The 225029-nt window shown below is 69.4% G+C and carries 222 protein-coding genes, 5 tRNA genes, 1 other RNA gene and 1 pseudogene (1 of these 229 only partly in view); 124 read left to right on the forward strand and 105 right to left on the reverse strand.

Annotated features, from left to right (window positions below; translation table 11 throughout):
- Window positions 1-15: 15 nt before the first annotated feature.
- Entirely contained in the window at window positions 16-654 is a 639-nt protein-coding gene (locus LXM64_RS06480; protein ID WP_137417399.1) for an O-methyltransferase, read from the reverse strand.
- A 71-nt stretch (window positions 655-725) separates the two neighbouring features.
- On the opposite strand from LXM64_RS06480, the gene LXM64_RS06485 reads away from it, so the two are divergent.
- Window positions 726-1106 carry a Sec-independent protein translocase TatB gene (locus tag LXM64_RS06485; protein ID WP_137417398.1) on the forward strand — a complete coding sequence of 127 codons (381 nt, stop codon included), beginning with the start codon at window positions 726-728 and terminating at the stop codon, window positions 1104-1106.
- Window positions 1107-1118: 12 nt separating this feature from the next.
- Here LXM64_RS06485 and LXM64_RS06490 read toward each other — a convergent pair whose 3' ends face one another.
- The 3 genes from LXM64_RS06490 to LXM64_RS06500 are packed head-to-tail and all read right to left on the reverse strand — an operon-like array spanning window position 1119 to window position 4109.
- Window positions 1119-2270 (reverse strand): Mrp/NBP35 family ATP-binding protein, encoded by a 1152-nt coding sequence (locus LXM64_RS06490; protein ID WP_234075114.1) that lies wholly within the window; start codon window positions 2268-2270, stop codon window positions 1119-1121.
- Window positions 2260-2859: a DUF1003 domain-containing protein gene (locus LXM64_RS06495; RefSeq protein WP_137419144.1), complete on the reverse strand. Its 600-nt coding sequence runs from the start codon at window positions 2857-2859 to the stop codon at window positions 2260-2262. The genes LXM64_RS06490 and LXM64_RS06495 overlap by 11 nt, the downstream gene beginning before the upstream one ends.
- Window positions 2859-4109, reverse strand: coding sequence for a magnesium transporter MgtE N-terminal domain-containing protein (locus LXM64_RS06500; RefSeq protein ID WP_137417397.1), 1251 nt, complete (start codon window positions 4107-4109; stop codon window positions 2859-2861). Before LXM64_RS06500 ends, LXM64_RS06495 begins: the two co-directional genes overlap by 1 nt.
- A gap of 70 nt (window positions 4110-4179) precedes the next feature.
- On the opposite strand from LXM64_RS06500, the gene LXM64_RS06505 reads away from it, so the two are divergent.
- On the forward strand, window positions 4180-4806 hold the full coding sequence (locus LXM64_RS06505; RefSeq protein ID WP_234075115.1) for a general stress protein: 627 nt from the start codon (window positions 4180-4182) through the stop codon (window positions 4804-4806).
- Between the two features lie 30 nt (window positions 4807-4836).
- On the opposite strand, the gene LXM64_RS06510 is transcribed toward LXM64_RS06505, so the two are convergent.
- Window positions 4837-6246: an aminopeptidase P family protein gene (locus LXM64_RS06510; RefSeq protein ID WP_234075116.1), complete on the reverse strand. Its 1410-nt coding sequence runs from the start codon at window positions 6244-6246 to the stop codon at window positions 4837-4839.
- 33 nt (window positions 6247-6279) lie between these two features.
- Window positions 6280-7290, reverse strand: coding sequence for an endonuclease/exonuclease/phosphatase family protein (locus tag LXM64_RS06515; RefSeq protein ID WP_234075117.1), 1011 nt, complete (start codon window positions 7288-7290; stop codon window positions 6280-6282).
- Window positions 7291-7368: 78 nt separating this feature from the next.
- Here LXM64_RS06515 and LXM64_RS06520 point away from each other — a divergent pair, with 78 nt between their 5' ends.
- A complete protein-coding gene (locus tag LXM64_RS06520; protein ID WP_234075118.1) occupies window positions 7369-8238 on the forward strand; it encodes a PHP domain-containing protein in 870 nt (289 codons plus the stop codon).
- A gap of 24 nt (window positions 8239-8262) precedes the next feature.
- Here LXM64_RS06520 and LXM64_RS06525 read toward each other — a convergent pair whose 3' ends face one another.
- A complete protein-coding gene (locus LXM64_RS06525; RefSeq protein ID WP_234075119.1) occupies window positions 8263-9711 on the reverse strand; it encodes a DEAD/DEAH box helicase in 1449 nt (482 codons plus the stop codon).
- 175 nt (window positions 9712-9886) lie between these two features.
- On the opposite strand from LXM64_RS06525, the gene LXM64_RS06530 reads away from it, so the two are divergent.
- Window positions 9887-10603 carry a ferritin-like fold-containing protein gene (locus tag LXM64_RS06530; protein WP_137417391.1) on the forward strand — a complete coding sequence of 239 codons (717 nt, stop codon included), beginning with the start codon at window positions 9887-9889 and terminating at the stop codon, window positions 10601-10603.
- A gap of 18 nt (window positions 10604-10621) precedes the next feature.
- Here the strand turns inward: LXM64_RS06530 and LXM64_RS06535 are convergent, their stop codons facing one another.
- From LXM64_RS06535 to LXM64_RS06545, 3 genes are read right to left on the reverse strand one after another with little or no spacing between them, the layout of a single operon-like run.
- Window positions 10622-11032, reverse strand: a complete 411-nt coding sequence (locus tag LXM64_RS06535; protein ID WP_234075120.1) for a RidA family protein — start codon at window positions 11030-11032, stop codon at window positions 10622-10624.
- Between the two features lie 4 nt (window positions 11033-11036).
- Window positions 11037-11327 (reverse strand): hypothetical protein, encoded by a 291-nt coding sequence (locus LXM64_RS06540; protein ID WP_234075121.1) that lies wholly within the window; start codon window positions 11325-11327, stop codon window positions 11037-11039.
- 3 nt (window positions 11328-11330) lie between these two features.
- Window positions 11331-11555 carry a DUF3107 domain-containing protein gene (locus tag LXM64_RS06545; RefSeq protein ID WP_234075122.1) on the reverse strand — a complete coding sequence of 75 codons (225 nt, stop codon included), beginning with the start codon at window positions 11553-11555 and terminating at the stop codon, window positions 11331-11333.
- Between the two features lie 149 nt (window positions 11556-11704).
- Between LXM64_RS06545 and LXM64_RS06550 the strand changes: the two genes are divergently transcribed.
- Together LXM64_RS06550 and LXM64_RS06555 are read left to right on the forward strand one after the other, a co-directional pair.
- Window positions 11705-14836, forward strand: coding sequence for an ATP-dependent helicase (locus tag LXM64_RS06550; protein WP_234075123.1), 3132 nt, complete (start codon window positions 11705-11707; stop codon window positions 14834-14836).
- Window positions 14833-18099, forward strand: coding sequence for an ATP-dependent DNA helicase (locus LXM64_RS06555; protein WP_234075124.1), 3267 nt, complete (start codon window positions 14833-14835; stop codon window positions 18097-18099). The genes LXM64_RS06550 and LXM64_RS06555 overlap by 4 nt, the downstream gene beginning before the upstream one ends.
- Window positions 18100-18117: 18 nt before the next feature.
- Here the strand turns inward: LXM64_RS06555 and LXM64_RS06560 are convergent, their stop codons facing one another.
- On the reverse strand, window positions 18118-19368 hold the full coding sequence (locus tag LXM64_RS06560; RefSeq protein WP_234075125.1) for a phosphotransferase: 1251 nt from the start codon (window positions 19366-19368) through the stop codon (window positions 18118-18120).
- 63 nt (window positions 19369-19431) lie between these two features.
- Here LXM64_RS06560 and nudC point away from each other — a divergent pair, with 63 nt between their 5' ends.
- Window positions 19432-20322: an NAD(+) diphosphatase gene (nudC, locus tag LXM64_RS06565; RefSeq protein WP_234075126.1), complete on the forward strand. Its 891-nt coding sequence runs from the start codon at window positions 19432-19434 to the stop codon at window positions 20320-20322.
- Window positions 20319-22079: an ATP-dependent helicase gene (locus tag LXM64_RS06570; RefSeq protein ID WP_234075127.1), complete on the forward strand. Its 1761-nt coding sequence runs from the start codon at window positions 20319-20321 to the stop codon at window positions 22077-22079. The genes nudC and LXM64_RS06570 overlap by 4 nt, the downstream gene beginning before the upstream one ends.
- A 720-nt stretch (window positions 22080-22799) precedes the next feature.
- Here the strand turns inward: LXM64_RS06570 and LXM64_RS06575 are convergent.
- Window positions 22800-24155: a zinc-dependent metalloprotease gene (locus tag LXM64_RS06575; RefSeq protein ID WP_234075128.1), complete on the reverse strand. Its 1356-nt coding sequence runs from the start codon at window positions 24153-24155 to the stop codon at window positions 22800-22802.
- A 123-nt stretch (window positions 24156-24278) separates the two neighbouring features.
- On the opposite strand from LXM64_RS06575, the gene LXM64_RS06580 reads away from it, so the two are divergent.
- Entirely contained in the window at window positions 24279-25400 is a 1122-nt protein-coding gene (locus LXM64_RS06580) for a PDZ domain-containing protein (protein WP_419144857.1), read from the forward strand.
- A gap of 63 nt (window positions 25401-25463) precedes the next feature.
- Window positions 25464-28364: a UPF0182 family protein gene (locus LXM64_RS06585; RefSeq protein WP_234075130.1), complete on the forward strand. Its 2901-nt coding sequence runs from the start codon at window positions 25464-25466 to the stop codon at window positions 28362-28364.
- Between the two features lie 193 nt (window positions 28365-28557).
- On the opposite strand, the gene LXM64_RS06590 is transcribed toward LXM64_RS06585, so the two are convergent.
- Genes LXM64_RS06590 through idi form a run of 7 tightly spaced genes read right to left on the reverse strand, consistent with a single transcriptional unit; the run spans window position 28558 to window position 34095 of the window.
- A complete protein-coding gene (locus tag LXM64_RS06590) occupies window positions 28558-29442 on the reverse strand; it encodes a prenyltransferase (protein ID WP_234075131.1) in 885 nt (294 codons plus the stop codon).
- A complete protein-coding gene (locus LXM64_RS06595) occupies window positions 29439-29744 on the reverse strand; it encodes a lycopene cyclase domain-containing protein (RefSeq protein ID WP_137417378.1) in 306 nt (101 codons plus the stop codon). Before LXM64_RS06595 ends, LXM64_RS06590 begins: the two co-directional genes overlap by 4 nt.
- Window positions 29741-30067, reverse strand: a complete 327-nt coding sequence (locus tag LXM64_RS06600; protein ID WP_234075132.1) for a lycopene cyclase domain-containing protein — start codon at window positions 30065-30067, stop codon at window positions 29741-29743. Before LXM64_RS06600 ends, LXM64_RS06595 begins: the two co-directional genes overlap by 4 nt.
- Window positions 30067-31620 carry a phytoene desaturase family protein gene (crtI, locus tag LXM64_RS06605; RefSeq protein WP_234075133.1) on the reverse strand — a complete coding sequence of 518 codons (1554 nt, stop codon included), beginning with the start codon at window positions 31618-31620 and terminating at the stop codon, window positions 30067-30069. Before crtI ends, LXM64_RS06600 begins: the two co-directional genes overlap by 1 nt.
- A complete protein-coding gene (locus LXM64_RS06610; RefSeq protein WP_234075134.1) occupies window positions 31617-32489 on the reverse strand; it encodes a phytoene/squalene synthase family protein in 873 nt (290 codons plus the stop codon). Before LXM64_RS06610 ends, crtI begins: the two co-directional genes overlap by 4 nt.
- A complete protein-coding gene (locus tag LXM64_RS06615) occupies window positions 32486-33544 on the reverse strand; it encodes a polyprenyl synthetase family protein (RefSeq protein WP_137417374.1) in 1059 nt (352 codons plus the stop codon). Before LXM64_RS06615 ends, LXM64_RS06610 begins: the two co-directional genes overlap by 4 nt.
- The gene (gene idi / locus LXM64_RS06620) at window positions 33541-34095 is read right to left on the reverse strand and encodes an isopentenyl-diphosphate Delta-isomerase (protein WP_234075135.1); all 555 of its coding nucleotides are present in this window, start codon (window positions 34093-34095) and stop codon (window positions 33541-33543) included. Before idi ends, LXM64_RS06615 begins: the two co-directional genes overlap by 4 nt.
- Window positions 34096-34166: 71 nt before the next feature.
- On the opposite strand from idi, the gene LXM64_RS06625 reads away from it, so the two are divergent.
- Window positions 34167-34649, forward strand: coding sequence for a MarR family winged helix-turn-helix transcriptional regulator (locus LXM64_RS06625; protein ID WP_234075136.1), 483 nt, complete (start codon window positions 34167-34169; stop codon window positions 34647-34649).
- Between the two features lie 79 nt (window positions 34650-34728).
- Here LXM64_RS06625 and LXM64_RS06630 read toward each other — a convergent pair.
- Window positions 34729-34802, reverse strand: a tRNA-Met gene (locus tag LXM64_RS06630).
- 86 nt (window positions 34803-34888) lie between these two features.
- Here LXM64_RS06630 and LXM64_RS06635 point away from each other — a divergent pair.
- Window positions 34889-35692, forward strand: coding sequence for a carbon-nitrogen hydrolase family protein (locus tag LXM64_RS06635; RefSeq protein ID WP_234075137.1), 804 nt, complete (start codon window positions 34889-34891; stop codon window positions 35690-35692).
- A 1-nt stretch (window position 35693) separates the two neighbouring features.
- Here the strand turns inward: LXM64_RS06635 and LXM64_RS06640 are convergent, their stop codons facing one another.
- Complete coding sequence (locus LXM64_RS06640; RefSeq protein ID WP_234075138.1) at window positions 35694-36893, reverse strand: pyridoxal phosphate-dependent aminotransferase; 1200 nt, start codon at window positions 36891-36893, stop codon at window positions 35694-35696.
- A gap of 98 nt (window positions 36894-36991) precedes the next feature.
- Here LXM64_RS06640 and LXM64_RS06645 point away from each other — a divergent pair, with 98 nt between their 5' ends.
- The 3 genes from LXM64_RS06645 to LXM64_RS06655 are packed head-to-tail and all read left to right on the forward strand — an operon-like array spanning window position 36992 to window position 41243.
- Complete coding sequence (locus LXM64_RS06645) at window positions 36992-38491, forward strand: S1C family serine protease (RefSeq protein ID WP_234075139.1); 1500 nt, start codon at window positions 36992-36994, stop codon at window positions 38489-38491.
- 50 nt (window positions 38492-38541) lie between these two features.
- Window positions 38542-39798, forward strand: a complete 1257-nt coding sequence (locus LXM64_RS06650; protein ID WP_234075140.1) for a CDP-glycerol glycerophosphotransferase family protein — start codon at window positions 38542-38544, stop codon at window positions 39796-39798.
- On the forward strand, window positions 39795-41243 hold the full coding sequence (locus LXM64_RS06655; RefSeq protein ID WP_234075141.1) for a CDP-glycerol glycerophosphotransferase family protein: 1449 nt from the start codon (window positions 39795-39797) through the stop codon (window positions 41241-41243). The genes LXM64_RS06650 and LXM64_RS06655 overlap by 4 nt, the downstream gene beginning before the upstream one ends.
- A 1-nt stretch (window position 41244) precedes the next feature.
- Here LXM64_RS06655 and LXM64_RS06660 read toward each other — a convergent pair whose 3' ends face one another.
- Window positions 41245-42339 (reverse strand): glycosyltransferase family 2 protein, encoded by a 1095-nt coding sequence (locus tag LXM64_RS06660; RefSeq protein ID WP_234075142.1) that lies wholly within the window; start codon window positions 42337-42339, stop codon window positions 41245-41247.
- A gap of 40 nt (window positions 42340-42379) precedes the next feature.
- Here LXM64_RS06660 and LXM64_RS06665 point away from each other — a divergent pair, with 40 nt between their 5' ends.
- Window positions 42380-43663 (forward strand): CDP-glycerol glycerophosphotransferase family protein, encoded by a 1284-nt coding sequence (locus LXM64_RS06665; RefSeq protein ID WP_234075143.1) that lies wholly within the window; start codon window positions 42380-42382, stop codon window positions 43661-43663.
- A gap of 14 nt (window positions 43664-43677) precedes the next feature.
- Here LXM64_RS06665 and LXM64_RS06670 read toward each other — a convergent pair whose 3' ends face one another.
- The 3 genes from LXM64_RS06670 to LXM64_RS06680 are packed head-to-tail and all read right to left on the reverse strand — an operon-like array spanning window position 43678 to window position 46111.
- Complete coding sequence (locus tag LXM64_RS06670; protein WP_234075144.1) at window positions 43678-44631, reverse strand: hypothetical protein; 954 nt, start codon at window positions 44629-44631, stop codon at window positions 43678-43680.
- Between the two features lie 47 nt (window positions 44632-44678).
- Window positions 44679-45371: an NTP transferase domain-containing protein gene (locus tag LXM64_RS06675; RefSeq protein WP_234075145.1), complete on the reverse strand. Its 693-nt coding sequence runs from the start codon at window positions 45369-45371 to the stop codon at window positions 44679-44681.
- A 38-nt stretch (window positions 45372-45409) separates the two neighbouring features.
- Window positions 45410-46111 carry a hypothetical protein gene (locus LXM64_RS06680; protein ID WP_234075146.1) on the reverse strand — a complete coding sequence of 234 codons (702 nt, stop codon included), beginning with the start codon at window positions 46109-46111 and terminating at the stop codon, window positions 45410-45412.
- Between LXM64_RS06680 and LXM64_RS06685 the strand changes: the two genes are divergently transcribed.
- From LXM64_RS06685 to LXM64_RS06695, 3 genes are read left to right on the forward strand one after another with little or no spacing between them, the layout of a single operon-like run.
- Window positions 46071-47297 (forward strand): ABC transporter ATP-binding protein, encoded by a 1227-nt coding sequence (locus LXM64_RS06685; RefSeq protein WP_234075147.1) that lies wholly within the window; start codon window positions 46071-46073, stop codon window positions 47295-47297. The genes LXM64_RS06680 and LXM64_RS06685 overlap by 41 nt on opposite strands.
- Window positions 47273-48844, forward strand: a complete 1572-nt coding sequence (locus LXM64_RS06690) for a hypothetical protein (protein ID WP_234075148.1) — start codon at window positions 47273-47275, stop codon at window positions 48842-48844. The genes LXM64_RS06685 and LXM64_RS06690 overlap by 25 nt, the downstream gene beginning before the upstream one ends.
- 40 nt (window positions 48845-48884) lie before the next feature.
- Complete coding sequence (locus LXM64_RS06695; protein ID WP_137417359.1) at window positions 48885-49151, forward strand: DUF3039 domain-containing protein; 267 nt, start codon at window positions 48885-48887, stop codon at window positions 49149-49151.
- 10 nt (window positions 49152-49161) lie between these two features.
- Here the strand turns inward: LXM64_RS06695 and LXM64_RS06700 are convergent, their stop codons facing one another.
- Window positions 49162-50466, reverse strand: coding sequence for a nicotinate phosphoribosyltransferase (locus LXM64_RS06700; RefSeq protein ID WP_234075149.1), 1305 nt, complete (start codon window positions 50464-50466; stop codon window positions 49162-49164).
- Window positions 50467-50507: 41 nt separating this feature from the next.
- Here LXM64_RS06700 and murI point away from each other — a divergent pair, with 41 nt between their 5' ends.
- From murI to LXM64_RS06720, 4 genes are all read left to right on the forward strand, one after another.
- A complete protein-coding gene (murI, locus tag LXM64_RS06705) occupies window positions 50508-51338 on the forward strand; it encodes a glutamate racemase (protein ID WP_234075418.1) in 831 nt (276 codons plus the stop codon).
- A 44-nt stretch (window positions 51339-51382) separates the two neighbouring features.
- The gene (gene rph / locus LXM64_RS06710; protein WP_234075150.1) at window positions 51383-52129 is read left to right on the forward strand and encodes a ribonuclease PH; all 747 of its coding nucleotides are present in this window, start codon (window positions 51383-51385) and stop codon (window positions 52127-52129) included.
- Window positions 52126-52722, forward strand: coding sequence for an RdgB/HAM1 family non-canonical purine NTP pyrophosphatase (rdgB, locus tag LXM64_RS06715; RefSeq protein WP_234075151.1), 597 nt, complete (start codon window positions 52126-52128; stop codon window positions 52720-52722). The genes rph and rdgB overlap by 4 nt, the downstream gene beginning before the upstream one ends.
- A 79-nt stretch (window positions 52723-52801) precedes the next feature.
- Window positions 52802-53716 carry a cation diffusion facilitator family transporter gene (locus tag LXM64_RS06720; RefSeq protein WP_234075152.1) on the forward strand — a complete coding sequence of 305 codons (915 nt, stop codon included), beginning with the start codon at window positions 52802-52804 and terminating at the stop codon, window positions 53714-53716.
- Here the strand turns inward: LXM64_RS06720 and LXM64_RS06725 are convergent, their stop codons facing one another.
- Entirely contained in the window at window positions 53717-56095 is a 2379-nt protein-coding gene (locus tag LXM64_RS06725; protein ID WP_234075153.1) for an ATP-dependent DNA ligase, read from the reverse strand. It lies immediately after the preceding gene.
- A 115-nt stretch (window positions 56096-56210) separates the two neighbouring features.
- On the opposite strand from LXM64_RS06725, the gene LXM64_RS06730 reads away from it, so the two are divergent.
- The gene (locus LXM64_RS06730; RefSeq protein WP_234075154.1) at window positions 56211-57071 is read left to right on the forward strand and encodes a Ku protein; all 861 of its coding nucleotides are present in this window, start codon (window positions 56211-56213) and stop codon (window positions 57069-57071) included.
- A gap of 15 nt (window positions 57072-57086) precedes the next feature.
- Here the strand turns inward: LXM64_RS06730 and LXM64_RS06735 are convergent, their stop codons facing one another.
- The 3 genes from LXM64_RS06735 to LXM64_RS06745 form a co-directional block, all read right to left on the reverse strand.
- Complete coding sequence (locus LXM64_RS06735; protein WP_234075155.1) at window positions 57087-57779, reverse strand: DedA family protein; 693 nt, start codon at window positions 57777-57779, stop codon at window positions 57087-57089.
- Between the two features lie 59 nt (window positions 57780-57838).
- Window positions 57839-57920 (reverse strand) — tRNA-Leu (locus LXM64_RS06740).
- A 75-nt stretch (window positions 57921-57995) separates the two neighbouring features.
- Window positions 57996-58718: an alpha/beta hydrolase gene (locus LXM64_RS06745; protein ID WP_137417351.1), complete on the reverse strand. Its 723-nt coding sequence runs from the start codon at window positions 58716-58718 to the stop codon at window positions 57996-57998.
- A 233-nt stretch (window positions 58719-58951) separates the two neighbouring features.
- Here LXM64_RS06745 and LXM64_RS06750 point away from each other — a divergent pair, with 233 nt between their 5' ends.
- The 7 genes from LXM64_RS06750 (at window position 58952) to LXM64_RS06780 (ending at window position 68495) form a co-directional block, all read left to right on the forward strand.
- Window positions 58952-63292: a family 43 glycosylhydrolase gene (locus tag LXM64_RS06750; RefSeq protein ID WP_234075156.1), complete on the forward strand. Its 4341-nt coding sequence runs from the start codon at window positions 58952-58954 to the stop codon at window positions 63290-63292.
- 149 nt (window positions 63293-63441) lie between these two features.
- Window positions 63442-64605, forward strand: coding sequence for a CpaF family protein (locus tag LXM64_RS06755; RefSeq protein ID WP_234075157.1), 1164 nt, complete (start codon window positions 63442-63444; stop codon window positions 64603-64605).
- On the forward strand, window positions 64602-65462 hold the full coding sequence (locus LXM64_RS06760) for a type II secretion system F family protein (RefSeq protein ID WP_234075158.1): 861 nt from the start codon (window positions 64602-64604) through the stop codon (window positions 65460-65462). The genes LXM64_RS06755 and LXM64_RS06760 overlap by 4 nt, the downstream gene beginning before the upstream one ends.
- Window positions 65459-66307, forward strand: a complete 849-nt coding sequence (locus LXM64_RS06765) for a type II secretion system F family protein (RefSeq protein WP_234075159.1) — start codon at window positions 65459-65461, stop codon at window positions 66305-66307. Before LXM64_RS06760 ends, LXM64_RS06765 begins: the two co-directional genes overlap by 4 nt.
- Before the next feature lie 86 nt (window positions 66308-66393).
- Window positions 66394-67266 (forward strand): hypothetical protein, encoded by an 873-nt coding sequence (locus LXM64_RS06770; protein WP_234075160.1) that lies wholly within the window; start codon window positions 66394-66396, stop codon window positions 67264-67266.
- Window positions 67267-67428: 162 nt separating this feature from the next.
- Window positions 67429-68013, forward strand: a complete 585-nt coding sequence (locus LXM64_RS06775) for an NYN domain-containing protein (protein WP_234075161.1) — start codon at window positions 67429-67431, stop codon at window positions 68011-68013.
- A gap of 152 nt (window positions 68014-68165) precedes the next feature.
- Window positions 68166-68495 (forward strand): hypothetical protein, encoded by a 330-nt coding sequence (locus LXM64_RS06780; RefSeq protein ID WP_234075162.1) that lies wholly within the window; start codon window positions 68166-68168, stop codon window positions 68493-68495.
- A gap of 194 nt (window positions 68496-68689) precedes the next feature.
- Here the strand turns inward: LXM64_RS06780 and LXM64_RS06785 are convergent, their stop codons facing one another.
- Window positions 68690-68899, reverse strand: a complete 210-nt coding sequence (locus LXM64_RS06785; protein WP_234075163.1) for a hypothetical protein — start codon at window positions 68897-68899, stop codon at window positions 68690-68692.
- A gap of 94 nt (window positions 68900-68993) precedes the next feature.
- Here LXM64_RS06785 and LXM64_RS06790 point away from each other — a divergent pair, with 94 nt between their 5' ends.
- Entirely contained in the window at window positions 68994-69749 is a 756-nt protein-coding gene (locus LXM64_RS06790) for an SHOCT domain-containing protein (protein WP_234075164.1), read from the forward strand.
- Window positions 69750-69771: 22 nt separating this feature from the next.
- Here the strand turns inward: LXM64_RS06790 and LXM64_RS06795 are convergent, their stop codons facing one another.
- The 3 genes from LXM64_RS06795 to LXM64_RS06805 all read right to left on the reverse strand — a co-directional run bounded on the left by LXM64_RS06795 (window position 69772) and on the right by LXM64_RS06805 (window position 72072).
- Window positions 69772-70098, reverse strand: coding sequence for a hypothetical protein (locus LXM64_RS06795; protein WP_234075165.1), 327 nt, complete (start codon window positions 70096-70098; stop codon window positions 69772-69774).
- 24 nt (window positions 70099-70122) lie between these two features.
- The gene (locus tag LXM64_RS06800) at window positions 70123-70737 is read right to left on the reverse strand and encodes a hypothetical protein (protein ID WP_234075166.1); all 615 of its coding nucleotides are present in this window, start codon (window positions 70735-70737) and stop codon (window positions 70123-70125) included.
- A 495-nt stretch (window positions 70738-71232) separates the two neighbouring features.
- Window positions 71233-72072 (reverse strand): hypothetical protein, encoded by an 840-nt coding sequence (locus LXM64_RS06805; RefSeq protein WP_234075167.1) that lies wholly within the window; start codon window positions 72070-72072, stop codon window positions 71233-71235.
- A gap of 152 nt (window positions 72073-72224) precedes the next feature.
- Between LXM64_RS06805 and LXM64_RS06810 the strand changes: the two genes are divergently transcribed.
- On the forward strand, window positions 72225-72401 hold the full coding sequence (locus LXM64_RS06810; RefSeq protein ID WP_234075168.1) for a hypothetical protein: 177 nt from the start codon (window positions 72225-72227) through the stop codon (window positions 72399-72401).
- Between the two features lie 92 nt (window positions 72402-72493).
- Here the strand turns inward: LXM64_RS06810 and LXM64_RS06815 are convergent, their stop codons facing one another.
- The 8 genes from LXM64_RS06815 to LXM64_RS06850 all read right to left on the reverse strand — a co-directional run bounded on the left by LXM64_RS06815 (window position 72494) and on the right by LXM64_RS06850 (window position 77505).
- The gene (locus LXM64_RS06815; RefSeq protein WP_234075169.1) at window positions 72494-72688 is read right to left on the reverse strand and encodes a hypothetical protein; all 195 of its coding nucleotides are present in this window, start codon (window positions 72686-72688) and stop codon (window positions 72494-72496) included.
- A complete protein-coding gene (locus LXM64_RS06820; RefSeq protein ID WP_234075170.1) occupies window positions 72688-73536 on the reverse strand; it encodes a helix-turn-helix domain-containing protein in 849 nt (282 codons plus the stop codon). The genes LXM64_RS06815 and LXM64_RS06820 overlap by 1 nt, the downstream gene beginning before the upstream one ends.
- A 456-nt stretch (window positions 73537-73992) precedes the next feature.
- Window positions 73993-74442 (reverse strand): hypothetical protein, encoded by a 450-nt coding sequence (locus LXM64_RS06825; protein WP_234075171.1) that lies wholly within the window; start codon window positions 74440-74442, stop codon window positions 73993-73995.
- 70 nt (window positions 74443-74512) lie between these two features.
- Window positions 74513-75013 carry a hypothetical protein gene (locus tag LXM64_RS06830; protein ID WP_234075172.1) on the reverse strand — a complete coding sequence of 167 codons (501 nt, stop codon included), beginning with the start codon at window positions 75011-75013 and terminating at the stop codon, window positions 74513-74515.
- On the reverse strand, window positions 75013-75354 hold the full coding sequence (locus LXM64_RS06835) for a hypothetical protein (protein WP_234075173.1): 342 nt from the start codon (window positions 75352-75354) through the stop codon (window positions 75013-75015). The genes LXM64_RS06830 and LXM64_RS06835 overlap by 1 nt, the downstream gene beginning before the upstream one ends.
- Window positions 75355-75687 carry a hypothetical protein gene (locus tag LXM64_RS06840; protein ID WP_234075174.1) on the reverse strand — a complete coding sequence of 111 codons (333 nt, stop codon included), beginning with the start codon at window positions 75685-75687 and terminating at the stop codon, window positions 75355-75357. It lies immediately after the preceding gene.
- Window positions 75687-76022 carry a hypothetical protein gene (locus LXM64_RS06845; RefSeq protein ID WP_234075175.1) on the reverse strand — a complete coding sequence of 112 codons (336 nt, stop codon included), beginning with the start codon at window positions 76020-76022 and terminating at the stop codon, window positions 75687-75689. The genes LXM64_RS06840 and LXM64_RS06845 overlap by 1 nt, the downstream gene beginning before the upstream one ends.
- Before the next feature lie 85 nt (window positions 76023-76107).
- Window positions 76108-77505, reverse strand: coding sequence for a recombinase family protein (locus tag LXM64_RS06850; protein WP_234075176.1), 1398 nt, complete (start codon window positions 77503-77505; stop codon window positions 76108-76110).
- Between the two features lie 150 nt (window positions 77506-77655).
- On the opposite strand from LXM64_RS06850, the gene LXM64_RS06855 reads away from it, so the two are divergent.
- From LXM64_RS06855 to LXM64_RS06870, 4 genes are read left to right on the forward strand one after another with little or no spacing between them, the layout of a single operon-like run.
- Window positions 77656-77850: a hypothetical protein gene (locus tag LXM64_RS06855; protein ID WP_137417346.1), complete on the forward strand. Its 195-nt coding sequence runs from the start codon at window positions 77656-77658 to the stop codon at window positions 77848-77850.
- Window positions 77851-77853: 3 nt separating this feature from the next.
- Entirely contained in the window at window positions 77854-78249 is a 396-nt protein-coding gene (locus tag LXM64_RS06860) for a TadE family protein (protein WP_234075177.1), read from the forward strand.
- A 4-nt stretch (window positions 78250-78253) separates the two neighbouring features.
- Complete coding sequence (locus LXM64_RS06865; protein WP_326490545.1) at window positions 78254-78700, forward strand: TadE family protein; 447 nt, start codon at window positions 78254-78256, stop codon at window positions 78698-78700.
- The gene (locus LXM64_RS06870; RefSeq protein WP_234075179.1) at window positions 78697-79110 is read left to right on the forward strand and encodes a pilus assembly protein TadG-related protein; all 414 of its coding nucleotides are present in this window, start codon (window positions 78697-78699) and stop codon (window positions 79108-79110) included. Before LXM64_RS06865 ends, LXM64_RS06870 begins: the two co-directional genes overlap by 4 nt.
- Before the next feature lie 19 nt (window positions 79111-79129).
- Here LXM64_RS06870 and LXM64_RS06875 read toward each other — a convergent pair whose 3' ends face one another.
- Window positions 79130-79522, reverse strand: coding sequence for a hypothetical protein (locus LXM64_RS06875; protein ID WP_234075180.1), 393 nt, complete (start codon window positions 79520-79522; stop codon window positions 79130-79132).
- 69 nt (window positions 79523-79591) lie between these two features.
- The gene (locus LXM64_RS06880; RefSeq protein WP_234075181.1) at window positions 79592-80113 is read right to left on the reverse strand and encodes a cupin domain-containing protein; all 522 of its coding nucleotides are present in this window, start codon (window positions 80111-80113) and stop codon (window positions 79592-79594) included.
- A 107-nt stretch (window positions 80114-80220) separates the two neighbouring features.
- Here LXM64_RS06880 and LXM64_RS06885 point away from each other — a divergent pair, with 107 nt between their 5' ends.
- On the forward strand, window positions 80221-80733 hold the full coding sequence (locus LXM64_RS06885) for a DUF2690 domain-containing protein (protein WP_234075182.1): 513 nt from the start codon (window positions 80221-80223) through the stop codon (window positions 80731-80733).
- A 79-nt stretch (window positions 80734-80812) separates the two neighbouring features.
- On the opposite strand, the gene LXM64_RS06890 is transcribed toward LXM64_RS06885, so the two are convergent.
- On the reverse strand, window positions 80813-81130 hold the full coding sequence (locus tag LXM64_RS06890; RefSeq protein ID WP_234075183.1) for an SdpI family protein: 318 nt from the start codon (window positions 81128-81130) through the stop codon (window positions 80813-80815).
- 39 nt (window positions 81131-81169) lie between these two features.
- Between LXM64_RS06890 and LXM64_RS06895 the strand changes: the two genes are divergently transcribed.
- Both LXM64_RS06895 and LXM64_RS06900 read left to right on the forward strand, forming a co-directional pair.
- Window positions 81170-81517: a GntR family transcriptional regulator gene (locus LXM64_RS06895; RefSeq protein ID WP_234075184.1), complete on the forward strand. Its 348-nt coding sequence runs from the start codon at window positions 81170-81172 to the stop codon at window positions 81515-81517.
- Window positions 81514-82479 carry a hypothetical protein gene (locus LXM64_RS06900; protein ID WP_234075185.1) on the forward strand — a complete coding sequence of 322 codons (966 nt, stop codon included), beginning with the start codon at window positions 81514-81516 and terminating at the stop codon, window positions 82477-82479. Before LXM64_RS06895 ends, LXM64_RS06900 begins: the two co-directional genes overlap by 4 nt.
- Before the next feature lie 6 nt (window positions 82480-82485).
- Here LXM64_RS06900 and LXM64_RS06905 read toward each other — a convergent pair whose 3' ends face one another.
- From LXM64_RS06905 to LXM64_RS06945, 9 genes are all read right to left on the reverse strand, one after another.
- Window positions 82486-83880, reverse strand: a complete 1395-nt coding sequence (locus tag LXM64_RS06905) for an MFS transporter (RefSeq protein WP_234075186.1) — start codon at window positions 83878-83880, stop codon at window positions 82486-82488.
- Complete coding sequence (locus LXM64_RS06910) at window positions 83877-85211, reverse strand: NtaA/DmoA family FMN-dependent monooxygenase (RefSeq protein ID WP_234075187.1); 1335 nt, start codon at window positions 85209-85211, stop codon at window positions 83877-83879. Before LXM64_RS06910 ends, LXM64_RS06905 begins: the two co-directional genes overlap by 4 nt.
- Window positions 85208-85876 (reverse strand): cysteine hydrolase family protein, encoded by a 669-nt coding sequence (locus tag LXM64_RS06915; RefSeq protein WP_234075188.1) that lies wholly within the window; start codon window positions 85874-85876, stop codon window positions 85208-85210. The genes LXM64_RS06910 and LXM64_RS06915 overlap by 4 nt, the downstream gene beginning before the upstream one ends.
- Entirely contained in the window at window positions 85873-86940 is a 1068-nt protein-coding gene (locus LXM64_RS06920) for an LLM class flavin-dependent oxidoreductase (protein ID WP_234075189.1), read from the reverse strand. Before LXM64_RS06920 ends, LXM64_RS06915 begins: the two co-directional genes overlap by 4 nt.
- Before the next feature lie 29 nt (window positions 86941-86969).
- Complete coding sequence (locus tag LXM64_RS06925; protein ID WP_234075190.1) at window positions 86970-88058, reverse strand: ABC transporter substrate-binding protein; 1089 nt, start codon at window positions 88056-88058, stop codon at window positions 86970-86972.
- Window positions 88059-88180: 122 nt separating this feature from the next.
- Complete coding sequence (locus LXM64_RS06930) at window positions 88181-89044, reverse strand: ABC transporter permease (protein ID WP_234075191.1); 864 nt, start codon at window positions 89042-89044, stop codon at window positions 88181-88183.
- A gap of 9 nt (window positions 89045-89053) precedes the next feature.
- Window positions 89054-89884 (reverse strand): ABC transporter ATP-binding protein, encoded by an 831-nt coding sequence (locus tag LXM64_RS06935; protein ID WP_234075192.1) that lies wholly within the window; start codon window positions 89882-89884, stop codon window positions 89054-89056.
- Window positions 89881-90369 (reverse strand): flavin reductase family protein, encoded by a 489-nt coding sequence (locus tag LXM64_RS06940; protein WP_234075193.1) that lies wholly within the window; start codon window positions 90367-90369, stop codon window positions 89881-89883. Before LXM64_RS06940 ends, LXM64_RS06935 begins: the two co-directional genes overlap by 4 nt.
- Window positions 90370-90532: 163 nt before the next feature.
- The gene (locus LXM64_RS06945; RefSeq protein WP_234075194.1) at window positions 90533-90973 is read right to left on the reverse strand and encodes a hypothetical protein; all 441 of its coding nucleotides are present in this window, start codon (window positions 90971-90973) and stop codon (window positions 90533-90535) included.
- A gap of 98 nt (window positions 90974-91071) precedes the next feature.
- Here LXM64_RS06945 and LXM64_RS06950 point away from each other — a divergent pair, with 98 nt between their 5' ends.
- Both LXM64_RS06950 and LXM64_RS06955 read left to right on the forward strand, forming a co-directional pair.
- Complete coding sequence (locus LXM64_RS06950; RefSeq protein ID WP_234075195.1) at window positions 91072-92289, forward strand: MFS transporter; 1218 nt, start codon at window positions 91072-91074, stop codon at window positions 92287-92289.
- Between the two features lie 6 nt (window positions 92290-92295).
- The gene (locus LXM64_RS06955) at window positions 92296-93039 is read left to right on the forward strand and encodes a MerR family transcriptional regulator (RefSeq protein WP_234075196.1); all 744 of its coding nucleotides are present in this window, start codon (window positions 92296-92298) and stop codon (window positions 93037-93039) included.
- A gap of 51 nt (window positions 93040-93090) precedes the next feature.
- On the opposite strand, the gene LXM64_RS06960 is transcribed toward LXM64_RS06955, so the two are convergent.
- A complete protein-coding gene (locus LXM64_RS06960) occupies window positions 93091-94674 on the reverse strand; it encodes an NAD(P)/FAD-dependent oxidoreductase (protein ID WP_234075197.1) in 1584 nt (527 codons plus the stop codon).
- Window positions 94675-94702: 28 nt separating this feature from the next.
- Here LXM64_RS06960 and LXM64_RS06965 point away from each other — a divergent pair, with 28 nt between their 5' ends.
- Window positions 94703-95293, forward strand: coding sequence for a helix-turn-helix domain-containing protein (locus LXM64_RS06965; protein ID WP_234075198.1), 591 nt, complete (start codon window positions 94703-94705; stop codon window positions 95291-95293).
- Window positions 95294-95306: 13 nt separating this feature from the next.
- On the opposite strand, the gene LXM64_RS06970 is transcribed toward LXM64_RS06965, so the two are convergent.
- From LXM64_RS06970 to LXM64_RS06980, 3 genes are all read right to left on the reverse strand, one after another.
- Window positions 95307-96131, reverse strand: coding sequence for a formate/nitrite transporter family protein (locus tag LXM64_RS06970; protein WP_234075199.1), 825 nt, complete (start codon window positions 96129-96131; stop codon window positions 95307-95309).
- Window positions 96132-96230: 99 nt separating this feature from the next.
- Window positions 96231-97472: an FAD-binding protein gene (locus LXM64_RS06975; RefSeq protein WP_234075200.1), complete on the reverse strand. Its 1242-nt coding sequence runs from the start codon at window positions 97470-97472 to the stop codon at window positions 96231-96233.
- Complete coding sequence (locus tag LXM64_RS06980; protein ID WP_234075201.1) at window positions 97472-98743, reverse strand: MFS transporter; 1272 nt, start codon at window positions 98741-98743, stop codon at window positions 97472-97474. The genes LXM64_RS06975 and LXM64_RS06980 overlap by 1 nt, the downstream gene beginning before the upstream one ends.
- A 20-nt stretch (window positions 98744-98763) precedes the next feature.
- Between LXM64_RS06980 and prfB the strand changes: the two genes are divergently transcribed.
- The 5 genes from prfB to LXM64_RS07005 all read left to right on the forward strand — a co-directional run bounded on the left by prfB (window position 98764) and on the right by LXM64_RS07005 (window position 104459).
- Window positions 98764-99873, forward strand: a complete 1110-nt coding sequence (prfB, locus tag LXM64_RS06985; RefSeq protein WP_234075202.1) for a peptide chain release factor 2 — start codon at window positions 98764-98766, stop codon at window positions 99871-99873.
- A 60-nt stretch (window positions 99874-99933) separates the two neighbouring features.
- Window positions 99934-100953 carry a cell division ATP-binding protein FtsE gene (gene ftsE / locus LXM64_RS06990; protein ID WP_234075203.1) on the forward strand — a complete coding sequence of 340 codons (1020 nt, stop codon included), beginning with the start codon at window positions 99934-99936 and terminating at the stop codon, window positions 100951-100953.
- Window positions 100950-101864, forward strand: coding sequence for a permease-like cell division protein FtsX (ftsX, locus tag LXM64_RS06995; protein WP_137417320.1), 915 nt, complete (start codon window positions 100950-100952; stop codon window positions 101862-101864). Before ftsE ends, ftsX begins: the two co-directional genes overlap by 4 nt.
- 69 nt (window positions 101865-101933) lie before the next feature.
- Window positions 101934-102410 carry an SsrA-binding protein SmpB gene (smpB, locus tag LXM64_RS07000; RefSeq protein WP_137417319.1) on the forward strand — a complete coding sequence of 159 codons (477 nt, stop codon included), beginning with the start codon at window positions 101934-101936 and terminating at the stop codon, window positions 102408-102410.
- 105 nt (window positions 102411-102515) lie between these two features.
- Window positions 102516-104459 (forward strand): sensor histidine kinase, encoded by a 1944-nt coding sequence (locus LXM64_RS07005; RefSeq protein ID WP_234075204.1) that lies wholly within the window; start codon window positions 102516-102518, stop codon window positions 104457-104459.
- On the opposite strand, the gene LXM64_RS07010 is transcribed toward LXM64_RS07005, so the two are convergent.
- Both LXM64_RS07010 and LXM64_RS07015 read right to left on the reverse strand, forming a co-directional pair.
- Window positions 104446-105093 (reverse strand): SIMPL domain-containing protein, encoded by a 648-nt coding sequence (locus LXM64_RS07010; RefSeq protein ID WP_234075205.1) that lies wholly within the window; start codon window positions 105091-105093, stop codon window positions 104446-104448. The two genes, LXM64_RS07005 and LXM64_RS07010, sit on opposite strands and share 14 nt — an antisense overlap.
- Window positions 105094-105113: 20 nt before the next feature.
- Window positions 105114-105929 (reverse strand): siderophore-interacting protein, encoded by an 816-nt coding sequence (locus LXM64_RS07015; protein WP_234075206.1) that lies wholly within the window; start codon window positions 105927-105929, stop codon window positions 105114-105116.
- Window positions 105930-106077: 148 nt separating this feature from the next.
- Here LXM64_RS07015 and ssrA point away from each other — a divergent pair.
- The 3 genes from ssrA to LXM64_RS07030 all read left to right on the forward strand — a co-directional run bounded on the left by ssrA (window position 106078) and on the right by LXM64_RS07030 (window position 108105).
- Window positions 106078-106447: a transfer-messenger RNA gene (gene ssrA, locus LXM64_RS07020) on the forward strand.
- Between the two features lie 286 nt (window positions 106448-106733).
- Window positions 106734-107000 carry a hypothetical protein gene (locus tag LXM64_RS07025; RefSeq protein WP_234075207.1) on the forward strand — a complete coding sequence of 89 codons (267 nt, stop codon included), beginning with the start codon at window positions 106734-106736 and terminating at the stop codon, window positions 106998-107000.
- A gap of 142 nt (window positions 107001-107142) precedes the next feature.
- On the forward strand, window positions 107143-108105 hold the full coding sequence (locus LXM64_RS07030; RefSeq protein WP_234075208.1) for an LLM class flavin-dependent oxidoreductase: 963 nt from the start codon (window positions 107143-107145) through the stop codon (window positions 108103-108105).
- Between the two features lie 27 nt (window positions 108106-108132).
- Here LXM64_RS07030 and LXM64_RS07035 read toward each other — a convergent pair whose 3' ends face one another.
- Window positions 108133-109242 (reverse strand): fatty acid desaturase family protein, encoded by a 1110-nt coding sequence (locus LXM64_RS07035; protein ID WP_234075419.1) that lies wholly within the window; start codon window positions 109240-109242, stop codon window positions 108133-108135.
- 207 nt (window positions 109243-109449) lie between these two features.
- On the reverse strand, window positions 109450-109809 hold the full coding sequence (locus LXM64_RS07040; protein WP_234075209.1) for a hypothetical protein: 360 nt from the start codon (window positions 109807-109809) through the stop codon (window positions 109450-109452).
- 72 nt (window positions 109810-109881) lie between these two features.
- On the opposite strand from LXM64_RS07040, the gene LXM64_RS07045 reads away from it, so the two are divergent.
- Together LXM64_RS07045 and LXM64_RS07050 are read left to right on the forward strand one after the other, a co-directional pair.
- A complete protein-coding gene (locus LXM64_RS07045; protein ID WP_137417306.1) occupies window positions 109882-110085 on the forward strand; it encodes a cold-shock protein in 204 nt (67 codons plus the stop codon).
- Window positions 110086-110230: 145 nt separating this feature from the next.
- Entirely contained in the window at window positions 110231-110575 is a 345-nt protein-coding gene (locus LXM64_RS07050) for a hypothetical protein (RefSeq protein WP_234075210.1), read from the forward strand.
- Between the two features lies 1 nt (window position 110576).
- Here LXM64_RS07050 and LXM64_RS07055 read toward each other — a convergent pair whose 3' ends face one another.
- On the reverse strand, window positions 110577-111020 hold the full coding sequence (locus LXM64_RS07055; protein WP_234075211.1) for a MarR family winged helix-turn-helix transcriptional regulator: 444 nt from the start codon (window positions 111018-111020) through the stop codon (window positions 110577-110579).
- A 205-nt stretch (window positions 111021-111225) separates the two neighbouring features.
- Between LXM64_RS07055 and LXM64_RS07060 the strand changes: the two genes are divergently transcribed.
- The 5 genes from LXM64_RS07060 to LXM64_RS07080 all read left to right on the forward strand — a co-directional run bounded on the left by LXM64_RS07060 (window position 111226) and on the right by LXM64_RS07080 (window position 113606).
- Window positions 111226-111393: a hypothetical protein gene (locus LXM64_RS07060; RefSeq protein ID WP_234075212.1), complete on the forward strand. Its 168-nt coding sequence runs from the start codon at window positions 111226-111228 to the stop codon at window positions 111391-111393.
- Window positions 111394-111419: 26 nt separating this feature from the next.
- Window positions 111420-111770 carry a hypothetical protein gene (locus LXM64_RS07065; RefSeq protein WP_234075213.1) on the forward strand — a complete coding sequence of 117 codons (351 nt, stop codon included), beginning with the start codon at window positions 111420-111422 and terminating at the stop codon, window positions 111768-111770.
- 183 nt (window positions 111771-111953) lie between these two features.
- Window positions 111954-112835 (forward strand): SDR family oxidoreductase, encoded by an 882-nt coding sequence (locus LXM64_RS07070; protein WP_234075214.1) that lies wholly within the window; start codon window positions 111954-111956, stop codon window positions 112833-112835.
- A 142-nt stretch (window positions 112836-112977) separates the two neighbouring features.
- Window positions 112978-113286, forward strand: a complete 309-nt coding sequence (locus LXM64_RS07075; protein ID WP_234075215.1) for an ATP-dependent DNA ligase — start codon at window positions 112978-112980, stop codon at window positions 113284-113286.
- Window positions 113287-113345: 59 nt separating this feature from the next.
- On the forward strand, window positions 113346-113606 hold the full coding sequence (locus LXM64_RS07080) for a hypothetical protein (RefSeq protein ID WP_234075216.1): 261 nt from the start codon (window positions 113346-113348) through the stop codon (window positions 113604-113606).
- Here LXM64_RS07080 and LXM64_RS07085 read toward each other — a convergent pair.
- From LXM64_RS07085 to LXM64_RS07100, 4 genes are all read right to left on the reverse strand, one after another.
- Window positions 113597-114484, reverse strand: coding sequence for a serine hydrolase (locus LXM64_RS07085; protein ID WP_234075217.1), 888 nt, complete (start codon window positions 114482-114484; stop codon window positions 113597-113599). The two genes, LXM64_RS07080 and LXM64_RS07085, sit on opposite strands and share 10 nt — an antisense overlap.
- Window positions 114485-114508: 24 nt before the next feature.
- Window positions 114509-114955 (reverse strand): Cpe/LpqF family protein, encoded by a 447-nt coding sequence (locus LXM64_RS07090; RefSeq protein WP_234075218.1) that lies wholly within the window; start codon window positions 114953-114955, stop codon window positions 114509-114511.
- Window positions 114956-115044: 89 nt separating this feature from the next.
- A complete protein-coding gene (locus LXM64_RS07095) occupies window positions 115045-115614 on the reverse strand; it encodes a hypothetical protein (protein WP_234075219.1) in 570 nt (189 codons plus the stop codon).
- Window positions 115611-116444, reverse strand: coding sequence for an inositol monophosphatase family protein (locus tag LXM64_RS07100; RefSeq protein ID WP_234075220.1), 834 nt, complete (start codon window positions 116442-116444; stop codon window positions 115611-115613). Before LXM64_RS07100 ends, LXM64_RS07095 begins: the two co-directional genes overlap by 4 nt.
- A 103-nt stretch (window positions 116445-116547) precedes the next feature.
- Here LXM64_RS07100 and LXM64_RS07105 point away from each other — a divergent pair.
- Window positions 116548-116620 (forward strand) — tRNA-Lys (locus LXM64_RS07105).
- Between the two features lie 114 nt (window positions 116621-116734).
- Here the strand turns inward: LXM64_RS07105 and LXM64_RS07110 are convergent.
- Window positions 116735-117502, reverse strand: a complete 768-nt coding sequence (locus tag LXM64_RS07110) for an excalibur calcium-binding domain-containing protein (RefSeq protein ID WP_234075221.1) — start codon at window positions 117500-117502, stop codon at window positions 116735-116737.
- Between the two features lie 501 nt (window positions 117503-118003).
- Between LXM64_RS07110 and LXM64_RS07115 the strand changes: the two are divergent.
- A pseudogene (locus tag LXM64_RS07115) lies at window positions 118004-120670 on the forward strand (tetratricopeptide repeat protein).
- A 15-nt stretch (window positions 120671-120685) separates the two neighbouring features.
- Here the strand turns inward: LXM64_RS07115 and LXM64_RS07120 are convergent.
- Window positions 120686-121240 carry a TetR/AcrR family transcriptional regulator gene (locus LXM64_RS07120; protein WP_234075223.1) on the reverse strand — a complete coding sequence of 185 codons (555 nt, stop codon included), beginning with the start codon at window positions 121238-121240 and terminating at the stop codon, window positions 120686-120688.
- A 146-nt stretch (window positions 121241-121386) separates the two neighbouring features.
- Between LXM64_RS07120 and LXM64_RS07125 the strand changes: the two genes are divergently transcribed.
- Entirely contained in the window at window positions 121387-123834 is a 2448-nt protein-coding gene (locus tag LXM64_RS07125; RefSeq protein ID WP_234075224.1) for an MMPL family transporter, read from the forward strand.
- 67 nt (window positions 123835-123901) lie between these two features.
- Here the strand turns inward: LXM64_RS07125 and LXM64_RS07130 are convergent, their stop codons facing one another.
- Window positions 123902-125125 (reverse strand): MFS transporter, encoded by a 1224-nt coding sequence (locus tag LXM64_RS07130; RefSeq protein WP_234075225.1) that lies wholly within the window; start codon window positions 125123-125125, stop codon window positions 123902-123904.
- Window positions 125122-125556 (reverse strand): MarR family winged helix-turn-helix transcriptional regulator, encoded by a 435-nt coding sequence (locus LXM64_RS07135; protein WP_234075226.1) that lies wholly within the window; start codon window positions 125554-125556, stop codon window positions 125122-125124. Before LXM64_RS07135 ends, LXM64_RS07130 begins: the two co-directional genes overlap by 4 nt.
- 83 nt (window positions 125557-125639) lie before the next feature.
- On the opposite strand from LXM64_RS07135, the gene LXM64_RS07140 reads away from it, so the two are divergent.
- Window positions 125640-126824 (forward strand): acetyl-CoA C-acyltransferase, encoded by a 1185-nt coding sequence (locus LXM64_RS07140; protein ID WP_234075227.1) that lies wholly within the window; start codon window positions 125640-125642, stop codon window positions 126822-126824.
- Window positions 126825-126844: 20 nt separating this feature from the next.
- Here LXM64_RS07140 and LXM64_RS07145 read toward each other — a convergent pair whose 3' ends face one another.
- On the reverse strand, window positions 126845-127102 hold the full coding sequence (locus tag LXM64_RS07145; RefSeq protein WP_137417275.1) for a hypothetical protein: 258 nt from the start codon (window positions 127100-127102) through the stop codon (window positions 126845-126847).
- A 114-nt stretch (window positions 127103-127216) separates the two neighbouring features.
- Here LXM64_RS07145 and LXM64_RS07150 point away from each other — a divergent pair, with 114 nt between their 5' ends.
- The 10 genes from LXM64_RS07150 to serA all read left to right on the forward strand — a co-directional run bounded on the left by LXM64_RS07150 (window position 127217) and on the right by serA (window position 140155).
- Window positions 127217-128623: an alpha,alpha-trehalose-phosphate synthase (UDP-forming) gene (locus LXM64_RS07150; RefSeq protein WP_234075228.1), complete on the forward strand. Its 1407-nt coding sequence runs from the start codon at window positions 127217-127219 to the stop codon at window positions 128621-128623.
- Entirely contained in the window at window positions 128620-129384 is a 765-nt protein-coding gene (gene otsB / locus LXM64_RS07155) for a trehalose-phosphatase (protein ID WP_234075229.1), read from the forward strand. Before LXM64_RS07150 ends, otsB begins: the two co-directional genes overlap by 4 nt.
- Window positions 129385-129430: 46 nt before the next feature.
- The gene (ilvD, locus tag LXM64_RS07160; protein ID WP_234075230.1) at window positions 129431-131137 is read left to right on the forward strand and encodes a dihydroxy-acid dehydratase; all 1707 of its coding nucleotides are present in this window, start codon (window positions 129431-129433) and stop codon (window positions 131135-131137) included.
- A gap of 43 nt (window positions 131138-131180) precedes the next feature.
- Window positions 131181-132983: an acetolactate synthase large subunit gene (locus tag LXM64_RS07165; RefSeq protein ID WP_234075231.1), complete on the forward strand. Its 1803-nt coding sequence runs from the start codon at window positions 131181-131183 to the stop codon at window positions 132981-132983.
- A gap of 1 nt (window position 132984) precedes the next feature.
- On the forward strand, window positions 132985-133494 hold the full coding sequence (ilvN, locus tag LXM64_RS07170) for an acetolactate synthase small subunit (protein ID WP_137417266.1): 510 nt from the start codon (window positions 132985-132987) through the stop codon (window positions 133492-133494).
- An 88-nt stretch (window positions 133495-133582) separates the two neighbouring features.
- Window positions 133583-134608, forward strand: coding sequence for a ketol-acid reductoisomerase (gene ilvC, locus LXM64_RS07175; protein WP_234075232.1), 1026 nt, complete (start codon window positions 133583-133585; stop codon window positions 134606-134608).
- Between the two features lie 191 nt (window positions 134609-134799).
- A complete protein-coding gene (adhE, locus tag LXM64_RS07180; protein ID WP_234075233.1) occupies window positions 134800-137490 on the forward strand; it encodes a bifunctional acetaldehyde-CoA/alcohol dehydrogenase in 2691 nt (896 codons plus the stop codon).
- A 77-nt stretch (window positions 137491-137567) separates the two neighbouring features.
- Window positions 137568-138053 carry a DNA polymerase III subunit gamma/tau gene (locus LXM64_RS07185; protein WP_234075234.1) on the forward strand — a complete coding sequence of 162 codons (486 nt, stop codon included), beginning with the start codon at window positions 137568-137570 and terminating at the stop codon, window positions 138051-138053.
- A complete protein-coding gene (locus LXM64_RS07190; RefSeq protein ID WP_234075235.1) occupies window positions 138050-138394 on the forward strand; it encodes a bacitracin resistance protein in 345 nt (114 codons plus the stop codon). The genes LXM64_RS07185 and LXM64_RS07190 overlap by 4 nt, the downstream gene beginning before the upstream one ends.
- Before the next feature lie 156 nt (window positions 138395-138550).
- Entirely contained in the window at window positions 138551-140155 is a 1605-nt protein-coding gene (gene serA / locus LXM64_RS07195; RefSeq protein WP_234075236.1) for a phosphoglycerate dehydrogenase, read from the forward strand.
- 138 nt (window positions 140156-140293) lie between these two features.
- Here the strand turns inward: serA and LXM64_RS07200 are convergent, their stop codons facing one another.
- The gene (locus tag LXM64_RS07200) at window positions 140294-140839 is read right to left on the reverse strand and encodes a TetR/AcrR family transcriptional regulator (protein WP_234075237.1); all 546 of its coding nucleotides are present in this window, start codon (window positions 140837-140839) and stop codon (window positions 140294-140296) included.
- 68 nt (window positions 140840-140907) lie between these two features.
- Here LXM64_RS07200 and LXM64_RS07205 point away from each other — a divergent pair, with 68 nt between their 5' ends.
- The 5 genes from LXM64_RS07205 (at window position 140908) to LXM64_RS07225 (ending at window position 146747) form a co-directional block, all read left to right on the forward strand.
- The gene (locus LXM64_RS07205) at window positions 140908-142455 is read left to right on the forward strand and encodes an MFS transporter (RefSeq protein WP_234075238.1); all 1548 of its coding nucleotides are present in this window, start codon (window positions 140908-140910) and stop codon (window positions 142453-142455) included.
- Between the two features lie 29 nt (window positions 142456-142484).
- Entirely contained in the window at window positions 142485-143537 is a 1053-nt protein-coding gene (locus tag LXM64_RS07210) for a 3-isopropylmalate dehydrogenase (RefSeq protein WP_234075239.1), read from the forward strand.
- Window positions 143538-143598: 61 nt separating this feature from the next.
- Window positions 143599-144705: a branched-chain amino acid aminotransferase gene (locus tag LXM64_RS07215; protein ID WP_234075240.1), complete on the forward strand. Its 1107-nt coding sequence runs from the start codon at window positions 143599-143601 to the stop codon at window positions 144703-144705.
- Between the two features lie 34 nt (window positions 144706-144739).
- Window positions 144740-145507, forward strand: a complete 768-nt coding sequence (locus LXM64_RS07220) for a fumarylacetoacetate hydrolase family protein (protein WP_234075241.1) — start codon at window positions 144740-144742, stop codon at window positions 145505-145507.
- On the forward strand, window positions 145500-146747 hold the full coding sequence (locus tag LXM64_RS07225; RefSeq protein WP_234075242.1) for an MFS transporter: 1248 nt from the start codon (window positions 145500-145502) through the stop codon (window positions 146745-146747). Before LXM64_RS07220 ends, LXM64_RS07225 begins: the two co-directional genes overlap by 8 nt.
- Here LXM64_RS07225 and LXM64_RS07230 read toward each other — a convergent pair.
- Window positions 146744-147796: an aminotransferase class V-fold PLP-dependent enzyme gene (locus LXM64_RS07230; protein WP_234075243.1), complete on the reverse strand. Its 1053-nt coding sequence runs from the start codon at window positions 147794-147796 to the stop codon at window positions 146744-146746. The genes LXM64_RS07225 and LXM64_RS07230 overlap by 4 nt on opposite strands.
- Before the next feature lie 83 nt (window positions 147797-147879).
- Here LXM64_RS07230 and LXM64_RS07235 point away from each other — a divergent pair, with 83 nt between their 5' ends.
- Window positions 147880-148845, forward strand: a complete 966-nt coding sequence (locus LXM64_RS07235) for a LysR family transcriptional regulator (protein WP_234075244.1) — start codon at window positions 147880-147882, stop codon at window positions 148843-148845.
- Between the two features lie 11 nt (window positions 148846-148856).
- A complete protein-coding gene (gene gltX, locus LXM64_RS07240) occupies window positions 148857-150371 on the forward strand; it encodes a glutamate--tRNA ligase (RefSeq protein ID WP_234075245.1) in 1515 nt (504 codons plus the stop codon).
- Window positions 150372-151621: 1250 nt separating this feature from the next.
- Here gltX and LXM64_RS16150 read toward each other — a convergent pair.
- A complete protein-coding gene (locus LXM64_RS16150) occupies window positions 151622-152287 on the reverse strand; it encodes an ArnT family glycosyltransferase (protein ID WP_234075246.1) in 666 nt (221 codons plus the stop codon).
- Window positions 152288-152420: 133 nt separating this feature from the next.
- On the opposite strand from LXM64_RS16150, the gene LXM64_RS07250 reads away from it, so the two are divergent.
- Both LXM64_RS07250 and LXM64_RS07255 read left to right on the forward strand, forming a co-directional pair.
- Window positions 152421-152492 (forward strand) — tRNA-Gln (locus tag LXM64_RS07250).
- A gap of 157 nt (window positions 152493-152649) precedes the next feature.
- Window positions 152650-153333, forward strand: coding sequence for a FadR/GntR family transcriptional regulator (locus LXM64_RS07255; protein WP_234075247.1), 684 nt, complete (start codon window positions 152650-152652; stop codon window positions 153331-153333).
- On the opposite strand, the gene LXM64_RS07260 is transcribed toward LXM64_RS07255, so the two are convergent.
- Entirely contained in the window at window positions 153299-154696 is a 1398-nt protein-coding gene (locus LXM64_RS07260) for an aspartate ammonia-lyase (RefSeq protein ID WP_234075248.1), read from the reverse strand. The genes LXM64_RS07255 and LXM64_RS07260 overlap by 35 nt on opposite strands.
- 179 nt (window positions 154697-154875) lie before the next feature.
- Here LXM64_RS07260 and LXM64_RS07265 point away from each other — a divergent pair, with 179 nt between their 5' ends.
- Entirely contained in the window at window positions 154876-156378 is a 1503-nt protein-coding gene (locus LXM64_RS07265; RefSeq protein ID WP_234075249.1) for an amino acid permease, read from the forward strand.
- Window positions 156375-157337 carry an asparaginase domain-containing protein gene (locus tag LXM64_RS07270; RefSeq protein ID WP_234075250.1) on the forward strand — a complete coding sequence of 321 codons (963 nt, stop codon included), beginning with the start codon at window positions 156375-156377 and terminating at the stop codon, window positions 157335-157337. The genes LXM64_RS07265 and LXM64_RS07270 overlap by 4 nt, the downstream gene beginning before the upstream one ends.
- Here the strand turns inward: LXM64_RS07270 and LXM64_RS07275 are convergent.
- Window positions 157301-157846 carry an AAA family ATPase gene (locus LXM64_RS07275; RefSeq protein ID WP_234075251.1) on the reverse strand — a complete coding sequence of 182 codons (546 nt, stop codon included), beginning with the start codon at window positions 157844-157846 and terminating at the stop codon, window positions 157301-157303. The two genes, LXM64_RS07270 and LXM64_RS07275, sit on opposite strands and share 37 nt — an antisense overlap.
- A gap of 94 nt (window positions 157847-157940) precedes the next feature.
- On the opposite strand from LXM64_RS07275, the gene LXM64_RS07280 reads away from it, so the two are divergent.
- The 3 genes from LXM64_RS07280 to LXM64_RS07290 all read left to right on the forward strand — a co-directional run bounded on the left by LXM64_RS07280 (window position 157941) and on the right by LXM64_RS07290 (window position 160532).
- A complete protein-coding gene (locus LXM64_RS07280; RefSeq protein ID WP_234075252.1) occupies window positions 157941-158726 on the forward strand; it encodes an SseB family protein in 786 nt (261 codons plus the stop codon).
- 49 nt (window positions 158727-158775) lie between these two features.
- Window positions 158776-158997, forward strand: coding sequence for a hypothetical protein (locus LXM64_RS07285; RefSeq protein WP_234075253.1), 222 nt, complete (start codon window positions 158776-158778; stop codon window positions 158995-158997).
- A gap of 62 nt (window positions 158998-159059) precedes the next feature.
- Window positions 159060-160532 (forward strand): glycoside hydrolase family 28 protein, encoded by a 1473-nt coding sequence (locus LXM64_RS07290; protein WP_234075254.1) that lies wholly within the window; start codon window positions 159060-159062, stop codon window positions 160530-160532.
- A 62-nt stretch (window positions 160533-160594) separates the two neighbouring features.
- Here LXM64_RS07290 and LXM64_RS07295 read toward each other — a convergent pair whose 3' ends face one another.
- From LXM64_RS07295 to LXM64_RS07320, 6 genes are all read right to left on the reverse strand, one after another.
- Window positions 160595-162145: a carbohydrate-binding domain-containing protein gene (locus LXM64_RS07295; protein ID WP_234075255.1), complete on the reverse strand. Its 1551-nt coding sequence runs from the start codon at window positions 162143-162145 to the stop codon at window positions 160595-160597.
- A complete protein-coding gene (locus LXM64_RS07300; protein WP_234075256.1) occupies window positions 162130-162972 on the reverse strand; it encodes a polyphosphate polymerase domain-containing protein in 843 nt (280 codons plus the stop codon). The genes LXM64_RS07295 and LXM64_RS07300 overlap by 16 nt, the downstream gene beginning before the upstream one ends.
- Window positions 162969-163610 carry a DUF4956 domain-containing protein gene (locus LXM64_RS07305; protein ID WP_234075257.1) on the reverse strand — a complete coding sequence of 214 codons (642 nt, stop codon included), beginning with the start codon at window positions 163608-163610 and terminating at the stop codon, window positions 162969-162971. Before LXM64_RS07305 ends, LXM64_RS07300 begins: the two co-directional genes overlap by 4 nt.
- Window positions 163607-164761, reverse strand: a complete 1155-nt coding sequence (locus LXM64_RS07310) for a bifunctional glycosyltransferase family 2/GtrA family protein (RefSeq protein WP_234075258.1) — start codon at window positions 164759-164761, stop codon at window positions 163607-163609. Before LXM64_RS07310 ends, LXM64_RS07305 begins: the two co-directional genes overlap by 4 nt.
- A gap of 3 nt (window positions 164762-164764) precedes the next feature.
- On the reverse strand, window positions 164765-165724 hold the full coding sequence (locus LXM64_RS07315; protein ID WP_234075420.1) for a phosphodiester glycosidase family protein: 960 nt from the start codon (window positions 165722-165724) through the stop codon (window positions 164765-164767).
- 173 nt (window positions 165725-165897) lie between these two features.
- Window positions 165898-167397 (reverse strand): amino acid permease, encoded by a 1500-nt coding sequence (locus tag LXM64_RS07320; RefSeq protein WP_234075421.1) that lies wholly within the window; start codon window positions 167395-167397, stop codon window positions 165898-165900.
- Window positions 167398-167617: 220 nt separating this feature from the next.
- Between LXM64_RS07320 and LXM64_RS07325 the strand changes: the two genes are divergently transcribed.
- The 3 genes from LXM64_RS07325 to LXM64_RS07335 all read left to right on the forward strand — a co-directional run bounded on the left by LXM64_RS07325 (window position 167618) and on the right by LXM64_RS07335 (window position 171716).
- On the forward strand, window positions 167618-167845 hold the full coding sequence (locus tag LXM64_RS07325; RefSeq protein ID WP_234075259.1) for a hypothetical protein: 228 nt from the start codon (window positions 167618-167620) through the stop codon (window positions 167843-167845).
- A gap of 182 nt (window positions 167846-168027) precedes the next feature.
- Window positions 168028-168681: a formylglycine-generating enzyme family protein gene (locus tag LXM64_RS07330; protein WP_234075260.1), complete on the forward strand. Its 654-nt coding sequence runs from the start codon at window positions 168028-168030 to the stop codon at window positions 168679-168681.
- A 32-nt stretch (window positions 168682-168713) separates the two neighbouring features.
- Window positions 168714-171716, forward strand: a complete 3003-nt coding sequence (locus LXM64_RS07335) for a DUF2207 domain-containing protein (protein ID WP_234075261.1) — start codon at window positions 168714-168716, stop codon at window positions 171714-171716.
- A gap of 10 nt (window positions 171717-171726) precedes the next feature.
- On the opposite strand, the gene LXM64_RS07340 is transcribed toward LXM64_RS07335, so the two are convergent.
- Window positions 171727-173739, reverse strand: a complete 2013-nt coding sequence (locus LXM64_RS07340) for a DUF262 domain-containing protein (protein WP_234075262.1) — start codon at window positions 173737-173739, stop codon at window positions 171727-171729.
- Between the two features lie 162 nt (window positions 173740-173901).
- On the opposite strand from LXM64_RS07340, the gene LXM64_RS07345 reads away from it, so the two are divergent.
- The 6 genes from LXM64_RS07345 to LXM64_RS07370 all read left to right on the forward strand — a co-directional run bounded on the left by LXM64_RS07345 (window position 173902) and on the right by LXM64_RS07370 (window position 179438).
- On the forward strand, window positions 173902-174675 hold the full coding sequence (locus tag LXM64_RS07345) for a hypothetical protein (protein ID WP_137417202.1): 774 nt from the start codon (window positions 173902-173904) through the stop codon (window positions 174673-174675).
- 132 nt (window positions 174676-174807) lie between these two features.
- Entirely contained in the window at window positions 174808-175239 is a 432-nt protein-coding gene (locus LXM64_RS07350; RefSeq protein WP_234075263.1) for a hypothetical protein, read from the forward strand.
- An 84-nt stretch (window positions 175240-175323) separates the two neighbouring features.
- Window positions 175324-176109 carry a DeoR/GlpR family DNA-binding transcription regulator gene (locus LXM64_RS07355; protein WP_234075264.1) on the forward strand — a complete coding sequence of 262 codons (786 nt, stop codon included), beginning with the start codon at window positions 175324-175326 and terminating at the stop codon, window positions 176107-176109.
- Window positions 176106-177050: a 1-phosphofructokinase gene (gene pfkB / locus LXM64_RS07360; RefSeq protein ID WP_234075265.1), complete on the forward strand. Its 945-nt coding sequence runs from the start codon at window positions 176106-176108 to the stop codon at window positions 177048-177050. The genes LXM64_RS07355 and pfkB overlap by 4 nt, the downstream gene beginning before the upstream one ends.
- A gap of 24 nt (window positions 177051-177074) precedes the next feature.
- Window positions 177075-179135 (forward strand): PTS fructose transporter subunit IIABC, encoded by a 2061-nt coding sequence (locus LXM64_RS07365; protein ID WP_234075266.1) that lies wholly within the window; start codon window positions 177075-177077, stop codon window positions 179133-179135.
- A 33-nt stretch (window positions 179136-179168) separates the two neighbouring features.
- Complete coding sequence (locus LXM64_RS07370) at window positions 179169-179438, forward strand: HPr family phosphocarrier protein (RefSeq protein WP_234075267.1); 270 nt, start codon at window positions 179169-179171, stop codon at window positions 179436-179438.
- Window positions 179439-179507: 69 nt separating this feature from the next.
- Here the strand turns inward: LXM64_RS07370 and LXM64_RS07375 are convergent, their stop codons facing one another.
- Entirely contained in the window at window positions 179508-180146 is a 639-nt protein-coding gene (locus tag LXM64_RS07375; RefSeq protein ID WP_234075268.1) for an MBL fold metallo-hydrolase, read from the reverse strand.
- A gap of 109 nt (window positions 180147-180255) precedes the next feature.
- Here LXM64_RS07375 and LXM64_RS07380 point away from each other — a divergent pair.
- Together LXM64_RS07380 and LXM64_RS07385 are read left to right on the forward strand one after the other, a co-directional pair.
- Window positions 180256-180331: transfer RNA gene (locus LXM64_RS07380), tRNA-Glu, on the forward strand.
- 173 nt (window positions 180332-180504) lie between these two features.
- Window positions 180505-180978 carry a CinA family protein gene (locus LXM64_RS07385; RefSeq protein ID WP_234075269.1) on the forward strand — a complete coding sequence of 158 codons (474 nt, stop codon included), beginning with the start codon at window positions 180505-180507 and terminating at the stop codon, window positions 180976-180978.
- A 4-nt stretch (window positions 180979-180982) separates the two neighbouring features.
- On the opposite strand, the gene LXM64_RS07390 is transcribed toward LXM64_RS07385, so the two are convergent.
- The 7 genes from LXM64_RS07390 to LXM64_RS07420 form a co-directional block, all read right to left on the reverse strand.
- The gene (locus LXM64_RS07390) at window positions 180983-181519 is read right to left on the reverse strand and encodes a hypothetical protein (RefSeq protein WP_234075270.1); all 537 of its coding nucleotides are present in this window, start codon (window positions 181517-181519) and stop codon (window positions 180983-180985) included.
- Window positions 181516-181923, reverse strand: coding sequence for a DUF4383 domain-containing protein (locus LXM64_RS07395; RefSeq protein WP_137417187.1), 408 nt, complete (start codon window positions 181921-181923; stop codon window positions 181516-181518). Before LXM64_RS07395 ends, LXM64_RS07390 begins: the two co-directional genes overlap by 4 nt.
- Before the next feature lie 148 nt (window positions 181924-182071).
- Entirely contained in the window at window positions 182072-182599 is a 528-nt protein-coding gene (locus LXM64_RS07400; protein WP_234075271.1) for a hypothetical protein, read from the reverse strand.
- Window positions 182600-182687: 88 nt separating this feature from the next.
- Complete coding sequence (locus LXM64_RS07405; RefSeq protein ID WP_234075272.1) at window positions 182688-183437, reverse strand: anti-sigma factor; 750 nt, start codon at window positions 183435-183437, stop codon at window positions 182688-182690.
- Entirely contained in the window at window positions 183437-184036 is a 600-nt protein-coding gene (gene sigK, locus LXM64_RS07410; RefSeq protein WP_234075273.1) for an ECF RNA polymerase sigma factor SigK, read from the reverse strand. Before sigK ends, LXM64_RS07405 begins: the two co-directional genes overlap by 1 nt.
- A gap of 64 nt (window positions 184037-184100) precedes the next feature.
- On the reverse strand, window positions 184101-185192 hold the full coding sequence (locus LXM64_RS07415) for a DUF4349 domain-containing protein (protein WP_234075274.1): 1092 nt from the start codon (window positions 185190-185192) through the stop codon (window positions 184101-184103).
- On the reverse strand, window positions 185189-185737 hold the full coding sequence (locus LXM64_RS07420; RefSeq protein WP_234075275.1) for an RNA polymerase sigma factor: 549 nt from the start codon (window positions 185735-185737) through the stop codon (window positions 185189-185191). The genes LXM64_RS07415 and LXM64_RS07420 overlap by 4 nt, the downstream gene beginning before the upstream one ends.
- A gap of 121 nt (window positions 185738-185858) precedes the next feature.
- On the opposite strand from LXM64_RS07420, the gene LXM64_RS07425 reads away from it, so the two are divergent.
- Window positions 185859-186857, forward strand: coding sequence for a TerC/Alx family metal homeostasis membrane protein (locus tag LXM64_RS07425; RefSeq protein WP_234075276.1), 999 nt, complete (start codon window positions 185859-185861; stop codon window positions 186855-186857).
- Window positions 186858-186866: 9 nt separating this feature from the next.
- Here the strand turns inward: LXM64_RS07425 and LXM64_RS07430 are convergent, their stop codons facing one another.
- Window positions 186867-188183 (reverse strand): LLM class flavin-dependent oxidoreductase, encoded by a 1317-nt coding sequence (locus tag LXM64_RS07430; RefSeq protein WP_234075277.1) that lies wholly within the window; start codon window positions 188181-188183, stop codon window positions 186867-186869.
- Window positions 188180-189499 (reverse strand): O-acetylhomoserine aminocarboxypropyltransferase/cysteine synthase family protein, encoded by a 1320-nt coding sequence (locus LXM64_RS07435; RefSeq protein ID WP_234075278.1) that lies wholly within the window; start codon window positions 189497-189499, stop codon window positions 188180-188182. The genes LXM64_RS07430 and LXM64_RS07435 overlap by 4 nt, the downstream gene beginning before the upstream one ends.
- Window positions 189500-189745: 246 nt before the next feature.
- Between LXM64_RS07435 and leuC the strand changes: the two genes are divergently transcribed.
- The 6 genes from leuC to LXM64_RS07465 are packed head-to-tail and all read left to right on the forward strand — an operon-like array spanning window position 189746 to window position 196081.
- On the forward strand, window positions 189746-191215 hold the full coding sequence (gene leuC / locus LXM64_RS07440) for a 3-isopropylmalate dehydratase large subunit (RefSeq protein ID WP_234075279.1): 1470 nt from the start codon (window positions 189746-189748) through the stop codon (window positions 191213-191215).
- Between the two features lies 1 nt (window position 191216).
- Complete coding sequence (gene leuD / locus LXM64_RS07445) at window positions 191217-191822, forward strand: 3-isopropylmalate dehydratase small subunit (RefSeq protein ID WP_234075280.1); 606 nt, start codon at window positions 191217-191219, stop codon at window positions 191820-191822.
- Window positions 191823-191832: 10 nt separating this feature from the next.
- The gene (gene murA, locus LXM64_RS07450; protein WP_234075281.1) at window positions 191833-193197 is read left to right on the forward strand and encodes a UDP-N-acetylglucosamine 1-carboxyvinyltransferase; all 1365 of its coding nucleotides are present in this window, start codon (window positions 191833-191835) and stop codon (window positions 193195-193197) included.
- On the forward strand, window positions 193197-193967 hold the full coding sequence (locus tag LXM64_RS07455) for a lysophospholipid acyltransferase family protein (RefSeq protein ID WP_234075282.1): 771 nt from the start codon (window positions 193197-193199) through the stop codon (window positions 193965-193967). The genes murA and LXM64_RS07455 overlap by 1 nt, the downstream gene beginning before the upstream one ends.
- A gap of 31 nt (window positions 193968-193998) precedes the next feature.
- Window positions 193999-195090, forward strand: coding sequence for an NAD(P)H-dependent glycerol-3-phosphate dehydrogenase (locus LXM64_RS07460; RefSeq protein ID WP_419144865.1), 1092 nt, complete (start codon window positions 193999-194001; stop codon window positions 195088-195090).
- Window positions 194996-196081, forward strand: coding sequence for a D-alanine--D-alanine ligase family protein (locus LXM64_RS07465; protein WP_234075284.1), 1086 nt, complete (start codon window positions 194996-194998; stop codon window positions 196079-196081). The genes LXM64_RS07460 and LXM64_RS07465 overlap by 95 nt, the downstream gene beginning before the upstream one ends.
- A 3-nt stretch (window positions 196082-196084) precedes the next feature.
- On the opposite strand, the gene LXM64_RS07470 is transcribed toward LXM64_RS07465, so the two are convergent.
- On the reverse strand, window positions 196085-196552 hold the full coding sequence (locus tag LXM64_RS07470; RefSeq protein ID WP_234075285.1) for a DUF3515 family protein: 468 nt from the start codon (window positions 196550-196552) through the stop codon (window positions 196085-196087).
- A 69-nt stretch (window positions 196553-196621) separates the two neighbouring features.
- Between LXM64_RS07470 and thiL the strand changes: the two genes are divergently transcribed.
- On the forward strand, window positions 196622-197608 hold the full coding sequence (gene thiL / locus LXM64_RS07475) for a thiamine-phosphate kinase (RefSeq protein WP_234075286.1): 987 nt from the start codon (window positions 196622-196624) through the stop codon (window positions 197606-197608).
- Here the strand turns inward: thiL and rsmD are convergent.
- Complete coding sequence (rsmD, locus tag LXM64_RS07480; RefSeq protein ID WP_234075287.1) at window positions 197578-198153, reverse strand: 16S rRNA (guanine(966)-N(2))-methyltransferase RsmD; 576 nt, start codon at window positions 198151-198153, stop codon at window positions 197578-197580. The genes thiL and rsmD overlap by 31 nt on opposite strands.
- 50 nt (window positions 198154-198203) lie before the next feature.
- Between rsmD and LXM64_RS07485 the strand changes: the two genes are divergently transcribed.
- From LXM64_RS07485 to mutM, 6 genes are all read left to right on the forward strand, one after another.
- Window positions 198204-200381, forward strand: coding sequence for an ATP-dependent DNA helicase RecG (locus LXM64_RS07485; RefSeq protein ID WP_234075288.1), 2178 nt, complete (start codon window positions 198204-198206; stop codon window positions 200379-200381).
- 53 nt (window positions 200382-200434) lie between these two features.
- Window positions 200435-200935, forward strand: a complete 501-nt coding sequence (gene coaD, locus LXM64_RS07490; protein ID WP_137417165.1) for a pantetheine-phosphate adenylyltransferase — start codon at window positions 200435-200437, stop codon at window positions 200933-200935.
- 104 nt (window positions 200936-201039) lie between these two features.
- Complete coding sequence (locus tag LXM64_RS07495; protein WP_234075422.1) at window positions 201040-201537, forward strand: YceD family protein; 498 nt, start codon at window positions 201040-201042, stop codon at window positions 201535-201537.
- A gap of 12 nt (window positions 201538-201549) precedes the next feature.
- The gene (gene rpmF, locus LXM64_RS07500) at window positions 201550-201759 is read left to right on the forward strand and encodes a 50S ribosomal protein L32 (RefSeq protein ID WP_013586329.1); all 210 of its coding nucleotides are present in this window, start codon (window positions 201550-201552) and stop codon (window positions 201757-201759) included.
- Between the two features lie 10 nt (window positions 201760-201769).
- Window positions 201770-202462 carry a ribonuclease III gene (gene rnc / locus LXM64_RS07505; protein ID WP_234075289.1) on the forward strand — a complete coding sequence of 231 codons (693 nt, stop codon included), beginning with the start codon at window positions 201770-201772 and terminating at the stop codon, window positions 202460-202462.
- 1 nt (window position 202463) lies between these two features.
- Window positions 202464-203360: a bifunctional DNA-formamidopyrimidine glycosylase/DNA-(apurinic or apyrimidinic site) lyase gene (mutM, locus tag LXM64_RS07510; RefSeq protein ID WP_234075290.1), complete on the forward strand. Its 897-nt coding sequence runs from the start codon at window positions 202464-202466 to the stop codon at window positions 203358-203360.
- A 114-nt stretch (window positions 203361-203474) separates the two neighbouring features.
- Here the strand turns inward: mutM and LXM64_RS07515 are convergent, their stop codons facing one another.
- Together LXM64_RS07515 and LXM64_RS07520 are read right to left on the reverse strand one after the other, a co-directional pair.
- Window positions 203475-204554 (reverse strand): GNAT family N-acetyltransferase, encoded by a 1080-nt coding sequence (locus tag LXM64_RS07515; RefSeq protein ID WP_234075291.1) that lies wholly within the window; start codon window positions 204552-204554, stop codon window positions 203475-203477.
- 29 nt (window positions 204555-204583) lie between these two features.
- Window positions 204584-204832 carry a hypothetical protein gene (locus tag LXM64_RS07520; protein WP_234075292.1) on the reverse strand — a complete coding sequence of 83 codons (249 nt, stop codon included), beginning with the start codon at window positions 204830-204832 and terminating at the stop codon, window positions 204584-204586.
- A gap of 443 nt (window positions 204833-205275) precedes the next feature.
- Between LXM64_RS07520 and smc the strand changes: the two genes are divergently transcribed.
- From smc to LXM64_RS07535, 3 genes are read left to right on the forward strand one after another with little or no spacing between them, the layout of a single operon-like run.
- The gene (gene smc / locus LXM64_RS07525) at window positions 205276-208788 is read left to right on the forward strand and encodes a chromosome segregation protein SMC (RefSeq protein ID WP_234075293.1); all 3513 of its coding nucleotides are present in this window, start codon (window positions 205276-205278) and stop codon (window positions 208786-208788) included.
- A gap of 23 nt (window positions 208789-208811) precedes the next feature.
- On the forward strand, window positions 208812-209684 hold the full coding sequence (ftsY, locus tag LXM64_RS07530) for a signal recognition particle-docking protein FtsY (protein ID WP_234075294.1): 873 nt from the start codon (window positions 208812-208814) through the stop codon (window positions 209682-209684).
- 49 nt (window positions 209685-209733) lie between these two features.
- A complete protein-coding gene (locus tag LXM64_RS07535) occupies window positions 209734-210234 on the forward strand; it encodes a DUF2004 domain-containing protein (RefSeq protein WP_234075295.1) in 501 nt (166 codons plus the stop codon).
- Window positions 210235-210236: 2 nt separating this feature from the next.
- Here the strand turns inward: LXM64_RS07535 and LXM64_RS07540 are convergent, their stop codons facing one another.
- Genes LXM64_RS07540 through LXM64_RS07555 form a run of 4 tightly spaced genes read right to left on the reverse strand, consistent with a single transcriptional unit; the run spans window position 210237 to window position 215212 of the window.
- Window positions 210237-211733 (reverse strand): ATP-binding cassette domain-containing protein, encoded by a 1497-nt coding sequence (locus tag LXM64_RS07540; protein WP_234075296.1) that lies wholly within the window; start codon window positions 211731-211733, stop codon window positions 210237-210239.
- Complete coding sequence (locus LXM64_RS07545) at window positions 211730-212581, reverse strand: ABC transporter permease (protein ID WP_234075297.1); 852 nt, start codon at window positions 212579-212581, stop codon at window positions 211730-211732. Before LXM64_RS07545 ends, LXM64_RS07540 begins: the two co-directional genes overlap by 4 nt.
- Window positions 212578-213564 (reverse strand): ABC transporter permease, encoded by a 987-nt coding sequence (locus LXM64_RS07550; RefSeq protein WP_234075298.1) that lies wholly within the window; start codon window positions 213562-213564, stop codon window positions 212578-212580. The genes LXM64_RS07545 and LXM64_RS07550 overlap by 4 nt, the downstream gene beginning before the upstream one ends.
- A gap of 7 nt (window positions 213565-213571) precedes the next feature.
- Window positions 213572-215212 carry an ABC transporter substrate-binding protein gene (locus LXM64_RS07555; RefSeq protein WP_234075299.1) on the reverse strand — a complete coding sequence of 547 codons (1641 nt, stop codon included), beginning with the start codon at window positions 215210-215212 and terminating at the stop codon, window positions 213572-213574.
- Window positions 215213-215350: 138 nt separating this feature from the next.
- Between LXM64_RS07555 and LXM64_RS07560 the strand changes: the two genes are divergently transcribed.
- Both LXM64_RS07560 and ffh read left to right on the forward strand, forming a co-directional pair.
- On the forward strand, window positions 215351-215944 hold the full coding sequence (locus LXM64_RS07560) for a TetR/AcrR family transcriptional regulator (RefSeq protein WP_234075300.1): 594 nt from the start codon (window positions 215351-215353) through the stop codon (window positions 215942-215944).
- Between the two features lie 12 nt (window positions 215945-215956).
- Window positions 215957-217498: a signal recognition particle protein gene (gene ffh, locus LXM64_RS07565; RefSeq protein ID WP_234075301.1), complete on the forward strand. Its 1542-nt coding sequence runs from the start codon at window positions 215957-215959 to the stop codon at window positions 217496-217498.
- Between the two features lie 7 nt (window positions 217499-217505).
- Here the strand turns inward: ffh and LXM64_RS07570 are convergent, their stop codons facing one another.
- Together LXM64_RS07570 and LXM64_RS07575 are read right to left on the reverse strand one after the other, a co-directional pair.
- Window positions 217506-218237 carry an SGNH/GDSL hydrolase family protein gene (locus LXM64_RS07570; RefSeq protein ID WP_234075302.1) on the reverse strand — a complete coding sequence of 244 codons (732 nt, stop codon included), beginning with the start codon at window positions 218235-218237 and terminating at the stop codon, window positions 217506-217508.
- Between the two features lie 41 nt (window positions 218238-218278).
- Window positions 218279-219439, reverse strand: coding sequence for a glutamate--cysteine ligase (locus LXM64_RS07575; RefSeq protein WP_234075303.1), 1161 nt, complete (start codon window positions 219437-219439; stop codon window positions 218279-218281).
- A gap of 181 nt (window positions 219440-219620) precedes the next feature.
- Between LXM64_RS07575 and rpsP the strand changes: the two genes are divergently transcribed.
- Genes rpsP through trmD form a run of 4 tightly spaced genes read left to right on the forward strand, consistent with a single transcriptional unit; the run spans window position 219621 to window position 221599 of the window.
- Window positions 219621-220043, forward strand: a complete 423-nt coding sequence (gene rpsP, locus LXM64_RS07580; RefSeq protein ID WP_234075304.1) for a 30S ribosomal protein S16 — start codon at window positions 219621-219623, stop codon at window positions 220041-220043.
- Window positions 220044-220048: 5 nt separating this feature from the next.
- On the forward strand, window positions 220049-220279 hold the full coding sequence (locus LXM64_RS07585; RefSeq protein WP_137417151.1) for an RNA-binding protein: 231 nt from the start codon (window positions 220049-220051) through the stop codon (window positions 220277-220279).
- Window positions 220279-220908 carry a ribosome maturation factor RimM gene (gene rimM / locus LXM64_RS07590; RefSeq protein ID WP_137417150.1) on the forward strand — a complete coding sequence of 210 codons (630 nt, stop codon included), beginning with the start codon at window positions 220279-220281 and terminating at the stop codon, window positions 220906-220908. Before LXM64_RS07585 ends, rimM begins: the two co-directional genes overlap by 1 nt.
- Before the next feature lies 1 nt (window position 220909).
- Window positions 220910-221599 carry a tRNA (guanosine(37)-N1)-methyltransferase TrmD gene (gene trmD / locus LXM64_RS07595; RefSeq protein WP_234075305.1) on the forward strand — a complete coding sequence of 230 codons (690 nt, stop codon included), beginning with the start codon at window positions 220910-220912 and terminating at the stop codon, window positions 221597-221599.
- 7 nt (window positions 221600-221606) lie between these two features.
- Here trmD and map read toward each other — a convergent pair whose 3' ends face one another.
- Window positions 221607-222389, reverse strand: coding sequence for a type I methionyl aminopeptidase (gene map / locus LXM64_RS07600; RefSeq protein ID WP_137417148.1), 783 nt, complete (start codon window positions 222387-222389; stop codon window positions 221607-221609).
- Window positions 222390-222530: 141 nt separating this feature from the next.
- On the opposite strand from map, the gene LXM64_RS07605 reads away from it, so the two are divergent.
- From LXM64_RS07605 to LXM64_RS07620, 4 genes are all read left to right on the forward strand, one after another.
- Entirely contained in the window at window positions 222531-223028 is a 498-nt protein-coding gene (locus LXM64_RS07605) for an MFS transporter permease (RefSeq protein WP_234075306.1), read from the forward strand.
- Window positions 223029-223192: 164 nt separating this feature from the next.
- Window positions 223193-223540 (forward strand): 50S ribosomal protein L19, encoded by a 348-nt coding sequence (gene rplS, locus LXM64_RS07610; protein WP_137417146.1) that lies wholly within the window; start codon window positions 223193-223195, stop codon window positions 223538-223540.
- A 118-nt stretch (window positions 223541-223658) separates the two neighbouring features.
- Window positions 223659-224417 carry a signal peptidase I gene (lepB, locus tag LXM64_RS07615; protein ID WP_137417145.1) on the forward strand — a complete coding sequence of 253 codons (759 nt, stop codon included), beginning with the start codon at window positions 223659-223661 and terminating at the stop codon, window positions 224415-224417.
- Window positions 224414-225029, forward strand: partial view of a ribonuclease HII gene (locus tag LXM64_RS07620; RefSeq protein WP_234075307.1) — the 5' portion only. The gene runs 44 nt beyond the window's last position; only the first 616 of its 660 coding nucleotides appear in the window; it begins with the start codon at window positions 224414-224416; its stop codon lies beyond the right edge, outside the window. Before lepB ends, LXM64_RS07620 begins: the two co-directional genes overlap by 4 nt.

Raw genomic sequence — 225029 nt, forward strand, 5'->3', positions numbered from 1 at the left:
GGCCGCAGTGGCGTATCAGTGGTTCTCGTCGATCGTCGTGAGCTGGAGGAGACCCTCGCCGACGATCGACAACGCGCCGATGACCGCGGGGGAGGACTGCGTCTCCTGGATGAGCGACCGGTAGGCGGTCGTCACGGGATCGCGACGCACCGGGTCGGCGACGGCGCCGCCGGCGAGGATGCGGGGCACGAGCACGAGCCCGCCCGGACGCACGAGACGCAGGCCGTGCTCCACGTATTCGATCACGCCGTCCGCATCCGCGTCGACGAGCACGATGTCGTAAGAGGCTTCGTTCATACGCGGCAGGACGTCGGAGGCGCGGCCGGTGATGAATCGGGCGCGAGCCGGCGCGATACGCGCGTCCGAGAACGCTCGACGGGCGGCCTGCAGGTGCTCGGGCTCCTTGTCGATGGTCGTGAGGATGGCCCGCGGTGCCCCGTGCATGAGCCACAGCCCTGACACACCCGCACCCGTGCCGATCTCGACGATGTTGAGGGCGCGTGAGACCTGGGCGAGCAGTGCGAGCTGCGCACCGATCGGGGGGCTCACCGGATCCGCACCCAGTTCGAGGGCGTGCGTGCGTGCGCGGGCGATCGCGTCGGGTTCGACGGTCGCCTCGCGAGCGAAGCGGTCGCTCGCGTCGTGTCCGGCCATGGTGTTCCTCCTCGGCAAGCCTACGGGCGCCGGTGGGCGGCGGCGGTCAGGCGCGGCGGTAATCTGAAGGCATGGTGTTCGGGCTCACGATCGAGAAGCTGCTGGTGATCGCCGTGATCGCCGCCTTCCTCATCGGACCCGAACGTCTGCCCCGCTACGCGGAGGCCCTCGCGCGGTTCACGAACCGCTCCCGCGAGTTCCTGCGCGGTGCGCGTAGTCGCGTGAAGGACGAGATGGGTCCCGAGTTCGACGAGGTGGACTGGCGCAAGCTCGACCCGCGTCAGTACGACCCGCGACGCATCATCCGCGAGGCGCTGCTCGACGATCCGCCCACGGCGACCGTGCGTGCGGCCGGCGCCGCGGCGGCCATGACCGTGTCGACGACCCGCGCGGCGGAGAGCTTCGATCTGGAGTCGGGGGAGCGGCCCCCGTTCGACGACGAGGCGACCTGACGCTTCCCGCGCTCAGCGCGGCGTCACGGGCAGCGGTCTACCGGAGAGCGATCGTCCCGATCGGAGTATGCGGGCGGCGATCTGCTGGATCGCGAGCGAAGCCGCATCCTCCGGGGCGCTTCGCACGACCGGCTCGCCGGTATCCCCGCCGTGGCGCAACGCCGGGCTCAGCGGCACGCGGGCGATGACCTCGACCGTCTCGGCATCGGTGCTGAGCTCCTGTGCGATGTGATCACCGCCGCCGGAGCCGAACAGATCGAACGTCGTGCCGTCGGGCAGCGTCATCGCGGTCATGTTCTCGACGACTCCCAGGACGCTCTGACCCGTCTGCCTCGCCACCAGCGCGCTGCGCGCCGCCACGTCGGAGGCCGCCGCCTGCGGCGTCGTGACGACGAGGACGTCTGCGTGCGGCAGCAGCTGTCCTATCGAGATGGCGATGTCGCCCGTGCCGGGCGGCATGTCGATGAGCAGAACGTCCAGGTCGCCGAAGTACACCTCGGTGAGGAACTGCTGGATCGTGCGGTGAAGCATGGGACCGCGCCACGCGACGGCGCTGCGGGCGGCGCCTTCGGGCAGGAACATCCCTATCGAGACGACCTTCACGTCGAAGGCGACCGGCGGGACGATGAGGTCGTCGATCCGGGTCGGTCGCACACTCGCGCCGTCGGCGTCGACGAGTCCGAGCAGGGCCGGGATCGAGAACCCGTGCACGTCGGCATCCACGATGCCCACCCGTCGCCCGCGTGCCGCCAGCGCGACGGCGAGGTTGGCGGTGATCGTCGACTTGCCGACGCCGCCCTTGCCGCTCGTGACCGCGACCACCCGCGTCAGAGACTCGGCTGTGAAGGGATTGCCTCGTTGGCGACCGCCGCGCAGGCGCGTCGTGAGCGCCTCCCGCTCCTCGGGGCTCATGACACCCAGGGCGACCTCGACCGGCGCGTCTCCGACGACGCGCGCGGCGGCTGCGCGCACGTCGCGTTCGATGCGATCGGACGCGGGACAGCCGACGATCGTGAGCGCCACCGCGACGCGCACACCGCCGTCGGCGGCATCCGTCACCTCGCGGAGCATGTCGAGGTCGGCGAGGCTGCGTCTCAGTTCGGGATCGGTGACGGCGCCGACCGCTTCCCGCACCCGGGCGACGCGGTCGGTCTCAGAGTTCACGGGCTTCGCGCTCCGCCTTCTCGCGGCGTTCGGCCCGACGGCGCTTCTCCTCGCGCTCGGCCCGCACCTGCTCCGGCTCCTCGCCGGCGCCGTGTGCCTGCAGATCCTCCAGAAGCGCCCGCAGTTCGTCGCGCAACACCTCACGCGTGACCGACTCGCTCGAGACGTCCGTCAGCGCCATCCGCAGCGCGACGATCTCGCGAGCGAGGTACTCGGTGTCGGCGAGGTTGCGCTCCGCGCGCTGACGGTCCTGCTCGATCTGCACCCGGTCGCGGTCGTCCTGCCGGTTCTGTGCGAGCAGGATCAGTGGGGCCGCATAGGACGCCTGCAGCGACAGCACGAGCGTCAGCGCCGTGAATCCGTTGTCCGACGAGTCGAAACGCAGCTCCGGCGGCAGGATCGTGTTCCAGGCGAGCCAGGCGGCACAGAACGCACTCAGGCCCACCAGGAACCACGGCGTCCCCATGCCGCGGGCGATGACCTCGGTGAAGCGGCCGAAGCGATCACGAGAGGGCTGCGGTGAGCGCGACAGCATGCCGCCCCGGCCGCGAGGTGCGTCCAGCGCCCCTTTGCGAGGGGACCGAGCCATCATTGCGGCCGTCCTTCCGAGTCTCCCGTGCGCCAGTCCTCCGGAAGCAGGTAGTCGAGCACGTCGTCGACGCTCACGGCGCCGACGAGACGTTGAGCGGAGTCGACGACCGGTACCGAGACGAGGTTGTACGTCGCCAGCAGACGGGCGACGACGGCGGCGGAGGCGGTGGCGGGCACGGGCTCGAGCGAATCGTCGAGCAGCGCGCCGAGGCGCTCATGCGGGGGATAGCGCAGCATCCGCTGGAAGTGCACCGTGCCGAGCAGCCGACCCGTCGGGGTCTCGTAGGGGGGCAGCGTCACGAAGACGGCGGCGGCGAGGGCCGGGTGGGTCTCGTGGCGGCGGATGAGCGCGAGCGCCTCGGCGATCGTGTTGTCGGCCGACAGCACGATCGGCTCGGGTGTCATCAGTCCACCCGCGGTGTCGGGCCCGTACTGCAGGAGGGCGCGCACGTCCTCCGCCTCATCGGGCTCCATGAGCTCGAGCAGCTCCTCGCGCTGCTCGGCCGGCAGCTGAGCGAGCACGTCGGCGGCGTCGTCGGGTTCCATCGCATCGAGGATGTCGGCGGCGCGCTCGTCGCCCAGGGCCTCGAGGATGTGCACCTGCTCCTCTTCCGGCATCTCTTCCAGAGCGTCGGCGAGACGGTCGTCGGGAAGCTCCTCCGCGACCTCGAGGAGACGGTCCTCGGGAAGATCCAGCAGGGTGTTGGCCAGGTCGGCGGCCTTGAGCTCTGCGTAACTGGCGACCAACCGCTCGGCGGACTGCGCTTCGCCGCGCGTCTGACCGTCGTTGACGTCGTGCCACGAGGCGAAGGTCGTGGCACCCTTCGCGAAGGGCGACGGGCTCGTCTTGGGCTTGCGAAGGAAGAGCTGCGACACGTCCCATTCGCCGAGGCGGTTGCGCTCGATCGCGACGTCCTCGATGACGGCCTGGCCGGAGCCGTCGCGCAGCGACACCTTGCGACCCACGAGCTCCGCCAGAACCCGCACCTCGCCGCCGCGCTGCTGGAAACGGCGCACGTTGATGAGACCCGTCGTGATCACCTGGCCGGTGTCGATCGAGGTGACGCGCCCGATCGAGACGAACACATGGCGCCTGCCGGGGATCTCGATGACCAGTCCGATGACGCGGGGAGCATCGTCGGGGCGGTAGATCACGACGACGTCGCGCACGCGTCCGAGGCGGTCGCCGGCGGGATCGAAGACCGCGCATCCGGCCAGACGCGCGACGAAAACCCGCTGTGTGCTCACTCGACCAGCCTAGCCCCGGCCTCGACGAGCGAGCCGGGAGCGTTGCGGCACGGCGTGGGAAGATGGGGCGATGAGCAACCAGGGTGCACCGTTCTCGCAAGGCTCCGCCGAGACGGGCGAGACCGTCGCCTCGTTCACGCAGTACGAGGGGGCGCAGAAGGCCGTGTCCGCTCTCATCGCGGCCGAGGTGCCGGCCAAGGAGATCGCGATCGTGGGCGCGGGCCTGCGCTCCATCGAGCGCATCACCGGCCGACTGGGCTACGCGACCGCCGCCAGGTCGGGCGCGATCAACGGCCTCATGCTGGGTGTGCTCTTCTCGTTCATCTTCGTGCTCGGCTCGCCCGCCGCTCCGATCCAGGCTTTCCTCGGCGTGCTGCTGGTCGGCATCGCGCTCGGGATGCTGCTGAACATCCTGATGTTCTCGATCGTGCGCCGCCGACGCGATTACGCCTCCGTCATGCAGGTCGTCGCGGACCACTACGAGGTCAAGGTCGCGCCGGCCAGCGTGCACAAGGCTCGTGCCGCGCTCGGCACCGCCCCGACCGCGGCGCGGCCGGCTGCGGCGCCGCAGCGACTCGACACCCCGCCTCGCTACGGCGAGCGGATCACGCCGGGCGCGCAGCCGCCGCAGGCCGCTCCGGCGGAGCGGCCCGCGCCGGCAGAGCCGCAGCCGGGGCAGGACGAGGATCGCGCCTGAGCGCGACGCATCCGGCCCCGCCCGCGTCCCTCAGCTCGACAGGCGCGCGATCCACGCCTCGATCTCGTCCGCGGTGCGGGGGATGCCCGCGGACAGGTTGACGGGGCCCTCGGCCGTCATGAGGATGTCGTCCTCGATGCGCACGCCGATGCCGCGCAGCTCCTCGGGGACGGTGAGATCGTCGGCCTGGAAGTACAGGCCCGGCTCGATCGTGAACACCATTCCGGGAGCCAGTTCTCCCTCGTAGTACATGTCACGGCGCGCCTGCGCGCAGTCGTGCACGTCGAGGCCGAGGTGGTGGCTCGTGCCGTGCACCATGTATCGCCGGTGCTGCCCGCCCCGATCGGCGTCCAGCGCCTCCTGCGCCGTGACCGGGATGAGGCCCCATTCTGCGACGCGGGCGGCGATGACCGACATGGCCGCCTCGTGGATCTCACGGAACTTCACGCCGGGACGAGCAGCGGCGAAGGCGACGTCGGCCGCCTCGCGCACCGTTTCGTACACACGGCGCTGGACCTCGGTGAAGCGCCCGTTGACCGGCAGCGTGCGGGTGATGTCGGCGGTGTAGAGGCTGTCCACCTCGACACCGGCGTCGATCAGGATGAGATCTCCCGGGAGGACGCGGCCGTCGTTGCGGGTCCAGTGCAGGTAGCACGCGTGGGCGCCGGACGCCGCGATCGTGTCGTAGCCCTCCCCGTTGCCGTCGCTGCGAGCCCGCTGGTGGAAGACACCCTCCACGACGCGCTCGCCGCGAGGATGCGTGACGATGCGGGGGAGCTCTCGCACGATGTCGTCGAAGCCGGCACCGGTGACGTCCACCGCCAGCTGCAACTGGGCGATCTCGTGCTCGTCCTTGATGAGGCGCAGCTCCGACACGATGCGGCTGAGCTCGGCGTCCTCGTCCACCACGCGGTCCGCGTCGCTCGCGGCGAACGCGTCGAGATGAGCCGTCGCGATGGCGAGATCCGCCGCGACCTGCGCCAGCGAGGGGCGCGGCCCGATCCAGAACTCGCCGACATTCGCATCGGCGTAGAACTCGCTCGTGGTGCGGTCGGCGCGCTCGCGGAAGTAGAGCATGACGTCGTGGCCGTCGTCGCCGCGGGGTTCGAAGACGAGCACGGAGCCCGGCTCGCTGTCCGCGCCCCATCCGGTCAGATGGGCGAAGGCGGAGTGCGCACGGAACGGGTAGTCGGTGTCGTTGCTGCGCTGCTTCAGCTCGCCGGCGGGGACCACGAGGCGCGAGCCCGGGAACAGCGCGGACAGGGCGACGCGGCGTGCGGCGGCGTAAGCCGCTTCGATGCGCGGCGGAGCGATCGTCTCCGCCCGCTCCGCCCATCCGGTCGAGATCGTCGACAGGAATCCCTGAGGGAAGGGCTGCTTGCGGTTCGAGACGACCGGCTCTTCAGTGGTCGCGGGTGAGGTGTCCGTGGATTCCGACATGGCTCCAGTCTCCCACCCTCCTCGGCGGCTCGCTCAGCCGGTGCGCTCGTACTGCACGACGAGCGGCCGATGGTCGCTGCCCGCGTCATCCATCCCGCTCAGCACGACAGAGCCGGTGGGGGTCCACTGCGGCGTGGCGAGCACGTGGTCGATCGGAGCGCCCGCCAGGGCGGGGAGATCGGTCGGCCAGGTGCCGACCGAGCCGTTGCCCGTCTGCGACGCCGCATCCCGGCAGGCGCCGAGTGTTCCGCCATCGGTCCCGAGGCCGGCCATGTGATCGAGGGTGGCGTTGAAATCGCCCGCCATGATGACGTCCCCGCCCGCACACTGGTCGGCGAGCCACTGCAGATCGTGGCGCCACTGCTCCATCTGGTCCTCGCGGGGCGCGACCGCGTGGGCGGCGACGACCGTGGGGCCGTCGCCGTCGGTCGGCATCGCGACGGCGCTGGGCACCGTGCTGGTGCCCTCCTGCGAGGAGGCGATGACCGAGTAGGTGCCGAGCGACGGGCTGATGAGCAGCGTCGTCGAATCCGCCGCCCACCCGTCGGTGCCGTACTCGGTGTGGTGCGCCCACATGGGACTGCCGAGATCCCGCATCGCGACCGCGACCTCGGCGCCGGTCTCGATCGTGGTCTCGGGAAGGCTGACGATGTCAGCGCCCATGGCGATGGCGGTCTGCGCGATCGTCTGTGGCGAGGTGGCATCGCCGGCGGTGTTCCAGGTCATGACCCGGATGCTGTTCTCGGTCTTCGCGGGCAGCGCCGTGGTGCCCGTGCCGCGCGAGACGATGATCGTCGCGTTGGCTCCGACGGCGAGGATCGCGACGAGAGCGATCGGCAGTGCGACGCGGCGCACCGGGCGTGCGACCGACAGCAGCAGCGCGACGACGGCGAGAGCGGCGAACGCCAGCGCGACGAGCGAGCGGAACGATACGATCTGGGTCAGCGGGAAGGTCCGCGAGAGGCGGAAGAACTCCGGCCAGGTGAGCACGGCGGCCGCGATCGCGCAGAGCAGGCTCAGCAGGATTCCCAGCAGACGTGACACCCTCCGAGCCTAGGCAGCCGACCTGAGCGTCGGCCGCACGCAGCAGGGCGCCCTCCGGGTGCGCGGTACGCTCGGGGGATGAGTGCTGACGGCCGCGTATCGACGCCCGCCGACCTCCATCTGCACTCCACCCGCTCGGACGGCACGGAGTCCCCCGCCGAGGTCATGCGACAGGCGCGTGCGGCGGGACTGGCCACGGTGTCGCTCACCGACCACGACACGACCGCGGGCTGGGACGAGGCGGCCGAAGAAGCCGTGCGCCTGGGCATGACGTTCCTGCCGGGGATGGAGATGAGTGCGCGTCAGGGCTGGCGCAGCGTCCACGTCCTCGCCTACCTGTTCGACCCCACGGACACGGACCTGACCGCCGAGCTCGCCCGCATCCGGGACGACCGCGTCGGCCGCGCGGAGCGCATCGTCGCCAGCCTCGCGCGCGACTACGACCTCACCTGGGCGGACGTGCTCGCCCAGACCGGTGCCGACGCGACGGTGGGGCGCCCGCATATTGCGGATGCCCTCGTCGCGCGTGGCATCGTCGCCGACCGCAGTGCCGCGTTCGACGGCGTGCTCCACCCACGCGAGGGCTACTACGAACCGCACTACGCGCCCGATCCGCTCACCGCCGTCGATCTCGTGGTCGCCGCGGGCGGCGTGCCGATCATCGCCCACCCGACGCCTCATGGTCGCGACCGGATGCTTCCGATGCCGGTCATCGACGAGCTCATCGCCCACGGACTGGGCGGCTTCGAGATCGAGCACCGCGAGAACACGGCGGACGGCAAGGCCGTCCTGCGCCGGGTCGCGGCGGAGAACGGCCTCATCGTCACGGGTTCGAGCGACTATCACGGCGCGGGCAAGCCGAATCGGCCGGGCGAGAACACCACGTCGGCCGAGATGCTCGCCCGCATCATCGCGCGCGCAAGCGGCAGCGCGCCGATCCACCCCTGAGGGGGACCGGCGCGCCGCGCGGTCTCAGGCCGAGGGGGTCGATGCGTCGGGGCGAGGACCGCGCCGACGCCGGCGACGTCGTGCCGCGGGCTTTCCGTCGTGGTGCTCGGCGCCGCCGCCGTCGTGCGTGCCTCCGCCATCCGTGCGCGGTGCCTCGGATCCGGATGCGGCGGGCGCGGCGGCCGCGTCCGAACTCGCTCCCGTGCGACGGCGGCGGCGCTTGCGCGGCGCACCGTCTGCGGCGGGCGCGTCACCGGATACGGTCGTGACGGTGGCCGTGGCGGGGGCCTTGCGCAGGCGCCCCTTGGTGCCCTCGGGGATGTCGAGGTCCGCGAACAGGTGCGGGCTCGACGAGTAGGTCTCGACGGGCTCGGGCTGTCCGAACTCGAGTGCACGGTTGATGAGGGCCCACTTGTGCAGGTCCTCCCAGTCGACGAAGGTCACCGCGATGCCGGTGCGGCCCGCGCGGCCGGTGCGGCCGGCGCGGTGCAGGTACGTCTTCTCGTCGTCCGGGATCGTGTGGTTGATCACGTGGGTCACGTCGTCGACGTCGATGCCGCGCGCGGCGACATCCGTCGCGATGAGGACGTCCTTCTTGCCGGCCTTGAAGGCGGCCATGGACCGCTCGCGCGACTCCTGGCTCATGTCGCCGTGGACAGCGCCGGCGTTGAAGCCGCGGTCGTTGAGCTCGTCGACCAGTCGCTGCGCCGCGCGCTTCGTGCGTGTGAACACGACGGTCTTGCCGCGACCCTCCGCCTGCAGGATGCGGGCGATGATCTCGTCCTTGTCCAGGCTGTGGGCGCGGTAGACCAGGTGACGGATGTTCGCCTGCGTCAGACCCTCATCGGGATCGTTGGCCCGGATGTGGATGGGGTTGGACATGAAGCGTCGCGCGAGTGCGACGATCGGTCCCGGCATGGTGGCCGAGAACAACTGCGTGTGCCGCACCGCGGGCACCTTCGAGAAGATCTTGTCGATGTCGGGCAGGAAGCCGAGATCGAGCATCTTGTCGGCCTCGTCCAACACGACCTCGGTCGCGTGGGAGAGATCGAGCAGGCGCTGGTTCGCGAGGTCGATGAGTCGGCCCGGCGTGCCGACGACGATCTGCGCGCCGGCCTTCAGCTGGTCGATCTGACCTTCGTAGGCTTTGCCGCCGTAGATGGCGACGACACTGGTGCTGCGGCCCGAGGTCAGCAGATCCATGTCTTCGTAGACCTGCACCGCGAGTTCGCGGGTGGGGACGACGATGAGAGCCTTCACGCCGGGCTCCGGCGAGGCGCCGAGGCGCTGCACGACGGGGATGCCGAAGCCGAAGGTCTTGCCGGTACCGGTCTTGGCCTGGCCGATGATGTCCTGCCCGGGCAGGGAGAGCGGAATGGTCTGCTCCTGGATGGGGAACGCGTCGGCGATGCCGCGAGCGGCGAGAACGTCGACGATGTCCTGGTCGACGCCGAGCTCGGCGAAGGTCGTCACAATATGCACCTGTCTGGTTGTGGGCGCGGGGAGCGCCGCCGGATGTCCGCGCCCTTGTCAGCCCCAGGCGCGCAGGTCCCGATCCGATGCCGGGACCCCACCAGGATACCGGAGCACGCCCTCGCCTCCGCCGGGCGCTCCGGCGCGCGGGCGAGGAACCTTCTAGGCTGGTCGTGTGTGGGATTGGTTCCGACGTCGTCCGAGGCCTGCGGGTCGCACGCTGCGCCTGCGCTCGCGGGGGGAGTACGACGGCATCACCCGTGTCGACTTCGCCGAGCTCGCACCCGACATCGACACCTTCCTCGGACAGGCCGCTTACCTGCAGCTCGGCTTCTTCGAGACGCTCACCGAGCTCATCGCGCTGACACCCGAGCTCGCCCGCAAAGAGGCGATCTCGCGCGCAGCGGGCGCCGCACTGCGGAAGCACGAGGAGCTCGTCGCCGTCATCCGGGATCGCGATGAAGACCCGACAGCGCTCATGCTGCCCTTCCGTGAGCCGCTCGACGCGTTCCGTGCCGAGGTGCACGGCGTGCGGTGGCCGGAGACGATGCTCTCGGTGCATCTGACGGCGGGCATGCTCGACGACTTCTACCTCGCCCTCTCTGCAAGTTACGGCGAGACGGGGCTGCGGGTCGCCCGCGCGCTGGAGGCGGACGATGCCCGCAGCGCGCTCGTCGACATCCTGCTCGACACCCTCGGCGAGAGCGAGGAGTGGCCGTCGCTGCTCGCGCTGTGGGGACGCCGGCTCGTGGGCGACACGCTGCTGATCGCGCGCGCGGCACTGAAGGGCACCGAGAACCCGACGGCGATGCAGGAGACGGTCGAGCCGGTGTTCACCGAGCTCATGGCGGCGCACGCGCGCCGGATGGAGTCGCTCGGCCTGTCGTCCTGAGGGGCGACGCGGCCGGTCTCAGTCCGCGACGGCGGCGATCGCCTCGATCTCGACGAGCTGGTCGTCGTAGCCGAGAACCGTCACGCCCATCAGGGTGCTGGGCGCATCGTGATCCCCGAACGCGTCCCGGACGACCTCCCACGCCGCGACGAGGTCGCTCTGGCGTGCGGAAGCGACCAGCACCCGGGTGCTGACGACGTCGCGCAGTGCGGCGCCGGCTGCCGCGAGGGCCGCGGTGAGCGTCTCGACGCATCGAGACGCCTGCCCGGCGTAATCGCCGATCGCGACGGTGGAACCGTCGTCGGCGAGCGGGCATGCTCCCGCCAGGAAGATGAAGCGGGTGCCGGCGGGAGCGGTGGCCGCGTAGGCGTACTCGGCCACGTCGCTCAGCTGCTCCGCGCGGATCAAACGGACGGCGGAAGCGCCCATCGGTTCAGCCGATGTGCAGGCGCTGGCGCTCTCGCGCGTCGTGCGCCGAACGGGTGCGGTCCATGACCACGAGAAGGGGGACGACGACGACCGGTGCGGCCACGAGCGCCGCCAGCCACAGCCACGGCTCGGCCGTGGTCGAGCCGGCCCACGTCAGCGCGAGCCACGCGGCGCCGCTGACGAAGGCGCCGACCATCGGAGCGAGCGCGACGCCGCGCAGCTCACGACCGCGGAGGGCGAAATGCGCTGCGGTACCCACGGCGGCGCCGTAGATCAGCGCGAGCAGGATCTCCATCGCTCAGGCGACGAAGCCGACCCGACGGGCCTCTTCGGTGCCGAGCTCGACGTAGGCCAGGCTCGCGGCGGGGACGATGTACGAGTTGCCCTTGGTGTCGGTGAACGACACGAACGGAGCGCCCGAGCCGAGCGCGTCGGCGAGCGACTTCTTCACGTCGTCGGCGGCCTGGTCGGTCTCGAAGTTGAGCTCGCGGCCGGTGTTCGCGATGCCGATGCGGATCTCCACGGATGTCGCCTCTCTCGTCTGTCTTGGGGGACGTTCCGACTCTACGGCACCGCAGAATGCCGACGCCCGGCGCGGCAGCCGGCGGTGCACGCTGTGGGCGAACGCGTCGCTTCGGGCTCGTGTCGCCGGGGCGCGTTACCGTTTTGCCGATGGCTCTTCTCTCCGCTTCCGCGAGCGCCGCGGCCGACGCCGAGCCGGTGTTCGAGGCGCCCGATTGGGATGCCTCGCAGCGGGCGGTGCTGGACGCGGAGCCGGACCGGTCGCTCGTGGTCGTCGGGGCACCGGGATCAGGAAAGACCACGCTGCTGATCGCGCGTGTGGCGCAGCTCACGGCCCGAGGGCTCGACCCCGACGAGGTGTTGGTGCTCACCTCGACGCGCCAGAGCGCCACCGCACTGCGCGACCGCCTCTCGCTGGCGATGACGGGTGCCCGCTCGGGTGCGCCCGCCCGATCGGTCGCCTCTCTCGCGTTCGAGATCGTGCGCGCGCACGAGGTACGCCGCGACCGCCCGGCGCCGCGTCTTCTCACGGGAGCGGACGACGACCAGATCGTGCACGATCTGCTGCGCGGCGATGACCTCGACGAACAAGACGGGGCCGCATCCCGCTGGCCGGACGGTTTCGGCGCCGCGGTGCGCTCGTCGCGCGCCTTCCGCAGCGAGTTGCGGGCGTTCCTCGCCGAATGCACGACGTGGGGCATCGAACCGCCGGAGCTCGCCGCGCTGGCCGCATCCGAAGGCGTGCCGGTCTGGGAGGCGCTCAGTTCGTTCCTCGTCGAGTACGACGATGCCCGCGGCCATCTGCGCTCCTCGCACCGTGATGCGGCGGGACTCGTCGCCGAGGCCGTGTCGCTGCTCGGCCGGCTCGAGGCGACGGACCCGGCGCTTGCCGTGGTGCGGCGCCTGCGCGCCGTCCTGGTCGACGACGCGCAGGAACTCACCCCGGGTGCCGTCGCGCTGCTGGAGGCGCTGCACGCGCGAGGGATCGCGGTCACCGCCTTCGGCGATCCCGACATCGGTTCCGGCGCCTTCCGGGGCGCGCGTCCCGAGCACTTCGCGCGTCTGGCCGCATCCCTCGGACGCACCGCGGTCCTCGAGCGAACCCACCGCGGCACCGCTCTGCAGACGGATGCCGTGCGGCGGGTCACGAGCAGGATCGGCGCCGCGGGGGTCGTCGCCCACCGGCGGGCGGCGCAGGGGGCACCAGACGATGAGAGCCTCCGGGTGTATCTCGCGCGCTCCGCACCCGAGGAGCACGACCTCATCGCTCGTGTGCTGCGGGAAAGGCATCTGCGCGACGGGGTGGCGTGGGCCGACTGCGCCGTGATCGCCCACGACTCGCGGCAGGTCGCCGCGCTCGAGGCAGAGCTCGGCGCGCGGGAGGTGCCTGCCCGAGCGCCTGGTCTCGTCGAGCCGTTGGGGACGCGGGGGAGCGTCAGGCGTCTGCTCACGGTCGTCCGCGCGGCGGCCGAGGAGATCGATCCGGCCGAGACGCTCCTGTCCGCGGGATTCGACCCCGTCGACCTCCGCAGACTCCGAGCGGCGCTGCGTCGGGCCGAGGTGCTCGTGGCGGGCACGAGGTCCGCCGCTCACCTGCTCGCAGAGGCGTTGCGGGAGCCCGCGCGGCTGGAGGCGCTCGGCACACGGGAGGGATCGCGTGCCGCGACGATCGCCGTGACACTCGCGCAGCTGCGGGACGGCCTCGGGCGCGGCGCCACCGCGCACGAGCTGCTGTGGACCGCGTGGTCGCGCAGCGGACTGGAAGCCGCGTGGTCGACGCTCGCCCGCGGATCGGGTCCGCTCGCCGAGCAGGCCGACCGCGACCTGGATGCGGTCGTGGCGCTCTTCCAAGCCGCCAAACGCTTCGGCGAGCGTGCCGAGGAGGGCGGTCCCCGTGACCCGATGGTGTTCGTGCGGGGTGTCCTCGACAGCGACGTGGCCGAAGACCTCTTCGCTCCTCCGAGTCGCAGGGAGCGGGTGCAGGTGCTCACCCCCGCGGCGGCGCTGGGTGCCGAGTTCGACACGGTCGTGATCGCCGGCATGCAGGAGGGCGTCTGGCCCAACACGCGTCTGCGCGGCACCCTGCTGCAGGCATGGCGGCTCGCGGAGGCGCGCATCGGCGCGGACGCGCCGAGCACCCGTGATCGGCGCCGAGAGGTGCTGCACGACGAGTTGCGTCTGTTCGCCCGGGCGCTGTCTCGCGCGCGCAGCCGTGTGGTGGTGACCGCGGTCTCGGACGACGCATCCGTGCCGAGCCCGCTCCTGGAACTGCTGCCCGACGCCCAGCCGGCGCCCACCCGGCATCCGCTCTCGCTCCGAGGGCTCGTGGCAGCCCACCGGCGGACCCTGACCACGACGACCGCGCCCGCGGCCCGCTCGCACGCGGCCGGGCAGCTCGTTCATCTGGCCGATGCGCGTGTCGCCGGCGCCGCCCCCGCGCAGTGGTACGGCATGGCTCCCACCACGTCCCACGGGCCGCTGCACGACGCCGTCGAGACATCCGTGCGACTCTCGCCCTCCCGACTGGAAGCGCTGGAGACCTGTCAGCTGGACTGGGTCATCGCGGACCTCGGCGGTGCGCGCACCGAGACGACGGCCGGTCTCGGGACGCTCCTGCACCACGCGATGGAGACCGCAGGACCGGACGAGGACTCTCTCTGGCGAGCGGTCGAAGAGCGCTGGGACGAGCTGGAGTTCGATGCTCCGTGGCGCGAGCGCGTCGAGCGAGACCGCGCGCGCGACCTGGTCCGGCGGCTCTCGGCCTACCTCCGGGACTTCGAGGCGCGCGGCGGGAGACTGCTGGGAGCCGAGTCGAGGTTCGAGGTGTCGCTGCCGCATCCGGCGGGTGACGAGGCGCAGCCCATGGTGCTGTCGGGAACCATCGACCGCGTCGAGCTGCTGCCCGACGGGCGCGTGGAGATCGTCGATCTCAAGACCGGGCGATCCGTGGCGAGCACGGACGCGAAGGTGGCCGAGAATGCGCAGCTGGCGGCCTACCAGGTCGCGGTGGATGCGGGCATGGTGCCCGACGCGCAGGGGCGTGACAGTGCGGGAGCGAAGCTGCTGGTTCTGCAGCCCACGTCGTCCCGTGCGATCTTCGCGACGCCCACGCAGCCTCCCCTCGACGATGCGGCGCGTGCCGCCTTCCTCGGCCGACTGAACGCGGCGGCGACCGTGATGGGTGCGCGCTCCTTCGAGGCGCACTATGAGACGCACTGCCGCGACGACTTCTCGCACGGCGTGTGCCGCATCCACACGGTCGCACCGGTGAGTGCTCCGTGACCGGGCTGATCAGCGCGGCGGCGATCGCCGCCGCGCTCGGGCAGTTCCCGCCCACGGCCGAGCAGTCGGCGGTGATCGAGTCCGATCTCGAACCGGCGCTCGTGGTCGCGGGAGCCGGCAGCGGCAAGACCGAGACGATGGCCGGCCGCGTCGTGTGGCTCGTGGCGAACGGTCTCGTCCGCCGCGACCAGATCCTGGGGCTCACTTTCACCCGCAAAGCGGCGGGAGAGCTCGCTGAGCGCATCCAGCGTCGCCTGGCGCGTCTCGCGGAGTTCGAGCGGCGCGGACTTCTCGGCAGCCTCGAGGATCTCCACCGTCGCGGCGAGTTGGCGGGTTTCGGTGAGATCGAGCGTTCGGGCGGATCCGACGACGATCGACGCAGGCTTCTGGATCGTCTCGCCGAGGAGCGCGTCGTCGACGCGGTGCCCGCCGACGACGCAGACGATCTGCTCGACCGGCCGACGGTCTCGACGTACAACAGCTTCGCCGACGGCATCGTCCGCGAACACGCGGCCCGCATCGGGCGCGACGCGGAAGCCGTCGTGCTGTCCGAGTCCGCCGCCTGGCTGCTGATGCGCCGCACGGTGCTCGCCTCGGACGACCCGGAGCTCGAGGCGACGGAGGAGTCGCTGCGGACCCTCGTCGATCGTGCGCTGCGCATCGCGCGCGACGCCGTCGACAACCTCGTCGATCTCGACGACCTCGAGCGATTCCCCGAGACGTTCGCGCGCGTCGTCGACGTCCCGTCGGAGAACGCGCGCACCACGGTCTACAAGGACGTGCTGGACGACGTCGCCGCGGTCGGCAAGCTCTCGCTCTACGCACGCCTCGCCCGTGAGTACGACCAGAACAAGCGCCGGACCGGGGTGATCGACTTCGCGGATCAGGTGGCCGGGGCCTACGAGATCGTGCGAGGCGATCCGCGACTGGTCGAAGAGCTGCGCGACCAGTACCGCGTGGTGCTGTTGGACGAGTATCAGGACACCTCGGTGGTGCAGAGTCTGCTGCTCTCGACCCTGTTCGCGGATTCTGCGGTGATGGCGGTCGGAGACCCTCACCAGGCGATCTACGGATGGCGTGGTGCGAGCGCCGGCAACCTGGCGGGTTTCGCCGCGGCATTCTCGGCCCGCGACACGTGCGCTCGATTCGACCTGCTCACGAGCTGGCGAAACGCTCCGGCAGTGCTCCGCGCGGCCACCGCCGTGCTGGCGCCGCTCGCCGAACGCAGCGCCGTCGCGGTGGGCACCCTGCGCGCGAGACCCGGCGCCGACGACGGGCGGGTCGAGATCGTGACGGAGCCCGACCTCGAGAGCGAGGCGGATGCGGTCGCGCGCTGGTTCGCCGAGGTCATCCGCGCGCGCGGTGCCGAGGGGCGCTCGACGACGGGCGCCGTGCTCTTCCGTGCCAAGAAGCACATGCCGCGATTCGCCGAGGCGCTGGCACGTCACGGCATCCCGCATCGCGTTCTCGGCCTCGGCGGACTGCTGAGCACGCCCGAGATCGTCGACATCGTCAGCGCCCTGCGCGTCGTCAGCGATCCTACGCAGGGCTCCGCCCTCATTCGTCTGCTGAGCGGTCCGCGATGGGCGATCGGGCTGGCGGATCTGGCCGCGCTGAACGATCTCGCCCAGCGCCAGGTGCGTGCGCAGGCCGGCGGCGAGAGCGAGCCGGACCTACTGGCGCGGCTGCGTCAGAGCGCGCGCAGCGAGACCGGGTCGCTCATCGACGCCCTCGATCTGTTCGCGAGGCTCCGCCCAGACCACGCCTGGTTCCAGACGTTCACCCCTGCCGCGCGGGATCGACTACGGGAGGCGGCGGCGGTATTCGCCGGGCTCCGGCAGGTGGCAGCGACCCTGCCCCTGACGGAGCTTGTGCGGGCGATCGAGGTGGAGCTGCGGCTGGACATCGAACTCGCCGCCAACGAGAGCCGCGGGCCGGCGCGCACGGCTGCCGCCCAGGTGCGGGCGTTCGTCGACGAGGTCAACGCATTCCTCGCCGCCGACGAACACGGCTCTCTGACGAGCCTGCTGGCCTGGCTCGAGCACGCTGAGCGCAGCGACGACCTGGCGCCGAGGACCGATCCACCGGAGTCGGACGTGGTGCAGCTGCTGACCATCCACGGCTCGAAGGGGCTGGAGTGGGATGCGGTCGCCGTCGTCCGGCTCGTCGAGGGCGAGCTGCCGTCCACGCCGAAGGAGACGCGGGGCTGGCTCGGCGCGGGGGTCCTGCCCTACGTCTTCCGGGGGGACTCCGCGTGGCTGCCGCGGTATCCGTGGCAGGGTGCCGAGAGTCAGCAGCAGTTGCGTGATCGCCGCACGGCGTTCGTCGACGCCCACCGGGACCGCGCACTCGAAGAGGATCGGCGTCTCGCGTACGTGGCCGTCACGCGTGCCCGCGACCACCTGCTGCTGAGCGGATCGCCCTGGGCGGGAACGACGAAGCCACGGGAGCTGAGCCGGTTCACGATCGAGATCGCGCAGGCGCTCGAGCAGCACGATCCCCGCATCGATCCGGGAGAGAACCCGCTGGCGGATGCGGCTCGCACGCTGCACTGGCCGCTCGACGCCCTGGGGTCGCGCAGGTCGCGGGTCACCGATGCCGCCGCCGCGGTGGAGGCCGCGCGCGTGGATCCGGGTGATGCGGACGACGAGCTCGCCCTGCTGCTCGCCGAGCGCACCGAACGTCTGCGGCCGGCCCGGTCCGGCGCCCCGGTGCGCATCCCGGCATCCGCGTACAAGGACTTCGTCACCGATTACGACGCCGCCGTCGCGGCGCTCGAGCGCCCCATGCCGGAGCGGCCCTATCGACAGACCTCGCTCGGCACGCGGTTCCACGCGTGGGTGGAGCGTCGTTCCGGGGTGAGTGCCTCCGTCTCGCTCGACGACCCGCTGTGGTCGGCCGAGGTCGAGCAGAGCGGCGACGACGCGGACTTCGAGCGTCTCGTCGAGATCTTCGAGGCGAGCGAATGGGCGATGCTGCAGCCGATCGAGGTCGAGACGGAGATCGACTTCCGCTACATCGGCATCGACGACCGGCCCCATGTCGTGGTGTGCAAGCTGGACGCCGTCTACCGCAGGGGCGATCGCATCGAGATCGTCGACTGGAAGACCGGTCGTGCTCCGCGCTCGGAGTCCGAGCGCCGGGAGCGTCTCGTACAGCTCGAGCTGTACCGCCAGGCCTATCACGCCAGGCACGGCGTGCCGGTCGAGCAGATCGACGTCGCGCTCTACTACGTCGCCGACGACCTGGTCATCCGCGACTGAGCCGGCGTCCCGGCCTGCTCAGCCCTCGGTCCAGCGGCGCAACGCCTCCCGGGACGCCCGCGCGGTCTCTTCGCGGCTCTCCTCGTCGTCGTCCGCGGTGTCGGCCGTGTCCTCGTGCGCCGGCTGCGGTCTGGCCGTCCACTCGGACAGGTCCACCGGAAGCGTCGGCATGCCCTCCGCGGAGGCCGGGCTCGAGCGATCCTCCTCCTCGGCGAGGTACGCGCCCAACTCGACCGGGTCATAGGCGTCGGTCTGCATCGAGGTCTGTCCGCCGGCGGGCTCGGTCTCCGGCAACCGGCCGAGAAGCGCGATGGCATCGTCGACATCGGCGGAACCGGTCCGGATGAGTTCGGTGCCCGCCGTCGCGTCGGCGAGCGATGTCAGCAGCTTCGTGGCGTCCTCGACGACGAACTCGTCGCCCTGGTCGACGCCGTGCACCAGCCACTTCGCGAACTCGAGCTCGGCGAACAACCGCGCCCGTGTCTTCAGAGCGGGGTCCGGCGAACGATGCGAGGCCGCTGCGTACCCCTCGTGGACGCCCTCGACCGATTCCGGCGCGGATCCCAGCCACCTCAGATCCACGGCGGGATCCCCGATGGACAGGCCCTGCCAGTCCAGAAGGGCGACGACCTCGGGTGTGCCGTCGACGTCGTCGAAGACGAAGGAAGACACGTCGAGCCCGTCCAGCACGACCGTGGGCTCGTAGCGCCACGCGGCATCGTCGTCCAGGAGGCTCAGCCAGCGCTCGCGGAGCTCGGGTACGAGGCGACTCGTGTCGTCCGCACGCTCGACGAGACGCCGTGCGTCGGCGCGCACCTGCTGCGCGGAGCGCACCGGGTAGCCCTCGGCGCGGATCACCGTGATCGGGAGATCGTGCACGGCCGCGATCGCTCGGCCGACGAGTCCGGTGAACCCCGGCCCCGGCGGCAGGTCGGCGGCGTCGACGCGGTAGCCGGCCAGGTAGTCCGTGACGATGACCTGGTCCGGTCCCATCGAGGTCTCGCCGAGCACCGTGGGCGCCTGGAACGGAAGCAGACTGCGCACCCCGGCGCTCAGCGACGACAGGACGCGGGCATCGGCGCGGGCCGTTCGCCCCGCTTCGTCGTCGCCCGCCACGCGCACCACGACGCGCCGGCCGTCGGCGAGATCCACCAGCGCCGCGGCGGTGCCCGCCTCGTCCGTGCTGCCCAGTCGACCCGCGCTCACGACGACGGCCTCCGGGAGAGCCGCCGTCACCGACGCGGCTAGAGTGAGAGGTGAGCGTGGCATGCACTCAGGGTAGGCGTCCACCCCCGGCCCGAGCCGGTCGCCACGCCCGTCGAGGAGGTATCGGTGAGCGTTTCCGACACCGGTGCACAGGCCCTGTTCCCGCTCCGGCGCGCCGCGGACGAGCGGCAGGATCCGGAGCTGGTCGACAGACTGCGTGCCGACCCGACGACCTTCGCCGTGGCCGTGGCGGGCGACCTCGTGTCGATCTCCGGCAGCGCCGAGCACCCTCGTCTGCGCCTGGTCCCGGCGGCCGGCGTCACCGCATCCGAGTGGGCCTTCCTCGGGCGCACCGTCGACGGACGCGGCGTTGTCGCGGCGGTGACCGAGACCGTGGCCGAGCCGTTCGCCCGATTGCGGGAGATCGGCGGCCTGCTCCCGGAAGTGGAATCGGATGCGGCGACGACCGCCGTCGCACTGGGCAGCTGGCTGCGCGAGCAGGGGTACTGCCCGTTCTGCGGTACACGCACCGATCTGCGGCAGGCGGGCTGGGCCCGACACTGCCCGCACTGCGGGCGAGAGCACTTCCCGCGTACGGACCCCGCGATCATCGTGGCGGTGCACGACGCCGACGACCCGGATCGGTTGCTTCTGGGCAGCAACGCCGCCTGGCCTGCGGGAAGGTACTCCTGCTTCGCCGGCTTCGCCGAAGCGGGCGAGTCGCTGGAGGACGCGGTGGCCCGCGAGGTCGCGGAGGAGGCCGGGGTGGAGCTCGTCGGGGTGCGGTATCGCGGATCCCAGGCCTGGCCTTATCCGCGGTCGTTGATGCTCGGCTTCCACGCCGCGGCGCGAGTCGCCGCCGCGGCGCGCCCCGACGGCGACGAGATCGTCGAGGTGCGCTGGTTCACGCGCGAGGAGATCGGCGCGGCGCTCGAGGGCAGGGGAGAGGTCGTGCTGCCCGGCTCCGCATCCATCTCCTGGCGGCTGATCCGCGACTGGTACGAGGAGCGCGCATGAGCGTCGACATCCTGGCCGGTCTCGACGAGCAGCAGCACGCCGCGGTGATGGCGGTGCGGGGCCCGGTGCGGGTGCTGGCCGGAGCGGGCACGGGCAAGACCCGCGTCATCACGCGGCGCATCGCCTACGGCGTCGACAGTGGAACGTACTCACCGGGCCGGGTGATGGCTCTGACCTTCACGGCGAAGGCGGCGGGCGAGATGCGAGGGCGCCTGCGCGCGCTCGGGATCGTGGGCGTCGCCGCGCGCACCTTCCACGCCGCCGCCCTCTCCCAGCTGAACTACTTCTGGCCGCAGGTGGCGGGCACGCCTGCCCCGCGCATCATCGACAACAAGGTGCGCCTGCTGGCGCAGGCGGCGGAGCAGCAGCGCCTGCACCTCGACACCGCGACTCTGCGCGATGTCGCCGCCCACATCGAGCAGCGGAAGGTCGCCATGCGCCGGATCGACGAGATCGGCAGCACGCGCCCCGTCACGATCGGCACGCTCGACACCGGGCAGATCCGCGATCTGCACGCCGCCTACGAGAAGCTGAAGGACGAGCGTCACCAGCTCGACTTCGAGGACGTGCTGCTCGCCTGCGCGGGCATGATCGAAGCCGAGCCGCGCGTCGCCCAGTCGGTGCGTGAGCAGTACCGCCACTTCACGGTGGACGAGTTCCAGGACGTGTCGCCGCTGCAGAACCGACTCCTCGAGCTGTGGCTCGGCGAGCGACGCGACCTGTGCGTCGTGGGCGATGCGAGCCAGACCATCTACTCCTTCGCCGGTGCCCGCGCCGACTACCTCCTGGACTTCCCCCGGCACCACCCCGACGCGCGCAGCTTCACCCTCGAGCACAACTACCGCAGCGACCAGCCCGTGCTTCGGGTGGCCAACGCACTCATGCGCGGCCGTCCCGGCGCGCTGCAGCTGGTCACCGACCGCGGCGCAGATTCTCCCGTGCCCACGGTGACCCGTTTCGACGACGACGCCCACGAGGCTGCGGGTGTGGCCGCCCGCATCCGCGCGCAGCTCGACGACGGCGTGGATCCGCGGGAGATCGCCGTCCTGTACCGGGCGCATGCGCAGTCGGCGGAGCTCGTGACGGCACTCGCGGATGCGGGCGTTCCCACCAGCGTCATGGGCGGCAAGCGCTTCTTCGACCTGCCGGAGGTGCGCCAGGCGGTCATGGCGCTGCGCGCCGCCACGGTGGCCCCGATGCAGGGAGGATTCCGCGACACGGTTCGCGACGTGCTCCGCGGATGCGGCTACACGGACGAGCCGCCGGCCGTCGGCGGGGCTCTGCGCGACGCGTGGGAAGCGCGCGCCGCGCTGCTGGCACTCGCCGAAGAGCAGCCCGAGGACACAACGCTGCGCGCGTTCACGGACGACCTGATGGCCAGGGCGAGAGACCAGCACGAGCCCTCGCTGGCGACGGTGACGCTCGCGACGCTGCACGCGGCGAAGGGGCTCGAGTGGGACCACGTGCACCTGGTGGGGCTCTCGGAGGGACTGCTGCCGATCTCCTACGCGCAGGGATTCGAGCAGATCGACGAGGAGCGGCGGCTGGCGTACGTCGGTATCACGCGGGCCGCGCGTACGCTGTCGCTGTCGTGGGCATCGCAGTCGGCGCGGCAGTCACGGCAGCCGTCTCGCTTTCTGCAAGAGATCGGCACGCGCACGCTGGATGAACGACCGGCCAGACCGACCTCCGGTGGGGCGAGGAAGCAGCGAACGTCATCCGGCGTCGGGCGGCCGACGCCGGGAGCTGACCGGTGAGCAGACGCGCGGCGTAGGCGACGGCCTCCCCGACGAGCGCCGCCGCCACGGGCGGCGCGGGCTGGGACATGAGCTGCGCCGCGATGCCCGGCCACGCGGCATCCTCGTCGCGACGATGCGCGGCATCGCATGCGAGGCAGGGTCCGTCGCCGGGGGTGACGAGCGGCCCCACGTGCACCTGATCGCCCGCGAGGGTGATCGGCAGATGCGGCCGCTCGTCCCGGAGATGTCCGCGGTAGCGTCCCGGGTCGGCGACGAACGACTCCAGCATGACCACGGTGCAGCGCTCGTCGGGATCGGTGACGAGCTCCACCGAGGTGTCGAGCAGTCGGATCACCGCGACGGCGACGGCTCCGTCGATGGCGTCGGAGACCTCGAAGCCCACGCGGGCGCGGGGGGAGTCCGAGCACAGGACCGGCGCGAGCTGCTCCAGCATCTCTGCGACGGCCGCTCGGTCGGCCCCCAGCGAGCCGGCGAGGGTCATCGCGTCGTTGGCGCTGACACCTGCGCGAAGCGCATGCACGAGCCACTCGTGCCACGGCTCCGCCCCGGCGATCACGACGCGCGCTTCGTCTCCGAACTGCAGCGTGCGCTCGTCGCGCCAGACCGGCGGATAGGCGGGATCGAGTCGGAGCATGTCCCGATTCTGTTCCCGCCGGCGCCGGGTCCGCCGTTGTCCACATCGCCGGACCCGCGCGGGAGCCGGCTGGGGAGGAGAGATCAGACGGGGCGGGGACCCTCCGGCCCCTCACCGCCCTCCTCTTCGGCGAGCAACTGTTCGAGCGCCTCGTCCATCGCATCCCGCTCCGGAGCCTCGCCCCGCGCGCGTGCGGAGAGGCGCTCGATCAGCGCGGTCGGGTCGTCGATGTCGGTCGCGCCCGGAAGCAGGTCCGGATAATCCCAGAGGGCGTCGCGTCCGGCGACGCCGACGGCGTCGGTGACCTGTCGCCACATCGCCGCGGCCTCCCGCATCCGTCGGGGGCGCAGCTCGAGGCCGACGAGCGAGCCCAGCGCCTTCTCCGCGGGACCGCCGACGGCGCGCCGGCGGCGGACGACCTCCGCGATGCGGTCGGCGCTCGGCAACCGATGGGTGGCGTCGGCCGTCACGATGTCGACCCAGCCTTCGATGAGCGCGAGGAGTGTCTCCAGACGGGTGAGGGCGAGATCCTGCTGCTCGGTGCGCTCGGGAAGCAGGGCGCCGCTCTCGAGTGCCTGACGCAGCTCCTCGGGCTGGCTGGGATCGAACCGCTCCGCGAGCTCTTCGAGCCGACTCGTGTCGACGTGGATGCCGCGGGCGAACTCGGTCACCTGGGCGATCACGTCCAGACGAAGCCAGCGGGCATGGCGGAAGAGGCGTGCGTGGGCGAGCTCCCGCGTCGCCACGTACAGCGCGAGCTGGTCCTCGGGGATCTCCAGACCCTGGCCGAAATCGGCGAAGTTCTGCGGCAGGATCGCCGCGGCGCCGGCGGGCATGACGGGAAGCCCCACGTCGCCGCCGCTGACGACCTCCATGGACAATCGCCCGACGACCTGGCCCAGCTGCGTCGCGAACAGCGAGCCGCCGATCGAGCGCATCATGCGTCCCGCGCCCTGGAGCATGGCCTGCATCTCCTCGGGGGCCTGCTCGGCCAGCGTCGCCGTGAGGGCGTCGGCGATGCTCGTGGCGACGGGCTCTGCGAGCTCGCGCCAGACCGGCATCGTCGCCTCCACCCAGGCGCCGCGGGTGAGAGCGCGCGGCGCCTCGGCGAGCTCGGAGATGGTGGTGGCCTCACCCAGCCACAGGGTGGCGAGAGAGAACGCCTGGTCCAGGTCGCTCCGGGATCCTGCGGCCACGCCGAGGTCGCTCTGGTTCGCGATGTGCAGAGCCTGACGTTCGGCCGCATCCCACGCGATCGAGCCGTCCGAGCTCGTGAACGCGCGCTGCATCTGGCCCATCATCTGCTGCATCATCGCGGGGTCGATGCCCATCTGCTGGAGCTGTCGCAGCTGCTCCGGGTCGAGACCGTCGGCTCCGAACAGCTGGCGCAGCAGCTCCTGGAACTGGTCTTCGGGGCTCCGGTCGTCCTCGTCTGCCACGTCAGGCGCCTTTCAGCCGGGGGATAACGTCCCGTTCTACGCTAGTCGCAGGGATACATCGCACAGCCGGGCGAGCACGACTTCGCCGTACGCCGGCCGCGAACGGCCGACGAAAGAGGCACAGTGACATTGTTCGAGACCCCGGGCTCTCTTGCGCCCGAGCCGGCGCGTCGACCCATGCCGCGGTCAGTGGTGGTCGGCATCTGGGCGTTGGTCGTCGCCCTGCTGGCGCTGCTGGCGATGTCCTTCCTGCCGAGCCCCTACGTGATCGAGCGCCCCGGGCCCGTCTACAACACGCTCGGCGAGGTCACCGACGCCGATGGCAAGGACGTGCCGTTGATCGCCATCGACGGCGCCGAGACCTACCCGACGGGCGGATCGCTGGACCTGCTGACCGTGCAGGTCATCGGCTCTCCCGAACAGCGGCTGTCCTGGCTGGATGCGGCCGTCGCCTGGTTCGACCCCACCAAGGCCGTCGTCCCGATGGAGCAGATCTTCCCGACCGGACAGACGAGCGAGCAGCGGTCGGAGCAGAACACCGCGATGATGGTGGACTCGCAGGCGGATGCCACCGCCGCCGCGCTCACGCATCTCGGCTACGACGTGAACCCGCAGCTGCAGGTCACCGCGGTCGCCGACGGATCGCCCGCGAGCGGCCAGCTGCAGGCTGGCGACCGCATCCTCCAGGCGAACGGCACGGCCGTCACGACCGCCGAGGGTCTGCGCCGCATCATCAACGACGGTGCGGGGGCCCCCATCCAGATCCTCATCGACCGCGGCGGCGCTCAGCAGAGCGTCACCGTCACACCGCAGGAGGGGACGGGCGACGCCGCCGGCGTGTGGCAGATCGGCATCACCCTCACGGTCTCCTACACGTTCCCCTTCGACGTCCAGGTGCAGCTCAACAACGTCGGCGGGCCGTCGGCGGGCATGATGTTCGCGCTCGGAATGATCGATCAGCTCACCCCGGGCGAGCTCAACGGAGGCGCGCAGGTCGCCGGCACCGGCACCATCAGCGCGGACGGCGAGGTGGGACCCATCGGCGGCATCCGCCAGAAGCTCTGGGGCGCGCACGACGCGGGCGCCCAGTACTTCCTGGCACCCGAAAGCAACTGCGACGAGGTCGTCGGCCATGTTCCCGACGGTCTCCGCGTCTTCTCGGTGTCGACTCTCGACGACGCCGTCGACGTGCTGGATGCGATCTCCTCCGACGCCGAGCTGGACGCGCTTCCCACCTGCAGCTGACCGATCGCCGTGCATAGCGGGCTCACGGCGACCGCCCGGGTGCGCCCCTCGTAGGATGAAGGGGTGACTTCGACCGCAGCGCCGACGCCCGTCCCTGTCAACAGATCCCGGCGGGTGATCGCGATCTCGCTTGCCGTCATCGCGGCGCTCGCGGTGGGGTTCTTCCTCTTCGCGAGCCTCTACGCCGACTGGCTCTGGTACGACCAGCTCGGCTACTCGACGGTTCTGACCACGCAGTGGCTCTGGCGCGCCGCGATGTTCGTGGTGGGCTTCCTCGGGATGGCCATCCCGATCTGGATCGCGATCCAGCTCGCCTACCGGCTGCGTCCCGTCTACGTGCGCCTGAGCTCCCAGCTCGACCGCTACCAGGAGGTCGTCGAGCCGCTGCGGCGTCTCGCGATGTGGGGAATCCCGGTCTTCTTCGGCTTCTTCGCAGGATTCGCGACCTCGGCGCAGTGGGAGACCGCGGCGCTGTGGCTCGGTGGGGTGCACACCGACACCGCCGACCCGCAGTTCGGCATGGACACCGGCTTCTACCTCTTCGCGCTGCCGTTCTACCAGGGTGCGGTCGGTTTCGCCTCCGCCGTCGTGCTGGTGGCACTTCTGGTCACTGCGCTCGTGTCCTACCTCTACGGTTCGGTGCGCATCGGCCAGCGCGAGCTTCGCATCTCCAAGCCCGCCCGCATCCAGCTCGCCATCATCGCGGGTCTCTACCTGCTGCTGCAGGGTGTGAGCCTGTTCCTCGACCGCTTCGGCACCTTGACGCAGGCGGGCGACCGGATCACGGGTGCGAGCTACACGACGGTCAACGCGACAATCCCCGGCCTCACGATCCTCTCGATCGTCGCCGCCTTCGTCGCCGTTCTCTTCTTCGTCACGGCCATCATCGGACGTTGGCGCTATCCGCTGATCGCGACAGCGCTGCTGGTGGTCACCTCGCTCGTCGTGGGGGTCGCGTACCCGTGGATCCTCAACACGGTCCAGGTGCGGCCCAACCAGCGCACGCTCGAGATGCCGTACTTCGAGCGGAACCTCGACGCGACCAAGACGGCGTTCAACATCGAGGGTCTCGACACGACGTCGTACGACGCGAAGACCGACGCCGAGCCCGGTCAGCTGCGCTCCGACGCCGAGACGACCGCATCCATCCGCATCATGGACCCGGCGATCATCCAGCCGACCGTGCGCCAGCTGCAGCAGTACCGTCCGTACTACCGCTTCGAGGATCCGCTGGACGTGGACCGCTACAAGATCGACGGTCAGACGCAGGACACCGTCGTCTCGGTCCGTGAGGTGAACACGGCGGGTCTCGGCGACGCCGGGTCCTGGCAGAACTCCACCCTCGTCTACACGCACGGTTACGGCCTCGTGGTCGCCAAGGGCAACGAGCGCACGACCGACGGCGACCCCGTCTTCATCGAGGGCAGCATCCCCGCATCCGGGTTCCTGACCGACGAGAAGTACGAGCCGCGGATCTACTTCGGCGAGAACTCTCCGGCGTACTCCATCGTGGGCGCGCCCGAGGGCACGACCCCGATCGAACTGGACTACCCGTCGGCGAGCGACGGCGGCAACGACACCCGCACGACCTTCGACGGCGACGGCGGCCCGTCCATCGGCAACATGTTCAACCGCCTGATCTACGCACTGAAGTTCCAGTCGGAGCAGATCGTCTTCTCCGACTCGATCAACGAGAAGTCGCAGATCCTGTACGACCGAGACCCCGCTGTGCGCGTGCAGAAGGCGGCGCCGTACCTCACGCTCGACTCCGACCCGTACCCGAGCGTCGTGGACGGCCGCGTGGTGTGGATCGTCGACGGATACACGACGAGCGACCAGTACCCGTACTCCACGGCGACGAGCATGTCGCAGGCGATCGAGGATGCGAACAACCCGACTCCGCGCGTCGCGCTCGACAACGTCAACTACATCCGCAACTCGGTGAAGGCGACCGTCGACGCCTACGACGGCAAGGTCACCCTCTACGCCTGGGACGACACCGATCCGCTGCTGCAGGCGTGGCAGAACGTCTTCCCGACGACGATCAAGCCGGTCTCGGACATGTCCGCCGACCTCATGAGTCACGTGCGTTACCCGACGGACCTGTTCAAGGTTCAGCGCGCCATGCTCGGCGAGTACCACGTCGACACGGCCCAGTCGCTCTACGAGCGTGACAACGCCTGGTCCACGCCGGCCGACCCGCAGAACCCCGACGTCAACCAGCCGCCGTACTACCTGAGCATGAAGATGCCGGGTCAGGACGAGCCGAGCTACTCGATGTTCACGAGCTTCATCCCGCAGTCGACGGGCACGGAGTCGCGCAACGTCCTGATGGGCTACCTCTCGGTGGACTCGGACGCCGGCAGCCAGGCGGGCGTGAAGAGCCCCGACTACGGCAAGCTGAGGCTCTTGGAGATCACGGCCGGCGCCACCATCCCCGGCCCCGGCCAGGTGCAGAACACCTTCAACTCGGATCCCGGGATCTCCGCGCAGATCAACATCCTGAAGCAGGGCCAGTCGAACGTCATCAACGGCAACCTGCTGACCCTGCCCGTCGGCGGCGGACTGCTGTACGTGCAGCCGGTGTTCGTGCAGGCCTCCAGCGGTACACAGCTGCCGCAGCTGCAGAAGGTGCTGGTCGCCTTCGGTACCGAGGTCGCGTTCGAGGACACCCTGAACGAGGCGCTCAACGCGCTGTTCGGCGGCGACTCCGGCGCCAACGCGGGCGACCAGGACGTCGCGCCCGATCCGGGGACGACGCCCTCGCCCGAGCAGACCGGTGGCACGGACGGCACGTCCACGGGGAACACCGGAAGCCCGGACTACCAGGCCGCGCTGCAGGATGCCCGACAGGCGCTGCTCGACCGCGATGCCGCTCTCAAGGCCGGCGACTGGACCAAGTACGGCGAGGCGGACAGTCGGCTGACCGCCGCAGTCGACAAGCTGATCCAGCTCGGCGGCTGACCCGCATCCGCTCGACCTCGCGCCGGTCCCGCCTTCCGCGGGGCCGGCGCGCTCGTCTTCCCCACCCGCGAGACTGCATGTCTGCGACGAGATCACGGTGTTTACCCGTGATCTCGTGCGGGAGATGCAGTCTCGCGGGTTTGATGAGGGGAGCCCGCGGGCGTGAGATCCGGCGAAGGGATGCGGGCCCGCGTCAGGCGGTGAGGAGGGCGTACCAGATCAGCAGCAGGGTCGTGCCGAAGCCGCCCAGTTGGTTGAGCCACAGGAACCGCCCCCACCCGACCGTGGCGCGCTCGCACGTCTCATCGGTGATCGAGCGGTAGGGCCACAGGGCGAGCAGGTACGGGATGACGAGCAGGCCGCCGAGCGGTCCCGGCCACGCCGACGCGAGCATCACGAGGCCTGCCGCGAGATAGCACCCGAGCGCGAACCACACGGTCCACCGCGCGCCGCGCACGGTTGCGATCGAGGCGATGCCGGCCTCGCGGTCAGCGGTGACGTCCTGCACGGCACCGAACGCGTGGGAGGCGACGCCCCACAGCGCGAAGGCGACGAGGACGGCGATGAGCCCCGGAGTGAAGGTCGCGCCCGAGAGCACGAGCCCGTACACCGCGGGTGAGAAGAAGTGGATGCTGCTCGTCAGCGAATCGGCGAACGGCACCTCTTTGAGACGGAGCGGCGGCGCCGAGTAGAACACCACGAAGAACAGGCTGACGGCGAGCACGACCCAGGATGCGGGCGAGCCGACGGCGACGAGGTAGACCACGAACGGCAGGCACGACAGCGCTGCCGCCCACAGCGTGATCCGGTGCATCCGGCGATCGAGGACAGCCCCGTGCGCGCCGCCCTTGCGTGGATTGCGCAGGTCCGACTCGTAGTCGAAGACGTCGTTCACGCCGTACATCGCGAGGTTGTACGGGACGAGGAAGAACAGCGTGCCGAGGATGAGCGTCAGATCCACCGTGCGCGTGGTCATCACCACGGCCGCCGCGAACGGGAACGCCGTGTTGATCCAGCTCACGGGGCGCGACGAGACGAACAGCGTACGAAGTACGCCGGCGGGGCGGAGGTCTGTCATTCGGTCTTCCGAGTCGGGAGCAGCGAGAGCACGGCGGGAACGCCGAACGCTGCGCACAGCGGGTAGGAGAAGTCCTCGATCGGGGCGAGTCCGATCCGGATGCCGCTGAGATGCTCGGCGGGATAGGTGAACAGATCGAGGGCGATCATCACGTTATCGAAGACCGCCGTCAGTGCGAACAGCGCGATGGCGGCGACGACGCTGGCCCGCATCCTTCGCCCGAAGCCGGGCCGGCGTGCACTGATCGCGGTCACGACCGCGGTCACCAGGACGAAGGGCAGCACGATCAGCGCGTAGGTCATGCCGCGTCCCGCCGGCGCTTGGTGACCCGCAGGGACGCGGCGTGCACGACGAGCGCGAGATAGCACAGGAACGCGAGGAACACCGGCTCCTCGACCGGGAGGTGAGGCGCGAGATCGATGCCGACGAGCAGAGGACTGCCGCCTTTGACGAAGACGCCGGTGACGATGCCGACCGCGTCCCAGAGCAGGAAGAAGGCCGTACCGATGCCGACGGCCGCCGCGGTGCGTCCCGGACGCGCCCAGAGCGCCAGCCGGAACCGCGCGTCGAGGGCACCCACCCCGGCGATGCTGATGAGCAGCGCCAGCAGGTAGAGACCGGGCATCACACCGCCTCGGCCGCCGGCTCGGGGAGCGGGCCCGCGGAGCGATCGCCGCGCAGTCGCTTCACGACGAGTTCGGCCGAGATCAGACACATCGGAAGGCCGATGCCCGGCAGCACGGAGGCGCCGGCGTAATACAGTCCGTCCACCTTCGCCGAGGCGTTGCGGGGGCGGAACAACGCGCTCTGCATGAGCGGATGCGCGAGGCCGAGGGCGTTGCCCCGCCAGGCGTGCAGGTCGGTCTCGAAGTCGCCGGGGGCGATCGTACGGCGCACGACGATGCGCTCACGCAGGTCGGGCACGCCGCACCAGGCGGCGATCTGGTCGATGGCCGCATCCGCCGCGCGCTCGATCACGACGTCACCGGCCCCGTCGACACCGCCGTGGCCGAGGCCGGGGTCGGCCGGGATCGGTACCAGGACGAAGAGGTTCTCGTGGCCCTCCGGCGCGACGGAGGGGTCGGTGGCGCTGGGACGGCAGACGTAGAGAGACGCCGGGTCAGGGATGCGGGTCGCGTCGCCGAAGATGGCGGCGAAGTTCGTGCGCCAGTCCTCGGTGAACAGGAGCGTGTGGTGGGTGAGCTCGGGAAGCTCGCCCTTCACGCCGAGGAGCACGAGCAGCGCGCCGTAGCTGGGCGTCTTCGACGTCCACCACGACTCCGGGTAGGTGCGATAGCGCTCCGGGACGAGGCGGGTCTCGGTGTGATGCAGATCGGCGCTGGAGACCACGACGTCGGCGTCGAAGCGGCGGCCGTCGGCCGTCACGACGCCGCGAGCGACGCCGTCGGCGACGAGGATCCGATCGACACCGGCACCGGTCTCGATCACGACACCGCGTTCGGTGGCGAGGCGCGCGATGGCGTCGATCAGCGCGGTGAAGCCGCCCTGCGGGTAGCGCACCCGATCGTCGAGATCCAGGTGGCTCATGAGGTGGTACAGGCTCGGCAGCTGATAGGGAGAGCCGCCCAGGAAGACGCCGGCGTAGCCCAGGATCTGGCGGAGTCGGGTGTCGGTGAAGCGTTTGTCGATCCGGGACTGCAGCGGTTGCGTGAGCAGTCGCGTCAGGTGACCGAGCCGGCGCAGGATCGCGGGGTCGGTCAGGTTTCCGAGGGACTCGTACGTGTCGTAGAGGAAACGGTCGACCGCGAGGTCGTACGCCTCGCCGGCCGAGTCCAGGTAGGCATCCAGACGCGCACCGGCTCCCGGTTCGATCGACTCGAACAGCGCGGTCGCCTCCTCGCGACCCGACACGACGTCGACAGGCGTCTCGTCCAGGTGCGATTCGGCGTAGACGCGATAGGCGGGGACGAGATCGACGAGATCGAGCTGCTCCGCGGTCGTCGTGCCGAGCAGGCGGAAGAAGTGGTCGAACACCTCCGGCATGAGGTACCAGCTGGGGCCGGTGTCGAAGCGGAAGCCGTCGCGCTCCCACGAGCCCGCCCGGCCGCCCACCTCGTCGCGCCCCTCCAGCAGGGTGACGTCGTGCCCGTCGGTCGCGAGCAGCGCGGCCGTGGCGAGCCCTGCGATGCCGCCTCCGATGACGACGGTACGACTCATGAGCGTTCCTTCAGGGGTGCGGCGCCGAGCCAGGCGCGGGCGGCGAGAACGGCCTTCTGCGATGTGGGTACGCGCACACGGCCCTCCGCGCTCGCCCCGCGCAGGCGCGCGGAGAGTGCGGCGAAGAGGTCGTGGGCGGCGGTGACGGCCCTGCGGCAGTCCGGGGGCAGGAGGGGGATGGTGGCGGCTGCTGTGGCGAGGTCCGCGTCGATCCGGTCGAGTACGTCGTCCCGCGTGCGCTCGACGCCGTCGACGGCGAGGTAGTCACGTCCCAAGGCGCCCGCGTCGTGCTCCAGGTCGCGAAGGAAGTTGACGTCCTGGAAGGCGCGTCCGAGAGCGCGCGCCCCGGCGACGAGGTCGGCCGGGGGAGAGGAGGGGGAACGGCGCCCCGCGTTCTCGAAGACGGCGAGACACATGAGCCCCACCACCTCAGCCGATCCGTAGACGTAGCTGTCGTGCGAGACGTCGTCGTGCTCGCGCACACCCAGGTCCGTGCGCATCGATGCGAAGAACGGGGCCGTCAGGTCTTCGCCGATCCCGCACTCGCGGGCGGTCAGGGCGAACGCGTGAACGACGAGGTTCGCGCTGAAGCCGCGCTCGACGGCGGCGCGGGTCTCCGTCTCGAAGGCGTCGAGGACCTCTTCCTGCTGATCGCGGTCCAGGCCGGCCTCTCCGGCCGGCCCGTCCACGATCTCGTCCGCGACACGAACGAGTGCGTAGACGTTGCGGATATGGGGACGGGTGCGCGGACTGAGCAGACCCGTCGCGAGGGCGAACGAGGTGGAGTAGGCGCGGATGACGGATGCGGCGGCGGCCACCGCCGTCCGGTCGTAGAGGGAGAGTCCGCTCGGCTGGTCTCGCGTGCTCACGGCATCCTCTCCGCGATGCGGGTCGCGAGCTCGTCGACGAGCCCGAGAGCCGCCGGCGACAGTGTCGCGGCGTCGGCTCGAGCGGAACGGAGCGTCTCGTCGATGAGGACCGCGAGGCGCTCGCGGGCGCCGGTGGCATCCAACGCGCGCTGTGCGGCGAGCACGGCCACCGGACCCGTGTGCGCGACCGCGAGAGCCTCCGCGACCGCGTCGCGGCCCGCTCCCTGCTGCGCCAGGACGACGAGGGGAGTGCGCTTGGCCTCACGGAGGTCGCTGCCCACATCGCGACCGGCTTGGTCGGCTGTGCCGAAGGCGCCGATCAGATCGTCGACGAGCTGAAAGGCCAGTCCCAGAGCGCCGCCGGCCCGGCGGAGCGCCTCGAGCTCGGGTTCGCTCGCGCCGGCGAGCAGCGCGCCCGCACGCAGCGGCGCGTCGAAGGAGTAGACGGCGGTCTTGTCGTGTGCCGTGGTGAGTACGGCGGCCGCCTCCGCCGCGTGCAGTCCGAGCGCGTTCTCGACGTCGGCGAGCTCGCCGGCGGCGGAGACCGACACGGCGTCGTCGAAGAGTTCCACGAGCGCCGTCCGCGTCGCCGCCGGGACGTCGATGAGCGCGAGGATGCGGGTGGCTTCGTACAGCAGCAGGTCGCCGCCGAGGATCGCCGCCGCGTCGCCGAGATCGTCGGCGCCCGCGGCGGACGCGCCGGCGGCGGTGGCGCGCGTGCGGAACTCGCCCGAGATGTTCAGGACGCCGCGACGCTGGACGTCATGGTCGATCACGTCGTCGTGCACGACGAAGGCCGCGTGCAGCAGCTCGAAGGCCGCAGCGACCTCGTAGACGGCAGGCAGCGCCTCGTCCGCGCCGTCGAACGCGAGGTATGCGCCCACGACGTTCGCCGGTCGGAAGCGCTTGCCGCCGGTTGCCGCGCGCGTGACCGCGGCGGTGAGCGCGGCGTACGCCTCTGCTCCGTCGGTCGCGCGGCGACGGATGCGGGCGAGAGCCGCATCGACGGCCGCGTCGATCCCGGCGCGGTTGTCCGCGCTCAACCAGGAGATCATCGGGCCCCTGCCTGTATCCGCCGCTGGGTGACGAACAGATCGAGTTGACGGGCCTGCAGCACGAGCCAAGGACTGAAGGCCCACTCGGCGGCATCCAGAGCCGTCACGAGGTCGGCCGGGTGCACCCACTGCGTCTCGAGTACCTCGAGGGGGTTGGGTCGCGGCAGGTTCTCGGCGCGTGCGATGTAGACCGGGCAGATCTCGTTTTCGACGATCCCGCTCGCGTCGGTGGCGCGGTATCGGAAGAGGGGAAGGGCGAGTTCGATGTCCGTCAGGCGCAGTCCGAGCTCGGAGTCGGCGTGTCGCTTGACGGCGTTCAGGAGAGGCTCGGCCGGTCGAGGATGTCCGCAGAACGAGTTGGTCCACACCCCGGGCCAGGTGCGCTTGTGCAGGGCTCGACGGGTGACGAGGACGCGGCCTTCGTCATCCAGAACGTGACAGGAGAAGGCGAGATGCAGCGCGGTGTCTGTACCGTGGACACTGCTCTTGGGCGCAGTCCCGATCTGATTGCCTTCGTCATCCACAAGAATGACCTGTTCGATCTCGTCCATGCGCCCTTCCATTTTGCTAGTTTTGCTAGCGAGTTCGATCGAGCATACAGACGGCCTGAGGGGGTGTCCACATGGCGAGTCCCGCTGACTCAGACGATACGTCGCGTGATAAGGATCGCGCAGTATGGCGCGTCCTGTCGGCCGTGCGCGCCTTCAGCGACGCCATGGACCGCATGTACAGCGGCATGAAGGGCGACATGGACATGAACGCCACCGACCTCGCCGCCCTGCGCATGCTCATCATCCGCGAGCAGCGGGGACAGGACGTCAGCCCGCACGACATCGCACGGCACCTGCGGATCTCCACCGCCTCGACGACGAAGCTGGTGGACCGTCTCGCCGATTCGGGCCATGTCGTGCGCAAGCCGCATCCCGTCGATCGTCGGGCGAGGCTCATCTCGTTGACCGACAAGTCGCGCACCGACTTCACGCACCACTTCCGCGACAGCATCGACGCGATGCGGGATGTCGCGTTCGACTATTCGCCGACGGAGCTGGCGGTGATCGCCGACTTCCTCGAACGGATGTCGGTCGGCATCGACCCCGACGCCTGAGGGGAACAGAAGCCGGTTTGACCGGGGCTTTCCGAGTAAAGCAGAAGGCCCGGATCCGAGGATCCGGGCCTTCTTTTTGTTGCGGGGACAGGATTTGAACCTGCGACCTCTGGGTTATGAGCCCAGCGAGCTACCGAACTGCTCCACCCCGCGGCACAAGAGATAACACTAGCACGCGTTCGGGCAGTGCGCGAATCGAGGCGGTTGCCGAGGTCTCTCCGGGCCGGGAGGATGGGGGAGTGCCCGCCGTCCTCTCCCTCGCCGTCGCGCAATTCGCGCCGATCGCCGACCGCTCCGCCAACCTGGATCGGATCCGTCTCCTCGCCGCGCAGGCCGCTTCTCGCGGAGCCCGCGTGCTGGTGCTTCCGGAGTACAGCAGCTTCTTCGTCGACCCGTTCGACGCGTCGCTGCGCCAGAACGCAGAGCCCGGGCCCGACGGGCCGTTCGTACGGGGCCTGCGCGAGATCGCTGCGCGGGAAGACCTCACCCTCGTGGCGGGTCTGGTCGAGGCGGCGGATGCGGACCGCGTCCACAACACCGTCGTCGCGGTCGACGCCTCGGGCGTCGTCGCCGGCTACCGCAAGCAGCACCTCTACGACGCCTTCGGGCAGCAGGAATCGGACTGGGTCGCTCCCGGAGAGCTCGATGAGCCGCAGACCTTCACCGTCGACGGCGTCGTCTTCGGCATCATGACCTGTTACGACCTGCGCTTCCCCGAGGCCGCGCGCCGCATCGTGGACGCCGGCGCGCACGTCATCCTCGTACCGGCGGAATGGGTGCGCGGCCCCCTGAAGGAGCAACAGTGGCAGACCCTGCTGGCGGCGCGGGCGATTGAGAGCACGGCGTTCGTCGCGGCGGCGGACCACCCCGCACCCATCGGCGTCGGCCATTCCGTCATCCTCGACCCGCAGGGCGTCGTGCTCGCCGGGCTCGCCGCAGGGGAGGGACTCGCGGTCGCCCCCATCGATCTGGACGAGCTGGCCCGCATCCGCGTCGTCAATCCGGCGTTGCAGCTGCGTCGCTACCGCGTGGTCCCTCGCTGAGTCAGGCCAGAGCCGCCAGGCGGTGCATGGCCTCCGCGATGACCTCCGGGCGCTTGCAGGCCGCGAAGCGGACGAGGCTGGCGTAGTCGCGCCGCCGCTCCCGCGCGGCGAACGCCGTCAGCGGGATCGCGACCACCCCGGCCGCCTCCGGGAGGCGGCGGCAGAACTCGTGGGCGTCGCTCACGCCGAGCGGCGCTGCATCCGCCACCGTGAAATAGGACCCCCCGGCGCGGAACGGGGCGAACCCGGCCGCGCTGAGCCCGTCGCGCAGTGTGTCGCGCTTGCGCTGCAGCGCCGCACCGACGCCTGCGAAGAAGGCGTCGTCCAGGCGCAGCCCCGCGGCGACAGCCGGCTGGAACGGCGCACCGTTGACGTACGTGAGGAATTGCTTGACCGTGAGCACGGCGTCGATGAGGGATGCGGGCCCCGTCGCCCATCCGATCTTCCAGCCCGTCACAGAGAACGTCTTGCCCGCGGACGAGATCGAGATCGTGCGTTCGGCGGCGCCCGGCAGCGTCGCGATCGGCACGTGGCGGCGGCCATCGAAGACCAGATGCTCGTACACCTCGTCGGTCACGATGATCGCATCGTGGCGATGTGCGAGCCGCACGATCTCGGCACGCACATCGTCGGCGAACACGACACCCGTGGGATTGTGGGGATCGTTGAGCAGGATGACGCGGGTGCGGTCCGTCACAGCGGCGGCGAGCCGATCGAGGTCGGGCTGGAAGTCCGGCCACCGCAGGGGCACGGTCACGAGTGCGGCGCCGGCCAGCGCCACATCCGCGGCGTACGCGTCGTAATGGGGCTCGAAGACGACGACCTCGTCACCGGGGCCCACGAGCGCGAGGAGCGTGGCCGCGAGCGCCTCCGTCGCCCCCGCGGTGACGAGGACCTCGCGATCGGGATCGACCCGCAGCCCGTAGAACCGCGCCTGGTGCTCGGCGATCGCGCGGCGAAGGTCTGCCGTACCGCGACCGGGCGAGTACTGGTTGACGCCCGTTGCGATCGCCTCACGGGCGATGTCGAGCAGTTCGGCGGGGCCATCCTCATCGGGGAAGCCCTGGCCCAGGTTTATGGCGCCCGTCTCGGCCGCCAGTGCGCTCATCTCTGCGAAGATCGTAGGGGCGGGGGTGCCGTCCTCGGCGAGGAGTCCGGCGCCCGCGGCCACCCGCTGCCAGGGCGCGTTCTGGTTTCGCATTCAGCACACGTTAGTCCCATAGGGCTGTCCCACGACTGGCATAGGAAAAGCACAGAGATGGCGGTCACAGTGAAGATCGCCTGTCAGAAGGAGCAACCATGAGTGACAACCAGGGCTCCCGCCCCGAATCCGAAGACTCTGTGTCCGAATCCGTCGCGCCCGCCGCATCGCCGCAGCCGGCCCCCGCGTCCGACGTGCCGACGACCCCGCCGGCCGCGGCCGCCCCCGCGGCTCCCGCCATGCCGCCGCGCCCGCCCTACCCCGCCTCCTACCCGAAGGCGCCCGCGGGTTACGCCCCCGCAGCCGGCGCCGCCGCGACGGGCCAGGCGTTCGGCCCCGGCGCCCAAACCGCGCCGACGCTTCCGCTGAGCGGCCCGACGCCGTCCGCCCCGGTGCGCAAGAAGTCGACCGCCGGTCGCACCGTGGGGCTCCTCGTGGCCGCTGCCCTCGTCGGAGGCGCCGCGGGTGTGGGTGGAACCTACGCCGGTATCAGCATGTGGGGTCAGACCCAGATGACGGCTGCCGGCAGTCCCACCGTCGTGACCGTCAACGACACCCAGAAGGTCAACAACGTCACCGCCGTGGCCGCCAAGGTCCTGCCGAGCGTGGTCACGATCTCGGCCACCGCCGGGAACAGCGGCGGCACGGGCAGCGGTGTGATCCTCTCCGCGGACGGCTACGTGCTGACCAACACCCACGTCGTCACGCTGGACGGCGCAACGGCCGACCCCACGCTCTCGGTGACGACATCCGACGGCAAGGTCTACAAGGCGACCGTCGTCGGCACCGACCCGACCTACGATCTCGCGGTCATCAAGCTGACGGATGCGTCGGGCCTCACGCCCGTGGAGTTCGCCGACTCGAGCAAGCTCAACGTGGGCGACCAGGCGATCGCACTCGGAGCGCCGCTCGGACTGGACAACACGGTCACGACCGGCATCGTCAGCGCTTTGAACCGCTCGATCGAGATCGCCTCCTCGGCGGCCCCGGAGGATTCGTCCACTGAGGGCGACAGCGGCCAGGGCCAGCAGGAGAGCCCGTTCCAGTTCGACTTCGGCCAGGGGCAGCAGCAGTCCACGTCCTCGAGCACGACGATCAAGATCGCCGTCATCCAGACGGATGCGGCGATCAACCCCGGCAACTCCGGCGGAGCCCTCGTGGATTCCGACGGCAACCTGATCGGTATCAACGTCGCCATCGCCTCCTCCGGCGGCAGCTCGTCGAGCGGTCAGTCGGGCAACATCGGCGTGGGCTTCTCCATCCCGGCCAACATCGCTCAGCGCGTCGCGAACGAGATCATCGAGTCCGGCAGCGCGACGCACGGACTGCTCGGTGCGACCGTCGCCGACGCCGCCTCGCAGAAGAACGCCACCATCCAGGGTGCCTACATCCAGGACGTGTCCTCGGGCGGCGCGGCCGCCGGCGCGGGGCTTCGCTCCGGCGACATCGTCACGGAGTTCAACGGCGTTCCCATCACCAACGCGATCGACCTCACCGCCCAGGTGCGTGCGGCCGCGGGCGGCTCCGACGCGACGCTGAGCTACGTCCGCGACGGCAAGACCGAGACGGCGAAGCTGACGCTGGGCACGCTGCAGTAACCCCACACCGCTCCGACGGTTCGGACGCCACCTCGCGATAGGCTCGCGAGGTGGCGTCCTTCTCGTTCGGCGACGGCAATGCGAAGAAGCTCCTCGCCATTCCGTTCTATGCGGCCGGGCGGGCTCTCACCTTGCTCGTGCCGCGGGCGCGCGGAAGGTGGGTCTTCGGCTCGGCGGCGGGAATCGCCGACGGCGCCCTCGCGCTGTGGAACGAGGCGGCGGCACGCGGTCACCGTGCCGTCTGGCTGGTCCGCACCGATGCGCAGGCACGGGATGCGGCATCGCGCGGCATCCCGCAGGTCCGCGCCGATTCGCTGCGCGGACTCTGGCTTACGGCGCGCGCCGAGGTCGTCGTCGTCACGCACGGCTTCGGCGACGTCAACCGTTACGCCGTGTCGGGGTCGTACCTCGTGCAGCTGTGGCACGGCATCCCGCTCAAGCGCATCGGCATCGACTCGCCGGAGACCCTGCGTAGTTCTCTCCTGCCGTCCTCTCGTCTCGTGCGTCGTCTGCTCGCGTTCATGTACCGCAGTGCCACACGCCGGATCCGTCTTCTGCCGGCCGCATCCCACCTCGTACGCGGACGCCTCGAATCGGCGTTCTCGCTCGACGACTCGCGCGTACCGGTCGTCGGGGAGCCGCGCGTGGACGTGCTGTCGAGGGGGAGTGAGACCGAACGGCGAGAGCGCGCGCGTCGTCAGCTCGAAGCCACGCTGGGTCCGCTCGGCGACGACCGGCTGGTGCTGTACGCACCGACGTGGCGCGACGGCGACGACGACCCTGCGATCCCCACGGCCGGCGACTGGGCACGGATCACCGAGCTGCTCGACGAGCACGGTGCGCGGCTGATCGTGCGCCCGCATCCGTTGGGCGCGGGGGAGTACGCACCGCCCGGGGGCTCCCGCCGTGTGCACCTGCTCGGCAGCGACCGCCTGGCCGATGTCACGCCAGTGCTTCCGGGCCTGGATCTGCTCGTCACCGATTACTCGTCGCTGGCGTACGACTCTTCGCTGGTGCCACTGCCGGTCGTGTATTTCGCGCCGGACGTCGACGCTTACGCCCGCCGCCGCGGCTTCTACGGCGCCTACGCGGACGTCGCCGGCCCGGATGTCGCCCTGGACTGGGAGGGGGCTCTCGCACAGATCGCGGCCGTGCTCTCGGACGACGAGGCGCGCGAGGCGCGACGGGAGCGTGCCAGACGTCTGGACGCGGCCGTGCACGCGCACCGCGACGGCCGCAACGCGGAACGGGTCTATCGGGCCATCATGGCTGCCACCGGCGGCGACCCTCGGGAGGAGACCGCATGACCACGGCGGAGTGGAGCACGGGAAGCGCTCCGGCGCTCGTCCTGCGGGGAGCCGGGGCGCGTCCCGCACGCGTCGAGCTGATCGGCGCCCGTGCGCGGGTGGCCGCGACGCTGACCGGCCGGGGCAAGACATGGACCGCGACCTTGACGCTCGCGGCCTCGCGCTGGGGCGGGCCGGTTCTCCCGCTGCCGAGCGGGCGGTACCGGGTGCACGTCGAGCCCGCCGCCTCCGCGGAGGCCCCTGACGCCCCCGAGCCCCTCGCGCTCGCGCAACTCGGACCGGTGCGCGCGACGCTGACGGAGTGGGAGCTCGAGATCGGACCGCCCGTCGACCCGGCGTACGACGCCGGCGAGGCGCAGGGCGCCCTCGAGCGCCGCTATGCGACCGGGCGCGAGCCGCTGGAGGAGGCGGTCTTCTTCGAGAGCTTCTACGGGCGCAATGCCAGCTGCAATCCGCTCGCGATCGACCGGGTGCTCAGCGAGCGGCTGCCCGGCCTCGTGCGGTACTGGAGCGTCGTCGACCTCTCCGTCGACGTCCCCGAGGGGGCGATCCCCGTCGTCGAGGGGAGTCCGGACTGGTGGCGGGCCCGCGCGGTCTCGCGCCTGCTGGTGGTCAACGACTGGATGCGTCGGCGCTACGTGCGCCGGCCGGGGCAGCACGTGGTCCAGACCTGGCACGGCACGCCCCTCAAGAGACTGGCGCTTCATCGCCCCGGCTTCGATCCTCGACGTGCGGTCGCCGTCGTGCGCGAATCGCTCCGTTGGAACGTCCTGCTGGCGCAGAACCCGTACGCGGCATCGATCCTGCGGCGGGCCTATGCGTTCGGTCGCCGACCGATCTGGGTCGAGGGATACCCGCGCAACGACGTGCTTCGCACGGGGGATGCGGCGGCGGTGCGCGCGCGTCTCGGCATCGGCGAGGACGAGCGCGTCATCCTCTACGCGCCGACCTGGCGCGACGATCGCGAGCAGATCGTGGACTTCCTGGATGCCGAGAGGCTCGCGGCCGACACCGGCGCGGTCGTGCTGGTGCGTGGTCACTCCCGCACGCTGCTGCCGGGCAGGGACGCCGAGGGTGCGCGCGTCATCGATGTGACAGGCTTCCCGGACACCGCCCAGCTGCTGCTGGCCGCCGACGCGCTCGTGACCGACTATTCGTCGGTGATGTTCGACTTCACCGTCACGGGTAAGCCGGTGTACTTCTTCGTGCCCGACCTCGAGGACTACCGCGGACGCCTGCGCGGGTTCTACTTCGATCTCACCGCACGCGCGCCCGGGCCGCTCGTGCGCACGCAGGAGGAGTTGACCCGGGCCCTGGCGCAGGACTCCGCCGCCTACGCCGACCGGTACGCCGCGTGGCAGCGCGCCTTCAACGCGCGCGACGACGGCCACGCGGCGGAGCGCGTCGTCGCCCGCATCCTCGATCAGGGCCTGATCGGCGGCTGACTCACGGCAGCGGCGTGTTGCGGGTTCCGAGCCGCGAGGTGTCGACGGTGTCGCGCGCGCCGCGCACGAGCCCCTGGATGAACCCGGCGCCCCAGGCGAGATGCATCGAGGGGAGGACTCCCGCCGTCCAGAGCTTGTCGCGCCATCCTCTTCCGCCGCCCGGGCCCAGGGCGACGCCGACGATGAGAACCGCGTACGCGACCACGGGCAGGTAGACCGCGTTGGCGATGACAGCGGCGATGCCGGAGAGGACACCGGTGAGCTGCAGCGCACCGGTCACGGCGGCGAGGGCCACACTGGCCACGAGGAGGGGCGGGGCGAAGAAGCGCAGTGAGTTGCGACGGCCGTAGCGTCGCACCAGCTCGCCGCGCCACGCGCCGGTGGCACGGAACTGCCGCACGAGTCGCTGCCAGCTCTCGCGCGGCCAGTACGTCACACGCAGTGCGGGATCGAACCAGACGCGGTACCCCGCCCGGCGGATGCGGAGGTTCAGTTCCCAGTCCTCGCCGCGGCGCAGGGACTCGTCGAATCCGCCGACCTCGTCGACGACGACGCGGCGCATGACGCCGAGGTAGGCGGACTCGGCCGCGCTCTCGCGTCGTCCGCCGTGATACGCCCCGCCGCCCAGCCCGAACGGAGAGTTGTACGCGCGGGCGACGGCGCGCTGGAACGGTGTGCGCCCGTCGGCCTGCATCACCCCGCCGACGTTCGCGGCGCGGACGCGCGCCAGCGTCTCGAGTGCCCTCAGCGTGTAGCCGGGGGCGAGCTCCGAGTGAGCGTCGACCCGCACGATGGTCGCCAGCGTGCTGCGGGCGATCGCCAGGTTCAAGCCCGTCGGGATGTCGGCGTCGGGATTGCGCACGAGCAGGATGCGGTCGTCGCCGGCGGCGAGACGCTCGGCGATCTCGTCGGTGCCGTCCGAGGAGGGGCCCAGCGCCAGCACGAGCTCCATGGGGCCGGGAGTCTGCTGCGCGAGCACGCTCTGCACGGCGCGCTCCAGATATCGCGCCTCGTTCAGCACCGGCATGACGAAGGACACCCCTGCCTCGGCGCTGGGAACCGGGGCGTCACGATGGCCCCCCGCGTCGACGTGCATCCGACGATCATCCCATGCGTGCGCTGGTTAGGCTGGAAGGATGGGCCTGGCATCAGACATCCGCAAGGCGCGGGGACTTCTCCGGAAGGTCCTCGACAACCGCTCCGCCGTGCGCCAGGTGCGCGCGATGCGCACCCCGCTGCCGGTCGGTCGCTTCCGGGTCGGTGTCTACTTCGCCGACGGCGCCGTGAACCTCTACCAGATGCGTCAGTGGTACAAGCCGCTCCAGAAGCTCGCCGAGACCTGGCCCGTCCTGGTGCTCAGCCGGAACGCCACCTCGGCGGCGGCGATCATGACCGAGAGCGAGCTGCCCGTCGCGTTCGTGCCGACCGTGCGCGACCTCGAGAAGGTCGTGGCGGCGCAGGGACTGCGCATCGTGCTGTACGTGAATCAGAACACGCGCAACTTCCAGATGTTCCGCTACGGGCATCGCTGGCACGTGTTCGTCAACCACGGCGAGTCCGACAAGATGTACATGACCACGAATCAGTTCAAGGCGTACGACTACGCCCTGATCGCGGGGGATGCGGCTCGCGAACGTCTGGGACGCGTGCTGTGGAACTACGACCTCGACGCCCGCACGATCGCGATCGGTCGACCGCAGGCGGACCACTACTCCGGGGCGCTGCCCTACACTCCGGACGATCGCACGGTCGTGCTCTACGCACCGACCTGGGAGGGCGATCGACCCTCCGCGTTCTACGGATCCATCGTCAGTCACGGAGAGGCACTGGCCTCAGCCGTCCTCGGCTCTGCACGCCACCGCCTCATCTACCGACCGCACCCCCGCAGCGGCGTGGTCGACCACGAGTACCTGGCCGCGCATCGACGCATCGTCGCCGCGATCGCCGCGGCGAACGCCGCCGACCCCGCCGCTCAGCACGTCTACGACGACGGCCCGGAACTCGGCTGGCAGCTGGCGGCCTCCGACGTCGCGGTGGTCGACATCTCCGCCATGGTCTACGACCGCCTCGCTGCCGACAAGCCGTTGCTGATCACGCGGCCCGTCGATGAGCGTGCCGCGGTCGACACCAGCGGCTATCTCTCCGCGTGCGAGTGGCTGGATGCGGCCGATGCCCCCCGCATCCTGGCCGAGGTCGATCGCCTGGTCGGCGATCCCGAGGCGGTCGCTCGCCTCGCGCACTGGGTCGACCACTACTTCGGCGACACCTCGCCGGGGGCTCCGACGGCACGCTTCCACGCGGCGATCGGCCGACTCATGGACGAATGGGACCAGTGGCACGCACGAGCGGGCGGCGACGCGGACGACGCTGCGGCGCAGGCCGAGCTCGACTCTCACGCCGGCCGCGAAGAAGCTTCCTGAGACGCAACGTCCGCTCAGCGATCCGGTAGGTCCTCGCTGGCCGAGGGATCCACGGGGGAGTCGGACGGCCGCTGCTTCCGGCGAACGGAGCCGAGCGCCTTCGTGGCGTTGCGCGTGCGGCGGGTGGCGGATCCCGCGGCCTGCGCGACGAGCCCGCCGGCGCGCGCGAGGCCCCGCCCGGCGAGCCGCTCGAGCGGTGCGGCGCCCGGGCGAGGCTCGAGCTCCGCGGGCAGATCGAGGGGCGGCATCCCGAACGCGCGTCGAGACGTGGTGATCACACGTCGCCCGAGCAGATGGTTGCCGGCGCCGCCGACCGCAGCGCCCACGCCGAAGGGCAGCGCCTTGCCGACGAAGGAGGCGCCGCCGCGGGCGGCGAAACGGTGCAGGAACGAGGTCTTCAGACGGTCGACCAGCGGACCGAGCGCCGCGCGGGGCAGCGTCGTGGTGATCAACTCTCCCCAGTAGGTGCTGCGCGACGGGCCCTTGCCGCCGGCCTGCCGGGCGAGCTGGGTGACCAGGTCGATCCCCTCCTGACCGAGCAGCAGCGTCAGAACGAGCGCGCGGGCCCGGTCGGGGTTCTCGACCGGGAGCCCGTGCACTTCGGCCACCGACTGCGCGAACAACGTCGTCGTCTCCAGGAAGCCGAGAGTCTCCACGCCGCTCAGCGCCAGCGTGACGCCGGTGCCGATGCCGGGCACGACGGCCGTCGCGCCGACGGCGGCTCCGCCGGTGGTCACCGCCGCGAGGTACCGGCGCTCCAGCATCCGCACGATCTCGAGCGTCGTGGCGCGCGGGTGGCGCACTCGGATGCTGCGCAGGTGCGCGAGCACCACGGGGCGCTGGACGGCGAGCACGCGATCGAGGGCGCGCACCGTGAACGGGTGCTCGCTCGACCCGACGGGTGGGATGCCTCCCTGCCACGGCGACTCGTCCGGCAGGCTGTGGATGCGGTGGACCTTCTCCGGCATCCTGCGATGCTAGGCGCCTCGGCTGAACGGCGCCGGGGGATTGCGGATCAGACGAACTGGTTCGCGCGTTCGAGGTCTTCGGCGAAGTCGACCTCGACGGCGTACAGGTCGGAGATGTCCATCGGCTCGAGCAGGAGGCCGTCGTGCTGGATGGCGAGCTCGAGACCGCGCTCGAAGTAGTCCTGATCGTCGACGCGCGCAAGGTGGTGCATGAAGGAGCGCTTGTCGGCGCGCGAGATGTAGTTGATTCCCACGGCCTCGCCGATTCCGCCGCGGACGGTCTTGGACAGCTCCTTGATGAAGCCCTCGCTCGTGACGGTGTACTTGACCTCTTCGTCGCTCACCTTCGCGGTGTTGACGGTGACGAAGGACTGCTCGCGCTCGATGAGCGCCACGGCCCGGCCCAGCACGCGGGGGTCGAAGACGACGTCGCCGTTCATCCAGAGCACACCCGCCTTGCCGGTCGCGGACAGCGCGCGCAGGAGGCTCTTCGAGGTGTTGGTCTGGTCGTAGCGCTCGTTGTAGACGTAGTCCGCCTCGGGGAAGGCCTCCACGATGGTCTCGGCGCGGTAGCCGACGACCGTCGTGATCTTGGCGTCCGTGCCGAAGGCTGCGCGGATGTTGTCGTGCTGCTGGCGCATGATGCTGCGCCCGTCGCTCAGCTGGGTCAGCGGCTTGGGGAGGCTGCGGCCGAGGCGCGAGCCCATGCCTGCGGCAAGGATCACAGTCTGAAGTCTCATAAGATTCATTGCTCCTGGAGTCGAAGTTCACGGTCGGTTCACCGACGAAACACTCCTTTGTGCCGGGCCCATGGTATCCGGGCCACCTGGAAGCCCGCAGATCTCCCCACCGCCGTTGTGGATTCGTGACAATCGATGACAGGGCCGCATCCCACCGATGGGATCGTCAGGGGCGGTTGATACGTTGGGGAAGTGACCTCCACTCCTTCCGGTTCCGACGCGCCCACGCCCGACGACGGCTCCGCTGAGGAGGCCTCCGCGGCTGCGAAGAAACCGGCGTCCACGCGCCCTGCGACTCCGCGCACTCCGCGGTCCACGACCGCCCGTCCGGCAGCGGCGCGCAAGCCCGCTGCGAAGAAGCCGGCGCCCTCGGCCGCAGCAGCAGCCGCGGCCGACGAGAACGAACCCGCCGCGCCCGCAGCTCCGAAGAAGCCCGCGGCGAAGCGGCCGACGGCGGCCTCGCGTCCCGCGGGCTCGACCACGGAGGATGCGGCGGCGCCGGCGGCGGCGAAGAAGCCCGCCGCGGCGAAGAAGCCCGCCGCGCCGAAGAAGCCGGCGGCGCCCAGGAAGCCCGCAGCGCGGACCACGACCGCCCGCACCGGCGAGACCGCACCCAAGCCGCGCACCGCGTCGCCGCGAGCGAAGTCGGCGCCGGCGGCAGCGAAGACGCCGCGCGCGGCCGCTGCGAAGACACCGCCCGTGGCCCCGATCGATGCGCCGGTTCCGGTGGACTTCGTCATCCCGCCCAAACCACCCCTGCCGCCGCGTGCGACCCCGCCGGGTGCGGACCAGCCGACCGCGGTCGACGAGGTGCAGGTTTCCGACGAGGTGCTCGTTTCCGACGAGGTGATCGTCCCCGATGAGGCGCCGGTCGAGGCCGCATCGCCCGAGGTACTGGACGAGGTGCCCGTCGTCACGGCGACGGGCGCCGCGACCGAGCAGCGCGCTCCCGAGCCCGCTGACCCGGCGCCGGCGGAGATCGTCGAGGTGGAGGAAGTCGTCCAGGTCGTCGAGGTCGTCGACGAGGTGCCCGAGACGGACGACGAGACCCTCGACGACGCGGTGGCGCTGACATCGGCGGCCGTGGTGGTCGAGACGACGGAGGATGAGGCGTCCGAACGGTTGTTCTCGGATGTCGCCGAGAGGGCGGCCTCGGCGGATGCGCCCTCGCTGGCGCTCGAGGTGAGTGGCCTCGCGAAGTCCTACGGCTCGACGGTCGCGGTCGCGGGCATCGACCTCGCCGTCCCCGCCGGCACCTTCTACGGTCTCGTCGGACCGAACGGCGCTGGCAAGACCACCACGCTCTCGATGATCGCCGGGCTCCTGAAGCCCGACGCGGGCACGATCCGCGTCGCTGGCGTCGACGCGCGCACCCGGTCGCGTGACGCCAAGAGGCTGATCGGCGTGCTGCCGGACCGACTGCGCACCTTCGATCGCCTGACCGGTCGCCAGCTGCTGTCGTACGCGGGGCTGCTGCGCGGTCTCGATGCGAACACCGTGGAGCGCCGCGCCTCCGACTTGGGGCGTGCCTTCGACCTGACCTCGGCGCTGGGCCGGTCCGTTTCGGACTACTCCGCGGGCATGACGAAGAAGATCATGCTCGCCGCAGCCCTCATCCACTCACCCCGGCTGCTCGTGCTCGATGAGCCCTTCGAGGCCGTCGACCCTGTCTCGAGTTCGGTGATCCTCGACATCCTGGGCACATATGTGTCGCACGGCGGAACCGTTCTGCTCTCCAGCCACGGAATGGACCTGGTCGAGCGCGTGTGCGATCGCGTGGCGGTGATCGTCTCCGGTCAGGTGCTGGTGGACGGCACGGTGTCCGAGGTCCGCGGCGAGCAGACGCTCGAGGCACGGTTCCTCGAGCTCGTCGGCGGCTCGAACGAGGTGGAGGGCCTCGAATGGCTGCACACGTTCTCCGACTGAGGGCCGCCCTCCTGATCGGGGCGCTGCGCGGCGATGCCGCGGAGCGCTGGCGTGCGATCATCGCGAGCGTCCTCGTCGTGGGCGGCGTGGTCGCGGCCTGCATCGCCCAGATCGCACTGCAGTCGGTCACCGCGCAATCCGCCTTCGTGGTGACGGTTCTCGGAGGCAGCGCGGTCGCGGTCGGTTACGCGCTTGCGCCTCCGATCTCCGGAAGCCCGGACCAGCTCGACCCGCGCCGGTTCCAGACCTTCGGACTGGAACCCAGATCTCTCGCGAGCTCGATCCTGCTCGCGAGCGTCGTCAGCGTGCCTGTCCTGGCGTTGGCGGCGGTTGCCGTGGCGACCGCCGTGATGTGGTTCTCGCAGGACGCCGGAGCGCTGTCTGCGATCGGACCTCTGCTGGGCGTGGTGACGGCGGTGCTGCTCACCCGGGTCGCTGCGGGACTCGCCTCGATGTGGACGCTTCCGCGCCGGTCGCGCGAGCTCACCGGACTGTTCATCCTCGCGCTGCTGGTCGTCTTCGTGCCGGTCGGGGTGTTCTTCGCCTCGCTCGACTGGGGTGATGCCGTTCCGAGTCAACTCGATGCGGCGGCGCACGTGCTCGCGTTCACGCCGATCGGTGCCGCCTGGGCGTTGCCGGGCCTCGCCGCGATCGGCGATGTCGGCGGGCTCTGGCTCGCCGCGATCGTCGCGCTGGTCACGATCGCCCTGCTCGGATGGGCGTGGTTCGCGATCGTGCGCCGCGCACTCACGACGATCGAACGCCCGCTCGCTGCGCGTGAGCGCGGCGGCATGGGATGGTTCGCGGTGCTGCCCAGCACCGCCGGGGGCGCCATCGCCGCCCGCAGCCTCACTTACTGGCTGCGCGATCGTCGCTACGGCGTGAATGTGCTCGTCGTTCCGGTAGCGGCGCTGCTGACCACCATCCCGCTGCTGGTCGCGGGCGTGCCCGCCGAGTATGTGGCGCTGGTGCCGGTGCCCATCATCGCGCTCTTCTTCGGCTGGTTGCCCCACAACGACGTCGCCTACGACTCCACCGCGGTGTGGATGCACGTCGCCTCCGGTGTGCGCGGCATCTCCGACCGCGTGGGTCGCCTCGTGCCGATCCTGCTCATCGCGGTGCCGACGTTCGCCGTCGCCGTCCCTGTCGCGGTCGCCATCCATGGGCGGTGGGCGCACCTGCCGGCACTCGCGGGCGTGACGATCAGTCTGTTCCTGTCCGGCCTGGGACTCTCCTCCATCGCCTCGGCGGCGGCGCCGTATGCGGTATCGCGTCCGGGTGACAGTCCCTTCCAGCAGCCTCAGCGCACGGGATCCGCCGGCATCCTCTCGCAGGCGCTCGTGATGCTGGGGGCGCTGGCTGTGAGCGTACCGACGCTCTGGTGGGCGTGGCAGGCGGTCTCGGACGATCAGTCCTTCGGCCTCGCGGCCCTCGTGGGCGGGGCGACGACGGGGGTCGTCGTGCTCGGAGTGGGACTCGCCATCGGCGCACAGGTGTTCGAGCGGCGTGAGAGCGAGCTCATGGAGTTCGCTGCCACGAGTTCGTGACCCGAGCCGCGCGCACCCCTCGCGGCTACACTTGCTGACCATGAGCACCCCTGCCGACAGCCCCGACCAGGGCGGCCTCGCCACCCTCGACCGCGAGCTCGAAGAGCTCATCCGCGAAGAGACCATCGAGCCCGGCGATCACGAGCGCTTCTCGCACTACGTGAAGAAGGAGAAGATCCTCGAATCGGCCATCACGGGCAAGCCCGTGCGCGCGCTGTGCGGCAAGAAGTGGACGCCCGGTCGCGATCCGGAGAAGTTCCCGGTCTGCCCGTCGTGCAAGGAGATCTACGAGTCGCTGCAGCAGTGACGCGCGCCGCTCACAGGTAGCGGGTGGGAATCGCCGGATCCGACCGGCTCAGACCGTGCGCCGCGAGGGGGAGTTCGCGGCGCACCATCAGATGGTGCGCCCGTGCGCCCTGCACACCCTCAGGGCCTTCGTGAGAGGCGTCGATCTCGCCGTGCTCGACGAGCGGTACCTGCAGCGGCCGGGCCTCTGCGAGCTCGGCGGGTGAGCCGGCCGCGTCGATGCGGATGAGCTCCGCCTCGGCGACGCCGCCGCGCAGGCCCCGGAAGGCCGACTTCCGGCCGCCCGTCGACGTCTTTTCGGCGGACGCCTTCGCGACACTCACCCATGTTCCGTCGGGGTCCTGACGCGCGACCAGCTTGTAGACCATCCCCGCGGTCGGCGTACCCGAACCCGTCACGACGGACGTGCCGACGCCGTAGGCGTCGACGGGGGATGCGGCCAGTGCCGCCAGCGCGTACTCATCCAGGTCACTCGTGACGGTGATGCGTGTGTCGGTGGCGCCGAGGGCGTCGAGCTGCGCCCGCACGCGCGCCGCGACCACGGGCAGGTCGCCCGAGTCGATGCGCACGCCGCCGAGGCCGGTTCCCGCGACGCGGATCGCGGTCTCGACGCCCCGCTCGATGTCGTAGGTGTCGACGAGCAGCGTCGTCCCGAGTCCCTGGGCGGCGATCTGCGCGCGGAAAGCGTCCTCTTCGCGGTCGTGGAGGAGCGTCCACGCGTGGGCGGCGGTGCCCATGGTCGGGATGCCCCAGGTGCGCCCCGCCTCCAGATTGCTCGTGGCGCCGAAGCCGGCGATGTAGGCGGCTCGCGCGGCGGCGACGGCCGAGCGCTCCCCGGCTCGTCGCGAGCCCATCTCGGCCAGCGGCCGGTCGCCGGCAGCCAGCGACATCCGCGCGGCCGCCGTGGCGACGGCGGAGTCGTGGTTGAGCACGCTGAGGGCCAGGGTCTCGAGGATCACTGCCTCGAGGAAGCTGCCCTCGACGGTCAGTACGGGGGAGCCGGGGAAGTACAGCTCCCCCTCCCGGTAGCCGGTGATCGACCCGGTGAAGCGGAAGTGGGCGAGGGCGGCGATCGTGTCCGCATCCACCACGCCGTTCTCGCGGAGGTAGCGCAGCTCGTCGTCGCCGAAGCGGAAGTCGCGCAGCAGGGACAGCAGGCGACCGGTTCCCGCGACCACGCCGAAGCGGCGCCCTCCCGCAAGGCGCCGGGCGAACAGCTCGAAGACCGTGCGCCTTGTGGCGGTGCCGTCGCGCAGCGCCGCCTCGATCATGGTCAGCTCGTAGCGGTCGGTGAGCAGCGAGGTCGTCTCGGGCATGGCGGTCACTCTATCGAGCGCGGGTAGGCTGGGTGATCGTGGTGGACGACGCGCCGATCGGGATCTTCGACTCCGGAGTGGGTGGTCTGACCGTCGCCCGCGCGATCTCGCAGTTGCTGCCGCGTGAATCATTGCTCTACATCGGAGACACGGCGCGCTCGCCCTACGGTCCGAAGCCCATCGCGGATGTGCGCCGGTACTCGCTCGAGATCCTCGACACGCTGGTCGAGCAGGGTGTGAAGATGCTCGTCATCGCCTGCAACACGGCGTCGGCCGCGGTGCTCCGGGATGCGCGCGAGCGCTACGACGTGCCCGTGGTCGAAGTCATCGGGCCCGCCGTGCGCACAGCGCTCGCCACGACCCGAAACAGCCGCATCGGCGTCATCGGCACGACCGGCACGATCGGTTCCGGCGCGTACCAGGACATGCTCGAGGTGAACCCGAACGTCACCGTGTTCGCGCAGGCCTGCCCGCGGTTCGTCGACTTCGTCGAGGCGGGCGTCACCGGCTCGGCCGAGGTGCTGCAGGTCGCCGAGGACTACCTTGCGCCCCTGCGCCACGCGGACGTCGACACGCTCGTGCTCGGTTGCACGCACTACCCGTTCCTCGAGGGCGCTATCAGCTACGTCATGGGTGAGGGCACCAGTCTCGTCTCGAGCGACACCGAGACGGCGAAGGACGTCTACCGTCAGCTCGTCTCCCGTGATTTGCTGGCAGGCCCCGACGCCGTGGCGCAGCACGTGTACGAGGCGACGGGCTCGTCGGCCGACGACTTCATCCAGCTCGCGCACCGGCTCATGGGACGCGAGGTGCGCCAGGTGCAGCTCGTGCAGACCGGCACGATCGATCTGCCCCGCACCGCCGCGTCCTGACGCCTCACCCTGATTTCCCGCATCCGCCCTACCCGAGGAGAACGATGACCGACATCACCCGCGCCGATGGGCGTACCGTCTCGCAGCTGCGTCCCGTGACGATCGAGCGGGGCTGGTCGAGCCAGGCCGAGGGGTCCGCGCTCATCTCGTTCGGCAACACCAAGGTGCTGTGCACGGCGTCGTTCACGAACGGCGTGCCGCGCTGGCTCACCGGCAAGGGCAAGGGCTGGATCACCGCCGAGTACGCGATGCTGCCGCGCGCCACGAACGATCGCAACGACCGCGAGAGCGTCAAGGGCAAGATCGGCGGGCGTACGCACGAGATCTCGCGCCTGATCGGCCGGGCGCTTCGCGCGGTCGTCGACACGAAAGCGCTGGGCGAGAACACGATCGTCATCGACTGCGACGTGCTGCAGGCCGACGGCGGCACGCGCACCGCGGCGATCACCGGCGCCTACGTCGCCCTGGCCGACGCGATCGAGTGGGGCCGTCGCAAGAAGTTCATCGGGCAGAAGGCGCAGGTGCTCTTCGACTCCGTCTCCGCCGTCTCGGTCGGCATCATCGACGGTGAGCCGATGCTCGACCTCGCGTACGTCGAGGACGTGCGCGCCGAGACCGACATGAACGTCGTCGTGACCGGCCGCGGGCTCTTCGTCGAGGTGCAGGGAACGGCCGAGGGGGCGCCGTTCGACAAGCGGGAGCTCGACGCTCTGCTGGAGCTGGCGGTCGCGGGATGCGGCGAGCTCGCTCAGGCGCAGACCGCGGCACTCGCAGCGGGAGACGAGGCGTGACCGACCGCGTGGTGCTCGCCACGCACAACCCGCACAAGGTCGAGGAGTTCCGCGCCATCGTGCAGGCGACCCGCCCCGACCTCACCGTCATCGGCTACGACGGGCCGGAGCCTGTCGAGGACGGCGTGACCTTCGCGGCCAATGCACTGATCAAGGCCCGCGCGGCGGCCGCCTACACCGGGCTTCCTGCGCTGGCCGACGACTCGGGCATCTGCGTCGACGTGCTCGGGGGAGCGCCGGGGGTGTTCTCCGCCTACTGGGCCGGACACCGTAAGGATGCCGCAGCCAACCTCGAGCTCCTGCTCGACCAACTCGCCGACATCGCCGACCCGCACCGCACCGCGCAGTTCGTCTCGACGATCGCCCTCGTGATGCCCGGCGGTGCCGAGCACGTGGTCGAGGGCATCTGGCCGGGCCGGCTCGCGCTCGCCGCCGACGGCGCCGGCGGCTTCGGCTACGACCCGATCTTCATCCCCGACGGTCAGTCCGGCACGGAACGCACGGTCGGTCAGTTCTCGGCCGCCGAGAAGAACGCCGCGTCGCACCGCGCACGCGCCTTCGCCGAGCTCGGACCGCTGCTGAGCGAGCTCTGAGCGCGGGAGCGAGAATCACTCTCGTTCCCGATTGCGCGCAAACCGGCTGAGGGCGTGACGGGGCGCCTAGCCTGGTGCCATGCACGATCACGCGCCCGCATCCGGAGTCCGCGGCGGCAGCAACCGCCGCCTGCTCGCGATCTCGCTCGGGATCACCTCGACGGTGTTCGTCGTGCAGGTCGTCGGCGCGCTCCTGTCCGGGTCGCTGGCGCTGCTCGCGGACGCCGCGCACATGCTGACGGATGCGGCGGCCCTGGTCATCGCGCTGATCGCCAGCGCCATGGCGGCCCGCCCCGCGAACGATCGCCGCACGTTCGGCTATCAGCGCGCCGAGGTGTTCGGTGCTCTCGCCAACGGCGTGATCCTGCTCGGGCTCTCGCTGTGGGTCGGCGTCGAAGCCATCACGCGGCTCATCAACCCGGCCGAGGCGGAGGTCGCCGGCGGACTCATGCTCGGCGTCGCCGCCGTCGGCCTGATCGCGAACGCCGTCGCGATGTGGCTGCTGGGCGCAGCGCAGCGCACGAGCATCAACGTGCGCGGTGCGTATCTCGAAGTGCTCGGCGACCTGCTCGGCTCGGTCGCGGTGATCGTCGCCGCCGTCGTCATCCTGCTGACCGGCTGGCTGCCGGCCGACGCGATCGCGTCGTTGCTCATCGCGGCGATGATCGTGCCGCGCGCCATCGGCCTGCTGCGCGAGGTCGTCTCGGTGCTGAGCGAGGCGACGCCGAAGGGCGTCGAGGTCGACACGATCCGCGCCCACATCCTCGGCACGCCGGGTGTCGTCGCCGTCCACGATCTGCACGTGTGGCAGCTCACCCGCGGCGCGCCCGTGTTCACGGCGCACGTCGTGGTGGACGAAGAGGCGTACGCCACGGGCGGCGCCGCCCGCATCCTCAGCGATCTGCAGGGCTGCCTCGCGAAGCACTTCGACGTCGAGCACTCGACCTTCCAGCTCGAGCCCGCCGATCACGTCGAGCACGAGGCGCACGCCTGATCACGTCTCGTCGCGCACCTCGTCGGGGCCCTTGTCGGGACGGAGACCACGCCAGCGCGCCTGGCGCAGCCTGCCGTCGGGCGTGACCTCGGCGTAGGCGACCTCGGCGACGACCTCCGGGCGCACCCACAGGGCGTCCCTGGCGTCGGCACGCGGCACGTCGAGGAACGGGGAAGCGTCGGTCCGCAACGGCTGCAGCACCTGGTCGAGCCGGCGCAGCTCCCGCTCGCTGAAGCCCGTTCCCACTCGGCCCACATAGCGCAACCCCTCGGGCGAAGGCACGCCCATGAGCAGTGACCCGATGCCGCCGCGGCCGTGGCGACCGGGCCGGATCGCGCCGATCACGACCTCCTGGGCGGCGACGTGCTTGATCTTCAGCCACTGGTCGCTACGCCTGCCTGGCCGGTAGATGGACGCCGGGTTCTTCACCATGACGCCCTCGAGCGAGAACGCGGTGCTCGCCTCCAGCGCCGCATCCAGGTCGTCGAACACCGGCGGCACGATGCGCGGGGGATTCAGATCACGGGCCAGGCCATCGAGGTGCGTGCGGCGCTCGCGCAGCGGGAGGGCGGTGAGGTCCTCTCCGTCGAGCGCGAGCACGTCGAACACGTGCAGGTGCACGGGGACGCGTTCCGCCTCGCGCCGGATCTCCGCCGCCTTCGTGAGGTGCATGCGGGACTGCAGCAAGGGGAAGCTGGGCCGCCCGCGCTCATCCAGTGCGACGATCTCCCCGTCGAGGATGCAGGCGGCGCGCCCGAGACCGGGGTCCGAGGTGAGTTCGGGGTACCGGTCGGTGATGTCGGTTCCGCTGCGGGCGCGCAGCAGCATCCGCTCGCCGTCCCAGAACGCCAGGGCGCGCACGCCGTCCCACTTCATCTCCGCCCACGGCCCGCCCCAACGTCGGGCGGCAGCCGCCGCCAGGCCGGATGTGGAGTTCTCGGCGAGCATCGGGCGCAGGCGAGACGGCGAGAGCTCGTCCGGCCATGGCGCAGCGGATGCGGCGGCCGCCACCGCCTCGTCCTTCATCCGGTGCAGGAGCCAGGTCGACTTCTCGCCCTCGCCGTCGGTGCGGATGAGAGCGAGCCGGACGGTACCCAGGGGGCCGTCCGCCCGCCCCGTGACGGTGAAGATGACCTCGTCCGGTCGCCACTTCTCCGCCTCGTAGGTGCCGGTGTCCCAGATCGTCACCTCGCCCGCACCATATTCGCCTGCGGGGATCTTGCCCTCGAAGGTGCCGTACGACAGCGGGTGGTCTTCGGTCATGACCGCGAGGTGATTGCGCTTCGTCGTCTCCGGCACACCCTTGGGCACGGCCCAGCTCACGTAGACGCCGTCGTGCTCGAGCCGCAGGTCGTAGTGCAGGCGCCGAGCGTGGTGCTCCTGGATGACGAAGCGGAGCGCGTCCCCGGATGCCGCGTCGGCGGCGGGGTCTGAGGGAACCGGCTCGGGCGTGCGGTCTGCGGATCTCTTGGAGATGTAGGTGCGCAGCGGCTCGGCGGCACCGCGTCGGGGGCGTAGCGGCGCGAGGAGGTCGCCGTCCGTCTCGGTGCGGGCGAGCACCTGCGTCAGATCGAGCTGCGCGAGGCCGGGGTCGTCCAGCTCCTCCCAGGTGCGCGGTGCCGCCACCGTCGGCCGCGCGCGCCCACGCAGGGAGTACGGGGCGATGGTCGTCTTCTTGCCGTTGTTCTGCGACCAGTCGACGAAGACCTTTCCGGGGCGCAGGGCCCGCGACATGTTGCTGACGACGAGGTCGGGGTGATCGGCCTCGAGCGACCGCGCGAGCTCCTTCGCCAGCGCGGACGCCGACTCGCTCGTCTGGCCCGGGGGGAGTGCGCAGTACAGGTGGATACCCTTGCTGCCGCTCGTGACGGGGAAGGGCGTGAGGCCCGCATCCGTGAGGATCGCGCGCGCCCATCGCGCGACCTCGGCCACCGTGGGCAGGTCGATGTCATCGCCCGGGTCCAGGTCGAGGACGAGCCGGTCGGGGTGCGAGGGGAGTCCGTCGGCGCCGAAGCGCCACTGCGGGGTGTGCAACTCGAGGCTGGCGGTCTGCGCGAGCCAGACGAGGGTCGGAACGTCGTCGACGAGCACGTACTCCTTCGTGCCGGTGGAGTGTTCGATGCTCTGACGGCGAAGCCACGCGGGCGCGCCGCGCTCGAGGTTCTTCGCGAAGAAGGACTCGGCGTCCACGCCGTCCGGCCAGCGTTTGCGAGTCACCGGCCGGCCGTCGAGGTGGGGGAGCAGCACCGGCGCGATCCGCGCGTAGTAGTCGATGACCTCGGCCTTGGTGGTGCCGGTGGCGGGATAGAGCACCTTGTCGAGATGGCTGACGCGGATGCGGCGGCCCTCCACGTCGACGGTCTGCTCGCGTGCGGACATGCGCCCATCCTGCCGTCCGGTGCGTCCGACGCGCACCCGTTGCGCCCTCGCACATCGGATGCAACAGGCCCGCAACCCCTAGCCTCGGCGCGCTGCGGAGATGTCTACTAGGCCTATGAGGTCGATATGGAAGGGCGCGGTCGCGTTCGGGCTCGTGAACGTACCGGTGAAGGTGTACTCGGCGACCGAGGACCACGACGTCTCGCTGCACCAGGTGCACGCGGCGGACGGCGGCCGCATCCGGTATCAGCGCGTCTGCGAGCTCGACGGCGAGGTCGTGCCGTACGCCGACATCGACCGGGCATACGACGACGGCGACCGCACGGTGGTGCTCACGAAGGAGGACCTGGAGTCGCTGCCGGCGGAGAAGTCGCGCGAGATCTCGGTGGTCGAGTTCGTGCCGAGCGACCAGGTCGATCTGCTCACCCTCGACAAGGCCTACTACCTCGAGCCGGACTCGTCGTCGCCGAAGGCGTACGTGCTGCTGCGGCGGACGCTCGAGCAGACCGACCGCACCGCGATCGTGCAGTTCTCCCTGCGTCAGAAGACGCGGCTGGCCGCGCTGCGTGTACGCGGTGACGTGCTCGTGCTGCAGACGCTGCTCTGGGCGGATGAGGTGCGCGAGGCATCCTTCCCATCGCTCGACGAGGACGTGAGGATCTCCGCCAAGGAGCTCGAGCTCTCCGCGGCGCTCGTCGACAGCTTCTCGTCCGACTTCGATCCGACTGAGTTCCGCGACGAGTATCAGGAGCAGTTGCGCACGCTGATCGAGGCGAAGCTCGAGAAGGGCGAGAGCGTCGACACCTCGACCACGTTCGGCGAGGAGGGCGACGACAAGGACGGCGGCGAGGTCATCGACCTCATGGCGGCCCTGCGAGCCAGCGTCGAGCGCAGTCGGGCGTCCAAGAAGGACGCGTCACCCAAGAGCGATGACAAGCCCGCGGCGAAGCGGAAGAAGAGTTCGAAGGCGTCGTGACCGGATGCGGCGGGCTTACTCGCCGGATGCCGCCTCGTCGCGCTGCTCCTTCTTGACCTTCGCGCGCTCGCGGAAGTAGTGCCAGAGCGTGACGGCTGCGGTGATCGCCACGACGCCGATGAGGATCACGTCGATGTAGTCGGTGACGATCTGCGCGACCCAGGGGATGTAGCCGACCAGGAACCCGATCATCGTGAGTCCGAAGCCCCAGAGGATGGCGCCGATGAGGTTGTACAGGCTGTACTTGCGCCACGGCATGTGGCCGACACCGGCGGCGACGGGTGCGAAGGTGCGCACGATCGGGACGAACCGGGCGAAGATGACGGTCAGCCCGCCGAAGCGCTCGAAGAACGCATTCGTGCGCTCGACGTTCTTCTTGCTGAACAGCCCCGACTCTTTGCGCTCGAAGATCGCGGGGCCGCCCTTGTGGCCGATGAGGTAGCCGACCTCGCCACCGACGAAGGCGGCGAGACCGATCAGCAGGGCCACGACCCAGACGTTCACGCCGAAGACACCGTTGGGTGCCACATCCGAGGAGTGCGAGAGCAGTCCGGAGATGATGAGCAGTGTGTCGCCGGGCAGCAGGAAGCCGATGAGCAGTCCTGTCTCCGCGAACACGATGAAGCAGACCACGGCGAGAGCCCAGGGGCCGGCCGCCGCGATGATCGTCTCGGGGGAGAGCCAGGGGATGAGGGCGATGGAGTGCACGGGCGTCCCGTCGATCGGATGTCAGGATGCGGGGCGCGGGTGGCACGCCCCCGTCCCCGTGCGGAAGGTGGGACTTGAACCCACACGCTCGAAAGCACAGGAACCTAAATCCTGCGTGTCTGCCAATTTCACCACTCCCGCGGGTGGGGACAGTCTATCCAGCGCGCTTCGGATCACCTGTGCGTCGCCGCGCACGGCGGCGACGCACAGGTCGCGTCAGGACGCGGTGACCTCGCTGACCGCGGTCTCGATGAGATCCGCCACCTCGGTCGGGTGGCTCTGCATCGCGAGGTGGGGGGCGGGAAGTTCCACGATGCCGCGAAGGCCGGCACGCGTGTAGCCGAAGCGCTCGACCTCGGGATTGATCGTGTGGTCCTCGCTGGAGACGATGCCCCACGCCGGCTTGGTCTTCCATGCGGCGAAGGTCGCGGGCTCGGAGAACGCGGCCGCCGACAGCGGTCGCTGCGAGACGGCGAGTACCTGGGTGCGCGCGAGGTCCACGCCGGCGGCGAAGACTTCGGGGAACGCGGCGATCGCGACCGACACGTCGGTGCCGGGCTCGTCGCTGCCCGGCACCGGGTAGGGCGTGTAGACCAGGTTGGCGGCGAGCTCGGAGTCGGGGAAACCGCCTTGCAGCTGGCCGAGACTCTCGCCGACCTCGAGCACGTAGCCCGAGACGTAGACGAGCGCGACGACGTTCGCGGCCTCGCCGGCGACGGTGATGACCGCTCCGCCGTAGGAGTGACCCGCCAGCACGACGTCGCCGTCGATGGTCTCGACGAACGCCTTGATGGATGCGGCATCCTCGCCGAGGCTGCGGTTGTAGACGGGGGGAACGCGCACGTCGTAGCCGCGGTCGAGCAGCTCACGGGTGACGGGCGCCCAGCTGGCGGCGTCGGCGAACGCGCCGTGCACCAGGACGATGGTGGGTGTGGCCACGGGACAACTCCTTGCTTCTGGGGTGGATGGTGCGGCCGACGCTACGGCGCCACTCCCGCGCCGTCTTGCTCGCCCGCGAGCAATGGCGTTCGACAAACTCGGCACGCGGCGGCCGCGCGGCGGGAGCGCTCCCGGAAATCGAAGCTGACAGGCGCACGGAGTGAGCGCTAACATTCGGAGAGCCGACGTCGTCGTCGGTCACAGCGAAGATGCCCCCGAAAGGACCGTAGCCCGTGCCCACGTTGCACCGGGCGGCCCCCTTGCGCCGCCGAACATCCCGGACGCTCGCCGTCCCCGTCCTCGCGGCACTGGTCGCCGCGCCACTCGTCAGTCCGTTGATCGCCCACGCCGACACCCCGACCGGCCTCGTCGCCCACTACGCGCTCGATGAGACGAGCGGCACGGTTGCGGTCGACTCGTCGGGCAATGCGCGCAACGCGGCCTATGTGGGCTCACCGACGCTGACCGGCGCGGATGGTGTGCGCCTCGACGGCTCCGATGACTACGTGAAGCTGCCCAATGACCTGCTGCGAGGGCTGTCCTCGGTGACGGTCAGTGCCCAGGTGCTGGTGCGCGCGGAGCAGACGGGCAACCACTTCCTCTGGAACTTCGGCAACACGACGAACGGCATCGGCGACGGCTACCTGTTCGCCACCTCGACGCCGTACCGTGCCGCCGTCGGCATCGGCAACTGGAGCACGGAGCAGGGGCCCAACAGCGGGAGCAATGTGCCCCGTGACGTCTGGAAGACCCTCACGTACACGCTGGACGATGCGACCGACACGTCGCGCATCTACCTCGACGGCGTGCAGGTTGCCGTCAACACGCAGACGACGACGAAGCCGGGTGACATCGGTCAGGGAACGACGACGGCCAACTACATCGGCCGCTCCGCGTACAACGCCGACCGCCTGCTCGCGGGCAGTGTCCGTGACTTCCGGCTGTACGACCGCGCACTGAGCGCGAACGAGGTGGGCGACCTGGTCTACGTCCCGCCCGTGCCGGGAGAGTCGGAGGCCGTGGATGCGGCGCTCGCCGCCCTGTCGGTGCCGAACGCCGACGACGTCCGCGGCAACATCACGCTCCCTGGCTCGTCGAAGGGCCTCGACGTCTCGTGGTCATCATCGAACCCGGGCGTCGTCGGGACGGACGGCGTCGTCACCCGCGGCTCGAGCGATCAGGCGGTGACCGTCACCGCCAGCGTCACCAAGGGCAACACCACCCGCACGCGCGACATCGCGCTGACGGTGCGCGCCGCGGTCGAGCTGGCGCCGTTCGAGGGATACACGTTCGCCTACTTCACCGGCAACTCGGTGCAGGGAGAGAACATCTACTTCGCGGCCAGCAACGGCAACAACGCGCTGTCGTGGACCGAGCTCAACAACGGCAACTACACCCTCACCTCGAACTACGGTGAGAAGGGTCTGCGCGACCCGTTCCTCATCCGCTCTCCCGAGGGCGACACGTTCTACCTGATCGCGACCGACCTCTCGATCGGCCGCGACGGCAACTGGGACCGCTCGCAGCGCACCGGCTCGAAGTACATCGAGGTGTGGGAGTCGCACGACCTCATCACCTGGAGCGAGCAGCGCCACGTGAAGGTCTCGCCCGACACCGCCGGTAACACGTGGGCCCCCGAGGCGTACTACGACGAGTCGATCGGCGAGTACGTCGTCTTCTGGGCCTCCAAGCTCTATGCCGAAGACGACGTCAACCACACCGGCAACACCTACAACCGGATGCTGTACGCCACCACGCGCGACTTCGTCACCTTCAGCGACACCAAGATCTGGCAGGACGACGGCCTGTCGCGCATCGACTCGACGGTCATCAAGGCGGACGGTGTCTACCACCGCTTCACGAAGGATGAGGGCGCCGGCGGCACGGGCTGCAGCGACATCATCCAGGAGCGTTCGACCGACCTGCGTGCGCCGCTCTCGGGCTGGACGATGGAGGACTCGTGCATCGGCCGCGACGCCGGAACCGGTGCGGTCGAAGGGCCGTCGGTGTTCAAGGCGAACCCGGGCGACGTGAACGGCGAGAAGTACTACCTCTTCGTCGACGAGTACGGCGGCCGCGGGTACATCCCGCTCGCCACCGACGACATCGCCGACCCGGACTGGCAGGTGCCGGCGAACTACCGTCTGCCCGCCAGCCCCCGCCACGGCACGGTGGTGCCGGTGACGGCTGCGGAGCTCACCGCCCTGCGCGCCAACCTGCCGCAGCCGATCTCGGCGAACGAGGACGGCGAGGTCGTGCGGTACGACTTCACCGACGGCTCGGGCACCACGCTGCACGACCGCTCGGGCGCCGGGCGCGACGCCACCATCCAGGGCGGTGCCACGTTCTCGAACGGTGCACTGACCTTCGACGGCTCGAACGACTACGTCGATCTGCCCGACAACCTGCTGGCGGGGATGACGGATGTGACGGTCGAGACCCGCGTGAAGATCGACGCGGCTCAGCGCAATCCCTACTTCCTGTACTCCTTCGGCAACACCGGCGGCGACGGCAAGGGCAACGGCTACCTGTTCTCCACCGGCAACGACACCTACCGCGGGGCCATCACCACGGGTAACTGGACGGGTGAGCGCAACGCCACATCCGCATCCGCTCTTCCGCGCGGGGAGTGGGCGCACCTCGTGTACACATTGAGCGGGAACACTGCGCGGCTCTACCTCGACGGTGTGCAGGTCGCCCAGAACGACGACGTGTCCGTGGACCCCGGCGACATCGGGGGAGGCCGCACGCTCGCCAACTACATCGGCAAGTCGGTGTACAACGAGGACAACCTGTTCCGCGGTCAGGTGAGCGACTTCGTGCTCTACAACCGGGCGCTCTCGGCCGGCGAGGTCGTCGAGCGCTCGGGCAACGCCGAGGTGCTCGGCGGCGTGAGCCTCGCCGACCCGTCGGCGCTGAAGATGGCGCCGATCGTGGATGTGGCGAACCGCACGGTGACCTTCCCGGTCAACCGCGGCACGGACCTCACGAAGCTCCGTCCCGTCTACGCGACGGCGGAGGGTGTGACCGCCTCGCCCGCATCCGGCTCGGTGCGCAACCTCACCGCTCCGGTGACCGTGACGCTGTCGCGGCAGGGTGCGGAGAACGTCGTGTGGACGCTCAAGGCGGTCGAGGTGAAGACCCCCGTGCTGCCCGGCCTGTACGCCGATCCGAACATCGCGGTGTTCGGCGACACGTACTACATCTACGCGACGAGCGACGGCGTTCCCGGATGGGGCGGCAACACGTTCTACGTCTGGAAGTCCACCAACCTCGTGGACTGGACGCGCGCGGCCGAGCCCTTCCTGACGCTCGACGGCGCGAACGGGAACGTGCCGTGGGCGACGGGCAACGCATGGGCGCCGACGATCATCGAGAAGGGCGGCAAGTACTACTTCTACTTCAGCGGTCACGAGCCGAACGCCAACCGCAAGATGATCGGCGTCGCGGTCGCCGACAGCCCCGAGGGCCCGTTCACGGCCCAGGACCTGCCGATGATCCGCAACGACGAGAGCGTCACGAGCGGGCAGGCCATCGACCCGGCCGCGTTCCACGACCCGGTCTCGGGCAAGTACTACCTGTTCTGGGGCAACGGCAGCCCGCTCTACGGCGAACTGTCGGACGACATGACCAGCATCGTGCCCGGCACGATCAAGCGGATCTCGGGTCTGACCGACTTCCGCGAGGGCCTGTTCATGAACTACCGCGACGGGCTGTACCACCTGACGTACTCGATCGATGACACGGGTTCACCGAACTATCGCGTGGGCTACGCCACGTCGACGAGCATCGATGGACCGTGGACGTACCGCGGCATCCTGCTGCAGAAGGACACCACGCAGGGGATCCTCGGGCCGGCGCACAGCTCGATCATCAACGTTCCGGGCACGGACGACTGGTACATCGCATACCACCGGTTCGCCATCCCGGGCGGTGACGGCACGCACCGCGAGACGACGATCGACCGCATCCAGATCGGTTCCGACGGTCTGTTCCAGCCGGTCGTTCCGACCCTCACCGGCGTGGAGCCGCGCACGGTGCCCGGCACCGGCCCCGACCCGGAGCCGAGCGAGTCGCCGTCGCCGGAGCCCAGTGAGTCTCCGTCGCCGGAGCCGAGCGGCTCGGCCTCGCCCTCGCCGAACCCGAGCGGTTCTGCTTCGCCGCAGCCCACTCAGGAGCCGACTGCTCCTCGCGTGTCGGTCTCGACGTCGACCGTCGAGCGCGGCGGGATTGTGAAGGTCACCGTGACGGGGCTGGCTCCGGGTGAGCAGGTCACGGCGGAGCTGCGCAGCGATCCCATCCGGATCGCGGGCATCCCCGCGGCCGATTCGACCGGCACGGTGGTGTTCGACGTGCAGATCCCCGCGGATCTGCCCGCCGGCATCCACACGATCGTGGTCTTCGGTGCCGACGGATCGGAGATCGCCCGCCAGCTGATCACCGTCGTTCCGGCGGGGCAGCTCGCGGCCACAGGTGCGCAGGGGCCCTTGGGAGTTGCGCTCCTGGGATCGCTGCTGATCGTGGCAGGCGGCATGGCGTGGTTCCTGCGCCGTCCGCGCCGTCGGACGGTCTGATCACCCGCTGAACAATCGGGCCGGCACGGTATGCCTCTCGGGGCATATCGTGCCGGCCCTCGTGTTTCCTCTCGGCTACCGGGCATTCCTGTGCGGCGGCTGTGGATAACTCCAGCGCGCGGGCGTGGATCGCCTTCAGGATGCTGCGCATGTCACCGTCATCCGCTCTTCGCGAAGCGATGCCCGTCGAGGCAACGCTCGCCGAGCGGGTGCGCGCGCGGCTGCGTGCGGACGGCATCGACCCGACGCGTGACCCCGAAGCGGGGGAGCGGTTGGCCCGCGCGGAGGTGCGCCGCCACAACGATGCGGCGCTCGCCCGCGGCGCCGCGACGCTCGACGACGAGGACGCATCGGTTCGTGGTGTGCTCGCGACTGTCGCCGGTTACGGGCCTCTCCAGCCGCTGCTCGACGATCCTGAGATCGAGGAGGTCTGGATCAACGCACCCGATCGGGTGTTCGTCGCGCGCGAGGGCCGCTCCGAGCGGACCGGTGTGGTGCTCACCGAGGCGCAGGTGCGCGAGCTCGTCGAGCGCATGCTGCACGCGACCGGGCGACGCGTCGATCTGAGTCAGCCGTTCGTCGATGCGTCGCTTCCCGACGGGAGCCGGTTGCACGTCGTGATCGGCGGGATCACCCGTAAGCACTGGGCCGTCAACATCCGCAAGTTCCTGCCGCGCTACCGTCGGCTGGCGCAGCTCGTCGCCACGGGCACGCTGCCGCCGCACGTGGCCGAACGACTGAGTCGGGCGATGCGCCACGGCGACAGCATCCTGGTGTCGGGTGCGACGCATGCCGGCAAGACGACGATGCTCGCGGCCCTGATCGCCGAATGCGCACCGCACCAGCGGATCATCACGGTGGAGGAGACGTTCGAGCTCGCCGTCGACGCGCACGACATCGTGGCCCTCCAAGGACGGCAGCCGAGTCTCGAGGGGACCGGCGAGGTGACGCTGCGACGGCTCGTGAAGGAGGCGCTCCGGATGCGGCCCGATCGCCTCATCATCGGGGAGGTGCGCGACGCGGAGGCGCTCGATCTGCTCCTTGCGCTCAACACCGGTGTACCCGGCGCAGCCACTATCCACGCGAACTCGGCGCGCGACGCGCTGGTCAAGCTCTCATCCTTGCCGCTGCTGGCGGGACGCAACATCGACCGTGACTTCGTCGTGCCCGCCATCGCGTCCAGCATCGACCTCGTCGTGCACTGCGCCCAGGATGTCCGGGGTGCGCGGCACGTCGTGGAGGTGCTGCAGACGACCGGCGAGGTCATCGATGGTGTGATCGAGGTCGTCCCCGTCTACGAGGTGGCCCGATGACGGTTCTGCTCGGGGCGCTTCTCGGCGCCGGAATCCTGCTCATGCTTGCACCGCGATTGTGGCCCGCGCGCGCCGCGGCCGATCGCCCCGTACCGCGGCGATCTCGGGGCGCGGTCGTCCTGGCAGAAGCGGGCTTCGCGTATCTGTCCGTCAGTGCGCTGATCCTCGCGTGTGCCGCCGCAGCAGTCCTTGCCGCCGCGATCGCGTGGCTGCTGACACAGGTGCCAGCGTTCGCCCTGCTCGCCGCGCTCGCGGGCGCGGCGGCACCCGTGCTGTGGCTCCGCGGCCGAGCCCGCCGGCTCCTCAAGATCCGGCGGGGACTCTGGCCGGACATCTGCGACCTGCTCATCGCATCCGTGCGGGCCGGCTTTGCGCTGCCGGACGCGCTCGCCTCGCTGCAGACATCCGCACCCGCGCCCTTGCGGCCGGCCTTCGCGGGTTTCGCAAGGGACCTCGCCGCATCCGGTCACTTCGAGACCAGTCTCGATCGCGTGAAGGTCGCGTTGTCCGACCCGGTGGCCGACCGCATCCTGGAGACCCTGCGGATGGCGCGCCAGGTGGGCGGAACCGAGTTGGTGCCCGTCCTGCGGTCGTTGTCGAGCGCGGTACGAGCGGATGCGGCGGTGCGCGCCGAAGTGGACGCGCGCCAGTCGTGGGTGCGAGGCGCTGCGGTACTGGGGCTCGTCGCACCGTGGGTGATCCTCGTGCTGCTCGCGCTCCGACCGGAAGGCTCCGCCGCGTACTCGAGCCCGGAAGGAGTCGTGCTGATCGTCGTCGGCGCACTCGTCTCGGCCCTCGCATTCCGCATGATGCTCGCGGTCGGCCGACTCCCCGAGCCGCGGAGGTGGTTCGGATGACCCCTGCCGGCGTCACCCAGGTCGCCCTCGCGGTGCTCCTCGGCGGGGCGCTGGGTGCGGGGATCTCACTGATCCTCTGGGCGACGCCGCGATGGCGTGCGGTGTCGCTCGGGCGCCGCATCGCACCGTACCTGCGCGACGTCGCCGACCCGCGCGGACTGACGCCGCTGCACGCACCCGTGCGCGACGCGGGGGAGGAGCTGGTGCGCCGACTGGGTGCTCGCGTGGGCGGTGCGGCCGATCTCGAGGTGCGGCTCCGACGTGCCGGATGGGCGATGGATGCGGCGGCCTTCCGCGCGCGCCAGCTGAGCTGCGCCGTCGTCGGACTCGTCACCGGGGCGGTCCTGGTTGTGGCGCTTGTCGTCGCCGGCTCCTTCGCCCCCGCGGTCGGCGTCCTTCCTCTGCTCGGAGCCGCGGCGGGGGCGATCGGCTACGACCTGCGTCTCGGTGCGGCCGTCCGGGCGCGCGCGGCGCGGGCGGCGGAGGAGCTGCCCACCATCCTGGAGTTCCTCGCGCTGTGCCTCGCCGCCGGAGAGAGCGCGTTCGACGCGATCCGACGCGTCTCGGCCGTCGGCTCCGGCGAGATCGTGACAGAGTTGCGCCGCGCGGTGCTGGATGTCGGAACGGGGTCGTCGTTGAGTGACGCGCTCGCCTCCGTCGGGCGGGCGATCGACACTCCCGCCGTCTCCCGCAGCATCGACCAGATCGTCGCGGCCATCGACCGCGGGGCACCGCTCGCGCAGGTTCTCCAGGCTCAGGCGGCCGACGCGCGCGAGGACGCCAAGCGCGTGCTCATCGAGAAGGCCGGCCGCAAAGAGATCTACATGCTGCTGCCTGTCAACTAGGAGTATCGAGCTTTCTCGCTCGCTCGATTTCTCAGCGAAGCACGCGATAGACCTTCTTCATCATCCCTCAGGAGAAGGAATCGCACATGAACGCGCTGGCTGAGTCGATCGCGACCGGTCCGAATGGCGAGACGGCGGAGTACGTCTTCGTGACGCCGGAGATGGCGGTGTCGTGGTTGGCGAAGAACATCGACCGCAACCGCAACGTGAAGAAGAGCCGCATCAACGGGTACGTCCGTGACATTCAGAACGACAACTGGGTGATCACGGGGGAGGCGATCAAGTTCGATGTCCACGGGCAGTTGATCGACGGGCAGAACCGTTGTCACGCGATCGTCACCGCCCGCCAAGGTGCGTGGGTGCTGGTGGTGCGGGGGATCAGCGAGAGTGCGCTCGTGGTGCTCGACTCGGGTTCGGCTCGGAACACGGGGGACATGCTCATCATCACGGGCCTCGCGGAGAAGGCTGACGCGAAGGATGTCGGCGCGATCGCGCGTCTGTACGTGGCGTGGAAGGCCGGCGACGTGAAGCACGCAGCTTCCCACATTGGTGGCAGCGCGACGATGACGAAGACCGAGATGGCGGAGGCGGTCATGTCGGTTCAGAACATCGACTTCGCGGCCCGTCACGCGCGGGCCATGTACCGCTACTTGCGACTGCCGGTGAGCGCCATCGGTGTCGCGTTCCTCGAGTTCTCAGAGATCGACGTCGACGACACCGCGGAGTTCTTCAACAGGATCCGAGACGGCGTGCAGAGCGGCCCTGGCGACCCGTTCCTGACCCTCTCGCGCCGCGTGTCGAGCGATTTGCAGGCGGGCGCGTCGCGGCGCATCCTGCCTGGCCAGGCGCTGTTCTACCTGTTCCGCACCTGGAACGCCTTCCGCGCGAACGAGACGCTCGTCAAGCTGCAGATTGGCTCGCCGCAATCTGGCTTCACTCCGATTCCCACGCCTCGCTGACCGCGCTACGCGACAGAGCCCACTACCCGGGACATGTCGGAAGGCGCACCTAGACTGGAAGATTTGACAACTGAGTGGCATCGGGTGGTATGTTCTTCACGTTGCTCCCCGCCCTCCGGCTTCAAAGCTGGACTGGCGGGGCTTTTCTTTCCGGGGGACGCAGTGGCATCGGCGCATCTGTTCATTGATTACCAGAACACCCACATCACGGGGTGGGAGAACTATGCCCCATGGAACACGAAGCCCCATGAACACCTCGTGCACCCCGGCCGCTTCGCTACGGAGATCGAGGCGCAATGGCTCGCGCAAGTTGGCGAGGACATCACGATCGCCCAGATCCACGTGTTCCGAGGATTAGCGGATCCTCGCAAGCAGAGCACGTTGAACTCGGCTGCCCAGCGTCAGCACAGGATGTGGCAACTCGATCCGCGCACATCCGTGCACACCCGGGCGCTGCGCTATCCTCGCGACTGGCCAACGTCTAAGGCGCAGGAGAAGGGCGTCGACGTGATGCTCGCACTCGCGGTTGTCCGTTGCGCGCTAGCACGGTCATGCGATCGTGTGCTCGTCTCGACACGCGACACTGACATTCTTCCTGCGATCGATATGGCAGAAGTTGAGCATCCCGGAGCTCTCGGATTGGTCTCGTGGGACGCAACCGGAGCCCTTAAGCCCACTAACGTGACCCCGACAGTCCTTCTCGACGCAGGTTCTTTCGCTAAGTCAGAGGACCCCAACACCTACTAGGCCTTTGCGATGGCGGACGCGCTCGGAGCGAGTTGACCTCAGTTACTGGTCGGGGCCGAGGGGCGTGCAGTGGTTCCCGTGAGCCATCACGGTTCTTTGTCGTGGGTGTGACGTACCCTCGGGACTCCGGCCGGGGAAGGGGATACCTGGCGGTGGGTACGAACAGGCGCTACGCGGATGCCGTCGATCGACGCGTGGGCGAGCGCATCCTCGAGCGCTCCGCCGCCGATGGTCCGCTGCAGCGGCTCACCGACGCGGAGCTCGAGCTGGATCGGCAGCCGCTCACAATCGATCCTCATCCGAAGCCCGCGAAGGCGTGGGTGCGGTTCGGCGCCACGCCGGTGCTCGTAGACGCACTCGTGCATCGTTGGACGCCTCGAGCGTGTGGGATCTCGTTCGAGGTCGCGGGTAAGCAGATGCGCACGTGGGTGTGGGCATCGGCGGTGAGCGAAGCGCCGCAGCCGCATGCCAACGATCGCTGATTCGACGACTTGTCCGCCAGGGGTTTCAACAACCCCTAGACCCTTCTCGTCATCGAGCGATGTGAGTCCGCAATTCCCCCACAACTTCCAATTCACCCGCGGAGAGAGCTGCCAGGCACGCGCGGGAGGTGGGCAGCGGTCCAGCATCGCCAGATTTTGAGACGCTGCGGCAGTCACGTGCGATGTGCGCTGGGCTAGAGCCCGGCGAGCTTCTCGATCTCGCCGAGCTCGAGGCCGTACCGGATAGATACCGTGACCACGTGTGAGATCGAGCTGTTCGCGGCCCTAGGTTGCGCTTCAACTTCGACTGCCAGTACGCGGCTCTTTCCCTCGACCAGGCCGTAGTTCTCACGGATGTAGTCGAGGATCTTGTCGTCATCGATCGGTATCTGCACAGACGCCATATCGGCCCCCTCGCTCGCAAGAGGCGGGCTGCAGTGCCCGCCCTGGCATCGATGCTACTGGCTGCCGTTGCCACACGAGCTCTGCTCTGCCAGCATGAGCGCGGCGGGGTACGACCGCCTTTCTGAGCATGGGGCAGGGAAGTTGATCATGGGGACGCCGGCAGGTTGGTACGCGAACGGGGAACACTGGGAGACCTACTGGGACGGGTCGAGTTGGACAGACCAGCATCGGCCGCGAGCAACGACGGTTCCGCAACCCGTTGCAGACTCCGCCACCGCCGAGGAGACACCCGCCGAGGCCGACCTGCAGGCGGGTGACGGCAAAACGGAGCCGCTGCTAGCGTTCGTCTCACACATCGAGGGCAAGAACGCGCGCGTCTATGTCTGGCCCGATCGGGTCGAGTGGGATCGCAAGGGTTTCCTGTCGACCGGCGCGAAGACTGGCATGGCCGTCGCGACGGTTGGGCTCTCGTACTTCGCGACCGGCTTCACACGGAAGCAGTCGACCGAAGTAATCCCCGTGAAGTCGATCATGTCCGTGACGACCAAGCGCGGGATGGGTTTCCAGACCAAGCTGCAGGTCATAACGTCGGGCAACACAATCGATATGCGCATCGCCCACAAGGAAGCTGAGCAAGTGCGGACCGTACTGATGCAGCTGATCTCCGGGTCACACCCGTCGCAGCCGCAGCTGAGTGAGGCCGCGGTTCCGAGCTTCGCCGCAGCATCGGTCTCGTCTTCTCCGGACATCGCCGCGCAACTCACCCAGCTCGCGAGCCTCCGCGATGCTGGCATCCTTACCGAGGATGAGTTCAAGGCAAAGAAGACAGAGTTGCTCTCTCGACTCTGACAGCAGCGTGCTGACCAGCGCCTCACGAAGCCAACGTAGGGACCTGGATCGGTCGTCCGTCGGTGGTGATCCCGATGATCCAGCCCGAGCGCGTCTCAGGAGAGTCTGCTTGCGGCGGGTACTCGCGCTCCACTGCGCCTGCAAGGAAGCTGTCTGCGTCGATCACAATGCGCGTGGGCGTGATGGGTGATGCTTCGGTCGTAGTTCGTATGGTGCCGTCTTCGTCGAGCCACAGATAGTAGTAGTCGTTGCCGAGTGCGAGGATCTCCGAGGTCGGATCGGCGGGTGTCGCTAGTCGTGCCGCGACGACCGATCGACCGAGCAGTCTCTCCAGATCGGTGATGTTCATGGTGAGTGTCTCCTTTTGGTGCGTTCAGACGATTCGGTAGAGAAATCCGGATTCGTCGAAGACCGCGTCGTTGGGGGTCTTGCCGGTGGAGCTCGCGGACTTCGTGGGGAGTCCACTGAATCGGACGCCTCCTACACCGACGCTGATGGAACGGCCGTTGGCGTACATGGTCACGCCGCCCGAGTTGAAGACGACGAATCGGTCACCGTCGTAGACGCCGAGGTAGCCGGAGCCCGCGTGAACGCGGCGCCCGCCACCGAAGTCCACGACGCCACCCTCAGTGTTCGGGTCGATCGTGATGTTCCCCGCGGTGATCTTCCCGTCCTCGAGGATCACGTTCCCGATCTTGATGCGTCCGCTGCCGAGAACCTCGAGCAGCCCCGTGAGGTCCACGTCTCCGGTCAGGTCACCGTTGCCCGTGAACGCCCACGACCCGGTCCACTCGAAGTCGCCCTCGCCGTTCATGTGTCCGACTACCTGCAGAGTCCCGCCCGAGTCGATGAGCAGAAGACCGCCGATGAACCGCATCCGCCCGTTCGTGATGGAAGAGTTCTCCAGAATCGCACCGGATGCGAGACGGTCCACCTTCGACATCAGCTTCGTGATCCAGCCCCACGCGTCGTTCAGATCACGCAGCACTCTGCACCTCCATGGCGCTCGTTCTGGTCATACGGTCTTCCTTTCGTTCTCCACCCGTCGCGCAGGTGGTTGGGTCGAATTGATTCGCTCCCTGTCGGCGGGAAATCGGACATCCTTCATCTCCACTGAATCGACCCAACTGGCCGGAATCGCGTGGAGAGAGACGCGCCAGGCACGCGCGGGAGGTGGGCAGCGCTGCCGGTCGCTGGGATTCTTGGGTGCAGGTGGGGGTGCGACACGTGCCGCACCCCCACCTGTAATGGCGAGCTTCACCCTGGTGGGTGCGTCCGATGCTCACCACGACGTCGCCAGCCGCCCCAACCGAGCGGAGATGCTCATCTGCGGCCGGCGACGGGTTCATGTGTCAGCGCGCCCAGTGCGCGGGGTAGGCGTCTTCGGTGTCCGCAGCAGGCTGATCGGAGAGCGAAGGCCTGTCCGGTCGCTCGTCCGCAGTCCGTGGGATCCAATACGCCGGGTAGCTGTCATCGACGGTGCTCACTTCCGTGCCCGCTTCCCGGTATCCGTCGGCTCTGTGGTCGAAGCCTTGAACTCCTCGCGTGCACGTTCAGTGACCGCGTCGACCGACTCGCGGACCCAGGCGATGGAGGCGTCGTGGACGGCCTTGCTGAACTCGAGGTTGAACTCGAGCGCCTGCAGCGGAGCGATGTACATGCCGGCTCTCGCAGGATCGCGGATCCCGAGATCCTCGACGAACGGAACACTGGTGTCGGTGGCTTCACGAACGACCGGTCGCGGTGCGAGCTTCGACTCCTCCGCGATGCGGAGGTTCACCGCCGCGAGCCCGTCGACGTCGTCCTGCTGACCACTCAGCACGCCGCCGTTCCAGATGCTCGTCACAGAACGGATGAGTTCGGCCCATCCGGCGATTCGTCGCTCCCACGCGATGTAGTCGTCACGCGACTGCTGTGTGTCGTAGCGGACGACGATCTCGCGCCACGTGTGTGCAGCTGTCCGGTAGCGCGACCAGACCATGAACAACTCCATGATCTGGTTGCTGTCCGGTGCTTCGGCTGCGCACGCCTCCCGGAACTTGCGGGCGAATCTCTCCGCGTCGTCCTCGAGCTGCGCGACCAGGCCACGCATGCGGTCGATGCGGAAGTGCGCCTCGCGGGCGACACGCTTCTGCTCCTCGGTCAGCGCGTACTCGCGTTGCCGTTCGGCGGCATCGAAGTGATCTTGCGCGGCCGCGAGGGCTGCTGTGGCTTCCTCGTGCCGCTCAGCGGCTTCCGCGAGGATCACCGCGAGCTCGTCAGGATGAATATCCTGCGGCGGAAGCGGCAGCGAGGTGGGGATGAGGTCTCGAGCGTTGCTCATGGGGTCTCCTTGGCGAAGTGTTCCTCGCCGGCCCCAGGCCCGCCGCGAGTCGCCCACAGGGCCCCGTGATCCGAAACAGCGGCATCCGCCATTCCCGTCGAGACATAGTTTACCGCGGACAGTGCCAGCGTGCGAGCATTCGGAGCCCCGAGATGGGGGCGATCGCTGAGGAGCCCATCGACGAGCGACGCGACCCGCGCCCACTCAATGCGCCCCACATCGTCTACGACCTGCGCGACCCCGATGTACACGTCAAAGTCGCGCGGATCCTTCAGCACGTGCCGCAGGGCCAGCCGCACCGCCTGCCGCTGAACATCCCGAAGAACTGACCGGGTGAGCTCATGGCTCGCGCGCTCTTCCTGGAGCTGCTTCCGGCGTCGGCCAGCCTCGTCCGCAAGCCTCTGCTCAGGTGTTCGATACGTCACAGCGTGGCCTCCTCGGCGTCAGTTCGTTCCGAATGTCCGGGCGTGCGTCGCGGGATCGTGAAATCGATCGGCTGCTCGGTGCGGAGTGAGTCGTAGTAGTCGCGGCACAGCTCAGCGAAGCGGTGGGGATCGTCCCAGGCATCGACCATGTCGGCGAAGTTCGAGGGCTTCGGGGCGGGGTGCTTGTCCATCAGAACGGCCTCCCGTCCTCGAAGACCTCGACGGGGGAGCGGTACTCGCATCGTGTGCAGGTGCCGTCGTCCAGCAGACGATGCATGCCGGCCTCACAGCTGCCGATCGTCTTGCCGGCGGCATCTCGCGCGTCCATGTTCGCCAGGGTCGCGATGACGTCCAGCCTGCGCGTCAGACGGGACGCAGGGATATCGTCAGTCCACCGCTCGCCGTCCAACCATGAGCTCAGGTGGGGCACGTACTGGGCATCCGTCGCTGTTCGCGCGTAGGCGGTTCCGAAGCGCGTCACGTCAGCCTCGAGCTCGCTGACAGACCGGCTCCTTGCTGCCCTGGTGAACGCGACGAACGCGGCCTTCCGGTTCACCTTCTTCGGCCATTGCTTCCACGCCCGATCAAATGCATCCGCACAAGAGACTGATTGATCTTTTGATTGATCCCTCTGATTGATCTCTTCTGCACCGTCACTGTGACGGGTAGGTCGCGGCGCTGTGACGGTTAGGTTCGTGCTGTCGTCCTGGTAGGAGTTCTGCCTAGTAGGCGCAGCGCCTTCTGGGCTCTCCGGCGTGTAGGCACGATTCACGATGATCAGATCTGACGTGCGATATCCGCCTGCGCCGTTACGGCGGCGGCGCTCGATGACGCCGGCTTGCTCGAGCACGTTCAGCGCTCGCATGACAGTTGAGACGGAGGCGCCGATCATCGTCGCGATCGTCTGCTGGCCGACGAAGGTCTCATGTGTCTTGTCATCAGTGCGATGACACACCGCCACGAGTACGACCTTCTGCATCTGCTGAAGGCCTGTGAGCGCGTACGCCCAGTTCGCGTCGTTGAAGCCCAAACCGCTCACCTCCCGTCCGCTTGCCGCGGTAGAATTGGGGAAGGAACCCGCCCCCCAGCGAAGTTCACGGAAGCCGCCCCACGTGGGCGGTTTTCTGTTGCGCGCACGGCAGTTCACCACCGTCCTTCGGGGCGCGCGGGGCGTCCGCTTTCGCCGAGAAGAGAAGCGAGGCGGGCGCGCTGTTCGCTCGTGAGGGGTGGCGCCGCGGCTACGGTTCGTTCGATGAACTGCGCCAGTTTCGCCGCGGCCAAGTTGCGACGTGCATCGACAAGGTCGGGATCATCGGCGTCGCGAGATCGAGTCAGAGCGGCAACTATGGCGCGCTCACCAAAGACAGACACGAAAGGCCTCCACAGGGCATGACACTTAATGTCAGCCCGGTGAGGCCTTCTGTCTGCGGAACATCACCGAGTTTCCGCTCTGGGAGCATCTTTCTGCTCAAGTCTAGGACTTGCCCCCGGGGGCTTATCCGCTACTAAGGATAGCAGCAAGCTGTCTAAGCGTGATGGTGTCGTGGCCCGCGTCGCGAATCTTGTCGAGAACGGCGTGGAGCGTCTCTTGCCGGACCTCGACGGGGAAGCGCCCACAATCCGGGCACGCCAGAGACCATTTGGCGCGGACTTTCTCCTGTCCCAAGTTCCGGGGAAGCGGCCCCTCCCTTTTCCATGTTGGGACATCACCTTCGACGTAGAGAATCTCGAGATCACCGATCCGCGCGTGTCCTCCGTGAGGTGCGTCGTGGCTTACTTCGCTGCTGATGACGCCCCACTGCCAGCGCCGCCCCTCCCAGTGGAACAGCTGCACCAAGCGTTGCGGGTGCCTCTTGGGATGCAGGGGTTCCAGGTCGCAGTAGATCGCGATCCATTGCTGACCTTCCGCCAGCCTCTCGGCTATTCGGCGCAGATGCTCGTTCATCAGGCTCCCAGATTGATCTGATCGTACGGGGCAGTCGGGGGTATGCAGAACGTGCATACCCCCGACGTAGTCATCCCTCCGCTGCTCGAGCGATGCTGAGCAGACGGTCCACTTCCTCAAGTTCGTCCTGTCCGATTGACCGCGCGACGGCGATGAGATCACCGACCGCCCAGCGGGTTTGACCGCATAGCAGGTTGTTGACTCGCGAGACCTCCAAACCGAACTCGGCCGCGGCCTCCTTGAACGTCCAACCACGGTCGGTGATGAGCGTGCGTACCTCGAGCGCGAGGGCGTCATCGCTTCGGCGGGAGCGGGCTGGCTTGTTCAAGATCCGAACCGCTGCCGCCGCCTCCTGCACGGCCTTGGCGATCTGCTCCTGCACGTGCGCGGGCCGGTCGACCCACTCTGTCTCGATGTTGAGCTGCCAGACACGATCGCCGACTGGCCGGTCGACCGTGGCGCGCACCCATCGGTTCGAGAAGTCGTAGCGTTCGATGTTCGCGTCATCAGGGTCGATGCGCTCCGGGGGCCGCTCGAGCAAGTCGGTGACGCGCGTTATCTGTGTGTACATCAGCCCTCCACCTCCGCGAGTTGCTCGGTGACTGAGTGGTGCCGACGGAGCGCGGGGGTGTGATCGCGTACGAACTTGTCGTAGCGTTCGCTGGCGAGGAGCCAGACCTTCGCGATGCTCTGGAACGTGTTTGTCGTTTCCCCGGGTTCGATCCAGACTTCGTCGATGCCCGTGGTTGTATGGATACCCGGGCGGCCATCCTCGAGGGTGAGAGTGAACTCCTGCTCCGCATCGTCCACGCGGATCGTTATGTGCTGCTCGTGCAACTCGGCGGGCATGAGCTCGTCCTCGTGGTCGGCGTCGCACCAGTCATAGACGGGGCAGTTGATGTGCGGCATCATTCACCCCCGGCCCATGTTGCGGTCGCGGGCGATGAGGTCGACGCGGCCGGCTCGGTAGCAGGCTCTCTCCACGGAGGTCGGCTTGAGCTTGAGCGCTGCCGCAGTGTCAGTGATCCGCTGGCCCATGTCGAGCATGAACTCGAGCTCTTCAATGACGTTCGACGACGGCTTGCGGCGCTTCGGCTTGGGGAGTGACGCGACGTAGCGGCGAGCTGTCTCCTCGTCGCCGAATGTGATCGTGGAGAGATAGCCCAGAGCCTTGAAGCGAGGTTCGGTGTGTACGACCACCCACTTGGTGCCGTTGCGCTGTTTCGCGGGCTTGATGCTGACCATCAGGCCACCTCACCGTTCACGACTCGTTGCATCTCTCGAAGAGCCGCAACGACACGGTCAACATCGTCAACTCGCATCTCGAATCGCGTGTCTTCGTCAGGGCCACCCGTCCACGATGCTGTCCATTGGATAAGCGCGCTGGCGTCGCTCGTCGTCCCGTCCATGAGGTTGTGGATAACGTCGATCGTGCCGCTGACTCCGTCCACTTCGAAGTCGCGCTCGTCGACGATTTGACGGCCCTCGTCTCCGACGTAGCGTGCCTCAGCCCAGGCCGGCATGGGGATCTCCGGGCAGATGTCGGCACCGACGACTTGGATATCGTTGTTCAAGGTCATCAGGACTCCTCAGTTCTTGACCTCGCCCTCGTTCGAGCTGCAACTCGAGCGGGGGCATCTTCATGACGGCGGTTGCCGCCAAGCTCTATGTGCCCGTTTTCCAGTCGATGACGATCTGGTCAGGGTCGAATCTCTTACCGGGGCCGCTCGGGAGGATGGTGACGGTCATCAGCAGCTCCACCGCTTCCCGCTTCGCTCCGAGAGGGATCTGCTTCCAACGTTCCGCTGCCTGTGGGCCAGCAAGCTCGGTCAGCACGGTTCGAGGCTTTGATGCTTCAAGCCGCCCCTCAGCGTCGCGGCGTTGGTCGCGCAGGCGGGCGGTGATGCGCTTCAGCTGATTCGCGTCGATCTCATCCGCGGCGAACTGATCTGCGACGACGTCGAGCTTGGCATCGATGCCAGCGATTTCCTGCCGGCACGCGTCCGCCACCTTCGAATCGCCAGCGCTGAATAGCTCGGCAGCATCGGGGCTGCCCAATCGGGCGACGATGACGCCCTCGACGACCTGGTCGACGAGTTCTTGCTGTCTACGAACGCGGAAGCAGCTGGAGCACTGGTAGGCAGCCGGCTGTCGCTTCGTGGCACCCGTCGTGGGGTTCTCCACGTAGCGGCCCACCGTGCGCCGCATCTTGCCTCCGCAGCGCCCGCAGACGGCGAGTCCTGAGAGCAGGTACTTGGGCGTGGGGCCGTCGTGGTTGTCGCGACGCGAGGGGTCGGTGAGAAGCGCTACAAGCTGTGCGTAGGTGTCCTCGTCGATGATGGGTTCAGTGGTCGCTTTCCCGATGACCTTTCCGCGATGAACACGCAGGCCGGCGTTAGAGGGGCGCATGAGGATCTGGCGAAGGATCGTCGTGTTCCACTGAGCCGACTTCGGGCCGGGCTCCCCCCGCTTGTTCAGATCCGTCACAACGGAGCGCAACGCCTCTCGCGCCAAGACGCGGCGGGCACACTCACGAACGATGTTCGCCTGGAAGTCGTTGGGCACGTCGCGGCCGTCGACGCGCACATAGCCGTACGGCGGGTAACCGTGAGGCTCGCCCTTCTCCGCCTTCTCCTGGAACTTCCGCTTGAGTCGGCGCGACGTGTTCTCGACCTCGAGGCGGGCGAACACACCCATCTGGCGAGCCATAGCTCGCCCCTCGGGTGTTTCGAGGTCAATGGTGCCGCTGACGTTGGCGAGTGTCAGGCCGTGGCGATCGGCGAGGTCGATGATGTCCTCGAGTTCACGCGGAGTGCGGGTGAGTCGATCGACCGCCCACACGACCACTGCCTGCAGGTGGCCGGAGCGGATGTCGCGGACCATGCGCTCATAAGCGGGCCGGGACTTCGACCTGGTCGCGCTGACGTCATTGTCGGAATAGACGTGCACGACCTCCCACCCGCGGCTTGCGGCGACGCGTTCGCAGTCCTCTCGTTGGCGGGTCACGCCGAGCTCGGTGCCCTCTGTGTCCTTCGAGATCCGGACGTAGATTCCTGCGTGCATGTGGCGAGGTTATAACCAACCTCTGACACCGCTCGTCTTCCTCATCCTGCCGCTCAGCGTGCTCATCGCTGTGTTCCCCGGCATCGTCCTGCTGCGGCTGGGGTTGTCATGACCCCTGTCCGGCCCCTCGTGCTCATGAAGGAGGGCACCATGTTCGACCGATCACCCATACGTCGCCTGAGGACCGCGTGGGGGAACCTTCTCGCCGACGAACGTGGCGATGTCCCCGGCTGGGTCCTGATCACCTTGATGACCGCGGGCCTCGTGGTCGTGATCTGGGCGCTCGCGGGCCCCGCGCTCGCGGATCTGTTCACTCAGGCGATCGACCGCGTCAGCGGGTTCTGAACGATGGCCGACCGGCATTCGCTGCTCGACGACGAAGGGGCAGCCCCCGTCGAGTTCGTGCTGGTCGGTGCCGTCCTGACCTTCCTGACGCTCGCCGTGCTGCAGTTGGGCTTCGCCGTCTACATCCGCAACGTCGTGCACGATGCCGCGGTCGAGGGGGCCTATCACGCCGCACTCGCCGATACGAGCCTCGTGAATGGCGTCGCGCGCACCGAGGACGTCGTCGCCCGGGTTGTGGGGGATGCGTATCCCGTTGACGTGCAGGTGGCGGAAACCGAGCGTTTCGGCTATCCCGCGACGGAGATCACGGTGCGGGCCACGTTACCGGTGGCGGGCTTGTGGGGCGTGCCGGAGGCGTTGGAGGTGACCGCTCATGCGCCGAACGAGAGCTTCGACTGAGCCTGTGCCGGTGGTCGCCGACGACGAGGGCAACGCGTCGCTCGAGTTCATCGTGGCGGGCCTCATCCTCCTCGCACCGCTCGTCTACCTGATCGTCGCGCTCGGAGCGATCCAGTCGCAGGCGCTCGGTGTGGAGGCGGCGGCTCGTCATGTCGCCCGCGCTGTCTCGACCGCGGCGAACGCGGAGGATGCGGCCGCCCGCGCCGAGCTGGTTCTGGCGACTGTCGCGGAGGAGTACGGCATCGATCCGGATGCGGTCGTGTTGCGCTGGGAGTGCGCGCCCGGCGGCGTCGAGTGCCCTTCCGCGGGCGCGACGCTGCTTCTGAACGTCAGCACGGACGTGCCCCTTCCTCTGGTGCCGCCGGTGCTCGGCCTCGACCAGCTCGTATCCGTTCCGGTAGAGGCGAGCGCCGTACAGAAGGTTTCGCGCCTCTGGGGGACGACGCCATGAAGCGCGCCATGCACGACGACGAGGGCAGCATCCTGCCGCTCGTGATCGGCTACGCCGTGCTCGCGCTCGCCGCGATCTTCGTCTGCGTGTCGGCGACGAGCCTGTACCTCGCGCAGAAGCGCCTGGACGGCGTCGCGGATGCAGCGGCCCTCGCCGGAGCGGACGGCTTCACCCTGTCGGTGGTCGACGGTGCTCCGCGTGCCGAGCTGAGTGCGGACGGCGTGCGAGAGCAGGCGGAGGCCCTGGTGGCGTTCTCCGGTGACGCGATGCTGGTGTCGGCGACGACGCCCGACGGCGTCTCGGCGCAGGTAACGGTGGCGGGAGTGTGGCACCCGCCCCTCGTGTCGATGTTCGTCCCCGAGGGCGTCGCACTTGAGGCGACCGCGACCAGCAGGACGGCGCTGCGGTGAATGCTCCGAGCTGGCGCCGCTACAGCCAAGGTGCGAGACCGATGGAGGCTCCGAAAGCCGTCGCGACTTCCTTGCCGATGGTCTTGAGTGTCAGCGAACGTGATTCCGGACCTCGCGGCATGGGCTTGACCATGAGTGCGGCGATCGACACATCGACTGCGAGTCGAAACACCGCGATCGCTGTCACTGACACGGCGCCCCAGAACCAATAGTCCGCCGACTCGGGGCCGAGGAGCAGACGAATGACGGCGATGAGAAGAGAGACCGTCCCGAGCGCGACGGCTGACCACGACAGGAATGTCACAGTCCGAAGGTGTCCCCACTTCAGCGAGAGACGCCGATTCGGCTTCAGGCTTGCGATCGCTGTTATGAGCGGCACGCACGCGAACAGCCATGCCATCACGATCCCCATGGAGCCGATGCTAGTTGTCCGATCCGACACCCGAAGCACTCTGCTTCCGGCGAGGACACCGCCGGTATCTCAGACCGCGTCAGGCGAGGTGAGCGCGGCGATCGTGCCGGGCTCGAGCCACGCCGGGCTGTGCTCGTCCGGGATCGACGGCGCCACAAAGCTGACGCGATCCGGAGCCCAGCCCGGGGTTACGATGCTGCCGATCAGCGCATAGCCTTGCGGATCGATGAGCCGGAGCGCCTTCGTCGTGCCGGCGGGGCACGCCACCATCGGCTGCTCACTTGCATCCACATCCGTGCCGAGCACGTGCCGCTCGATGACTCCCGCGTCCGTGGCGAGTAGGTACTCGACCGGTCCGCCCTCGATGAGCACGTGGATGTCGTCGGATGCGAGCCGGTGCCAATAGTTGACGGGGCGCTCCGCGTCGAGCAGGTAGTAGATCGAGTTGTGCGCGGCCAGCGTGTCCTCGCCCACGGTGACCGGCAGTTCGGAGCGGGATCGCGGCGCCCACCACCCGGACTCCACAGGGAGCGGCTCGAGCTGCAGCGCACGGCGCCAGTACGCGGCGCGGGAGGAGGCCTCGGACGTCATCCCTCGAGGATGGCAGATGCCCGAGCAGCACGAATCGGGACGCGCGCGACCCGACGTCTCGACATTCCATGTGGCGGATCGAGCCCGGCCCCTGCTTGACTGACGCCGTGCGGCGCGTCCGCGCCGTCCTGATCTGTGGGCAGATTGAGATGAAGAAGACGATGACGGCTGCTGCGGTTTTGGTGCTCGCAGGGGGAATCGCGTTGGCGGGTGCGGCAGGAGCAAGCGCCGCCATAGGGGGCCTGCCCTACGACGGAACGGACCCCGCGGCAACCGGATGTTCGACGGGAGCGGTAACCATCGCGTCTTACCCGATCAAACGCGACGACAACGGCACCACGGTCGGGACCATGAACGTCCGCTACTCGGCGACGTGCGGAACGAACTGGTTGCAGGTCAACAGCCTGGATGCCAGCTCCTGGTCAAACAAATACCTCTTCCGTCATGGCGACTCGCAGACGTACTGGTCAGACGCGGACTTCACCTCCGATTACGGAGCCGGCTGGAGTTATGGAATGCAGCTGAACGCACCCGGCTGCATCACCGTGTGGGCCACTCTTTCGACCCAGCCGGACAACGTGGGACGCTACGCCGGATCGGGCACGCACTACATCTGTTGACGGTCGGAACGGGCCGTCCCAGGCCGACCCATTCCTCACCACGTCATCGTCAGGAACTCGCCGTCGTCGGGTCCTCTGCCTAAGCGGCACGGATCGCCGCCGTCAGCGACACGACGATGGTCGCGATGAACACGACGATCACGATGACGGCGAACACGACGGCTGCCACGCCGCTGAGCAGGAGCGCGCCGGCGCTCGCCGCGGCGCTCGCGGCGAAGCCTGCCCATGCCCACCGCGCCGCCGCGCGGTGCGCAGCGGTCCAGGCGGCGGGCGAGCGCAGCGTGGACCGCGTGCGGATGCCGGCGAGTCTGTTCTTGCCCAGCACGCCACTCGCGGCGAGCTGGGTGAGCACGGCCGAGACGAGGAGCAGAGCGGGGAACACGATCACGCCGGTCATGCCCTCAGCCTAGCCAATTGTTCTACTAACATTACAAACATGTTGTTCCGCGTCGATCATGCCTCCTCGCTGTCGCTCTCCGACCAGATCGCCTTGCAGGTGCGGGCAGGCATCGTGTCGGGTGCGCTGGCGCAGGGGGAGCGCCTTCCGGCCGCGCGCGACCTGGCGACCGCGCTGCGCGTGAACATGCACACGGTCCTCCGTGCCTACGCGCGGCTGCGCGACGAAGGCATCATCGAGATGCGTCAGGGCCGCGGGGCGTGGGTGCGTCCGGAGGCCAACCCGACGCTCGTGCGGATCACCGAGCTCGCCGGGCAACTGGCCGCCGAGGCGCGCAAGATCGGACTGAGCCCGCAGGAGATCCTGCGGCTCGTGGAGTCATCGTGAGGGCGCGGCGCCGCTGGGCGCTGGCACTGACTGCGCTGGCGCTGCCCGCGCTGGCGATCGCCGGCACGGCACTCCTGTGGCGCGAGGTGCTTCCCGAGCGCATCGCCACGCACTGGTCCGACTTTGGAGCGGCCGACGGCGACGCCCCGACCATTGTCGTGTTCGTCATCGTCCTCGGAGTCGCGGCTGCGGCGGCGATCACGGGAACGGTGCTCGTCACCGCTGCTCGGCTGACCGCACGCACCACGCAGGCGAGCATGTTCTGGCTCGGGATGCCCGCCGCGCTCGCCGCGGCATGCTGGCTCGTGCCCGCGTGGCTGACACTGCGCGCGGGATCGGCCGAGGACGCCGTGCTCGGCGTCTGGATCATCCCGCTGCTGCTCTGCATCCTGTATGGGTTCGTTCCCTACGCGTTGGCGCCGCGGCCAGGAGCGACCGAGGAGCCGGCCTCGCAGACGATGCCTCTCGCGCCGAGCGAGGTCGGCGCATGGAGCCGCACCCTCACGGCGAACATCTTCGTCTACGCCACGATCGTCGTCGCGGCGATCGCCGTCGTCGTGATCCTCCCGCTCGCGATCTCGGGATCGCTCGCCTCGGCCTGGCTCGCACCGGTCATCCTGCTCGTCGCCACGGTGGTGCTCGCCTCCTTCATCCGCATCCGCGTGAGCGCGGACTGGCGCGGCCTGCGCGTCGTGTCGCTTCTGCTGCGCATTCCGCTCAAGCGCGTCCCGCTGGACCGCATCCGTCGCGCCGAAGCCGCACAGCTGAACCCCGGCGAGTGGGGAGGATGGGGCTACCGCATCATGCCGGGGCGCTCTGCGCTCGTGCTGCGCAGCGGTCCAGGGCTCGTCATCACGAGCGTGGACGGCACGCAGTTCGCGATCAGCCTCGCGGATGCCGACGACCCCGCCCGTCTGCTCAACACGCTGCGCGGGCAGGAGGTCGGCGCGGACTCAGCGTGATCCGGGTCAGGCGCTGGGTCTTGCCCGCGCCGCAGCGACACCCCGCGGCAGGAAGGCGGCGCCCGCGACCGCCACGAACCCCGAGAGGCCCAGCACGCCGAGCGCCATGACCGGGCCGGAGACGGCGAGCAGCATCGCGGTGACGGCGCTGCCGAGCACGGCGCCCACCTGGCGGGTCGCGTTGTACGTGCCGGATGCGGCCCCGGCGAACTCCACGGGCACCGAGGTCATCGCGGCGGTCGCGAGCGGCGACCAGACGAACGAGTTCGCGAAGCCGAAGAGTCCGAGTGCGAGCACGAGCACGCTGATCGGAGCGCCGGTGTCAGCCGCGACGGCACACGCGCAGACGGACACGACCATCGCCGCCGACCCCGTGACGGCCACGGGTCGCGCACCCCACCGGCGCACACAGAGGCCGGCGAGCGGCGCCGTCACCGCCGACACCACGCCGAGGGGGAGCACGACGAGGGTCGCCGTGCCCACATCCAATCCGCGCTCGTTCTGCAGGTGGAGCATGACGGGGATGAGCGCTGCGCCCACGATGAAGCTCGCGCTCGTCGCGGACGACACCGCCGCGACGAACCCACGGCTGCGCACGAGCAGCCCCGGAACCAGCGCACGCCGCGGGTCGCGCGGCTGGAACACGAACGCGAGAACAGTCAGCAAGACGCCCGCCGCTGCGACGACGATCGTCAGCCATCCCGCCGTGTGCGGGGCCTCATGCACCGCGAACACCAGGGCGAACACGCCCACGGCGCTCGCCGCCGCCGTCACCACCGGCACGGTGCCGCCGGCCGCGGGCAGGCGCGGTGCCCACCACACCACCATCGCCAGCGCGACGGCACCGAGCGGAACGTTGACGAGGAAGATCGCGGGCCAGCCCGCCCAGGCGATCAGCACACCGCCCAGCAGCGGACCGCTCGCGGCCGCGACACCGCCGACCGCGCTCCAGACGCCGAGCGCGGTCGGCAGGGATGCGGCGGGGAACACCCGACGGATCATGGCGAGGGATTGCGGCGTCATCAGGGCCGCACCGGCGCCCTGCGCGATCCGCGCCGCGACCAGCACCTCCAGGGTCGGTGCCAGTCCGCACGCCAGCGACGCCGCCACGAACACGCCTAACCCCACGATGTACACGCGTCGGGGGCCGAAACGATCTCCCCACCGCCCGCTGCACAGCAGCGGCACCGCGTAGGCGAACAGGTAGCCGCTGTTGACCCAGACCGTCGCCGCATCCGTCACCTCGAAGTCGGCCGCGATCGAGGGCACGGCCACCGCGACGATCGTCGAGTCGAGGAGCATCAGGAAGAACCCGAGACACATCGCCACGAGCGTCAGCCACGGCGAACGCGTGCGCGCAGGGCGAGGTGGAGCCGCGGATACGGCGACGGGAGCGGTCACGAGGCGAGGTTCTCCCGCAGCGTCGTACCGGGGTAGCGCGGCGCGAGCGCATCCTGAGCGCGCAACTCGGGCAGGAGCAGCTCCGCGATGTCGGCGTATCCCGAGGGAGCGGCCAGCGGTGAGCTGAACATGTAGCCGCCCCGCTCGCCGGTTGCGGCGAAGTTCTCCTGCAGAGCGTCCGCGATCTCGGCGGCAGATCCGCACAGCGTGTGGTCCATCCCCGTCGCGTGGTGCCAGCCGGCCGCGAAGAAGTCCGCCCGGCTCATCCGGTGGTCCTCGCCGTGCTCGTCCATCAGAGCGCCCACGAGTCCGCCCGGTGTGGCCTGGGCGGCACGGATCTTCTCGGCGAGATCGCCCAGACGGAAGTGTGCGGGCAGCGTCGAGAAGTCGTAGCCCGCGTTGTGGGAGAGGTGTGTGCCCACCGCCTCTTCGTCCCAGAACGACAGCACCTCACGACGCCGCTCCTCCGCTTCGGCCCGCGTGCGGCCGACGATCACCTGCGTCGCCCAGAGGATGCCGACGGATGCGGGGTCGCGACCCGCATTCACCAACGCCGCATCCAGCGCCGCGCGGTGCCGCTGTTGGCCTGCGAGCGAGCCGCCGTAGCCGAACACCACGTCGGCGAAACCGGCCGAAGTGGCGATGCCGCGCGGCGAGTTGCCCGCCTGCACCAGCACCGGATGCACCTGCGGACTCGGCACCGCGCTCAGCGGGCCCTTGACCTGGAAGAACGCGCCGCGGTGGTCGATCGCGCGCACCTTGTCGGGGTCGGCGAACCGGCCCGTCGTGCGATCGCGCACGATCGCGTCCGGTGCGACCGAGTCCCACAGGCCCTTGCAGACCGCGATGAACTCGTCCATGCGCTCGTACCGCTTCGCGTGCTCCATGAGTTCGTCGAAGCCGTAGTTGGCCGCATCCGCACTGCGCGTGGAGGCGACCACGTTGAATGCGATGCGTCCGCCGGTCACGTGATCCAGCGAGTTCAGCAACCGAGCCACATAGAAGGGATGCATGAAGGTCGACGAGTACGTCAGACCGAAGCCGATGTGGTCCGTCACCGTCGACATCGCCGCGACGATCGGGCTCATGTCGTGCCGGGGCCACTGCACGCCCCACTCGACGGCGGGAGCGATCGATCCGCGCCAGGTGTCGGGGATGCCGCTGCCGTCGCCGAAGAACAGCAGGTCGACCCCGGCGCGCTCCGCCGTCACGGCGATCTCCTGGAACATGCGCACATCGGGGAAGTCGTAGCCCACCCACGACCCGGGCCGCGCCCAGCGGCCCTCGGTGTGCGTGAACGACAGATCGAAGGCCGTGTGGATGCCACTCATGCCGTGACCTCCTCACGCGACGCGGTCCACAGCCCCGCGATCTCGGCGATCGGCATGAGCAGCCCCACGTTCAGGGCGAGGGACTCGAGCGCCGCGTCATGCAGGCGGGCGTCGTACGCCGCCGTGGCATCGGCCGCGACGACGACCGGCCAGTCGCGCTGGACGGCGTCGAACGCCGTCGCCGCCACGCAGCATTCGGTCGTGAGCCCCGCGATCGTGACCCAGGTGATCCCCGCGTCGCGCAGGACGGCCTCCAGCTCCGTGGCCACGAAGCCGCTGTAGCCTCGCTTGACGATCCGCGCCTCCCCGGGGGCGGGGGATACCCGGTACCACTCGGCGCCGGGAGTTCCGGTGATGCACGGCGCATCGGGGATCTGCGCCTCCGGCTCGCCGGTGTGCAGCCACGAGCTCGCGTGCCATACGGCATCGGGGGCGCTCTCGAGCTCGACCCACACCACCGGCACACCGGTCGCGCGGGCGTGGTCGACGAGGGTCGCGGCGCGTTCCACAGCCTCGGCGACGTCGGCGAGCGCGGTCTCGTCCAGACCGAACGCCGCGAGGTGCTCGGGGTCGCCGAACGAGCGCTGCACATCCACGATGAGCAGGGCCGGGCGGGCCTCGGCAGCGGTGAGCACCGCGAGCTGCCGCTCGCGCAAGCCGCTCATACGGTCGCCGCCGTGCCCGCGTGCGCGCGCAGCGCCGGCAGCACCGCCTCGCCGAAGGCGGCCATGTCGGTGAGGTAGTCGGGGAAGATGAGCATGAGCCCGTCCAGCTCCGCCGTCTCGACGACACGGAGGATGCGCTCCACCAGCGTCTGGGCCGACCCGGTCACGTAGGGCGTCTGGAACGCCTCCGTGCCCTGAGCCCCCTCGGCCCACGACAGTGCGCGGTTCGGATCCCATCCCCACGAGCGCCGCATGTTCGCCAGCGCCTCCCGATCCAGGCCTTCGCCGTAGTGCCGCGCCCGAGCCTCGGCCGCCGCATCCGTCTCGTCCTGCACGATCGTCAGCATCGAGTACGTCCGTGCCTCACGTCCGTGCTCCGCTGCGCGGGTATGCACGTCGCGGGAGAACTCTCGCATCTCGTCGAGGCTCTCCGAGCCCAGGAAGGCCCCGTCGGCGTACTTCGCCTGGAAGGCACGCCCGCTCTCGGATCGCCCCGCGCTGATGATGGCGGGCCTGGTCGACGGATGCGGCCGCGACTGGCAATCGGTCAGGGTGAAGAAATCGCCCGCGTGCGTGACGGACTCCTCGCTCCACAGCCGCAGCACGAGCTGGGTCCACTCCTCGGTCATCCGGTAGCGGTCGGCGTGCGACATGTCGGCGTCCCAGATGCCCATCTGCTCGAACTCGTCGGCGTACGAGCCGTTGACGATGTTCATCCCCGCGCGGCCGTGGCTGATCTGCTGCAGCGTCGTGAACACCTTGGCGGCGAATGCGGGGTTCTGCATGTTCGCGTGGATGGTGGCCCAGATCTTCACGCGGCTCGTGGCCTCGGCGATGCCGGCCATCATCGTGATCGACTCGATCGTCTCGCCCCAGTGGTCGGTGGCGCCGCCGAATCCGCGCCACTTGGCCATCGCCATGACGAAATCGAGGCCGATCTGCTCGCCGAGCACGGCGACCTGCTTGTTGTAGTCGTAATCGGCGGGCGGATAGGGGGCGGTGCCGGAGATCAGCCAGCCGCCGGCGGCGTTGGGGAGGAAGACGCCGTACTCGGTCGTGCTCATGGGATGTTCCTGTCGTTCGGAGAAAGGTGTCAGGGCGCGGGCCAGACGAGTGCGTCGCCGTCGTAGATCGCCTCGATGAACGAGGTGTCGATGTACGAGGACGCGTCGTCTGCGGTGGCAGGGTTCTCGAGCAGGTCGTAGTCGACGAGCATCTTGCCGAGCGCCGCGTAGTTGTCGGTGTCGATGGCGCCGAGCGACCAACCGTCGGGGAGGGTGTCGGCGCCCGTGGCGACCTCCGTCTCCCAGATGCGCTGGTTGTGCGCCGCGTCATAGCCGTCGCCGCTCAGCTCGGCGGTGTAGCCGACGCACTCCTCGGCGTTGTCGGCGCAGTACGCGTAGGCATGGAGGATCGCGCGCAGGAAGTCCTCGACGGCGGTCGGATGCTCGCTCGCGAACGCGGGGTTCACCGCCATTGCGCCGAGCGAGGAAGGCACGCCGTAGTCGTACGGGCTCCAGACGGTGACCTCGTCCCCGGCCGCTTCGAGCAGGTTCGGCTCGTTGGAGATGAAGCCGGTGAGTGAGGTGACCTGCCCGCGGGGGAGCACGGAGGGGTCGTAACCGACCTGCACCTGCTCGATCGTCGACATGTCGACGCCCTCCTCGTCGAGCATCGCCGCGACCGTCGGGGGCAACTGACCCTTGTGGCCCAGGATCGTCCCCTCGAGCTGGGTCAGCTTGGTGATGTCGGGCATCGTCAGCAGTACTTCGAGGCCCTCGTTGGAGTACGAGGAGATGCCGAGCACATCGACGCCCGCGTCCTGCGCCTGGATGAGGTTCTGCAGGCTGAGCGGGGTGAACTGAACGGTGCCCGCCGCCAGGAGCTGGGTGTTCTGGCTCGTCTCGCCCGAACCGGGCTCGAGCGACACGTTCAGGCACAGATCGTCGAAGTAGCCGAGTTCCTTCGCGGCGACCACCTCGAGGATCGACGCGGATGCCTGCCACTGGTATCCGCTGAGGTACGTGATCTCACCCGCATCCTTGTTGAGCGAGCAGCGTTCGGCGGAGACGGCCGAACCGGCATCCCCTGTGGGCGCGGTGTCGGCGGGGCCGGCGCAACCGGCGAGGGCGAGGGCTGCGAGCGCGAGCGGTGCAGCGAGAAGCAGGGGACGTCGGGTCATGGCGGTGTACTCCCGGATAAGCGGTGGATGGTGCGGGTCGGGTGGTGCGGGTGGTGCGGTTTCGGGCACGCCGGTGGAGCCCCCTGGCGGTGGTGGCGCAGGAGGGGCGTGGGAGGTGTGCGTCAGCCTCTACGGCCGGGTGCGTGTGATTCGTGCCAGTGCAGAGCGCGTCGCTCCGCGGCGGTGACGACGGCGAGCAGCGCGGAGCCCATGAGAGCCAGCACGAAGATCGACGCGTAGACGACCGCGAGCTTGTTGTTGGCGCTGGCGAGTTTGATCGCGGTTCCGAGGCCTTCCGCTGCGCCGGGGGCGAACATCTCCGCGACGACGGCGCCGACGACCGACAGCGGGAAGACGATCTTCAGCGCCGCGAACAGGAAGGGAAGGGAGCTGGGGATGCGCACGAACCACAGCATCTCCAGTCGCGAGGCCCGGATGGTCTCGTAGAACTGCATGACGGGAGCCGGCACCGAGCGCAGCCCGATCGACACGTTGATGAGGATGGGGAAGAAGCAGATGAGGGCGGTCACGACGAGCTTCGGCTCCGGGCCGAATCCGAATGCGACCACGAGCGCAGGGGCGATCGCCACGAGGGGAGTCACATTCAGCACGACGGCGATCGGCATGATCGCGCGACGAAGCACGGCCACTTCGCTGACCGCGATGGCGAGGACGAAGGACGCGACGAAGGCGATGGCCAGACCGATGAGCGACTCCTGCAAGGTGACCCACGCGTTCGAGACGTAGAACATCGGGTTGGAGACGATCGCCGTCACGACGTCGCCGAGCGGGGGGAGCAGGAACGGCATCTCGGCCGATCCCCACCACCACAGCAGCGCCAGCGCCACGATCATGAGCGTCAGGGGAGCCCAGACGGCGGGGCGATACCAGGCGCGTTTGGTCGAGCGGCGCACCGGACGGGGGGTTGCGGCCGGCGCGGCGGCGACCTCGACGCCGCGGGCGTCGGTCGAGGGCATAGCGGTCATGGCTCCTCCTCAGGCTGCCGAGGTCGACGGTGTGCGCCAGGCGTCCTGCAGCCGGCGGCGGATGAGGTCTTCGTAGTGGTGGAACGCGGGGGTGTTGATCTGCGCAGCCGGACGCGGTCGGGACAGCTCGATGTCGATGACGTCCACGATGCGTCCCGGGCGCGGCGCCATCACGACCACCGTGTCCGAGAGGCGTACGGCCTCCGTGACCGAGTGCGTCACGAACACGACCGTCGTCTTGTACTCGTCCCACAGATCCAGCAGGTGCTCCTGCAGGGATTCGCGGGTGAACTCGTCGAGCGCCGAGAAGGGCTCGTCCATCAGCAGCACGTCGGGACGGAGACCGAACGCGCGCACGATGGCCACCCGCTGCTGCATCCCGCCGGAGAGTTGCGCGGGCAGCTTGTCGAGGGCGTCTCCCAGACCCACCTCGCGCAGCATGTGCGTGAGCTCCTCGGTGCTCGCGGTCGTCGTCGTACCGGCGGTGGCGGGGCGGCGTCGCGAGCCGCCACGGTTGACGCGCTGGGGGAGCGTGACGTTCTGCAGCACCGACTTCCACGGCAGCAGGGCCGGCGCCTGCGGCACGAGCCCCACCATCTTCGCCTCGCACGCGGCGTCGGGTGAGACGCCGAAGACGCTCACGGTGCCGGCATCCGGCTGCTCGAGACCTGCGATCGCGCGCAACAGCGTCGACTTGCCGCATCCGCTCGGCCCGATCACGCTCACGAAGCGTCCGGCGGGGATCTCCAGGCTCACGTCTCCCAGCGCGACCAGTGCGCCTGCTCCCGTGCCGTACGTCTTGTTGACCGCGTCGATGCGGATGCCCGCGACGCCGCTCATGCGAGGCTCCGGAAGGTGCGGTCCTGGTAGACGAGAGGTGCGCGCTCGCTGACGCACACCTCCTCGACGGCGAGAAGCAGCATGAGGTGGTCTCCCATCGTGACGCGGCTGTCGACGCGCGTGATGAGTGAGGCCATCGCGTCGGCGAGCACCGGAAGGTGCGGGTAGTCGGGGTGGGCGGAGAAGGTCGAGAACTTGTCGACGCCCTTCGTCGCGAAGCGGCGCGCCAGATCGCCGTGACCGTCCGCGAGGATGTTGATCGCCACGGCCTCGGACGCCTGGAACGCGTCGTAGGAGTCGGCGGTATCGGCCAGGAAGACCGCGACGAGCGCGGGATCGGCGGACACCGACGTGAAACTGTTCGCCGTGAACCCGTAGTCCACGCTGTCGTGGCGGGTCGTGGCGACGGTGACGGATGTGGCCATCCGGCCGAGGGCAGCGCGCAGAGAACCGGTCACCTCGGGCGCGGGTGCGGAACGGAACATGAGACCTCCCATGGGAATCAATCGCAGACGATGATCATGGAGAGCGTGCCGGGTGGACGATCAGTGGTCGATCCGGCGGAGGTCCATCTGACGACGACGTTACGGGGCGGGTGTTTCACGCAGGGCGACGGTCCTGTTTCAGCTGTGTGAACAGCACTCCGGGTCAGAGCGTCGCCGCATCCGGCAGCGCGAGCAACTCGCCCGCATCCCACAGAAGCACCTCGAGTCCGACATCCGCCGCCGCCCGGCGGAGCCAGGATCCCGTTCGGAATGCCGGGAGGGCGCCGGTGCCGATGCACAGCACGGCGCGTGCTCCCGGCGTCAGGCAGGTGCGCACCCAGGTGAGCTTGAACATGTCGGCCATGAGCTTGTTGCGGTGTTGCGAGGTGAAATCGCCGGTGCGGATCACGAGCTGAACGACGAGCGAGCCGTCCTCTGACGCCCCCTCGATCTCGGTGCGGCTGCCGTCCGCGAGCCGGAGGTGACGCGGACGCACCTCCATGCCGAAGCGCTCGCCGAGCGCAACCAGAGCCGCCCGCTCGACGCTGCCCGCCTCGAACCGACCCCACTCGTTGCGTGGTGCCGCCGGTCCGCGCTCGTTCACGCGGTCACTGTAGGCAGTGCGGATGACGCGCGTGTTACGCGCGCACCGGCGGTCAGGCGGCTTGACCCCGCCGCAACGTCATAGTCGTGACTGGGTGCATGACCGTCATTCCGCTGGCCTACCTGGCCTCCACGTTCCTCTCCCTGCTCGGAAACTCGGTTGCCGCCGTCGCCCTGCCGCTCATCGTTCTGCAGGTGACGGGCAGCCCGCTTGGCGCGGGTGCCGTCGCCGCAGCCGCGGCGGTTCCCGCCATCCTCGCCGGACTGTTCGCAGGCGTGATCATCGACCGCGTCAACCGGCGCACCGCCTCGATCGCCGCGGATGTCATCTCTGCGCTCGCGGTCGCGGCCCTCCCCGTCGTCGACCTCATCTGGGGGCTGAACGTGGGGTGGTTCGTCATTCTCGGGATCCTCGGTGCCCTCGGCGATGTTCCCGGCATGACGGCACGCGAGACGCTCCTTCCGGCGATCGTCCACCACGGCCGGTGGGGCGCCGAACGACTCATCGGGGCGCGGGAAGCGCTCGGAGCGATCGCGATCCTGCTCGGTCCCGCACTCGCCGGTGTGCTGCTGGTGATGTTCGACGGGAGCAGCGTGCTGTGGGTGACGGCGGCCACATCCTTCGCCGCCGCGACCATGACTCTGCTGCTGCCGCGGAGCGTCGGTGCGATCTCGGACGGAGTGGTGTCGCACGCGAACGGATGGGCGCAGGTGCGAGAGGGGTGGCGCGTGCTCGCGGGCAGTCGGTTCCTCGTCGCGACGACCTCGCTCAGCCTGCTCTCGGTGCTCGTGCTCGCCTCGATGCAGGGGCTGATCCTCCCGGTGTACTTCACGCTGGAGGGAGAGCCCGGGCTCCTCGGCCTCGTGCTCTCCGCTCTCGCCGCAGGCATGCTGGTCGGCGGGGCCATGTACGCCGTCGCCGGGCGGCGCGGGTCTCGTCGGGGCTGGTTCCTCACGGGACTCCTGGGGAGCGGGGCAGGGTTTGCGCTGATCGGCGCCCTGCCGTCGGTCTGGGTCGTGCTCGCGGGTGCCGCGGTCGTGGGCCTTGCCGCGGGCGTGTTCAACAGCCTGATCGGCGTGCTCATGATCGAGCGAATCCCAGACGCCCTGCGCGGCCGCATCCTCGGTACACAGAATGCGGTGCTGACAGCGGCGCCGCCTGTGGGGATCGTGCTCGCCGCCGTGTTCACCGAGTACGCGGGCGTCGACACGGCCGCCGCGCTGCTCGCGAGCGTGTGGGTCATCGCGCTCGTCGTCGGGCTCGCCGCGAGATCACTGCGTAGCCTGGATCCCGTGACCGACACGGATGCGGGGTGAGACTCCGTGCGCAGCGGTGAACTTGCCCGCCTCGCCGGCGTCACGGTGCGTGCCCTCCGGCACTACCACCAGGAAGGCGTCCTGCCCGAGCCCGAGCGCGGAACCAACGGCTACCGCGAGTACCGTGTGAGCGACCTGGTGCGGGTGCTCCGCATCCGTCGGCTGGCGGCGGTGGGCATCCCGCTCGACGAGATGGCCGCGCTGCTCGACGGCGAGGCAGCGCATGCGGGCGTCCTCCTCGATACCCTCGACGCGGAGCTCGCGGCGCAGATCGATCGGCTCATAGCGCAGCGCTCGCTCATCGCGCGGCTGCGCGCCACCGACGCGGCGCCCGACGTTCCGCCCGAACTCGCCCCTCATCTCGCCGTGCTCGCCGCGGCCGGTGGTCCCTCCGGCCTTGCGAGCATGGACCGCGATCAGTCCGTGCTGCTCGCCCATCTTGCCGGGGAAGAGGGAATGCCGCGCCTCACGCGCCTCTACGAGATTCTCACCGCCCCCGCACTCAGCCCTCTCATCGCAGAGATCTCGGCACGCTTCAGCGAGATCGGCGCGGACACGCCGGCCACAGAGATCGACGGGTTCGTCGAAACGGTGGTCGCGGCGTTCGGTCCGGTCGTCGCCGAGGTCACGGATGCGGGCGGCGCCGTCGACCTGGGGTCGGGGGCGGATCTGGTCGACGATCTCGTCCGCATCCAGTTCACGCCCGCGCAGCGTCGCGTCCTGCGCGAGATCGAACGCCGCCTGTCCTGACGCGGAGCGTCTCGCCCGCGAGCCTGCATTCCCGGCACGAGATCACTGTGATCACCCGTGATCTCGTGCGAAAGATGCAGTCTCGCGGGAAATGAGCCCCGGAGGGGTCACCGGCGACGGAGGAGAAGTACCGCGTCGTCGATCGTGGACTCGGTGCCGTCGGCGGCTGTGACGGGGCGCGGGCGGGTCTCGGCGATGACGGTCTCCCACGCGGACGCCTCTCGGGTGAGTGCGGCGAGCTCCTCGTGCAGGTCGGGGAAGACCGTGTGCTGCGCATCGGCGTGCGACCACGGCGGGACGGATGCGTGCGACACCACGAGCAGGTGGCCGCCCACCGCGACGCGGGATGCGGCGGCACGCAGGATGGCGAGGCGATCGAGCGCCACGGGGGAGTGCAGGAACGATGCCGTCACGAGATCGAAGGAGCCCTCCGGCATCCCGTCGGGAAGCTCGGCCCGCACGAAGCGCGCGCCCGGTGAGGTCGGCGCTCGCCGCCGCCGTGGTGGCCCGAGCGATCGCCGTGGCGCTGATGTCCACTCCGGTGACCTTCCAGCCCTGCTCTGCGAGCCACAGGGCGTCGCCTCCCTCGCCGCAGCCGAGATCGAGCGCCGTGCCCGACGGCAGGGTGGCCGCCACATCGGCGACCGCGCGATTGACGCGGCCCGACCACATCCGCGCATCTCCCGTGTACCGATGTTCCCAGTACACGGCCGGCGCGGCCGTGCGGTCGAGGTCCTCTTCGACGAGTGCGGCATTCACGCTGGCGCCGACGAAGGATGCGGTCCCCACCGACAGCGGCACGTTGGCGCTCGGGTCGACGACGTTGCCGGCGGCCCAGATGCGCGGGTGGCTCGTGCGCCCGAGACGGTCGACCTGGATCATGGCACCCAGTGGTCCCTCCGTGCGCACGAGGTCGAGGCCGTCGAGGAAGCCGTCATGCGGAACGGGGCGGCCGGCGGTGAAGATCGCCGACACGGCGACCTCGCGCCCGTCGGCGGTGCGCACCGCGTCGATCCGGTCGCCGTCGCCTCGCACGTCGACCACCGGCGAGCTCACCAGCCGCACTCCTCGGGCGAGCAGGCGGTGGCGGAGCTCGGGATCGATCTCGCCGAGGCCCGCGGTGAAGACCACGACGTCGTCGCTCCACTGCGTGAGCAGCTGCGCCTGGTGTGCGCCGAGGGGCGAGGTCGTCAGCACGCCGATCGTCTGGTCGCGCACCTCCCAGCCGTGGCAATAGGGGCAGTGGAGCACCGTCCGGCCCCACCGCTCGGCGAGACCGGGGACATCGGGAAGCTCGTCGCTCAGCCCCGTGGCCACGATGACCGCGCGAGCGCGGTGCGTGGCGCCGTCGGTGAGGGTGACGGTGACGCCGTCCTGGTCGGCGTCGAGGTGCGAGACCGACCCGTCGACGAACCGGCCTCCGTATCCCTCCACCTCGGCGCGGCCGCGCGCGCGCAGCTCGCCCGGCGCCAGCCCCTCGTGGCCGAGCACCCCGTGCATGTGCTCGGCGAAGCGGTTGCGACCCGACCCGGCATCGACGACCGTGACGGCACGACGGGCTCGCACGAGCATGAGGGCTGCCGAGAGACCGGCGGGGCCGGCGCCGACGACGAGGACGTCCGTGGAGTTCTGCATGAGCCCATCACACGACTACTCTGCAACTATGGCAAGCTATCTTGCAGAAACGGCAAACCCGTCCATTCGCGCCGAACTCGACGAGCTCGGGATGCGGCTGCGCACCGTCCGACGCGCGAAGGGCTGGACGCTCGACGACCTCGCCGCGCGCGCCGGACTCTCCTCGAGCACGCTCTCGCGGCTCGAGTCGGGCAAGCGCCAGGCGAGCCTCGAACTGCTGCTGCCGCTCGTGCGCGAGCTCGGTATCCGCATCGACGATCTTCTGCAGCCGCGTGATCAGGACCCCCGGGTGCGGCGCACCCTCATCCATCGCGAGGGTCACCTCGTGCTCCCGCTCGCACCGGAGGGGTCGCCGACCAACGCCTACAAGATCACGTATCTCCCAGGCCCCGAGCCCGAGCAACGCGTGCACGACGGGTTCGCCTGGTTCTACGTGCTCTCCGGGCGCCTGCGACTGCGTCTGGGGGAGCAGGACCTCGTGCTCGTGCGTGGCGAAGCGGCCGAGTTCGATACCCGCACCCCGCATGCGATGTCCGCTGCGGGCGGCAGACCCGTGCAGGTGATCAGCATCTTCCACGGTGACGGCGACCGCATCCACACGCACTCCGAGTCCGTGTGACCCGGTCGCGCGATCAGTGCTCGCTGAGCGCGGACTCCTGCGGCACGGTGGCTTCGGCGAGCCGGGGGGATCCGCCGATGAACCAATACACGAGGCCCACGAGCACGGCGCCGCCGAACAGGTTGCCGAGTCCGACCCACAGCAGGTTCGTGCCGAAATGCCCCCACGTGGCACCCGGCATGCCGGTGGCGAGACCGATCGTGTAGGTCGTCATGTTCGCGACGACGTGCTCGAAGCCCGAGGTGATGAACGCGAGGATCGCGCAGAAGATGACCGCGAGCTTCACGCCGTCGGAGCTGAGTCGGGCGCACATCCAGATCGCCAGGCAGACGAGCAGATTGCACAGCGCGCCGCGGACGAAGAGTTCCACGGGCCCCTCGTGCGCCTTCGCGGCGAGCATGTCCGCGAGCATCGTGCCGGCGGCGGCGTTGCTGTGCAGCACACCCGAGGTCGCCACGAGCACACCGAAGACGATCGAGCCCACGAGGTTGGCGCCGAAGGTGGCGAAAAGTGCACCGATGGCCGGCCCCGGGCGTACGGCACGCAGATACGTGCCCTGCGCGAGCGTCATCATCGATGAGGTCACGAGCTCTCCACCCGCGAACACGACCAGCGTCAGCGCCACGCCGAACACGAGCCCGCTGACGAACTTGCCCCATCCGCTTCCGGCAGCCGTGAGCGGACCCGCGGCGCTGACCATGAGCACGACACCCACGCCGATGTACGCACCGGCCATCATCCCCGACGCGAGGAAGCGTCCGGGATGCCGCAGGCCGTGCACCTTGTGTTCCGCCGCCGGTGCCTGCACGTCGACGAGCGCGCGTTCGATAGTCAGCATGTCCGATCGGACGCGAATGCTGGGCGCGTCCGCCTCCTGCGTCGATCGTCCTCCGGATGCGGGCTGCGGCCGTGCCCGGTCAGCCGTGGATAAACAGGATCAGAATCCGAGCGCGGTGAGGTACGTGTTGCGGAAGGTGCCGCCCGGATCCAGCCGCTCCCGCAACGCGACCGCGTCCTCGAACCGCGGGTAGCGCGCGCGGATGTCGGCGGGCGCCATCGTGAACACCTTGCCCCAGTGCGGGCGGGCGGCGTACGGGGCCAGAGCGTCCTCGATGCGGGGGAGCACCGCGCGCACGGCGTCTTCCTCACGCCGCCAGGTGAAGTGCAGGCCGACCGAGTCGCGACCGTACGCGCCGCTGAGCCACAGGTCGTCGGCGGCGATGGTGCGCACCTCGTTCACGAGGAGCAGCGGGACGAACCGCGGCGACAGCTCCCGCAGCGCGCGGATGGCGGCGGGGGCGTCGCGGCGGTCGACGAAGTACTCGCTCTGCAGCTCGTCCCCCTGCGACGGCGTGAAGCCGAGACGGAAGTGCGGCAGACGCTCGAGCCACGGGCCCGCCGTTCCGCCCTGGACGGTGCAGTTCTCTGCGGAGACGCCCGGCAGCGGATGACGGGCGTCGGACGCGGGTGCGGCCCCCAACACCGACGCGGGTGCGGGAGCCTCTCCCACGCGAGCCTTCAGCCAGAGCTGATCGGCCACGTCGGGATCCGTCCAAGTGCTGAACAGGCTCACGCTGTGACCGAGCGAGGTCACCGCCGCAAGATCGGCCAGTGCGGCATCCCATGGCACCCGCTCGTAGACGGTCTGGGCGATGTCGTAGGTCGGCTGGATGTCGAGCTCCACGTCCAGCACCACGCCGAGCGCCCCCAGCGACACCACGACACCCGGGAACTCGGGGTCGCCGCGACGGAACCACCGCACGGTGCCGTCGGCGAGCAGCAGCTCAACGCCCGCGACCGATCCGGCGAGCGACCGATTGCGGTCGCCGGACCCGTGCGTTCCCGTCGCGATGGCGCCGGCGACCGAGATGTGCGGCAGCGATGCGAGGTTTCCGAGCGCCCAGCCCGCGGCCTGCAGACGCTCGGCGACATCGCCGTAGCGCAGACCGCCGGACACCCGCGCGGTGCGGGCAGCCGGATCGATCTCCACCCGTGCAGGGAGCGCCGCCGTGGACAACAGGATGCCGGGGGTGTCGGCGATCGCCGAGAACGAGTGCCGGGTGCCGAGCGCGCGCACCGCATTCGCATCCCGTACCGCGCGTATCGCGTCCTCGCGGGTGGTCGGTGAGACGAGCTCGCCCGCGTACGCCAGGTTGCCGGCCCAGTTGTGCAGCGCCATCAGCTCTCCTCGCGTGGTCGCGGTACGAAACGCGGCACCCATCGGATGAAGGCTGCCGCGCCCAGCAATCCCACCACGCCCATCGCCCCCGTCGCCACCGACAGCGACGCGAGGGCGGTGAGGGCGGTGAGCAGGAGCGGAGCGACGGCACCGCCCGCATCCGTGAGGGTGCGCCAGGAGCCGAGGAAGGCGGCAGGCTCGCTCTTCGGCGCGACGTCCGCGCCCAGCGTGAGCAGGATGCCGCTGGAGAGACCGTTTCCGACGCCGAGCACGGCCGCGAACATCGCGAACCACATGTTCGCCGAGTTCAGGTCATGCGTGAGCGACAGTGCGAGGAAGCCGGTACCCATGAGGATCATGGCGGGTAGAGCCGCCCAGAGCCGGCCGAACCGATCCATGACCTGGCCGCTGGCATAGAAGAGCGCGAAGTCGATCGCGCCGGAGACGCCGACGACGAGGGCGATGGTGGGGGCGTCGAGACCCAGCGAAAGCCCCCACAGAGGCAGCACGACCTGACGCGCGGACCGGACGGCCGAGAGGGATGCCGCGGCGACACCGAGGCGGGAGAGCACCCGCCGGTGCTGCCACATCGTGCGGAAGACACCCACCCGCTCGTCGACCGGGATCGAGCCGGTGACGGGCTCGCCGCTGTCGTCCTCGGAGGCGGGCGCCCGGTCGGGAGCCTCGGCGGTCTTCTCCGGGTCGGGTCCCAGCAGCACCAGGAGAACGGTGGCGACGAGGCAGACGATGAAGAACCAGACCGCCGACAACTCGTCACCGACGGCGAACAGGAGGCCCGCCGCGATGAACGGGCCGACGAACGTGCCGAAGCGGAACGAGCCGCCGAGCAGCGAGAGGGCGCGCGCCCGGAACGCGATCGGAACCCGCGTCGTCATGAACGAATGGCGGGCGAGGCCGAACGCGGCCGCGCAGAAGCCGATCACGAACACGGCGACGGCCAGGACGGCCGTATTCGGCGAGAGCAGCATCGTCACGGAACCGGCGATGGCGAGCACGCCGCCGATCGCCATCGTGAGGCGCTCACCGAGCCGTGCCACCGACCAGCCCGCCGGGATGTTGCCGCAGAGCTGACCCACGACGAGGAAGGAGGCGATGAACGCGGCCTCCGCGACATCCGCTCCGCGCTCGGCCGCGAGGATCGGGATGAGGGGGATCACGGCCCCTTCGCCGAGGGCGAAGAGGATCGTGGGGCCGTAGATCATCGGCGCGAACCGCCAGAGCAGAGAGCTGACGCGGTCGGACACGTGCATCCACGATACTCTGGAGTGCCATGCTCGAATTCGATCCGTCTGCCGACATCCAGGCCCTCCGCTCCACCTTCAGCGACATCAAAGCCGTCGTCGACGTCGACGCCCTCCGGGCAGAGATCGATCGGCTCTCCGAGGAGGCCGGCGCGCCCGACCTCTGGGACGACGTCGAGAAGGCGCAGAAGGTCACCAGCGCCCTCAGCCACCGCCAGGCCGAGCTCAAGCGCGTCACCGAGGTCGAGCAGCGTCTCGACGACCTCGATGTGCTCGTCGAGCTCGCCAACGAGATGGACGACGAGGACTCCGCGGAGGAGGCGCGTCGCGAGATCGCCGAGCTCGAGGACGTCGTCGGTCAGCTCGAGGTGCAGACCCTCCTCGACGGCGAGTACGACTCCCGTTCGGCGGTCGTCACCATCCGCTCGGGCGCGGGCGGCGACGACGCCACCGACTTCGCCGAGATGCTCATGCGCATGTACCTGCGCTGGGCCGAGCGTCACAAGTACCCCGTCAAGGTCATGGACACCTCCTACGCCGAGGGAGCGGGCATCAAGTCGGCGACCTTCGAGGTCGACGCCCCCTACGCCTACGGAACCCTCTCCGTCGAGGCGGGCACGCACCGCCTCGCCCGCATCAGCCCGTTCGGCTCCGCCGACAAGCGGCAGACGAGCTTCGCCGCCGTCGAGGTCATCCCCGTCATGGAGGAGGCGCAGGAGGTCGAGGTCCCCGAGAACGACATCCGCGTCGACGTGTTCCGCTCCTCGGGCCCCGGCGGCCAGTCGGTCAACACGACCGACTCCGCGGTGCGCATCACGCACATCCCGACCGGCATCGTCGTCTCGATGCAGAACGAGAAGTCCCAGATCCAGAACCGCGCCGCCGCCATGCGCGTGCTGCAGACGCGCCTCATGCTGCTGCAGCGCGAGGAGGAGGCCGCGAAGAAGAAGGAGCTCGCCGGCACCATCACCGCGAGCTGGGGCGACCAGATGCGCTCCTACTTCCTCTACGGCCAGCAGCTGGTCAAGGACCTGCGCACCGGGCATGAGGTGGGCAACCCCGCCACGGTCTTCGACGGCGACCTCGACGGCTTCATCGCGGCCGGCATCCGCTGGCGCAAGCGCAAAGACGAGGACTGATCCGGCGCGCCGGGTGTCGTGGCCGGCATCCGTGGGAAGCGCGCTTAGGCTGTCACAGCCATGATCCGGTTCGAGAACGTCACCAAGCGGTATCGCGGCACCTCCCGACCTGCGCTGCAGAGCGTGGACTTCGAGGTGCAACGCGGAGAGTTCGTCTTTCTTGTGGGGGCGTCCGGCTCCGGCAAGTCGTCCTGTCTGCGCCTGATCCTGCGCGAAGACTCGCCGAGCGAGGGTCGTGTGGTCGTGCTCGGTCGCGACCTGCGCTCGGTGCCCAACCGCAAGGTCCCGTACTTCCGCCGTCAGATCGGCGCCGTCTTCCAGGACTTCCGGCTCCTGCCGACCAAGACGGTCTTCCAGAACGTGGCCTTCACGCTGCAGGTGATCGGGTCCTCCCGCGGGTTCATCCAGCAGGCGGTGCCTGAGGCGCTCGCGCTCGTCGGCCTCGACGGCAAGGAGAAGCGTCTGCCGCACGAACTGTCCGGCGGTGAGCAGCAGCGCGTCGCGATCGCGCGCGCGCTGGTCAATCGGCCGCAGATCCTCCTGGCCGACGAGCCCACCGGAAACCTCGACCCCGCGACCTCGGTCGACATCATGCAGTTGCTCGCGCGCATCAACGCCGGAGGGACAACGGTCGTCATGGCGACGCACGAGGCGGGCTTCGTCGATCAGATGCAGCGCCGCGTCATCGAACTGCGTGGCGGCGAGATCGTCCGCGACGAGCGACACGGCGGGTACGGCGACACCTCCGCCATCCCGCGCCTCGCCCCCGAGGTCGAGAAGGGCGCGGCAGCTGTCGCCGCCCTCACGGCCGTTCTCGACGTGCATCGCGAGATCTCAGAGACCGGTCAGATCGCGCCCGTGACGCTGGATGCGGCCGTCGCCGCCACCGAGCAGGCCGCGCGTGCCGAATCGGCACACGCGGCGGCAGTGGCGGAAACGGAGGCCGCGGAAGCACTGGCGGCTCGTCTGGCCGCGGAGGAGCGTGCGAAGCGCCCCGACGCCGACCTGCCCGCAGAACTGGGACTCGCCGACCGCCTGGGCCTCGGCACGTCCGACGACGAGGTGGGACCCACGCGATGAGATTCGGACTGATCATGGGGGAGGCCCTCAGCGGCCTCCGTCGCAACGCATCGATGGTGATCTCCGTCGTGCTCGTGACCTTCGTGTCGCTGACCTTCGTGGGCGCGGCCGTGCTCATGCAGATGCAGATCGGCAAGATGAAGGACTTCTGGGTCGATCGTGCCCAGGTCGCGGTCTACATGTGCACCAGCGTGTCCACGGCCGGCACCTGCTCTGACGGCGTCGCCACCCAGGCGGAGATCGACCAGGTCACGGCGGAACTCAACGGGCCCGCTCTGTCGCCGCTCATCAAGGAGTTCACGTTCGAGACGAACGAGCAGGTGTACGAGAAGGCGATCCAGCAGCTGGGCTCGGAGTACGAGAACATCGTCACGCCCGACCAGTTCAACGCGACGTTCTCGATCAACCTCGTCGATCAGTCGCAGTCGGATGTGATCGCGGAGGCGTTCGGCGGCAGCAAGGGCGTCGAAGAGGTCAAAGACCAGATGCAGTACCTCGAGCCGCTGTTCTCGGCCCTCACGATCGCGACCTACGTCGCGGTCGGGATCGCGGGTCTCATGCTGGTGGCGGCCGTACTGCTGATCGCGACCACCATCCGGTTGTCCGCGTTCGCGCGACGCAAGGAGCTCGGCATCATGCGCCTCGTGGGCGCCTCGAACAGGTTCATCCAGACGCCGTTCATCCTCGAGGGCGTCTTCGCCGCGCTGATCGGTTCCGCGCTTGCGAGCGTCGGCGTCTGGGCGACGGTGGAGTTCGGTATCAACGGGTACCTGCGTCAACGCATCGGGTTCGTCACCACCTGGGTGGGGTACGCCGATCTCGCCCTCGTCATCCCGGTCATCGTCGTGATCGGCGTCTTGTTGGCCGCGCTGTCAGCCGGATTCGCCATACGCCGGTGGTTGCGCGCCTGATACGTGAGGCGCTGCGCTTGCTAGACTGATGGGCTGCCGCGCGCCGTGCGGTCGCACGAAGGAGAGAGCATGCCCAGGGAACGCGGAGAGAAGGTCGTCGCGACCAACCGCCGCGCGCGCCACGACTACACCGTCGAGAAGACGTACGAGGCCGGCCTCGTGCTCACCGGCACCGAGGTGAAGTCGTTGCGTCAGGGGCGCGCCAACCTGACCGACGGCTACGCCTACATCCAGGGCGGCGAGGCGTTCCTCGACGCCGTCCACATCCCCGAGTATTCGCAGGGGCACTGGACGAACCATTCCGCCAAGCGCACGCGCAAGCTCCTCCTGCACAAGGAGGAGATCGTGAAGCTGTCGCACGCGGTCTCCGCCGGCGGCTACACGCTCGTACCCCTACGCCTCTACTTCTCCGATGGACGTGCGAAGGTCGAGCTCGGTGTCGCGAAAGGCAAGCGGGAGTACGACAAGCGCCAGACCCTGCGAGAACGGCAGGACACCCGCGAAGCCGAGCGCGCGATGCGCCTACGCAACCGCGTCGGGGAGTGATCGAACGATGGGTCCGCGCCGCACGCACGTAGGCGGCGTCGCCCGATGACCCGTCCGAACCTCCTCTTCCACATCACAGCGCTTCCTCCGTGGCGGCGGAGCACCGTGGTGGCAGCGATTCTGCTGCTCGGCTTCGTGCTCGCGTCGGCGTTCGCGCTCGGCCAGGCGGGGGAGCAGCCGACCTCGTGGTGGTGGCCGGCCGCGGGCGCCGGTGCCGCCGCGGCGCTCAGCGCTGCGCCCCGGTACGTCCCTCTGGTCATCCTCGTCGCCTCGCTGCTCACCGCGACCGCATCCGCTCTCGCAGGGCGTCCGCCTCTCGTGGTCACGGCGAGCTTGGTCGGCACCGCCGCCGAGATCGCCGTCATGGTGGTGGGGCTCACCCCGAAGGGTGCGGCCCCGCGGTTGTCGACGACGCGGGACGTCGGCCGTTTCATCCTGACCGCGGTCGCTGCCGCGGCAGCGCTGGCGCTGGTCGTCGCGGGCGCAGCGGCAGCGGCCGGCGGCGACTTCGTGGCGCGGTTCGTGGGAACCGGGGCCTCCCACCTCTCCGCGCTCCTGCTCATCGTGCCGCTCGTGCTCATCGACCGTTCGAGCCAGCGCCCGGGCCCGTGGTGGCACGCCGTCACCCTCACTGCGGCGATCGCCCTCCTCGTCGCTGTCGCGTTCGGTCCTTTCGCCTCGGCGCCCCTGTCGTTCCTGCCGGTACCCCTGCTGGCGTGGGCGGCGTTCTCGCAGACGATGTTCGTGGCGATAGGTCAGGTGCTGCTGGCGGTGTCGCTGGCAAGCGGCCTGACGCTGGCCGGATTCGGGCCGTTCGCCAACGCCCAGGGCCTGCTGCCGACCAGCACCCTGCTGCAGGTCTACGCGGTGGCCATCGCCATCACCTGCCTGGTGATCGCGACGCAGCGCGCGGAACGCAGAGAACTCGAGGACCGGCAGGATGCGGTGCTGCGGCTCCTGCGCGATGCGTTCGCGCGCTCCCGCACCGGCTTCCTCGTCACACAGGTGCGGGAGTCGCGCAGGCTCCGGGTCCTGGAGGCGAACGATGTGGCCGCGGAGCTCTTCAACGGGCAGCTGGTGCATGCGGACGGCGTGTGGCGGGTTCTCGACGACACCCCCCTTCGCCGCATCCTGGGGGACGCCGGCGATCAGGAGCGCTCGCACGAGAGCGACGAGCTGGGTGAGGATGCGGTGCCAGCACGATTCTGGGTCGATCCGATCATGCGGCCCGAGCTCGGACGCATCCTGCTCGTCACGATCGAGGACCTTCGCCCGGTGCGCGCTGTCGAGCAGGCGATGGCGAGCCAGCTGGACCGTGAGCGGCGTGTCAGCGAGGCGCTGCGCGAGCTCAATCACAAGCAGGACGCGTTCGTCGCCAGTGTCTCCCACGAGCTGCGCACACCGATCACGGCGATCGTGGGGTACGCGGAGGAGCTCGAGGACAGCGTCACGGACCCGGATCAGAAGGCGTACGTCGAGGTCATCAGCCGCAACGCCGATCGGCTGGCGACACTGGTGTCCAACTCCCTGCGGGCCGCGACCATCACGCAGCCCCCGGTCGGGGTGCACGGCACGCGCATCGTGGATCTGGCGCGGATCGTCACGGACTCCCTCGAAGATCTGCGCTACCGGATCGACGAACGCTGTATCCGCGTCGACAGCGACGTCCAGGGGCCGCTGCCGGTGCGAGCCAACGAGGCCGAGGTCGGACAGATCGTCACGAACCTGTTGACCAACGCGATCAAGTTCTCGCCCGAGCAAGGGGCGATCCGCGTGACGGCGGGGCTCATCGGTCACGCCGCGCTCGTCGAGATCGAAGACCAAGGCCCCGGCATCAGCGAACAGGACAGGGCCCGCGTCTTCGAACGGTTCTACCGCAGTCCTCAGGCCGTGAGCGACGGCGTTCCGGGCTCGGGGATCGGTCTGTCGGTGGCTCAGGCGCTGGCGGGCGCGATGGGCGGCGCGATCGTGCTGTCGGAGGGGGAGAGAGGCGGAACCCTCGCCGCCCTGCGACTCCCGCTGTCGGAAGAACCTCTCAGCGAGCGCTGAAGCGCGCCTCGACGCCGACCGCGACGACGACCTCGTCGGGGCGGACCACGACCCCGCTGTCCGCGGCCACGGACTTCATCATCATCGGTCCCGCCGTCGCGGAATCGGATGACAGGAGCCCCGCGTCCGCGACCTCGATCGCGGTCACGTGGTGCAGGCCGAGCGATGCGGCGTACGAGCGCGCGCGAGCGACCGCATCCTCCACCGCGGCACGCGCGACCCGATCGCGTGCATCCAGCGCGGTCGCTTCTGTCAGTCGCCAATCGATGCCGTCCAACTGGACGGCAGGATCGGTGGTGGCCGCGTCGATCCACGCTGACAGGGCGTCCGCGTCGTCGAACACGGCCCGGAACTCGAGGGAGGCGTGGTGGACGGGGTCCAGGCGGGACCCGTCGGGTCCCCACGGGCGATCGGTGAAGACCTGAGCGCGTGAACTGGTCCACGACACGAGGTCGTCGGAGGCCGCACGCCGTTCGAGGTCATCGCGCACCCGCTGACCGGATGCCGCGAGCCGGGCCATCGCCTCAGCACGGTCGGTGTGCTCGACGCGCACCCCGATACGGGCGACGCCCTCCTCGGCGGAGATGCGTTCTTCGTGGGACCCGCGGACCGTGATCGTGACGTCCTCGCTCATGCGGGACAGCCTACGGAGGTTCAGTCGGGAAAGATCTGCCCGACGGGGAGTCGCTTCTCGGCCTGGAAGGTGTCCTCGCTGCGACCGGCCGCCCAATAGGCGGACAGTGAGAGGTCTGCGCGCTGAACGCCCCGCTCTGCGAAGACAGCGCGCAGTCGCTTCATCGCCTCCCGTTCGCCGTGCGCGAAGACCTGGACGTGACCCGAAGGCCAGTTCGTGCTCAGGACGGCGTCGACCAGAAGCGAACCGGGGGAGTCGTGGTCTTCGTCGACCCAGGTGACGTCGACGGTCTCGGGCAGCGGGATGCGGTGGGCCGCCGACCGCGTCTCGACGATGGCCGTGGCGTGCGCCCCTTCTGGCAGGACTTCCACCGCGGCAGCGATCGCGGGGAGCGCCGACTCGTCGCCGACGAGGAACACGTGGTCGGCCGCGGGGTCGGGACGGAATCCGCCGCCGGGGCCCGCGAAGGTGAGGAGGTCGCCAGGTCGTGCCGAGGCCGCCCAGCGACCTGCGACGCCCGTATCGCCGTGGGTGACGATGTCGATGTCGAGTGTGCGCGCCACGTGATCCACGCTGCGCACCGTGTAGGTGCGTACGCTCGGCAACTGGTCGAAGGGAACCCGTTCACGCAGCTCCGCCATGTCGAACGGCGGCGTGAGGTCGCTGCCGGCTGGGGGGATGTGGAGCTTCACGTACTTGTCGGTCTCGTCGCGGTCCATGAACGCGTCGAATCCGCTTCCGCCGAGGGTCACACGCACCATCCCCGGAGTCAGCAATGCGGTGCGGACCACCTCGAGCGTCACCTGCGGGCGGGGAGGGCGGCGGGGAGCGGTCATCCTTCGATGCTATCCACGGCCGTGCGCCCGAAGGCCCGCGGGAATGGCGAGGGAGCCGTATCCGTTGTAGTCTGTGATGCTCGCGGGTTCCGCCCGTGAGCTGACAATTCCACAGAGCGACAATGGTTCCTTCCACCGAAGGATTCACGGGGATGATCGGTTTCGACATCGCCTGCGAATCGCCGAGAAGCGGGCCGAGGATGCAGGGTTATCTCGTAAACGCTCCCTGTAAACCAATAAGTGCCGAATCCAAGCGCACTGACTTCGCCCTCGCTGCCTAAGCGAGCCCGATAGTCCGTCAGACCGTGTGTGATCCCGCCACGGACCCTGGCGTCATCTAGGGATCTTGCTACGTACCGGCGTCTGGACGGTGCGTGGGACTCTTCCCAGGCTGGGCTCGTCGACTTATGTGTCTGTGCTAAAAGTCGGAGTCGAGCAGAACGTCTCCACAGACTGCGCCCGGAGAAGCCGCCGTATCACAGCGATGGACGGGGGTTCGATTCCCCCCATCTCCACCAGCCGTTGTCGCTCATGCGAGTGGAAGAGGCCGTCCTTCGGGGCGGCCTCTCTGCTCGAGGGGGATGCTGCAGAACGCTACTGTGCTGGGAAAGCGGACATGGTGGTCGAGTGCAAGGGGGGTGTCTCTTGGTGGCAACGGGCATTGATCCTTCCCGTCAACCAGGACTTCGTTGGCCAAGAGTCATCAGTGGTGTGCTCCTGGGGATCGCAGCAGCCCTGCTCATCCTTTACGCGACATCGCTGGCAGCGAATGTGGTCTGGGGCGGTGGATACTCCATTCACCCGATGACGCTCGTCTCTGTCGCGGTGGTCGGCGTCGCCGTCACGGTGCTTGCGTGGCGATGGCCGATCGTGGGCCTGGCCGCCGGATCGGTCGTGCTCGCCCTCGTGGCGGTGGTGATCTGGTCACGTGTGGCATGGGTCTCGACCGGGTCGGCACTCGATCCGTTCAACGCGATCGCGTTCACCGCCGTCAGCGCATACCCGACGCTGATGGGGGCGACGGCGATCACCGTCTCCGCACTCAGGCTGAGAGATCGCTCGCGCGCGTAGCCCTACGTCTTGCTGGCGCACATACGAAACGGTCGCGCAGACCGCCCGGAGCCTCTCCGAGCTCAGGATGCCCGATCGAGTGGTGTCCTAGGGTGGAGGAGACCGCGCCGCTGGGGTGATGGCGGTCTGACTGGAGAGATTCATGCCGTCAGCGACGAAGAACGTCGGAATCATGCTGCCTCGCGACCTGCCCGTCTCGGAGGTCCTGGACTTCGCGCGGAGCGCCGAGGAGGCAGGCTTCGACGAGCTCTGGGCGGTCGAGGACCTCGGCTACCGAGGGGGGATCGCGCAGGCGGCATCGGTGCTCGCGGTGACCTCCCGTGTGACGGTCGGCGTGGGGATCCTGCCCGCCGCGGTGCGGAATGTCGCCTTCGCGGCGATGGAGATCGCGACGCTCGCCCAGCTGTATCCGGGACGCCTCGTCGTCGGTATCGGTCACGGCATGCCCGGCTGGCTGACGTCGGTCGGTGCGTGGCCCCAGAAGCCGCTGACGTTCCTCCGCGAGTACGTCGTCGCGCTCCGAGCGCTCCTGGAGGGTGCCGAGGGGCCGAAGCGCGGCACGTACGTCGATGTGGAAGGACTGCGTCTGAGCGAGGTCCCCGAGATTGCTCCTCCGCTCGTGCTCGGCGTCCGCGGACCGAAGTCGCTCGCTGCGGTCGGCGAGATCGCGGACGGGGTGGTGCTCGCCGAACCCGCCGCGCCCGAGTACATCGCTCACGCCTTGGCGCAGATCGGCGACGTCGAGACCCGCGTGATCACCTACGACCTGGCGGTCGTGGCCGACACGACGGATGCGGCGCAGGCGATCGTCCGACCGGCTCTGGCCGTCCTGGCCGAGACCGACTGGCGACCGCACCTCCTACCTCTGCCGTACGCGGAGGAGCTACTGCAGCGCGCGGAGGAGCTTTCCGTGGACACGTTCACCCAGACGCTGCCCTCCGAGTGGGTGGCCGAGCTGACACTGTCGGGCACGGTCGACGAGGTGCGCGCCGGCATCCAGCGGCGTCACGACGCCGGCGCGACCACGGTCGTGTTCATCCCGGTGGGGGAGAACCCGAGCGCGTCGATCCATGCCCTCGCTGAAGCTCTTCCGGATCGACGCTGACGGGGCGGTGCTGCCGCTCGGCGGAGGTCAGACCCGCCGGTACTGGGCCGTCACGGGGCAGTCGAACGGGTCGCCGGCCGCGAGGCCGACGCGGTTGAGGTACTCGATGACGATCGCGTACGAACGCAGGAGCGACGTCTCCGTGTAGGGGACGTCATTCGCGCTGCAGAAGTCCCGCACGATCTCGCGCGTCTTCGCCAGGTACGGGCGCGCCATGCTCGGGAAGAGGTGGTGTTCGACCTGGTAGTTGAGTCCGCCCATGAGGGCGGTGGCCCACCATCCGCCGCGGATGTTGCGCGAGGTACGCACCTGCTTCGAGAAGAAGTCGAGTTTCGCGTCGGGAGCGATCACGGGCATGCCCTTGTGGTTCGGAGCGAACGATGCACCCATGTACACGCCGAAGACGGCGAACATGACGCCGAGGAAGGCGAACGCCATACCCAGCGGGAGCACCAGGAAGACAGCGGCGAAGATGACCGCGAAGCGTGCGCCGATCAGCGCGAGCTCGATGCCGCGGCCCTTGATCGGTCCTCGCGACAGCAGATGCTTCACGCTCAGGAAGTGCAGGTTCAGCCCCTCGAGCGTCAGCAGCGGGAAGAAGAACCACCCCTGCTTGCGCGTGATCACTCGTCGGAGACCGCGCGCCGCGGCCGCATCCTCGTCGAGGAACGAGACCGTGTCGACCTCGATGTCGGGGTCTTTGCCGACACGGTTGGGGTTCGCGTGGTGACGGCTGTGCTTGGAGTCCCACCACGAGTAGCTGGTACCGACGATGCCGATGAGGATGCGGGCGAGCCGGTCGTTGGCGGGGCCCGTCGCCAGGATCTGACGGTGTGCCGCTTCATGGCCGAGGAAGGCCACCTGGGTGAAGATCACGCCGAGAGCCGCCGCGATCAGCAGCTGGAACCAGCTGTCGCCGAGGAGGATGAAGCCGGTGACGGCACCACCGAAGGCGAGGGCGAGTGCGACGCCGACGAGGGCGTAGAACCAGGTGGCGCGTCGCAGAAGTCCTGTCTCTCGCACCACCTCCGAAACCTGGCTGTACGCGCGGGTGATCGGAGGGAAGTCTTCTTTGCGGGCGTAGGTCTGGCGGATCGGTCCGAGTGTTGCGTGGGGGGGTGCAAGCGTGGCGGAGATGAGAGATGCCCGTCCTGTGTGGCGGCCACCTTCGGCCGTCGAATCGAGTCCTCGACGAATGCCGAAGCCTAGGGCCCACGCTAATCGCGGCCGCATGCCGCCAGCTGTATGTAGCCGGTGCATCGTCTGCCGATGCGCACAACCGAGGCGGATGCTAGACTGAAGCAACCCCGCAACCGGGGCAGCAGGTGAGTAACAGATGTCGGCTCATGGAAGAGCGATGTTCTTCTCCACCGAAGCAACCGCACCCCGGGTGCCTCTGATCCTTCTCGTGTGCAGTGTCCGCGAGTCCTGAAAGTTCTTGTGTTTATCCCCATCCCCACCGGTCCTGAGACCGCGACGGCGCCTGTGTGGCGCCAGGCCGACGACGCCGTTTTCGTGGCGACCATCGCCGGCGAGTACGCGGGTTTCGTGGAGTCCATCGACGACGTCCATGTCGCGCACAGCGCGCTCGGCGAGTGCGTCGGTGTCTTCGCGGAGCAGGAGGACGCTTTCGTCGCCGTAGTAGCGGCACGGACGTTTTCCGCATACGCTCGCGAACACGCGGACAAGTTCCGCGTCCCACATCGTCCGTTCCGTAGACATAGGAACGGCACACCCGGTCGCCCCGGCGGCCAAAACAACAGAAGGAAAGACACGATGGCCACTGGCACCGTGAAATGGTTCAACTCCGAGAAGGGCTACGGCTTCATCGCTCCCGATGACGGCTCCGCCGATCTCTTCGCACACTTCAGCGCGATCGCTGGCAACGGCTTCAAGGAGCTTCGCGAAGACCAGAAGGTCGAGTTCGACGCCGAGCAGGGCCCCAAGGGCATGCAGGCCGCGAACATCCGCGCGCTCTGACGATTCGTCGTCTCAGAAGGCCCCCGCAGCACGGCTGCGGGGGCCTTCGTCTGCACTCGGCCGGTTCGGATCCGTGAGAGCATGTGCTTCGGGGTCCGCCCGAATGACGCACGATGTGCATGAGGATGCGCGGGAGGAAAGTGCCATGCCGTTTCGAAGCCTCGAGATGCTCGAGTCCTGGCTCGGCGAGTTCCGTGAACTCGGATACCCGATCGCCGGCACGGTGAAGGTCATCCCGCAGGACCGCGAGTTCGGCAGTGACACGGGCTTGGTGGGTGTACGCCTGATGAACGCCCAGACCGTGACCTACATCCAGCCCGTCGAACCGGGTTCGACGACGTGGGTCGTGACGTTCGAGGCGCGTGACACGGACCTCCAGCTGGATGCGGCAGGCGCCTTCCGTCTGTCCATGGAACTCGCCATGGTCTCGGCTCTGTGCACCTTCCTGCAGACCAAGTCGAAGGCGTACATGGCGAACCTCGCCGTTTGACTCACACGCTCTGCGCGACGCTCTCCTCAGTGAGGCGCGTGAGGAGCGCGGCGAGCTCGTCGGAGCGCGGGCCGAGGCTCATCTCCACCGCCCGTTCGAAGCGACGGTCGAACTCGGTCAGGGCCGACCACGGCTCGGTGGTCAGATCCACTGTCGCGGTGATGTGGTTGCCGCGGCGGTCCTCGGCATCCGACTCCCGACGTGCCAGTCCGCGCTCGACGAGACGATCGACCAGGGACGTGACTCCGGCCGAGGTAATGCCCAGATAGTCCCGAAGAGCGGAGGGGCGCACGCCGGGGTTGTCGACGACGAAGAGAAGCGCGCGGGCATCGACTTCGCTGATGCGCAGGTCTTTGCGCGCTGCGACGAGCGCATCGTTCCGGGCAGCCGAGTAGGCGTTCAGGGCGCGCGAGAGTTTCGAGGTCGAGGCGGCTTCGCTGGACATCCGCATAGTCCTCCGTCGGTCGGGTAGTACCGCTGGACAGCTTAGCCAGGCTTGGAGGTTTATTTAGCTATGTAACTAAAATGAGGGATATCTCATCTGGGTAGCTAAAATCGCGAACTACCTGGTAGCGTCATCTTCAGAACGACATGGAAGCCGAGGGACGGACGAAAGTCCGGATCGTCGCAGGTATCGGCAAGGGGGAGACATGGTTGCTGCATCATCCGCGTGGGCTTCGGATGCCTCGCGCCGACGCTCGACATTCGTGCCGCTTCAGCGTCGGGGGTTGCGTTCGGCGTCGCAGGTGGCGTTCGTCGCGTCGTGCGTGGTCGCCGCCTCCGCATCCGTCGCGCTCAGCGCGCTCGCGCTCGTCTGACATACCGACTCAGGGGAAGGGACACCATGGGAAAGCTGTACTACGGGGCTGACACGGAGGCCGTCGTCATTCCCGACCGCCTGTTGAGCCACATCAAGGTGGTCGCGGCTACCAAGCTGCGTCGCAACGAGTCATTCACTTTCTCCTGGGTGCACGCGCCGAGTGAGCCCGTGGGGCGCTCGACGCTTTGGCTGCAGCCCTCGATTCCGATGCGGTTCGTCTTCGACTCCGTCGAGCCCGAGCAGCTCGACCCGGCGACGCTGCGCACGCTCGCGGACCAGGCCGCATCGAGCGCGGGGATGCACGTCGACTTGACGAAAGACGACTTCGGCATCCAGAAGGGCGCCACCGAGCGCAAGCTCGCTTCGGTCGCCTGATCCAACGTCTCGCGTAGCCCCGGACCGCCCTCGCTGCGGTTCGGGGCTTCGCGGTTGTTTCGTCCCTGTCCGTCGGCTCGCGCGACCTCGGTGATCACCCGGTCGGATGTCAAGGCCCTCGGTGTCGCCGCGCATCTCGCGCAGCATGGCCCGCAGGTATCCGACCACGACGAGAGGACGATCATGAACACGACCGCCGACCCGCGCGAGGGTGAAGGATCCGAGGGATTCCCCGGGCAGGAGCAGTCGCAACCCGGGAAGACCGCGCCCATGGATCCGCAGCCGGATCACGGCGAGCAGAGCTACCGCGGGACCGGCCGGCTGACCGGGCTTCGCGCGCTCATCACCGGTGGCGACTCCGGCATCGGGCGGGCAGTGGCGATCGCGTTCGCCCGCGAGGGCGCCGACGTCGCGATCGGCCATCTGCCGGAGGAAGCCGACGACGCCGCCGAGACGGTGCGCTGGATCGAGGAGGCCGGACGGCGCGGCGTCGCCCTCGCCGCGGACATCCGCGACACGGACGCAGCCACGCAGATGGTGGAGCAGGCGCATGAGCAGCTGGGAGGTCTCGACCTCCTGGTGCTCAACGCCGGATACCAACGCGATCGCGAGAGCATCGAGACGATCCCGCTCGACGACGTGAAGCGGGTCTTCGACACCAACCTCGTCGGTCTGATCGCCGGTGCGCGTGCTGCGGTGCCCCTTCTGGAGGAGGGTGCGTCGATCATTGTCACGAGCTCGGTGCAGGCGTTCTCGCCCTCGCCGTCGCTGATCGACTACGCCATGACGAAGGCGGCGCAGGTCGCCTTCGTGAAGGCCCTCGCCGAGGAGCTCGGGCCCCGCGGGATTCGTGTCAACGCGGTCGCGCCAGGACCGGTGTGGACACCTTTGATCCCCGGCACCGGCTGGGACGCGGAGCGTATCGAGACGTTCGGCACGGATACGCCGTTGGGTCGCGCCGGGCAGCCCGCCGAACTCGCTGGAGCCTATGTGTACCTCGCCTCGGATGCGGCGCGCTACGTCAGCGCCGCCGTTCTGCCGGTCACGGGCGGCAAACCGCTCTGAATCTCCACGACCGGTGCCGGCCGTTCGTCTGCGGAGCCTTGCATGCGTATCGCGGACGACGACCGGCGCCGGTGTGTTCGGGCCACCGATCATCGAAGCAGGGTCGCGACCGAGCGGCCACGGGTGGGAGCGCGGAAGCAGTATGGGACGACTCTGGTACGGGCGCGAGGAGTACTTCGTGGTCGAGGACGATCTGATCGCGCACCTGCGCGTCGTGACGATGAACAAGCTTCGTCGTGGCGAAGCCTTCATGCTGACCATGCCCACCGCCGACGGCACCGGCGGTCGACGGAGCCTGTGGATGTCTCCGGCGGTGCCGCTGTCGTTCACATACTCTCGACGGGGCACCGTGCAGATCAGGCGGGAGCTCGTCGAAACGCTGATGGATGAGGCCAACAGCCCCGACGGTCTCGACGTGCAGCACCTCATGACGGGACACACCCCCTCGTAGATGTCGGGTGGTGGGCGCCGTGAGAGCATGTCGACGTCGCAGAACCGAAGGAGCACGCCATGCCCGATCCGCGCCGCCGCCCTCTCGGTACGGGAACGCTGACGCTGGAGCCCGCCGAGGCCCCAGAGCGTTGGGTGCTCACGGGGACCGACGAAGGCGCCCCCGAGGCGAACTGGGGCCACTGGGTGCGTTTCGCGCAGCGGATCCTCGAGGTCGACGCCCTGTCGCGCGAGCGGGAAGGCCGCGGCGACGCCTGGGATGAGGGCTTCGCCGCCGGACGCGCTGTGCAGAGCGACGACACCGCGAACCCCTACCGCTGACCACCGTCCTCGGCCGCGAGACGCAACGCATCGGCGCCGAGGCCGAACACCTCGCGCTGCACAGCGGCGACCGCCGCGGGGTCCTCGGCTCGTAGCTGGATCACCACGATGACGCGCTCACCCTTCGCCGTCTCGCCCGACCAGGATGCGGCGAGCACCCCCGGCGCCGAACCGCCCTTGAACCCCAGGTAGGGCAGGAGCGTGCGATCGAGGTCCGCGCCGAGGCCTGTGTTCTTCGACAGGATGGCACGTACGGTCTTGTCGTCCGTGTCGAGCAGCGCTTCATGCACAGCGGCCACGGTCGCGGGGCTCGCGAACCAGTCGATGCCGGTGTTCCAGACCGGGCCGGTGACACTCGCCGCATCCACCGACAGTGGAGCGGCGGTGATGCCGTCGAGGAGTCGTCGGCGCTCAGCCTCGTCGGCGTCACGCCACCGAGCCGCCAGTGCCGAGTCGCCCCACCCGAGAGTGAAGAAGTCCTTCGTCGTCAGCCACGGCCCATCGCCCTCGCCGCCGACGCTCGCGAATGCCGCCTCGACGCGCTCGCGTCCGAGTCTTCGGATGAGCAGATCGGTTGCGGTGTTGTCGCTGATCGCGATCATCTCCTGGGCCGCTTCACGAACCGAGACCTCGGTACCGGTGGGTTGATCCTGAAGGCGCCCCGAGGGCAGGCTCCGGTCCGCGTCGGTCAGCACGAGCGTCTCGTCCCACGTCAGCGCCGATGAACGGACCGCCTCAGCGGTCGCGAGGAGCACGAACAGCTTGAACACGGAACCGAGAGGACCGGCATCCGCCGCACGGCGTTCGACGAGCTCCTCGTCGCCCCGGGTGATCAGGACCCCGACCTCACCGGGCAACTGATCGAGGCGATCTGCCACCTCGTCGAGCGAGGTTGATGCTCTTCATGGCTCGGACGCCGGCCCGAGGAGGAAGGTGACGATCTTGTCATCGTCGTTGATCGCGACGGTCATGTCGAACGGTTCGCCGATCGTGCCTCTGATCGTCGTCACGGCGGAGCGTTCGTCTCCCCGGTAGGCCGTGACGGTGAAGGGGGCGGCGGGCCGGATCTGTGTGTTGAGCAGGTCGACCACCTCTGCCGCGGAGACCTGCGCGGTGAAGGCGGCGTCGAGGTGAGGCTCCCACTCGGCGGCTGTGGTGTCCTCCTCGGCGCCGAGCACGTCGACGATCCATGAGGTCTTCGCACCCACGGGGGTGTCGGCGATCTCCACGGACGAGGGTGTCGTCGCCGCAGAATCGGGCGCCCCTGCGGCGGGCGCACACGCCGTCAGAGCGAGGGCTGCGGCGGCGACGAGAGCGAGGAACGAGTGCGGGCTCAGCCGGCGGGGCATGGCGGGGTCCTTTCGTGGGGGATCCCATCCACGCTACGCACGGTGTCGCTCGAGCGCCTCCGCCTGGCGGGGGAGTTCTCGAGCGCTCGTCAGGAACCGGGGCGCTCGATCAGGAGCAGGCCCTGCTTGGTGTCGGCGAGCGTCATCCATCCGTCGCCGAACTGGTACGTCATGCCGTAGCCGTCCGAATCCGGGTTGAGGACGTTGGCCTTGTTCTCGGTGATGTACTCGTCGCCGACGCTCGTCCAGCCGCTCGCGAGAAGTTCGCTCCGGGCGGTCTGGGCCTCGGTGTCGCTCACGGGCGCCCAACCGAACACCTGCACGTGATCGCTGGCGACCGAGTAGTCTCCCCAGACGCACTGAATGCCTTCGGGGAAAGTCAGGCTGCCGACGCGGAACACGTCCTCCTTCGCCGTCCACTTCGCCTTCGCGAAGTCCGCGATCACGTCGTCCGGAAGCAGTGACTCGCAGGTGGCCGCGTCGATCGTCCCGGCTGTGGGCTCACTGGTGGCGACGGGGGTCGGCGTGGGCGCATCGGGCTCCGACGCGGGAGTGGATGCGGCGGGCTCCGGAGCGGCCGGGCTCGAGCACGCGGCGAGCGAGAGGGCGCCGGCGACGAGCAGGGCGGCGCCGAGCGAGGAGCGGATGCGGCGGGTCATGCCGAGGCCTCCGAGTCGGTAGCAGGGGCGAAGAAGTCGAGGAAGGACTGATGGAGCACGCCGTTTGTGGCCAGCACCGAGCGCGTGGAGAGGGAGTCGGTACCGTCGAACGCCGTCATCCGCCCGCCGGCTTCCGTGATGATCGGACCGAGAGCGGCGATGTCGTACTCCTTGACATCGAACTCTGCGACCATCTCGAGTCTGCCCTCGGCGAGGAGCATGTACGGCCACGCGTCGCCGTATCCGCGGTCGCGCCAGACGGTACGCGAGAGCCGGATGAGGCCGTCCAGATGACCTGCGTCATCCCACTGCGCGATGCTCTGGAAGCTCACGCTCGAGCGGTCGAGGCTGTCCACGTCCGACACAGCGAGCCGGCGCGGCCGGGCGCCGCCGTTCGTCCAGGCGCCCTCGCCCTCGGCCGCCCACCACCGGCGTCCGATCGAGGGCTGGCTGACGACGCCGACGCGGGGCACGCCGTCGACCGCGAGGGCGATGAGCGTCGCCCAGATCGGGATGCCCTTCAGGTAGTTGTGCGTGCCATCGATCGGATCGATGATCCACTGGCGGGCGCTGTCGCCGACCGATCCGAATTCCTCGCCCAGCACCGCGTCGTCCGGTCGTTCCGCGGAGAGGATGTCGCGGATCGCCCTCTCGGTGGCGATGTCCGCCTCGGTCACATAGGACGCATCGGGCTTGACCTCGATGCTGAGGTCGGCGGCGTCGAAGCGAGACATGGCGACGGCGTCCGCCGCATCCGCCATTCTGAGGGCGAGCGCGAGGTCGTCGGAGAAGCTGCCCGCGAGCGCGCCGGAAGACGAAGTGGGGGACATGCCGTCAGCCTACCGGGCCGGTACCGGCTCGATTGGCGCTCCGGTTCGTCGGGTGATAGCGTTGTCCCTCGGTTCGGAAAGTGAGTTTCTCGCCCCGGATCACGCACCTCTAGCTCAATCGGCAGAGCAACTGACTCTTAATCAGTGGGTTCTGGGTTCAAGTCCCAGGGGGTGCACGGATTGCCTCGACAGATCTCGCCATCTGCCGGGGCTTTCTGCTTTCCGGGGCGACGGTCGTCGAAGCAGGGGTCGCGCAGAAGGATGGCGTGACCCCCACTTCCCCCGAACGCTCAGCCTCGGGGCGCTCCTGGCAACGATTCGCACGCGATCAGGTCGCCATCACCGTCCAGTCGGGCGATGTCGCCGTAATAGGCGTAGTACTTGCCGAAGTACGCCTGCGCCGCGGCCCAGTTCGAGAAGTCTGTGCAGTCCACATCCGCTGGCCGCGCCGGAGTCGCGGTCGTGACGACACCGGCCGCTGGCACCCGGAATCGGGCACGCTCGTACGACCAGTCGTGTGGCCAAAGCGAGATCACGCGGTCCCGTTCGCCGTTGTCCGCCGTGTAGAAATGATGGAGCACCTTCGGACCCCAGAATCGGTACATCGGCAGAGTGTCCGGAACCGGCGAATCCACGGGATAGACGTAGTAAGCGACCCCCTCGAACGACCAATCGGCCGGCCACGTGGCGATGACGTGGTTCTTTTCGGTCTCGTCAGCTGTGTAGAAGTGACCTTTGAACTTGTCGCTCCAGAATCGGTAGAGGGGGACCGTGCCGGCAACCTGAGTCGGGAACGCGGTGTAACGCTCCCCCTCATAGGTCCAGTCGTTCGGCCACGTGCGAATCACCCTGTCTCGCTCGGCGGGGTCGATTGTGTAGAAGTGGCCCTTGAAGATCGGGCTGTAGAACCGATACACCGGGGCGGCGCCGTCGGGGGCGGCCGTCTGCGTCAGCCCTGATGGTAGAGACGGCGCCGTGTCGGCAGCTGCCGCGACAGGTCCTGTGATGGTCAGAATGATTGCAGCGGCGGCAGCTAGCCCCACGATGCGTCTGCGCATGATGGAATCCCCCTAGATTCGTGTCTCCCCAGCGACAGGAGCCTAGTGGTTCACTGGTGGGACACACACAAGAGCGCGAGCACAGTCGTTTCATTGGGGAGGGTGCTTAATGCCGAAGCGATCGAAGCGATGGGTATGGTCCGGACGTCTTGCGGCCCTTGCGGTGCTTGTCGCGGTCGCAATCTGGCTTTGGAGCGTCGGTCTGACACAGGCGAGCGCGCTCGCGGGCGCGTTGGGACTGCTTGTCGCGCTCGCGGCCCTCTTCGCTCCTTATCTGTTCCCGGTCCAGCCTCCGCGACCCGTCGAGGGTGTCGTCGTGGAGAACTCGGGTGGCGCATCGGCCAACAACGGTGGTGAGGCCAACTCGGGTGTGCGGGGCGCGATTCCGAGCGGCAATGTGCGTGTGGATCGAAGCGGAGACGCTGAAGCTGATGGCTCGGGATCTGTGGCGAATACTGGCATCCAGGATTCTTCGCCCTGACCCGATGATTCGTCGACAACATGAATGATCTGCCTCCCACGGAGCCCCGCGGCCGTCGACGGAAGAATGCAAAGACAACGTCTCCGAGTACGTCCGCTGCCCGCAGCGATTCGGGGCAACCGGCGCAGACGAACCGCACCATCACCGTCGCCAATACTGGTGCCGCGACGGCTACGAACGGCGGCATCGCCGTCACCGGTTTCATCGAGTCGCTGACGGTTGTGCACGAGCCCTCCGCCATAGTGTGGCCGGTATCGATCGGCAGAATCCCACCCCTGGCTTCCGCTTTCCAGCCGCGATTGAGTGTTCGTCGCGTCATCGAGGCCGCATGCCGGGACACCGCAGGTGCTGTTCTCACTCAGGGGGAGAGATCATCGGGCGATGTGCTCTCGGGAGGCGGGGGAGTCGGCAAGACTCAACTGGGTTCCTGGTATGCAAGCGAAGCGATTCGACAGGGGACGGACCTTGTGGTGTGGGTGGACGCCTCCGCTCCGGGAGGGATCCCCGAGGTTCTCGCGCGGGCCGGGCAACGCTTGCGCGTCCCGGGCGTGATCGGGCTGGGGACCACAGTCGAGAAGGACGCCGCGGCATTCCGGGATTGGCTACAGGCCACGCACCACACCTGGCTCGTGGTGTTCGACGACATCACAGATCCTCAGCACGCGGCCGACTGGTGGCCGGTGAGTCACACAGGAACAGGCTCAAGCTTGGCAACGACGCGTCGACGCGATGAGGTGCTGTTCGCAGCGGGCCGCCGACGAATTGACGTCGACGTTTTCACTCCCGACGAAGCTCTGGATTACCTGAATCAACGAGTCTCGGACGCGGGTCGGCAGTATCTCCTGGATGTAGCTGCCCCCGTCCTTGTCGAAGAACTTGGTTGTCTACCCCTCGCCCTCTCACACGCCGCGGCCTACCTTCTCAGCCGACGCGTAGCGACGAGTGAGTACCTCGCCTTGTTTCGAGAGGAGAAGTACCGTCTCGACGAACTGATGGTCGGCGATCCGGATAACCGTGCATCCGTCACGATCACTGTCACCCTGCTCCTCGCAATCGACGCCGCGCGGCACGATGATGTCGATGCACGGATTCGTCGAGCGGCGGCCGTCGCGTCCATGCTGAGCCCAGTCGGCCATCCCATTGAACTGTGGAACACCCCTTCGGTCCGGCGATATCTGCGTGAGGAGAACACCGGCCACTTGGCGGATGGCCTGCGAGCACTCGACAGGTACAGCCTGGTGACGATCGACGATCAGTCGATGGCGCCGACCGTACGGATGCACGCGTTGACTGCCCGGGCGGTTCGAGAACAACTCGCGGAGGTCGAGGCTCGCGAAGCGGTCCGTGTCGTCGCGTCTGCAGTGCTCGAGATTTGGCCCGACCGCGAGCATGAGTTGTCGGCGATCGGTGCCGTGCTTCGCGCCAATGCCGCAACGCTTGCCAAGCGCGACGCCGTCTTCGGCCATCCTCTGTGGCGGGATGGCGCCATCGGTCTCCGGCTTTCTCGTCGCGCTTCGTATAGCTGGGTCGCTGCCGGCCATTACACCGAGGCGATTGCGCATGCGCAAAGCGCGATATCGGCCACGACCAGCGTATTCGGCGAGACGCACAGCACGACGGCGATTGCCCGCGTACCGATCATCACGGCGTACCGAGCGGGAGGTGACCTGTCCGCTGCCACCAAGGTGGGTGAAGAGACCCTCGAGCATCTCCTCGACAGTCTCGGAGCGAACCATCCGATCACCCTGGAAGCGCAAGACGCTGTCGCAGTGGCTCACAGACAGGCAGGCAACCATGCTCGGGCGATTGAACTCGTAGAGGCGGCATCAGCGGGTCGCGACCGAGTGCTTGGGGAGCATCACCCGGACGCGCTCGAATCGCGGAACAACGTCGCGGTCGCCTATTGGAACGTGGGTCGCATAGCCGAGGCAATCGTGTTGCACGAACGGACGCTCGCTGATCGTGCACGGATTCTTGGCGCTGACCATCCGGACACCATGGAGTCTCGCAACAACCTCGCGGTCGCCTACTGGCAAGACGGGCGACACGCTGAAGCAGTCGCGCTGGGATTGCAGGTTTTCAACGACCGATCTCGACTGCTCGGCCCCGATCACCCACGGACGCTCGAGTCGCAGCACAACCTGACGAGCTTCTATCGCGATGCGGACATGTTTCCCGAGGCGGTAGCGCTCGGAAAGCGTGCACGAGATGCTCACATCCGAGTCCTAGGTGCCGATCACCACAGGACGCTCAACAGTCGGCATGTTCTGGCTATGGCGTACCTGGCGGCGGGCATGACGGTTGAGGCGGTCGCAGAGGCTGAGCGCGCCGTCGCGGACTGTTTGCGCGTCTTGGGGTCCTCGCATCGCTACACCCTGGCTGCCCTGACGAACCTCTCGGAGTGTTAGCGCCGCACGGGGCGGACCGCTGAGGCCATCGCACTCGCAGAGCGCACCGCAGCCGACCATGTGACGTACCTCGGTCCGAACCATCCCAACACCCTTCGCTCCCACGTTGTGTTGGCTGCGACCTATCGTGAGGCGGGCCGACTCGTTGATGCCATTGCCCTGGGTGAGAGGCTGGTCGCCACCTGCCATATCTCGCTCAGGCAGGGTCATCCGCTGACTCTTGCCGCTGTCGCGGAACTGGCCAAGGCTCAGGAAGCAGGTGAAGAGCCGACCCGTTGATGTGGGCCGAGAGGCTCAGGTCGAGAGACGCTCGAGAGGCCCGAACAGGGCCTGCCAGAGCCACTGTGTCGCTGTCTCGATCGAGGGCAGCGGGTCGCGCGCGAGCCAGGCGGTGATGACGCCCAGCGCGCTGCCGGTCACGCTCGCCGCGACGACATCCACCGGAAGCCCGTCGAACACCGACGGTGCCCCCTGGCGCACCGCGGTGCCCACGATGCCCTGCACGCGGGTGCGCAACTGCGCGGCGACGGCGAGTGAACCGTGCTCGCCGAGCACGAGTCGGTACAGGTCGGCGTTGTCAGCGATGTGCTGCAGGTACGTCGTGAGCTCGGCGGGCGGCTGGCTGATGTCGCGCGGGTCAGCGGAACGGATGATCCGGCTCGACACGTCATCGACAGCCGACTCCAGCGCATCGGCGAGAAGCTGATCCTTATCGGCGTAGTGCTGGTAGAAGCTGCTGCGGTTCACCCCTGCCTCGGAGGCGATGTCGGCCACAGTGATGCCATCGAGCGGACGCTCACGGGCGAGCGCGAGCAGTGCGTTCTGCAGACTCGCTCTCGTGCGCGCCACGCGGGGATCCATCCCGCCATCTTGGCAGAGCGACGCGCCGCTGCTGGGAGTTCTCCCACATGTGATGGTTTTGCAACACGTGTCGGATATTGTCGACGAGGCTCGATGGCGCGCCGCATCCCACCACCCCTTCGGAAAGGCACGTCGTGGCCCAACTCCTCTACCGGCTGGGGCGCTTCTCGGCGCGCCGCGCCTGGATCGTCCTGGTCGCCTGGGTGATCGCGCTGGGCGTCGCCGCCGGCTCGTTCGTCGCCTTCGGCGGCACGCTCGCCACCTCCTTCAGCATTCCCGGCACCGAGACGGAGCGCGTCAACGATCGCCTCGCCGACGCTCTGCCCGACCTCACCGGCGCCAGCGCCCCCGTCGTGTTCCAGACCGACGGCCAGCCCTTCACCGACGAGCAGAAGGCCGACATCTCCTCGCTCTTGAAGGACGTCGGCGAGCTCGATGGAGTCGCGGGCACGGTGGACCCGTTCCAGTCTCAGGCGCAGCGCTCCGACCAGGCCGCGCAGCTCGAATCCGGCGCCGCTCAGCTCGCGCAGGGCGAGACCCAGTTGGATGCGGCGCAGCAGCAGCTCGACGCGGGCAAGGCGCAGCTGGACGCCGCCGTGGCACAGGCGCAGGCGGCGGGCGTCTACGCACAGGCCGAGGCGCAGTTCACGACCCAGCAGGCGCAGATCGCCGCGGGGCAGGAGCAGCTCGACGCGTCGCGCGCTGAGCTCGAGGCGCAGAAGCCGCAGCTCGAGGCAGGCCAGGAGCTGCTGGATGCCGCATCCGACATCCGCACCGTCTCGAGCGACGGCGCGACGGCGATCGGCAACGTGGCCTTCACCGAAGACATGTTCTCGCTGCCGCAGGAGACGAAGACCGCGGTGGCCGATCGTCTCAAGAGCGCCGACATCCCCGGTGTCAGCATCGACTACTCCTCGACGATCGCCCAGTCGACCGATGGCCTCATCGGCGTGGGCGAGCTGGTCGGAGTGCTCATCGCGGCGCTCGTGCTGGCGATCATGATGCGGGCTCTGCTTCCCGCCATCACGCCCCTCATCGGCTCGCTCATCGGTGTCGGCGTCGGTGTCGCCGGATCCCTCGCGTTCTCCGACGTCGTGGACATGGCCTCCGTGACGCCGATCCTCGGTGTCATGCTCGGCCTCGCCGTGGGCATCGACTACTCGCTATTCATCGTCAACCGCCACCGCAAGCAGGTGCTCGCGGGCATGGAGATCGGCGAGTCGATCGGGCTCGCCAACGGCACAGCCGGCAACGCCGTCGTCTTCGCCGGCACGACCGTCATCATCGCCCTCGTCGCCCTCCTCGTCACCGGCGTGCCGTTCCTCGGCGTCATGGGCGTGGTGGGAGCGGCGTGCGTGTTCGTCGCCGTTCTCGTCGCGATCACGGTCACGCCCGCGCTGCTCGGGCTCATGAAGCTTCGCGTGCTGCGTCGCGGGCTCCGTGCGAAGGTCGGGCATCCCGACCACGCACCGGCCCGGCTTCGGCCCATGCGCACCGGTCGTGTGGTCGTCGCGGGGGCGATGGCGATCATCGCCCTCCTCGTCATCGCGATCCCCGCGCTCTCGATGCGCCTCGGCCTGCCCGACGGATCCTCGGAGGCCACCGACACGACCCAGTACCGGGCCTACACCGCGGCTACCGAGGCCTTCGGCGCCGGCATCAACGGCCCGCTCCTCGTCGTCGCGGAGACGCCGCAGACGGTGGACGAGGCCGACCGCGTCACGACGCAGGCCGCCATCGTCCGCACGCTCATGGCGCAGGACGACGTGGACGCGGTCGCCCCGATCGCGGTCTCGGATGACGGCAGAACCTTCGCGTTCCAGGTGGTTCCGCAGGACGGCCCAGCCAGCGAGACGACCGAGACCCTCGTGCACGATCTGCGGGCCCTGTCGCCGCTCGACGGCGACATCGACCTCGGTGTCGCGGGCCAGGCGTCGGCCAACATCGACGTGTCGCAGAAGCTCGCCGATGCGTTGCCCGTCTACCTCGCCGTCGTGGTCGGTCTGTCGCTGATCATCATGGTGCTCGTGTTCCGGTCGATCCTGGTGCCCATCATCGCGACCGCAGGCTACGTGCTGTCGCTGTTCGCGGCGCTCGGTGCCGTCACGGCCATCTACCAGTGGGGCTGGCTGAGCGACGTGTTCGGCGTGCACGATCCCGGCCCGGTGCTGAGCTTCGGGCCGATCATCCTCATGGGCGTGCTCTTCGGCCTCGCGATGGACTACCAGTTGTTCCTCGTCTCGGGCATGCGCGAGGCGTACGTCCACGGCGCCCCGGCGCGCGCCGCGGTCGTTGCCGGCCTGCGCGGAGGTCGCGCGGTCGTGACGGCCGCCGCGATCATCATGATCTCCGTCTTCGGCGGCTTCATCTTCAGTCACCTGGCGATGGTGCGGCCGATCGGCTTCGGGATGGCGATCGGTGTGCTCTTCGACGCGTTCGTCGTGCGGATGGTGATCGTGCCGGCGCTCATGCACCTGTTCGGGCGTGCGGCATGGTGGCTGCCACGCTGGCTCGACCGCATCCTGCCCGATGTGGACGTCGAGGGCGCGGCCCTCGAACGCGCTCACCCCGTGCAGCACTGACGCTGTGAGACACGGATGAGGGGGTGCCCACCGTCCGGGGGGCCACCCCCTCATCCGCGTGCTCGTATCAGGCCGCGTCGCCGACGAGGACCGCGACGCCCTCTTCAGCCGCATCCGCCGGGCGCTCATCGATGCGACGCAGGGCGCGACGGCCGAGCGCGATGGTCAACGCGGCGATCACGATCGATGCCGCGGCCACGAGGTATGGCACCGTCGCGTTCGAGGCGTGCCACAGCCACGCCGCGAGCGGGGGAGCGGCCGCCCCGCCGAGGAACCGGACCGCAGAATAGGCCGACGATGCGACCGCGCGGGGGAGATCCGTGGCCTCCATGACCGCCTCGGTGAGCACCGTGTTCATCACGCCGAGAAGCAGACCCCCCACGACGATGCATGTCACCAGTGCGGCGGAGCTCGCCACGAGGAGGCCACCGACGACGAGATCGATTGCGAGCAGCGGCAGCACGACCAGCATGACGCCCGATCGGGTGAAGCGGCGCAGCAGGAGCGGCGCGACCCACACGCTCGTGATCGCGAGGGCGACGCCCCACCCGAAGAAGGTGAAGCCGATGCCCATCGCTCCGAATCCGAGCGGGAAGGGCGAGAAGGCCAACAGGGTGAAGAAGCCGATGTTGTAGAACAGGGCCGCGACCGCGAGCACGGCGAGCGCCGGCTTGCCGAGGGCTCGGAACGGCGCCGACAGCGGTACCGGTGTGCGCTTCTCCTTCGGGCCGCGCAGCAGCACGGCGACGGCGATGAACGCGATCGCCATCAGCGCGACGACGCCGAAGAAGGGGCCGCGCCAGCTCACCTCGCCGAGGAGGCCGCCCAGCAGCGGACCGACGGCGATACCGACGCCCAGGGCGGCCTCGTACAGCACGATCGCCGCAGAACTGCCCCCGCTGGCCGCGCCCACGATCGTGGCGAGAGCAGTGGAGATGAACAGAGCGTTGCCCAGACCCCATCCGGCGCGGAAGCCGATGATGGCGTCGACGCTGCCCGACAGTGCGCTGAAGAGCGAGAAGACGACGATCAGAGCGAGGCCCGCGAGCAGCGTGGCCTTCGCACCGATGCGACTCGAGATCCAGCTCGTGACCAGCATCGCGAGGCCCGTGACGAGCAGATAGCTCGTGAAGAGGAGCTCGGTCTCGACGGGGGTGGCCTCGAGAGACTCGGCGATGGCCGGGAGGATCGGATCCACGAGGCCGATGCCCATGAACGCCACCACGCAGGCGAACGCGACGGCCCACACCTGCGCGGGCTGACGCCAGACCGACGTCGTCGCCCCGCTCATCGTGCCGCTCCCGCAAAAGCGTCCGTGCGCGACATCAGGATGCGGGAAGCGTGATCGAGCGCCGCCCACTCGGCGTCGTCGAGGTCGGTGAACAGCGGCTCGAGCGTCTCGCCGAGCTGAGTGCGCCATGCATCCATCGCTTCCGATCCGGCGGGGGTGATCGAGACGAGCGTCACCCGGGAGTCCTCTTCGTCACGTTCGCGCGCCACGAGATGGAGTTCGGCGAGCTGGCCGACCAGACGGGTCATGCCGGGCTGGGTGGTGCGGCTCAGCCGCGCCAGGTCGCCCACACGCTGGGGGCCCTCCTTCTGCAGGATGCTGAGCGCGCGCCACTGGGCGGCGGGCGCATCGTTCTGTGTCGTGACGGCGGCGACGCGGGTGAGTGCGTGCGCGGCGACGACGATCCTCTCGATGGCTTCGGCTTTTCGCATATCGAATGTATATACCGTAGATATGTAAAGCGGATGCGGAACAGTCGCGGATCGCCGACACCGGACCGCCGTAGGCTGGGGAGATGACTCCCGACGACATCGTGATCGTTGCCGCTGCCCGCACGCCGCAGGGAAGGCTGAAGGGGCAGCTGGCATCGATTCCGGCCCCTCAGCTGGGCGGGATCGCCATCCGCGGCGCTCTGGTTCAGGGCGGGATCCCCGCATCCGCCGTCGATGCCGTGCTCGTCGGGCAGGTGCTGCCGGCAGGTACCGGGCAGAATCCCGCCCGACAGGCGGCGATCGCTGCAGGGCTCGGATGGGACGTGCACGCGGCGGGCGTGAACAAGGTCTGTCTGTCCGGGCTCACCGCCGTCATCGACGCGGCCCGGATGATCCGCGTCGGCGATGCCGCGGTCGTCGTCGCCGCCGGCATGGAGTCGATGAGTCGTGCCCCGCACCTGCTGACCGGTTCGCGCGACGGCTACGCCTACGGCAGCGTCGAAGTGCTCGACCACATGGCCTACGACGGACTCACCGACGCATTCGACCGCGTGAGCATGGGTGAGTCGACCGAGCGCCGCAACGCCGACTACGAGGTCACCCGTGCGGAGCAGGATGCGGTCGCCGCACGTTCGCACCGGCGCGCGGCCGACGCGGCGGCCGCCGGCTTCTTCGACGCCGAGATCGTTCCCGTCGAGGTACCGCAGCGCCGGGGGGAGCCCGTCGTGATCACCCGCGACGAGGGGATCCGCGCCGACACCTCCGAAGAGGTGCTCGCGAAGCTGCGTCCGGCCTTCGCCACGGGCGGGACCATCACCGCGGGCAACTCGTCGCAGATCTCCGACGGCGCATCGGCCGTCGTGCTCACGACGCGCAGCCACGCCGACGCGCAGGGCTGGAAGGTCCTGGCGGCGCTCGGCGCGAGCGGCCAGGCCGCCGGGCCCGACAATTCGCTGCACGCGCAGCCGGCGCGGGCCATCGCCCGCGCACTCGAACGGCAGGGACTCGCCGCATCCGATCTGGATCTCGTGGAGATCAACGAAGCCTTCGCCGCGGTCGTGGTGCGCTCCCAGCGCGAGCTCGGGGTGTCGGACGAGGTCGTGAACCCGCAGGGCGGCGGCATCGCACTGGGGCACCCGATCGGAGCCTCGGGCAACCGCCTCGTCGTCCACGCCGTGCACGAACTCGTGCGGCGCGGCTCCGGCACCGCTGCGGTCGCACTGTGCGGTGGCGGCGGTCAGGGCGACGCGCTCATCCTCGTGCGCTGACGATCGCGCGGCCGGAGACGTCAGCGGCGAAGGCGCTTGCGCAGCAGCTTCGTCTCGTCGCCCGAGACGGGGGAGTCACCGGCGGCCACATGCCCGCGCTTGGCGCGGAAGGTGTCGACGATCGCACCGATCGCGAGGGCGAGCGTGATGCCCCAGCTGACCCATGCCAGCGCCGTCCGCCAGGTGAAGGGCTCCTCGTTGTTGCGCAGCCCTCGAAAGAGGGTCGCGCCCCCGAGCAGGGCGCTGAACAGACCGGAACCGAAGAGGTAGGAGCGCATAGGGTCACGCTATCGCGGGAGGATACCCCCTCGCTCGGGGCTTGCGCGAACCCCTGGAGGCCCTGCACGCCGCTGTTAGCCTGAGTGGCATCCCGAGAGACCAGGAGTGCTCGCGTGCCGCAAGCAGAGTTCGTCGTCGTCGCCAATCGCCTTCCCGTCGACCGAGACGCCGACGGCGGATGGCGTCGCAGCCCCGGCGGGCTGGTCACGGCGCTCGAGCCCGTGATGCGCAAGAGCGACGGCGCCTGGGTCGGGTGGGCCGGAAAGCCCGACCTCGAGCTCGAGCCGTTCGACGCCGACGGCACCCACCTCGTGCCGATCACGCTCAGCGCCGAAGAGGTCGAGCTGTACTACGAGGGATTCTCGAACGACACGATCTGGCCGCTCTACCACGACGTGATCGCCGCTCCCCGGTACCGCCGCGAGTGGTGGAACGCGTATGTCGCCGTCAACCGCCGGTTCGCCGAGGCGGCCGCGGAGGTCGCGGCCGAGGGTGGCACGGTGTGGGTGCAGGACTACCAGCTGCAGCTCGTGCCGCAGTTCCTCCGCGAGCAGCGACCCGATCTCACGATCGGTTATTTCCATCACATTCCGTTCCCCGCATACGGCCTGTTCTCGCAGCTGCCGTGGCGTCGTCAGGTGCTCGAAGGGCTGCTCGGCGCCGACGTCATCGGCTTCCAGCGGGTGGCGGATGCGGGCAACTTCGCCCGCGCGGTGCGTCGCCAGCTGCGCTACGAGACGAAGTCGACGGGGATCAAGGTCCCGCAGGCCGACGGCTCCGTGCGCATGGCGCTCGCCAAGGCGTTCCCGATCTCGATCGACGTGGCCTCCTACGTCGAGCTGGCCGAGCGGCCGGAGATCCAGGCGCGCGCCGCCGAGATCCGCGAAGAGCTCGGCAACCCGCGCCACATCCTGCTGGGTGTCGACCGTCTCGACTACACGAAGGGCATCCGCCACCGGATGAAGGCCTTCGGGGAACTGCTGCAGGACGAGCGGCTCTCCGTCGAGGACGTCACCCTCGTCCAGGTCGCGAGCCCGAGTCGCGAGCGCGTGGAGACCTACCAGCAGCTGCGCGACGAGATCGAGCTCACCGTGGGGCGCATCAACGGCGACTACGACACGATGGGCCACACCGCGATCCGCTACCTCCACCAGGCCTTCCCCAAGGAGGAGATGGTGGCGCTGTACCTGGCCGCTGACGTCATGCTCGTCACGGCGCTCCGCGACGGTATGAACCTCGTCGCCAAGGAGTACGTCGCGAGCCGCATCGACAACCGCGGCGCGCTCGTGCTGAGCGAGTTCGCAGGAGCGGCCGATGAACTCGGCAGCTCACTGCTCGTGAACCCCCACGACATCCAGGGCCTCAAGGACACGATCGTCCGCGCGATCGAGATGACACCGGGTGAGCAGGGCCGTCGGATGCGCGCGCTGCGCCGCCGCGTGCGCGAGCACGACGTCGAGGACTGGTCGCGGGAGTTCCTCGCCGCCCTCGCGGGGATCCGGGGAAGCGGCGCGGCGTGAGCGATCTCGAGCACCTCGCACGGACCCCGCGGCTTCTGGTCGGACTCGACTTCGACGGCACGCTCTCGCCGCTCGTGGACGAGCCGATGTCGGCGCGGATGATCCCTGCGGCGCGTCGCGCGCTCGATGCCCTGGCCGCGCTGCCCGGCACCGACGTGGCGCTGGTGTCGGGGCGGTCGCTGGCCGATCTTCGTGTGATCAGCGAGCACACCGACGACTCGCTCTTCCACCTCGCGGGCTCCCACGGCGCCGAGACTTGGCATCCCGGTGCTCGGGCGGGGGAGGGTGACGCCGACGAGCCCGCGGATCGTGCGCTTCTGGCCGAACTCGTGCCAGAGGCCGAGCGGATCGTCGCACACGTCGACGGCGCGTGGGTGGAGCCGAAGGCGTTCGGGCTCGGCCTGCACACGCGCCTCGCTCAGTCTGACGAGGCGCTGACGGCTCAGCGCGAGATCGACGCCCTCATGGCCGAGCGGGCCCCGGGCTGGCGGCGGCGCACCGGCCGCGACATCCTCGAGTTCGCGTTCCGGCACGAGGGCAAGGACCAGGCGGTCGCGGCGTTGCGCGAGCGTCTCGGTGCGACGGCCGTGCTGTTCGCCGGCGACGACGTGACCGACGAGGATGCCCTGCGTTCGCTGGGAGACGGCGATCTGGGCGTGCATGTCGGGGCGGGTGACAGCGCCGCATCCGTGTCCGTCGAAGACCCCGCGGCGCTGGCCGCGCTCCTGGACCGGCTGGCCGCGCTGCGCGCTCAGCGTTGACGGCTCGGCGACCGTGACGGGCGCCCGGCCGCAATAGACTGCACGGGTGAGCCACCCCGACGAAGCGATCGACATCAAGCCGCGCAGCCGAGCTGTGACGGACGGCATTGAAGCCACCACCTCCCGAGGCATGCTGCGTGCCGTCGGCATGGGAGACGAGGACTGGGACAAGCCCCAGATCGGCATCGCCTCCAGCTGGAACGAGATCACCCCCTGCAACCTCAGCCTCGACCGGCTCGCCCAGGGTGCCAAGGAGGGCGTGCACGCCGGAGGGGGATACCCGCTGCAGTTCGGCACGATCTCCGTCTCCGACGGCATCTCGATGGGGCACGAGGGCATGCACTTCTCGCTCGTCAGCCGCGAGGTCATCGCCGACTCCGTCGAGACCGTCATGATGGCCGAGCGCCTCGACGGCAGCGTCCTGCTGGCCGGCTGCGACAAGTCCATCCCCGGCATGCTCATGGCCTCGGCACGTCTGGACCTCTCGAGCGTCTTCCTCTACGCGGGTTCGATCGCGCCCGGCTGGGTCAAGCTCAGCGACGGCACCGAGAAGGACGTGACCATCATCGACTCCTTCGAGGCGGTCGGTGCGTGCCTCGCGGGCAAGATGAGCGAGGCCGACCTCAAGCGCATCGAGTGCGCGATCGCACCGGGCGAGGGAGCCTGCGGCGGCATGTACACCGCCAACACCATGGCCTCCGTCGCGGAGGCGCTCGGGCTCAGCCTCCCCGGCAGCGCGGCGCCGCCCTCCGCCGACCGCCGCCGCGACTACTTCGCGCACCGCTCGGGTGAGGCCGTCGTCAACCTGCTCAAGCTCGGCATCACGACGCGCGACATCCTCACCAAGGAGGCGTTCGAGAACGCGATCGCCCTCGCCATGGCGCTCGGCGGCTCGACGAACGTCGTGCTGCACCTGCTCGCCATCGCCCGCGAGGCCGATGTCGAGCTCTCGCTCCACGACTTCAACCGCATCGGCGACAAGGTGCCCCACGTGGCCGACATGAAGCCGTTCGGCCAGTACGTCATGAACGACGTCGACCGCCACGGCGGCATCCCGGTCATCATGAAGGCGATGCTGGACGAAGGGCTGCTTCACGGCGACGCCCTCACCGTCACCGGCAAGACGCTCGCCGAGAACCTGCGCGAGCTCGATCCGGACCCCATCGACGGCACCGTGATCCACACCTTCGACAACCCGATCCACGCCACCGGCGGAATCACGATCCTGCACGGCTCACTGGCGCCCGAGGGCGCCGTGGTCAAGACGGCCGGCTTCGACGCCGCCGTGTTCGAGGGCCCCGCGCGCGTGTTCGAGCGCGAGCGCGCCGCGATGGACGCGCTGGAGGCGGGGGAGATCCGCGCCGGCGACGTCGTGGTCATCCGGTACGAGGGCCCGAAGGGCGGCCCGGGCATGCGCGAGATGCTCGCGGTCACCGCCGCCATCAAGGGCGCCGGCCTCGGAAAAGATGTACTACTCTTGACGGACGGACGATTCTCGGGCGGCACAACCGGCCTGTGCATCGGCCACGTAGCACCGGAAGCGGTGGACGCAGGTCCTATCGCTTTCGTGCGCGATGGTGATCTGATACGGGTCGATATCGCGGCTCGCTCTCTCGACCTACTCGTCGATGAGGCCGAGCTGAGCTCCCGCCGCTCTGGCTGGGAGCCGCTTCCCCCGCGCTATACCCGTGGCGTCCTGGCCAAGTACTCGAAGCTCGTGCGTTCGGCTGCCGAAGGCGCCGTCACCGGGTGACTTCGCCTCCGACATCCCGTCATCCCCACCCGAGGTAGTTCCCATGTCCTCAGACATCTCTGCGGCCATTCCCCGGCCGCCCGCCCGTGCGCAGTCCGCACCCGTGATCACGGGAGCGGAGGCCGTCGTCCGCTCGCTCGAGCTCGTCGGCGTCACCGACGTGTTCGGGCTGCCGGGCGGCGCGATCATGCCCGTCTACGACCCGCTCATGGACGATGAGGCCGTGCGCCACATCCTCGTTCGCCACGAGCAGGGCGCCGGTCACGCTGCGGAGGGCTACGCCGCCGCATCCGGTCGTACCGGTGTCGCCATCGCGACGTCCGGCCCGGGCGCGACGAACCTCGTCACCGCCATCGCGGACGCCTACATGGACTCCGTCCCGCTCGTGTGCATCACCGGTCAGGTCTTCTCGACGCTGATGGGCACGGACGCGTTCCAGGAAGCCGACATCGTGGGCATCACGATGCCGATCACGAAGCACTCGTTCCTGGTGAAGACGGCCGAAGAGATCCCCGGCGCGATCGCAGCCGCGTTCGAGATCGCCAGCACCGGGCGCCCCGGTCCCGTGCTCGTGGACATCACGAAGGACGCCCAGCAGGCCACGGCGCCCTTCATCTGGCCCCCGAAGGTCGAGCTGCCCGGCTACCGTCCGGTGACGAAGGCCCACGGCAAGCAGATCCAGGCCGCGGCTCAGCTGCTGTCCGAGGCCCGCAAGCCCGTGCTGTACGTCGGTGGCGGCGTGATCCGCTCGCACTCGTCCGACGAACTGCGCGTGCTGGCCGAGGCGACGGGCGCTCCGGTCGTGACGACGCTCATGGCGCGAGGCGCGTTCCCGGACTCGCACCCGCAGAACCTCGGCATGCCCGGCATGCACGGCACGGTGCCCGCGGTGCTCGCGCTGCAGGAGGCCGACCTCATCGTGGCGCTCGGAGCCCGCTTCGACGACCGCGTCACGGGCAAGGCATCGCTGTTCGCCCCGGGCGCGAAGGTCGTGCACGTCGACATCGACCCCGCCGAGATCTCGAAGATCCGCTTCGCCGATGTGCCGATCGTCGGCGACCTGAAGGAGGTGCTCGTCGACCTGGACGGAGCCTTCCGCCAGGCCATCGGCGACCAGAAGCCGGACATCACCGAATGGTGGAGCTACCTCGACGGCCTCCGCGACGAGTTCCCTCTGGGCTACGCACCCACGACCGACGGTCTGCTGTCGCCGCAGCAGGTCATCTCGCGCATCGGTGAGCTGAGCGGTCCCGAGGCGATCTACGCCGCCGGCGTCGGCCAGCACCAGATGTGGGCCGCCCAGTTCATCAAGTACGAGCGTCCCAACTCCTGGCTCAACTCCGGCGGCGCCGGAACCATGGGCTACGGGGTCCCTGCCGCGATGGGCGCGAAGGTCGCAGAACCCGACCGCGTGGTGTGGGCGATCGACGGCGACGGCTGCTTCCAGATGACCAATCAGGAGCTCGCCACCTGCGTCATCAACGAGATCCCGATCAAGGTCGCGATCATCAACAACTCGTCGCTGGGCATGGTGCGCCAGTGGCAGACGCTGTTCTTCGACGGCCGCCACTCGAACACCGATCTCAACACCGGACACGGCACCGCCCGCATCCCGGACTTCGTGAAGCTCGCGGACGCCTACGGCTGCCTGGCGATCCGCGTCGAGCGCGAGGACGAGATCGACGCCGCCATCACGCTCGCCCTCGAGACGAACGATCGCCCCGTCGTGATCGACTTCGTCGTGTCGGCCGACGCGATGGTGTGGCCCATGGTCCCGCAGGGCGTGAGTAACAGCTTCGTGCAGTACGCCCGCGACCACGCACCCGAATTCGACAAGGAGGACTGACATGACTTCACACGTGCTGAGCCTCCTCGTCGAGGACAAGCCGGGTCTGCTGACCCGCGTGGCGGGCCTGTTCGCCCGCCGCGGCTTCAACATCGAGTCGCTCGCCGTCGGCGTGACCGAGATCCCCGGACTCTCGCGCATCACGGTGGTCGTCGACGTCGACCAGCTCCCGCTCGAGCAGGTGACCAAGCAGCTGAACAAGCTGATCAACGTCATCAAGATCGTCGAGCTGGATGCGGCCGCCTCCGTGCAGCGCCAGCATGTGCTGGTGAAGGTGCGCGCCGACAACGCGAGCCGCTCCAACGTGCTCGAGGTCGTGAACCTGTTCCGCGGTTCCGTCGTCGACTACGCGCCGGACGCGCTCGTGGTCGAGATCACCGGCGACAAGGGCAAGGTGGACGCGTTCCTGCGCGCTCTCGAGCCCTTCGGCGTCAAGGAGATGGCGCAGTCCGGGCTGCTCGCGATCGGTCGCGGCGGCAAGAGCATCACCGAGCGCGTCCTGCGCGGATAACCCCTTTTCGCAAGCCGTTCACCGGTCGTTGAGCGAGCGCAGCGAGTCGAAACGCAACGACCGACACACGAAGGAGAAAACACACACCATGGCTGAGATCTTCTACGACGCCGACGCCGACCTCTCGATCATCCAGAGCAAGAAGGTCGCGATCGTGGGCTACGGCTCGCAGGGTCACGCCCACGCGCAGAACCTGCGCGACTCCGGCGTCGAGGTCGTCATCGCGCTCAAGGACGGCTCCAAGTCCGCCGCCAAGGCGCAGGAGGACGGCTTCGAGGTCAAGTCGGTCGCCGACGCCGCAGAGTGGGCGGATCTGATCATGATCCTCGCGCCCGACCAGCACCAGCGCTCCATCTACGCCGAGAGCATCAAGGACAAGCTGACCGCGGGCAAGACCCTCGCCTTCGCGCACGGCTTCAACATCCGCTTCGGCTACATCGAGACGCCCGAGGGCGTCGACGTGATCCTCGTCGCCCCCAAGGCGCCCGGCCACACCGTGCGCCGCGAGTTCGTCGCGGGCCGCGGCATCCCGGACATCATCGCCGTCGAGCGCGACGAGACCGGCACCGCGTGGGCCACCGCGCTCTCGTACGCCAAGGCCATCGGCGGCACGCGCGCCGGCGTCATCAAGACGACCTTCACCGAGGAGACCGAGACCGACCTCTTCGGCGAGCAGGCCGTCCTCTGCGGTGGCATGAGCCACCTCGTGCAGTACGGGTTCGAGACGCTGACCGAGGCCGGCTACCAGCCCGAGATCGCCTACTTCGAGGTTCTGCACGAGCTGAAGCTCATCGTCGACCTCATGTGGGAGGGTGGCATCGCCAAGCAGCGCTGGTCGATCTCCGACACGGCCGAGTACGGCGACTACGTCTCCGGCCCGCGCGTCATCGACCCCTCCGTCAAGGAGCACATGCAGGCCGTCCTGGCCGACATCCAGTCCGGCGCGTTCGCCAAGCGCTTCATCGACGACCAGGATGCAGGTGCACCCGAGTTCCTCGCGCTGCGCGAGAAGGAGCAGGGTCACCCGATCGAGGCGACCGGCAAGAAGCTGCGCTCGCTCTTCTCGTGGCAGCAGCAGGACTCGGACTACACCGAGGGCTCTGCCGCTCGTTGATCCGCGCCTGAGCGCCTGAACACCTCGCCGTGCACCACGCGGCGGACCTGGCCCGGCCACCGCATCCCGAACACAGGATGCGGTGGCAGGGTCTTTTTCATGGGACCTTGGGCCCTGGGTAGTGGTCTGACCAATTCATAACCTGGTCCCATGACGCGCGGCGAATGACCGCGCAGAGTGGGAGTGTTCCGATGTCTGTCGTCATCGATGCCCTCGTCGACCGGGCCCAAGAAGCTCTGGCCGCGTACGCATCCTTCACCCAGGAGCAGATCGACCAGATCGTCCGCAAGGCGTCGGTCGCTGCCCTCAGCCACCACGCCGACCTCGCCGTGCTCGCCGTCGAAGAGACGCGCCGAGGCACCTTCGAGGACAAAGCCGTGAAGAACATGTTCGCGTGCGAACACGTCACGAACTCGATCATCAATCAGCGCACCGTCGGCGTGATCTCGACCGACGAACTCACGGGCATCACCGAGATCGCCGACCCGGTCGGCGTCGTGTGCGCCCTCACACCGGTGACGAACCCGACGTCCACGACGATCTTCAAGTCGCTCATCGCGCTGAAGACCCGCAACCCCATCGTGTTCGGCTTCCACCCGTCCGCTCAGCGTTCGTCCGTGGCCGCTGCGACGGTCGTGCGCGACGCGGCCGTCGCCGCAGGCGCTCCCGCCGACTGCATCCAGTGGATCGAGGAGCCGTCGATGGAGGCGTCGGGCGAGCTCATGAACCACCCCGGCGTCGCGCTCATCCTCGCCACCGGCGGCAACGCCATGGTGCGTGCGGCGTACTCCTGCGGCAAGCCCGCCCTCGGCGTCGGCGCCGGCAACGTGCCCGCCTTCATCGAGCGCACCGCGAAGGTCGGTCGCGCCGTCAACGACATCGTGATCTCGAAGTCGTTCGACAACGGCATGGTCTGCGCGTCCGAGCAGGCCGTCATCCTCGACGCTCCGATCGCGAAGGAGGCCCTCGCGGAGTTCGCTCGCCTGCACGCCTACATGGCGACGCCGGCCGAGAAGCGACTGCTGGAAGAGTTCATCTTCGGCGTGGCCGCCGACAGCGCCAACTGCGCCGACGCGAAGCTCAACGCATCCGTCGTCGGACAGTCGCCTGTGTGGATCGCTCAGCAGGCCGGCTTCGAGGTCCCCGCGGACACGTCGATCATCCTCGCCGAGGTCTCCGGCGTCGGGCCGCACGAGCCTCTGACGCGCGAGAAGCTCGCGCCCGTGCTGGCCGTGCTCCACGCCCGCAACCCGCAGGAGGGCATCGACCTCGCAGAGCAGATGGTCGCCTTCGACGGCCTCGGCCACTCCGGCGCGATCCACAGCAACGACGCCGCGGTGATCGCCGACTTCGCCGACCGCGTGAAGGCCGTGCGCATCATCGAGAACGCCCCGTCGGCCCTCGGCGGCATCGGCGACATCTACAACGCGTTCATGCCGTCGCTGACCCTCGGCTGCGGCTCCTACGGTCACAACTCGGTCTCGAACAACGTCTCGGCGGTGAATCTGTTGAACATCAAGCGCGTCGGTCGGCGCAACAACAATCTGCAGTGGTTCAAGATCCCGGCGAAGACCTACTTCGAGCCGAACGCGCTGCGCTACCTGATCGACATGAAGCACATCGACCGGGTCACGATCGTCACCGACGCCACGATGACGAAGATGGGCTTCGTCGACCGGGTCGTCGACATCCTGCACCGTCGGGCGACGCCCGTGCACCTGCAGATCATCGACCGCGTGCTGCCCGAGCCCACCGTGGCGAGCGTCCAGGCCGGAGCCGCGCAGATGCGCGAGTTCCAGCCCGACACGATCATCGCGCTCGGCGGCGGTTCGCCCATGGACGCGGCCAAGGTCATGTGGCTGCTGTACGAGAACCCCGACGTGCAGTTCTCGGACATGCGGGAGAAGTTCTTCGATGTGCGCAAGCGCGCCTTCAAGTTCCCCGAGCTCGGTGCCAAGGCGAAGCTCGTCTGCGTGCCGACCACCTCGGGAACCGGAAGCGAGATGACGCCGTTCGCGGTGATCACCGATGAGACGACGGGCATGAAGTACCCGCTCGCGGACTACGCGCTCACCCCGTCGGTCGCCATCATCGACCCGACGCTGACCGCGGCGCTGCCGGCCTTCCTCGTGGCGGATGCGGGCTTCGACGCCCTCACCCACGCGACCGAGGCGTACGTGTCCGTCTACGCGAACGACTACACCGACGGTCTCGCGCTGCACGCGATCAAGCTGATCTTCGAGAACATCGTGCGCTCCACGCAGGCGCCCGCGGGGTCGAAGGACGCCGCAGACCTGCAAGCCCGCGAGAAGATGCACAACGCCGCATCCATCGCCGGCATGGCGTTCGGCAACGCGTTCCTCGGGATCGTGCACGCCATGGCCCACGTCACCGGTTCGAAGTTCCACCTCGTGCACGGCCGCACCAACGCGATCTACCTGCCGCACGCGATCCGCTACAACGGCCGCGTTCCCAGCAAGGTCACGAGCTGGCCGAAGTACGAGCGCTACATCGCACCGGAGCGCTACCAGGAGATCGCCAAGCACCTGGGCCTGAAGGCGGACACCCCGGAGCAGGGCGTCGAGAGCTACGCCCGCGCCGTCGAGAAGCTGCGCGACGCCGTCGGCATCGAGCGCTCGTTCCAGGCGCAGGGTGTTGCGGAGGGCGACTTCATCGGCCGCCTCGACGAGCTGGCCATGGCCGCCTACGGCGACCAGTGCGCTCCGGCCAACCCGCGTCTGCCGCTGCTCGCGGACATGCGCACCCTCATGGAGGCGGCCTACTACGGCACCTCGTTCGACGAAGTGCGCGCTGCCCGTGCGCACGCCGAAGCTGCGGCGGATGCGGCGACTGAGCCCGCCCGTCCGACGCAGGACGCCTGAATCCCCTTCTGGGCGTCCGGGCCCCGGGATCCTCGTGATCCCGGGGCCTTCGCCGTGCCAGGAGGTAGGGTCGAGGCATGGTTTCGCGCGACGACGACGCTCTCAGCTGGGACGGTGACGACGACCCGACGCTCGCCCCGCAGGTGGCGCCCCGTCGGGCCGCATCCGCCCCGGAGGTGGAGTCGGAAACGACCGGCGCAAAGCGTCTCGAGGCCGAGACGAAGGCGGCTCCCGCATCCGTCTCCGACGACGACGACGCCGAGCCCGCGCCGATGAGCAACGTCGCGCTCGTCACGCTCGGCGTGTTCGGCGGGATCTATCTGCTGCTCGCCGTCGGATGGTTCATCGGCGGGTCGCGCCTGCAGTTCGTCGCGCAGCTGTTCATCAATCCCGCCGCTCACACTGCGGCGTGGATCCTGGCGATCGCGGCGCCCGCCGTCTGGTTCGCGACCACGATGGTGCTGACGCGCTCCCGACCCATGTGGCTGCGGATCGTGGCCCTGGTCGTCGGCGCGGTGGTGCTGCTGCCCTGGCCGTTCCTCATGACGGGAGTGGGAGCATGAGCGCCACGACCCCCGCGCGTCGCGTCGCGCTGCCGGTCTGGCTGATCGTCACGATCGCGGGCTTCGCCGCCCTCTTCTTCGCGTTCGCGCTCTGGACGGCGCTCGGATTCCTGTTCCAGCAGGCCGGGGGAGACGCCGGCCTCACCGGGTACGGCTGGTTCGTGCTGCTGCTGCCCGTGCTGTTCCCGATCCTCGTGTTCGCCGGCTGCTTCGCCCTGGGCTGGCGACGCAAGGCGGGGCCGTTCGCACTCCTGCTTCTGCTCGGCCTGTGCCTGGTCGCCGTCTTCTGGCTCGACATCTTCGCCTACGCGTCGGTCACCCCCGCGCTCTACAACGCCTGAGATCCGAAGGTCCAACGTCCCGTCACACGGTCGGGGGCACCGCGGCCGGGGCAGTAGGCTGGCAACTGCGCGGCCGGCCCGCCCGCGACGCGCTTCCACCCGCCTCGCGCCGTCGTGCTCTGCACGCGGTCCCGCATGTGTCAAAGGACATCCGCTGTGACCAAGCCCGTCGTCCTCATCGCTGAAGAGCTCTCTCCCGCCACGATCGATGCCCTCGGGCCCGATTTCGACGTGCGCCACGTCGACGGAGCAGACCGCGCCGCGCTGCTGCCCGCCCTCGCGGACGCGCACGCGGTGCTCGTGCGCTCGGCGACGCGGATGGATGCGGAGGCCATCGCCGCCGCACCGGTGCTGAAGGTCATCGCCCGCGCCGGCGTCGGACTCGACAACGTCGACATCAAGGCCGCGACGACCGCCGGCGTCATGGTCGTCAACGCGCCGACCTCGAACATCATCTCCGCAGCGGAGCTCACCGTCGGACACATCCTGAGCCTGGCGCGACGCATCCCCGCCGCGCACGCGTCCCTCTCGGCCGGCGCATGGAAGCGCAGCTCGTTCACCGGCACCGAGCTCTTCGAGAAGACGGTGGGCATCATCGGCCTCGGCCGCATCGGCGCGCTCATCGCCGCCCGCCTGCAGGCGTTCGACATGCGTGTCGTCGCCTACGACCCGTACGTCACGAGCGCCCGCGCCCAGCAGCTGGGCGTCGAGCTCCTCACGCTCGACGACCTGCTCGAGCAGAGCGACTTCATCACCATCCACATGCCCAAGACGCCCGAGACCACGGGCATGATCAGCACCGAGCAGCTGCGCCGCATGAAGCCGACCGCGTTCGTGGTGAACGTCGCCCGCGGCGGACTGATCGACGAGGCAGCTCTCGCCGACGCCCTGATCTCGGGCGAGATCGCCGGTGCGGGGCTCGACGTGTTCTCGAGTGAGCCGCCCGCCGCCGACAGCGACGCCGCCCGCCTGCTGTCGCTGCCGAACGTGGTCGTCACCCCCCACCTCGGCGCATCGACCGACGAGGCGCAGGAGAAGGCCGGCGTCTCGGTCGCCAAGTCCGTGCGCCTGGCGCTGTCGGGCGAGCTCGTCCCGGATGCGGTCAACGTCGCCGGTGGCGTCATCGACCCCTACGTCCGCCCCGGCATCGCGCTCGTCGAGAAGCTCGGCCAGATCTTCTCCGCCCTCGCTGTCTCGCCCGTCACGAGCATCGACGTCGAGGTGCACGGCGAACTCAAGGACTATGACGTCAGCGTGCTGAAGCTCGCAGCCCTCAAGGGCGTCTTCACGAACATCGTCAGCGAATCGGTGTCGTACGTGAACGCGCCGCTGCTGGCCGACCAGCGCGGCATCGAGGTGCGCCTGATCGTCGACGGTGTGAGCGAGGAGTATCGCAACGTCATCACCGTCGCGGGTGCCCTCTCCGACGGCTCGCAGCTCTCGGTGTCGGGCACGCTCACCGGCACGAAGCAGATCGAGAAGCTCGTGGCCATCAACGGACACGCCCTCGAGCTGCCGATCGAGAAGCACCACATCGTGATGCAGTACACCGACCGTCCCGGAATCGTCGCCGTCTACGGCCAGCGGTTCGGCGAGTCCGGCATCAACATCGCCGGGATGCAGATCGCCCGCCGTGCCGCCGGGGGACAGGCCCTCTCGGTGCTCACGGTCGACTCGCCGGTGGCCGAAGAACTGCTCGCCGAGGTGGGTTCCGCCATCCAGGCCGACCTGTTCCGCCAGATCGAGATCACCGAGTCCTGACGCCGGGGCGCCGCGGCGCCGCGGCGCCCCGGCCTGACTCAGGCCACGACGCCGAGCGAGCATCAGTTCGCCGAATGAGCATCAGATCGGATGCTCGCTCGATGAACGGATGCTCGTTCGGCGGGATGGCGGTGCGGGTCAGCCGCGCGCGGCGCGGGTGACGATCTCGACCAGGGCGTCCATCGCGGCACCCGTGGGGGTGGGCCCCGCGACACCGTCGCCTTCGAGGGCGTTGTTGAAGTACAGACCGTCGCTCACGAGCATCACGAGATCCAGGGCCGCCTCGCTCGCCACGTGCGCCCGCAGCGCATCGGCCCAGCGGTCGCGGATGGTGCGCAATGCCGCACCCGCGGCGGCGTGCCCGCCCTGGGCGAGCCGCGAGACCGCGACGAGCGCCCGATCCAGCTCGTCATCGCTCATCGCGGACGTGCGCACGAAGTAGGCGACGGGACCTTCCGCTGACGCCGACATGCGATCCAGGTCTTCTTCGACGAGCACGTGGAGACGTTCGAGCAGACCGGTCTCCAAGGCGTCCTTCGACCCGAAGTGGTAGAGCAGGCCGCCCTTGGAGACCCCGGCGGCCCGGGCCGTCGCATCCATCGTCGCCGCGCGTTCGCCCTCGGTCACGAGGAGTCTCTCGAAGGCGTCGAGCACCAGCTCACGGGCGCGCGGGGGTCGACTCATGGTCTCGATCGTACTGACGAAGGGCGTGTCATCTCTGTTACTATACCAGCCGGACGGTATAGAAACACATGAACACACTCACTCAAGACATCGCCATCGCCGAGGCCGAGGGCCGCCGTGTCGGATGGCGCGGTTGGGCGGCGCTCGTCGTCCTCATGCTCCCCGTGCTGCTGGTCGCGGTCGACAACACCGTGCTGAGCTTCGCGCTCCCGGAGATCGCCCTGCAGCTGCAGCCCACCAGTACGCAGCAGCTCTGGATCATCGACGTGTACCCGCTCGTGCTGGCGGGATCCCTCGTGACCATGGGCACGCTCGGCGACCGCTTCGGACGCCGTCGGATGCTGCTGATCGGCGCCACGGGTTTCGCCGCCGTCTCCGCCCTCGGCGCTTTCGCCCCCAACGCCGAGCTGCTGATCGCCGCCCGTGCCGTCATGGGGGTCTTCGGTGCGATGCTGATGCCCTCGACGCTGTCGCTGCTGCGGAGCATCTTCACCGACCGCAATCAGCGCCGGCTGGCGATCGCCGTCTGGGCGGCGATGTTCTCGGCGGGTGCGGCGCTCGGTCCCGTCGTGGGCGGGTTCCTCCTCGAGCACTTCGCCTGGGGCTCCGTGTTCCTGATGGCCGTGCCCGTGCTCGTCCCGCTGCTGGTACTCGCGCCGATCCTGGTGCCGGAGAGTCGTGATCCGAACCCCGGTCGCGTGGATCCGGTGAGCATCGTGCTCTCCATGGCGACCATGGTGCCGATCGTCTACGCGATCAAGGAAGCCGCGGCACACGGCCCCAGCCCGCTCGTCGCCGCGCTGCTCGTGGCCGGCGTCGGGTTCGGTGTGCTGTTCGTGCGCCGCCAGCGTCGCTCCGAGACGCCGATGCTGGATGTGCGGCTGTTCGCGCGCGGCGCGTTCAGCGGAGCGCTGCTCGTCAACCTGCTGAGCGTGCTGGCGCTGGTCGGCTTCATCTACTTCGTCTCGCAGCACCTGCAGCTCATCGTCGGTCTCTCGCCGATGACCGCGGGTCTGGCGCTGGTGCCCGGTCTGGCACTCATGATCGTGGCGGGACTCGCGGTCGTGCCCGTCGCCAAGCGCGTCTCGCCGCGCGTGGTCATCCCGGTGGCTCTGGTGTTCTCGTTCGCGGGATACGTCATGGTCGCGCTGTCCACGGACCCCGGCTCGGTGGCGCTGCTCGTGGTCGCCTTCATGGTGCTGGGCATCGGGATCGGCGCGGCCGAGACCGTCTCGAACGAGCTCGTGCTCGCCAGCGCCCCGCCCGCGAAGGCGGGAGCCGCCAGCGCGGTCTCCGAGACGGCGTACGAGGTCGGCGCGGTGCTGGGCACCTCGCTTCTCGGCGGGCTGCTCACCGCGCTCTACCGCGCGAACCTCGTCGTGCCGCAGGGTGTTCCTGCGGACGTCGCGGATGCGGCGCGCGAAACGCTGGCGGGAGCGGTGAGCGCCGCGAACGGACTCGCCCCCGAGACCGGAGCCGCGCTCCGGGATGCGGCCGCGCACGCCTTCGACGCCGGTGTCGGTGTCACCTCGCTCATCGGCGCGGGTCTCGTCGTCGTGGCAGCGGTCATCGCCGCCACTACGCTGGGATCATCCCGCAACTCGCCGCGGCGGTGATGCCCGCGGCATCCTGAGACAGGAGTCCCATGTCGCGCGTCGTGAAGCTCGCCGTCATCCCCGGTGACGGAATCGGTCCCGAAGTCGTCGCCGAGGCCGACAAGGTGCTCGAAGCGGTGGCGGCCGGCACCGACGTGACGTTCGAGCGCACCTGGTTCTCGCTCGGCGCCGCCCGCTATCTCGAGACCGGCGACACCCTCACCGACGACGACCTGGCAGCGATCGCCTCGCACGACGCGATCCTGCTCGGCGCTGTCGGGGGAGTGCCGGGCGACCCCCGCCTGAAGAACGCGAACATCGAGCGGGGGCTGCTGCTCAAGCTGCGCTTCGCGCTGGATCACTACGTGAACCTGCGCCCGTCCAAGCTGTACCCCGGTGCGAGCGGTCCGCTCGCCGACCCGGGCGAGATCGACTTCGTCGTGGTGCGCGAGGGGACCGAGGGACCCTACGTCGGCAACGGGGGTGCGATCCGCGTCGGCACCCCGCACGAGGTGGCCAATGAGACCTCGGTGAACACGGCTTTCGGTGTCGAGCGCGTCGTGCGCTTCGCGTTCGCCGAAGCCGAACGTCGCCGCAAGAAGCTCACCCTCGTGCACAAGACCAACGTGCTCGTGCACGCCGGCGGTATCTGGAAGCGGATCGTCGACGAGGTGGCGACGGAGCACCCCGACGTCGCCGTAGACTATCTGCACGTCGACGCGGCCACGATCTTCCTGGTCACGAACCCCAGTCGCTTCGATGTGATCGTCACCGACAACCTCTTCGGTGACATCCTGACCGACCTGGCAGGTGCCGTCACCGGTGGCATCGGCCTCGCCGCATCCGGGAACATCAATCCCGACGGCGACTTCCCGTCGATGTTCGAGCCCGTCCACGGTTCGGCTCCCGACATCGCGGGCCAGCAGAAGGCCGACCCCACGGCCGCGATCCTCTCGGTCGCTCTCCTGCTGAACCATCTCGGACTGCGCGATGACGCCGACCGCCTCACCCGCGCGGTCGAGGCCGACATCGCCGAGCGCTCCGATTCGGTCCGCACCACAGCACAGATCGGCGACGCGATCATCGCGCGGCTCCAGGCGTAATCTGGAGCCCGCAGCCGTCGCCCGTGACCGCGCCGCCAGGCGCAGATGAAGCGAGATCCTCATGACACTCCTCGACACCGATCCCGACCAGGGCCTCGCACCGCTCGAGTTCGCCGTCACCCGCAACCTCGCCGCCCGCGGCGCTGCGGAGCGCGAGCAGATCCTCGAGAACCCCGGCTTCGGCACCGCCTTCACCGACCACATGGTCGACATCTGCTGGTCGATGCGCGGCGGCTGGCACCGTCCCCGCGTGCAGCCCTACGGCCCCATCTCGCTGGATCCGGCCGCCGCCGTCCTGCACTACGGGCAGGAGATCTTCGAGGGCATCAAGGCCTACCGTCACGCCGACGGGTCGATCCACACGTTCCGCCCCGACCAGAACGGCCGGCGGCTGCAGCGCTCGGCGCGGCGGCTCGCGCTGCCGGAGCTGCCGGTGTCGTACTTCGTGCAGTCGCTGCGCGAGCTGATCAAGGTGGATGCGGCCTGGGTGCCCTCGGGGGCAGACCAGAGCCTGTACCTGCGCCCGTTCATGTTCGCCAAAGAGGCGTTCCTGGGCGTGCGCCCGGCGCAGAAGGTCGCGTACTACCTCATCGCGAGCCCCGCGGGCGCTTACTTCAAGGGCGGCGTGCAGCCGGTCTCGATCTGGCTGAGCGAGGACTACTCGCGCGCCGGCAAGGGCGGAACGGGCGCGGCGAAGACCGGCGGCAACTACGCCGCGAGCCTGCTGCCGCAGTCCGAGGCGTACGAGAACGAGTGCGACCAGGTCGTCTTCCTCGACCAGGACGGCAACGTCGAAGAGCTCGGCGGCATGAACATCGTGTTCGTCAAGAAGGACGGCACCCTCGTGACCCCGCAGTCCGACTCGATCCTCGAGGGCATCACCCGCGACTCGATCCTGCAGCTCGCGATCGACCGCGGCCACAAGGTCGAGGGGCGCGCCGTGTCGCTGGCCGAGTGGCGCGACGGCGTCGCCTCGGGCGACATCGTCGAGGTGTTCGCCTGTGGCACGGCTGCGGTGGTCACACCGATCGGTCAGCTCAAGGGCAAGAACTTCTTCGACGAGCAGCCGACCGGCTCTCTCGCTCTGTCGCTGCGCGAGGAGCTCACCGACATCCAGTACGGACGTCGCGAAGACACGCACAACTGGCTCGTGCGCCTCGACGCCTGAGTCCCGAACGGGGCGTCCTGGATAGGCTGAGCGGGTGAAGATCGCTCGTTTCAGCCACCAGGACGCCATCGCTTACGGAATCGTCGACGACGACGAGCTCGTGCAGCTCGCCGGGGACCCGATGTTCGCCGGATTCGAGCCCACGGGCACGCGCATCCCGATCGCGGATGTGGCGCTGCTGGCTCCGGTGATCCCGCGGTCCAAGGTCGTGGCGATCGGACGCAACTACCGCGCCCACGCGGAGGAGCTCGGCAACGACGTCCCCGCCGAGCCGCTCATGTTCCTCAAGCCCAACACCGCGGTGATCGGTCCCGGCGACGTCATCGTGCGCCCCACGCAGTCCGAGCGGGTCGACTTCGAGGGTGAGCTGGTCGTGGTGATCGGTCGCATCGCGAAGAACGTGCCGGTGGAGAAGGCCCTCGACGTCGTGTTCGGATACACGGTCGGCAACGACGTGACCGCCCGCGACCTCCAGCGCAGCGACGGCCAGTGGTCGCGCGCCAAGGGCTTCGACACCTTCTGCCCGCTCGGACCCGTCATCGAGACGGAGTTCGATCCCGCATCCGCCGCGCGCGTCGTGACTCGCGTCAACGGCGACGAGCGCCAGTCGGCCCCGCTCACCGATCTGATGTTCCCGATCGCCGAGCTGGTCGCGTACGCGTCGTCGGTGTTCACGCTGCTTCCGGGCGACGTCATCATGACCGGAACCCCCGCCGGCGTCGGCCCGCTCGTGGCCGGTGACGAGGTCGAGGTCGAGGTCGAGGGGATCGGCGTTCTGCGCAACACCGTGCGCGATGCCTGAAGCTCTTGATCTGCTGCCGGATGCGGCGGAGCTGACCCGCATCCGGCGCCGCACGCTGTGGTTGCTCTCATCCGGACAGATCCTCGGCGGCATCGCGTTCGGGGCGACGATCTCGCTCGGCGCGATTCTGGCCACCGAGCTGTCCGGTGACGAGGCGTTCTCCGGCTGGGCGACGGCGGCGGTCACCCTGGGGGCGGCGGCGTTCGCCATCCCGCTCGCGGCCCTCGCCCGTCGGAACGGGCGCCGTCCCGCGCTCGCGGCCGGGCTCTCGGTGGCACTTGTCGGCGTCCTCCTCGTCATCGGGGCGGTGGCGGCCGCATCCTTCCCGCTGCTGCTGGCGGGTGTCGTGCTGATCGGTGCCGGGCAGGCGGCGAACCTGCAGTCGCGTTTCGCCGCGGCCGATCTCGCGACGGATGCGTCGCGCGGTCGTGACATCTCGGTCGTGGTCTGGGCGACGACGGTCGGAGCGGTCCTGGGCCCCAACCTCGTCGGACCGGGACAGGCGCTCGGCGACCTCGTCGGCATGCCGCCGCTGACCGGCCCCTATCTGTTCACGATCGTCGCCCAGGTGCTGGCCGTCATCTTGTACGTCGCCGCCCTACGGCCCGATCCGCTCGTGCTGGCGCAGCGCCTGGTCGCCAGGGATGCGGCGGGCGCGGGCCCTCGGATTGCACGCGCCGACCGGCCCGTGGCCGCGCGGTACGCGATCCTCGCGATCGCCGCCTCTCACGGCACGATGGTCGCCGTCATGGCCATGACGCCCGTGCACCTCGTCCACCACGGTGCGAGCCTCACCGTCGTCGGGCTCACCATCAGCCTGCACATCGCCGGGATGTACGCCCTGTCGCCGGTGTTCGGCATCCTCGCCGACCGGATCGGTCGGGTGACGACGGTTCTGCTGGGACAGGGGCTGCTGGCCGCATCGTTGCTGGTGTCAGGACTGGGGCAGAACTCGAACATCGCGGTCACCGTCGGCCTCGTGCTCCTCGGACTCGGTTGGAGCGCCTCGACCGTGGCGGGCGCGGCGCTGCTCGTGGAGACCAGCAGCGAGGCGATGCGCACCCGCAGGCAGGGACGCAGCGACCTCGCGATGAACCTGGTGGGAGCGGCCGGTGCGATCCTGGCCGGACTCATTCTCGGATGGATCGGATTCGGCGGTCTGGCCTTCGTGACCCTCGCGCTCGTGGTGCTCGTGGTGGTGGCGTCTCCGCTGGCGCGCTCGAGACGCGGCGCGGCCTAGCGGAGGGCGCGGAGCGCGCGGTGGACGTCGTCCTGGTCGTTGAAGACGTGGAACGCGAGACGCGCGCGTCCGGCGCGGCCGGATGCGGTGATGCCAGCGGTCCGCAGACGCGCGAGGTCGGAGGCATCCGAGTCGGGCCACGTCACGATCGCGCTCGGCGTGGCGGGTGAGGGCAGGCCCATGCCGGAGAGGAAGCGCGTCGCGAGGTTCGTCGTGTGCCGGTGGATCGCGGACATGTCGGCGTCCGCGAAGAGCCCGAGTGCGGGTTCGGCCCCCACGAACGCCTGCCAGGCGGGGGATACGTCGAAGCGGCGGGCGTCTGAGGCCAGCGTCGCGGCGTCGCCGTAGCAGGACTGCCAGGGATCCGCGCCCGCGTACCAGCCGGCGTGCAACGGCGTCAGGGTGGTGGCGAACTCGTCACTGAGAGCGAGGAAGGCCACTCCTCGCGGGGCGCACAGCCACTTGTACGCATGGACGACGAACGCGTCGAAGGCAGAGGCGTCGACCGGGAGCCAGCCGACGGCCTGCGTGCCGTCGCACAGCGTTCGAGCTCCCACCGCGCGAGCGGCGGCGGCGATCGCCGCATGATCGGCGACCTCGCCCGAGGCCGACTGCACGATCGAGAAGGCCACCAGTGCTGTGTCGGGACGTACCGCGTCGGCGAGCTCCGCCAGCGGCGCGCAGCGCACGCGGAGCCCGCCGCGGTGCACGAACGGGAGGACGAGCGAGGAGAAGTCGCCGTCCGGCACGAGCACCTCGCTGCCCTCGGGCAGGGATGCCGCGATGAGGCTCACCAGAACCGAAGTCTGAGACCCGATCGCGACGCGCTCGGGTGCGACCTGCAGCAGTCGTGCGGCGTGCCGGCGCGTCTGCTCGACGACAACGGAGTAGGCCGCGGCATCCGCTCCGTGCGTCACCGAACGCATGATGTCGGCGATCAGGGCATCGCGACTCGCGCGCGGCGGTAGCCCGCCGGTGCAGGCGGCGAGGTAGTCCCGACCGCCGTCGAAGGCCGCGCGGACGGCGGCGAGATCCAGCGGTGCGGTCATGTCTCCAGCATCGGGATGCGTGCGACAGAGGTCTACGGCAGAAGGGGCATCGCGTTCATAAGCTCGCGTTATATATTCGGCGCATGGCCGATCAGGATGAGGGCGAGCTCGCCGTTCAGGCGTTCCGCGTGATGCGTGCGATCGCCGAGACCGGATCGATCACCGCGGCTGCCGCATCCCTCGGCTACAGCCAGCCCGCCGTCAGCCAGCAGGTGCGCCGGATCGAGGGCCGCGTCGGGATGCCGGTGGTCGAGCGTGTCGGGCGGCGGGTGCGCCTCACCGAAGCCGGCGCAGTGCTCGCCCGGCACGCGGATGCGGTCGCACGCTCCATCGACGCGGCCGCCGATGAGCTGGCACAGCTGCGCGGGCTCGCCTCGGGGCGCGTGCGGCTGACCGGGTTCCCGTCGGCGTCGCCGACGCTCGTTCCGCGGGTGCTCGCGGCGCTCTCGGAGAAGGCTCCCGGGCTCGCGGTCACCTATGTCGAGGCGGAACCGCCGGAGGCGATGGCCGCGGTGCGGGAAGACCGCGCGGACATCGCGCTCACGTTCAGCTACCCGGGCGATGAGAACGATCCGCACGGCGAGAGCGCGCGCGGACTCGTCGTGCGCACCCTCGGCGCGGACCGCATGTTCGTCGTGGTCCCCGACGGGCATGAGCTGGTCGGCGCTTCCGTCGTCCAACTCGGCGAGCTCGCCGACGCATCCTGGATCGCGGGCTGCCCGCGGTGTCGCGGTCACCTGCTCGAGCTCTGCGCCCGCGCAGGCTTCACGCCGCGGATCGCGTTCGAAACCGACAACATCGTCGCGGTGGAGAACCTTGTGGCCCGAGGTACCGGAGTGGCGACCCTGCCCGGCCTCGCCCTCGACTCCTTCCCGCTGCTGCCGGGCGTGCAGGCGGTGCCGCTGCCGCCGGGGGAGCAGCGGACACTGCATGTGGTGACGGCCGCCGACGCCCACCGGGTGCCCGCGCTTCGCCTCGCGCTGGCGGCGGTCGGCGAGGCGGCACAGGCAGCCGGGGTGGGCCGCGGCACGGCGGGGCGACGCGGGTAGGCTGGGAGCCTATGGTTTCCGTACCCGATCCCCGCACCACGACCGCAACCGGCTCCGACATCCGGGTGCGGTTCTGCCCCTCGCCCACGGGACTGCCGCACGTCGGGCTCATCCGCACCGCCCTGTTCAACTGGGCCTACGCCCGGCACAACGGCGGCAAGCTCGTCTTCCGCATCGAAGACACGGATGCGGCCCGCGACAGCGAGGAGAGCTACCAGCAGCTTCTCGAGGCGCTGCGCTGGCTCGAGATCGACTGGGACGAGGGCGTCGAGGTCGGCGGGCCCCACGCGCCGTACCGGCAGTCGCAGCGACACGAGCTCTACCGCGAGGTGCTCGACAAGCTGCTCGCCGCCGGCGTCGTGTACGAGAGCTACTCGACGGCCGAGGAGATCGACGCGCGCAACGAGGCGAACGGTCGCGCCAAGCAGCTCGGTTACGACAACTACGACCGCACGCTCACCGAGGAGCAGAAGGCCGCGTTCCGCGCCGAGGGACGCGAACCCGCCTACCGCCTGCGCGTGCCGGATGAGGACCTCACCTACGTCGACCTCATCCGCGGCGAGGTGACGTTCCCCGCAGGGTCCTTCCCCGACTTCGTCATCGTGCGTGCGGGCGGCGTGCCGCTGTACACGTTCGTGAATCCCGTCGACGACGCTCTCATGGGCATCACGCACGTCATCCGCGGCGAGGACCTCATGCCCTCGACCGCGCGTCAGCTCTCGCTGTACCGCGCGCTGATCGAGGCGGGCGTCACCGACTTCGTGCCGCGTTTCGGTCACATGCCGCTGGTGCTGGGGGAGGAGGGCAACAAGAAACTCTCCAAGCGCGATCCGAAGGCCGACCTCTTCCTGCAGCGCGAGAAGGGCTTCATCTACGAGGGTCTGCTCAACTACCTCTCGCTGCTCGGCTGGTCGCTCGCGCCCGATCGCGATGTGTTCTCGCTCGACGAGCTCGTCGAGGCCTTCGACATCGCCGACGTGAACCCCAATCCGGCCCGCTTCGACCAGAAGAAGGCCGAGTCCATCAACGGCGATCACATCCGGATGCTGGCGCCCGAGGACTTCGCGACCCGCATCCTGCCGTACCTGCGCGACGCCGGGATCATCGGCGAGACGCTCGACGATCGCGAGCGTGCGCTCATCGCCGCCGCGGCGCCGCTCGTGCAGGAGCGTGTGCAGCTGCTGGGCGATGTGCCGGGCCTTCTCGGCTTCCTCTTCCGCGACGACGTGGAGTACGCCGACGACGCCCTCGCGTCGCTGCCGGCCAACGCGGGCGAGGTGCTGGTCGCCTCGGTCAACGCGCTCGAGCTCGTGCCGCACGCAGAGTTCGCGGCCGCATCCGTGCAGGAGGCGCTGCAGAAGGCGCTGATCGAGGAGCTCGGCCTGAAGCCCCGCATCGCGTACGGACCGCTCCGGGTCGCCGTCAGCGGTCGTCGCGTGTCGCCGCCGCTGTTCGAGTCGATGGAGTTGCTCGGCAAGAGCGAGAGCATCCGCCGGCTCGATGCCCTGGTGCAGAAGATCGGCTGACGCGGTCGCTCATCCTGCGGTGCAGGAGTAGAGCGTCGCGCCCGCGGGGGCATCGGTGACAAGGGTGCAGGCGGATGTCACCCATGCGCTGATGTCCTTCGTGGAGGTCGACGCCGATCGGGTGCTTCCCGCTCCTGCTCCCGATGTGCCGGAGCCGAGCACGTACGTGACCTCGCCGTCGGCGACCATCTGCTGGAACGCGGCAAGGGTCGGTACATCGTCACTGCCGTCGAATCCGCCGATGGGCAGCACTGAGCCGCCGTGGGAGGCGAGGATCAGCTGCGCCGCCGACTGCGCGCCGAACGTGGCGACGAGGTACTTCGCGTCGCCCTGACGCTCCGTGAGGTACAGCAGCAGCGCCGCGCTCGAGCTCGTCTCGCCGGGCGCGCCCGTGGGATGCAGTCCGCCGCGGGCGCCGGTCTGCGCGCCGACGGACGGCGCGTGCGGCCTCGTGCCGCCCGCCGATCCGCCGAACGTCGTGGCGCCGGGTCGGGAGCCCCCGAACCCACCGCCGCCACCGGGCATCTGGGAGACACCCGCGGCGGTGGGATTGATCGAGCTCGGTGCACTGATCGTCAGCACCGACCAGGCCGCCGGCGTCAGCAGGAGGGCGATCACCGCGACCGTGGCCGTCACCCAGCGCAGCGCCTTAGCCTTGCGTTCGAGGACGAGGAGCAGGATCGCGGCCGCGGCGATCGCGGCCTGCAACCAGGCGATGACCGGGCTCGGCTGGGAGTACATCGCCGCGATCAGGACAGCAGTGATCGCCGCGACGGCGATGAGAAGAACCTGCGGCCACAGGAGGCCTCGTGAACGCGCGACGGCGAATGCAGCTGCGAGGAGGAGGGCGACGGGGATCGCGAGCGCCGACGTGTAGAACTGGTGCATCCCCGCGACCAGCGAGAACATCGCCACTTCGGTCGCGAACCATCCCCCGAGGAACATGACGGTCGCCGGGCGCCACCGCAGGATGAAGAGAATCACGACGGCCGCGACGGCCGCGGGCAGCAGCCACGCGATCTGTCCGGCGAGTTCGGTGTTGAACAGTCGCAGCGGGCCAGGATCGCCCGAGAAAGCCGGCGTGAACGAGCGGTAGGCGGCCGAGTCGGCGGTGGCGCTGAATCGTCCGAGGCCGTTGTAGCCGAACACCATCTCCCACGGATTGTTGCTGTTCGTTCCGCCGACGTACGGGCGATCGGATGCGGGAACGAGCCATACAGCGGCCACCCAGGCGAGCGAGACTACTAGGCTCACGGCTCCGGCCAGGAGGGTGTGCCAGATGCGACGCCACCACGGCTGGCGCGTGCACAGGTAGGCCGCCGCGAGCGCCGGCCAGACCGCCCACGCCTCGAGCATGTAGGTCTGGAAGGCCACGCCGACCAGCGCTCCGGTGAGCAGGTACCAGCCGAGGCTCCGTTGCTGGATCGCCCGCACCGCCCCCACGCCACCAACGCGAGCGCGAGCACGAAGAAGGTCTGCGGCTGATTCGACCGCGCGACCGCGACGAGGATCGGTGTGCTGGCCACCACGGCCCCCGCGAGCAGACCACCCGTCGTCCCGACCAACCGACGCGCGGTGAACGCGGTGATGACGGCCGCCGCGGTGGCGGCGATGGCGTTCGGCAGGATGACGGCCGCCGGTGAGAAGCCGAACAGGCGCACGGCAAGGGCGGGGATCCAGAAGGAGCCCGGAATCTTGTCGAGCGACACCGTGCCGGCGGGGTCGAAGGCGCCGAAGAACAGGTTCGACCAGCTCTTGCTCATCGACATGGCGACGGCGCCGTAGTAGTCGCTCATCGATGCGGACACCTGCCATCCGGTCAGGACAGCGGCGACGACCACGATCAGAACGAGCCCCACAGGCCACGCGGCACGGGCCCGCCATGATCCGGCGATAGGAGCGGAGACAGCAGTCATGGCCGAACCGTACGAGCGTCACTGAGGGATTCGGGATGAGCAGTCGATGGCGTCGCCGTGAGCGTGCGCCGGTTTGGGATTGCCGCGGGCGTGGGCTAAGCTCTTCTCTTGGCGCTACTTCGGTAGAAGCCGGTGGGGTATGGTGTAATTGGCAACACGGCTGATTCTGGTTCAGTTGTTCTTGGTTCGAGTCCAGGTACCCCAGCAAGACAGATAGCCCCGGAAATCCGCGTCATAGTGGACCACCGGGGCTCTTGCTTTCGGCGGGTGACGTCACGCTCAGTGAGCCTCCCGAGCGCCGAACGCGGCGCCCGATAGGCTGGCCGGGTGGCTGGCGTGACGAGGCGGACCGGGGGAGCGCGATGAGCTCGCCCGCTGTCGGCGCCCGCGCGGCGGACGGCGTCTTCGACGGGCTCCGCGAAGAGATCGTCACCGGCCGTCTTGCTGTCGGAGAGAGGCTCCCGTCGGAGGCAGCCCTCGCCGAGCGCTACGGCGTCAGCCGTCCGAGCGTCCGCGAGGCCATCCGCTCGCTCCAGACCCTCGGCCTCACCCGTACCCGGACGGGCAGCGGAACGTACGTCGTCTCGGACCGACCCACTCTCGCCCTCGGCTACGGCGACTTCTCACCGCGCGATCTGAGCGAGGCGCGACCGCACATCGAGGTGCCCGCCGCGGGCCTCGCCGCCGAGCGACGCACCGACGCACAGCACGCCGAGCTCGTGGCGCTCTGCGATCGCATGGACGCCACGACCGACCCGGAGGAGTGGGTCGAGCTGGACTCCCGCTTCCACGTGCTCGTGGCCGAAGCATCCGGAAATGCGGTGTTCGCCCGTGCCGTCGGCGACATCCGTGACGCCCTCAGCCATCAGTCCGGCGTCGTGAACCTCATCGCGGATCGTCGCGAACCCTCTTCCCGAGAGCACCGGGCGATCGCCGAGGCGATCGGCATCGGCTCGGCCATCGAGGCGCGCGAGGCGATGCGCGCGCACCTCGGCGCCGTCGAACGCGTCGTCAGCCCGCTGTCGGAACCAGCTTCTCGGGACTGAGCGCCGCCACCAAGGTGTCGGCATCCAGCAGCCCACGCTCGAGCACGACTTCGGGCACGGAACGCCCCGAGCGCAGCGCCTCACCGGCGACCTCGGTCGCGGCGCGGTAGCCGATCAGGGGGTTGAGGGCGGTGGCGAGTCCGATCGAGTCCGTCACGCGGGCGGCCATCACCTCCGGACGGGCCTGGATGCCGCTCACGCACCGCTCGGCGAGCAGGCGGCAGGCCGCGGTCAGGTGCGCGATGCTCTGCGACAGCGCGCGCACGATGACCGGCTCGAACGCATTCAACTGCAGCTGACCCGCCTCGGCGGCGAGGGTGACGGCGAGATCGTCGGCGATGACGGTGTACGCGACCTGGGTGACCATCTCGGGGATCACGGGATTCACCTTGCCCGGCATGATGCTCGATCCCGCCTGCAGCGCCGGCAGGGTGATCTCGCCGAGTCCCGCGCGCGGTCCCGACGACAGCAGGCGCAGATCGTTGCACGTCTTCGAGAGCTTCACGGCGATGCGCTTGAGCATGCCCGACAGATGGACGAAGGCGCCCGGATCCTGCGTGGCCTCGACGAGATCTGCGGCGGGGGTGAAGGGGTGCCCCGTCAGCTCAGCGAGGTGTCGCACGGCCAGCGGGCCATAGCCGGCGGGAGCGTTCAGGCCGGTGCCGATCGCCGTCGCACCGAGGTTCACCTCGAGGAGCAGCCGCGCCGACTCGCGAAGTCGCTGCCGGTCCTCGTCGATCATGACCCCGAACGCGCCGAACTCCTGGCCGAGGGTCATCGGCACCGCATCCTGCAACTGCGTCCGCCCGATCTTGACGAAACCCGCGAACTCTGCGGCTTTCGCGGCGAACGCGTCGTGCAGGACGCCCATCGCCGCATCCAGCCCGTCGACGCCCTCGACGAGCGCGACATCGATCGCCGTCGGGTAGGCGTCGTTGGTCGACTGGCTCAGGTTGACGTGGTCGTTCGGGTGCAGGTGGGCGTACTCGCCCTTCGCGTGCCCGAGGATCTCCAGCGCGCGGTTGGCGATCACCTCGTTCGCGTTCATGTTCGTCGACGTGCCCGCTCCGCCCTGGATCACGTCGACGACGAACTGGTCTGCGAGCGCGCCGCTCCGGATCTCGCGGCAGGCCGCCGCGATGGCGTCGGCGCGCACCGGGTCGAGCAGCCCGAGGTCGCGGTTGGCGAGGGCTGCGGCCTCCTTCACGAACGCGAGTCCGCGGAGCAGGAACGGGTAGGCGCCGATCGGTACGCCGGTCACCGGGAAGTTGTCGCGGGCGCGAGCGGTGTGGACGCCCCAGTAAGCGTCGTGGGGGATCTCGGCGGGTCCGAGGAGGTCGTGCTCGATGCGGGTCGTCGTCATGTCGCTCTCTTCCTTGAGGTGGACGAACGGCGCCAACCTATCAGACAGATTCGACATCTTCATGGTCTGGACTTGACGAATGCGCCCGTCGGGTGTTCAGTTGTCCCCGACCTGTCAGGCAGATAGCACATCCTCCTCCTCACGGCGACGGAGCCGGCGAGACCAGAAAGCGAGAACCCATGACAACGGAGTCGAGCACCTCACAGACGGAGGCCGCGCTGCTGCGCACGGCCTCGATCGCCCAGGCCGAAGGCGCAGGCTTCCACAAGGGTCTGCGCCCGCGACAGATCCAGATGATCGCCATCGGCGGGGCGATCGGAACAGGCCTGTTCATGGGGGCCGGCGGTCGACTCGCGACGGCGGGGCCGGCGCTCGTCCTCGTCTACGCCGTCTGCGCCGTGTTCGCTTTCCTCGTGATGCGGGCGCTGGGCGAGCTGATCGTCCACCGTCCTTCGACCGGCTCGTTCGTGTCGTACGCCCGCGAGTTCTACGGCGAGAAGATGGCATTCGCCGCCGGGTGGATGTACTGGCTCAACTGGGCGATGACCTCTGTGGCCGACGTCACCGCCGTCGCGCTCTACATGAACTTCTTCAAGCAGTACGTCCCCGCCCTCGTCGGGATCCCGCAGTGGGTGTTCGCGCTCGTCGCGCTCGTGCTCGTGCTGACGATGAACCTGCTCTCCGTCAAGGTCTTCGGCGAGCTCGAGTTCTGGTTCGCGATCATCAAGGTCGCCGCTCTGGTCACGTTCCTCGTCGTCGGCATCTTCTTCGTCGTCACCGGCACTCCCGTCGCCGGGACCACCCCCGGCTTCCACCTCATCGTCGACAACGGAGGCGTCTTCCCGAACGGCATCCTCCCGGCCCTCATCGTGGTGCAGGGTGTGGTGTTCGCCTACGCGTCGATCGAGCTCGTCGGCACGGCCGCGGGGGAGACCGAGAACGCCCGCAAGATCATGCCGAAGGCGATCCGGGCCGTCGTGTTCCGTCTCGCCGTCTTCTACGTCGGCTCAGTCCTGCTGTTCGCCCTCCTCCTCCCGTTCTCGAGCTACAGGTCCGGTGAGAGCCCCTTCGTCACCTTCTTCGGATCGATCGGTGTGCAGGGCGCTGATGTGATCATGAACCTCGTCGTGCTGACGGCGGTGGTCTCGTCCCTGAACGCGGGCCTGTACTCCACCGGCCGCATCCTCCACTCGATGGCGGTCACGGGCTCCGCCCCGGCGCCGCTCATGCGGATGAACCGGGCGGGCGTGCCCTACATGGGCATCGCGGTCACCGCCGTCGTCACGGCCCTCGGCGTCGTGCTCAACGCGCTCGTCCCCTCGCAGGCGTTCGAGATCGCGCTGAACGTCTCGGCCCTGGGCATCATCAGTGCCTGGGCGGTCATCATCCTCTGCCAGATCAAGCTCCAGCGACTGGCTCGATCCGGTGTGATGGAACGCCCGTCGTTCCGGATGCCGGGAGCTCCCTACACCGGCTGGGTGACCCTCGTGTTCCTCGCCGCGGTCATCGTCCTCATGGCGCTCGACTTCCCGATCGGCACCTTCACGGTCGGTTCGCTCATCGTGATCGTGCCCGCTCTCATCGGCGGCTGGTTCCTGCTGCGCGACCGCATCAGGATGCTGGCCGCCGAGCAGACCGGCACGATCGCCGCACTGCAGCGCGCGGACGAGGGCGACGCGTGAGCGAAGGTCACCTCGTCGTCATCGCGACCGGCGGCACCATCGCGAGCCGCCGGTCGCCCGACGGGTCGAGCGCTCCCGTCCTCGCCGGAAGCGCTCTGCTCCACGGTCTCGCCGACGGTGACGACGTCCGCGTCGTCGACGCCTTGGCGGCCGACTCGGCGACCTTCACCCTCGCCGACATGCAGCACGTCGTCGACGAGGTCGCCCGCGCCGTCGGCGACGACGACGCGCGCGGTGTGCTCGTTCTGCACGGCACCGACTCGCTCGAGGAGACCTCGCTGCTGGCGGCGATCCAGGTGGGCGTGCCGCGGGTTCCGGTGGTCTTCACCGGTGCACAGTTCACGGCAGACCACCCGGCGTCGGACGGACCGGACAACCTCCGCACCGCCCTCGCCGCGACCCGCGCCGCCCATCCCGGAGTCTGGGTCGCCTTCGGCGGCCGCGTCCTCTCGACCTGGGGCCTGTCGAAGCTCAGCACCGACCGCGCCGATGCGTTCGGACACGCACGAGCGGATGCGGCGGCCGCTCCCCACCTGCCTGGTGACGTGTCACGACTGCGGGTCGACGTCGTCGCGCTGCCGCCCGGCGCCGACGACCTGCACGTGCGCGCCAGTCTCGCCGCTGGAGCCGACGGACTCGTCCTCGAGGCGCTCGGGTCGGGGAACACGACTCCGACGGTCGTCGCCGCGGTCCGCGACGCCGTGGCGGGCGGCACCCCCGTCATCGTCTCGAGCCGTGTTCCGAGGGGCTTTCTCGTCCCCTCGTACGGCGGAGGCGGAGGCGGCGCCGACCTCGCCGAGGCGGGCGCCCTGCACTCACCGACCCTGCGTCCGGGGCAGGCCCGCATCCTGCTGGCGGCGCTGCTGTCGACCGGCGCGGACCGCGACCTCATTGCGGCCGCCGTGGCGGGGCGTGCGCCGGTTCAGCCTTTGGGCGCCAGCACTGCTTCCAGCATCTGAAGACGCTGCGCCGGCGACCCAGTCAGCTCCACCACTCGTGTCCGGCCGACGATGTCGGGGTCGTCGACCAGTTCGAGCAGGACGTCGTTCATCGCCTCACGAAGCGCGAGATGCTCTTCGGCCGACACATGGATCGCATCCGCCGATGTGAGAGGCAGGACGACCAGGAGATCGACCGTGCGCATCGCCTCAGCGGTGCGATCGGCGGCGAGCCGAAGAACGTCCTCGTCCACGGGACGTCCGGTGAGATCCGCGAGCGCGAGAAGGTACGCAAGGAAGTCCAGCGGGCCGCGTTCGGCGATGACATCACCGGCGAGGCCATCCTCGGTGAGCCGCTCTGCCGCCACCCGAAGCTGCGCGGCGAACATGCCGGCACGCGGGGCGTCGTCCGACTCGTCCATCGACTCGAACGGATCCGTCAGAACGGCAAACTGCGGATGCCGCCCGGCGAAGTCGGAGATGAGGGAGCTCTTGCCACTGGCGTGAGTGCCGGACACGACGATGCGCACGAGTCGAAGCTATCTCGCCTCGGGCGCCTACCGGAATGCTGAGCCCTGTGGCAAGACGAGTGAAAGCACGCGGGGCCACGGTCAGGATGGCAGGGTGAGCGAGAACACACGTGATGCCCTTGTCCGCGAGTTGGACCTACGTAAGGCGGCATTCCGATCTGCGGCGGGGAACACCGAAGCGGAGATGGCGGTCTGGGAGGCGGCGGCGAAGCTGCCCGACTGGTTCATCGTCAACCGGGGGACGCCCGAAAAGCCGATGCCCGGCGGATTCTCCTTCGACGAGGTCGGCACGCTCATCGGGGTCTACAGCACCGCAGAGCGCGCGGTGGAAGCAGCGGGAGCAGATGCCACGCTGGTCGCCGCTCCGCTGCCGGAGGCGCTCGACTGGCTGGCATCGTTCGCGCAGAGCGGCGTTGCCGGAATCGTGCTGGATTCGCCGGGACCGTGGACATCGCTGTCGAACCTGCGCTTCTTCCGGCAGTGGATTCCGCAAGAGCGTGAGGCAGCGGACGCGGTGGTGATCGCTCCGCGGGTGCAGGCCGCGGCCGACGCCTACATGGCGGGTCAGAACGACGAGACCTACGGTGCGGTCGTCCGGGAGATCGCGAATGCCGAGCTGTTCGTCGTCTTGGATCCCGCCGGTGACGGCTCCACTCCCGCCAGCATCGTCAACGGTCGCGGCGAACGGATCCTCCTGGCCTTCACCGACTCGGAACGGGTCGACGCGATCTACGCGGGCAAGGAGATCACCGTGGTCCCGCGATCCGGGAGAGAGGTCCTGCGGCTTATCGGAGACGCATTCGACGTGCTGGTGGTGGACCCGCAGCATCCGTCCTCGATCGCGCTGACTCCCGAGTGGATCGGTGACGAGCTCCGCTGAGGCACACGCACGTCTTCCGCTGCCGCCGGCGGGGCGGCAGAATCGTGCCGTGTCCATGAGTGAGCCGTTCATGCCCGCGCACGAGCCCCACCCCTCCGACGACCCTCGCGATGTCGATCTCGATCGCGACGTCGACGTGATCGACGAACCGGCAGCCGACGAGTCGTCGACGGATGCGGCCCAGCCGGACACACCGAGCGACTTCCGCACCCCGCATCCCGGCGACCGGCTGACCGAGGCGAGGTTGCACGAGGACTTCGGCGACAGCTGAAGCCCAGCCGTCGCATCGAGGATCCACGGTGCGCGCATAGATCACGCTGCGAGCATCCGGCGGTGCGGGTTCGATCTGTCATGGCGGTCGCGCTGCTCCTCATGGTGGTTCTCAGCGGCTGCGCGGTCCTTCGGGGACTCGCCATGCCGGACTCGGCGACGCTCGCTTCGGGGGACCGCCGATCCGTCTCAGAACCCACGGTCCCCGCTCAGACGTGCGCCACCATCAGGGCCCAGCTGTCGCTGACGGACGGAGCCGCCGACGACGCCGACGAGGCGGCTGCCCCCGACACGGCACGGATCCAGCAGGCGATGGATGAGTGTGCCCAGACCGGCGACTCCGTCGTGGCGGTTCGCCTGGCCGCATCCGGACCGCTGACGGACTTCCTCACGGCACCGCTCACCGTTCGGCAGGGCGAGGTGCTCGTACTCGACTCCGTCGTGACGCTATACGCCTCACGCAATCCCGCCGACTACCAGATCGCGGGTCGAGAGGCCTGCGGCACGGTGGGCAGAAGCGGCGGTGGGTGCGCGCCGCTGCTGACTCTCTCCGGTGCGCACACCGGTCTGACGTCGGCACCCGATGCGGCAGGGCGCCAGGGTCGCATCGACGGACGCGGGGGACAGACGATGTGGGGAGCGCAGCAGAGCTGGTGGGACCTCGCAGAGGCGGCGAAGGGCCACGGGATCCAGAACGTGCCGCGGCTCGTCCAAGCGTCGAAGGCGGATGACGTCACCCTGCACGACGTCGACCTGGTCGACGCCCCCGGTGTTCATGTCTCCTTCCAGAACGCCGACGGGCTCACCGTCTGGGGAGTGCGCATCCAGACACCCGCGACCGCGCGGAACACCGACGGGATCGATCCCGCGGGCGCGACGGATGTCACCATCGCCGACTCGTGGATCATGGACGGGGATGACGGCATCGCCGTCAAAGCCGGTTCGCAACCGTCAGCGCACATCTCGATCCTCGGGAACCACCTCTTCGGCACCCACGGAATCTCGATCGGCAGCGAGACGACGGCCGGTGTGAGCGACGTGCTCGTCGCCGACGACACCGTCAGCGGCACCGACGCCTTGGGAAACGTCAGTGCGTCATCGACCGGCATCCGGATCAAGAGCTCGCCCAAGGTGGGCGGCGTCGTGCAGCAGGTGACGTACCGGCGCATCTGCATCGATGCCGTCAAGGCGCCGATCGACATCGATCCGTTCTACGGGGGCACGAACGGTCCGAACATCCCGCGGTTCCAGGACATCGTCGTGTCGGATCTGCGCGCCGCGAACTCGCCACACGGAGCGGCCTCGGTGCTGAAGGGGGTGGACGCCGCGCATCCGTTGCGCGTGCGGCTCGAGAACGTGGACGTGGATGCGGGCGCGGTGCAGGCCTCCGACGCTGACATCACCGCATCCGGAGCTGTCTTCGGCGGGGCCGAACTGGCCTCGAGCGATCGCGACGTACACGTCTCCGATGCATCGAGCCCCACGGGTACATCCCAGGCGGGATCGTGCGGCTTCCCGCCGTATCCGCCGCTCTGATCGATCCCTACGCAGGTGTGCGGGTGCCCACGGACGAGAGAGTCCGCGGGCACCCGTCTCACTCACCGTCGTCCGCCTCCTCCCTGGCCCATTCCGCCCGCGGCGGCCTGCCCCGCGGTCACCGTCGTCGTGGAGCCGTCGACGGCCACCGTGTAGCTCTCGCCGTCTGTCACGTCGGCCGATGAGAACACGACCGAGGCGAACGTCTTGGTGGCGGTGTAGGAGGCGATCACCGTGCCGGAGGAATCGCTGATCTCCACCGTGGAGCCGGCTGATCCGTTGGCGCTCGCCGCGAGCCATCCCTGCGGCGACGACTCATCCGGCGACTCGGCCATTCCGCTGCTGCCGATCGCCACCAGGACACCGCCGGATACGGTGATGCCGCCGTTGGAGTCGAGTGCCCCGTTGTTCTGCGCGGTCGGACCGTAGACGGTCACCGTGCCGCCGGTCATCTCGATCGTGCCGTTGGAATCCAGCCCATCGCCGTCGGCGTTCACGAGGAGCGTGCCGCCGGAGATCGTGAGGGTCTCCCCGTTGTCGCTCATCCCGCCACCGCCCGTGGCGCCCGAAGACGTGTTCCCGGAGGCGTTGACCCCGTCGTCGGACGAGTCGACCTCGGTGGTGCCGCCTGCGATGCGGATGTCGGCGGATTCGATGCCCTCGTATGAGCGGCTGATCGTGATCGATCCACCGGCGATCGCCAGCGCGGTCTCGGAGTGGATGCCGTCGTCCTCCGCAGCCAGCTCGACCGTTCCGCCGGTGATGATCGCGTCGGTCTGAGCGTCGATTCCGTCATCGCCTGCCGTGGCCTCGAGTGTTCCTCCGGCGATCCAGACGTAACCGCGGGCGGCGTCGTCGGTCTGGTCGCTCTTGAGGGCGTCGCCTCCAGCGGTCACCGTGATGGCGCCGGCGGTGATCACGAGCGAATCCTTGCCGCGCAACCCGTCATCCGCAGCGTCGACCGTGATCGTGCCACCGATGACGGCGAGATCGTCGGTGGCGGAGATGCCGTCGTTGCCCGTGTCGCTGACGGACAACGATCCCGTCCCGGAGATGGTCAGGTCGGTGTCGGCATGGATCGCCGCGCTGCCCTCGTCCTCGGCGGATGTGGAGGCGGTGACCGAGTTCGCGGTGCCGGCGGCGAGGTTCACCGCGACATCGTCCGCCCCGACGACCTGGATGGCCGCCCCGTTCGAGGCGGAGATCGTCGCGTCGTCGAGGACGAGCACGACGAGCGCGTCCTCCGGAGCGTCGACGACGACCTGTCCGTCGAGCTCGCCCGAGATTCGGTACACACCCGCCGAGGTGACGGTCACGGTCGACCCGGAGATATCCACCCCTTCGGCATCGGTCGACGCCGTGCTGCCGGAGAGGGTGATCGAGACGGCATCGGCCAGGCTCCACTCGTCGTCCGTGACGACCGTGCCGTCGGCGTTCGCTGCCAGCAGTTCGGCGGCAGCCTGTGGGATCGCGGGATCGACGTCGGAGATCACTTCCGAGGTCGAGGTCGTCGCCTGCGATGTGGTGGTCGCCTGCGTCGTCACGGCACACCCCGCCAGGACCAGACCGGCGAGCCCGAGGGAGAGCGTGAGCGGAATCAGTCGGCGTCGCATGTCGCGTCCTTTCGATCAGTGCGGAGCTCGGTCGAGGAGGCGAAGGCTCCGGTCAGGACCCGGTGCCACCGGTTTCGGGGAAGTTCCACGCGCATCGCCGCCATCCCGGTGGCGTACTTGCTGATGCGCTGGGGGCGGTGTCCCGCGCGCCAGAGGGCACGGTCGAGCGCGCCGGGCCTCCCATCGGTCTTGGTCTCGATCACGGCGAACCGCGGCAGCATGAAGCCCGCGCCGTCGGCGTCGGCCCAACGCAAGTTCGTGTCGATCGTCGACCGCGACGAGGCATCGCCCGCGGCGCCCGGCCAGAGCAGCGTCGCCCGTCGGTACATCGTCTGCATCCTCGCGTCGAGCTCATCCGCCCGTGCCGGGTCCACTCCGATGGCACCGAACGCCACGGCCACCTCCTCACGCGCGTCGCTCGTGAGACGGTCGGCCTCATCCGGGTCGTAGGCGCCTCGTTCCTTGAGCGTGAGTCCACGCGCGCCGCGTGTCTTGAGCTCGAGATACGCGGCGCCGGTGTCGATGTAGGTGCGGGTACGCAGCTTGAATCGGCGGCGACGCCCCCGCGCAGCCAGCCTGTAGCTGAGCAGGTCGGGCGTGTCGAAGTAGACCGAACGGTAGGCGAGCTCGCGCTGGCCGTCGATCTCCAACGCCGCCGGAACTCCCGCGATCTCGCCCATCGAGGCGAGGAGTCGTCGCGCATCGTCGACCGGCACGACGTACTTGCGATCCACCCGGGTGAGCAGAGCCGCGTCTGCCGTCATCGTGTCGAGATCGACCGCGGGAAGCGCCGCGACGACAGCATCGAGTCCGGTGCCGACGCTCACTGGGCGCCCCCCACGATGTCGGCGAAGGTGGCACCGCGTGTGGCGTCGGACTGCCGTCGAACAGGCTCCTGTGCGGATGGCGTGTGCGCAGCCGGCCGGGTGCGGAAGCGCACGTCGACCAGTGTCGTGTCGTCGACGAGGTCCAGCTGCTGCACGGTCAGTGCGGTCACATCGCCGTGGAGGATGTTCTCCAGTTCCGCGCGCAGTTCCGCCTCGTCCGCGATCGCGCGATCGAGGTGCACGACCTGATGGCGCGCTCGCGACAGGACGCGGGGATGGTCCGCGATCGCGAGCACCGACACGATGAGCGCCACGAGGATGATCGGTGCGGCGAGCTCGCTGTGGGGCAGGCCGCAGATCAGGCCGAGGGCGAGCGCCGCGAAGTAGTAGGCGACCTCCCGCTGCGTGATCTCGCTCGAGCGCAGCCGGATGATCGAGAGGACGCCGAAGAGGCCGAGTCCGAGCCCGAGCGCGACCTCCGCGGTCCCGAGCACCGATGCGACGGCGAGCACTCCCACATTGACGCCGAGGAAGGCCACGACCAGGTCGCGACGGCGGTGCCGGTGGAAGTAGATGGCGCTCAGAGCGACGGCGGCGAGGATGTCGGTCGCGACGAGCGCGAAGGCGATGGGCGTCATCGGGTTCTCCCTGTGATGGTCGTTGTGCCCTCGATTCCACCGGTCGCGCTGATGCGATCCGTCTCCACCGCTTCAGTGGAATCTCTCCGAGCGCTGTGTGGCTCGTATGAGCGCACACCCGCATCCGCCCGGGCGAAGACCACGCTGCGCTGGACGCCGTAACTCAGGACGAGCAGCACGCACTCCGTGACCACCTTGGCGGGCAGCACCGCCAACCCGGCGCTCGTGAGGAACGACATCCACGCGATGTTCGAGGCGAGCAGGGCGGCCGCCAGGAGCGCGTACCGGACCGCCTGGCCCGGCAGCGCCCCCTCTCGGGCGCGGAAGACCGCCCGTCGGTTGATGAGGAAATTGGCGGTGGCCGAGAGCATCCTCGCCACGATGATCGACGGGAGGAGCCAGCCGGTGGCCGCCTCCATGAGCAGCAGCACGGCGGTGTCGATCAGAAAGGCCGCGAACGAGGACCCGGCGAACAGCAGCACCGGAAGGAGCACGCGCAGAGAGTCGCGAACGGGGCGGAAATGACTGGACGCATTGCGGTCGAGGTACACGGTGGCGATGGGAACCTCACGGAGGTGGACGCCGTCCGGCGCGAGGCGCAGGAGCATCCTCTGCTCGTACTCGAACCCTTCGCCCGGGATGCGGCGTGCCCACGCGATGCGCGCCGCGGGGATGCCGCGCAGTCCTGTCTGGGTGTCCGAGATGCGCCGCCCTGTAGCGGCGCGGAACAGCCCCCCGGCGACGGCGTTGCCTACGCGGCTTCGCAGCGGCACGCGTCCGCGGAAGAGCCGCACGCCGAGTACCAGCGAAGCCCCGCCGGCATCCGCGTCGGCGCGGAGCGTCTCGGCGACGCGCAGGATGTCGGCGACCGTGTGCTGGCCGTCGGAGTCTGCGGTGACGACGGACGTGTGCGGGTCGCGAGCGGCGATGTACCCCAGCCCTGTCTTCAGGGCGGCGCCTTTGCCCCGGTTGCGCTCGTGCGCGATCACTTCTGCCCCCGCGGCGCGCGCCGCATGGAACTGCGCAGCAGAGGACGGGCCGCTCCCGTCGTCGACCACGAGGACGTCGAGCTCCGGAGCGGTCTGAGCGAGCCGGGCCACGAGCTCGGGGAGCTGCCCTGTGGGCTCGAAGGACGGGATCAACACGTACATGACTCAGCCCGCCACGTAGAGGATGTCGCTCGTGCCGCGTTCGCCCCCGTTCGACGGCGAGTTGATCACCTGACCGTTGAAGTACATGGTGGATGAACCACCGCCGTCGAGGTTGTACGCGGTGGTCGCGCCGAGCGAGGTCATGATGTCGGCCAGTTCGGGAAGGGTCACGCCCTCGCTGTAGCCACTTTGTCTGCCGTCGACGACCACGAACACGAGATGGTTGTCATCGATCACACCGACCGCGGTCCGAGGCTGATCGCCTTGGATCGAGTGGTTGCCCACGTTCGTGTCGATCTCCACGTCCTCGATGCCCGACACGGTCTGCCCGTCCTGGACGATGGCCGGTCCGAAGCTCAGCGTGTTCCACACTCCGGCATCGAGGAGGGCCTGAGCACTCGTCTGCGTCTCGTCGTAGACCTCGACATGGCCGTCCGTGTAGAAGGCCAGTCCCTGGCGGGCAGGTTCGTCGCGGTAGATCACTCCATTGCGGATCTCGATGCCCGTCGAGCGGAAGCCGTAGTAGTCGCCGTTGATGGCGAAGACGGCACCGTTGTCCTCGGCGATCGCGCTCGTGGTCTCGATGATGTTCTCGCCGAACTGATCGTTCGCGAACGCGGAGCGGAGATCCGTGGCGTCTCCCAGAACGACGTCCGCCACGTAGTACGTGACCGTGTCGGAGCCGCTGCCCTCGGTGACCGTGGAGATCGTCACCGTCGTGGACCCGTCACTGTACTGCGTGTCGGTCAGTACCGTGGTGGCCGGCGACGACGCCTCCGTCGTCGCGGTGAGCGCCGAATGCTCCGCTTCGTAGGCGGACACGTCCGCGATCTCGACGTGGGGGATGAGGAAGCGATCCGCGGCCCACCACGCGCCGCCCCCGACGACGAGGACCAGCGTCACCGAGGTGGCTACCACGACCCGTCGGGAGCGTTTGCTCCATCGTCTGCGTCGTCGGTTCATGGGTCGTACGACGTCGGCGGAGGAGTCAGCGGTGGGGGGTCGACGTTCGGGGGCCATGCCTCCATGGATACGGGGCGGTTGCCTGTGCGACCCATGTCTCAGCGTCGACGCGGCTATGCGACGCTATGCGTTCGCTGTGGTCTTCTCCGAGGATGCGGCATCCTCGGAGACGCTCAGTCCTTGGGAGGAGCGACGACCGGCGGCGTCGCGGGATTCAGGAAGTCGCCGGTGCCGACCCGCGCGTGCCGCCGAGAGTACGCGAAGTAGATCGCGACGCCGAGGGCGAGCCAGATGAGGAAGCGCAGCCACGTCTCGACCGAGAGGTTCAGCATCAGATAGGTGCAGATCAGCGCCGACAGGATAGGCAGCACGGGGCTGAACGGCACACGGAAACCGCGCTTGAGATCGGGCCGCGTGCGACGGAGGACCACGACACCCACCGAGACCAGCACGAACGCCGACAGTGTCCCGATGTTGACCATCTGCTCGAGGACGCCCACCGGGGTGACACCGGCGACGACGGCGACGACGATCGTCACGACGATCGAGATGACCCACGGGGTGCGCCAGCGCGGGTGCACGCGCGCCAGCTTCTGCGGCAGCAGGCCGTCGCGCGACATCGCGAAGATGATGCGCGTCGCACCGATGAGCAGCGTCAGCACGACCGTGGTGAGACCGGCGACCGCGCCGGCCGAGATGACCGTCGCCATCCAGGACTGGCCGTGGTACGCGAAGGCGTTGGCGAGGGCCGCTGCGGGGTCGAGGTCGCGGTAGGAGACCATGCCGGTGACCACGAGCGCCACGGCGCAGTACAGGATCGTGCAGATGATGAGCGAGGCGATGATGCCGATGGGCATGTCGCGCTGCGGGCGCCGAGTCTCCTCGGCGGTCGTCGCCACGACGTCGAACCCGATGTAGGCGAAGAACACGAGAGCGGCACCGGCGAGGATGCCGCCGACGCTGAACGTGGCCGGCTCGATGCCGGACAGGAACTGCAGCAGCGGCTGCGTGAGTCCGGAGGTGGATGCGGTCGCCTCGGACGGTGGGACGAACGGTGCGTAGTTTGCGGGATTGACGAACATGAGTCCGGCGACGATGACGAACAGCACGATGAAGAGCTTGACCGCGACGAGCACGAGGTTGACGCGCAGCGACTCCTTGATGCCGATCGTCATGAGTGCGCCGAGCACGAGAACGAGCAGGATCGCGGGGACGTCTACTGCGCCGCCGTACGACAGCTGCTCCGGCAGCACGATGCCGAGCTGCTCGAGGAAGGCACCGAGGTAGGCGCTCCATCCCTGCGCGACGACGCTCGCGCCGAGGAACATCTCGAGGATGAGATCCCACCCGATGATCCAGGCGAAGAACTCGCCGAGCGACGCGTAGGAGAACGTGTAGGCCGAACCCGATACCGGCACCGTCGAGGCGAACTCGGCGTAGCACATGGCCGCGAGGCCGCACGCGATCGCCGCGATCACGAAGCTGATGACGATGGACGGGCCGGCGACCTCGTGCGCGGCGCGTCCCGTGAGCGTGAAGATGCCGGCGCCGATCACGACTCCCACGCCGAACACGGTGAGATCGAGCGCACTGAGCGATTTCTTGAGGCGGAACTCCGGTTCTTCGGTGTCGGCAATGGACTGCTCGACCGATTTGGTGCGGAGAAGACTCACGTGGTGCTCGCTTTCGACGGATTCCGTGGCGTCCGGAGCCACTCAGGGAGGATAGCCGCCGTCCGCGGGGTGTGCGCGGTCTTCCGCGCCGTGTGTACAACCCGACGCATGAGTGGTAATCAGCGGGTGGCGCGATCGTGATGGCGCAGGGACTCGTGTGCGCGTGGCTGCTGTGGCGCGACGCTCGCGCTCGTCGGGTGCCCGCCCCTATGCTCACCCCATGACTGAGCCAACGAAGGAACAGCTCGAAGCGTCCGACAAGGTCGAGAAGCGCACGGTGGGCGGGGAACTCCGCTATTACCTGAAGAACATCAAGGAGCACTGGCCCGCGGTCGTCGAGCAGCATCCGGATGCCGCAGGCCACGAGGCGTGGTGGACGCCGGACGGCAAATTCCACGCGACCCACGAGCAGCTCCGTCGCGACGCGATGATCGGCGGCATCGTCTAAACCACCTTCCCGCGCCCCGAGACTGCATCTCCCGCACGAGATCACCGTCATTACCCGTGATCTCGTGGTGGAGATGGGCCCACGCGCCCCGAGGCTCCGCGGCCGCTTAGCGGGCGTGGAGAGGGCGTGGGGACAGTCTCGCGGAGCAATCCGCCGGCCTAGGGCCGACGTAGGGTGGCGGGATGGTCGATATCGAGATGCGGGCGCTCGATGCCGGGGCGGTGCTGCTCTCGGATGCGCGCGGACGATCTCGGCGGACCGTCGAGGTCGGCGCCTTCGAGATCGGTGTGTACCCCGTGACGGAGGAGGTGCTCGCGGAGCTTCTCGGTATCGAGGTGCGCCGCCCGCGGGTGCCCGCCACCCACCTCAGCTGGCTGCGCGCGGTTCGTCTGTGCAACGCCGCATCCGAGTGGGAGGGATTCGATTCCGCCTACGGGTTCGACGGTGCCGAGGTCACCTGGCACCGGGATGCCGACGGTTACCGCCTCCCGACCGAAGCGGAGTGGGAGTACGCATGCCGCGCCGGCTCCACGGCCGCGCACTACGGCCCCCTCACGGAGGTCGCATGGACGGCGGCGGACGGAGCGGCTCGTCCGCAGCCGGTGGGCGGGAAGATGCCGAACCTCAACGGACTCTTCGACACCCTCGGAAACGTGTGGGAGTGGTGCTGGGACCTCCTCGACCCGTCGGGTGACGACGATCGTCGGGTCTTCCGCGGCGGCAGCTTCGCGAGTGACGCGTTCAGTGCCCGGGCCGCCACGCGCCGCGGCGCCCTTCCGGATGCGGGCGGAGACGACATTGGGATGCGCCTGGCCCGCGGTCCACAAGAGGCATAGCGCACCCTCCGCGACCCCCTACGCTGGGTCGGATGAGCGACGAGGGGGACGCGGGGGAGCTCGCCCCGCGCGCGGACGGCGAAGACCGATTCGCCGATGACCGCCCCCGGCCGACGCCGCTCTGGGCCCTGCTGTCGCGGTGGCTGGTGCGGTGGGAGGGGTGGCTCCGCTCGCACGGCGGCCGGCCACTTCGCATGGCCATCGGCGGCTTCTGGATCGCGGTCACGGCGATCGCCGCTTTCCTTCTGGTGGGGCCCGTCATCAATCCGCCGCTGGGGCTGGAGGAGATCACCGACTCCGCCGAGAATGCCACCGACACCTGGATCGCGCGGGACTTCGACGTCGACTACACGTTGACGCGAGACGACGACGGGCGGCTGCAGGCGGAGGTCGTCGAGACGATCACCGCCTTCTTCCCCGACGACGTGGATGAGTCGGGCATCCGGCGCGTGCTGTCGACGCAGTACCAGGGACACGACCTCGCGCCGCGAGAGGTGACGGCGTCGATCGACGGCGTCGCTGTCGATCCCCGCCTGCGGGAGAGCGGGGATCGGCTCACGTTCGTGCTCGACACCGGGGACCGGCTGAGCGGCGACCACGAGTTCGTGCTGCGCTACCGCATCCAGGATCTGGCGTACACGTCGACCGATGACATCACCGGTGACGCCGTCGATCTGCTGGAGTGGAGCGTCTTCGGGCCGGACTGGCCGCAGGGCTTCGCGGCACTCGACGTCAGCGTGACGGTGCCGGACGAGCTCGACGCACTGCTCGTTCGTCAACCCTTCGGTGGCGTCTCCTGGACGTTGGTGAGCGGCACGGATTGGCTCGAACCCGAGGAGGACTCGCCGCCGGGTCAGAAGGTGTACGCGTTCACCGTCGATCAGAACGTCCCCCCGCACGCGGCCGCCTGGTTCCGGATGCTGTTCCCCGCCGGCACCTTCACCATGCCGCCGCCCACGGGCCTGTTCCTGTTGCAGACCTTCGGGCCCCTCCTGCCGCTGGCGATCCTGCTGCTCACGCTGCCGTTCGCCATCGCCGCACGCGCCGTGGCGTGGAGCGACGCGCGAGGCCGCCCCTGGTACGTCGCGCAGCACGAGCCGCCGAAGGGCGTCTCCGTCGCTCAGGCCATCCAGATCGTGCGGCGCCCTCGCAACCGTGAGCTCGCGCTCGCCGTCGATGAGGTGCGCGGCTCCCGTCGGTCCGCCCGACGCGCGGCCCTGATCGCCGCGGGGCGCGCGGCGCGGCGGAGCGGTCGGGTGGGCGACGGGTTCCGGGCGCGCGCGGCCTACCTGCTCGATCGAGCCAGGTCGCGACAGATCGCGGACGGGTTCCGACGCATTCCGAGCGGCTTCGTCCGAGACTGGTTCATCGCAGCCCCGCTCGCGCTGACGGTGGTGCAGCTCGCCATCATCCGTCAGCTCTCGCACCAAGAGACGCTCGCCGTGATCTGGTGGCCCGGTGTGTTCGTCCTCGTCTCGCTGGCGGTGTCCGCCGTCGTGCTGTGGCTCGCCGTCTCCGCCCGGCCGCTGACCCGAAAGGGCGCTCTCGCACGGCAGTATCTGGCGGGCATCGACGTCTACGCCCGCCGCACGTCGGCGCTGGAGCGCACCACGCTCGGCGACGCGTTGCTGCCCTACGCCGTGGTCGCGGCCGACCCGCGGGAGGCGGGACGCCGCGTCTCGGCGCTCGTCGAGCGGGAGCTCGGCGGCGACGCGGAGCTGCGGGCATGGCGCACCACGGACTTCCTCTCATGGCCGCGTCTGCTCGTGCGCGCCGCCGCGCTTCTGATCGTGGCGGGTGCCGTCGTCCTCGTCGCGGTGATGCCCAATCCCTACCTTCGACTCAGCACGTACGACCGGTGGGACTTCGAGGACGCGGGCACGCTCTATACACGGGTCGCCAGCGTGGCTGTCGACGCGCACCTCAGCGCGGACGGCGACCGGCCGCGCCTCGCCATCGTGCAGACGGCCGTGGTGGACTTCGACGACGAATCCGCCCGCGTGCCGCAGTTCGCGACCCCCGTCCTTACCAGGGTCGAGGGGCAGTCCCTCGGCCTGAAGGTCGACGAGGTGCGCGTCGACGGCGAGGCAGTACCGTTCCATCTGTCGATCCGCGACGACACCGGCACCATCACGACCGCCATGACCGAGGTGCGCAGCGGCAGGGGCGAGGTCGAGGTGCGCTACACCTATACCTCGCCGGCCGTCGCGGGGGAGGCGTCGCGGGCATCGGGGCGAGAGGGGGAGCGGGTCGACCGCATCCGATGGGCGGGACTGGTGGACGGGTGGGAGAGCGGGTGGACGTACCCGTCCGAGCCCGATCCGGTCACCGTCTCGGTGCGCGTGGACGACGATGTGGCCCAGCAGGCCTTCTCGGCCGGTTGGCTGCGGGAGGACCCCGGGACATCCGAGGATGCGCGCGACTGGAAGGACTCGTCGTACCCGTTCGGCACGCTCGAGAGCGAGTTGGAACCAGCGCCCTCCTCGGGGGCGAAGGGCGGAACGATCACGGAGTCGGACGACACCTCGTCGGATGCGCGTGTGTATTCGTTCGAGGTCACCCACGGTGAGTACGGCTACCCCACGGACAGCCTCTACTCGGATCTCGGGGTCCTCATGGAGTTCCCCGCGGGGACGTGGGAGGGGCCCGATCCCGCCGCGCGTGACGCGGAGCAACTCGCGTGGGCGATGCCCACGATCGTCGTGCTCTCGACGGCCGCCGTCGCGGTGGTTCTGGGTGTGGCCGCGGTGCTCGTCTGGCGCGTGCGGGGAACCCGCCAGATGTCACCCGGCCTCGTCCGCGACGTCTTCTGGTGGCTCACTCCGGCGGCCGCAGTGGGCGCCATCATCGTGGGCGTGTGGGCCACGGCCGACATCCCCGCCGATTGGCCCGAGGTGGCCCTGCAACTGCCGGCGTGCGGTCTCGCTCTGGTCGCCGCCATCGCCGCGGCTGTCGCGGTGCGGCCCGTCGCTGCACCCCGGCGACCCGACAACCGCGCCTGGATGCGGGCGCGCGACCCGCAGCGAGACGCCTGAGCCCTGCAGCTCAGTCGCGCATCGCGTTGCCGATGTAGGAGTACTTCACGAAGACCTCCGCGGCGATCCCAGCCTCCTCGAGCACGCCCTGCACAGCAGCGAGCATGTAACGCGAGTCCCAGCCCATGTAGAGGAAGGCGCCGTCGCCGAGCTCGTCCCACTGCCCGTTCCACGCTCGCGTCTCATACACGGGACCACCGCGTCGCGCACTGAACGACAGGAGGTCCTCGCGGGCGTCGGCCCACAGCCGCTTGAAGATGCGGTTGAACAAGGACGCGATGTCGTAGATCTCCCAGTGTTCGCCGCGGTACTCCACGTACGACCACTCCTGCTGCCAGCCCGGCGGGAACCCGCGGCGCTTCTTCGCGTCGAGGATGGGGGTCAGATCGTCGTCGTCGATGAGCACATCGGCTCGGCGGCGCCACACCGTGAGGAACAGCTCGACGAGCTCCACGGTGCGCCGGGAGATCGCGGCGGTGTTCCACGCCTCGAGGTCGGAGACGGATGCGGTCAGCTCGACGGCGCTGCGGCGGTACAGGTCGCGCTTGTCCGGGAACGAACGGTCGAGCGCCCGCTCCGCGAGCGGCTCTTCGAGCAGCGCGAGGTTGCCCAGCGTCGCCGCGAGCGCCCGGTGGCTGTTCTGCTCGTCCTCCGAGAACTCGCTCCATGTGCGCACGCCGTCGCCGCTCCATCCGTCTCCCGGTGCGAGCGGAACGATGTGCTCGACGTCGAGATCCGCTGCGGAGTCACGTCCGGCCAGTCGTGCCAGCACGTACGCCGGATGCGGCAGGGGAGTGAACTTCAGGGCGATCCGCATCCGCTCGTCGGAGGGCGTGATGCGTCCGAAGGCGTGGCTCAGCGCCTCGGCGCCTTCGGCGCGTGCGCGACACAGACGGGCGACGAGCCGGTCGTTGGTGAGGCCGGCGACGAGGCGACGCAGCAGAAGCGCCTGCAGATCCTCCAGTGTCTCGATCAGTGCGTCGCGGTCGATGAGACCCTGCTCGCGGTCTCGGTACGCGGCCATGACCAGCGGGAAGGTGCCGCGCCCGAACGTGCCCAGGAAGCGGAGCTGCGCGGCGACGCCTTCGTCGGGGGCGTGCGCGGGCTCGAGGAGGACGCGGTAGATCTCCGAGTACGCCTTCCACTCGGCCGCGTCCCTCTCCAGCGTTTCGGCCTCGAGCACCGGGAACTCGCCCCGGAACGCGTCGTAGACGGCGCGGGTCGTGCCGCCCGTGAGCTCTCGGCCGGTGCGCATCACCAGGTAGTGGCGCCAGAAGTCCGCGATGGCCTCGCCGGTGTTCTGCTCGATCGGCAGCCAGAACCGCTCCTCGATCTCGGTCTGCTCCGCGTGCGTGAGACCCATGAGGATGTAGTTGTGGATCAGCTCGTGATCCCGCAGGGGCTCACCCGTCGAGTTCAGGCTCTCGAAGATCTGCTGCGCGTTGGCATCGGCGCCCAGCGCGATGGCCACGTGCTCGAGGCGCTGGAGTCCTCGCCAGATGCGGGACGCCTCCTCCGGACGGATCTGGCTGCGGAAGAACGCATAGTTGTCGTCGAAGCGCGATGTGCGATCCGCGGCGTCGGTCTCCCGTCGATCGAGCACCACGCTCTCGAAGACGTCCGCCCATGCCTGGTGGGGGCGGAGCTTCGTCCGGTGGGTCTCGCCGCCGCGCACGAGCACGTCGTGCAGGCGCGCCGCCAGCGCGGCGTCGGTGTCGCGCACGGTGTGCTCGAGGGCGGCGACCAGAAGCATGAGCGTCGTGATGCGCTGCTGACCGTCGATCAGCACGAGCTCGGCGTCGTCGGATTCCCCGCCGCGCGACGACAGGATGGAGGCCAGGAAGTGCGTGTGGCCCTCCGGGAGATCGGCGACTTGGCGGACGTCGGCCAGCAGCTGCTCGCACCCGCCGATGTCCCATCGGTATTGCCGTTGGTACACGGGAACGACGATGGCGAGGTCGGGATCGCTGAGCCAGGCGATCGTGTTGACGGCGGTCGCATCGACGTTGGTGGCGTTGGCCATGATCCTCGATCTCGTTGCGGGCGGAGCGCGTCGCGCGGGGCGACCAGACCACTCTAGGCCGGGGCCTCGGGCCTCCCGGGTATTGCAGAGGAGCCCGAGTAGGCTGACCTTACCTGGGCCAGTAAAAACGCGCTGACCCCCCACCGAAAGGCATGATTCGTCATGGGTTACATCAAGTCCGCCGCTCTCGAGGAGACCGGCTACGTCGTCCTCGACAGCTACAACCAGGAGCTCGATCCCAAAGAGTGGCTCGACATCGAGTACAACGACTGGAAGTCCTCGGGCGACACCCGGTTCGCTCCTCTCGCCAGTGCCTTCGGCGAGATCGAGTGCAACGGGTTCTGGAACCACAAGCCGCCGCGCACCGACAAGGACGGCGTCTGGATCGACTCGCAGGTCGCCAAGGCCCCGAACCTCGTGCGTCGCGCGCAGGAGCCCGGCGCGAACGTCGGCCGCTGCCGTGTCATCGAACTGCAGCCCACGCCCTACGGCGACTGCCTCTACAACCTGCACCAGGACGACAACAACCGCCTGAACCCGGACGGCACCGGCTGGGTCGTCCGCGGATTCTTCAACCTGACGGACGACAAGGACAGCTACTTCGTCCTGCGTGAGAACCGCACAGACCCGCGTGGCGAGGTGCGCATCGCGCTCCCCGCCGGCGCGCAGCTGATCATCGACACGCAGCGCCTCTGGCACGCGGCCACGCACAACGGCACCGACCCGCGCTATTGCCTCATCACCTCGTGGACGTCGGGCCCCGAGCTCGACGCCTACATCGAGAAGTATCACGGCGTGAACCACGTCGAGAGCGTCGAGGTGCCGCAGGACGTGCTCGAGCACGGCTACGCGGAGCAGGCGCGCAAGGATGCGGCGCGCGCCGCTTATTACGCGGCGAAGGGCCAGGCGGCCGTCCAGGCCATGAGCGAGGCCTGAACCCCCTCGCACAACGGTGGCCCGGTCCGCACTGCGGACCGGGCCACCGTTTTGCGTGCCGCCGTCCGCGCGTCAAGAGGCGATGTTCGCAGGGAGTGATCGCGCAGGATGAAACCGAACGAGGGGGAGGGCATGCAGCCGAGTGAGGTGGTCGTCGACGCGCCCAGAGCGCGCGCGGTGCGGACGTGGCTGATCGTCATGGTCCTCTGCACGATCGTGGGAGGGTGCGCGTTGATCGTCGCGGCGATCCTGGGGCTGATGATCGCGTCCGTCGGGATGGGTGTGGTGCCTGCCGCGCTGATTCTCGCTTTCGGAGGGTTCCTGCTCTTCGTCATCGCGATCGTGGCGTCGTTCGTGCGCGTCGACATGTTCTCGACCGACATGAGGGCGATCGAGTTCGCCGTCGCGAACGCCGGATACGGACAGGTCGATGCGCGTCGTGTCCTGCGTGGAGACACCGTCGTCACGTCCTCCGGGCACTGGGCGCGGATGCGACGTACCTCCGACGGACAACGCAGTTGGATGATCGTCACTCTCACGCCCGCGGGGCCGCGGCTCCTGTGACCACAGCGCATGTGGTTTTTACCCGGCGCAACCGTTCCTTTGTGTGGCTTTGTGTTGTAATGTGTTGATCCTTCGAGGAGGATCATGTACGCAACGGAGCGCCAGGCGGCGATCGAGAGAATCTTGGACGCCGAGGGACGACTTGTGGTCGTCGACCTCGCGTCGCGCTTCGATGTCACGACCGAGACCGTGCGCCGCGACCTCGCGACTCTGGAGCAGCGCGGTGTTCTGCAGCGTGTGCACGGCGGCGCCGTCGCTCAGGGCCGCTCCAGCACCCGCGAGACGTCGATCAGCGAGCGCATCCATGAACGCAGCGACGCGAAGGGACGGATCGCGCGGGCCGCACTGAACCTCCTCGGCGACCGCTTCAGCGGATCCGTGCTGCTGGACGCCGGCTCGACCGTCGGCGCCCTCGCGCAGGAGCTGCCATCGCATCTGGCTGCGCGCGGAGGACGAGCGGATGTGGTCACCCACTCCTTCGCACACGCACCTCTGCTCGCCGAACAGGACGGCATCGACCTCACCCTCGTCGGCGGTCGCGTGCGTCGCGTCACGGGCGCAGCGGTCGGGGCGACCACCGTCGCCGCCATCCAGAACCTTCGACCCGACATCGCCTTCCTGGGCACCAACGGACTCTCCGCCTCGTTCGGCCTCAGCACCCCCGACCCGGAGGAGGCGGCGGTCAAGCGTGCGGCGGTCGCGGCGGCACGCCGCATCGTCGTCCTCTGCGATGCCCAGAAGTTCGACCTCGAGCTGCTCGTCTCGTTCGCACCGCTCTCCGCGCTCGACGTGCTCGTGACGGACGCGGCCCCGCCGGCCCCGCTGGCCGAAGCGCTGGAGCGCGCCGACATCGAGGTGGTGCAGGCATGATCGTCACCGTCACCGCGAACCCCTCTCTCGACCGAGCGGTCTCGCTTTCCGGCCCGCTCGAGGTCGGCGAGGTGCAGAGCGCTCTCGGCGTCCGCGAGGATGCCGGAGGAAAGGGCGTGAACGTCTCCCGCGTCGTCGCCGCGGCGGGAACGCCGACACTCGCCGTGCTTCCGCTCGCCGAGCAGGATCCGTACGCAGCGGCGCTCGCCCAGACCGGCATCCCCGTTCGATCCGTCCCCGTCCACGGCCATGCCCGTGCGAACCTCACCTTGGCCGATCCGCAGGGGACGACGACGAAGATCAATCTGCCCGGCGCCGAGCTCGACGCGGCGGATGCGGACGCGCTCATCGGCACGATCGTGGCGGCCACCGCAGGCGCCGACTGGCTCGTGCTCGCGGGATCCCTCCCGCCAGGCGCCGGTGACGACTTCTACGTGCGCGTGATCCTCGCCGTTCGTGCCGCGCACGGCGACGCGACGCCTCGCATCGCCGTCGACACCTCGGGTGCCGCACTCGCGGCTGCTGTGGCCGAGGCTCGCCCCGACCTCATCAAGCCCAACGAGCACGAACTCGCCGAACTCACCGGCGCTGCCGCCGACACCCGTGACATCGACGGGATCATCGCGCTCGCTCAGGATCTCGTCGGCCCGCGCGTCGGTGCAGCACTGGTGACGCTCGGCGCAGCAGGGGCCCTGCTGGTCACCGAGGACGGCGTCTGGGTGGGAACGGCGCCGCGCATCACCGCGGTCAGCACGGTGGGCGCGGGCGACAGCTCCCTCGCCGGATATCTGCTGGCCGATGTGGCCGGCGCCGAGCCTGAGGAACGTCTGCGCAGGGGGATGCGCTACGGCGCCGCCGCCGCATCCCTTCCCGGAACCCAACCCCCGACCCCGGCGGATCTTGTCACCGCCGAGATTCCCGTGCAGCGGATCATCCGCTGACGAACCCGACCACTGGAGGTCATCGTGTCCGACACCATCACACCGGAGCTCGTCGTCCTCGACGAGGATCTCGGCGCCGACAAGGCAGCCGTCATCCGGGCCCTTGCCGCGCGCGTGGTCGCCGCGGGTCGGGCCACGGATGCCGAGGCTCTCTTCGCCGACGCCTGGGCGCGCGAGGAGAAGGATGAGACCGGCCTGCCCGGCGGCATCGCGATCCCGCACGCCAAGAGCCCCGCCGTCTCGCAGGCCTCTCTCGCGTTCGCCAGGCTGAAGCCCGCGGTGGCCTTCGGCGCCGCAGACGGCCCCGCCGATCTCGTCTTCCTCATCGCGGCGCCTGCGGACGCCGCCGAGGAGCACCTCGCCGTGCTGTCCCGCCTGGCCCGAAGCCTCATGCAGGAATCGTTCACGAGCGACCTGCGGCAGGCCGCAGATGCGACCGCCGTGGTGTCCATCGTCCGTCAGGCGATCGGCGAGGAGGAGGCCGCAGCGCCCGCGGCGACCCCGTCGGCGCCCGCCGCATCCGCTTCCACCGCGCTCGAGGTCGACGGTCGCCCCGCACGTATCGTCGCCGTCACCGCCTGCGCGACCGGTATCGCGCACACCTTCATGGCCGCCGACGCGCTGACCGCGGCCGGCAAGGAGCAGGGTATCGACCTCATCGTCGAGCCCCAGGGCTCCAGTGGCTACAAGGCTCTTCCGCAGAGCGTGATCGACGACGCCGACGCGGTGATCTTCGCCGTCGACGTGGATGTGCGCGAGCCGCAGCGCTTCGCAGGCAAGCCCGTCGTGCGCTCGGGTGTGAAGCGCGGCATCGAACAGCCTGTCGCCCTCATCACCGAGGCCCTCGCGGCGGCGAAGGACCCGAGCGGTGCGCGCGTCCCGGCTGCGTCCGGCGGCGCCTCGGCCACGAGCAGCGCTCCCGCACAGAACGAGCGATGGGGCGCCAAGATCCAGCGGATCCTGCTCACGGGCGTGAGCTACATGATCCCGTTCGTGGCGGGCGGCGGTCTGCTGATCGCGCTCGGATTCCTCCTGGGCGGCTACCAGGTGACCGCCGACGCCGGCAAGGTGATCATCGACAACTCGCTGTGGAACCTGCCGACGGAGAACATCACGTCGCCTCTGGGTCCCATCGGCCAATACCTCGGCTCCGTCGCCTTCATGATCGGCGCGACGTCGATGGGCTTCCTGGTGTCTGCGTTGGCGGGCTACATCGCCTTCGCGATCGCCGACCGCCCCGGCATCGCCCCCGGTTTCGTCGCGGGTGCCGTCGCTGTACTCATGAACGCCGGCTTCATCGGCGGCATCATCGGCGGTCTGCTCGCCGGTTTCATCGCCTGGTGGCTCGGACGCCTCAACCCGCCGCGCTGGCTGCGGGGTCTCATGCCGGTCGTGATCATCCCGCTGGTGGGCTCGATCATCGCCTCGGGTCTGATGATCCTCTTCCTGGGCCGGCCGATCGCGGCTCTCATGGACGCGCTGAACGTGGGCCTGACCGACCTCGCGGGAACCGGAGCGATCGTCGTCGTCGGCATCATCCTCGGCCTCATGATGTGCTTCGACCTCGGAGGCCCCGTCAACAAGGTCGCCTACGCCTTCGCCACCGCAGGTCTCGCGAGTGCGTCGACCGCCGACATCCACGCCGTCCCGTTCCTGATCATGGCGGCGGTCATGGCCGCGGGCATGGTCCCGCCGCTGGCCATGGCTCTGGCGTCCACCGTCCTGGCTCGCGGCCTGTTCACGCCCGTGGAGAAGGAGAACGGCAAGGCGGCCTGGTTGCTGGGTGCCGCCTTCATCAGCGAGGGGGCCATCCCGTTCGCGGCGGCTGACCCGTTGCGTGTCATCCCCGCCAACCTCATCGGCGGTGCCGTCACCGGCGGACTGAGCATGGCTCTCGGGGTCTCGTCCCTGGCACCCCACGGCGGGATCTTCGTGTTCTTCGCCATCGACCCGATCTGGGGCTTCCTGGTGGCGCTGGTCGCAGGAACCCTGGTGACCGCGCTGGCGGTCGTCGCGCTGAAGAAGTGGGTCGGACGCAAAGAACTCGCTCAGGCGCAAGCGGCAGCAGCACCCGTCGCGGCCTGAGAGCATAGAAGGGTAAGACGAGAGGAATCACTCATGGCAGAACGTCAGGCGACAATCGCCAGCAGCTCGGGGCTTCACGCGCGCCCCGCCAAGCTCTTCGTGCAGGCGGTGCAGGAGAAGAAGCTCCCCGTCACGATCGCCCTCGAGGGCGGCCCCGACCTGAACGCGGGAAGCATCCTGTCGATCATCGGTCTTGGTGCCTCGCACGGCAGTGTCGTGACCCTGAAGGCGGAGGGTGAGGGGGCCGAGCAGGCTCTCGACGAGCTCGTCGCCCTGCTCGAGACGGACCTCGACGCCGAGTAAGGCGTCCTTCAGACGACGAAGGCGGATGCGGACACCTCCGGGTGCCGCATCCGCCTTCGTCGTTCCTGCTCAGAGTTCGAGCGTGTCACCCGGCTCGAGAACGACGAGATCGCCACCGTGCTGCTCTGCGGACCACTTCAGGCGGGCTCGCCCCATCTCCTTGCCCGCGACCGACAGCGTCATGTCGTGTGTGGCGAACACCTGGCGCGGCTTCACGGCGAGGACGAAGTCCATGGCGTCGCCGATCTTCAACCAGGGCGCGCCGACGGGCGCGGCGAGCACGGCCACGTCGTGTCCCTTGGGCGGGGCGTACGAGTCGCCCGGGTAGTAGAAGGTGTCGTCGACCAGCACGCCGACGTTGTCGATCACCGGGATGCTCTCGTGGATGACGGCGTGGCGACCGCCGAAGAAGCGGAGACGGAACGGCTCCACATCGACCGTGTCGCCGGGCGCCACGACGGTGATGTCGTAACCGGGCGCCGCGTTCTTGACGCCCTCGGGCGCGTAGATGGGCAGCCCGGGATTCGCGGCGACGAGGCGGTCGATGTGATCGGCCGTCCAATGGTCGGGGTGCTCGTGGGTGATCACGAGGGCTGCGACGTTCGCTGTGTCGGGCAGGGGAGTCGTGAACGAACCGGGGTCGATGATGAGCTTGCGGCCCTGCTTCTCGAGGGTGAGGGCGGCATGCTCGTGCTTGGTGATTCGCATGACGCGAGTCAACTCTTCAGGGGTCGCCGAGGCAACCCGACACGGATCCCGGCCTCGATTTGGCGCAACGCAAGACCGCATGGCATACTTGAACGGTTGCCACGGCAGCGGCCCCATCGTATAGCGGCCTAGTACGCCGCCCTCTCACGGCGGTAACGCGGGTTCGAATCCCGCTGGGGTCACCAACAGAAAACCCCCGGTCAATCCGGGGGTTTTCTTGTTTCCTCATGACGTGCGCTTCGGCAGCATCTGCTCGCGTGTAATGCGCGCGCCACGCCGAGGCAATCCCCTCGGGCAGCCCCCGGTCGCGGCATACGGTGCCGACGTCCGACACGATCGAGGGGAGCAGCATATGGACGTGACCGAGAGGATCGGCGAGCTGGCGACGACGGCGGGTATCCGGGTCGCGGCGGCGGAGTCGCTGACCGGCGGGCAGGTGTGCACGGCCCTCGGCGCGACGCCGGGCGCATCAGAATGGTTCGCCGGGGGAGTCGTCGCCTACACGATCGAGACGAAGAGCCTCGTTCTCGGGGTGGCTGACGACCTCGACCCCTGCTCGGCCGAGTGTGCGCGAACGATGGCTGCCGGGGTGCGCGATGCGCTGGAAGTGGATGCGGCCGTCGCCACGACGGGCGTGGGTGGGCCTGATCCACAAGACGGGCACGCACCCGGAACCGTCTTCATCGGCTGGGCGCGGGGTCCGCGCGCTGGAGCGCGCGAGTTCTCCTTCGAAGGGGACGACCCCGAGCAGATCGTCGAGGCGACCACACGGGCGGCGCTCTCGATGCTGGCGGAGCTCCTCGGGGGCGTCTCAGACGTCGAGGACCGCTGACGGCTCAGTGGTGCGGCACCACCGGAACGGTGCCGTCATCGCGTAGCAGGATGCCGTCCTGCACGGCGCCGAGGGCGGGGGTCACCAAGACCGCGATGAGTGCGGCGGCGGCGAGCAGCTGGCCGACCCGCAGATGCTGCGCGGGAACATCGCGGCGCGTGGCTGCTGCCGCACAGGCTCCGAGGGTCACGCTGAGGGCGACGCATACCGTGACGCCCACGATGCTCGTGTGCGCGGGCTCGGTCGCCAGCAGCGATGTCGCGACGAGCACCGCGAGGAGGGTTCCCGCGGTGATCCAGCGAGGTGCGAGGAGGCGGCCGGCGCGGAGGGCTGCGACGCCCCATCCGAGTCCGCCGAGCCCGAGAGCCGCCGCACAGACTCCGATGATCCGGTTCGTCGACGTCGCGTCCGGGAGGACGACGGCGCCCGCCCCGAGGGCGGCGAGCACGAGCGCAGCGCCCCAGGCGAGGGCGGCCGGCCACGGGCCGGCGAGCAATGCTGCCCGCCGGCCCGTCGCCGCGCTCGTGCGCTGAGCGCTCATGCCGTTGCGACGCGGGCGCCGCGGTCGGCGCCGACGCCGATGGCCAGCAGGACCACGGCGCTGCCGAGGTGCAGGAAGTGGTCGGGGACGTTCAGCGCCAGGATGTTGGCGGCCGTGCCCACGAGGAAGAACCCGGCCACGCCGAGCAGCAGGTAGGCGGCGCCGACGACGGTGTTCACCGTCTTGGCTGCACGGACGTTGGCGAGGCCCGCGACGAGCAGCGCCGCACCGATGAGCAGGTGGGCGACGTTGTGCAGCGGGTTCACGGCGAAGATGCCGAGGAGGAGCCCTCCTTCAGTGGCGAGGAACCCCACGCCACCGGTGACGGCGAAGCCGAGGAGACCGACGAGGAGATAGATCGCGCCGAAGATGGTCGCGACGAGGCGGTTCGGGGAAGAGCTCATGATGACCTCCGGTGTAGGGAGGATGCGACCGTGTGCCGCATCCATCACTTGTTCGTCACGGGCCCGAGAACGGATGGGAGGACTTTCAGGCTCCTCACAGAGAACGGGGCGCCGCTCCCGAAGGAACGACGCCCCGTGCGCGGTGAGGTCAGTTGAGAAGACCGCCGAGGTCGAGGTTGGAGGTGAGGCCGTCGACGAGGTCGCCCACCTGCGTGCCGATGTCGCCGACGGATCCGCCGATCGACGTCTCGGGGGCGACAGGCGCCTCGATGCCGGTCTCGTTGCCGGAGCCGACCGGTGCGTCGACAGGAGCCTGCACGTCGTTGCCGGAGGCGACCGGCGCCTGCACGTCGTTGCCCGACGCGACCGGCGCCTGGTTGCCGGAGAGCACGTCGCCCACGACGGGTCCCTGGATCAGGCTCACGTCGCCGACAGAGGTGTCGGGGGCGACGGACGTGTCGGGGGACACCGAAGCACTTCCGGCCTCGATCGCGCTCGTCAGCCAGGTCTGCGCGGCTTCGACCGGGGCGCTCAGCGTCGTGGTGAAGGTGGACCAGTCGCCTCCGCGGGGCTCGTCTGCCGAGGCCGGCAGCGCGAACCCGGCGACAGCGATCGCTGCGGCGCCTGCTCCCGCAGCGGTGATGATTGCCAGACGGTTCTTCGTGTTCGTACGCATCGATATCTCTCCTTGTTTTCCGTCTGCGACCTTTCGGCCGCACACAGGTCATCCGAAGCCGCGACTCGATCGGATGGGAGGAAATATCTCAGGTCGTGATGGCGAACATCGCGTCCGTCGTGGGAAGACCGCTGGGCGAGCCGCCCGCGGCCTCCACGGTGACAGCGATCACGTCGCCGGGCTGGAACGTGCCGGCGAGCTCGGAGACGGCGTCGTCAGCCGAGAAGGTGCCGGCCGGGAGGGGGGCGCCATCGCGGATGAACCACATCTCGAACGTCTTGTCGTCCTCAAGCGTCGGCATGCCGTCCGTGACCAGCACGGCCCGTCCCGTGGATGCGGACCAATGCGCTGTCGCGGACGCACCGTCGTCGAGGGTGACGCTCGCCGACTGCGCGTCGGGGGCGTCCTGGATCTGCTCCAGGGCGACCTGAGCGCCGTCCTCGGGGGTCAGCAGGCGCCCGAGCGAGAGCCCGCCGATGCCGAGGGCGAGGATGAAGGCGAGGGAGGCCGCGAGCGCGAACCACATCCGTGAGCGGGGGCGGCGCGGCGCCCGAGCAGGGGTCGGGTCCCCGGCCCGTTCAGCGGGATCGGTCGATCGCGGAGCGTTCTGCGGCAGGGTGGTGATCCGCGAGAGCAACGCGTCACGCACCTGCGGACGGGGTACCACGTCGCCTGCGCCGTCGGCAAGGGCCGCTGCGGTGTCGAGCTCCATGGCTACGATCGTGTCCCAGGCGGGATGAGCGGCCAGAATCTCCTGGAAGCGCATCTCGTCGTCGGTGGAGAGCGCGTTGAGGGCATGGCCGGCCGCGAGGTCGCGGAACTCTTCTTCTTCTTCCATCACTGCACCCCCATCCTGGTTCGCAATCTGCTCAGTCCATCACGCATGCGTGTCTTCACGGTTCCCAACGGCGCCCCGACGAGCGCGGCGATCTCGGTCTGAGAGTAACCGCCGTAGTAGGCGAGGACGATCGTCTCGCGCTGCGCTTCGGGTAGCCCGGCGAGCGCCTCGGAGACGCGCCCGCCCTCGATCTTCAGTTCCACCGTCTCGGCGACGCCGTCATATGCGACGTCGAGATCGCGAAGGCCGACGCGTGCATCACGATCGGCGCTGGCCTGCGACGCCCGCACGCGGTCGACGGCTCGGCGGTGCGCGATGGTGAGAACCCACGACCTTCCTTGTCCCTTGTTCGGAGCGAAGCGCGAAGCGGATTGCCAGATCTCGAGAAAGACCTCCTGCAGCACCTCCTCGCTCTGCGAAGGGTCGACGAGGACGCGACGGATGAGGCCGAACATGCGCGGAGACAGCATGTCGTACAACTGTGCAAAGGCGTTCTGATCGCCCCCAGCGATCGCGGCGAGCAGCGTCGCCACATGATCGATTCCCCCCGAGCCGTCCTCGGGAACCTCGACGCCGTCGATCACCACAGTCACCAGCATGCCTTATCGCGCACGCAACCCCCTGCGGGCACGCGGCGGACAGGACCGCGTGGTAGGCCGTCACTCAGTGGGATGGGTGGGACACGCCCGGGCCTCCGGACGCGTCAGCGGCATCGTCTGATCGGCGGATGCGACGCGCGCGACGCGCACGTCGCACCGCCCACACGATCACGCCGGCGACGGCGATCACCGCGAGCCACGGAAGGAGGAAGCCCAGCCCGATGACGATCCCGTTCACGGTCGCGACGAGCCCCGCCCATCCTGCGGCGATCCCATCGCCGAATCCGGCGGGATCCGCTTGCGGCGCTGCGTCCCTCGAAGCGAGGTTGACGGTCAACGTCGACATCGCCACCTGATCCTCCAGCATCTCGAGCTGCTGCCGGTCCGCATCCAGAGCCGCCTGACGGTCGGCGAGGGCGGACTCCGCCGCGATCAGGTCCGCGACCGACGCCGACTGCGCAAGCAGCTCGGTGAGGCGCGCGACCGACGTCTCCTGCGCCGCGATCCTCGCCCGCAGGTCGACAGCCTGGTCCGTGACGTCGAAGCGATCCACCGACGACGCCGACACCGTTCCCAGAGCACCGACTTGATCGATCACATCCTGCAACCGGTCGGCGGGCACCCGCACCGTGATCGAGCTCTGCCCGGGCACCGGGTACACCGGATCGGTCGTGGCCGGAGAGCCGGCGATGCTCGCCGACGAGACGTACCCCTGCACACCCGTCACGATCGCTGTGATCTGCTGCTGGGCGTCCTCGGGGTCGTCCACGCTCATCTGGATCCACCCGGATGCGGTGACCTCGCGGCTCGTATCCGTCGCTGCGGACCGCCCGCCGTCGGCCCCCACGATGTCCTGCGCCGCGATGGCACCCTCCTGGGTCTGGACCCCGAGAGGTGACGAATCGGAGAGCGACACCGCGCTCGGCACCTCGGCCCCGCGACCGCCCAGGACGACGGGCGAGACGAGCGCCGCCAGCGCGACGACCGCGACACCGGCGGCGGCGACCGCCCACCCGCCACGGCGTCGCGCCCGCCGGCGGACCCGGTCGAACTCGAGCTCGCGGTCGATCCCTCGCTCGATCCGGTCGATCTGCTCTGCGGTCGGGCCCTCCGGCACGGAGCGTTCCTGGTCCTGATCCCGGTCGTCGATCGTCATGATGCGTTCCCCTCCTGGACGGTGCCGCGCAGGCGGCTGCGGATGCGGGAGAGACGGTTGCGGACGGCGCCGTGGGTGAGGCCCAGCTCGGCGGCCGCGGCATCGTAGGCGTAGCCGTGCGCGGCGCACAGGACGAAGAGCTCGCGATCGAGATCGCCGAGTCTCGCCACCTCCCGGGCGACGCGATCGGCCAGCTCGGAGTCGATGACCGCCTGCTCCACGTCGATCGGCGACGGCATGCGCTCGTCGAGCGTCGCGCCGACGTGCTCGCGTTCGCGGCGCAGCGCACGCAGGCGGTTCGCGCACACCAGGCGACAGATCGTGGCGAACCAGGGGAGAGCGGAGGCTCCCTCCAGCCGGAAGCCGCGAAGCTTCCGCCACGCCGTGACGAACGTCTCCTGCGCCGCGTCCTCGGCGTCCGCGGTCGTCGGCAACAGGATCGCCGCGATGCGGTAGACCGCGTCGATGTTGCCGCGATACAGCGCGCGGAAGGCCTCGTGGTCTCCGTGCGACGCGCGCGCGATCAGCTCCCCATCGCTGGTCATCGTGCCCCAATCCCTCAGCGCCGGACGTGCCGACGTCTTCTCTCACCCTCAGGTGTCCTCGGCTGCCCGATCGTCTCAGATCCGCATAAACTGTGGCGTCCGCCGATTCCGAAAGGCTCTCATGGGCTTCGAGATCCCGGTGTGGTTCCAGATCGTCGCGCTGATCGTGCTCGTTCTGATCCTGGCCGCCGACCTTCTTCTCATCCTCCGTCGACCCCACATCCCCTCCGCGCGGGAGGCCACCCTGTGGGTCGTCTTCTACGTGTCGCTCGCGCTCGTGTTCGCCCTCATCCTGCTGTGGGTCTCGGGCAGTGCGGATGCGGCGGGCCAGTTCGTGGCCGGATGGTTGACGGAGTACAGCCTCTCGGTCGACAACCTGTTCGTCTTCGTCCTGCTGATGGGGCAGTTCGCCGTCCCACGCAAGTACCAGCAGGAGGTGCTGATGGTGGGGATCATCATCGCGCTCGTGCTGCGAGGCATCTTCATCGCGTTCGGTGCGGTGCTGATCGACAACCTCTCGTGGATCTTCTACGTGTTCGGGCTGTTCCTGGTCTGGACGGCCTGGCGTCAGGCCTTCCCCGGGGACGACGAGCACGGCGAGCAGCGCGAGAACGCCGTCGTGCGGATGCTGCGGCGCTTCGTCCAGATCAGCGACCAGTACGAGGGGTCGAAGCTGCGCACGGTTGTCGGCGGCAAGAAGGTCTTCACGCCGATGCTGCTCGTGTTCGTGGCGATCGGGTTCACGGACCTCGTCTTCGCGATCGACTCGATCCCGGCCATCTTCGGCATCACGCAGAGTGCCTTCATCGTCTTCACCGCGAACATCTTCGCCCTCATGGGGCTGCGCCAGCTCTACTTCCTGCTGGGCGGACTGCTCGATCGCCTGCGCTACCTCCACTACGGGATCGCGTTCATCCTCGCCTTCATCGGCGTGAAGCTCTTCCTCCACGCTCTGCACGAGAACGAGCTGCCCTTCATCAACGGCGGCCACGGCGTCGAATGGGCGCCCGACATCTCAGCCTGGGTCTCGCTCATCGTGATCGTGGCCGCGATGGCGACCGCGACCATCGCAAGTCTCGTGGCGGCACGGCGCGAGGCCACATCCGTCGACGAGGGCTGAGTCGCGCGGTCAGAACGAGCGCAGGTTCGCGCCGAGGCCCGCGCCGTCGTACTCGCGGCGCAGGATGCCGCGACGGCGGAGGATCGGCACCAGCTCGTCGAGCATGCGGTGCACGGTGACCGGATGCACATCGCCCCACAGCAGAACGCCGTCGTTGCCCCAGTCGCCCAGCTGCTCGATGCGATCCGCGAGCTCGCCCGGCGTTCCCACCCACCCGGTGCCGTCCGAGATGCGGCCGAGGCGGGCGTGCGCGGCGAGGATATCCCGCAGCGGCGTCTCGCGCGGGTCGTGATCGCCGACGAGCCGGCGGATGCTGCCGTGCGACACGTGCGGGGCGAACAGCCCCTCGGGCAACGGCCGGTCGAGATCGAGCGCGGTCAGATCGGTCTCCAGATCCGAGGACTGCCGCCTGGCGATCGCGCGCAGAGCGGATTCGTCGGGCGTGCGCGACGCGGACACCAGTCGGTCCGCCTCCTCGGGGGAGGAGACCAGAACGGGCTGGATCGCGAACAGCACCTTCACGTCCGACGGGTCGCGACCGCGCTCGCGTGCGGCGCGGTGGATGCGCTCCCGGTAGGCGCGCACGCTCGCCTCGTCCAGGGGCGCGAGCGCCAGCTGCACGTCCGAGTGCGCTCCGGCGAACGCAAGGCCCCGCTCCGACCCGCCCGGTGACACGATCGCGGGTTCGCCGTCGGTGAAGGGGAGTGCGTTGAGCGGTCCGTCGAATCCGAAGTGCCGGCCGCGGTGGCGGACCGCCCGCATCCGGGTGCCGTCCGCGTAGCGGTCGTCATCGCGGTCGAGGACGAGCGCGCCCTCGTCCCAACTCCGCCACAGCGAGCGGATGCCTTCCAACCACTCCTCGGCGCGGTCGTAGGCGGCATCGTGCCCGAGCGGCGCATCCGTGGAGAAGTGCCGCGCGCTGCCGGTGTCGGTCACCACGTTCAGTCCCAGCCGGTGGCCGCTCAGGTGCTGGAGCGACGCGAACTGCCGGGCGGCCGTGTAGGGCAGGTATGCCGCGGGGTTGACGGTGGGCACCACTCCGAGGTGCCGGGTCGCGGCGAACAGGTACGGGGCAAGCACGAACGGGTCGTGCTTGGGGCCGCCGAAGGCGTGCCGCACCCGCAGATCGATCGTCTCCGCGGAACCGAGTGAAGGCGCATCCTCGATGATCAGCAGATCGAACCCGGCCTGCTCCAGGGTGCGTGCGGACTCCTGGTACAGGTGCGGGGCGGTCCAGTCGTAGTCCCAGTCCAGGCCGGGCAGACCCCAGCCGTGCGGACCGAAACCGCGGGCCAAGAACCAGCCGAAGTGCTGCGGGCGACTCACCCGATGACCTCGATCGTCCGCGTGGATGCCGCGAGGGATGCGGCCTTGAGCGCCCGCTCGAGATCGGCGATCAGGTCGTCGACATCCTCGATGCCGATCGACAGACGCAGCGTTCCCGGGTGCACACCGAGAGCGGCGCGCGCATCGTCGGTGTGCTGCGCGTGACTCGTCGTGGCCGGATGCAGCACGAGCGAGCGGACGTCGCCGAGGTGGGTCATGTGGGTGACGACCTGCACGCTCTCGACGAAGGCGCGAGCAGCTTTCTCGCCGCCGTGGAGCGTGAAGGTGAAGACCGAACCGGCGCCGCGGGGGAGAAGCCGCTTCGCGAGCGCGTGATGCGGATGGCTCGCAAGCCCCACGTAGTCGACCGACGCCACCTCGTCGCGGCTCTCGAGCCACGCCGCGATCCGTCCGGCGTTCGCCGACTGCTCGCGCACGCGCAGATGCAGCGTCTCGATGCCCTGCGACACGAGGAAGGCGTTGAGCGGCGACGGTGTGGGTCCCAGCCGCGGTGCCACGGACTCGCGCACATAGGCGAGACGCGCGCGGGGGCCGTGGCGTTCCCAGACGCTCGGCGCGCCGTCGTGGCGCGCGGTCACCAGCTGGGGGAACAACGCGCCCGATCGGGCGGCATCGAAGCGGCCGTCGTCGACGATGACGCCGCCGAGCGCCGCCCCGTGGCCGGCGAGGAACTTGCTCGCCGAGTGGACGACGACCGCCGCGCCCAGCTCGATCGGTCGCACCAGGTAGGGCGTGGCGAAGGTGTTGTCGACGACGAGCGGGATGCCGTGGGCGTCCGCAACGGCTGCGACGGCGGGCACGTCCAGCAGATCGTTGCGCGCGTTGCCGATGGACTCGGCGAACAGGGCACGGGTCTCGGGACGGATCGCCTCCTCCCACGCCCGCGGGTCCGCGATGTCGTCGACATAGGTGACCGTCACCCCGAACCGGGACAGCAGGTCGTTCACGAGCCCGCGCGTTCCCTCGTAGATGTGGGTGGAGCTGACCAGGTGGTCACCGGCCGAGAGCAGCGACAGCAGCGCGACGGAGACGGCCGCCTGGCCGCTGCCGACGAACACGGCACCGGCACCGCCCTCGAGCTCGGCGATGCGACGCTCGAGGGCGTCGACGGTCGGATTGCCGGTGCGCGTGTACCCGTAGCCGTCGCCCGTCGCGAAGTGCGCGGCCGCGTGATCGAAGTCGTCGAAGCGGAAGCCGGCGGTCATGTACACCGGGACGGTGCGCGATGCCGCATCCGTCCATTCGGTGCCGCTGTGCACCTGTCGCGTGGCGAATCCGTGGGTGGGTTCGGTCATGAGGGTCCTGCCGTCTCGGGTCGCAGCAGCCTAAAAGCACCGACCACTCGCGGACGAGTGCGCCGACACACAACGTCACCTGCGGGCCCGTGCGGTGGGCCTCGGCGCCGGAGGGCGGTGGTAGCCTGTGCGGGTGCGGATCGCTCGCCTTCTCCTTCGCAGCCGCGACGAGTCCTAGACCCAGGCCTCCCTCGTCGCGGAGTTCGTTGCGGGCTTGATCCACCGTCATCTCAGGAGAACGACAGCATGAGCAATCCCGATCACTCCGCGGCGTCCGCGCCGCGCACCCTGGCCGAGAAGGTCTGGGACAACCACTTGGTGGTCAAGGGCGAGGACGGCCAGCCCGACCTCATCTACATCGACCTGCACCTCGTGCACGAGGTCACGAGCCCGCAGGCCTTCGATGGTCTCCGCGCGGAAGGGCGGGGCCTGCGGCGCCTGGACCTGACCATCGCGACCGAGGACCACAACACCCCGACGCTCGCGATCGACAAGCCGATCGCCGACCCGACCAGCCGTCTCCAGATCGAGACGCTGCGTCGCAACGCCGCCGAGTTCGGTGTGCGCATCCACTCGCTGGGCGACGCCGAGCAGGGGATCGTGCACGTCGTCGGTCCGCAGCTGGGGCTCACGATGCCGGGCATCACGGTCGTCTGCGGCGATTCGCACACCTCCACCCATGGAGCGTTCGGAGCGATGGCATTCGGCATCGGCACCAGCGAGGTCGAGCACGTCATGGCGACGCAGACCCTGCCGCTGAAGCCGTTCAAGACCATGGCCATCACCGTCGAGGGGACGCTGCGCCCCGGCGTCACCGCGAAGGACATCATCCTCGCTGTCATCGCGAAGATCGGCACCAACGGCGGGCAGGGCTACGTGCTCGAGTTCCGCGGCAGCGCCATCCGGGCCCTCTCGATGGAGGGGCGCATGACGATGTGCAACATGTCGATCGAGGCGGGCGCGCGCGCCGGCATGGTCGCGCCCGACGAGACCACGTTCGCCTACCTGAAGGGGCGTCCGCACGCCCCGAAGGGGCAGGACTGGGAGGATGCGGTCGCCTACTGGCGCACGCTCCCGAGTGACGAGGGCGCCGTCTACGACGCGGAGGTCTTCCTCGACGCCGACGAGCTCGAGCCCTTCGTGACGTGGGGCACGAACCCTGGTCAGGGCGTGTCGCTGAACGACGTCGTTCCGACGCCGTCCGACATCGCGGACCCGAACGAGCGCGTGGCCGCCGAGCGTGCGCTGCAGTACATGGATCTGGCCCCCGGTACGAAGCTGAAGGACGTGCCCGTGGATGCGGTCTTCATGGGTTCGTGCACGAACAGCCGCATCGAGGACCTGCGCGCTTTCGCGTCGATCGTGAAGGGTCGCAAGAAGGCCGAGGGCGTCCGGGTGATGGTCGTGCCCGGCTCCGCGCGCGTTCGGCTGGAAGCGGAGGCCGAGGGACTGCACCGCATCTTCGAGGAGTTCGGCGCCGAGTGGCGCTTCGCAGGATGCTCGATGTGTCTGGGCATGAACCCCGATCAGCTCGCTCCGGGTGAGCGGTGCGCCTCCACGTCGAACCGCAACTTCGAGGGTCGGCAGGGCAAGGGCGGGCGCACGCACCTGGTGTCGCCGCTCGTCGCCGCGGCGACCGCGGTGCGCGGAACGCTGTCGAGTCCGGGGGATCTCGATCCCGTCGAAGAGCCGGCGATCGTCGGGGCGGGGGTCTGAGATGGAGAAGTTCAGCGTTCACACCGGTGTCGCCGCCGCACTCAAGCGCTCCGCCGTCGACACGGATCAGATCATCCCCGCGGTTTACCTCAAGCGGGTGACCAAGACGGGGTTCGAGGACGCGCTGTTCGCCAACTGGCGCCAGGATCCCGACTTCGTGCTGAACCAGCCGATTTTCGCGCAGAGCTCGATCCTCGTCGCCGGACCCGATTTCGGCACCGGCTCGAGCCGTGAGCACGCGGTCTGGGCCCTGCGTGACTACGGGTTCAAGGTCGTGCTGAGCCCCAAGTTCGCCGACATCTTCCGCGGTAACGCGGGCAAGCAGGGTCTCGTGACGGGTGTCGTCACCGAGGCCGACGTCGAAGCGCTTTGGGCGGCCATCGACGCGCAGCCCGGCATGGAGATGACGGTCGATCTGACGGCGCGCGAGGTCGTTGCGGGCGAGCTCCGGGTCCCGTTCGAGATCGACGATTACACTAGGTGGCGGTTGCTGGAGGGCCTCGACGACATCGGGCTCACGCTCCGCAACGAAGACAAGATCGCCGCCTACGAAGCGCGACGCGAATCCTGGAAGCCGCGGACACTCCCGCCCCTTCCCGCACAGTGAGGTACCGCATATGACACTTCTCGGGCAGACCGCCGAATCCTCCAGCCCGCTCGCGGAGGAGGCGGAGATCCTCGAGATCCGCGGCGGACGGCCTCTGCGGGGCACCGTCGAGGTCAAGGGCGCGAAGAACCTCGTCACGAAGGCCATGGTCGCCGCGCTGCTCGGCGAGAGCCCGAGTCTGCTGCGCGACGTGCCGATGATCAGCGACGTCGCCGTGGTGCGATCGCTGCTCGAGGTGCACGGCGTGCGCGTGGCCGAGGGCGACGAGCCGGGCTCGCTCGTGCTCGACCCCCGTGACGTCGAGAGCGCCCACATGGAGGAGATCGACGCGCACGCGGGTGCCTCCCGCATCCCGATCCTCTTCTGCGGGCCGCTGCTGCACCGCCTCGGCCAGGCGTTCATCCCCGACCTCGGCGGATGCCGCATCGGCGACCGTCCGATCGACTTCCACCTCGATGCGCTCCGCAAGTTCGGCGCGATCGTGGAGAAGCTTCCCAGCGGCATCCGTCTGTCCGCCCCGCGCGGTCTGCACGGCGCGAACATCCACCTGCCCTACCCGAGCGTCGGGGCGACCGAGCAGGTGCTGCTGACCGCCGTGCGTGCACAGGGCGTGACGGAGCTGCACAACGCCGCGATCGAGCCCGAAATCATGGATCTCATCGCCCTGTTGCAGAAAATGGGTGCGATCATCTCCTACGAGCCCAACCGCGTCATCCTCATCGAGGGCGTGCCGAAGCTCAACGGTTACGATCACCGCTCGATCTTCGACCGCAACGAGGCTGCGAGCTGGGCGAGCGCCGCGATCGCGACGGACGGCGAGATCTTCGTCGCCGGTGCCCGCCAGCAGGAGATGCTGACCTTCCTCAATGTGCTGCGCAAGATCGGTGCGCACTTCGAGGTGCGTGAAGACGGCATCCTGTTCGCCCGCGGCGAGGCGCTGAACCCCGTCACGGTCGAGACCGACGTGCACCCCGGCTTCATGACCGACTGGCAGCAGCCGCTCATCGTCGCGCTGACGCAGGCGACGGGACGCTCCGTCGTGCACGAGACGGTGTATGAGAATCGCTTCGGGTTCACGCAGGCTCTCGTCAAGATGGGTGCCGACATCACGGTGTACCCGCACGGTCTCCAGGAGGGCCCGCGCCGCGTGCCGCGCCGCTCGCTGGAGCAGGCCGCGGTCATCACCGGACCCACCCCGCTGCACGGCGCCGACATCACGGTTCCGGACCTGCGCGGCGGGTACAGCCACGTCATCGCGGCGCTGGCTGCGGAGGGCACCTCGACGGTGCGCAACATCGGGATCATCCGCCGCGGATACGCGGACTTCCTCGCGAAGCTGACCGCGCTCGGCGCCGACTTCGACATCGTCGGCTGATGGCCCCCCAGACGCACCGTCGGCGGCGCGCGTCGGCGGAGAAGACGCGGCCGAGCGTCTTCTGGCTGCTCGGTGGGATCGTCGTCCCGTTCGTCGGTCTGATCGCGAAGATCGAGATCGAGGGCGAGGACAACCTGCCCGAAGAGGGCCCGTTCGTGCTGGCCCCCAACCATCACAGCGAGATCGACCCGCTGCTCGTCGCCGTGGCCGTCTGGCGCATGGGCCGTGCCCCGCGATTCATGGCGAAGGAGAGCCTCTTCCGGGTTCCCGTGCTCGGCTGGGCGCTGCGCGCGACCGGCATGATCCCCGTTGCGCGCGCCTCGAGCGCCGCCGCTGCGAAGCAGGCGCTCGATACGGCGCGTCACCTGGCGGAGCGTCGGGCGGGTGTCATCGTGTATCCCGAAGGAACGCTCACACGCGATCCCGACCTATGGCCCATGCGCGGAAAGACCGGGGCGGCGCGCCTGGCGCTGGTCGGTGACATCCCCCTCATCCCGATGGCCCAGTGGGGTGCGCAGCAGATCATGCCGCGCTACGGCAAGTTCCGCCTCTGGCCGCTGCGCAGGCGCGTGCGTGTGCGCGTCGGGGAGCCCATCGCGCTCGAGGAGTACCGCGACCGTGCCGCCCACCCCGTGGCTCAGGCGGAGCTCACCGCGCGGGTCATGGATGAGATCGCCGGGCTGCTGTCGGATCTCCGTGGCGAGCCCGCTCCCGCGGCGCGCTGGGAACCCGGCGCCCACGGACAGAGCGAGACGGGCCGTCTTGAGTAGGCGCACCCCGACCCCCGTGACCCGCGTCGCGGTGCTCGGTGCGGGCAGCTGGGGCACCACCTTCGGCAAGATCCTCGCGGACGGCGGCGCGAACGTCGTCATGTGGGCGCGCCGCCCCGAGCTCGCGAACGAGATCCACACCGGCAAACGCAACACGAAGTACCTGCCCGGCATCAACCTGCCGCGCACGATGACCGCGACGTCGCACCTCGCGGAGGCCCTCGAAGGTGTCGACCAGGTGTACTTGTCGATGCCGAGCCAGGCGCTCCGTGAGAGCCTCGCGGGAGTCCGTCCCCTGCTCGAGGGAAGTTCGGTGCCTGTGGTGTCGCTCATGAAGGGCGTCGAGAAGCGCACCGGGTTGCGGATGAGTCAGGTCATCGAGCAGGCGCTCGCCTGCGACCCGGCACGCATCGCGGTGGCGTCCGGCCCGAACCTCGCGCTCGAGATCGCGCAGGAGCAGCCCACCGCCGCCGTCATCTCCTCGATCAGCCCCGAGACCGCGGAGATCGTCGCCCGCGCGGCGCGCAACCGCTACTTCCGTTCCTTCGTCAACACGGACGTGATCGGCACCGAGTTCGGCGGCGTGCTGAAGAACCTGATCGCGGTCGCGATCGGCATCGTCGACGGAGTCGGCTACGGCGAGAACACGAAGGCGTCGATCATCACCCGCGGCCTGGTCGAGATGACCGATTTCGCCGTCGCCCAGGGCGCTCAGCCCGAGACCCTGCAGGGGCTCGCGGGGCTCGGCGACCTGATCGCCACGTGCCAATCGCCGCTCAGCCGGAACAACACCGCCGGCAGGCTGCTCGGACAGGGGTACAAGTTCCAGGACGTCGTGGGGCAGATGCAGCAGACGGCGGAGGGACTCGCATCCGTCGCTCCGATCCTGCAGCTGGCCAAGGCGAGCGGCGTGCAGATGCCGATCGTCGAGCAGGTCAAGCGCGTGCTGGACGGCACGATGAACCCGCGAGAGATCGCCCCCCACCTGACCACCGACGACGACACCCCGCAGGGGGAGAGGACCCAGCATGGACAAGCCGGTAGTGGTGGTGCTCTTTGGCGGTCGCTCCAGCGAGCATTCGATCAGTTCCGCCACGGCGGGCGGGGTTCTGGGCTCGCTTGACCGCGAGCGCTACCGGGTGATCCCGGTCGGCCTCACCCGCGAGGGCGCGTTCGTGCTCGAGGACGACGACCCGGACAAGTTCGCGCTCATCGCCGATCACCTGCCTGCCGTGGTCGACAACGGCACGCGCATCATCTGGCCCGAGGCCGCGGGCGACAGGCAGCTGCGTGTCCGCGACGCGGACGGCACCGTGCGCGAGTTGGGTGCGGTGGACGCGGTTCTGCCGATCCTGCACGGCTCGCACGGCGAGGACGGCACCATCCAGGGCTTCTTCGACACGTTGGAGCTCGCCTACGCCGGCGGAGGGGTGATCGACTCTGCGCTGTGCATGGACAAGCACTTCATGAAGGTCGCGCTGCAGGCGGACGGCATCCCGGTGTCGCCCGGGGTGACGGTGCGCCGTGCGGATTGGCGCGAGGACACGGATGCGGTGCGCCCGCGCCTCGCCCACCTCGAGCTTCCCTGGTTCGTCAAGCCGGCGCGCGCGGGCTCCAGCGTCGGCGTCTCGAAGGTGCACTCCGCCGATGAGCTCGACGCGGCGCTGCGGGTCGCCTTCGCGGAGGACGACAAGGTGCTCGTCGAGCAGGGCATCGTCGGACGCGAGGTCGAGGTCGGTGTGCTCGAGGGACGCGACGGCGTCGTGCGCGCCTCGCTTCCCGGCGAGATCGTGTTGAGCTCGCGCGAGTTCTACGACTTCGAGGGCAAGTATCTCGGTGGCGACGGGGTGGACGTGGTGTGCCCCGCGGATATGACCGATGCGGAGATCGAAGCTGTTCGGGCCATGGCGCTGCGCGCCTTCGCGGCCGTCGACGGCCGCGGGCTCGCACGCGTCGACTTCTTCCTGACCGCCGACGGCCCGATCGTCAACGAGCTGAACACGATGCCCGGCTTCACGCCGATCTCGATGTTCCCGAAGTGCTGGATCGCGTCGGGCCTCAGCTACTCGGAGCTGCTGTCGGAGCTCATCGAGACGGCGCTCGCGCGACGCTGACGCCTACGAGGTGCCGGGGCGTGCGGTGCACTCCCCGTCCTTCGGCAACTTCGCGACCAGGGACGAGAGGCTGTCGAGCACGTCGACGCTGGAGACCACGTCGTTGTCGAGGTAGATCTCCACGGCGGGCGTGCGCCCGAAGCTCGTGAGGCGGTACCGGGGTGCGTCGCTGTCGTCGACGAGCCAGTCCACGCCCGACACCGTCTGGCAGACGAGAGTCGAGGGTCCGGGCGGGGTCACGCCGCAGGTCAGGATCACGGCGGCCGGGTCGCCCCACGCCCCCGTCGCCTGCGCGTCCGTCCACCGACGGTCCTGGCCCGCCACATTCTGGGGAAGGTAGGCCGTGACATCCGCGCAGCGCGGATCGTTCGCTGCCGGGGCGGGCTCGAGCGCGACCGTGCTGCTGCAGCCGGTGAGGGCGAGCAGGGCGAGGGCGACGGCTGCCAGACGGCCGAGTCGGGGGCGGATCACCCCTCCAGGCTAACCCCGGGCGCGCCCGCATCCGTCTCGCGTCAGCGTGGCGACGGGTAGCGTGGCGGGGTGGACGAGCGCAGCGAGACGACCGTGGCGGAGCTGAGCGAGCGGGAGATCCTGCGCCGCATCCTGGCGCGTGTCGGGTCCGGCTCGGCCGTGGTCGGTCCCGGGGACGACGCAGCAGTGCTGGCGCCTGGCGGGCAGGTCGTCGCGACCGTGGACACCCTGGTGCACGGCCCGGATTTCCGGCTCGCGTGGACCGGAGGGTTCGACCTCGGCTGGAAGGCCGCCGCCGTGAACCTCGCGGACGTGGCCGCCATGGGTGCGCGTCCCACCGCATTGCTCGTCGCGCTCGCGATGCCGGAGGACACGACGATCGGCTTCGTCGAGGCCATGGCGGACGGCCTGCGCGCGGCGTGCGACGAGCTCGCACCCGGGTGCGCCGTGGAGGGCGGCGACCTGACGGTCTCCGACACCCTCACCGTCGCCGTCACCGCATTGGGGGAGCTCGACGGCCCCGCGGTGCTCCGATCCGGCGCGCGGCAGGGCGACACGGTCGCGATCGCGGGGGAGCTGGGCGGTGCCGCGCGCGGGCTGCGACTCCTGTTCACCCGGTTCCGCGACGACGATGCGCGCCCGATGCCGGTCGACCCGCAGGTGCTCACGGACACGGAGCGCGAGGACATCGCAGCCCAGTTGCGCCCGCATCCGCCCATCGCCCTCGGACCCCGTGCGGCGGCGGCGGGCGCGCGCGCCATGATGGATGTGTCCGACGGTCTCGTGCTCGACGCGACCCGCCTGGCGGATGCCTCCGGCGTCACGATCGCGCTCGAGACGGCGCCTCTCGGCCCGGATGCGGAGGTCGCGCTCAGCGGCGGGGAGGATCACGCCCTTCTGGCCACCTTCCCCGCTCACGTCGACCTCCCCGAGGGGTTCCGTCGGATCGGCACGGTCCGCGCGCGCGGCGAGCATCCGGTCACGGTGGACGGCGCGAGTCCCGCCGATCGCGGCGGATGGGATCCTTACGCGGATTGGGACGCGGGGCGCGGCTGAGCCCACCACAGCGCGGTGTCGCCGTGACGGCGCTCGCGCACCTGCTCCAGGTCTGAGAGTTCCCACTCGGGCTCGGTGGAGCGTTTCGCACGCTCGACGACCACGAGAGCGTCGGCGGAGAGCAGAGGGCGCAGCAGTGCGAGCGCCTCGGCCAGTTCCGCATCGGCGATGTCGTAGGGCGGGTCGAGGAACACGAGGTCGTACTCGCCTCCGCCCTGACGAAGGAACGCGTTCACCGTGCTGCGGTGGGCCCGCGCCGTCGCGCCGGCGGCGCGGGCGATCACCTCGGCGTTGCGCCGCACCACGGCGGCGGCCTTCGGATTGTGCTCGACGAGATCGACGTGCACGGCGCCACGGCTGAGCGCTTCGAGGCCGAGCGCGCCCGAGCCGGCGTACAGGTCCAGTACGCGGGCGCCGGCAAGCATGTCCTGGGACTCGAGCGCGGCGAAGAGGGACTCACGCACGCGGTCGCTCGTCGGCCGGGTGCCACTGGCCGGCACGTCGAGTCGGAGTCCGCCGGCGGCTCCGGCGATGATGCGCGTCACCCCCTCACCCTACCGACGGGCGTGGGGGAGGCCCGCCGTAGAATCGGCTCATGTCCGTCACCCTCGATTCCCGTCTCGACGGCGTGATCGGGGGCAAGGCCGCGACGACCCTGCAGCGGGCGTTCGGGATGCGGACGGTGGGCGATCTGCTGACGCACTACCCGCGTCGGTACGCGAAGCACGGTGAGCTCACCCCCATCGATTCGTTGACGGTCGACGAGCAGGTCACGATCGTGGCGCAGGTCAAGAGCGTCACCGACCGGAGGATGAAGAACCGACGAGGCTCGATCCTCGAGGTCGTGATCACCGACGGCCGCGGCGACCTCGTGCTCACCTTCTTCAATCAGTCGTGGCGGCAGGACCAGCTCAAGGTCGGCCGGCGAGGCACTTTCTCGGGCAAGGTCGGCGAGTACCGCCGTCAGATGCAGCTCGCGCATCCGGACTATCAGCTCTTCGAAGACGAGAGCGTGGCGTTGATGAACGCACAGGCGTACGCCTCGCAGCCCATACCGATCTACCCGGCGACCGCATCGCTGTCGAGCTGGAAGATCGGTGAGCTGATCTCCCACACGCTCGATCTGCTCGCACCTCTCGATGATCCGATCCCGGACGACATCCGCGCTCGCGAGGGGCTGTTGAGCTTCCGCGAAGCGCTGGAGCGCGTGCATCGGCCGGACTTCGACGATGCCGTCGACCAGGCGGTTCACACTCTGCGCTGGCAGGAGGCGCTCGTCCTGCAGACCGCTCTGCTGCAGCAGCGCCAGCTCGTCCGTGCGCTGTCGGCGGAGCCTCGCCCGGCCGGCTCTCTCCTGGAGCGCTTCGACGCCGCGCTGCCGTTCGACCGCACGCCCGACCAGGTGTCGGTCGGCGACGCGATCGCCGCCGATCTCGTCGGCCCCTGGCCCATGAACCGCCTCGTGCAAGGCGAGGTGGGCTCCGGTAAGACGCTCGTGGCTCTGCGTGCCATGCTCCAGGTGGCCCAGAGCGGTGGGCAGTCGGCGTTGATCGCACCGACGGAGGTGCTCGCCGCACAGCATCTGCGCTCACTCACGAAGATGCTCGGTCCCACCCTCGCTCCCGAGCTCATGCCGACGCTGCTCACCGGTCAGATGGGCGCCGCCGAACGGCGCAAGGCGGCGCTGCGGGTCGCCGCCGGACAGGCGCTCATCGTCGTCGGCACGCACGCGCTGCTCAGCGACAAGACGACCTTCGCCGACCTCGCCCTCGTCGTCGTGGACGAGCAGCACCGCTTCGGCGTCGAGCAGCGCGAGACGCTGCGCGCCAAAGGCACGAGTCCGCACGCGCTCGTGCTCACGGCGACGCCTATCCCGCGAACCGTGGCGATGACCGTGTTCGGCGACCTCGACGTCTCCACGATCCGCACGATGCCTGCCGGCCGGGCCGGCATCCAATCGTTCGTCGCGCCCGTGGGCGAGAAGCCCGCCTGGTTCGAACGTGTCTGGATGCGCGCCGCGGAGGAAGTGGAGAAGGGCTATCAGGTCTTCGTGGTGTGTCCGGCCATCGACGTCGAGCCCGAGACCGCGATCGCCGAAGCCGGGCAGGAGCCCTCGGCCACGATCGACGATCTCCCCGACGACGCGGGTGCCGCCCGTCCACGGTGGGGCGTCGTGCAGGTCGTCGGGCTTCTCGCCGAGCATCCCCGGTTCGCCGACAAGCGCATCGCGCTGCTGCACGGCAAGCTCCCCTCCGACGAGAAGGACGCGGTCATGCGCGCGTTCGCCGCGGGCGACATCGACGTGCTGGTGGCGACCACCGTCGTCGAGGTCGGTGTCGATGTGCCCAACGCGTCGACGATGATCATCCTCGACGCGGACCGCTTCGGCGTGTCTCAGCTGCATCAGCTCCGCGGACGCGTCGGACGCGGTTCGGTGCCCGGGCTCTGCCTGCTCGTGACGGACGCGCCGCCGCGCACATCCGCTCGCACGCGCGTGGAGGCGGTCGCGGCGACGCTCGACGGCTTCGAGCTCGCCGAGGTGGACCTCCAGTTACGGGGCGAGGGCAACGTGCTCGGAGCAGCGCAGTCGGGAGCACGCTCGTCTCTGCGGATGCTGCGCGTCGTCACGGACGCCGATCTCATCGCGCGTGCGCGCAGCGACGGCGAGGTGATCCTGGTCGACGACCCCGCGCTGCTGCGGCATCCCGGACTCGCGGGTGCGATCGAGCGTCGGCTGGATGCGGACGAGCGGGCGGCGCTGGGAAAGAACTGACGGCTTCGCGGTGCGTTCCTCTCCTGCCGAAGGCGCCCCGCTAGGGTGAGAGGGTGAGCAACCGGATCGCCGTCGTCCCCGGCTCCTTCGACCCGCCCACCCTCGGTCACCTCGACGTCATCCGTCGGGCCGCGGGTCTGTACGACGAGGTCCACGTGCTCGTCGTGCACAATCCGGGCAAGGAGGCGATGCTCCCCATCGCTCAGCGTGTCTCCCTACTGGAGCAGTCGATCCGCGAGGACGGCTTCCCGGCCGAGCACGTGACGGTGGCGTCATGGAGCGTCGGCCTGCTGGTCGACTACGCGACGGAGGTCGGTGCCGGTGTGCTCGTCAAGGGCATCCGCTCGCAGGTGGACGTCGCCTACGAGACGCCGATGGCGATCGTGAACCGCCATCTCGCAGGGGTCGAGACGGTGTTCCTGCTGCCCGACCCCTCGCACGCACTCGTGTCGAGCTCGCTCGTGCGACAGGTCGCCTCTCTCGGCGGTGACGTCTCGCCGTACGTTCCGCCGGTCGTCTCGCGATTCCTTGATACGGGCGGGCGCGGCATCTGAACCGGCCCCGCCTCGCGTCGGCGGGCTAGACTCTCCGGGTGAGAAATCGTCGACCCGGCCCCTTCAGCATCGGTGTGCGTGACATCGTCAATCGCCCCGGTGAGATGCGCGAGGTGTCCTTCGACGTTCCCGCGCCCGACAAATGGGGCGAAGGACTCGTCTCCGTCGCACAGGGCGAGGAGGTGCACATCGAGGCTCGCCTGGAGTCCGTCCACGAGGGCATCCTCGTCACCGGGGACGTCGAGGCCGAGTACACGGGCGTGTGCGGACGATGCCTCATCGACATCGCCGCGCCTGTCGAAGTCGAGTTCCAGGAGCTTTTCGCGTATCCTGGTTCGGAAGCGTCCGACTTCGAAGTTCAAGACGACCACGTGGATCTTGAAAATCTGGTCAGGGATGGCGTCGTCCTGTCGCTTCCGTTCCAGCCGGTGTGCCGGCCGGATTGCCCAGGTCTCGACCCCGAGACCGGTGAGCGTCTGGCAGACCACCCCGCGCAGGCACCGCGCGAAGCCCTCGATCCTCGCTGGGCAGCGCTTGCGGACCTGGTAGCGGAACCGGCCACGGAGCCCGGCGACGCAGGACAAAGCACACAGACCTCGTAGAAAGAGAAGACCATGGCAGGTAACCCCCCGAAGCGCAAGGTTTCGCGCTCCAACACCCGTTCGCGCCGCGCGCAGTGGAAGGCCGAGGCTCCCGCCCTCGTCAAGACCATCGAGAACGGCAAGGTCGTCTACAGCCGCCCGCACCAGGCGAAGGTCGTCACCGACTCGCAGGGTACCGAGCTGTTCCTCGAGTACAAGGGCCGCAAGGTCGCTGACGTCTGAGCCGCGTTCCGTGACGGACGCAGCTGCGGATCTCTCCGCACTTTCCGAGAAGCTCGGGGTCGATATCGACCCCGAGCTTCTTGCGCTGGCGCTGACGCATCGCTCGTACGCGTACGAGCACGGCCAGATTCCGCACAACGAGCGGCTCGAGTTCCTTGGCGACTCGGTGCTCGGACAGGCTGTGACGGTCAAGCTCTACCGCTCGCATCCCGAACTCGACGAGGGTTCGTTGGCCAAGCGGCGAGCGAGTGTCGTGTCCACGGTGGCCCTCGCAGAGGTCGCCCGTTCGATCGGTCTGGGCACGTACATCCGCCTCGGCCGCGGCGAGCAGCTGACTCGAGGCGACGACAAGGACTCGATCCTCGCCGACACGACCGAGGCGATCATCGGCGCGACCTACCTCTCCGCCGGATCGGATGCGGCGACCGCACTCGTACTGCGCCTCATCGAGCCACTGCTGGCGGACCCGGAGCGGTACGACGCCGCGGTCGACCCGAAGACCGCGCTGCAGGAGCTCGCTGCACGACTGGGGCTGCCTGCGCCCGTCTACCGGGTGGACTCGACCGGTCCCGACCACGCCCGTGTCTTCGAGGGCGCGGTGACCGTGGGTGATCTCAGCACGACGGGCTCGGGGACGAGCAAGAAACAGGCCGAGATGGCGGCTGCCCTGACGGCGTGGCGCACCCTCAGCGGGCGCGACTGAGGTGCCCGAGCTCCCCGAGGTCGAAGTGGTGCGCGCGGGTCTCGCCCCCGCCGTCGACGGTGCGTTCGTGAACGGTGTCGAGGTGCTCGACGAGCGCGCGCTGACCCGTCATCCCGGCGACGGAGCGCACTTCGAGGCCCAGCTCGCGGGTCGCACGTTCGGCGTACCCGCGCGCCGGGGCAAGTTCCTTTGGATCCCGCTGGCGGATGCGGGGGAGCAGGCCGTCGTCGCGCACCTCGGAATGAGCGGCCAGATGCTCCTGCGCGAGCCGGGGGCGCCGCGCGAGCGTCACGAGCGCGTGCGGTTCGACATCCGGCATCCGCACCACGGCGAGCTGGCCGTGGTCTTCGCCGACCAGCGCACGTTCGGCTCCCTCGCCGTCGACCGCCTCGTGCCCACCCCTGACGGTGCGGCGGGAGGGTACGGGACCGATCGCGCGAGCGTCCCGACGCAGGTGGCGCACATCGCGCGCGACCCGCTCGACCCGGCGTTCGACGATACGGATTTCCGTCGGCTCATCGCGCGGAAGCGGTCGGGCGTGAAGCGTGTCCTGCTCGATCAGGGTGTCGTGAGCGGCATCGGCAACATCTACGCCGACGAGGCGCTGTGGGCTGCCCGCATCCATCCCGAGACCGTGGCGGCGACACTGAGCACCCGAGCCGTCAACCGCCTCCTCGCGGAGGTGCGGGTGGTTCTGCAGAAGGCACTCGCGGAGGGCGGGACGAGCTTCGACGCCCAGTACGTCAACGTCAACGGACAGGCCGGGTACTTCGCGCACTCGCTGAACGCCTACGGGCGCACCGGCGAGTCCTGCGCCCGCTGCGGTCACGCGATCGTGCGCGTCGCCTTCACGAACCGTTCGAGCCACTACTGCCCGCACTGCCAGCGACCGCGCTGACCTTCCTTCGACCCACCGCGCGTGCCGTATGCTCCGGCGCGGCCCTGAGAGACTCGCCGGTTCGGAGCGCGAGGGCGGCACTCCGAACCGGCGAGTCCTGCGTGACTTCACCCATCACGAGAGCACGCGCTTCCACACGCCCTCGTAGCTGACCGGCTCGAAGCCGATGGCCTCGTTGATGTCGAGCATCGGCCGGTTCTCCTCCGCGTTGTATGTCACGACGCGCGTTGAGGTGGGGGCGACTCGCGGCCACGCGAGCAGCCCCTCGGCCTTCACGAGCATTCCGAGCCGGTGTCCGCGATGCGTCGAGAGCACGAGGGTGTCGTACTGGTGCGACGCGATCTCCGGGTCGACCCCGAGCACGAGCTCGTTGAACGCGCACAGCTCGCCGGTGGCGATGTGCTGCGCAGCGGTCACGAGCATCCGGCGTCCGCCGTCGAGGATATCTGCGTCCCACGTGCGTACACGCGCGGCGTCCCAGGTCTCCTCGTCCACCACCAGATCCGCGGAGGGGGCGTCCGTCGACATGCGCGACTTCATCCAGGCGTAGCCCTCGACATACTCGTCGGGCGTGGGGGTCTCCCACTGCACGACGCGGTAGCCGGCGGCTGCGGCGCGCGCCTCGGCGGCGTGCTGCTCCAGGGCCGCCCGGCTGTTCTCGAGGGTGAAGGCGCTCTTTCGCACGATCTGCTCCAGCGTGTATCCGTGCCGCAGCAGGAAACGCGCCGGATGATCGAGTGGCACCGTGCCGAAGCCGGTCGGGGGCGTCAGATGTTCGCCGTCGGCGGCGGGATGCTCGACCCAGCTCTGCATGACGCTGCGGCCGTGCGCGCGGGCGGTCTCCTCGAGGAGCGCATGCGCACGCTCGCCGATTCCCTGACCCCAGGCGTCGCGTCGGAGCTCGATGAAGACGTACGCCGTCCGGGACCCGCCTTCCTGCGGCAGGTCCATGCCCATACGCCCGACGGGCTCGTCCTCGACGAGCACGAGCCAGTGAAGGCGCCGTTCATGTGCATCGGAGCGCGCGAAGGGGGCGAGCTCGCCGGCCGTCATCCGGTCGTCGTCCGTGCCGGAGATCTCGCGATAGACCTCGTTGCGGACGGCGGCGAGCCGGTGGAAGTCCCGGGCTCCGGGCCCGTCGAGGTCCGTAGGGACGTCGACGGGCCGCAGCTCGAGCGTGGTGAGGGTGTTCATGATGGTGCTCCGTAGGTCATTCGTGTCGATCATCGGATCGTGGGCTGGGCTCCCGTGCGCACGACAGCGAGGTCGTACGCACGGCGGACGTCCTGCGCGAGGAGCGCCCGGGCGTTGGCCTCGGGGGAGACACGTCGCCGAGAGCGGTCACGTCCCCAGAGCAGCAGCCGGAGTCCGACGTGCATCGCGATGCGGTCGATGAGGGTGGGCCGTGCCACGGGCGACGGCGGGTGGGTGGGAAGCGACGCCCGGATGGGGGCGTCCTGAGTGATATTCACGATGGTTCTCCGAGTGAGAGCGGGCAGGATGCGGCCGCCGGACGGGGCCGCAGTGCGGTCGGAAAGGGCCGACCACGTGCGTGGGCACGGGCGGCGGAGGAACGAACGGCTCAGCGTGCGATCGACTCCGCACGGAGGCCTGCCCGGTGATGGGCAGACTGATCCCCGGCGAGGGTCAACGAGCGGTGTGCGTGCGACCGTTCTGGAACACACCGACGGAGCGGATCGCATCGACGGCGCACGTGTTCGGCGCGGTGGTGACAAGCAGACGAGTCATCTTGCGATCTCCTTTCTCAACGTCGGTTGGCAGATCAGGACGCTAGCGTGTCTGAGAGACAGCTGTCAACATCCCGGGCGTGTCGCGCTCCGTCCCTGCGTCGCTGCCAGGGCGGAGAGGACCGCTCCGGTAACGTCGTGAGAAGCCCGACGACCGGAGGACCCGTATGCACCTGAAGAGCGTGACGCTCAAAGGGTTCAAGTCGTTCGCGCAGCCCGCGACCTTCGCCCTCGAACCCGGTGTCACCGCGATCGTGGGACCGAACGGATCCGGCAAGTCCAACGTCGTCGACGCCCTCGCCTGGGTGATGGGCGAGCAGGGCGCGAAGACCCTCCGTGGCGGGAAGATGGAGGACGTCATCTTCGCCGGCACGTCCACCCGCGGACCGCTCGGTCGTGCCGAGGTGCAGCTCACGATAGACAACGCCGACGGGGCGCTGCCGATCGAGTACGCCGAGGTGACGATCAGCAGGACGCTGTTTCGCAACGGCGCCAGCGAGTACGCGATCAACGGGCAGTCCTGCAGGCTCCTCGACGTGCAAGAGCTGCTCAGCGACTCCGGACTCGGCCGGGAGATGCACGTCATCGTCGGGCAGGGGCGCCTCGACACCGTGCTGCAGGCGAGCCCCGAAGACCGTCGCGGCTTCATCGAGGAAGCGGCCGGCATCCTGAAGCACCGCCGCCGCAAAGAGAAGACCCTTCGCAAGCTCGAGGCCATGGAGGCGAACCTCACCCGCCTCAGCGATCTCGCCGGTGAGCTGCGCCGTCAGCTCAAACCGCTCGGACGCCAGGCCGACATCGCACGTGAGGCTGCGACGATCGCCGCGGTCGTGCGCGATGCGCGGGCTCGGCTGCTCGCGGATGAGCTGGTCGCTCTGCAGGCGGAGCTCGCCGACTTCGCGCGCAACGAACAGGACCGCCGAGCGGAACGTACCCTCCTCCAGGATCGCGCCGACCAGGTCAAGGCTCGTGTCGCAGCGCTGGAGGCCCAGGAACGCTCCGAAGCGGTGGATGCGGCGCGCCGTGTGGCCTTTGGACTCGAACAGGTTCAGGAGCGACTGCGCGGCCTGTACACGCTCGCGGGGCAACGGTTGAGCCTGCTCTCCGAGGACGAGGACTCGCTCGCGCCCGCACCGACGGTGTCACAGGCTGCCATCGACGAGGCGCGCGAAGAGCTCGACACCATCACGACAGGCGTCGGCGAGGCCGAGGACACCGCGGCCGCGGCCGCGCGCGACGTGACCCGCGCGCGCGCCGAACTGGACGCGCTGGACGCCGACATCGCCGCGCAGAGCGCCCTCGTCTCCGAGCACGACATGCGCCTCACGGCCCTGCGCGGCACGGCGGAAGCCGCGGAATCGGCGCTCGCGGCCGTTCGCGCCGCCGTCGAGCGTCAGCAGAAGGCGCTGGACGCTGCCCTCGCCCGTCGGGCCGAGGCGGAGGAGGAGCTCGCCAGCGCCGACCCGGATCTGGTTCCGGAGACGTCGTCTGCAGAGCACGCCGCCGCGTATGAGCAGGCGCAGCGACACGCTGCCGATGCCGAGACCGGCGTGGCCGGCATCCGAGAACGTCTGCACGCCACCGAACGCGAGGTCGACGCGCTCTCCGCGCAGGTCAAGACCCTCGGACGTGCGCTGGACGTGCGCACCGGCGCATCCGAGCTCATCGCTGCGGGCGGCAACGGAGTCCGCGGACTCGTCGGAGACGCGGTTCAGGTGACCTCCGGCTACGAGGCCGCCATCGCGGCCGCTCTGGGCGCCGTCGCCGAGGGTGTGCTCGTCGACAGCGAGGCGGATGCGGTGGATGCCGCGGCGGTCGCGCGCAGCGGCGACTTCGGCGTCGTCGACATCGTGATCGCTGAGGTGTCGGCCGCCCCTGCCGAGCTCCCCGACATCGAGGGCGCGGTGCGGGCGACCGATGTCGTGAACGCTCCGGCGGGCGTCGCGGGACTTCTTGCGCGCGTCGTGATCGCCGCGGACCTCCCCGCCGCGCAGCGTGTCCTCGCCTCGGCCCCCGACCTCACCGTCGTCACCCGCACGGGCGAGATCGTCACGCGCTTCTCGGTGCGCGCCGGCAGCGGCCAGGGACGCTCCCGGCTCGAGCTCGCGGCCGAGCGCGATACCGCTGCGGAGCGACTCGGTGAGCTGCAGGTCGTCGCCGACTCCCTGCGCGAAGCCCTCTCCGATCAGACACGTGCCCTCCAGGAGGCGCGCGCCCGCACCAAGCACACCCTCGACGCGCTGCGCTCGCACGACGCCGCACTCGCGGCGCACGCCGAGAAGGTCAACCGGGCGACGGTCCGCCACGAAGCCGCGGTGGCGGAGTGCGAGCGGCTCACGCAGACGCTGCGCCAGGCGCAGGCGGCGGTCGCCGAGGCCGAGGACTCGGCACGTGTCGCGGCTGACCGGTTGGCGTCCGCGCAGGAGGCGCCGCGCCCGATCCTGGACGCGTCGGCCCGCGACGGCATGCTCGCCGCACTCGACGCCGCGCGCGACGGCGAGATGCGCGCCCGCTTGGAGGTGGAGACTCTTCGCGAGCGGATCCGGGCGGGTGAGGCTCGCATCGCCCAGCTCGAGCGTCAACGCGAACGCGAGCGGGCGGCCGCCGAGGAAGCGGCCCGCCGTGCGGTGATCCGTCGGCGCCAGCGCGACATCGCCGCATCCGTCGCAGCTCAGTTGCCGGCGCTGCTGGATTCGGTCGACCGCTCGGTGTCGCAGGCGCGTGTGGAACTCGCCGCGGCGGAGTCCGCGCGCACGGCCGTCACGGCGGAGCTCTCCGAGGCGCGACGCGAGGAGGCCGCGCTGCGCGAACGACTGAGCGGACTCACCGAGAGTGTGCACGGACTCGAGCTGCGCATTCACGAGAAGAAGCTCCATGTGGCCTCGCTGCGCGAGCGGGTGCAGAGCGAGCTCGGTCTGGACGAGAACATTCTCATAGCGGAATATGGGCCCGATCAGCCCATCCCGGACGACTCCGTCGAACCGAGCGATGACGGGGAGCAACCCACGATCGCCTTCGATCGCGGACAGCAGCGCAAGCGACTCCAGGAAGCGGAGCGCAAGCTCGCGCAGCTCGGACGCGTCAACCCGCTCGCGCTGGAGGAGTTCGCAGCCCTCGAGCAGCGTCACACCTTCCTCACGGAGCAGCTCGCCGATCTGACGCAGACACGCAAGGACCTCCTCACGATCATCGAGGAGCTCGATGATCGGATGCGGTCGATCTTCCTCGAGGCGTTCGAAGACACCCGCGTGGCTTTCACCGAGGTGTTCCCGCTGCTGTTCCCCGGTGGCACCGGCAGCATCGCGCTGACGGATCCCGACAACCCCCTCACGACCGGAATCGACGTCTCGGTGCGCCCGGTCGGCAAGAAGGTGGAGCGGCTGTCCCTGCTCTCCGGCGGTGAGCGCTCGCTCGCAGCGGTCGCGCTGCTGGTCGCGATCTTCAAGGCGCGCCCGAGCCCCTTCTACATCCTCGACGAGGTCGAGGCGGCGCTCGACGACGCCAACCTCGGGCGCCTCCTGACGGTGTTCGAGCAGCTGCGCGCCTCCAGCCAGCTGATCGTGATCACGCACCAGAAGCGGACGATGGAGATCGCCGACGCGCTTTACGGCGTCTCCATGCGTCAGGACGGCGTCTCGGCCGTCGTGGGCCAGCGGGTCCGCGAGCGCGAATCCGCGTGAGCCCGGCCGCGTAGGCTGGAGTCATGGCCGAGAGATCGTGGTCGCTGGGGCGTGCCCTGCGAGGGATGTTCGTCAAGCCCGTCATCGACGAGAGCACGTGGGAGGACCTCGAGACCGCTCTGCTCACAGCCGACTTCGGCCCCGACGTGACCGAGCGACTCATCGACGAGCTGCGCGAGAAGGTCGATCGGTACCGCACCACGGACCCGAAGGATCTCCAGCGGATGTTGCGCGAGACCCTCGAGGAGCACTTCGCGAAGTTCGACTCCACGCTCCGACTTACCGAGCGCCCGGCCGTCGTGCTCGTCGTCGGTGTCAACGGCGTCGGTAAGACGACCACCATCGGAAAGTTCGCGAACTTCCTGCGCCGCTACGACCGCTCGGTCGTGGTGGGCGCCGCCGACACCTTCCGGGCTGCTGCCGTCGACCAGCTGGCGACCTGGGCCGAGCGCGGGGGAGCATCGATCGTCCGCCCGCAGCAGGAGGGGCAGGATCCCGCATCCGTCGCCTTCCAGACCGTGGCCCACGCGATCGAGACGGGTACCGAGATCGTCCTCGTCGACACCGCCGGGCGCCTGCATACCAAGGGCGGACTCATGGACGAGCTGGGCAAGATCAAGCGCGTCATCGAGAAGCAGGCGCCGATCAGCGAGGTGCTGCTCGTGCTCGATGCGACGACGGGCCAGAACGGTCTGATGCAGGCAGAGGCGTTCCTCGAGCAGGCCGGCGTCACCGGGCTCGTGCTCACCAAGCTCGACGGTTCGGCCAAGGGCGGATTCGTGCTGGCCGTGCAGGAGCGCACCGGCATCCCCGTCAAGCTGCTCGGCCAGGGCGAGGGTATCGGCGACCTCACCGGATTCACGCCCCACGTCTTCGTGGAGCAGCTCGTCTCCTGAGCCGCGCGCCGGACTACCGCCTGGCGGGTCGGGCTGGTTTCATTGACTCATGGCGATCGAGCACGACTTCTTCGGACTTCTGGAATCCGGACCGGACGGGTCCATCTTCTGGTCCGAGAACGTCGAGTTCGGTGACCAGAGCGTCACGGTCGATCTGACGGCTCCCGATCAGGAGGACGTCTCCGTCGCGGCGCTGGATGTGGCCGCCTCACTGATCTCGTCGCTCGAGCAGCTCGACCTGCTGGCGCGCAACGCCATGATCGGTGAGCTCGACGACCGCACCAGTGAGGTGACGGAGTACATCCTGCAGCAGCAGGACACCTTCGGCGAGGACATCACCGATCTTCTCGTGGACATCTCCGGCGATGTGCACGTCGACGTCATCCGATCGCTCCAGCTCACCAGCATGACGATCCTCGCCGACGAGCACGGCGGTTCGGATCCGTTCGCCGTCCTGGAGTATGCGCTGGACGCCGACGCGACAGACGACGTGCTGCTGGTGAACCTCGACTCGGACGGCGCGGTGATCTCGGTCACGAGCGCTGACTGAGCTCACTCCTGCGGCGCGCCGGACGCGGCCGAGATCAACTCGCGCGTGAAGGGGTGCCGCGCGCCGGTGAAGACCGCTTCCGTCGGGCCCTCCTCGACGACGTGACCGGCGCTCATCACGAGCACGCGATCGCTGACGCGCCGGACGACGGCGAGGTCGTGGGAGATGAAGACGACGGCGGCCCCGGTCGTCGACGGCAGTGTCAGGATGAGCTCGAGGATGCCGGCCTGTGTGGCCACATCCAGAGCTGACACCGGCTCGTCGCACACCAGGATGTCGGGGGACGCGGCGAGGGCGCGCGCGATGGCGACCCGCTGGCGTTGTCCGCCGGACAGCGTCGCCGGGCGTCGACCGAGGAGCGCGGGCGCCAGCTCCACCAGTTCGAGGAGCGCTCGAGGACCGGGCGACGACGGGGCGGAGGACGCCCTCAGGATGCGTTCCACGCTCCAGCGAGGATCGAAGCTGCCCAAGGGGTCCTGCGGAACGAGGCGGATGCGGGGCGCGGGCGTTCCGAGCGCGATCATGCCGGTGTCCGGATGCTCGGCGCCGACCAGCAGACGGGCCAGGGTCGTCTTCCCCGAGCCGGAGGCACCGACCACGCCGACGACCTCGCCCGCGCGGACGCGGAGGTCGACCTCCCTGAGGGCGGTCACCGAGCGGTACGCGCGGCCGAGGCCTTCCGCGCTCAGGAGCAGGCGGCCCGCCGGCTGCGCGGCGACCGACTTCGGTCCGCGCGGCGCCGCGGCGAGCAGCGCGCGAGTCGCCTCGTGGCGCGGCGCGGAGAGCACCTGAGCCGTCCGGCCCGTCTCCACGATCACGCCGCGCTCCAGAACGGCCACACGGTCGGCGACACGCGCGACGGCTGCGAGGTCGTGGCTGATCAGCAGGACGGCCCGGCCCTCGTCGCGGATGCGGGCCAGCAGATCCAGCACGTGCACCGCCACGGTGGCGTCCAGAGCGGTGGTCGGCTCGTCGGCGATGAGGATGTTCGCGCCGCCCACCAGCGCGGACGCGATGAGGGTGCGCTGCCGCATCCCGCCGGACAGCTCCCCGGAACGCCGTGCCAGGAGCGTCTCCGGGTCCGGGAGTCCGGCCTCCTCGAGGGCCTGCACGACGCGCTCGCGTCGGAGGGCCCGGGGAACGCGGCGCAGCGCGAGCGTCTCGCCGACCTCGGCCTCGATCGTTCGGAGCGGGTCGAGGGACTGGAGCGCGTCCTGCAGCACGAGCGCGACGTCGCGCCCCCGCATCCGTCGCCACTCCCGCCGTCCCGCACGTTTTGCATCGTGCCCCGCGACCTCGAAGTGCGCCGCGGCGACCGAGGTCCCGCTCTGCTCCTGCGTGAAACCCAGGAGCGTGCGCGCGAGAACGGACTTGCCCGCGCCGGAGGAGCCGACGATTGCGACGATCTCGCCCGGGGCGACGTCGAGGTCGATGCCCTTCAGCACGTCGCCGGTTCCTGGGAGGACGACGCGCAACCCCCGCACGTGCAGGCCGCTCACGCGCGCACCCCGCCGGCCAGGCGCCGCCCGACCGCGGTCAGCACGGCGGCCGTGGCGACGATCGCGAGCCCGGGGAAGACCGTCAGCCACCAGGCGCTGCCGATGTAGACGCGCCCGGCGTTGAGCATCGCGCCCCATTCCGGCGAGGGCGGCAGCGCGCCGAGTCCCAGGAAGCTGAGCGCGGAGACCCACACGATCGCCTGGCCGACGCCGAGGGTGGCGACCGAGACGAGCGGCCAGAGGGCGTTGGGGGCGATGTGTCGTAGGAGGATGCGGAACCACCCGACATCTTCGAGGCGCGCGTACTCGACGTATCCGCTGCGCGCGACCTGACGCACCTGCGTGCGCAGCATCCGCGCGTAGCCCGGTGTGGTCGCGAGTCCGATCGCCACCACCGACGCCGTCGTCCCCGGGCCCGCCACAGCCACGAGCAGCAGGGCCATGACGAGCGTCGGGAGTGCGAAGAGCACCTCGATCATCCGCGACAGCGCCGCATCCAGCCACCGTGGTCCGAGGCCCGCGGTGAAGCCCAGCACGAGGCCGGCCCCGACGCCGATGGCCGTCGCGGCGGCGCCGACACCGGCGGATGCAGCGGCGCCGTGGACGACGCGCGTGTACAGATCGCGCCCCGACTCGTCCGTCCCGAACAGATGTGCAGAACTCGGCGGCTGGAACGCTTCGGCCGGGGCGATCGCGAGCGGATCGCCCGGAGCCAGGAGACCCGGCCAGACGATCGCCACGATCAGGATGCCGAGGCCGATCAGAGCCGCGACGCCTGCCGCGCCCCAGGCGTACGCGAACGCTCTCACGACGCCTGGCCGTGCGCGGACCGAGGTGTCGGCGCTCATGCGCCGACGGCCACGGTCGGGGCGCGAAGCGCCCGTGGGCGGCGACCGCGCAGGCGGGGATCGACGAGAAGCTCCGCCGCATCCGTCAGCACGACCACGACGACGTAGATGAGCGCGACGACGACCACGGCTCCGATCACGAGTGGGACGTCGCGGGCGGTGGCCGCATCGATCAGCAGGCGCCCGAGACCGGGGCGTGCGAAGAGTGCCTCGACCACCACGGCGCCGGACAGGAGGCTGCCGTAGGCCCAGCCCGAGAGCGCCAGCGCGGGAAGCGCGGCGTGTCGCAGCGTGTGCCGCAGCAGCACCCGCACCTCGGACGCGCCTCGGCTGCGGGCCGTCGTCGCGAAGGGAGCGGCGTCGGCGCTGGCGAGTGAGTCGCGCATGACCTGCGCGAGGAATCCCGCGATCGGTACGGCGAGGGTGACGACCGGGAGTACGAGGCCGGCGGGATCGGCCCCGACGCTCGTGGCGGGCAGCACGCGCCACGTCGCCGCGAACAGCAGGATCAGCACCGCGCCGAGCCAGAACTGCGGCATCACCGTGGCGACCGTCTCGATGGAGCGCAGGACGGTGGATACGACCCGCGCCGTCCGGCCGCGCACCACCGTCACGATGACGGCCCCGATCAGTGCCAGCACCCAAGCGACCACGAGGGCGAGGGTCGCCAGCAGGAGGGTCGAGGGCAGTTGCGCGGCGATGAGCTCGGCGACGGGCTGCTTCCTGGCGTACGAGTCACCCAGCTGGAGGGTCGCGATGCGGCCCAGCTGCAGCAGGTACTGCACGATCAGCGGCTGGTCGAGCGCGTACGTGCGGGTGGCCGACTCCACCGTCTCCGGCCCCGCCTGAGAGCCCGGGCCGCCGAGGATCGCCTCGAGGGGGTCGCCGGAGGCGCGCAGCGCGAAGAACACCACGGTGGCGACGAGCCACACCACCAGCAGCGCCGATCCGACGCGCGCCGCCACCCAGCGAAGCACCCGCACCGAGCGCTCAGCCGTTCAGGCGCGCGTCGATGAAGGTCGGCGTCGCCACCGTTCCCAGCGTCGTGACCCCGCTCGCCCCGCGTACCAGGAAGTGGTTCTGCTGGTCGTAGAGGGGGAGGATGGCGTAGCTGTCGAGGATGATGTGCTGCGCCTGGGCGTACAGGTCGGCGCGCTGCTGCTCATCGGATGCGGCCGACGCCTGATCGAGCAGTGCGTCCAGCTCCGGGTCCGACAGCTGCGCGTGGTTGGCGAAGTAGCCGCTGGGCGCGGGAACGATGCCGTCGGAGTCGTACAGGATGCGCAGGACGTCGGGGCCGACCTTCGTGTACGGAGCACTGACCGCCTCGTACTCCTTCGCGCCGAGCGCGGCGTACCAGCCGGAGAGGTCCAACGGCGTGATCTGGACGTCGAAGCCGACCGCGCCGGCGTTCGCCTGGATCTGCTCGAAGAGGGACTGCTCCGCCGCCACGGACTGGTTGGTGCTGACGGGGAAGCGCACGCTCAGGCGTGCTCCGTCCTTCACACGGATGCCGTCCGCATCCCGTGCGGTCCAGCCGGCCTCGTCGAGCAGCTCTTCGGCGCGCGCGGTGTCGGTCGTGAACAGCGACTCGTCACCGATGGCGACCGGCTCCGTGCTCGCGAGCGGCGAGAAGGAGCGCGTCACCGTGCCCTGGTAGAGCGCCGTGATGCCGGGGCCCGGATCCGCGGCCCGGATGAAGGCCTCGCGGACGCGGATGTCGTCGAAGGGTGCCTGGCCGGTGTTCAGCTCGATGCGGTTCACGGAGCCGGGCCGGGGTGCGTCGATGTGGGTCGTGTCGGTGGAGTTCTCCGCCGCGACGATCGCGTCCGGCTGCGGGTTGTCGATGACCTGCACCTCGCCCGACAGCAGGGCGGCCTGCCGCGTCGCCGCGTCCGGGATGAAGCGCCACTCGATCGCGTCGAGGTAGGCGGGGCCGTCGTGCTGCGCCTCGGGGCCGGGGGAGGCGTAGTCCTCGTTGCGCACGAGGTGCACCGATTCCTGCGGCGTCCAGGAGTCGACGACGAAGGGGCCCGTGCCGATGGGAGCCTTGCAGTTCTCCTCCTGCCCGCGGGCGATCCCGGCAGGGGATTCGATCGCGGTCCACTGCTGACTGAGCGACTCCAGCAGGGCGGAGTCGGGGGCGGAGAGGTGGAAGCGGGCGTGCGTCGCGTCTACGACTTCCACCTCGGTGACCTTGGCGACCGCGAGGTAGCCGGTGCTGGACGCCGTGTCGGGGTCCTTCAGGTGCTCGATGTTGGTCTTGACCGCGGCCGCGTCGACGGGCGTGCCGTCGGTGAAGGTCAGGCCGTCGCGGAGGGTGAAGTCCCACGTCAGACCATCGTCGCTGACCTGCCACGACTCGGCGAGCCACGGCGTGATCGTGCCGTCGGCGTCTCGGCCGACGAGCGGTTCCAGGTACTGCGTCGAGATGAGCGCCTGCGGGTAGTTGCCGCCGACGTGGGGGTCGAGGCACGTCGGCTCGGCGTCGCCGGTCGCGTACACCAGGGTTCCGCCGTCGCGCGGGGTGTCGGCGGTGCCGCCCGCCGCGCACGCCGTGAGGGCGAGGGCGGCGGCGAGTCCCGCCGCCGCGGCGGCGGCGCGACGGGGGCGAAGAGATGCGGAGATCATAGGGAGGCCTTCGGCGAGGTGGGACGCACGCATGCGTGCGGACGGACTTGCTGTATCCGGTCCAAGAATGCAGCCTACCGCGGTTCGTGGGTGCGGCTCCGCCGCGACCGGACGCGGGGTGCTGGTTAAGCTGCACGGGTGACTGACGCGCCGCGCATGGGACGGCCTCGGGCGAGTTCGCCCGAGACGATCGCGGAGGCCGCATGCGAGTTGTTCTTCGAGCAGGGGTACGACGGCACCTCGATCGGCGACATCACTCGCCGCGCCGGCGTCGCGCGCGCCAGTTTCTTCAACTACTTCCGCGCGAAGAGCGACGTGCTGTGGGCGGGGTTCGATGCGCGGCTGGCGACGGCATTCTCAGCGATGGCTGCGGGCGTTCCCGTCGCCGATGCACTCGCTCGCATCGGCCGCGACCTCGCGCCCGACACGCTCGCCCTCGCGATCACCAACGCGGACGCCATGGGACTCGGCGAGGAACTCGAGAGGCAGCGCGCCGAACGGCTGGCGCTGCTCCAGCGTGAGATCGCCCGTCGTCTCACCGATGCCCCCGGCGACGCTCTGCGCGCGCAGATCCGCGCCGCGGCATACGGGGCGGGGGTGCTCGGTGCGGTCTGGATGTGGGCGGAGCGCGGTGCCTCGTCGGTGTCCTTGGAAGGACTCCTGCAGCACGCATTGTCGCTCTGCGAACCCTCCGGAGCGTCCGGCGACTCATCCGCCGCCACGCTCGCGTAAAATCGACGCATCATGGCGACTTTCGGCACCCTCTCCGACCGGCTCACTGAGACCTTCCGCAATCTGCGCACGAAGGGAAAGCTCAGCCCCGCCGACGTCGACGGGACGGTGCGCGAGATCCGTCGCGCCCTGCTCGACGCCGACGTCGCGCTGGTCGTGGTCAAGGAGTTCACCAGCAAGGTGCGCGAGCGGGCGCTCGGTGACGAGGTCAATCGCGCGCTGAATCCGGCGCAGCAGGTCGTGCAGATCGTCAACGAGGAGCTCGTCGCGATTCTGGGTGGCGAGCAGCGTCGTCTGCAGTTCGCGAAGACGCCGCCCACGGTCATCATGCTCGCGGGCCTCCAGGGTTCCGGAAAGACGACCTTCGCCGGCAAGCTGGCGCGTCTTCTCGAGAAGGACGGCCACACTCCGCTCCTCATCGCCGCCGACCTCCAGCGCCCGAACGCCGTGAATCAGCTGCAGGTCGTCGCCGAGCGCGCGGGAGCGGCGATCTACGCGCCCGAGCCGGGCAACGGCGTCGGCGATCCCGTGCGGGTCGCACGCGACGGCGTCGAATACGCGCGCCGTCACCAGCACGATACGGTCATCATCGACACCGCCGGACGCCTGGGCGTCGACGCGGAGCTCATGAAGCAGGCCGCCGACATCCGGACGGCGACCGACCCCGATGAGGTGCTGTTCGTCATCGACGCGATGATCGGTCAGGATGCGGTCAACACGGCGACGGCCTTCCAGGAGGGTGTCGACTTCACCGGCGTCGTCCTCTCCAAGCTCGACGGCGACGCCCGCGGCGGTGCCGCGCTGTCCGTGGCCTCGGTCACGGGCCGCCCCATCATCTACGCGTCCACCGGCGAGGGCCTCGAGGATCTCGAGCCCTTCCACCCGGACCGCATGGCGAGTCGCATCCTCGATCTCGGTGACATCCTCACCCTGATCGAGCAGGCGCAGCAGACCTTCGATGAGGCCGAGGCGATGAAGGTCGCCGAGAAGCTGGCGAAGGAGCAGTTCACCCTCGAGGACTTCCTCGAGCAGCTGCAGCAGATGAAGAAGATGGGTTCGATGAAGAAGATGCTCGGGATGCTCCCGGGCATGGGCCAGATGAAGCAGCAGCTCGACAACTTCGACGAGCGCGAGATCGATCGCACCGAGGCGATCATCCGCTCGATGACCCCGGCCGAGCGCCGCAACCCCAAGCTCCTCAACGGCTCGCGTCGCCTGCGCATCGCGCGTGGATCAGGCATGACGGTCACCGACGTGAACCAGCTCGTGCAGCGTTTCGACCAGGCCGCGAAGATGATGAAGACGGTCGCGCGCGGCGGCGTTCCCAGCATGCCCGGCGTGGGATCGATGGGCCGTCCGGGGGCATCCGCGAAGCGCGGCAAGCAGCAGAAGGCGAAGGGTTCGCGCTCGGGCAACCCGGCCAAGCGCGCCGCCGAGAACGCGGGACTGCCCGCTGCGGAGCCGACCGGGTCGGGCTTCGGTCTCGGCGGGGGCGGCAAGGCGCCGAGCGAGGCCGATCTCGCGGAGCTGCAGAAGCTCCTCGGCCGCGGCTGAGCCGGCCTCAGAGCACGATGCCCGCGTGGGCGAGCACCGCGCGCACGTGACGGGCGAGGTACTCCTGCCCCTCCGCCGTGGGATGCTCGCTGTCCCACTGCAGGAGTTCGGGGTTCTCCTGCAGCGGCTGACCCAGCCAGACGAACGTGCCGTCGGCTGCCTCCACGGCCGAGCGGAGGGCATCCGAGCTCCAGGCGATGGACTGCGGCGCCTCCCACGGCTGATTCCACAGCGTGCTCAGCCCGACGATCTGCGTCGAGGGGAGTGCCTCGCGCAGCTCCTCGACCGTCGCGCGTGTTGCCGAGTCGATGTCGTCGACGTCCTCATCCGCGTCGTTGTCGGACGACTGCAGGATGACCATCGCGGGTTTGAGGTCGATGGCCTCCTGTGCGAGCGCGGAGAAGTTGGTCCCGCAGTCGCCGTCGACCACGAACCCCGCGCCTCCGCACGAGAGGTTCACGATGTCGAGATGTGTCTGTTCGCCGAGCAGCACGGGCCAGGCTTCGTCGGGGTCGAGCCCGTATCCCGACATGATCGAGTCGCCGATCGTGACGATGAGGGCGTCGGAGGCGACCGTCGGCGTCCGTGACGGTGAACTCGACGGCGCGGGAGACGCCGGATGCGGAGCGCTGTTCGGTCGATGCGGGGGCGCTGCGGCGCACCCGGCCATCGTCAGCGCCGCAGCGCCGAGGGCGGCCCAGGCGGTTGCGCGGAGCCGGCGGTGGCGGCGGACGATCACGGCTCCACGGTAGGCAGCGAGTTTATGAGTGCGGTACAGGTTCAGCCGCGGGCGGCCAGCGGCGCGCGTCGCTCGGGACCGGCGCGGAACTCGCGGATGAGGTGCTGCACCACCTGGCGCAGGTCGCCGCCCGAGGCGTCCGCGACGGCGAGCTGGCGCGCATAGCTGGCCCCTTGCGCGAGCGTGGTGCGCACGCCCTCCAGCTCCTCGGCGCACTTGAGCTCGATGGCGATCTCACCGAGACGCTCCAGCGTGGCCTCGAGATGCTCGACGACGCTCTCCTGCCGCCCGTCGCGATCGACGATGACCCGCGCGTCCAGTCCGTACCGCGCGGCGCGCCACTTGTTCTCGCGCACGAACCACGGCTGCAGCGTGGGCAGTTCCTCGCCGGCGTCGAGGCGGCGGGAGAAGTCCTCGACCAGTGTCTGCGTGAGCGCAGCGACCGCTGCGAGCTCGGGCAGGGTCGACATCCCGTCGCACGCGCGCACCTCGATCGTGCCCCACCGCGGGGCGGGGCGGATGTCCCAGCGCACCTCTGTGGCATCCGCCATGACCTCGGTGCGCACCATGTCGTCGAGATACGACTCGTACTCGGCCCAGTCGTTGAGCCCCCACGGCAGCCCCGCCGTCGGCAACTGTTGGAAGACCAGGGCGCGGTTGGAGGCGTAGCCGGTGCGCTCACCCGCCCAGAACGGGCTGGATGCGGAGAGCGCCTGCAGGTGCGGCAGGTAGGTGGACAGTGCGTTGATGATGGGGAAGACCTTCGTGACGTCGTCGACCCCGACGTGCACGTGAATGCCCCAGATCATCATGTTGCGCCCCCACCACTGGGTACGTTCGATGAGGGAGTGGTAGCGGGTCTTGTCGGTGACCTCCTGGTCGTACCACTGGGCGAAGGGGTGGCTTCCCGCGCAGAGCAGCTCCACGCCGCGCGGATCCGTCGCGGTGCGCACGGCTGCGATCGCATCCGCGATGTCGTCGACGGCCGCCTCGACCGTGTCGCCGACGCCGCTGGTGACCTCGATCGTGTTCGTGAGAAGCTCACCGGTGACGGCGAAGCGCTCCGGGGCGACGGACTCCTCGAGCTCGTCGATGATCTCGGGTCCGCGGGGGACCAGATCACCCGTGCGTCCGTCGGCGAGCATCAGCTCCCACTCGAGGCCGACGGTCGAGCGGCGCGACGGGGCGAAGGGGACGGTCACCGGCTCAGTCTGACACGCGGCGCGCGTTGGTTCGCGAGCCGCGTCATCATCTGGCAAAATAGACAGCTGGACCCCGCCCGACCCTCTATCCGGCCGGGTCCGAACCACAGAGCTTCCGCCGGGTGTGCACCCCACGCTCCAGGCGACCAGTTCGACCACCTTCCACACATTCAGGAGAATCGTGGCTGTCAAGATCCGTCTCAAGCGTCTCGGAAAGATCCGTGCGCCCTACTACCGCATCGTCGTCGCCGACTCGCGCACCAAGCGCGACGGTCGCGTGATCGAGGAGATCGGTCAGTACCACCCGACCGAGGAGCCGTCGGTCATCAAGGTCGACTCCGAGCGGGCCCAGTACTGGCTCGGCGTCGGCGCGCAGCCGACCGAGCAGGTCCTCGCCATCCTCAAGCTCACGGGCGACTGGGGTCGCTTCAAGGGCGACAAGGACGCCGTGAGCACCGTCAAGTACGCAGAGGGCAAGGCTCCCTTCGAGGTCGACGCGGCCAAGAAGTCGGTCATCAAGCCCAAGGCCGAGAAGAAGGCCGAGGAGCCGGCACCCGTCGAGGCCGAGGCCGCCGACGAGGCTGCTGAGAGCACCGAGGCGTAATCATCGTGCTGGCTGCCGCGCTCGAACACGTCGTCAAGGGGATCGTCGACAACCCCGACGCCGTGCGCATCGTCTCGTCCACGTCGCCGCGAGGTGATGTGCTCGAGGTGCACGTCCACCCCGATGACCGGGGTCGCGTGATCGGGCGCGGCGGTCGCACCGCCAAATCTCTGCGGACCGTGGTCACCGCCCTCGCCGACGGCAGCCGCGTGCGCGTCGACGTCGCCGACGACTGATGGCCTCCGCATCCGCCGATGGAGCGCGCGCGTCCGCGCCGCGTCCCGGCAAGACCCAGCTTCGTGTCGGCCGCCTGGTCAAAGCCCACGGTCTCAAGGGCGCCCTGAAGCTCGAGCTCTACACGGACGATCCCGACGGCCGGTTCGTCCCCGGGGCGGAGTTCACCCTCCAGGTCCCCGACTCGTCGCCCTGGTTCGGCAAGACCGTGACCGTGCGCGAGTTCCGCTGGATGAACACGCACCCCGTCGCGTTCCTCGAAGGCGTCGACGACCGCGACGCGGCCGAATCCCTCGTGCGCGCCATTCTCTGGATCGACCAGGACGAGCAGAGCACCCCCGACGAAGAGGACGCCTGGTTCGACCACCAGCTCGTCGGCCTCGACGTCGTTCGCGATGGTGTGGTCATCGGGCGAGTCGCACGAGTCGACCACCTTCCCGCGCAGGATCTGCTCGCGGTCGCCGTGGGCGAGAACGAAGTGCTGGTCCCGTTCGTCAAAGCGATCGTCCCCGAGGTCGATCCTGCGGCAGGACGAGTGGTCGTGACGCCGCCCGCCGGCCTCTTCGAGGAGCTCCCCGCCGACGACGACCCCGCGGGCGACGACGAAACGGCCGCGACCCGCGAGGACTGACGTGCGCATCGACGTCATCACGATCTTCCCCGAGTTCTTCGACGTTCTCGAGGTCTCCCTCCTCGGCAAGGCTCGCGGCAACGGGCTGCTGGACGTGCGCGTCCACAACCTGCGCGATTTCACGACCGATCGGCATCGCACGGTCGATGACACCCCCTACGGCGGGGGAGCGGGCATGGTCATGAAGCCCGAGCCCTGGGGCCTCGCGCTCGATGCGATCGCACGAGAGGCGACGTCCGCGCCGACGTTCATCTTCCCGTCGCCGGCGGGAGAGCGCTTCGTGCAGGAGACGGCCCGTGAATGGAGCAGTCGCGACCACCTCGTGTTCGGCTGCGGCCGGTACGAGGGGATCGATGAACGCGTCTTCACCTACGCCGCCACCCTCGGAGACGTGAGACTCGCCAGTCTCGGCGACTACGTGCTCAACGGCGGCGAGGTCGCGGCGATGGCGATGATCGAGGCCGTCGGACGTCTCGTGCCCGGCGTCGTCGGCAACCCGGAGAGCCTCGTCGAGGAGTCGCACGAGGACGGTCTGCTGGAGTACCCCTCGTACACGAAGCCCTCCGAGTGGCGCGGCCTCGTCGTTCCCGACGTGCTGCTGAGCGGACACCACGGCCGCGTGGCCGAGTGGCGTCGCGAGCAGCAGGTGGAACGCACGCGCGAGCGGCGTCCCGACCTGCTCGCCGACTGAGTCGGGATCAGTCGACGCCGAGGAACCCGCGGTCGGTCAAGACGATGGGGCCGTCAGCCGTGACGGCCACGGTGTGCTCGGTGTGCGCCCCGCGTGAGCCGTCGGCGCTGCGAAGCGTCCAGCCATCCGGGTCGGTCACGAGGCGATCGGTCGTCTCCAGCAGCCACGGTTCGAGCGCGACCACGAGCCCTTCACGGAGCGGATAGCCGCGGCCGGGCTTGCCGTCGTTCGGGACGTGCGGATCGCCGTGCATCACGCGGCCCACGCCGTGGCCGCCGAAATCGGTGTTGATGGAGTACCCCGCGCCGTGGGAGACGGCGGCGATCGCGGCGGAGACATCGCCGACGCGATTGCCGACCGTAGCCGCCTGGATCGCCGCATCCAAGGCGACGCGCGTGGTCTCGATCAGGCGCAGATCCTCGTCGCGCGGTGTTCCGACCACGAAGGAGACGGCGGAGTCCGCGACCCAGCCGTCGACGGAGGCCGCGAAGTCGAGCGAGACGAGGTCCCCATCGCGCAGCGTGTAGTCGAAGGGGAGCCCGTGCAGGACGGCGTCATTGATCGAGGTGCAGATCACCTTGCCGAACGGGCTGGCGCCGAAGGACGGGTGGTAGTCGATGTAGCAGGACTCGGCACCCGCCTTGCGGATCATGTCGTGCGCCTTGCGATCGAGCGTCAGCAGATTCGTGCCGACCTTCGTCTCTTCCCGCAGCGTCGCCAGCACCTCGGCGACGAAGCGCCCGGCCGGTCGCATCTGCTCGATCTCAGCCGGCGTGCGCAGTTCGATCATGGTGCTCCTTCGTTCTCCCCACTATTCTCTCCCGGCCGCAGTTCGTATGTCGTGAACGCAGCCGTTCCGCTCCGCTGGGTGTCCGCCCCGAGTGTCGGTCGCGGGCGGTTCCCGCGCCGGGTGGCCGCGTACGATGCAGACATGTGGCTTCGTCGTGCCGGCTTCCACTGGCTTCTGCCGTCCGCCTTCCTGCTGCCGCTCTGGCTCTTCGTCGGTTGGACGGTGACGGACGCGGGCGGTTGGGCCCTGATGTGGGTGTTGTTCATCGCCATTCCCTCGGTCTTCTTCGGTCAGCTCCTGCTGACCTTGTTGACTCGTCTGCGACCGACGGTCCGCGCTGAGCGCGCCCTCTCCTGGTGGGATGTGGCCGGCTATGGCCTCTGGCATGCGTTGACGATCACGCTCGGCCTCTTCGTGCAGCAGTGGTGGGCGCCGGTCATGGTGCTCACGGTCCTGGTGGGGGCGGCGAACATCTGGCTGCAGCTGTGGCAGCTGTGGCGACAGGCGCGCCCCCGTGCAGCAGTCCTGCACACGAGCGACGGCACCCCCTACATCCCGCCGGCGGAGCCGAGTCGGTCCACGACCGCGCCGGCGCACGAGGTCATCGTCGTCGAGGAGACGCTGCGCCGCGACGCCTGAAGTTGGCGCCAGGGGCGCCGCATGGCAGAATGGTTGTTTGTGCCCTGACCGGTCTCTGCCTCAGGGGAGACAGCCGCGCATCCCGCGCGGTGCGGGCACCGCTCCCACTTTCATAAGAACACGTTTCGCAGCCGACCTGTGGCGGTTGCAGGAAGAGATCCCTCATGCAGATCCTCGACGCCGTCGACGCGGCTTCGCTCCGCTCCGACATCCCCGACTTCGGTCCCGGCGACACCGTCAAGGTGCACGTCAACATCACCGAGGGCAACCGCTCGCGTATCCAGGTCTTCCAGGGCGTCGTCATCGGCCGCCAGGGCGACGGTGTGCGCGAGACCTTCAACGTCCGCAAGATCAGCTTCCAGGTCGGCGTCGAGCGCATCTTCCCGGTGCACTCGCCGATCATCGACAAGATCGAGGTCGTGACGCGCGGTGACGTGCGTCGCGCGAAGCTGTACTACCTCCGCAACCTCCGCGGCAAGAAGGCGAAGATCAAGGAGAAGCGCGACCGCTGATCGCGTTCTTTCACGAAGCCCCGACTGCTCCGGCGTCGGGGCTTCGTCGTGTCCGAGGCCGCGTCCGGATGTGCGACGCTAGAGTGCGGCTCGTGCCGCCTGTACCTCGAGGAACCGCATGAGCACCGACAACCCCTCCGTCGACGACGCATCCCTGCCGCGCCGATCGCGGCCCCGCCGGCGCCGCGGCGCACTGATCTTCCTCCGCGACGTGCTGGTCATCATCCTGATCGCGCTGCTCGTGTCCTTCCTGGTCAAGACCTTCCTGGTGCGCTCGTTCTACATCCCGTCGGCGTCGATGGAGAACACGCTGATCGAGCAGGATCGGATCCTCGTCGACGAGCTCACGCCGCGTTTCGGGGGCTACGAGCGCGGTGACGTCGTCGTCTTCCGCGACCCGGGCGGCTGGCTCGGCTCGTCGGTCTCCGCGCCGAGCCAGGGGCCGATCGTGGACGGGATCGAATGGGTCCTCTCGCTCGTCGGCCTTGCTGCGCCCGACAGCGACGACCATCTCATCAAGCGCATCATCGGGCTGCCCGGCGATCATGTCGTCTGCTGCAACGACCTGGGCCAGATCACCGTCAACGGTGCTCCGATCGACGAGTCCTCCTACCTCCTCCTGCCCGATGCCGGTGCCCCCGCATCCTCGCTCGATTTCGATGTGACGGTGCCCGAGGGCTCGCTCTGGGTGCTGGGCGACAACCGCTACCGGTCGAAGGACTCGCGGTACAACCAGGATCAGCCCGGCCGGGGCTTCGTACCCATCGACAACGTCGTGGGGCGCGCGTTCCTGATCACCTGGCCGTTCGACCGGTTCGGCGGCATCGACTTCCACCATGAGGTTTTCGCCGACGTTCCGAAGCCGGAGGGCCAGTGAGTCCGGTCCAACCGACGCTGCGACTGGAACGGCGGCTGTGGGCCGAGCAGCGCGTCGTCGTCGCCTGCGACGAGGTGGGACGAGGCGCTCTCGCCGGTCCCGTGGTGATCGGTGCGACGGTCATGGCGCCGCGCACCCGCCGCGTACGGATCCCCGAGGGCCTGCGCGACTCCAAGCTCATCCCCGAGGCGCGCAGAGCGGATGTGGCCCGCGCCGCCGAAGCATGGGTCGACGCGAGCGCTCTGGGATGGGCGTCGGCTGCGGAGATCGACGCGGTGGGCATCACGCGAGCGCTCGGCCTCGCCGCACACCGCGCTCTCGACGGCCTTCGCTCGCAGGGCGTGGACATGACGGGCGCGGTCGTGCTGCTCGACGGCAATCACGACTACATCTCCCCGGCGGGCGCGACGCCGTACGAGGTGCGCACCGTCATCAAGGGCGATCGCGACTGCGCGAGCGCCGCGGCCGCATCCGTCGTGGCGAAAGTCGCGCGCGACGCGCACATGGTCGCGTTGCACCCGGCAGCGCCCGCGTACCTCTGGGAGCGCAACAAGGGCTACGCGAGTCCCGAGCACCGTGCCGCCATCGCCGCACACGGACTTCACGCGCATC

Origin of the sequence: Microbacterium binotii (genome assembly GCF_021398715.1) — a bacterium.
In the GTDB taxonomy this organism is placed as follows: Bacteria; Actinomycetota; Actinomycetes; order Actinomycetales; family Microbacteriaceae; genus Microbacterium; species Microbacterium binotii_A.

Bases quoted from the DNA above. Each gene is read 5' to 3' on its own strand.
- LXM64_RS07295 (WP_234075255.1), bottom strand. From the start codon at position 162,145: ATGCGACGCCGACTGATTCCGCTCACGCTCTCCCTCGGGCTCGCCGGT.
- LXM64_RS06935 (WP_234075192.1), bottom strand. From the start codon at position 89,884: ATGAGCGGCGTCGCGGGCATCCGCATCGACGCGGTCAACAAGACGTAC.
- LXM64_RS06805 (WP_234075167.1), bottom strand. From the start codon at position 72,072: ATGAGCAACGCTCGAGACCTCATCCCCACCTCGCTGCCGCTTCCGCCG.
- LXM64_RS06835 (WP_234075173.1), bottom strand. From the start codon at position 75,354: ATGATGCCGCACATCAACTGCCCCGTCTATGACTGGTGCGACGCCGAC.
- LXM64_RS07465 (WP_234075284.1), top strand. From the start codon at position 194,996: ATGGACAAGCCGGTAGTGGTGGTGCTCTTTGGCGGTCGCTCCAGCGAG.
- LXM64_RS06570 (WP_234075127.1), top strand. From the start codon at position 20,319: ATGAGCGTCGACATCCTGGCCGGTCTCGACGAGCAGCAGCACGCCGCG.
- LXM64_RS06690 (WP_234075148.1), top strand. From the start codon at position 47,273: ATGGCTGCACACGTTCTCCGACTGAGGGCCGCCCTCCTGATCGGGGCG.
- LXM64_RS07045 (WP_137417306.1), top strand. From the start codon at position 109,882: ATGGCCACTGGCACCGTGAAATGGTTCAACTCCGAGAAGGGCTACGGC.
- LXM64_RS06950 (WP_234075195.1), top strand. From the start codon at position 91,072: ATGACCGTCATTCCGCTGGCCTACCTGGCCTCCACGTTCCTCTCCCTG.
- LXM64_RS06975 (WP_234075200.1), bottom strand. From the start codon at position 97,472: ATGGCGCTGCACAACTGGGCCGGCAACCTGGCGTACGCGGGCGAGCTC.
- LXM64_RS07495 (WP_234075422.1), top strand. From the start codon at position 201,040: ATGCGCGAGGTGTCCTTCGACGTTCCCGCGCCCGACAAATGGGGCGAA.
- LXM64_RS07485 (WP_234075288.1), top strand. From the start codon at position 198,204: ATGTCCGTCACCCTCGATTCCCGTCTCGACGGCGTGATCGGGGGCAAG.
- LXM64_RS06550 (WP_234075123.1), top strand. From the start codon at position 11,705: ATGGCTCTTCTCTCCGCTTCCGCGAGCGCCGCGGCCGACGCCGAGCCG.
- LXM64_RS06895 (WP_234075184.1), top strand. From the start codon at position 81,170: ATGTTGTTCCGCGTCGATCATGCCTCCTCGCTGTCGCTCTCCGACCAG.
- LXM64_RS07090 (WP_234075218.1), bottom strand. From the start codon at position 114,955: ATGCCCCGCCGGCTGAGCCCGCACTCGTTCCTCGCTCTCGTCGCCGCC.
- LXM64_RS06845 (WP_234075175.1), bottom strand. From the start codon at position 76,022: ATGACCTTGAACAACGATATCCAAGTCGTCGGTGCCGACATCTGCCCG.
- LXM64_RS07210 (WP_234075239.1), top strand. From the start codon at position 142,485: ATGTCGCGCGTCGTGAAGCTCGCCGTCATCCCCGGTGACGGAATCGGT.
- LXM64_RS07400 (WP_234075271.1), bottom strand. From the start codon at position 182,599: ATGCGTACGAACACGAAGAACCGTCTGGCAATCATCACCGCTGCGGGA.
- LXM64_RS06915 (WP_234075188.1), bottom strand. From the start codon at position 85,876: ATGAGCGGCTTGCGCGAGCGGCAGCTCGCGGTGCTCACCGCTGCCGAG.
- LXM64_RS07095 (WP_234075219.1), bottom strand. From the start codon at position 115,614: ATGACCCGCCGCATCCGCTCCTCGCTCGGCGCCGCCCTGCTCGTCGCC.
- LXM64_RS07190 (WP_234075235.1), top strand. From the start codon at position 138,050: ATGAGCGCCACGACCCCCGCGCGTCGCGTCGCGCTGCCGGTCTGGCTG.
- LXM64_RS06765 (WP_234075159.1), top strand. From the start codon at position 65,459: ATGACCCCTGCCGGCGTCACCCAGGTCGCCCTCGCGGTGCTCCTCGGC.
- LXM64_RS07405 (WP_234075272.1), bottom strand. From the start codon at position 183,437: ATGGAAGAAGAAGAAGAGTTCCGCGACCTCGCGGCCGGCCATGCCCTC.
- LXM64_RS06510 (WP_234075116.1), bottom strand. From the start codon at position 6,246: ATGTCGGAATCCACGGACACCTCACCCGCGACCACTGAAGAGCCGGTC.
- LXM64_RS07435 (WP_234075278.1), bottom strand. From the start codon at position 189,499: ATGACCGAACCCACCCACGGATTCGCCACGCGACAGGTGCACAGCGGC.
- LXM64_RS07230 (WP_234075243.1), bottom strand. From the start codon at position 147,796: ATGACCGCACCGCTGGATCTCGCCGCCGTCCGCGCGGCCTTCGACGGC.
- LXM64_RS06595 (WP_137417378.1), bottom strand. From the start codon at position 29,744: ATGACCTACGCGCTGATCGTGCTGCCCTTCGTCCTGGTGACCGCGGTC.
- LXM64_RS07015 (WP_234075206.1), bottom strand. From the start codon at position 105,929: ATGACCGCTCCCCGCCGCCCTCCCCGCCCGCAGGTGACGCTCGAGGTG.
- LXM64_RS06815 (WP_234075169.1), bottom strand. From the start codon at position 72,688: ATGGACAAGCACCCCGCCCCGAAGCCCTCGAACTTCGCCGACATGGTC.
- murA (WP_234075281.1), top strand. From the start codon at position 191,833: ATGACACTTCTCGGGCAGACCGCCGAATCCTCCAGCCCGCTCGCGGAG.
- rimM (WP_137417150.1), top strand. From the start codon at position 220,279: ATGGCCTCCGCATCCGCCGATGGAGCGCGCGCGTCCGCGCCGCGTCCC.
- LXM64_RS07065 (WP_234075213.1), top strand. From the start codon at position 111,420: ATGGGAAAGCTGTACTACGGGGCTGACACGGAGGCCGTCGTCATTCCC.
- map (WP_137417148.1), bottom strand. From the start codon at position 222,389: ATGATCGAACTGCGCACGCCGGCTGAGATCGAGCAGATGCGACCGGCC.
- LXM64_RS06655 (WP_234075141.1), top strand. From the start codon at position 39,795: ATGACCACGGCGGAGTGGAGCACGGGAAGCGCTCCGGCGCTCGTCCTG.
- ffh (WP_234075301.1), top strand. From the start codon at position 215,957: ATGGCGACTTTCGGCACCCTCTCCGACCGGCTCACTGAGACCTTCCGC.
- LXM64_RS06560 (WP_234075125.1), bottom strand. From the start codon at position 19,368: ATGCCACGCTCACCTCTCACTCTAGCCGCGTCGGTGACGGCGGCTCTC.
- LXM64_RS06675 (WP_234075145.1), bottom strand. From the start codon at position 45,371: ATGAGACTTCAGACTGTGATCCTTGCCGCAGGCATGGGCTCGCGCCTC.
- LXM64_RS06625 (WP_234075136.1), top strand. From the start codon at position 34,167: ATGGCGAGTCCCGCTGACTCAGACGATACGTCGCGTGATAAGGATCGC.
- LXM64_RS06850 (WP_234075176.1), bottom strand. From the start codon at position 77,505: ATGCACGCAGGAATCTACGTCCGGATCTCGAAGGACACAGAGGGCACC.
- LXM64_RS06665 (WP_234075143.1), top strand. From the start codon at position 42,380: ATGGGCCTGGCATCAGACATCCGCAAGGCGCGGGGACTTCTCCGGAAG.
- LXM64_RS06720 (WP_234075152.1), top strand. From the start codon at position 52,802: ATGCACGATCACGCGCCCGCATCCGGAGTCCGCGGCGGCAGCAACCGC.
- LXM64_RS07185 (WP_234075234.1), top strand. From the start codon at position 137,568: ATGGTTTCGCGCGACGACGACGCTCTCAGCTGGGACGGTGACGACGAC.
- LXM64_RS06970 (WP_234075199.1), bottom strand. From the start codon at position 96,131: ATGCTGACTATCGAACGCGCGCTCGTCGACGTGCAGGCACCGGCGGCG.
- ilvN (WP_137417266.1), top strand. From the start codon at position 132,985: ATGACTTCACACGTGCTGAGCCTCCTCGTCGAGGACAAGCCGGGTCTG.
- LXM64_RS07375 (WP_234075268.1), bottom strand. From the start codon at position 180,146: ATGCGAATCACCAAGCACGAGCATGCCGCCCTCACCCTCGAGAAGCAG.
- LXM64_RS07315 (WP_234075420.1), bottom strand. From the start codon at position 165,724: ATGAACCGACGACGCAGACGATGGAGCAAACGCTCCCGACGGGTCGTG.
- rplS (WP_137417146.1), top strand. From the start codon at position 223,193: ATGCAGATCCTCGACGCCGTCGACGCGGCTTCGCTCCGCTCCGACATC.
- LXM64_RS06860 (WP_234075177.1), top strand. From the start codon at position 77,854: ATGGCCGACCGGCATTCGCTGCTCGACGACGAAGGGGCAGCCCCCGTC.
- LXM64_RS06795 (WP_234075165.1), bottom strand. From the start codon at position 70,098: ATGAACATCACCGATCTGGAGAGACTGCTCGGTCGATCGGTCGTCGCG.
- LXM64_RS07075 (WP_234075215.1), top strand. From the start codon at position 112,978: ATGGGACGACTCTGGTACGGGCGCGAGGAGTACTTCGTGGTCGAGGAC.
- idi (WP_234075135.1), bottom strand. From the start codon at position 34,095: ATGGACGAGATCGAACAGGTCATTCTTGTGGATGACGAAGGCAATCAG.
- LXM64_RS07100 (WP_234075220.1), bottom strand. From the start codon at position 116,444: ATGTCCCCCACTTCGTCTTCCGGCGCGCTCGCGGGCAGCTTCTCCGAC.
- crtI (WP_234075133.1), bottom strand. From the start codon at position 31,620: ATGAGTCGTACCGTCGTCATCGGAGGCGGCATCGCAGGGCTCGCCACG.
- LXM64_RS06640 (WP_234075138.1), bottom strand. From the start codon at position 36,893: ATGCGAAACCAGAACGCGCCCTGGCAGCGGGTGGCCGCGGGCGCCGGA.
- LXM64_RS07060 (WP_234075212.1), top strand. From the start codon at position 111,226: ATGGTTGCTGCATCATCCGCGTGGGCTTCGGATGCCTCGCGCCGACGC.
- LXM64_RS07340 (WP_234075262.1), bottom strand. From the start codon at position 173,739: ATGGCCAACGCCACCAACGTCGATGCGACCGCCGTCAACACGATCGCC.
- LXM64_RS07395 (WP_137417187.1), bottom strand. From the start codon at position 181,923: ATGAGCTCTTCCCCGAACCGCCTCGTCGCGACCATCTTCGGCGCGATC.
- LXM64_RS07345 (WP_137417202.1), top strand. From the start codon at position 173,902: ATGGGTTACATCAAGTCCGCCGCTCTCGAGGAGACCGGCTACGTCGTC.
- LXM64_RS06730 (WP_234075154.1), top strand. From the start codon at position 56,211: ATGAGGTCGATATGGAAGGGCGCGGTCGCGTTCGGGCTCGTGAACGTA.
- LXM64_RS16150 (WP_234075246.1), bottom strand. From the start codon at position 152,287: ATGACTGCTGTCTCCGCTCCTATCGCCGGATCATGGCGGGCCCGTGCC.
- LXM64_RS07010 (WP_234075205.1), bottom strand. From the start codon at position 105,093: ATGAGCGAGGACGTCACGATCACGGTCCGCGGGTCCCACGAAGAACGC.
- LXM64_RS06535 (WP_234075120.1), bottom strand. From the start codon at position 11,032: ATGGGCGCTTCCGCCGTCCGTTTGATCCGCGCGGAGCAGCTGAGCGAC.
- adhE (WP_234075233.1), top strand. From the start codon at position 134,800: ATGTCTGTCGTCATCGATGCCCTCGTCGACCGGGCCCAAGAAGCTCTG.
- LXM64_RS06485 (WP_137417398.1), top strand. From the start codon at position 726: ATGGTGTTCGGGCTCACGATCGAGAAGCTGCTGGTGATCGCCGTGATC.
- rph (WP_234075150.1), top strand. From the start codon at position 51,383: ATGACCGACATCACCCGCGCCGATGGGCGTACCGTCTCGCAGCTGCGT.
- LXM64_RS06920 (WP_234075189.1), bottom strand. From the start codon at position 86,940: ATGAGCACGACCGAGTACGGCGTCTTCCTCCCCAACGCCGCCGGCGGC.
- LXM64_RS06660 (WP_234075142.1), bottom strand. From the start codon at position 42,339: ATGCACGTCGACGCGGGGGGCCATCGTGACGCCCCGGTTCCCAGCGCC.
- gltX (WP_234075245.1), top strand. From the start codon at position 148,857: ATGGTTTCCGTACCCGATCCCCGCACCACGACCGCAACCGGCTCCGAC.
- LXM64_RS06840 (WP_234075174.1), bottom strand. From the start codon at position 75,687: ATGGTCAGCATCAAGCCCGCGAAACAGCGCAACGGCACCAAGTGGGTG.
- LXM64_RS07025 (WP_234075207.1), top strand. From the start codon at position 106,734: ATGACGCTCGTCTCTGTCGCGGTGGTCGGCGTCGCCGTCACGGTGCTT.
- LXM64_RS06785 (WP_234075163.1), bottom strand. From the start codon at position 68,899: ATGGCGTCTGTGCAGATACCGATCGATGACGACAAGATCCTCGACTAC.
- LXM64_RS07255 (WP_234075247.1), top strand. From the start codon at position 152,650: ATGAGCTCGCCCGCTGTCGGCGCCCGCGCGGCGGACGGCGTCTTCGAC.
- LXM64_RS06645 (WP_234075139.1), top strand. From the start codon at position 36,992: ATGAGTGACAACCAGGGCTCCCGCCCCGAATCCGAAGACTCTGTGTCC.
- LXM64_RS07355 (WP_234075264.1), top strand. From the start codon at position 175,324: ATGTACGCAACGGAGCGCCAGGCGGCGATCGAGAGAATCTTGGACGCC.
- LXM64_RS07515 (WP_234075291.1), bottom strand. From the start codon at position 204,554: ATGAACACCCTCACCACGCTCGAGCTGCGGCCCGTCGACGTCCCTACG.
- LXM64_RS07040 (WP_234075209.1), bottom strand. From the start codon at position 109,809: ATGTGGGACGCGGAACTTGTCCGCGTGTTCGCGAGCGTATGCGGAAAA.
- rpmF (WP_013586329.1), top strand. From the start codon at position 201,550: ATGGCAGGTAACCCCCCGAAGCGCAAGGTTTCGCGCTCCAACACCCGT.
- LXM64_RS06910 (WP_234075187.1), bottom strand. From the start codon at position 85,211: ATGAGTGGCATCCACACGGCCTTCGATCTGTCGTTCACGCACACCGAG.
- LXM64_RS07605 (WP_234075306.1), top strand. From the start codon at position 222,531: ATGTGGCTTCGTCGTGCCGGCTTCCACTGGCTTCTGCCGTCCGCCTTC.
- LXM64_RS06600 (WP_234075132.1), bottom strand. From the start codon at position 30,067: ATGCCCGGTCTCTACCTGCTGGCGCTGCTCATCAGCATCGCCGGGGTG.
- LXM64_RS06870 (WP_234075179.1), top strand. From the start codon at position 78,697: ATGAAGCGCGCCATGCACGACGACGAGGGCAGCATCCTGCCGCTCGTG.
- LXM64_RS07350 (WP_234075263.1), top strand. From the start codon at position 174,808: ATGCAGCCGAGTGAGGTGGTCGTCGACGCGCCCAGAGCGCGCGCGGTG.
- LXM64_RS06980 (WP_234075201.1), bottom strand. From the start codon at position 98,743: ATGCACGTGTCCGACCGCGTCAGCTCTCTGCTCTGGCGGTTCGCGCCG.
- LXM64_RS07055 (WP_234075211.1), bottom strand. From the start codon at position 111,020: ATGTCCAGCGAAGCCGCCTCGACCTCGAAACTCTCGCGCGCCCTGAAC.
- LXM64_RS06825 (WP_234075171.1), bottom strand. From the start codon at position 74,442: ATGAACGAGCATCTGCGCCGAATAGCCGAGAGGCTGGCGGAAGGTCAG.
- LXM64_RS07310 (WP_234075258.1), bottom strand. From the start codon at position 164,761: ATGTACGTGTTGATCCCGTCCTTCGAGCCCACAGGGCAGCTCCCCGAG.
- LXM64_RS06930 (WP_234075191.1), bottom strand. From the start codon at position 89,044: ATGACCGCTATGCCCTCGACCGACGCCCGCGGCGTCGAGGTCGCCGCC.
- LXM64_RS07370 (WP_234075267.1), top strand. From the start codon at position 179,169: ATGGCAGAACGTCAGGCGACAATCGCCAGCAGCTCGGGGCTTCACGCG.
- LXM64_RS07235 (WP_234075244.1), top strand. From the start codon at position 147,880: ATGGCCGATCAGGATGAGGGCGAGCTCGCCGTTCAGGCGTTCCGCGTG.
- LXM64_RS06960 (WP_234075197.1), bottom strand. From the start codon at position 94,674: ATGCAGAACTCCACGGACGTCCTCGTCGTCGGCGCCGGCCCCGCCGGT.
- LXM64_RS06615 (WP_137417374.1), bottom strand. From the start codon at position 33,544: ATGATCTCCTGGTTGAGCGCGGACAACCGCGCCGGGATCGACGCGGCC.
- LXM64_RS07225 (WP_234075242.1), top strand. From the start codon at position 145,500: ATGCCTGAAGCTCTTGATCTGCTGCCGGATGCGGCGGAGCTGACCCGC.
- LXM64_RS07325 (WP_234075259.1), top strand. From the start codon at position 167,618: ATGACTGAGCCAACGAAGGAACAGCTCGAAGCGTCCGACAAGGTCGAG.
- LXM64_RS07265 (WP_234075249.1), top strand. From the start codon at position 154,876: ATGACAACGGAGTCGAGCACCTCACAGACGGAGGCCGCGCTGCTGCGC.
- ftsX (WP_137417320.1), top strand. From the start codon at position 100,950: ATGAGATTCGGACTGATCATGGGGGAGGCCCTCAGCGGCCTCCGTCGC.
- prfB (WP_234075202.1), top strand. From the start codon at position 98,764: ATGCTCGAATTCGATCCGTCTGCCGACATCCAGGCCCTCCGCTCCACC.
- LXM64_RS07145 (WP_137417275.1), bottom strand. From the start codon at position 127,102: ATGCGCTCCTACCTCTTCGGTTCCGGTCTGTTCAGCGCCCTGCTCGGG.
- sigK (WP_234075273.1), bottom strand. From the start codon at position 184,036: ATGCTGGTGACTGTGGTGATCGACGGCGTCGAGGTTCCCGAGGACGGC.
- LXM64_RS06790 (WP_234075164.1), top strand. From the start codon at position 68,994: ATGAGCGCGGCGGGGTACGACCGCCTTTCTGAGCATGGGGCAGGGAAG.
- LXM64_RS06670 (WP_234075144.1), bottom strand. From the start codon at position 44,631: ATGCCGGAGAAGGTCCACCGCATCCACAGCCTGCCGGACGAGTCGCCG.
- LXM64_RS07140 (WP_234075227.1), top strand. From the start codon at position 125,640: ATGACTCCCGACGACATCGTGATCGTTGCCGCTGCCCGCACGCCGCAG.
- LXM64_RS07305 (WP_234075257.1), bottom strand. From the start codon at position 163,610: ATGACGCCCATCGCCTTCGCGCTCGTCGCGACCGACATCCTCGCCGCC.
- pfkB (WP_234075265.1), top strand. From the start codon at position 176,106: ATGATCGTCACCGTCACCGCGAACCCCTCTCTCGACCGAGCGGTCTCG.
- LXM64_RS06925 (WP_234075190.1), bottom strand. From the start codon at position 88,058: ATGACCCGACGTCCCCTGCTTCTCGCTGCACCGCTCGCGCTCGCAGCC.
- LXM64_RS07555 (WP_234075299.1), bottom strand. From the start codon at position 215,212: ATGATCTCCGCATCTCTTCGCCCCCGTCGCGCCGCCGCCGCGGCGGCG.
- LXM64_RS07130 (WP_234075225.1), bottom strand. From the start codon at position 125,125: ATGAGCGGGGCGACGACGTCGGTCTGGCGTCAGCCCGCGCAGGTGTGG.
- LXM64_RS06890 (WP_234075183.1), bottom strand. From the start codon at position 81,130: ATGACCGGCGTGATCGTGTTCCCCGCTCTGCTCCTCGTCTCGGCCGTG.
- LXM64_RS06880 (WP_234075181.1), bottom strand. From the start codon at position 80,113: ATGACGTCCGAGGCCTCCTCCCGCGCCGCGTACTGGCGCCGTGCGCTG.
- leuC (WP_234075279.1), top strand. From the start codon at position 189,746: ATGAGCAATCCCGATCACTCCGCGGCGTCCGCGCCGCGCACCCTGGCC.
- LXM64_RS07415 (WP_234075274.1), bottom strand. From the start codon at position 185,192: ATGACGATCGACGACCGGGATCAGGACCAGGAACGCTCCGTGCCGGAG.
- LXM64_RS06760 (WP_234075158.1), top strand. From the start codon at position 64,602: ATGACGGTTCTGCTCGGGGCGCTTCTCGGCGCCGGAATCCTGCTCATG.
- smpB (WP_137417319.1), top strand. From the start codon at position 101,934: ATGCCCAGGGAACGCGGAGAGAAGGTCGTCGCGACCAACCGCCGCGCG.
- LXM64_RS07455 (WP_234075282.1), top strand. From the start codon at position 193,197: ATGGCCCCCCAGACGCACCGTCGGCGGCGCGCGTCGGCGGAGAAGACG.
- LXM64_RS07260 (WP_234075248.1), bottom strand. From the start codon at position 154,696: ATGACGACGACCCGCATCGAGCACGACCTCCTCGGACCCGCCGAGATC.
- LXM64_RS07335 (WP_234075261.1), top strand. From the start codon at position 168,714: ATGAGCGACGAGGGGGACGCGGGGGAGCTCGCCCCGCGCGCGGACGGC.
- LXM64_RS06505 (WP_234075115.1), top strand. From the start codon at position 4,180: ATGAGCAACCAGGGTGCACCGTTCTCGCAAGGCTCCGCCGAGACGGGC.
- LXM64_RS06810 (WP_234075168.1), top strand. From the start codon at position 72,225: ATGGGGGCGATCGCTGAGGAGCCCATCGACGAGCGACGCGACCCGCGC.
- LXM64_RS06725 (WP_234075153.1), bottom strand. From the start codon at position 56,095: ATGTCCGCACGCGAGCAGACCGTCGACGTGGAGGGCCGCCGCATCCGC.
- lepB (WP_137417145.1), top strand. From the start codon at position 223,659: ATGAGCACCGACAACCCCTCCGTCGACGACGCATCCCTGCCGCGCCGA.
- LXM64_RS06700 (WP_234075149.1), bottom strand. From the start codon at position 50,466: ATGCCCGAGACGACCTCGCTGCTCACCGACCGCTACGAGCTGACCATG.
- LXM64_RS07070 (WP_234075214.1), top strand. From the start codon at position 111,954: ATGAACACGACCGCCGACCCGCGCGAGGGTGAAGGATCCGAGGGATTC.
- LXM64_RS07165 (WP_234075231.1), top strand. From the start codon at position 131,181: ATGTCCTCAGACATCTCTGCGGCCATTCCCCGGCCGCCCGCCCGTGCG.
- LXM64_RS06830 (WP_234075172.1), bottom strand. From the start codon at position 75,013: ATGTACACACAGATAACGCGCGTCACCGACTTGCTCGAGCGGCCCCCG.
- LXM64_RS07200 (WP_234075237.1), bottom strand. From the start codon at position 140,839: ATGAGTCGACCCCCGCGCGCCCGTGAGCTGGTGCTCGACGCCTTCGAG.
- LXM64_RS06480 (WP_137417399.1), bottom strand. From the start codon at position 654: ATGGCCGGACACGACGCGAGCGACCGCTTCGCTCGCGAGGCGACCGTC.
- ftsY (WP_234075294.1), top strand. From the start codon at position 208,812: ATGGCCGAGAGATCGTGGTCGCTGGGGCGTGCCCTGCGAGGGATGTTC.
- LXM64_RS06495 (WP_137419144.1), bottom strand. From the start codon at position 2,859: ATGGCTCGGTCCCCTCGCAAAGGGGCGCTGGACGCACCTCGCGGCCGG.
- LXM64_RS06695 (WP_137417359.1), top strand. From the start codon at position 48,885: ATGAGCACCCCTGCCGACAGCCCCGACCAGGGCGGCCTCGCCACCCTC.
- LXM64_RS07050 (WP_234075210.1), top strand. From the start codon at position 110,231: ATGCCGTTTCGAAGCCTCGAGATGCTCGAGTCCTGGCTCGGCGAGTTC.
- LXM64_RS06855 (WP_137417346.1), top strand. From the start codon at position 77,656: ATGTTCGACCGATCACCCATACGTCGCCTGAGGACCGCGTGGGGGAAC.
- LXM64_RS07535 (WP_234075295.1), top strand. From the start codon at position 209,734: ATGGCGATCGAGCACGACTTCTTCGGACTTCTGGAATCCGGACCGGAC.
- LXM64_RS06770 (WP_234075160.1), top strand. From the start codon at position 66,394: ATGAACGCGCTGGCTGAGTCGATCGCGACCGGTCCGAATGGCGAGACG.
- LXM64_RS06680 (WP_234075146.1), bottom strand. From the start codon at position 46,111: ATGACGAAGTCCACCGGAACCGGCGCATCGATCGGGGCCACGGGCGGT.
- LXM64_RS07030 (WP_234075208.1), top strand. From the start codon at position 107,143: ATGCCGTCAGCGACGAAGAACGTCGGAATCATGCTGCCTCGCGACCTG.
- LXM64_RS06940 (WP_234075193.1), bottom strand. From the start codon at position 90,369: ATGTTCCGTTCCGCACCCGCGCCCGAGGTGACCGGTTCTCTGCGCGCT.
- LXM64_RS07205 (WP_234075238.1), top strand. From the start codon at position 140,908: ATGAACACACTCACTCAAGACATCGCCATCGCCGAGGCCGAGGGCCGC.
- ftsE (WP_234075203.1), top strand. From the start codon at position 99,934: ATGATCCGGTTCGAGAACGTCACCAAGCGGTATCGCGGCACCTCCCGA.
- LXM64_RS07425 (WP_234075276.1), top strand. From the start codon at position 185,859: ATGGGCTTCGAGATCCCGGTGTGGTTCCAGATCGTCGCGCTGATCGTG.
- LXM64_RS06520 (WP_234075118.1), top strand. From the start codon at position 7,369: ATGAGTGCTGACGGCCGCGTATCGACGCCCGCCGACCTCCATCTGCAC.
- LXM64_RS07330 (WP_234075260.1), top strand. From the start codon at position 168,028: ATGGTCGATATCGAGATGCGGGCGCTCGATGCCGGGGCGGTGCTGCTC.
- LXM64_RS06965 (WP_234075198.1), top strand. From the start codon at position 94,703: ATGGCAAGCTATCTTGCAGAAACGGCAAACCCGTCCATTCGCGCCGAA.
- LXM64_RS07420 (WP_234075275.1), bottom strand. From the start codon at position 185,737: ATGACCAGCGATGGGGAGCTGATCGCGCGCGCGTCGCACGGAGACCAC.
- LXM64_RS07215 (WP_234075240.1), top strand. From the start codon at position 143,599: ATGACACTCCTCGACACCGATCCCGACCAGGGCCTCGCACCGCTCGAG.
- LXM64_RS07080 (WP_234075216.1), top strand. From the start codon at position 113,346: ATGCCCGATCCGCGCCGCCGCCCTCTCGGTACGGGAACGCTGACGCTG.
- leuD (WP_234075280.1), top strand. From the start codon at position 191,217: ATGGAGAAGTTCAGCGTTCACACCGGTGTCGCCGCCGCACTCAAGCGC.
- LXM64_RS06590 (WP_234075131.1), bottom strand. From the start codon at position 29,442: ATGACAGACCTCCGCCCCGCCGGCGTACTTCGTACGCTGTTCGTCTCG.
- smc (WP_234075293.1), top strand. From the start codon at position 205,276: ATGCACCTGAAGAGCGTGACGCTCAAAGGGTTCAAGTCGTTCGCGCAG.
- LXM64_RS06755 (WP_234075157.1), top strand. From the start codon at position 63,442: ATGTCACCGTCATCCGCTCTTCGCGAAGCGATGCCCGTCGAGGCAACG.
- LXM64_RS07545 (WP_234075297.1), bottom strand. From the start codon at position 212,581: ATGAGCGCCGACACCTCGGTCCGCGCACGGCCAGGCGTCGTGAGAGCG.
- LXM64_RS06540 (WP_234075121.1), bottom strand. From the start codon at position 11,327: ATGGAGATCCTGCTCGCGCTGATCTACGGCGCCGCCGTGGGTACCGCA.
- ilvC (WP_234075232.1), top strand. From the start codon at position 133,583: ATGGCTGAGATCTTCTACGACGCCGACGCCGACCTCTCGATCATCCAG.
- LXM64_RS07135 (WP_234075226.1), bottom strand. From the start codon at position 125,556: ATGCGAAAAGCCGAAGCCATCGAGAGGATCGTCGTCGCCGCGCACGCA.
- LXM64_RS06875 (WP_234075180.1), bottom strand. From the start codon at position 79,522: ATGGGGATCGTGATGGCATGGCTGTTCGCGTGCGTGCCGCTCATAACA.
- LXM64_RS07110 (WP_234075221.1), bottom strand. From the start codon at position 117,502: ATGCGCAGACGCATCGTGGGGCTAGCTGCCGCCGCTGCAATCATTCTG.
- LXM64_RS07390 (WP_234075270.1), bottom strand. From the start codon at position 181,519: ATGAGCGCTCAGCGCACGAGCGCGGCGACGGGCCGGCGGGCAGCATTG.